Here is a 230,686-nt window from a genome sequence, read left to right as displayed (position 1 = left end):
ATAGCTTGTCCACCGCGGTTGTAGATTGTGATATCCGCGTCGCTGTCTCCGGATACAGGATACTCAAACCGTTCTCCTGCTCTCGGGCTGAAAGACTGTGCAGGCGCCGTACATGATTTTTCATGTACATATAAAGGTTTTTTATATGCTGAAAGACACCTGTTTGCATCTTCGAAAAACAAGGTATATTGACCAGCGTGTAAGGAAACAAATGATGGACTTTGTTGTCTGACCGTATCGTTTGTTTTATTGATTAGTGTATAGGTATATGGCGCGAGGCCGCCTTTTACCGTATGTTCGGCAATCTGAATTTCTCCGTCATACTTATTGGCACAAGCTGCATCTATGGTAAGAATGGCTTCTATAGTCACACCTTGGCACAGTTCCGTTTTAGGTTTACCTGGATGTGTATCTGTAAATTGATTTGTGTTTATTTTTTGTTCTTCAGCAACAGCTTCGTTAAAATTTGTACTGCCTGTTTTTTGTATGTATGAAGTAGGGTTAGTATCAAATCCTGCATTGGGATTCAGGTCAGGCAACGATTTTTTATTGCCGGAAGCAGTTGTTTCAGCAGGCCGATATATGCCTGTATGTATATTTGATGACGGCGTTTTTTCTTCTGCTGGGTGCTCAGTATGTTTTGAAGAACGGTTGACCGAAGCGAACTTCGGATCATTTATCTGCTGTGGCGCCGTTGGCTCAGATTCAGGTATATCCGATCTATAAACCAAGGTACAGATTACTACAGATATTCCCAGCAATCCACTAATTCCCCATTTAGTAAGGTTACGTTTGGTGTCTTTTGATCTGAAGTCTGCGTCCATCTGTTGCTTTATCTGGGCAAGCCGGTTGCCCAGAATAATTGTATTCGCCGCTTTTTGATTTTCTACGAGTAAATAAAATGTTGCATCAGACGCAAGCTTTTCTGTAAAGGCAGATAATTCTTCTCCCATAAGTTGTCCGGTCAGGTAACGATCGATCCATTCGTATATAATTTCGTCTGGTTTCATGGGTGTAACGAATTAGCAAGGTCTTTGTTGGAAGCAACCAATTCGATTAACTTTTGCTTGCACCGGTAATTGGTTGTCTTTGCTGCATTGGCATTGGTAAAATTCATTTTTACAGCAATCTCTTCCATGGAAATTTTTTCATAAGTAGAATATAATAACAGCTGTTTACAACGATCTCCGATCATATCAAACAGGCGCTGGAAGGCATCCCATTTTTCTGTCATAATGAGCTTGATCAATGCATTGTCTTCAGCCTGAACGGGATTGCCTGCCAGCTCAATATTTAGCTGTCTGTTTGTTTTACGACAGGTATTGATCCAGATATTTCTGGATATTGTTATCACATATCCTTCGGTGTCTTTCACCAGATCATATTTATTATCGATCACCTGTTTGTATAGCACAAGCACAGCTTCCTGAAATACGTCCTTGCTATCATCCACGGAACCGTTATTACCCAGTACATACCTTCGTACTTTCGGGTAAACGGTATCGTACAGCCAGTTTAAGACTTGTTTGTCCTGGGCTGTTTTTATCTTATAAATTATTTCAGGTGTGCTGAATTTCAAAACATTAATCCGGGTTAATGATAGGGTACAAATTTACAGGTTAAAAGTAACACACTTTTCAATAATTTTTAATTCGTGATTTTTATGGTAATCTTTATAGTAATTTATGAAAATAATAAAAAAAGGAGTACTGGTCGTTTTTTTGTTTGTATATGGAAGTATGCAAATTTGCGCACAGAACCTGTATCCTTCATTTTTTCTTCAGTTTCAGAATAATTATGCTTTTGATAATCCGGCAGCAGGAAGTACCTACGCATATAGAGACTTGCGGCTACTGAATAGTTTTTATACCGGCTTGTTAAAAAACATCGGACAGTATTATATGGATGCTTCTTTCCAGATCAATAAAAAGAATACTGTTGTACATGCTCCCGGCCTTGTTATTGATAGCGAGTATGAAACAGAATTGCTTAAACGGACACGTGTATTTTTCAGGTATGCCTTACAGGTACCTTTAAACAGCCGGTTAAAACTTTCGGCTGGTATTGCAGGTGGTGTATTCAATTATTCTGTAAGAGGTACAAACAGCAGTGCAGGGATTTCGGCCTTTGCACCTGATGGAAGTGCGGGTATTTGGCTGCAAGGAAAAAAAATGAATGCAGGAATTTCCGCTAACCAAATCTTTAATTCAGAAATCACTCCTGTTAATTATCGATTTACACTTTCCCGTTATGCAACGCTGGTATTTGATTACAGAATTGACGTATCTGCCCGTACGAATCTTTTAATTGCTGCAAAATATTATGTTGGCGCAGAAGGCATCCGTGGTATGCATGGTGCAGTGATCTGCGGTATTATACCCAATGTTTCAGCAGGCGTACTGTATCATCAGCATAAAGGGTTTGGCGGTACGGTGATGTTAAAGGAACTTCAGATCGATGCCATCTATGGTGATCTGTCGTTTACGTATTTTCAACCGTCTTCCAGCCTCAATACGCTAAATAGTAACCGCATGGAAATGATGCTGCGTATTTTTTTGAAAAGACAGAATATGGATTAACTATTTGGTCTTGTAATTCAGGTGATTGTATAATCCTATTATGCTTGTAGATTATTCTAATGAGTTTATATTGTACCTTTGAGGTATTCATTAACTGCTTTTTATGAAAAGAAATATACTCTCACTCGTGTTTTTTTTGATCTGTATACATATACATGTATCTGCACAGAACTGGATGCGTTTAGGGAACGTAGGAATGGCCAGCTGTCTTGCTGTTGATGCTTCCGGTAATTTATATGCTGCCAATTATCTTAATCAAAATGGTTACAAAACTGTTATAAAGTGGAATGGAATTAAATGGCAGGAGCTTGGTGCAGGAACAGATCCACTGAATGGTGATGCATCGATAAACAGTATTACATTTGATTCGGAAGGTAATTTATATGCTGCCGGAAATTTTACAAATAAGCCTTATGAAAAAGGTGTAATTTATGTTGCCAAATGGAATGGTACAAACTGGACGGAGCTGGATGGTAATCTGATGAACGCTGTTCGTAAGGTTGTTATCATTAATGCTGTAGTTGCTGATCCTTCTGGTAATGTGTATGCTGCCGGCTATTTTAATTCAACAAATACATACGATATAAGTGTGATGAAATGGGATGGGCAGCGCTGGACAGACATTGGCATTAATCCTCCATATACACAACGGTTTCAGGGAGGTGTCTATGACATGATCTCAGATAAATCGGGTAACATTTATGTGGCAGGAGGACTTCAAAAAAGTAATGAGGTTTATTATATCGCAAAATGGGACGGGAGTAGCTGGTCTGAAGTAGGTACTGGAGTGAATGCATTAAATGCTAATGGCCCCATTTATTCACTAGCGATAGATTCAAAGAATAATTTATATGCTGGCGGTTATTTTAAAAATGCAGCCAATCACTATTATGTTGCAAAGTGGAATGGAAATACCTGGTCGCAGGTGGATGCAGGTATGGATTCATTAAACCCGGATACAGGCGTTCAAAAGCTTATGGTAGATACACACGACAATCTGTATGCAGGAGGTACATTTGTGGATAATAAAGGTGGCGTATACGTATCGAAATGGGATGGTACATCCTGGTCAGCTATGGGGCCGGGGATGAGCAATCCGCTTGAAATACGCGGACAGATTATGGATATTATTTCTGATCCGAATTCTGAAAATCTGTTTGCAAGCGGTATGTTATTTATAGATTCCGATCAGGCAAATAATTATATTGTTCAATGGAAGCAGCCATTAAATACAGCAACTGCTGTGGCAGAAAAACCTGTCATTAATATATACCCCAATCCATGTAATGGTCTGATTCAGATTCCATCTGCAAACGAAGCACTCACTGTAACGGTGTTGGATGTGCAAGGCAGACAAATCAGTTCACAAATTCTTGTTCAAGGTGATTCTTATATGGATTACAGTGATCTTACTCCGGGTATGTACACACTTATTTTTATCGGAAATAACATTTCGTATGCACCTGTCAAATTTGTGAAAGAATAACATAAACAAATCTCCTTTTAGATATTAATAATTTCAACGTATGAAAAAAATCGTTTTACTGATAGTTTCTTTTTACTGTTTCAGTACTTTTATCCAGGCTCAGGGCTGGGAACAACTCGGCACAGGTACAAAAGCTTTGGCTGCAAATGATATGATCCGTTCAGTTGTAACAGATAATGCAGGCAATGTATATGCTGCGGGATATTTTAAAAATGCGCAAGGTTTTTATTATGTTGCTAAATGGGATGGTACCTCGTGGTCTGAAGTAGGGGAAGGGAACAATAAATTAAATGCCAACAGTTATATACGCAAAATGATACGCGACGATGCAGGCAATATTTATGTGGCAGGTGATTTCAGAGATGTGAATGGGCATAGATATGTGGCGAAATGGAATGGAACCAGCTGGTCCGTACTGGGCACAGGAACCAATGCACTTAAGGCAGATGATGCGATTGAATGTATAGCAGTAGACAAGTCCGGAAATGTATATGCAGCGGGAAATTTTAAGATGGCAAATGTATATTTAAATTATCCGTATAAAGTAGTAAAATGGGATGGCACATCGTGGACTGCACTGGAGATAAAGGATGGAACTGCTTCAAATATCCGGAATATTTATTCCATTGCAGCAGCAGATAATGGCTTTGTGTATATAGGCGGCGCAGACAGAAGTCTGGGTATATGGGATGGTACCCGATGGGGATATTATAGTACTTCCTTAAACGGTGAAATCGTGTATTGGGCTATGCAGTTTGATCATCAGGGTAATCTTTACCTGGGGGGATGGTTTAAGGATTCCTATGACAAAACGTGCCTGGCTGTATGGGATGGTATGGGCATGTATATACCAGGTACAGGAAGTAATTCGCTGAATGCAAATAACCACGTAACAAGTATTGCTGTTGATAAGGATGATAATGTCTATACTGCAGGTTATTTTACCGATGAAAACGAAAGACATTACGTAGCTAAATGGAACGGTACTACCTGGAAAACAATTGGTACAGGTGAACAGGCATTGAATGCAAACGGTGATATTTTATCTGTAACTACTGATCACGCTGGAAACGTATATGCTGCAGGCCGTTTTACAGATGCTGCTGGTGGCATGTATGTTGCAAAATGGAACAACAATGCAGCTATGTCTGTTAAGAACGGTGAAAATACAATAGAACTGATCCTGTATCCCAATCCATCTGCCGGCACTTTCTGCATTCGCACCAATACACCTGTTCAGAAAGTTACGTTGACAAATACACTGGGGCAGCAAGAGGTTTTTACCTCTACAGAAAATATTTCATCAAACTTTTCTGGTATTGTACTGGTAGATGTGCAAACAGAAACAGGGCGTGCAGTGAAAAAACTTGTTATTGAGTAAGCGCGGTTTCTTGAATTTATGACAGGCAAAATCCTTTTTCCGGTTCTATGTATTTATAAAACAGGAGAAGGATTTCTTTCCACCGTGGCGTTATATGTGCTGGCAACAGATACATGTATTGTTAAAACGTATCTATCTGTTGAATAGGTGCAAATGCCCTTTATTTAAAGGGTATTTGCGATTTTATTTAAAGACCAAATGCGATTTGCCCCTGCAATGGAACGACAATCCGTTTTTTTATGTTTGATTCGCTCAATATTGTATTATATATAAATGAAATTACTGCTAAATTATTTAAAGAATTACAAAGGACTTATTGCAATAGCATTGCTTCTGGCATCTACAAGTCAGGTCTTTTCTTTACTGGATCCGCATATAACCGGTAAAATCGTCGATAATTTTATAGAAAAAAAAGAGATACTTTCCCGTGCGGAGTTTGTTAAGGGCATTTTAATTCTTGTCGGATTTTCCATCGGTGCTGCTATGGTTTCCCGGATTGCTAAAAATCTTCAGGACTACTTCACGAGTATTGTTGTGCAGAAATTAGGGGCACAGATGTATGCCGATGGTTTAAAACATTCGTTAGAGCTGCCGTATCAAACGTTTGAAGACCAACGAAGCGGAGAGACGCTGGGTATTCTTCAAAAGGTGCGTACCGATTCAGAAAAATTCATTACCTCTTTTATCAGTGTTTTATTCGCAAGTGTAGTGGGTTTACTGTTTGTTGTTGTGTATTCCTTATCTGTAAGTTATAAAGTGACGCTGGTATACTTCGCTGCGGTTCCTATTATCGCTTTTACAAGCTGGCTGCTGAGCCGTAAGATAAAAGTTGTTCAGAAAAGTATTGTAAAAGAAACTACCGCGCTGGCTGGTTCTACTACAGAGTCGCTTCGCAACATTGAACTGGTGAAGAGCCTTGGACTTGCCAATCAGGAAATTGAACGGCTGAATAACACGACATTTAAGATTCTGGCTCTTGAGCTTAAAAAAGTAAAATACGTGCGCAGTATGAGTTTTCTGCAAGGTACAACGGTAAACTTTATACGCAGTGTGATGGTGGTTATTTTACTGCTGCTCATTTTTGATAATGAATTATCACCGGGTATGTATTTTACGTTTTTGTTTTATTCCTTCTTTTTATTCGGTCCGCTGCAGGAGCTGGGAAATGTGATCATTACATACCGGGAAGCAGAAGTATCCCTGTTAAATTTTGACCGTATATTAAATCTTCCAAAAGAGATTAAACCACAACGTCCGGAAACAATCGGACAGATAAACACCTTACGTTTTGATGCCGTGAGTTTCAAGCATCAATCTGCCCGCAGCAATGCACTCAATGGCATTTCTTTTTCAACGCACAATGGACAAACTATTGCGTTTGTTGGGCCGTCAGGATCAGGAAAAACAACATTGGTGAAGCTGCTGGTAGGACTGTACCCGCCTAAAGACGGAAGTATTCTGTATAACGATGTATTAAGTACAAACATTGATCTGGATGAACTGCGTGAAAAGATCGGATTTGTTACGCAGGATACGCAGTTGTTTTCCGGAACGATTCGTGAGAATTTATTATTCGTGAGACCTGATGCTTCAGACGAAGAGTGTTTGGCTGTATTGCATAAAGCTGCTTGCGGCACATTGTTAGCCCGTGCCGATAAAGGATTAGATACGGTAATAGGCGAGGGTGGAGTAAAGGTTTCAGGAGGAGAAAAGCAACGCTTATCGATTGCACGCGCACTGTTGCGTCAGCCGGATATTCTGGTATTTGATGAAGCCACATCGTCGCTGGACTCAATAACGGAAGAAGAAATTACCCAAACGATCCGCGAGGTGTCGACCGTTAAAGATCATATTACCATACTAATTGCACACCGTTTATCTACTATCATGCATGCCGATACAATATTTGTTCTTGAAAAAGGTAACATCATTGAATCCGGCAAACACGAAGACCTGTTGCTCGAAAAAGGATTGTACTACGCGATGTGGCGTCAGCAGATTGGCGAAAAGGCACACGCTGAAGGCGTGTAGGGCCTAGACTCCATTGCCCCCTTAAGCCGATCGGATAATGTTAAACCGCGCTGCCCCGTTAGCCCTTAATCCGTGCGACTGCAAAGATCGCCTAAACGTAGGCCTAACAGGGCGAATGAGATTTGTGCCTACTGACTAGGGCAACATCAAATAAAAAAAATATAAAGCGCACCACGCAGGATGCGTGCCGGAGCGGTTATGAACAAGTTGTAATGAAAATAAAAGCGGGTAAAAGATTGCCAAAATGTGTTCCTAAAAATAAAAGCACATAAACTTCAACATGCAGTTTATGTGCCTACTTGCACAGCAAAATTTTTCTATTGAAACTATCTGATTATAGTTAAATAAACAGGCTTTTCGCCATCCATAATCAGAATATAAAATCCGGCATCAAGTAAAGCACCATTGCGATCAGTTCCATCCCAGACAATAGGTGCTTGTAAGGTATTTACTACAACTCTTTGAAGATTGTATACAGTTACTTTTCCGGTTTTTTCAATATAATATGTATCGGTAATGCCATCTCCGTTTGGAGTCATTACAGGGTCGCAGTTATCAATTTTATTTAAAACGAAATTGTTTGTTGCACTACATAGTCTGGAATCTACTACTTTAAGAAAATAGTTTCCGGCTTCAACATTTTCAACGAGGGGATAGCTAATGTTTTTCCGTGTTGAACTTGTTGCGAGTTCGTAGGTAAACGGAGGAGTACCGCCAGAGATTTGATTTTGTGAAAAGTCAATGGTATAACCTTTACTGCAATCCTTACTTACAACATCAGCATTGATGATATTAAGTTCAATACAAGGTTGTACAGTAATCTTAAACGTATTGGTATTTAATGTTAATAATGAAACAGATGTATTGTATATTTTCAATTGATAGTTACCCGCATCTGCATTTTTTAACGGACTAAATGTGTATGATGGCGATGCAGAGCTATCGATTACGATGCCATTTTTAAACCATACATATATATTTGATGAAAGCGGTGCGGTTACAGGATAGGTTAGTGTATAATTATTTTCAGCCCGTGCTGTAACATCAGCAAAGAAAATTTCCCGTTGAGGAGAGTAAATAAATGTTGCCGGAGGATTTTGAAGTACAGGTTTTATGTCTTCAAACGTAAGTAAGGCACCATTTACGTTTAGTCTGTTGAGTGCGGATTTGTTTTGCAGGTATGGCATGTCTGAAAACGGATTGTCATAAATAATGCAGATTGTAAGTGTGCTTATCAGATCCAGGGACTTGAAACTTTTTATGTTATTCGTCCAGGCATACAATGTTGTAAGACCTGTCAATTTTTCAAGTCCAATAATCGTATCAATACCTGTCTTGTGTACATGCAGTTCGGTAAGGTGTATACAGGGCGTTACATCAATAAAAGAAGCACTGATTGGATTTTGTCCTGAAACTAATTTGCTGAGTTGTGGAAATTGTGTAAGCGGAGGGAACTCTATAAGATTATTGTTGCTGCAATACAGAGATAGTAAACCTGTAGAACCGGATAAATCAGGAAGTGCTGTAAGCATATTATTCACTACTTGAAAATCTTTCAAGTGTAAAGTTGCCATATTCGGCAATGAAGTTAATTTGTTGTTTGACGCATAAAAATTAACGAGTCCGGTTATGCCTGAAATATTCGGTACACTGGTAAGTTGATTGTTGCTTAAGTCCAGCGTAGTTATGCTTTTAAAATATTCTATGCCGGCTGCATTAGTGATACCCGCGCCGCGTAAGTCTAATACATTTGTAAGTAAAGAAGCTTTAGAGATATCCAGTGCGTTACCCTGCATTACCTGAGGATAGGATAAAATTAATTTATCACGCAGGTGATCATCCTGCAATGTTAGTAATTGACTAAAAGCAACGCGAATAGCAAGGAAAAAAAATGATGTCAATAGTATTCTCATTACGTTTAATTTATCTGACAATTGTTAATTCTACTTTTTCTTTTCGTCCATCCGAGTAATTAATGAATGCAATATAAATACCAACAGGCACTGTTGTTCCTTGATTGCTGGTTCCGTTCCATTCTTCATTTCCGGATCCGAATGTATTGCTATATATATCTTTTCCGGATTTATCAAAGATAGTAAATGTTCCCGATGCGCCGGTTTCATAATTTAAAATCCATTTTTCATTGTAATCCGGATTAAAGCTATATGATTCATTCATAGCACACCATTTTTCGGCTATTGAAACCTTTTTCTTATATATACATTCTTTGCCATAAGTAACCAGAATTTCATGCACTCCTGAGGGCATATTGGTAAACGTTGCTTTTGATCCTGAAGTGCTTTGAATATCGACCTGGTATGTATACGAATATGCCCCGTCTGAAATAATATGGATGCTGCCTGTTTCTTTTTGTTTGCACGAAGCCTCCGTATTTATTTTAAATAACTTGTCACAGGCGATTTTAGTATCTGTTTCGGGTGGTACAATATTTTTAATACTTTGGTCAGAATCATTTTTTTGAAGCGTATTTCCGGAATCTGCAGGTTTTATTTTTTCAACCTGTTGCACATTGTTATCTGCAGGTAAGATTAAATTCTGTTTAGATGGAACATCTTTTTGTGTAGAATCTATTTTACCTGGTATTGTAAGCGGTTGTTGCTGATATGATTTCTTTGCATCAACGGCTTTCTCTGAGGTTACAGAACCGTTGTTTGCCTGAATAGCACGCTGTTTATTTTTTACACGATCTTGTTTGACAGATTTGTTGTCTGTATTGTTGACAAAAACGTATGTTGTTATTCCGGATAGTAATACCAGGGAAGCAATAGAAATGTACGAGGCTTTTTTCCAGTTAAAGGAAGGTTTGTATTTAATATTTTTAATGTCCTTACCAATGGTGTTTTTTAGTTCAGCCAATGATGCATAATAGATTGCTTCATTGGTAAGCCGTACTTCATTGACTTTGGCCGACAATGTTTCATCCAGAGCAAGTCTTTCTTCAAAAGCAAAACGCTCTTCTTCCGACATAACCCTGTTAAGGTAGTTGTCAATGGTGTCTAATAGTTCGTCTTGCGGGTTCAATTCTTTAAAAAGGTTAATGCTTCTTTATTATCAGAAACTATTTTTGTAAAATATTTTTTGCAGCGGTAATGTTGATTTTTAGCAACCTTCTCATCTTTAAATCCCATGAGTTCTGCAATTTCCTTCATGCTTTTTTTATCAAATACAACGAAAGATAATATCTTTTTACAGTTATCTTCCAGTTTATTAAACAGAAAATGAAACGTATTTAATTGTTCGTCTTTGATCAAATCATTTAAATGGTCTGTTTCATCACTAATATCAAAACCAATAAAAGATGCTTTAATTACTTTTTGTTTTTTTCGTGCAATGTCAATCCATGAGTTTTTAGCAACCCGGAACAAAAATCCATCCAGATCATATTCTTCATTGTATTTTCCATTTTTAACGTATTGAAATAAAACAATGATCGCATCCTGAAAGACATCATCGGCATCATCCAACGTACCTGAATTCATCAAAATAAACTTTCGTATTTTTCTGAGCGGGTCTTTGTATAAATATTTTAACGCCTCATTATTTTTTCCTGTACGGATGCATTCAATAATGATTTTTGAATTATCTTTCATTGTTTAAGCTACGTAATACATAAAAAAAAGTCAGCACTTATTATTTTAAATATTATATTTAACGACTATAAATCTTAAACTTTACTTTTCTTATACTATTATAGATGACTAAAATCTTGAAAAGCAGTATGCGTTTTAAGCCTGTAATCGGGATTGTTTTTTTATTGCTGGGTAAGACATTTTGCAGTCAGGCTCAGCTTAATACAACACTTTTCGAAGAATTTAGTCAAACAATCATTAATCCATATTTAATAAATCCGGCGGCATCTGATACTTCTTATGTATTCAAAGTACGTATTAATGCGATAGATGAATTGGGTTTGATTAAATACGTAAACAGATATTATTTGGATATGGATAAACGGATTGGAACCTCCCGGGCAAATTCGTATCATTTTATAGGTTTGGAAGCTTCAAACTCGAAAATGGGTCAATATATATATAGAAGCAGGTGTCAGTTTCGATACTCCTGGTACACTCAGGTAAGTGCGAAGGCTGCATTGTCGGCAGGCATTTCAATTGGGTTTATCAATTATGCGTTTCTTACTACACAAGGTGGTACAGGAGGTTCAGACTTTGGTCCGGATGGAATGCTTGGAATACATTATATCCGGCAGAATACGGTAATCGGTTTTGGAGTACAGCAATTATTCGCTCCTGTATTGATTCCGGTGAATCAATCTTTTAAACTGAACAGGTTATATAATATTGATGTTTCACAACGCTTCAGAGTTGCGCCACGCATTAAATTAACAACATACGGAGTCATTCAGTTTTCCGGCAATGACAATTTTTCCTATAGTTTAGGCTTAATGAGCGATGTTGCAGATCATGTTATACTAGGAGTGAATAATTTTTCACTGAAAAAAACGTCATTTAATTTTGGTGTGCAGCATGTACTCATTTATGGAACTGAGCTGTCTATTGTAACAACATACAGCATTTACCACAGTGTTTTTCCTACGCCAAACAGTACATTGGAATTATTTATGGCACTTCAGTTATAAATTTATTTTGAAACACGTTACATCTTTTTGCGTATTAGCCTCCTTTTTATTCTAAATCCTTATTCAACGTAAAATTCAATGCTGTTTTAAATTTTTATACGCTATATAAAATGTATTTATATGCGAATTTGACCGATAAAAGCATATTTTAACAGTTCTTGCACTTTTATAACAATTTCTTACATTTTACTGATGACTTTTTTTGAATGCTCACGTAGCCTGTAGTCTTTTTTCGAAAAAGGGCCAGTTAACCAAAATAAAGTCCGTATGGGAAATTTTCTACGAAGCTCAATTAGTCAGCAGAATTTTAAATCACTTATTGATGTATTCATAAAAGCCAGAGTGCTCCTTTGTCTTTCAATACTTCTATTTTATGGAAACAATGTGATTGCTCAACTTTCAAATCAACCAGGTACGAATGGCATCCAAACCTATGTGAATCCCATTCTTCCCGGTGATCATCCGGATCAGACATTGATGCGCGTGGGTGCTAATTTTTATTCTACCGGTTCTAATTTTCATTTTACACCGTATCTGCCGATTCTTCATTCAACAGATTTGATGCACTGGGAAGTAATTGCACGTGTAATTCCGCCAACATCCAGCATTCCTAATAATGATACACCTTCCGGAGGTACCTGGCAAGGGGCCTTAGCTCAATTTAATAATAAGTTTTGGGTATATTTTTCGAATAACGCAGGTGGCGGACAATATTTCTGTAACGCAACAAACATGGCTGGTCCATGGTCTGCACCGGTAAAAGTAAATACAAATACAGGCGTGTATGGCTATGACAACTCTATTTTTGTGGATGATGACGGAACTCCTTATATGCTGTTGAAAAACGGACAGGATCTGAATGGTCTTCAAAAATTAGGTATGGATGGACAACCATCCGGACAAGCTTTGAACATGAACTGGATCAATGCAAATGGCCATCCATACAGCTGGGCAGAAGGCCCGGTGATGTGTAAACGCAATGGACGCTATTATATGTTTGTAGCTGGTAACGTAACAGGCGGACAATATGTATTGAGTTCTGCAAAACTTTCGAATGTAGAATCCGATTGGACGCGACATGGTAATTTCTGGCAAACTTCAACAGGTTCCGGTGGTTTTACAGGTCCCAACCATGTTACACAACCCATAAAATTAGACGACGGAACATGGTGGTGCCTTTCGCATGCCTACGATAACGGAGGCTGGGAAGGACAAGGCAGACAAAGTCATCTGCACCAGGTTATATGGGATGGAAATGGCGTGCCTAAAGGCGTTCCGGTAAGTGTTAATCCGGTACAGGGGCCAAATCTGCCAAGCAGTAATATTGATTATGAATTCATCCGGTCTGATTATTTTGAATCTACAACATTAAGTTTGAATTGGCATTTTTTAAGTAAGGTCTATGCCAATGCATCTAAATATAGTTTAAGCGAACGCCCGGGCTATATGCGTCTAAAACCGGGAAGCGGCTACACCCATCTATTACAAAAAGATAAAGGGAAATATTATTCATTAACTACAAAGGTAGATCTGAATGCTACTGCCAATGGGCAACAAGCAGGTATCCGAATGACCAGCGGTAATGACGATGTCACCTTTACATTATATACAGGCTATAACAACGGTAAAAAAATTGGCATGGCGTTTCAAGGCGTAACAACTGAAGTTAACAATGCCATTGGTACTACGGTATGGCTGCGCGTAGAGCGTGCCCTGCATATACTGACATGTTACTACAGCGCAGATGGTTTAGTGTGGACACAGCTAGGAACAAAGGATGTATCTAATATGGATAAATCACAAACCGATTATAATAAATGGGTGGGTACTTCTGTAGGTCTTTATGCATCTGCTGCATCTGCTGATTTCGATCAGTTTTCATACCGGTATGGTTTTGTACCGGTTCGTGTAGAAGGAAGAAACAACTGGTATGGTGTAACATTTGCAACCAGAACACCTGGTCGCGTAGTAACAAATAGTACATCCGGAGATTGGCTTATGCTGGCTGGCGTTGACTTAGGTTCGGGCAGCAGAGTTACTACAGGTATTGAAATAAATGCATCTTCAGCAAATAGCAATGGAAGCCTTGAAGTATGGCTCGATAACATTGGTGGTACAGGAACAAAAGTATCCACAATAACGATTCCGAATACAGGAGGTAATGATGTATGGACGAATGTAACGGGAAGTTTTAATTCTTCGGGTCAACATGATGTGTATTTAAGATGGGTTGGCGGTGCAAATAGTTTCAGTGTGAATACCATCCGTTTTTTATCCGGAGCAGCGGTGCCCGTTCCGGTAGTAACGCTTACAGCACCTGTAAATAATACAGTGTATACGGAAGGTGATAATATAACGATCAATGCCACGGCAACGATCACAAGCGGGAGCATTTCCAAAGTAGAATTTTATAACGGAACAACGTTGTTGGGTACAGATGCAAGTTCACCATACAGCTATACAATCACAGCAGCAGCAGCAGGAACATATCCGGTCACTGCCAAAGCAACGAGTGCAGCCAATGCAGTAACAACGAGCACGGCAATAAACATTCAGGTAGCAAAACCTATTTACCAGACCGGTTCTGCACCCACAATCGATGGAACCGTTGACGGCTTGTGGAGCAATTTTCCATCCACAGGTATCACAAAAAACAATACCGGTACGATCAGCTCAGGTACAGATCTGTCGGGTAACTGGAAAGCGATGTGGGATGCGTCTAATCTGTATGTGCTTGTTCAGGTAACCGATGATGTGAAGCGCAACGATGGTGGAACGGATGTGTACAACGACGATGGCGTTGAAGTATACATTGATCTGGGCAATACCAAAGCAACGACATACGGCACCAACGACCAGCAGTACACGTTCCGCTGGAACGATGTTACAGCGGCCTACGAGATCAACGGACATCCGGTAACAGGAATAACCAAAGGCATCAGCAATACAGCAACCGGTTATATTGTGGAGGTGAGCATCCCTTGGTCTACCATTGGCGGCACGGCTTCATTAAATTCATTCCAGGGCTTTGAAGTCATGATCAATGATGACGATGACGGAGGAGCAAGAGAAGGTAAGCTTGCCTGGGTTGCGTCTACAGATGATACGTGGAGCAATCCGGCTTTAATGGGAACAGTTGTATTAAAAGGATTGAATTGTACGGTACCGGCAGCAGCGATAACGGCAAGCACGGCAACCACATTCTGCTCCGGAGGCAGTGTAGTATTGAATGCAGGTACAGGCACCGGATACAGCTATGTATGGAAGAACGGTACAGCAACAATAGCAGGAGCGACAAATTCAGGTTATACAGCCACCGCATCGGGCAGTTATACGGTAACAGTAACAAACCCGGGCGGCTGTTCAGCAACCTCAGCAGGGACTACGGTGACGGTAAATGCCTTACCGGTTTTAACGCAGTATGCACAGGTAGATGGCGGAACCTGGAACCAGGTATCAGGCGCAACGGTGTGTGCTGGCTCTTCGGTTGTACTGGGGCCTCAGCCGACAGTAAATACAGGCTGGAGCTGGACAGGTCCGAACGGTTACAGTGCATCGACCAGAGAGATTACGTTAACTGGAGTTACACCAACACAAGGAGGTATTTATACGGCAAGTTATACAGATGGAAATACGTGTAAATCAACTTCTGTATTTACGTTAACGGTAACTGCACTGCCGGCCGCAGCGATTACGACAAGTACACCGACAACATTCTGCGCAGGCGGCAGCACAACACTGACAGCAAGTTCAGGTGCATCCTACAAATGGCTGAACGGCACGGTCGCAATCACAGGAGCAACTGCACAGACCTATACCGCAACAGCCGCGGGAAGCTATACCGTTGAGGTAACGAATGCGGGTAACTGCAAAGCTACTTCAGCAGCAGCAGTAGTAACAGTAACTGCACTGCCAACTGCTACAATCACAGCAACTGGTTCAACAACGATTCCTCAGGGCGGAAGTGTAGTATTACAGGCGAATGCAGGTTCAGCTTTGACCTACAAATGGTTCAACGGCACGGTCGCAATCACAGGAGCAACAGCACAGACCTATACCGCAACAGCGGCGGGAAGCTATACGGTTGAAGTAACAAATGCGGGTAACTGCAAAGCAACTTCAGCAGCAGCAACGGTAAGCGTGGTTGCAAATCAGCCATCGGTTATTACAATTACTTCACCGGCACCGAATGCTGCAGTAACAGGAGCGATTGATATTTCGGTGAATATCACAGATGCGGATGGGAATATAACCCTTGTAGAGTTTTTAGCAGGCGATGATGTAATCGGCACAGCAGCAGCAGCGCCGTATACGTACACATGGGACACTCCAACGGCAGGATCTCATACGATTACGGTTCGAGTAACAGACAGTAACGGAGGCGTCACAACTTCGGCACCGGTAACAGTTACATCGGAATCCATCACAACAGGCGTGCAGGCATTGAATACATTGAATGCAGCTGTATATCCGAATCCATCAAACGGCATCGTATTTATTGATACAGATGCAGACTTATCAGATGCAAGCTTTACACTGATAGATGTGTTGGGTAAAGAAGGAACTGTTTCTTCAACAGCAACCGGAAACGGAGCGATGATAGATGTGAGCAGTCTGGCGGGTGGCACTTATGTGCTGATTATCAAACAGGATCATTCAATTCTGAGAAAGAAAATTACAGTAATCAAGTAGACTTCATTGTTTCGATTGCTAATAGAATATTAATAAAAGAGGAATTAATTAACGACCAATACTATGAAACAACATCTTCTAAAAACAATTGGCCTGATCTGCCTGCTGTGCATATTTCAAACCGGGCAAGCGCAGATTGGTAAATGCAAAGGTAAATACTTAGGAAACATCATTGCCGGTAACGTGCCGAGTACGTATACAACCTATTGGAATCAGGTGACTTCCGAAAATGCTTCTAAATGGGGATCTGTAGAGGGGACTAAGGGGCAATATAACTTTGGAGGTTCTGATATCTGTTATAACTGGGCAAAAAATAACAATGGCATATTTAAATATCACACCCTTATTTGGGGAGCGCAAACTCCTGGTTGGGTATCAAATACGAATACAAGTGCTGCAACTATACAAGCTGCTATTGATCCATACTTTAAAGCTGTAAGAGACCATTACGCGGCTATGGGAGGTTTGAAAATGATCGATGTATTAAATGAACCTGTCAATACTCCTATGCCAGCCAATTTGAAAGCAGCACTTACAGCAGGATACAAAGCTGAACCAGCTAATGCAGGTGATTTGAATAATCAATATGGATGGGCAATATGGTGCTTTCAATTAGCGAGAAAACATTTTCCGGATGCCGTATTGTTAATCAATGAATATAACATTGAAATGAATTGGAATAACTGCAGAGCACCTTATATAGCCATGTCAATAGCTATAAAGAATGCACCAAATCTTACAGATGGTAAGAAAAATTTAATTGACGGAGTAGGGTTGCAGGCACACGGCATTAATAATTTAACAGCTGCTAACTTCAAGGCTTGTATAGACGAAATCTGGAACAAAACCGGCCTGCCTATTCATATTACAGAATTTGATCAGACAGCTGATCCAAATGAAGCGAAACAACAGGCTGTTTATTCAACGTTGATTCCGGTTGCATGGGAACATCCGCATGTTGCAGGTATTACATTCTGGGGATATATTCAGGGGCAAACCTGGATTGGAGGAAACAAACAAACAGGCGCCAGCGGTACGGATTCAGGAATCATTTATGCAAACGGAACCGAACGTCCGGCTATGACCTGGCTGAAACAATATTTCGCTTCTCAGGCGAGTTTATCCTGCTGTCCGGCTCCAGGGCCTTTCGCGTCGTGTAACAATACCAATCCTTCGCCGGTAGTATCGCTTACCGCGCCTACAAACAATACAGTTTATACAGAAGGTGATAATATAACGATCAATGCCACGGCAACGATCACAAGCGGGAGCATTTCCAAAGTAGAATTTTATAACGGAACAACGTTGTTGGGTACAGATGCAAGTTCACCATACAGCTATACAATCACAGCTGCAGCAGCAGGTACCTATCCGGTCACTGCCAAAGCAACGAGTGCAGCCAATGCAGTAACAACGAGCACGGCAATAAACATTCAGGTAGCAAAACCTATTTACCAGACCGGTTCTGCACCCACAATCGATGGAACCGTTGACGGCTTATGGAGCAATTTTCCATCCACAGGTATCACAAAAAACAATACCGGTACGATCAGCTCAGGTACAGATCTGTCGGGTAACTGGAAAGCGATGTGGGATGCGTCTAATCTGTATGTATTGGTTCAGGTAACCGATGATGTGAAGCGCAACGATGGGGGAACGGATGTATACAACGACGATGGCGTTGAAGTATACATTGATCTGGGCAACACCAAAGCAACGACATACGGCACCAACGACCAGCAGTACACGTTCCGCTGGAACGATGTTACAGCGGCCTATGAGATCAACGGACATCCGGTAACAGGAATAACCAAAGGCATCAGCAATACAGCAACCGGTTATATTGTGGAGGTGAGCATCCCTTGGTCTACCATTGGCGGTACGGCTTCATTAAATTCATTCCAGGGCTTTGAAGTCATGATCAATGATGACGATGACGGAGGAGCAAGAGAAGGTAAGCTTGCCTGGGTTGCGTCTACAGATGATACGTGGAGCAATCCGGCTTTAATGGGAACAGTTGTATTAAAAGGATTGAATTGTACGGTACCGGCAGCAGCGATAACGGCAAGCACGGCAACCACATTCTGCTCCGGAGGCAGTGTAGTATTGAATGCAGGTACAGGCACCGGATACAGCTATGTATGGAAGAACGGTACAGCAGTAATCACAGGAGCGACAGGATCTTCTTATACAGCCACCGCATCGGGCAGTTATACGGTAACAGTAACAAACCCGGGCGGCTGTTCAGCAACCTCAGCAGGGACTACGGTGACGGTAAATGCCTTACCGGTTTTAACGCAGTATGCACAGGTAGATGGCGGAACCTGGAACCAGGTATCAGGCGCAACGGTGTGTGCTGGCTCTTCGGTTGTACTGGGGCCTCAGCCGACAGTAAATACAGGCTGGAGCTGGACAGGTCCGAACGGTTACAGTGCATCGACCAGAGAGATTACGTTAACTGGAGTTACACCAACACAAGGAGGTATTTATACGGCAAGTTATACAGATGGAAATACGTGTAAATCAACTTCTGTATTTACGTTAACGGTAACTGCACTGCCGGCCGCAGCGATTACGACAAGTACACCGACAACATTCTGCGCAGGCGGCAGCACAACACTGACAGCAAGTTCAGGTGCATCCTACAAATGGCTGAACGGCACGGTCGCAATCACAGGAGCAACTGCACAGACCTATACCGCAACAGCCGCGGGAAGCTATACGGTTGAAGTAACGAATGCGGGTAACTGCAAAGCAAGCTCAGCAGCAACAGTAGTAACAGTAACTGCACTACCGGCCGCAGCGATTACGACAAGTACACCGACAACATTCTGCGCAGGCGGCAGCACAACACTGACAGCAGGTTCAGGTGCATCCTACAAATGGATGAACGGCACGGTCGCAATCACAGGAGCAACCGCACAGACCTATACCGCAACAGCCGCCGGAAGCTATACCGTTGAAGTAACGAATGCGGGTAACTGCAAAGCTACTTCAGCAGCAACAGTAGTAACAGTAACTGCACTGCCAACTGCTACAATCACAGCAACTGGTTCAACAACGATTCCTCAGGGCGGAAGTGTAGTATTACAGGCGAATGCAGGTTCAGCTTTGACCTACAAATGGTTCAACGGCACGGTCGCAATCACAGGAGCAACCGCACAGAGCTATACAGCAACGAACGCGGGAAGCTATACGGTTGAAGTAACAAATGCGGGTAACTGCAAAGCAAGGTCAGCAGCAGCAACAGTAAGCGTGGTTGCAAATCAGCCATCTGTTATTACAATTACTTCACCGGCACCGAATGCTGCAGTAACAGGAGCGATCGATATTTCGGTGAATATCACAGATGCGGATGGTAGCATAACCCTTGTAGAGTTTTTAGCAGGCGATGATGTAATCGGCACAGCAGCAGCAGCGCCGTATACGTACACATGGGACACTCCAACGGCAGGTTCTCATACAATTACGGTTCGGGTAACAGACAGTAACGGAGGAGTCACAACTTCTGGACCGGTAACAGTTACATCGGAATCCATCACAACAGGCGTGCAGGCATTGAATACATTGAATGCAGCTGTATATCCGAATCCATCAAACGGCATCGTATTTATTGATACAGATGCAGACTTATCAGATGCAAGCTTTACACTGATAGATGTGTTGGGTAAAGAAGGAACTGTTTCTTCAACAGCAACCGGCAACGGAGCGATGATAGATGTAAGCAGTCTGGCGGGTGGCACTTATGTGCTGATCGTTAAAAAAGATACTTCAGTGATTCGGAAAAAAATCACTGTAATCCGGTAATACCAATTTTTAGTTTTATTCCAGTTTGAATCAAAAGGGGGCGAAATATTTTTGCCCCCTTTTTGATTGTGTTTTATGAGATGGGTAATACGCTCCGTGCTTCAGTGATTTTTATAAACATTTTCATATTAAGTGGTGACTTTTTAATATCTATTCCGTAGCCTGTTGCATTTTGATGAAACGTATTATCTGTTTTTACTATTCAATTAAAACTGTCTTGAAATAATTATACGTATGAAAAAATTATTTACTGTTTTATTTTATTTAAGCACGTGTCTGGTATGGGCACAAACTTCCACCGTTAATTTAACATCCGAAAAACAATACATCCGGGGATTTGGAGGTATCAATCACCCGGAATGGGCTGGAGACATGACAGCGGTACAACGTACTACTGCATTTGGCAATGGTGCCGGTGAGATGGGATTAACCGTACTCCGGATTTTTGTTAATGATGATAAAACCCAATGGAATAAAGCACTGGCGACAGCGTTGCGTGCGCAGCAATTAGGAGCTACCATATTTGCAACGCCATGGAATCCGCCTGCAAGTATGTGTGAAACGATAACACGTAATAACAGACAGGAAAAAAGATTAAAGCCCGGTAGTTATAGTGCGTATGCACAACATCTTATTGATTTTAATAATTATATGAAAAACAATGGCGTCAATTTGTATGCGATGTCATTTGCCAACGAACCGGATTGGGGATTTGATTGGACCTGGTATAGTGCTGATGAAGTGTATAATTTTACTAAAAATATTGCCGGAACATTACGCGTAAATGGAATTAAAGTAATCACGGCAGAATCGTTTTCATATAATAAATCCTATTATGATAAAGTATTGAATGACCCGACAGCTTTATCAAATATTGATATTATCGGATGTCATTTATATGGTAGTGATGCAAATTCTCCGGTTTCGGTTTTTAATTACCCGTTAGCAGATTCAAAAGCACCCACAAAAGAACGTTGGATGACCGAGCATTATACCAACAGTGATGCGAATTCTTCCGATCTATGGCCGTCTGCGAACGATGTGTCGTATGAAATTTACAGGTGTATGGTGGAAGGCCAAATGAGTGTATACACCTGGTGGTATATACGCAGGCAGTATGGCCCTATGAATGAAAACGGAACAATCAGCAAACGCGGTTATTGCATGGCGCAATATTCTAAGTTTATCCGTCCGGGTTACAAACGGGTTGATGCTACTAAAAATCCTGCTACAGGAGTATATATTTCTGCCTACAAAAAAGGAGATGATGTAGTGGTGGTTGCTATTAATAGAAGCACCTCTTCACAAACAATTACACTTTCTGTTCCCGGAACAAAAGTTACTACCTGGGAAAAATATGTAACATCGGGCAGTAAAAGTTTAGCTAAAGAAGCGAATATAAATTCAAGCACCGGCTCTTTTCAAATTACCCTTGATCCTCAAAGTACAACTTCATTTGTAGGTACTGCTCCGGTTATTACCACTCCTTCGCCGGTAGTATCGCTTACCGCACCTGTAAACAATACAGTTTATACAGAAGGTGATAATATAACGATCAATGCCACGGCAACGATCACAAGCGGGAGCATTTCCAAAGTAGAATTTTATAACGGAACAACGTTGTTAGGTACAGATGCAAGTTCACCATACAGCTATACAATCACAGCAGCAGCAGCAGGAACATATCCGGTCACTGCCAAAGCAACGAGTGCAGCCAATGCAGTAACAACGAGCACGGCAATAAACATTCAGGTAGCAAAACCTATTTACCAGACCGGTTCTGCACCCACAATCGATGGAACCGTTGACGGCTTGTGGAGCAATTTTCCATCCACAGGTATCACAAAAAACAATACCGGTACGATCAGCTCAGGTACAGATCTGTCGGGTAACTGGAAAGCGATGTGGGATGCGTCTAATCTGTATGTGCTTGTTCAGGTAACCGATGATGTGAAGCGCAACGATGGTGGAACGGATGTGTACAACGACGATGGCGTTGAAGTATACATTGATCTGGGCAATACCAAAGCAACGACATACGGCACCAACGACCAGCAGTACACGTTCCGCTGGAACGATGTTACAGCGGCCTACGAGATCAACGGACATCCGGTAACAGGAATAACCAAAGGCATCAGCAATACAGCAACCGGTTATATTGTGGAGGTGAGCATCCCGTGGAGCACCATTGGCGGCACTGCTTCATTAAATTCATTCCAGGGCTTTGAAGTCATGATCAATGATGACGATGACGGAGGAGCAAGAGAAGGTAAGCTTGCCTGGGTTGCGTCTACAGATGATACGTGGAGCAATCCGGCTTTAATGGGAACAGTTGTATTAAAAGGATTGAATTGTACGGTACCGGCAGCAGCGATAACAGCAAGCACGGCAACCACATTCTGCTCCGGAGGCAGTGTAGTATTGAATGCAGGTACAGGCACCGGATACAGCTATGTATGGAAGAACGGAGCAGCAACAATAGCAGGAGCGACAAATTCAGGTTATACAGCCACCGCATCCGGCAGTTATACGGTAACAGTAACAAACCCGGGCGGCTGTTCAGCAACCTCAGCAGGGACTACGGTGACGGTAAATGCCTTACCGGTTTTAACGCAGTATGCGCAGGTAGATGGCGGAACCTGGAATCAGGTATCAGGCGCAACGGTGTGTGCTGGCTCTTCGGTTGTACTGGGTCCTCAGCCGACAGTAAATACAGGCTGGAGCTGGACAGGTCCGAACGGTTACAGTGCATCGGCCAGAGAGCTTAGGCTTACATCAGTACAAACAAATCAGGGCGGTGTTTATACGGCAAGTTATACAGATGGAAATACGTGTAAATCAACTTCTGTATTTACGTTAACGGTAACTGCACTACCGGCCGCAGCGATTACGACAAGTACACCGACAACATTCTGCGCAGGCGGCAGCACAACACTGACAGCAGGTTCAGGTGCATCCTACAAATGGATGAACGGCACGGTCGCAATCACAGGAGCAACCGCACAGACCTATACCGCAACAGCCGCCGGAAGCTATACGGTTGAAGTAACGAATGCGGGTAACTGCAAAGCTACTTCAGCAGCAACAGTAGTAACAGTAACTGCACTGCCAACTGCTACAATCACAGCAACTGGTTCAACAACGATTCCTCAGGGCGGAAGTGTAGCATTACAGGCGAATGCAGGTTCAGCTTTGACCTACAAATGGTTCAACGGCACGGTCGCAATCACAGGAGCAACCGCACAGACCTATACCGCAACGACCGCGGGAAGCTATACGGTTGAAGTAACAAATGCGGGTAACTGCAAAGCAACTTCAGCAGCAGCAACGGTAAGCGTGGTTGCAAATCAGCCATCTGTTATTACAATTACTTCACCGGCACCGAATGCTGCAGTAACAGGAGCGATCGATATTTCGGTGAATATCACAGATGCGGATGGTAGCATAACCCTTGTAGAGTTTTTAGCAGGCGATGATGTAATCGGCACAGCAGCAGCAGCGCCGTATACGTACACATGGGACACTCCAACGGCAGGATCTCATACGATTACGGTTCGGGTAACAGACAGTAACGGAGGCGTCACAACTTCGGCACCGGTAACAGTTACATCGGAATCCATCACAACAGGCGTGCAGGCATTGAATACATTGAATGCAGCTGTATATCCGAATCCATCAAACGGCATCGTATTTATTGATACAGATGCAGACTTATCAGATGCAAGCTTTACACTGATAGATGTGTTGGGTAAAGAAGGAACTGTTTTTTCAACAGCAACCGGCAACGGAGCGATGATAGATGTGAGCAGTCTGGCGGGTGGCACTTATGTGCTGATCGTTAAAAAAGATACTTCAGTGATTCGGAAAAAAATCACTGTAATCCGGTAATACCAATTTTTAGTTTTATTCCAGTTTGAATCAAAAGGGGGGCGAAATATTTTTTGCCCCCCTTTTTGATTGTGTTTTATGAGATGGGTAATACGCTCCGTGCTTCAGTGATTTTTATAAACATTTTCATATTAAGTGGTGACTTTTTAATATCTATTCCGTAGCCTGTTACATTTTGATGAAACGTATTATCTGTTTTTACTATCAATTATAACTGTCCTCAATATCAAATCAAGAACATATGAACGTAACGATATTTTCCAAAGTAATTTTCTTTTCTTGCGTTTTTTTCTTTTGCATCCAATCATATGCTCAAGATCCTAATTTTCATATTTACCTGACTTTCGGGCAATCTAATATGGAAGGAAACGGAGTAATAGAAGCGCAGGATCAAACCGCTGTAAATAGCAGGTTTCAGGTAATGGGTGCCGTAAATTGTACAGGTACAAAATCTTATACGACAGGAAAGTGGACAACAGCTACAGCACCTATTGTAAGATGTAACACAGGACTTGGGCCACTTGATTATTTTGGGCGCACAATGGTGTCAAACCTGCCGGCAAATATAAAAGTAGGTGTTGTACCTGTTGCGATAGGAGGTTGTGATATTGCCTTGTTTGATAAGGTCAATTATGGATCGTATGTTGCAACAGCTCCAAGCTGGATGATTGGTACAATAAATCAGTATGGCGGAAATCCGTATGCACGTCTGGTGGAAGTTGCAAAACTGGCACAGAAGGATGGAGTTATTAAGGGAATATTATTTCATCAGGGAGAAACAAACAACGGACAGCAGGATTGGCCGGCTAAAGTTAAGGCTATTTATGATAATCTGATTAAAGATCTTGGCTTAGATCCAGCTAAAACTCCATTTTTGGCTGGCGAATTAGTAACAACCGCACAAGGCGGCGCATGTGGCGGACATAATTCTATTATTGCAAAATTACCGAATGTGATTCCGAATGCTCATGTCGTTTCGGCCGCTGGTTTACCGCACAAGGGAGATAACTTACACTTCACTCCGGCATCTTATCGTACGTTTGGAGAACGTTATGCGCAACTGATGTTGACATTGCCTGCTTATTCGAATGCACAAACGGCGGCCACAAATCCAATCATCAATGCAGATGTTCCCGATATAGCTATCGTTAGAGTAGGGAATAATTACTACATGAGCAGTACAACCATGCACATGAATCCCGGTGTACCCATAATGAAGTCTACCGATTTAGTTAATTGGGATATTGTAAATTACTGCTACACCACATTGTCTACCTCTGACAGTTACAGCCTTGCGAATGGAAAGAATGAATATGGTCATGGTTCATGGGCAAGTAGCATTCGATATTTTAAAGGAATGTATTATGTTACGACATTTGCTAATACAGGCAGAACGTATATCTATAAAACAGCTAATATTGAAACCGGTCCGTGGACTGTTTCTACGTTAAATGCTTCCTACCACGATTGCAATCTTTTCTTTGATGACGATGATAGAGTGTATCTTATATATGGACAGGGAGATATTAAAATTATTGAATTAACTGCAGATGCTTCAGCGATTAAATCCGGAGGTACGAATAAAACATTAATTACAAATGCTGGTGCTGTAGCTGGCCCTATTGGCTTGAATGCAGAAGGGTCACAGGTATTGAAGCACAATGGGTATTACTATATTAATAATATTTGCTGGCCCAGCGGCGGTATGCGTACGCAGATTATTCATCGTTCTTCAACACTAACAGGTACGTATGAAAGTAAAGTGATCTTAAAAGATCAGGGAGTTGCACAAGGTTCTTTTATAGAAACGCCAGCTGGTAAATGGTATGCCTATTTATTTAAAGATGGAGGAGCCAGAGGCAGGGTTCCATATCTTGTTCCGATGACATGGACAAATGACTGGCCTGTTCTGAGTGCAGTGCCAGCTACACTTGATATTCCTCAGGGAACAGGAGGTATGCATAATATTGTTTCCTCCGATGAATTTTCACAAGCGGCTCCTCTTAAACTTGCGTGGCAATGGAACCACAATCCACAAAATAACTATTGGTCATTAACACAAAAAAGCGGCTATCTGCGGCTCACCAATGAGCGTACAGATCCGAACGTGCTGATGACAACGAATACACTAACGCAGCGAACATTTGGACCCCAGTGTTCGGGCTATACGGTAATAGATGTTTCCGGCATGAAGGATGGTGATTATGCTGGTTTAGTAGCTTTACAAAAACAGTATGGTTACGTAGGTGTTAAAATGACTGGTACAACAAAGTCTATTGTAATGGTCAATGGAAATGATGTTACGGGAACACCTGCTCAAGTTGCAAGTGTTCCTTTAAATCAAAACATCATATATCTTCGGATTGATATGGATTACAGGAATCAGACAGACAAAGCTTATTTCTATTATAGTCTGAATGGTACCACCTGGCAATCCATTGGCAGTACACTTCAAATGTCTTATACCATTCCGCAATTTATTGGTTATCGGTATGGGTTATTTACTTATGCGAGTGTTTCAGCCGGTGGATATGCTGATTTTGATTTTTTTAGAATTGGATCAACGATTACGGAGGCATCGACGGTTATTACCACTCCTTCGCCGGTAGTATCGCTTACCGCACCTGTAAACAATACAGTTTATACGGAAGGTGATAATATAACGATCAATGCCACGGCAACGATCACAAGCGGGAGCATTTCCAAAGTAGAATTTTATAACGGAACAACGTTGTTAGGTACAGATGCAAGTTCACCATACAGCTATACAATCACAGCTGCAGCAGCAGGTACCTATCCGGTCACTGCCAAAGCAACGAGTGCAGCCAATGCAGTAACAACGAGCACGGCAATAAACATTCAGGTAGCAAAACCTATTTACCAGACCGGTTCTGCACCCACAATCGATGGAACCGTTGACGGCTTGTGGAGCAATTTTCCATCCACAGGTATCACAAAAAACAATACCGGTACGATCAGCTCAGGTACAGATCTGTCGGGTAACTGGAAAGCGATGTGGGATGCGTCTAATCTGTATGTGCTTGTTCAGGTAACCGATGATGTGAAGCGCAACGATGGTGGAACGGATGTGTACAACGACGATGGCGTTGAAGTATACATTGATCTGGGCAATACCAAAGCAACGACATACGGCACCAACGACCAGCAGTACACGTTCCGCTGGAACGATGTTACAGCGGCCTACGAGATCAACGGACATCCGGTAACAGGAATAACCAAAGGCATCAGCAATACAGCAACCGGTTATATTGTGGAGGTGAGCATCCCGTGGAGCACCATTGGCGGCACTGCTTCATTAAATTCATTCCAGGGCTTTGAAGTCATGATCAATGATGACGATGACGGAGGAGCAAGAGAAGGTAAGCTTGCCTGGGTTGCGTCTACAGATGATACGTGGAGCAATCCGGCTTTAATGGGAACAGTTGTATTAAAAGGATTGAATTGTACGGTACCGGCAGCAGCGATAACAGCAAGCACGGCAACCACATTCTGCTCCGGAGGCAGTGTAGTATTGAATGCAGGTACAGGCACCGGATACAGCTATGTATGGAAGAACGGAGCAGCAACAATAGCAGGAGCGACAAATTCAGGTTATACAGCCACCGCATCCGGCAGTTATACGGTAACAGTAACAAACCCGGGCGGCTGTTCAGCAACCTCAGCAGGGACTACGGTGACGGTAAATGCCTTACCGGTTTTAACGCAGTATGCACAGGTAGATGGCGGAACCTGGAACCAGGTATCAGGCGCAACGGTGTGTGCTGGCTCTTCGGTTGTACTGGGTCCTCAGCCGACAGTAAATACAGGCTGGAGCTGGACAGGTCCGAACGGTTACAGTGCATCGGCCAGAGAGCTTAGGCTTACATCAGTACAAACAAATCAGGGCGGTGTTTATACGGCAAGTTATACAGATGGAAATACGTGTAAATCAACTTCTGTATTTACGTTAACGGTAACTGCACTACCGGCCGCAGCGATTACGACAAGTACACCGACAACATTCTGCGCAGGCGGCAGCACAACACTGACAGCAGGTTCAGGTGCATCCTACAAATGGATGAACGGCACGGTCGCAATCACAGGAGCAACCGCACAGACCTATACCGCAACAGCCGCCGGAAGCTATACGGTTGAAGTAACGAATGCGGGTAACTGCAAAGCTACTTCAGCAGCAACAGTAGTAACAGTAACTGCACTGCCAACTGCTACAATCACAGCAACTGGTTCAACAACGATTCCTCAGGGCGGAAGTGTAGCATTACAGGCGAATGCAGGTTCAGCTTTGACCTACAAATGGTTCAACGGCACGGTCGCAATCACAGGAGCAACCGCACAGACCTATACCGCAACGACCGCGGGAAGCTATACGGTTGAAGTAACAAATGCGGGTAACTGCAAAGCAACTTCAGCAGCAGCAACGGTAAGCGTGGTTGCAAATCAGCCATCTGTTATTACAATTACTTCACCGGCACCGAATGCTGCAGTAACAGGAGCGATCGACATTTCGGTGAATATCACAGATGCGGATGGTAGTATAACCCTTGTAGAGTTTTTAGCAGGCGATGATGTAATCGGCACAGCAGCAGCAGCGCCGTATACGTACACATGGGACACTCCAACGGCAGGATCTCATACAATTACGGTTCGGGTAACAGACAGTAACGGAGGCGTCACAACTTCTGGACCGGTAACAGTTACATCGGAATCCATCACAACAGGCGTGCAGGTATTGAATACATTAAATGCAGCTGTATATCCGAATCCATCAAACGGCATCGTATTTATTGATACAGATGCAGACTTATCAGATGCAAGCTTTACACTGATAGATGTGTTGGGTAAAGAAGGAACTGTTTTTTCAACAGCAACCGGCAACGGAGCGATGATAGATGTAAGCAGTCTGGCGGGTGGCACTTATGTGTTGATTATCAAACAGGATCATTCAATTCTGAGAAAGAAAATTACAGTGATAAAATAATATATGCTGTTTGGTTTGGGCCGAATAGCATATATTATTTTATACATGAGAACTAAAGTATATGGAGTTGAAACGCATTTACTGTTCATAGGATATGCCTGCCAGATAATAGCATTTACTGGGCGATTATATAATCGATTTATTCAATACACATAAAAAAATCAAATAAACAGCTGGAAAATGAAAGAGTGTATATTAGTAAAAATATTGGTGCTGCTTTTGCGCAAAAGAGCAGTAGAGTCTATTGTTAGAATCATGAACAAGTACGTTGTTCTATTCAAGTATGCGTTTGCAGGAATCCATTATCATGTTACATTTTTAATGATATGTTTATGGATGCTTTCGTTTCATTCTATGGCACAATTAACAACAATTACTGTAGGGAATGCTACTCGAAGTATGTTGGTATATGCACCTGCAGGAATTCAGCAGAACAGACCTTTACTGATTTCTATGCATGGTTTAAATCAAGATCCGAATTATCAAAAGTCACAAACAAAATGGGAACTCGTAGCTGATACTGCGAAGTTTATTGTTGTATATCCTGCAGGTATTAATAATTCATGGGATTTGTCAGGTAATACGGATACTGATTTTATTTTGAAAATCATTGATGCTATGTATACCAGTTATGGGATTGATCGTTCCCGGGTATATCTATCCGGCTTTTCAATGGGAGGTATGATGACTTATGTAGCAGCAACTAAAATTGCTGACAAAATTGCCGCATTCGCACCTGTTTCAGGATATCCATTATCTTCAAGTAATTTTAATAGTTCACGTGTTGTTCCGTTTATTCATATTCATGGTGATGCTGACAATGTTGTTATTTATGATAATAAGCTTTTGACTTATTTACAAGGTTGGAGAACTAAAAATGGATGTTCTTCAACAGCGGTAGTTACTAAACCATATCCATCAAATATTTCTAATTCAGTTGCTACTAAGAGCTCCTGGACGAATTGTGGTTGCGGTACTGAATTTGTTCTGATGACCCTGGCTGGAAAAGGCCACTGGCATTCTTTAGATGCTACTTTTAATTCAACGGTCGAGATATGGAATTTCGTAAGAAAATATAAAAATACGTGTGGTAATGTAGGACCGGTAGTATCGCTTACAGCACCTGTAAATAATACAGTTTATACGGAAGGTGATAATATAACGATCAATGCCACGGCAACGATCACAAGCGGGAGCATTTCCAAAGTAGAATTTTATAACGGAACAACGTTGTTAGGTACAGATGCAAGTTCACCATACAGCTATACAATCACAGCTGCAGCAGCAGGAACATATCCGATCACTGCCAAAGCAACGAGTGCAGCCAATGCAGTAACAACGAGCACGGCAATAAACATTCAGGTAGCAAAACCTATTTACCAGACCGGTTCTGCACCCACAATCGATGGAACCGTTGACGGCTTGTGGAGCAGTTTTCCATCCACAGGTATCACAAAAAATAATACCGGTACGATCAGCTCAGGTACAGATCTGTCGGGTAACTGGAAAGCGATGTGGGATGCGTCTAATCTGTATGTATTGGTTCAGGTAACCGATGATGTGAAGCGCAACGATGGGGGAACGGATGTATACAACGACGATGGCGTTGAAGTATACATTGATCTGGGCAACACCAAAGCAACGACATACGGCACCAACGACCAGCAGTACACGTTCCGCTGGAACGATGTTACAGCGGCCTATGAGATCAACGGACATCCGGTAACAGGAATAACCAAAGGCATCAGCAATACAGCAACCGGTTATATTGTGGAGGTGAGCATCCCGTGGAGCACCATTGGCGGCACTGCTTCATTAAATTCATTCCAGGGCTTTGAAGTCATGATCAATGATGACGATGACGGAGGAGCAAGAGAAGGTAAGCTTGCCTGGGTTGCGTCTACAGATGATACGTGGAGCAATCCGGCTTTAATGGGAACAGTTGTATTAAAAGGATTGAATTGTACGGTACCGGCAGCAGCGATAACAGCAAGCACGGCAACCACATTCTGCTCCGGAGGCAGTGTAGTATTGAATGCAGGTACAGGCACCGGATACAGCTATGTATGGAAGAACGGTACAGCAACAATAGCAGGAGCGACAAATTCAGGTTATACAGCCACCGCATCGGGCAGTTATACGGTAACAGTAACAAACCCGGGCGGCTGTTCAGCAACCTCAGCAGGGACTACGGTGACGGTAAATGCCTTACCGGTTTTAACGCAGTATGCACAGGTAGATGGCGGAACCTGGAACCAGGTATCAGGCGCAACGGTGTGTGCTGGCTCTTCGGTTGTACTGGGTCCTCAGCCGACAGTAAATACAGGCTGGAGCTGGACAGGTCCGAACGGTTACAGTGCATCGACCAGAGAGATTACGTTAACTGGAGTTACACCAACACAGGGCGGTATTTATACGGCAAGTTATACAGATGGAAATATGTGTAAATCAACTTCTGCATTTACGTTAACAGTAACTGCACTGCCAACTGCTACAATCACAGCAACTGGTTCAACAACGATTCCTCAGGGCGGAAGTGTAGTATTACAGGCGAATGCAGGTTCAGCTTTGACCTACAAATGGTTCAACGGCACGGTCACAATCACAGGAGCAACCGCACAGACCTATACCGCAACGAACGCGGGAAGCTATACCGTTGAAGTAACAAATGCGGGTAACTGCAAAGCAACTTCAGCAGCAGCAACAGTAAGCGTGGTTGCAAATCAGCCATCTGTTATTACAATTACTTCACCGGCACCGAATGCTGCAGTAACAGGAGCGATCGATATTTCGGTGAATATCACAGATGCGGATGGTAGTATAACCCTTGTAGAGTTTTTAGCAGGCGATGATGTAATCGGCACAGCAGCAGCAGCGCCGTATACGTACACATGGGACACTCCAACGGCAGGATCTCATACGATTACGGTTCGAGTAACAGACAGTAACGGAGGCGTCACAACTTCTGGACCGGTAACAGTTACATCGGAATCCATCACAACAGGCGTGCAGGCATTGAATACATTGAATGCAGCTGTATATCCGAATCCATCAAACGGCATCGTATTTATTGATACAGATGCAGACTTATCAGATGCAAGTTTTACACTGATAGATGTGTTGGGTAAAGAAGGAACTGTTTCTTCAACAGCAACCGGCAACGGAGCGATGATAGATGTAAGCAGTCTGGCGGGTGGCACTTATATGCTTATCATACATAATGGCAATGCAACTCTTAGAAAGAAATTTAACGTTGTAAAATAAGATTCTATACGGCGTAAATTATATAACGTATTTAAACGGTTAGCTGATTATTTTCAGGAATTAATTCGCTAACCGTTTTTGCAGTAATTTTACGGTCAAAATATTCAAACAGCGCGGTGTTTAAAATAAGCATCAGCATGCCATAGAAAATATCCTCCACCGGTATAGTTCCCAAACGTATGCCGAGGTTTTTTGTGTTATCATACCAGACTACCGGATCCTCAAGCCAGGTGCCGGTAAGCAGTCCATTAACAATAAAAAAGGGAATTAATATAATCAGATAGGTGAAATAAAAATTTGGTATCCAGGGCAATTCAAATACAAATGTAAGCAACAGCAGTGTCAGAGCCAGTAGAATAAACGTAACGCTTGTATATATATGTGTCGGGTGCTGTATCCCTATACATAAAAGTAACATGACCATAAAAAGCGTAATTTCTTTATATGGAATGACCGTTCTATCGGGGTAAAATAATTTCAGGCAGTGATAGGTAAAGACGCTTGAAAATGGAATACACATGAAAAATAAAATTTCTTCTGCCGGAAGATTGCCTACGTGGATACCTGTAAGGTACTGCGGATTAAACCCCCATACACCAAGATGTGTATAATACATATCCCAGGCAATGAATAATACACTTACTATAAAATTAGCGAACCCAAAGGCAACCCATTTTTTATAAAACAGTAATTTTGGGTGAAAGCTAAAGATAAGCGGCACAACCAGCGATCCCAGGTCGATTGCCAGATAGGTGTAATTAGCGTACATTTTTTCTTGCTTCTTTAAAATATTTGAAAGGAACCAACAACATACCAAAGCATTCGCCGTCTTCTTTTTCCAGATGTTTGTGGTGTATTTTGTGTGCTTTCCGGATTGCTCTGAAATAAACAGAATCGGCATTCCGCAATACTTTGATGCGCTGATGTATAAACAGATCGTGGATAAAGAAATAGGACAGACCGTACGTGGTAATACCCACGGCGATCCAGAATGATACTGTAAAGTCTTTTATGCCAATGATAAATAAAATAATTGCAGGGGTGGCAAAAATGACAAAGAAGAAGTCATTGTGTTCAACCGGTGTTTCAGGATCCGGCTGGTGATGGTCTTTGTGCAGCTTCCAGAGAAATCCATGCATAATATATTTATGAGCGAACCAGGCAACAAATTCCATACTGAGAAATGTTACGAGGATGACTGCGGCAATAGCGATCCAATTATCCATATTATTTTTATTTGTATCTGTCTTTAATGTCTGGTTATACTTGTAGACTATATATAACCCGTTGAAATCATAGTTTGTTCCTACAGATATTACTTAAACGTTTTTTTTTCCTGTTCCGTACATATACCGGATTGAAGCATAAATTCTTTAATCCGTTTTTTTAAATCAAGATCTGTTTGTGCGGCATATGTTGATACAATAAATGCTTTATCTGTTTCAATTTGCCTGTTGTAGCCCAGAAAAGAAGGCGCATTTGTTTGAATACAGACTCTTATGAACTTAAGCTCAATATTGTGCGGATCATTTTTGATAGCAGCATCAAGCAGTGTTTTTCCATTATTGAAGTGGCTTAGCTTGGTAGATGGGTTATATACGTGCTTTGCTTCAATCATGTACGCGGCCGCAATATAGCCTTTAATGCATTCATTGGGAGATTGTATCGATTTCAGCGCTGCTTTCAATTTGTCGGCATCTTCTTTTGATACGGATGCCTTGTGATATAAATCACGGATCGTAACCATATTCCATTCTTCAGCCTGCGAACATACAGGTAATAGCAGAAATAGTATATAATTTATCAATCGTATCATACTATTATAATATATTGAATTGATTCCTGAAATAACATTGAAACAACAACGCGAATTTATTCAGATTGGGTATGCGGATACGTTCTTTTAACATACGTTCGGGCGGAATGGATTTTATTTTATGAAACAGATTTTTATAATAAATGTAAGCCAGGTATACACCCAGCCTTGACTCTGCCGGTAGTTGCTTGATTCCGATCAGTGCGTGCTGAAAATCTTTTTCAATATCCGATTCAATATTTTGTTTGATGTGCCGGTCAAACTTTTCCATGCTTACATCCGGAAAATAGGTTCTTCCCAACGAATCAAAATCTTCTTTGGCATCCCGCAGAAAATTTACTTTCTGGAAAGCTGCACCTAAACTCATGGCATGCGGCTTCTGTTTTTCATACATATCAACATCGCCTTTAACAAACACACGCAGGCACATAAGTCCGACTACTTCCGCAGAGCCAATGATGTATTCTTTATACGACTGCTCGTTGTGTGCGGACTGATCCAGATCCATTTCCATACTTTTTAAAAATGTATCAATCAGTTCCCATTCTATGTTATAGGTATGCACGACATGTTGGAAAGAATTCAGAATAGGGTTGAGGCTGATTTTATCTTGCAGTGCAAAAGCCGTGTCGCGGCGGAACTGTGCCATTAAACGTTTCTTATCGTATCCGTGAAATGAATCAACAATTTCATCGGCAAACCGTACGAATCCATAAATGGCATAAACGGGGTCATGCAGTTTTTTATGCAGGAAATGTATCCCTAATGAAAAGCTGGTGCTGTATTTTTTTGTCGTTAATTTGCTGCACATGGCAGAAACGTTATCAAACAATTGCTTCATACATTAACAGATAAGGTTTTTAATAATTCATTGGCCGCTACTTGTCCGGATACAATTGACGGGGGCACGCCCGGACCGGGAACGGTTAATTGTCCGCAGTAGTAAAAGTTTGGTATGCTGTTATTTTTAATCTTTGGCTTAAGATTAGCCGTTTGCATCAAGGTATTTGCAAGTCCGTATGCATTCCCTTTATACGAATTATAATCTGCTACAAAATCCTTCACACAATAACTTTTTACGTACTCAATGTTTTCCCGAACCGGAACGCCGGTATATGCTTCGAGTCGTTTCATCAAAAGGTTGTAATAGGTTTCACGGATGGCTTCTTCATCCGCAATGCCAGGGGCTATCGGCATCAATACAAAGATGTTTTCTTTGCCGGCTGGTGCTACAGAAGGATCTGTGCGGGAAGGACAGCACACATAGAACAGCGGATTTTCGGGCCATTGCGGGTCTTCATAAATTTCTCTTGCATGCTTCGGAAAATCCCCATCGAAGAAAAGATTGTGGTGTTCGAGTTTGTCGAGTTTGGTATTCACTCCCATATAAAAGATGAGGGAAGAAGGCGCGAATGTTTTTTTATCCCAGTATTACTCTGTGTAGTTACGATCTTTTTGCTGCAGCAACTTGCTTTCTACATGCTGGTAATCTGCCGATGCGATCAATCCATCCAGCTGTATGCTGCGGGCATGTGTGGTTAATGAAATTTTCGAATTGCTTTCTTTTTTTATTGCATCAACTCCTTCAGCGGTATTAAATTCTACGCCGTGCTCTCGCGAAATCTGTACCATAGCATCAATTACTTTTTTGAAACCTCCCATCGGATAAAAGGTGCCCTGCTTCAAACCTGCATAGTTCATGAGACTATACAGAGCAGGTGTGTTTTTGGGCATGGCACCTAAAAACAACACCGGGAATTCCATTAAAGCAATAAGTGTGTCATTTTTAAAATACCTGCGCACATGTTTGCTGAAAGAAGAAAAAATCTGCAGCCGGAACACGCCGCTTATTGTATCTGCATTGATGAGTTCCAGTACAGACAGTCCGGGTTGATAGATCAGTTTTTTTACACCTACCTCGTATTTATATTCCGCTTCCCGCATAAATGCTTTCAGCTTGTCTGCGGCGCCGGTTTCTATCTGTTCGAAAAGTGCCAGCAGTTCGTCCCATCCGGCCGGAATCTTTACTGTTTCTCCATCAGCGGTGATCATCTGAAAACCCGGATCGAGTTTTTTTAATTCATAAAAGTCGCTGCCGGAATAGCCGAACTGTTTATAAAAGCGTTCGAACACATCCGGCATCCAGTACCAGCTCGGGCCCATGTCAAAGGTGAAACCATTGGCTTCAAACTGCCGCATGCGCCCGCCAAGCTGATCGTTTTTTTCAAACACTACAACTTTTTGTCCGTTCAGTGCCAGTACTGCAGCAGCACTTAATCCACTGATTCCGGATCCTATAATTCCAATTGTTTTCAATAGCGAATGAATTAAATTTATTTGTTCAGTAATTGTATGAATGCATCAATGCCGGAGATCCATACATGATCTTTGGGAAGTTTTACATCCTCAAATAAATATGCGGCGCCACAGATGTATTTTTTAATTCCCGGGAAATCCTTTTGCATGTTGTTCATCAAGGTCTGCAACCATTCAGCTGTGTGGTAGCGAACGATGAAATACTGGAGGCATTCCGGTTCAACACCATCAATCACAGCCTGCAGGTTATAATAAGGTACACGCTGGCCCAGGTATACAACGCGTTTGTTTGACGCGCGTATTAAAAAGGCAGACAGCAGCAAACCCAATTCGTGATCTTCCTCTTCGGGTAAAAAGAGCAGCCAGGTTTCAGCCGTTGCGGGTGGTACAGGAAGCTGTTCAATGGCATGATGCAGTTTTTGCTTCAGCAGGTTTGAAATAAAGTGTTCCTGTGCCGGCAGCATTTCGCTCTTGCCCCATAGAAGTCCGATCTTAACAAGCATCGGATAAATGACTTTCTGATAGCAGATAACCAGCCCGTATTTTTTTACAGCCTGCTTGAATGCTTTATCAAATTCATATTCATTATAGTCGATCCCGGCAGCAATCAAGGTATGGATGTATACCGATACTTTTGCATCTTCATCGGCCGCCTGCTGAATAGACTGTTCGAGCAGTTCATTGATTTCCCCATCTGTCAGCTGACTGATGCGGGATATTTTAATGCCCAGTTTAATGAGTGTAGAAACATTCAGCAGCCTGCGCACCTGATCGTCGTCGTAGCTGCGTATGTTACCGTCTGATCGTACGGGAGTGAGCAGGTTATAGCGCTGTTCCCAAATCCGGATGGTATGGGCTTTGATTCCGCTTAATTTTTCCAGATCTGAAATGGAATACTGGGACATATTTTGTTTAACTTTTATTAAAAATAGTTAAACAAAATTGGTAAAGCAAATTATATCAGAAATTAGCTTTTTTTAGCATTGATATACACAAATGTGCTGTAAAAAGTGTTAAGGGATCGTTATTTCGCATATAAAAGGAAATGCTAGTCTTAGAGATCAAGACTGGCATAATGGCTCATATTATCAATTCAAGCTCACAAAACCCATTGTTTTACCACCCTCCAGCGGATAGGTTTTTAAAACCTATCTGCTGGTGAAGCGGATACCCAGTACCGATACCAGGGCGCTATCTGCATGCAGTTCAGGTAAGCCAATCAAAGCAGCAGTTAATGTAATGCTGTGTGCCTGATCTGTTGTTACGAGCTGCTGACATGGCTCAAGGGTGGGATAAGGGTGGGGTAAGCAGGGTTTTCGCAGAAGATTTTAAGTAGTATGTCAGAACCGTTCAATACTAACTTTCAGGATACCATACGCATACATATACGTTTCACTTCGGATGATATGCTTCGTACACCATTTCCTGCAACGCGTTTTCTTCTTCCTTCATGGCCATAAAAGCTTTGTATGGATCGGTATACCGCTGGTCAAAATACAGATCATCTTCATTGCCTATTTTTACAATTTTTGACACGTAGGAGCGCAGTACAAACTGTTCATTAAAATTCATTCGCGGCTGGCCGATTTTTGTCACCGCAGCATATGCCCGCGGGTCATTACGGAAAATACGTGTACATTCTGCAAAGGGAAAGACTGCCAGTGGTTCCAGAACTCCTTTGCTGCTTATCTCCGCAGGAATAAAAACCGTAAGTGACAGGGGAATAAATCTGAACTCAGATGTGTTCTTATCGAAAATAAACTTTTCAGTAAGTTCCAGCACATACAATTCTTCTGCTGCATAAAATGCGGTACAGCTGTCATCTGACCGGAACCATAATTTCTCCTGCACTTCTTCATAAGAAATCTGTTTCCCGGGATGCTCATGGCTATATGCCTGTGCACCTGTTTTAAGCGCATCCAGGAGAATAACCGGAATCGTACAGCCTTTCCCGAACACGGCTGTATTGGCCGCATAGCGCAGGTTAATTTCACGCACGATGCAGCGGCTGTATACAATATCCTGTTCGCGGATGTGTTGCGCGAAGCTATGTGTGTGCAGTAGGATGACCAGAGATAAGAGCAGTGTGATCTTTTTCATACGATCCGGGTTTGATGGATAACGTATGAATGTGGTGGGATAGTATGGAGTAATTATCATTCGCCGTGGCGAAATGAATTATGAATTCGCACGTGCCGGACCACGGCGTTGTGCGCGTTGTGCTTTCCACCTTCAGCTTTCCGCTTTCCGCCTTCCGCCTTTTGCATATAGATCACTTTCCGATACAGAACTTGCTGAAAATATTATCCAGCAGATCATCCGTAGAAATATCACCCGTGATTTCACCTAAATGAAACAAGGACTGACGAATGTCCTGTGCAAGCAGATCGCCGGGTACCTGACTGTCCATGCCGGTAAGCACTTCGTCTAAGGCCTTGCGTGTTTCGCGCAGACTCTCATAATGGCGCATGTTGGTAACCAGCGTATCGTTCTGTTTGAAGGATTCGTATTGAATAATTTCCAACAGATTCTGTTTCAGTTCTTCAATACCGATGTTCTGTTTGGCAGAGATATAAATAATACCGTCGATGTTGCGGAAGGTTGTAATGATCGCGTCTTCGCGTTTGTCAATCTTATTGCCGACGACTAAAAATGGTGCTTTCAATGCTTTCAATTCTTCCAGGTCGCGGATCAGTTCGCGCTCGGAGGTAGACTTCACATCAAACAGATAGATCACTAAACTTGCCTGTGTCATTTTTTCGCGCGTACGCTTCACACCCATAGCCTCAATGGCATCGGTTGCTTCGCGTAAGCCCGCGGTATCGATAAAGCGGAAGGTAATACCTTCCACGTTCAGTTCGTCTTCAATGAAATCGCGCGTGGTACCGGCTATCTCCGATACGATCGCCTTCTCTTCGTTTAACAGCGTATTGAGTAAAGTAGACTTACCGGCGTTGGGTTTGCCAATGATCACCGTTGGTACACCATTCTTGATTACATTACCCAACGAGAAAGAATGAATCAGGCGGTCGATTACCCGTTTGATTTCGTGAATGAGCTTGCGTAACTGCGTACGGTCGGCAAACTCTACATCTTCTTCGCTGAAATCCAGTTCCAGTTCTACCATGGAAGCAAAATGGATCAGCTGTTCGCGCAGTTTTCTGATCTCATCGGAGAAGCCTCCCCGCATCTGCTGTAAAGCAACCTGATGCGATGCATGCGAATCGGAGGAAATTAAATCGGCCACTGCTTCGGCCTGTGCCAGGTCAAACCGTCCGTTTAAGAACGCACGCATAGTGAATTCGCCCGGTTTGGCATGACGCGCCCCTTTGCGCAACAACAGCTGCAGGAGTTCTTTTACAATAAAGGTTGAACCGTGGCATGAGATTTCAACCACGTCTTCTTTGGTGAATGATTTTGGCCCTTTAAATACCGTAACAACAACTTCATCCAGGATACGGCCTTCGTCTTCAATATTACCTACGTGTACCGTATGTGTCGGAACAGCCGCAATGTTTTTGGATGGAAAGACAGAAGAAGTAATATCAAAAGCCTGAGGCCCTGATAAACGAATCACGCCGATAGCGCCTATACCTTGCGGACTCGCTAAGGCTACAATCGTATCGGTGTGGTTAGTTACAGTTGTTGTACTCAAAATTTATTCAGCTGATTCGTTAAAACTTTTAGAAAAATCATCCCACGTTGTGGTTTTATAATGGTTTTCGCCAATATAATGAATGATGCGGTATAAATCATTTGGTGCCTGATAGCCCGGTATCGGCTGCAATAATGTTTCGTCGCCTTCCAGGTACACGGTAGTAGGGTAGGAAGTTGCGTGAAATATTTTACCTGCCAGTGCGCCGTTTGTCATGGCAACACCTTTGTAATGCACCGTATCTTTTTTCTCTGGATTTAATTTTACGGAATAAAAACGTTTGTTCAGATAAGCTGCGACTTTGTGATTGCTGAATGTGTTTTTATCCATTGTTTTGCACCAGCCGCACCAATCTGTATACACATCGATGAAAATAGGTTTCGGATTTTTTTTACTCAATGCAACTGCCTGGTCATACGTTAACCATTTAACTTCTTCTACCGTTGTTGAGGCTGTTTCATTTTCTTTTGGAAGAAAGATAAAACCTGCACATATCACACATAGGAACAGTGCAGCGAATACGCTGATTTTTGATTTCATATAAAGTAAAAGTATTTCTTTTTGTAAAAAGTTCCTAATGTTCCCGCAACTGATTAAAAGGCTTCAAATAGGGGCTATCAGCCCACAGATTCTTTCGGATCAATAATAGAAGGCGAAGATGTGATGCGTTTTGTAATCAGCTGAATAATAAAACAAATGATGAAGATACAGCCTGCCGCTGCTGCCATGGCGCCAGATATAGAAACATCCAGCGCAGAGGCACTGTAGTAGCCGATCACAGACGACAGGATACCGAAGATAATGGCCAGGAATAAGGTATTACGTAAAGACTCTGTAACTAAATAAGCCGCCGCCGCCGGTACCACTAAAAAGGCAACAACCAGAATAGCCCCAACCGATTCAAAAGATGCAACGGTTGTAAAGGATACCATAGACATAAGCAGGTAGTTCCAGAACACCGTACTCATACCAATAGATGCTGCATAAGGCGCATCAAATGTTGTAAGTACCCATTCCTTAAAAAAGAAAAAGATAATTGCTGTTATAAGAATCAGCACAACCGCAAGCATTACAATTGCCTTGGGTATTTCCACTCCGCCGATCAGAAGTGTGTTGAGCGGTACATACGCAATCTCTCCATACAATACGCACTCCTGATCCAGATCAATATTTTCGGCAAAGTAGGAGATGAGCAGTACGCCCAGTGCAAACAGAAAGGTGAATGTTACGCCGATGGAAGCATCTTCCTGCAGTTTGGTTTTCTTGTGCAGCCACTCAATAATAAGTGTGGTAAATATACCCATCAGTCCGGCACCGACCAGCATCCAGATGGAATCGCGGCTGCCGGTGATGAAGAAAGAAAGTACAATACCCGGCAATACCGCATGCGAGATGGCATCGCCAACCATGGCCATCTTACGCAATACCAGAAAGGTGCCTAAGATGCTGCACGAAACGGCAACCAGTATGCCGGTGAGGATGATGTATAAATCGTTCATATTTTTTGCTGAAAGCAAAAGGCTTAACGCCTAAAGCTTTTTCGTTTGTTTATTTTTTATAATAAGAGCTCAAAGCGAAATGCCTAAAGCTATTGTTTCTATTATACTTTGCTCTTCAATTTATATCTGTACTGATATCGGGAAACGATTTTAGCTTTAGGCTTTAAGCGTTCCGCCTTAAGCTTACCGTGGTATTTTCTTTTCATGCGGATCTACTTCCGGGAAGTTTAAACTTTTCTCCAGCCGCGATTCCAGTTCGGGTGTAAGAATGTGTTCAATGGTTTCAGCATCATCGTGTACGTGATCGGATGGAAGTAACAAATTCTTTGATAGATACATTTCCCACAAGCGATGCAGACGCACGATACGTTTTCCACGTTCGATGCCTTCATTTGTAAGTGCCCAGCCTTCGCCTGTATGCTGCAGATAACCTTCAAAGCGCAAACGGTATAAAGCAGGGTATACCTGCCACAGCGGAAGATTCCGTTTTGCCAGCAGATTACTTAATGCATGTGTATCCTGAAACCGATTCTCCTGTTCGCCTAACTGATATAAGGCTTTCAGAATGTTTTCCTTTAAGATTAACGATTTGTGTTTGAATACACGATACATGCTGTACACGATGCCTTTCTTCGGAGCAAACAGAATAGATGCAAACGCAAACATGGATATCACCAGCACGATCCACGGGCCCGTTGGCATAGATGGGTAGCGGTAGGAGATATACGAGCCTATGATAGCGGCAAACGTATTAAACAACACGGCAAGCAGCAGGAGGCGTTTTAAATTATCCGTCCAGTAACGTGCTGCTACAGCAGGGGTGATGAGCATGGCCGACATTAATACAACACCAACGGATTGTATTCCGGTTACAATGGAAATAACGGTTAAGGTTGTTAAAACCAGCTGTAATGTGCGTACAGGTACACCAATACTGCCTGCATAAACAGCATCGAAACTGATCAGCATAAATTCTTTAAAGAAAAATGCAGTAATGCTTATAACAAGCATACTGATAATGGCATATGAAAGCAGGTCTTTTTCTAACAGCGCTGCTGCTTTTCCAAACAGAAAACTATCCAGTCCGCTTTGCGCGCCGCTTCCGGAATGTTGTATGTAGGTTAATAAGATGATGCCCACAGCAAAGAATACAGAAAGCACAACGGCAATAGCGGTGTCCTGTTTTAATTTTGAATGATGGGAAATCAGGTCTACCAGATACAAGGAAAGCCAGCCGGTTACAAAAGCGCCGGGCAGCAATACCCACAGGGATTTTGTTTGAAAGGCAATAAATGCGATGCAGATTCCCGGTAAGATAGAATGTGCTACCGCATCACCGGAAAGACTTTTCTTCTGTAAAAAAGCAAAGGTCCCCACTACCGAAGCCGACAGGTTGAGCAGGATAGTGCCGAACACAACGGTGCGTACGTTGGGGTCTTCAAGCAGGAGGAAGCGGATTAATTCTTTCATGGTTTAAGCTTAAAGCAGAAAGCCTAATGCTTAAGGCTTTTGCCTTAAGTAGACTAAAAACGCTATTAATGTATTTTAACTTAGAATAGTTTTCAGACAAGGCATTGACAGAGTAATTCCGCTTTTAGCCTTTGGCATTAGGCCTTATTCTCTGTTTGGAAACTGTTCTTTGTGCAGCAGGTCACCTACACTGGATAGGATGTTGAGCTTGCCGCCGTATGTTTTCTGAAGCAGTTCTTTTGTAAATACTTTTTGTGTTGGTCCGCTGGCAATAAGCCGTGTATTCAATAATAAGATCCAATCAAAATATTCGTCGGCAGAGTTCAGGTCATGATGTACCACAATGATCGTTTTTCCTTTTGCTGTCATTTCTTTTAATAAGGCAATGATCGTTTTTTCGGTAGAAGCATCCACACCGGCAAATGGCTCGTCCATAAAATACAAGTCCGCATCCTGTGCCAGTGCGCGCGCAAGGAAAACACGCTGCTGCTGCCCGCCTGAAAGCTGAGAAATCTGTCTGTCTGCAAAAGCTTCCATACCTACTTTACGCAGGCACTCGGTCGCTACTTCTTTATCGGCCTGGCGCAGTGATTTGAAAATGCCTGCATGTCCATACCTGCCCATTAACACAACGTCAAGTGCCGAAGCCGGAAAGTCCCAGTCAACGGATTCGCGCTGCGGTACATAGCTTACTTTTTTCCGGATCAATTCCAGATCCTGATCAAATAATTTTACATAGCCGCTGGCTTTTGGAATCAGACCCATTGCAGTTTTGATCAGGGTAGATTTACCGGCACCATTCGGTCCGATGATCCCTGCCAGTACACCTTTGGGTATGGTAAGGTCAATGTTCCATAAAACCGGACGTTTTGAATAACTTACCGTCAGGTCATGTATTTCCACTACCGGGTTTTCAACGTGTTCAATCATTGTGAAGAATAGTATAACTGAAATGAAACTACTGATTGTTATAAGTGAGTATCGTGAGGCTGCTTTTCAGGCGGTCCGTCAATACTGAACAGAAGCGTATGTTTTTTATTGTTTGGCCGGACAAACCGCTTCTTGCCGGTCCGGCAAATGTTTGTCTCTTTATTTTAACGCCGCAACAATCGTTGCTACGTTTTTACGTACCATACCTTCATAGGTGACTTCCGGCGTACCTGCAGCGCCCATTGCGTCAGAGAAAAGTGTTCCCCCGATGGCAATGTTGTGGCCTTTCTGGCGGCATCCATCCAGTACTGCTTTAATGGATTGGTCCGAAACAGAAGTTTCAACAAATACCGATTTTATTTTGCGCTCCACAATCAGATTAACCAACTGTGTAACATCATTCAAACCAAAATCAGATACGGTTGAAATACCTTGTAATCCTTTTACTTCTGTATCATAAGCAAGGCCAAAGTACCCAAAGGCATCGTGTGCAGTTATTAATACACGCTGTGCTTTCGGTATTTCTGCCATTTGTTTTTTAACATCCTGATGCAAGCTATCTAATTGCATCAGATAAACGATACTGTTTTTCGATATTGTTTCCTCTAAGGCTGGCTGCTTTTCAGCCAGTGTTTTTGCTAATGCAGCAACCGCATCTTTCCAGAGTGCTACATCAAACCAGATATGCGGATCATATACTTTTGAACCGGCGTCCAGCAGACGCAGTTTATTTGTTGAAATTCCGTCGCTCATGGCAATCACCACTTTTTTAGACGCTAATTTCTCAAGGATTTCAGACATTTTACCTTCCAGGTGAATACCATTATATACAATTACATCTGCATTTTGCAAGCGTTCCAGATCGCCTTGTGTGGCTTTATATAAATGCGGATCTACACCCGGGCCCATCAGCGGGATTACTTCTGCACGATCGCCAACCAGGTTTTTGACCGCATCGCCGATCATACCGGTTGTTGTAACGATCACCGGTTTTTGTGTGTCGGAAGCTGTTTTATCTGATCCGCCGGAGCAGGATAGAAGAAAGGCAAACAGGCAGTAATAAAGAATGTGTTTCATATGTGTAATAGTGAACGCTCGGGTTATAATATTGATGTTAATCGGTAACGTATAGGTTTTTGGCTACTTCATAAGAAATAACCAGATGTTTGCTTTCCTGGAGTACAATTTCAAGTGAACCATCAAACACAATGCGGTCTTTAATGGTAATTTTTGCACCCGGACAAATATTTAAGCGATCTAAGTATTGAAGAAATGCCGGGGAAGTTTCAAGCATGCCCACAACAATTCCTTTAAACCCGACAGACATGTCGCATAAGAGGTACTTCCTCCGCACGGTAATCTCTCCCTGCTGATCGGGAATAGGGTCACCATGCGGGTCAAAAGCCGGATTGCCCAGAAATTCATCCAGCCGGCTTATTAATACGCTCGATTGAATGTGTTCCAGCTGCTCAGCTATATCGTGTACTTCATCCCAATGAAACTTTAGCTTATCTACCAAAAATACTTCCCACAAACGGTGCTTACGGATAATCTGCAAGGCTTCTTTTTTGCCTTTTTTAGTAAGTGTTACCCCCTGGTATTTGATGTAATTGATAAAAGATTTTTCCGAAAGTTTACGAAGCATATCCGTAACGGAAGCAGGTTTGGTCTTTAATACTTCAGCAATTCCGTTCGTAGATACATCCCGGTTATCCTCACCGGACAAATGGTAAATTGTTTTGATGTAGTTTTCTTCGGTGTGGGTTAGCATGCTTTTATTTTTCGCTATATAAAAATAATATTTTAGGATGCTCTAAAAAAATATTTTGACATATTTATTTTCTAATGAAAATATTGTGTTGCTTAATTGTATTATTCAAATATGTTGAAAGAAGAGCAGGATGTCTGGAACAGGTCGTGTAAATATGAAAAGTACCTGTTGGTTAGTTTAAAAAGTGTTCGCTGTACCAGTTCAATAATTTTGATTCTTCCCAGATCAATTCGGCCGGGTTGCCCTGGGTATAAAACTCTGTATTTAAAATCTGTTCTTTTATGATCGTTGCTTTAGGAAGATCTGAAAAAGGAATAATGATACCGGCATTGAATTTTTTGATGTATTCCTCCCATGTTTTATTGTGTGAACTGATAACCGGAAGATGATTCAGTAAATACTCAAACAGTTTGGTAGGTACCCGAAGGGTTGTACTTTCATTAAAACGGTACGGGAGTAATCCGAAGTCGTGGGTCTTGATAGCTGATAAAATGTCAGGGTGTGGTACAGGTTTATCGCCCCCGATAAGCTTGATGAACGGGTAGGGAGCGATGCGGTTTTTGACTTTAGTAAGTTCACGGTTATTGGGGGCAAAACCAATGATGGTTAATTCAAACCGGAAGTCAAGTAAGTAAAGCCGTATAATTAAATCAATTGCTTCAAAAACTCCGTAAGAAGTGTCAATTGTTCCGGAATACAACAGCCGGATTTTATTTCCTTCTGTGATTTTTACTATTTCCAATTTGTTCGGACAAGCACCCTGATACTTGTTTTCAAGTACAAGAGCAGGTTCATGAATACGTCCGTTGAGTTCCTGTTGATATGTTTTTTCTGCTAATAAATAGCCGTCTAATTGCTTTTTACACACGGTTTCTTTTAGCTTCACCCAATGAGCAAGAACAGGCTTTAAAAAAGACGGGAATGTGTCGGTATAGAGGATATTATAAAAGTAATTTTCTTGTACATCGTAAATAAATTTACAACCAAATAATATTTTGTATAAACAGGTAACTAGCAGTAATTCATGTGTTGAACATATGATGGTATGAGGTTTTACTTTAACTGCTAAAAAGAGAAATTTCCAAGGTGCAATAAACCGTAAAACGGATAGGCGCGCGGAGGAAAAAATTGGATAAAACCGGATATTTTTCAGGTCGTTCTGTTCACTTTTATATCCGGCAACATGAATTTCTGAATTTGGTAAAACGCTCAGACTTTCCCCGATTTTTTCGTACATTCGGGAATCATTTGTTGGCTTTAAGACCGAACCCAGTAAAATTCTGTGTTTCATCATATTCTTAAAAATAACTAAAAAATTATACATACAACATTACAATGAAAGAAATTATTGAAAAAGCGTGGGAAGATCGTTCATTGCTTTCCACTTCAGAAGTACAGAATACAATTAATGCAGTTATTGAAGAGTTGGATAAGGGCCGTTTGCGTGTTGCTCAACCAAATGAAGATGGCAGCTGGACAGTAAATGACTGGGTAAAAAAGGCCGTGATTATGTATTTCCCGATCCGGAAAATGGAAACCATTGAATGTGGTCCGATGGAGTTTTATGACAAAATGGCGTTAAAAACAGGGTACGAAGCATTGGGGGTCCGAGTGGTTCCGCATGCTGTTGCACGTTATGGCGCATACCTGGCAAAGGGGACAATCCTTATGCCTTCTTATGTAAATATCGGTGCTTATGTAGATTCAGGTACCATGGTTGATACCTGGGCAACGGTTGGCAGCTGCGCGCAGATCGGTAAAGATGTACATTTGAGTGGTGGTGTTGGTATTGGCGGTGTATTAGAGCCTGTACAGGCAGCTCCTGTAATTATTGGTGATGGTGCTTTTTTAGGGTCCAGATGTATTGTCGTTGAGGGAGTTAGAGTTGGGAAAGAAGCGGTATTAGGTGCTAATGTTGTTTTAACAGCAAGCTCTAAAATTATAGATGTCACTGGTCCTGAACCTGTAGAATATAAAGGTTTTGTTCCGGAACGTTCCGTTGTTATTCCGGGTACTATTCCGAAAGAATTTGCTTCAGGTACATACCAGGTCCCATGTGCCTTAATCATTGGCAAAAGAAAACCAAGTACAGATTTGAAGACATCGTTGAATGATGCGTTAAGAGAAAACAACGTAAGCATATAATTCTATATCTATATATAAACCGTAAAAAGGAGGGCAGATGTCCTCCTTTTTTACGTTTGCTGAATTGTACTTTTTATAGTTAATCGAATTTAGAAAAGAATGCTTTAACCGTTGTAAATTTCAGATGGCCGTATGTATGCAGCCTAAGAAAAAGCAAATCGTAACGTAATTCTATAATTGTTTTTTAAGCGGAGTTGTATTTTTGATCAACAACTCTATATTTGAGGGATAAGAAATAATCATTCACATTAAACCATTACCTAACTATGAGCAAGTTAAATTCAATCGGGCTGGATGAGCAGTTGGCTAAAGAATTAGCAGAAAAATTGAATGATCTACTCGCGAATTATTCGATCTTTTATATGAATACGCGTGGGTATCACTGGAATATTTCCGGAGACAAGTTTTTTGAATTGCATCTTAAATTTGAAGAATTGTACAATAATCTTGTACTGAAAATAGATGAAGTTGCAGAACGTGTATTAACGCTTGCACATACACCGATGCATTCGTATGCCGATTATCTGGCCACATCTAACATTGCATCGGTAAAAAACGTGACGGAAGGGAAAGTAGCTATTCAGCATATTCTGGATGCATTTACGGTAATCATTACCAAGCAGCGTGATCTGTTGGAATTGTCTGCTAAAGCCAATGATGAGGGAACAAATGCATTAATGAGCGACTATATCCGGGAGCAGGAGAAGCTGGTCTGGATGTATCGTGCATACTTAGGAAAATAAGCCTGTTAACAAATGCGCATTAAAAAATAAGAGCCGCTGCATGTATTGCAGCGGCTCTTATTTTATGCATTGGTATTTATTTTCAGGTAATTACTTTTTAAGAAGGAATGGTAAGTAGTAAACATAAGAAGGTTTTGCATCTAAACCGTTTACCGCTACAAATACGGCCTTATCGGTTACACACACACCACTGATAGGCGATTGCATAAAATCAATCGGGATTTTTTTCCAGGTTACAGCTAAATCTTCCGAATAAAATAATTCTCCCTTGTTTGTAGCAGCATACAGAATACCACCTTCGGCTACCAAACGGGTAATGAGTTTGCCAGAAATGCCTGTGTTATAGGGTTTCCAGGAAGATGCCTTGTTATCTGACCGGTATACACCATTATCTGTCGCCAGAAACAATGTTTTACCTATATCTGCTATTTCACCGATGTTTTTGCTTTCAGGTAATCCTTTATCGCTGTGTTCCCAGGCAGTTCCTTTTTTAATATTCAACGAATATACACCATCGCCATTCATGCTGCAGAACATATACTCTTCCGAGTTTTCGATGTTATTAATATAGCTTTTGCCCAGCGAATTAAACCCTACGCTGATACCTCTGAATGTTTTTCCAAGATTATGAGACAGGTAAATGGTTTTTTGCCAGTTGCATACGAATAACATTGAATCCATGCTGTATAAATAGAAGATCTTACTTGTGCCCAGCTTTCCGCTACCCAATGGTTCCCATTTTTTTAAATCGTGGCTTCTATACAGACCGTAACCATCTCTGAAACCTGTGTAATAGTAATCAACATGTTTCATAATGATGCTTACACGGGCATTGGCAAGATTTGGGGAGACATTTATCTTTTTAAACCGGTATATGGAATCAATATAATAATAAAGGCCTTTGTTGGTACACATAAACATCCCATCGCCATGGATATAATAAATGTTATCTATCTGTATACTATCCGGATTATAGCCATATTCAATCTTTTTCCATTGCTGGGAAAGCACTTTTCCCCCAATGGTCTGAGCAAAACTATTTATTTGAAGAATACTGATAAAAAAACACAATAGATATATTCGGAGCATAATATAAGGATTGAATATTAAGGTGAATTTATACAAAAAATCTAAGAAATAGAAACATTTATAGGATTATGTCGTTAGAGACCAAATTTTTGGGATTGGTCCAATCATAAAATCCTTTTTTTGTTTTACTTCCCAGAAGTCCTGCATGAACCATGTTGACTAACAACGGACAAGGGGAATATTTGGGGTTCCCGAAGCCTTTGTACAGCACATTTAAAATATTAACACAAACATCGAGCCCAATATAATCGGCAAGCTGTAAAGGACCCATTGGGTGTGCCATACCCAGTTTCATAATCTGATCAATCTCGGCAATTCCTGCTACTCTTTCCTGCACACAGTAAATGGCTTCATTGATCATCGGCATAAGAATCCGGTTTGAAATAAATCCTGGATAATCAGCGGTTTGTACAGGAATTTTGTTCAATTGTGTACTGATTTCTTCAATACGACGCGTTGTTTCGCTGCTTGTTAATAATCCGTTTATAATTTCAACCAGCTGCATTACAGGCACCGGATTCATAAAATGCATCCCGATAACTTTTTCAGGCCGGCTTGTATAACTTGCTAATGTGGTGATCGATATGGAGGAGGTATTGCTGGCAAGAATCGTTTCCGGCGGGCAATGCATATCCAGTTCTTTAAATAGATCTGCTTTAATTTCCAGCAGTTCGGGTACTGCTTCAACCACGAGGGATACTGTTTTTGCGGCTTCTTTAAAATCGGTAATGGGGGTAATGCGCGAAATAATTGTCTCTTTTTCGGAATCGGGGATAATACCTTTGGAAATCTGTCGTTCTAGGTTCGTTGAAATTTGCAGCATGGCTTTGTTTAAAGCTGCAGCATTTGAATCACATAAAAATACCTGAAATCCAAACTGTGCAAATGAGTGCGCAATTCCGCTGCCCATTGTGCCTGAACCAATTATTAGGATGTATTTATGTGTGTTTTGCATAATAAAATTCTGTTTGTATACTTTAATTTTAGTATTTCGAAATAATATTTTGAAAATATTTGTAGTTTTTAATAAACAATTGTAGTTTTGTATACTAACTTAGTAGAGAATAGAAAAATCGCCTGCAAAATAAATATTTTATTAGAATTGACAGAAATTAAAATGAAAAATAAATTATTACCAGTCAGCATTTTACAATTATTGTTAGTAAATTGATTAAGGAAATATCTAAAATTAACATTCTCTTAATACAGTAATCCCGAAATTTGTATCGAATTTAATCTGAATAGTATCTTAAGTTAAAAATAACATGGAAAATTTAGCAATCCCACAAAAATCAAAATTCAGTTCAACGTTTGCATTATTAGTAATTCCTATCTGCTTAGCAGTAGCCATCCTTATCTATGTGTTTATATTTGGTGCTCCGAGTAATTTTCAGGAGAATGGATCAGCCAAACCAGGCAATTATTTAGCGATTGTTCATGAAGGTGGAGCGATTGTTCCGGTTTTGATGTCATTTTTCTTAATGGTGATTACGTTTTCTGTTGAACGTTTCATTACAATCCGCCAGGCTTACGGAAGCGGCTCATTAGATAACTTTGTGCGTAAAATAAAATCTTATTTATCTTCAAATGATGTTAATTCTGCAATCAGTGTATGTGAAGAGCAAAAAGGTTCTTTAGGAAACGTAACACTTGCAGTATTAAAAAAATATAAGTCTGTTGCTGCTGATAAAACAATGAGCAAAGATCAGAAGCAGGTAGCGTTACAAAAAGAATTAGAAGAAGCTACTTCGTTGGAATTACCGATTTTAGAAAAGAACTTAACAATTTTAGCTACGCTTGCATCCGTTGCAACACTTGTAGGTTTGTTAGGTACAGTAATGGGTATGATTAAAGCCTTCGCTGCCCTTGCAAGTTCGGGTACGCCAAATGCTGAAGCATTAGCAACAGGTATTTCTGAAGCCTTGATCAACACGGCTCTTGGTATTGCATCTTCTGCATTCGCAATCATTTTCTATAACTTATTTACAAGCCAGATCGATACGTTAACATACAGCATTGACGAAGTAGGTTTCAGTATCAATCAGAATTTTGCTGCAAACAATAAAGATAAAGAATCAGCTGTATTGGCTTAATTAACAATTCCCTTAGGCCATGTCCAAAGTAAAAACAAAAAGACACAGCATTTCTCTTGACATGACTGCCATGTGTGATATGGCATTCCTGTTACTGACCTTCTTCATCCTTACCGCGAAGATGAAGGTACCTGAGCCCGCTCAGTTTGATGTGCCATCGTCTGTATCTACTCAGAAATACGAAGAGAAGGATCTGATCCGTATCTCCATCAGTAATGATGACCGTATTTTCCTTACGATACCGGATCAGACATTACGCAGAGAAATGATTGATGCCTATGCAAATACCTTTAAAGTAAACTTAACACCTAAGCAAAAAGAAGCTTTTGAGTTAACGGAAACCTTTGGTATGCAAAAAGCAGATTTAGTTTCGTATCTGGCACAATCTACAGAAATAAGAAAGAATTTTCCTCAAACAGGAATTCCTGCAGATTCAACCAACAATGAACTGGAACAGTGGATCGCAACAGCAACAGGAGTAAGGCCTGAGCTTACAATCGCGATCAAAGGCGATAAAGATGCAAACTATAACAAGTTTGGAGAAGTAATCGCTACCCTTAAGAAAAGAAGAATTTATGCGTTTAGTCTGGTTACAACACTGGAAGCTAAACCGGCAAACTTATAAGATACCATGGCTGAAATTAACACAGGCGGCGGCGGCGGTAAGGATGGTAAAAAAAGATCCAAAAAAATGTCTACGAAAGTAGATATGACACCGATGGTGGATTTGGCTTTCCTTTTAATTACTTTCTTCATGTTGGCTACCACTTTAACAAAGCAACAGAAATTTGATTTCGGGGTTCCTCCGGATGTAACAAATCCGGAAGATCAACCGGAATTGAAAGCCAGTAATGCAATCACACTGATCTTAGGAAAAGATGATGCTATATACTGGTATACAATGAATCAGGATGGCAGCACTGATTTTCACGAAACAGATTTCTCTGATGACGGAATCCGTGCAACACTGATCGAACGTAAGAAAGCCGTTGGTGCAGACTTAAACGTTGTGATCAAACCGATGAAAGATTCGAAATACAAAAATTTAATTGATATTATTGATGAGTTAGCCATACTGGGTATTGGTAAAAAAGCTTTGGTTGAAGCAACTCCCGATGATATTAAATTGGTTCAGGCAGAAAACGCTTCAGTAAATTAATCTATGGAAAAGGAACTGGACTTATATAAAGCTACTTTAGACGAGATTGTTTTTGAAGACAGAAATAAATCGTACGGCGGCTATTTTCTTCGTGTATTATATGACATCAATGTAACGAAGGCTACGATTATCACCTGCGCAAGTTTCATACTTCTTATGGCTGGCATCAACTTCTATTTAACCATTACAGCAAAGCCTGTAGAGGCATATGTGCCGGTTGAAATTAAGATGGATATTACAGATGAGCCGTTAAAAGATGAAGAAATTAAAAAATTACCGCCTCCGCCTCCAAAAGTTGAGCAGCCTAAAATTGAACAGGTTAAGTTTTTACCTCCGGTTATCAAACCAGATAATAAAGTGGTAAAAGAGGAGCAGATGAAAGAACTTGATTCTCTTTTAAACACAAACATTTCGAATAAAAATGTAGAAGGTGAAAAAGGTAAAATTGATCCGTTTGCCAATGATGGTGATGAGAATGGTAAATTAGGCGGTACAGGTGAAAAAGAAGCGGAAGTATTCTTATTTGCGGGTGAAATGCCTAAATTTAAAGGCGGCGGCGATGAAGAAGTAATTAAGTATGTTCAAGGCAGACTTATTTACCCGGCTGATGCCAAAAACAAAAAAATTGAAGGTACTGTTTTTGTTCAATATACAATCACTGCAACAGGTGAAGTGACCAATGTACATATTGTACCCGGAAGAGGGCTTGATGCCTCTATTGATGCAGAAGCTGTGCGTGTTATAAAGGGAATGCCGAAATGGGAACCGGGAAAAAATAACGGAACTCCTGTAGCTGTTAAAAAAGTTGCACGTATTAAATTCTCTTTGAACTAGAAAGAAAAAAGTAATTGTGAGAAATATTCTTCTTGGATTTAAAATGACTATGGCCGTTATATACACGGCCATAGGCATTTATTTAATTACGCATCCCAATGCATTGGCAGGTTTGGTTGATGGTAATATGACCTTAATCATAGGCATACTCTTAATTTTATTCGGCTCGTTTCGCGGCTATCGTGCCTGGTTCATTGAACGTAATATGTGAGAGGTGAATACTGTTTTCAAATACATTCTGTTTTATTGCTCTTTTTTATTCCTTGCTTCCTGCTCTGAAAAGACAGAATCAACGAATGCTTCATCGACTCCGGTTGATTCGGTGACGGTATTGTGCGACCCTTCCTGGGAAAGCATCGTGCGTACATTTATTACAACCTATGAAGGATTGAATCCGCACCGCAAAGTTACACTGCTTGTAAAGCCTGAATCCGAATGTATCCATGCGTTATTAAAGGATACCTATCGCACCGTATTTGTTTCCCGTAATTTTACAGCATCAGAACAGGCATTTATTGAAAAAAAAGAATGGGGTATACATAACGATAGTTTATGTTATGATGGTTTAACCTGGATTGCGCCTAAGAGTTTTCCCAAAGATTCGCTTACGCTGGATGAAATAAAAGAACTCTTTCAATCCGGTACCTTAAACAACCAGGCTTATACCATTCAATTAAACAGCAGCGGCTCATCTGTTGCTAATTATTTAACGGAACGTCTTGGCGTGCCGCCTTCAACAAAACATATTTATACCGGCGGAAATGATGAAGATATTATCCGCTCTGTGCAGGTACATAAAAATGCACTGGCGTGTATTTCTTCCAGCTGGCTGGTTAACCTGGAAGATAAAAGACACCGGGATTATTTAGCTTCAGTAAAGGTACTGAAGATTGCAAAAACGCCTTCTTCTGAAGCGTATTCGCCTTTTCAAAATGACTTAGCATTAGGTACTTATCCATTTATGCGTGTGCTGCGTGTATTAAACCACGATGCAAATGCTGGAATGGGCACGGCTTTTGCCTCGTACTTTATCAGCAACCGCGGACAGCGTATCTTTCTAAAAGCAGGCTTATTGCCTTATAAAATGCCTGCCCGCGAAGTTGAATTAAAAATAGAACACTAACGATTACCAACATATCTTAAACGTCACTTTCTATGAAACACGCCATTGTCTTTATCTCTGCCGTACTGCTTTCGTTCACGCTTGCTGCGCAGAATGAACAGGCTCAGAAATATGTAGAGAAGGAAATGTATAACAGTGCAACTGTCATTTATCAGAATCTATTAAAATCTACTCCTAAAAAAGCAAGCGAATATTACTATTACCTGGGAGATATATGCTGGAGAAAAGAGAAAACCGATTCTGCAAAGTATTATTTCATGGAAGGTATTAAAACGGATGAAACCTATGCAATGAACTATGTAGGTATCGGTATCATTACGATGAAATCAAATGCTACAGAAGGACAGCGCAGTTTTGATAAAGCATTGCAGATGACCTCTCAAAAGAATTCTCAGGTATTAAATGCAATTGGTGAATACTATATCCTGGAAGCAGATAAAGCGGAATTGCCTAAAGGAATAGCACTGTTGAAAAAATCAACAGAGATTGATGCTAAAAACGCCATGTCCTGGATCTTGTTAGGTGATGCATACGGCAAGCAGGCTGAGGGTTCTAAACAAGCGGAGAGTTATGGCAAAGCAGCAAATTTATTTCACTCAGTACCGTTGTTAAAAATGAAGTACGGAAAAATGTATGCAGCTGCCCGCAACAAAGATCTTTCTATTAAGTATTACAACGAAGGACTGGCTGCAGATCCTACCTATGGCCCCATCTACAGAGAATTAGGTGATCTGTACAACCGTTTCAGACAATATGACCTGGCTATTCAGAATTATAAAAAGTACCTGACCTATATTGATTCAAACGATGACGTTGAATTCAGATATGCTGATTTCTTATTTAAGAATAACAACTACGCAGAAGCAATTGAGGTATTCAATAAACTGGAAGCTAAAAAATACAACAGCCCATACATATATAACAGACGTGCCGTTTGTTACTATGAATTAGCGAAATATGATCTTGCACAGAAAGATATTGAAACCTATTTTTCTAAAGTGAATGCAACAAAAGCGAAGTCGGCCGACTTTGAATACTATGGTAAAATATTGATGAAGAAAGGGCAGGACTCACTTGCTATACAGCAATACCAGGCAGCCGTTGACCGTGATACAACACGTCTGGATATGTATGGTCAGATAGGCTCTTATTTCTACAACAAAGGAAATTTCCCGCTGGCGATTCAATACATGAGTAAGCAGATACGACCAACGACAACAGACCCCAAAGTATTTTATGAATTGGGCCAGGCATATTATTACAACAAAGAATATGTAAAAGCAGATTCCAGTTTTGTAAAAGTACTGGAATTAAAGCCAAACATTTATATTGGATATTTATGGCGTGCACGTGCCAATGCCGCACAGGATCCTGATACAAAGCAGGGTTTAGCTAAACCGTATTATGAAAAATTAATAGAAGTATGCGCACCGGGCGGAGCGAAATACAAGGATGAGTTGATTGAAGCGAACGAATACATTGCTTATTATTATACCATTAACCGTGATAAAGTGAAGGCCGATGCTGCATGGAAAAATATTCTGGCACTTGACCCAACAAATAAAAAAGCAATTGATGGATTGAAAATGAAATAATACATGCAGCCAAAGCAGTTGTTAACAAAAGAAGGAACGTCGAAAGATGTTCCTTCTTTTGTTTACAGGAAGAATTTATTAAATGTGTTATTCGTCTTTTAGAGAGGAATGTGTATATTTAAGATGTAACATATTTATGTTGTTAACGTTTTTTAAATAGAAGAAGTACTAATAGAATACTAATAAAATGGCAAAAGAAAATATACACAGAGCAATGGGAAGTCTGGCATATGCCATTGCTGTAGCTGACGGAACAATACAGCCAAAAGAAAAAGAAGTTATTTTACAGTTAGCAACAAAGGAATTTCAATTATCTGATACAGATAGTGAATGGATCAATGCCATGTTTAATCAGCTGGAAGCTCAGCATATTGGATTGAATGAAGCCTATGAATATGCCATGGATATTTTAGAAGCGAACCGACATGATTATGATTTTGATGATGCTACTAAAAAACGCTGCTTGTCATTTATGAAAAAAATTGCAGATGCTTTTGGCGAAACGGATTATAAAGAAATGAATGTTATTGAACGTTTTGAAGTAGATATTGCTAAGTTTTAATGACAAAAAAATACAGGATATTATCTATTGATGGTGGTGGTATTCGGGGGATAATACCGGCAACAGTTGTTGTCTATATGGAAAACAGACTGCAGCAACTTACAAAAAATCCGGATGTACGAATCAGTGATTATTTTGATTTTGTTGCAGGTACAAGTACGGGTGCGATACTCGCCTGTACCTATTTATGTCCGGCAGCCGCTGGTGAAGCTGTACATAAATTTACAGCAGCCGATGCCCTGCGTTTTTATTTAGAAAAAGGAAATTATATTTTCTCTGCTGATATCTGGAACAAGGTAACATCTATGGGGGGCTTTTTAAAAGCCCGCTATCCGCATCAGCCCTTGGAAAAAGTATTAAACGTTGCATTCAAACAAAGTAAAGTAAGTGAATTGCTGAAACCCTGTTTGATTACATCGTATGATGTAGAACGCAAAACACCTGTATTTTTTCAATCGCATGTAGCGCAGCAAAATGAAGCATTGGATTTTTATGTGAAAGATGTCTGCAGAGCCGCAGCAAGTGCGCCGTTGTATTTTGAACCTTCACGTATTGATTCCCTTACCGGTATTTCCTATACATTGATCGATGGGTCGGTGTATGCGAATAACCCTACCTTGTGTGCGTTAACTGAAGCATCGGTGCTGTTTGCCGAGAAAGGCATACCCTTAACCGCTGATCAGTTTGAGGTTGTTTCTCTGGGCACGGGCCGCAATCAAAAAGTGTATACATATGAACAGGTAAAAGACTGGGGTGGTCTGGGCTGGTTAAATCCGCTTCTGGATGTTATGATCAATGGTGCTTCAGATGCCATTGAGCGTGAACTCAGCGTCCAGTTTCAGGCGTTGCAGGCTACCAGCCAGTATCACCGTGTACAGCCGGAGCTGCTGGATGCCAATCAGGAAATGGATGACGCTTCTCCTGAAAATATTGAACGTTTGATGCATGTGGCAGCGGCGTGTATTGAAAAACATAAAGACCAGCTGGAAGTGATTGTGAACCGTTTGATTCAGTATCAGTCCTACTAAAAGAATACTATACCCATGATTGAAATTATATTAGTTATCTATTTATGTATTCAGATCTCAAAACTTGCTGTGCAAAAAGAACAACCTAAAAACAGATGGGTGTTTATGACGGTTTTGTTTTGGTTTTTGGGCGAAACGTTTGCTATTGGTTTATTTGTATCGATATCTGGTATTCAGATTACAGCTGAAAATATAAACGATCCGGATATTATGGGCAGTTTGTTTGGAATGCTGTTTGCCGGCTGCTGCGGGGGATTTTTAGGTTATTTATTGGTTCGTAAAAAGTTAGAAAGCATACCCGATCAACCGTATGATTGATTGAAAAATTATTCATTACTTAAACAACAAAAGACATGAAAAATTATTTGATTTACTGTCTTCTTATTTTTTGTATTCAGGCAGCTGTGTGCAGTTCAATTGCTAACGCACAGGATGACACACCTACGTTAATCAATCCGGGTTTACGTTCACTGGGAAGTCCCATTAATACACTTCAGTTTTCGGAGTTTGCACCCACCATAAGCGCAGATGGTAAAACGCTTATCTATGAATCAGATAAAAGCGGGAGATGGCGTTTGTATATATCCTATCAACAGAATGGGGCCTGGTCTGAACCTAAAGATATGGATGTGATCAATAACCGTGTACAGCCGGGAGATTTTATCGGCGGCCCCTGTTTTAGCTATGACGGCAACCGCTTATATTTTACATCCAACATGAAAGGTACTGTGGGCGGGATGGATCTCTGGTACAGCGAAAAAATAAATGATGTGTGGCAGGCTCCTAAAAACATGGGCCGCACCGTAAACACTGCCGGCTATGATGGTTTTCCGTGCGTATCTCCGGATAATAAAACACTGTATTTTATGCGTGCCGGAAACAGTAACTCGCCAACAGGCCAGCGTTGCTGTATCTTGATGTATGCCGAAAAAAGAGGGAACTATTTTATTAACCCGAAGGCACTGCCGGCCCCTGTAAATACGGGTTGTGAAGGGTATCCGAGGATTATGGCAGATGGGAAGACATTGATTTTTTCATCTTACCGTACAAGCGGAAAAGGTGGCTATGATTTATATCAGTCTAAAAAAACAGGTTCTAAATGGAGTACACCTGTTGCCATGGAATTTATTAATACACCAAAAGATGATGAACTTATATCTGTACCGGCTTCCGGAGATGTGATCTATTTATCCAATACAAATAAAAATAATAAGGATGATATCTACAGGCTGCCATTGCCTAAAGAGTTCAGGCCGGAAGAAGTAGTACTTGTTGAAGGTGTTGTAAAAAATGAAGAAACGAATAAACCCATGCCGGCTATTATTCGCGTAAGTAATATAAAAACCAAGGAAAAAATTTCTGAAACGGAAAACGATTCCTTATCCGGCAAATACAATCTGTATCTGCAGAAAGGTAAAAAATACGATGTGTCTGTAACCTCTAAAGGATACAGCTTTCAGTCTGAAGTGTATGATCTGGAGAAGGCTGTAGCGTATGAAACAATAAAGAAAGACATGGTGTTAGAACCGCTTAAGTTGAATGCGTCGTTCAGGTTGAATAATTTATTTTTTGATTTTGATTCCGCATCGTTAACAAAAGAATCGGAACTGGAGCTGGACCGTGTTATTGAAATGATGAAAACAAACGCGACCATGCAGGTAGAAATTTCTGCGCATACAGATGATATGGGAAGCGATGCGTACAATCAAAAACTTTCACAATTAAGGGCCGAATCGGTCGTGAAATATCTAACATTACATGGTATTATTACTACCCGGTTGGTAGCGAAAGGGTATGGAGAATCTGTACCATCTGTTCCCAACGATACAGAAGAGAACAGAGCGAAAAACCGCAGGGTAGAATTTAAAATTATTAAATTATAACCGGCATGTCCAAAAGAATTAAAACAGCCTTAGCAGGTTTTGGGAAAGCAGGAGAATTTTTACATGCTCCCTTTATTCATACCGATAAATCATTTGAATTAGCTGTTATTTTAGAACGTACACCGCTTAAAGCAGCACAGGCATATCCGCAGGCAAAGATTGTTCGTACGTTTGAAGAAATCTGCGCAGATCAATCCATAGAATTAATTGTATGTGCAACACCGAATGATACCCACGCAGGTTTTGCAGAACAGGCATTACTCGCAGGTAAACATGTAGTAGTCGATAAACCGTTCACCGTTCATCTGGAAGATGCTATCCGGCTGCAGGAACTTTCCTTAAAAGTGAAGAAACATATTTTTGTATATCAGAACAGGAGATGGGACGGCGACTTTTTAACGGTCAAAAAGATACTGACAGAAGGTGTACTGGGAGATGTATTAACAATTGAATCGCGGTTTGACCGCTACCGTCCGCAACCCCGCATTAATTACTGGAAAGAGTCAGATGCACCGGGTAATGGTTTGTGGTACGATCTGGGCCCCCATCTGATGGATCAGGCATTTCAGCTATTGGGGAAACCTAAAAAATGCGAAGCTACCATTAAAAAACAACGGGAGGGCAGCATTGGCATTGATTACTTTGATGTTGAATTTGCATACAATAAAATTGCCTACCGTATCCATGCAGGCATGCTGGAGAAAGAGCGCACACCGCGGTGGAGGATTATCGGCAATAAAGGAACGTATACAAAATATGGGGTTGATCCGCAGGAAGCAAAGCTGAATAGCGGACAGCAGCCGGAAGGTACAGACTGGGGCAAAGAAGATATACTTGACTTCGGAAAGATCAATTTCTTAGATGGGCGTTCTGTCGTGTATCCAACGCTTCCGGGAGATTACCGCAAATTTTATGCAGGTGTGTTCGAAACCATACGAAATGATGCGCCACTTCTTATCTCAATGAGTGATGCAGTTGAACTGGTTGCCTGGCTAGAGAAACTGGCAACAGATTGATAACACTTATTTAATTTTTTGAGAATCCTTTTTCAGCAATCTGAAACTTAACATCAGGGAAATAAATAACCCAAGAATCAGAAAGCCTGTAAACCCCTGGATCAGGTAAGAAGATTCCGTATAATATTCCTGTGCGTCCGTGATAGCTACAATACTGTTGCCTCCATCCATAATTGCTTTTTTGGCTTCCGCGGCAATCATATTTCCAAAGAAATCCGGATTGATGTAACGGACAAAAAATAATTGCAGCGGTAAATTTAATACGGCAGCTGTTACTGAAACCAGCACACCACTCATTAAACCATCCTTTAATTGAAACTGTCCGGGCTGGAACGTTGCATACCGTTTTTTAATTGCCCAATACAATCCGATAACCGGAAGCACATAAGCAAGATTGGTAACATACATATGGTAATCAATCAGGCTGTCGTGGAAGCCAATAATATATTCCAGGCAGATCCATATAAAAGAAGCTATAGCAATAGCAACACCGGCAAGCAATTCGTTTTTAATGATCATAAAAGAAGTTTATGTAGTAGTCGTATGTGTTTGAATTTTATTGTAGCCCACGATTTCAATCGTGGGATTATAAAGGAATCCGTGGGAATTATAAAGGAATCCGTGGGATTATAAAGGAATCGTGGGATTATAAATTAAATCAATGATGGAGTACAATTCAATAATCATTTCATTATAATAAATCAATAGTTGATCAGCGATTGAATGGTTGTACAGTAAGGGGCCAGTTTATCTTTGCCTTTGAGAAAGTCCAGTTCAATTAAAAATGAGTAAGCAATAATTTCACCCTTCGCTTTTTTGATCAGCTTAGATGTAGCCTCTGCTGTGCCGCCGGTAGCTAAAATATCATCGTGAATAGCTACCCGGCATCCGGGCTGAACAGCGTCTGTATGCATTTCAATTGTATTGGTCCCATATTCCAAGGCATATTCTTCGTATACGGTTTCATAAGGCAGTTTTCCTTTTTTACGGATTGGTATCATCGGTATACCCAATTCCATGGCAATGGATAACCCGAACCAGAAGCCTCTGCTGTCCAGACAAGCCAGTGCATCCGGCTGTAACGGCCGTAATTGATCAGTAATAGATTGAACGATTGCTTTACATAATTGCGGGTCTTTTAATAATGGAGTAATGTCCTTAAAAATAATACCCGGTTCAGGAAAATCAACAATGTCGCGAATGGTTGATTTTATTGTCTGTTCTAAAATTTCTTCGGATGTAGCCATAAAATTTATCCCCTTAGGTTGATTCCATCAACAATATACGACATCTTGCAGGTGCTTTACAAGAGTAGGTTTCATGGAAAAGGAAATAATTACAGGCATACTGGTACCCATGCAGCAGGAGATTGAATTGATTCTGCACCATATGCATGTAGAAAACATTGTTGAAACAGGCACCCGTAAATTTTATGTCGGCACCATACAAAAGAAAAAATGTGTGGTGAGCTTATCCCGGATAGGAAAGGTTGCATCTTCGGTAACAGCAGCGGTTATGATTGAACGGTTTGCTGTGGATCGGTTAATTGTTACGGGAGTTGCAGGCGGATTAACAGACGAAGTGAAAATAGGCGACATTGTGGTTGCTACTTCATCGGTGCAGCACGATATGGATTGCCGGCCGATTTTTCCGCAGTTTGAGATTCCGTTGCTGGATGTTGTGACATTTACCTGTGATACAACATTGGTTGAAGATGCATATAAAAGCTGTTCCACATTTATACGCGAAGAACTGCATGATTTTGTAAGTAAAAATGAACTGCAGGCATTGCATATCCATCAGCCTGCTGTCCACAAAGGGCTACTGGTAAGTGGTGATCAGTTTATCGGTACCATGCCGCAATATGAAAAGATCCGTGCCGAACTTCCTGACGCCATTTTCGTTGAAATGGAAGGAGCTGCCGTAGCACAGGTTTGTTATGAATATAAGGTACCGCTGGTTGTTGTACGCTCGATCTCTGACAAAGCAAATGCCATTGCGCACATCGATTTTAACCGGTATATCGAAAATGTTGCAAAGTATTATACCTGGGGATTGATAGAGGGAATGATGAAATGAAAGTGGTCAGTGAAGAGTGTTCAGTATCTAAGTGTAGCGTATAACGTGTACCTTTAAGTTAAGCAATTTAATAATTTTAAGAAGGTGTTTATATTGTAAACACCTTTAAATAGATGAAACGATTACACTTTACACTCTAAACGTTACACTTGTCAAGTAGAGAATTAAAAAATAAAAATAAAAAATCATTCGTCAGTTTCATATGCAACCAACAATAAAAAACGATCCTAAAATCATCAATGCCTGGTGCACCTATGATTGGGCCAATTCGGTTTATTCATTGACAATAACAACGGCTATTTTTCCGGAATATTTTTTAGGAATTACGACAAATGAAACCAACGGCAACCTGGTAGATTTTTTTGGTTTTCTTATTCCGAATACGGTATTGTATTCCTGGTCGGTTTCCATTGTGTTTTTAGTAGCGGCTATACTCAGTCCGTTTCTGACATCCATTGCTGATTATTCCGGCTTGAAAAAAACATTCATGAAAATATCGTGTTATACCGGGGCATTGGCTTGTGCGGCCTTATATTTTCTGAATGCACAGACCATTGAATTCGGTGTACTGGCCTTTGTACTGGCAGGTATCGGTTACAGTTCCAGTATAGTATTCTATAATTCTTATTTACCTGAAATTGCTACCGAAGATCAGTATGACCGTATCAGTGCCAAAGGCTATACCTGGGGCTATATCGGAAGTGTATTGCTGTTGATTATAAACCTGGTGTGTTTGATCTTTCATGAAAAAATAGGGATTACAGAAAGTTTTGCGGCACGTTTATCTTTCTTAACGGTTGGTGTCTGGTGGCTGGGATTCGGACAGCTTTCCTTTGCGGGCTTACCGCGGGCACAGCAGAAAAATAATACCGGTCATATGCTGACAAATGGTTTAAGAGAGTTGAATAAGGTATGGAACAACATTAAAAAATTACCTTTACTGCAACGTTTCCTGGTTGGTTTTTTCTTTTATAATATGGGTGTACAAACAGTTATGTATCTGGCTCCGTTGTTTGCCAAAGAAGTTATTCATATTGAAACAGAATCATTGATTGCAACAATCCTGCTGATTCAGCTCGTAGCTATTGCCGGTGCATATGCGTTAAATAAGTTGTCAAACAAAGTAGGTAACACACATGCGTTGATTATTGGTGTGGTTATATGGATCATTATCTGCTGTATGGGCTATGTGGTACAGCCAGGCTTAAGCTTCTTTATCCTTGCGGGTTCCATCGGTTTTGTAATGGGCGGGGTGCAATCCTTGTCACGTGCAACCTATTCTAAACTTATGCCGGTGAATACAAAAGATCATGCTTCGTATTTCAGCTTTTTTGATGTAGTAGATAAAATGTCGATCGTACTTGGTACCTTCAGTTATGGCCTGATCCGGCAAATCACCGGCGACATGCGAAACAGTTTAATTGCACTCGGAATTTATTTTGTGATCAGTATATTCTTCCTTCGCCTCATTCCTTCCAGGCAGGTATATGATACACAGATGCCGGAGTAGAATTTTGTCTGTATTTACACACCTGTTGATAACCTTATTCACGTTTAAAATATTGATTTTAAATTGTTTGAATAGTTGACTCTTCCTTTCCACAGAGTAATCCACAATTCATTTTAGGTTTTGAAAAAAATGTATCTTTGTATATAATTCCTTTTTACTCAGTACACTGTTCTGCCGCGGCAGATTGTACATTAACATTCACGCACATGATTCTTTCAGGTTTAGAAATTAAAGATAAACTAGGTTCAGATATTGTTATTGAACCATATGATGATTCCCGCTTAAATCCCAACAGCTATAATTTACGCCTGCATAATGAACTGCTTGTATACGACAACAATGAGCTGGATATGAAGAAGCCAAATACGGCTTCGCCTTTGATTATACCTGAGGAAGGATTGTTATTAGAGACTGGAAAACTGTACCTGGGAAGAACGATTGAATATACGGAATCACATAATTATGTGCCCATGCTCGAAGGTCGTTCCTCTATCGGTCGCCTGGGCTTGTTTGTACACGTTACTGCCGGTTTCGGTGATGTCGGTTTCTGCGGCTTCTGGACACTGGAGATCTTCTGTGTGCATCCCATACGCGTATACCCGGGCGTAGAGATCTGTCAGATTTTTTACCACACCATTGAAGGTAAATACGAAAATTATAAAAGCGGCAAATACCAACACAACAAAGGTATACAGCCAAGTCTGCTGTATAAGGATTTTGAGAAGTAGGAAGAAAGTACTGAGTACAGAGTATTAAGTACGAAGTATTTTTTTGAATCAAATTAATTAAAACTTACTAAAAGGTAAAAAATAAACTAAATAAAACTATGTACTAAGTACTTTGTACTCCGTACTCTATACTTCCTATGCTTCCCATCGACCCACTCAATCAGGTTGCGGAATTTCACCGCACGTTCAAACATCCGATACTCGATACACCAGCCATTCCTGCCATAGAGCGTGCAAAACTGCGGGTTGCCTTGCTGGCTGAAGAATTGAAAGAGCTGGAGGAAGCTATCGCACAGAATGATATTGTAGAGGCAGCAGATGCATTGTGTGATCTGCAATATGTGTTAGCCGGAGCAGTGCTTGAGTTTGGACTTGGCGAAAAGTTTAAAGACCTGTTTGATGAAGTGCAGCGTTCCAATATGAGTAAGACCTGTGCTACGGAGCAGGAAGCCAATGATACCATTGCGCATTACGAAGCGAAAGGGCAGCCATGCTATCATGTTAAAAGCGGAAACCATTACCTTGTCTACAGAACAGAAGATAATAAAACATTGAAATCAATCAAGTATTCTGCGGCAGATCTGCGTACGATCATAGGATAATTTATCGAATACATCAGATAAAAATCAATCAACAGTTTGCAGATTTATATATAGTATGAAAATTAACATGCATTCAATTGTCAATAATAAAGTTGCACAATTGATTCTATTGTCTTTGCTGGTCCGGATCATAACCATTTTTTTGATCGGAAAAACACCCTGTATGGAACCTTCGTATCTTTTTCAGGGTGAACAGATTTTTAAAGGAACTGCTGAAATTCTTTATCTGTCTTCTTTATATGCAATCGTTGTTTATGTATTAACACTATTGACAGGAAGTTTATTTACAGCTTCAGCTCTTATATTTATACTGGGTTCAACGCTAACCAGCGTGATGATATATCTGATCGCCAAACATTTTTTCGGAGAAAAAACGGGTGCATACGCCTTACTGTTTGCCATATTTTTACCCAACCTTACGGTAGCTATTTCTGGTTTTGCTCACAGTGTTATTTTAGGTACGGCACTTGATCTGTCTGCTATTTACTTCCTATTAAAATACTATGAAAACCCTTCTTACAAAAGGCTTTTATGGGTATGTGCAGGGTCCGTTTTAAGTATTTATATCCGACCTGAAACACTGATTATACTGGTTCCTTTTTTTATGTTATTCGGGATGTATCAGATTTCGAACTATACAGAAAACAAAAAAATATTGATCCGTAATGCAATACTGTATGTTGCTTTTATCTGTTTGTTTTGCTTCGCACACAAACAATTTGTGTATCACAACAGTAAAAATAAAGCAACAGCAAACGTGTTCAGCGATAGCAAATACAGCTATCTTACATTCATACATACGTATTCAATCAGGTATTTTGATGTCGTAGATGATGATAAAGCCATTAAAGCATCAACACCATTTATAGGTACACCGGAAGAGAATAACTATTCTGTTTTTAAAGCCGTTATTAAAAATCCGAAACAGTTTGTGTCAAATATTTTTTTCAATATGAAAGAAATGCTTGATTTTTCAGGACATCCACTGTTTATACCGGTCTTTCTGTATATGTTTATCGGTGCGCTTTTTCTTACATTAACAAAAGAAGAAACCGTTGCAATACGTGTGGTACTTTTGCTGCTGCTATTGCACCTTGTTCCGCTTATTTTATTCCATGTTTCAATTAAATACCTAACACAGGTAAGTTCATTGGTTTTGATCCTGGTTGCTTTCGGAGCGTCTAAACTGAATCTGAATAAGTATGTTCTGATTGGAGTTACCGGATTAATTTCAATCGTTTTTCTGATGTACTTCATTAATAATATGGTAATTGCATCCTTATGCGGATAAAAAAGATAACTCATATACAACGCATTATTGAGGGGGATTTTTAAGTAATAATACGGATTCATACAATCATTTATTGTCGTACCTATATGTCTGAACGGGCTTCTGTTTAGTGACAGGACAGAGACGTAGAATGCCTGTTGTATGCTAACCGAATAAAAGAATGATCAGAAAAAAACTACATAGAGGTATGCGCCTTTCAAGGTATGTTCTTTATAAAGAAACCTTAGTCGATTACAAAGAAAATTTCTGGTCATTTATTGGAGCATTTGTCGGGATCGGATTGATTGGTTTTTTGCAGAGTAAAATTGTTACAGATATTGAAAATGTATTTTTGATTGGTTCTTTTGGTGCAACCAGTGTACTTGTATTCGGAGCCATTCAAAGCCCGTTATCGCAGCCGCGTAATTTAATCGGGGGGCATGTTATTTCAGCTGTTGTTGGTGTAACGGCGTATAAATTATTTCCGGATATGCTTTGGATTTCCGCTCCCTTTGCTGTTTCATTTTCCATTGTGCTCATGCAGATCACAAAAACGCTGCATCCTCCAGGCGGCGCTACGGCATTAATTGCTGTAATCGGTTCTGAAAAAATAAAACATCTTGGCTATTGGTATGTGTTAAGTCCGGTATTAACAGGTTGTTTCATTATGCTTGTTGTAGCATTGATCTTTAACAACATGACCTCCCACAGAAGTTATCCTACCGACAAACGGTATACAAAGGTGATCAAACGATTCTTTGCCGGCGAGAAAAGATTGTAGGATTTCAGGAACTACAGGATTATGCGTTTCAGGCGTGTGTATAATAAGAGGATGGTTGATCGATCCCATACAAAAAAACAAACACTTCGCCGCGGCGAATAAAGGATTGCAGGATTATTTGTTTTCGAAATCTTTCATTGTATGTTATTTGAGTCGTTTAAAATCCTGTATTCCTGCAATCCTTTTATTCTTGCCGCACGGGCACTACTCGAATATCAAGTGCTTTACCGAATCACCGCTGGAAGCTAATTCCTGCAACGATTCAATACCGATCTGCAGATGTTCTTCAACAAAATGTTTTGTTACGGCTGAATCGCTTTCTGCTGTTTTAACACCATCCGGTACCATCGGGTTGTCTGAAACCAGTAACAATGCCCCATGCGGAATACTATTGGCAAAACCAACAACAAAAATCGTTGCTGTTTCCATATCAATTGCCATCGTGCGTATTTTTTTCAGGTACGTTTTGAAGGCATCATCATGTTCCCATACTCTGCGGTTGGTTGTATAAACCGTTCCTGTCCAGTAGTCGCGTTCGTGTCTGCGAATGATGGAAGATACCGCCTGCTGCAAGCGGAAAGATGGCAATGCCGGTATTTCCTTTGGCAGGTAATCATCGCTGGTACCTTCGCCACGTATCGCTGCAATGGGCAGAATTAAATCGCCCACTTTTGTTTTCTTTAAACCGCCGCACTTCCCTAAAAATAAAACTGCCTTCGGTTCAATGGCAGAAAGGATATCCATACACGTGGCAGCCATCGCACTTCCCATACCAAAATTCACTATGGTAATGTTGTTGGCTGTACAGGTCTGCATCGGTTTGCCAATCCCTTTTATTTCTGCGCCAAACTGCTTGGCGAACATTTCTAAGTAATTATGAAAATTTACGATTAAGATATATTCTCCAAATTCTTTTATTTCTGTTCCTGTATAACGTGGCAGCCAGTTCTTTACAATTTCCTCTTTCGTTTTCATACAACAATATTAAAAGTAATAACTGAATTTTCTATTTTTATGTACGTAAATTACACCACAATAGTATATCATGTATCCGGATTTAAATTTACCAGCAGCTGATTTAAAGCTTACCCGGGAAAAAGGGGAGATATGTGTATATGATATTATCCGTAAAAAAAATATCGTACTTACGCCGGAAGAATGGGTACGGCAGCATTTTATTCATTACCTGATTCACACCTGCAAATACCCGAAAACACTTTTTAAAGTAGAAACAGGTTTACAATACAATACCTTGCAGAAGCGCAGTGACATAAAAGTATACAGCCGCCACAGCACCGTATTTATGCTGGTCGAATGTAAATCGTTTTCAATTGCGCTGAGTGAGTATACGCTGAAGCAGATTGCAGCATACAATAAAACCATTGAAGCAGAATGGCTGGTTATTACCAACGGCTTGCAGCATTATGCTTTTCAGCGTGTTATGGAAGGAGATGAGATTGAATTTGTGAAAAGAAAAGAATTACCGGCGTACCCGATATTTAAATAGGTGCTTTTGTAACCGGCCAGTTATAATAGGTATTGTTGATCATGCCGTTTGTATAATATTGAATGATCGCTTCAATAAATTTTTTCTCCTTTTCATTTGCAGCACGCAGCGATCTGTCGTTGTAATCTTTGATCACAAAAGATTTATCCGCACTTCCTTCAATATAATTTTCTTTTAGAAATACCCGGTACGTGTTATTTGAAAAATTCACGGCGTAATCATGGCCGATCTGTTTTCCAAATACAGATTGGCCCAGCAATGCCGCGTTCGGATTCGGGACATGTAAATAATCGAGGATGCTTGGCATGATATCAATCTGACTGGCTACCAGTGAAGTATCTGCATGAAGTTTTTCATTCGGATGAAAAAATATTAATGGAATAGCATAATCGCCGCGTGTATTCATATAGGATTTTTTATCATGCATCTGTGTGTGGTCCGCGGTGATCACAAACAAGGTATTTGCATACCACTTTTCTTTTTTAGCCTGTTCAAAGAACGTACGTAGCGCATAATCTGTATAGCCGATTGATGGATATATTTCCAGTGAACCTTTGGGAAAGGTATTTTTAAATGCTTCAGGCAGGGAATACGGCTGGTGGGAACTGATTGTAAATACCGTTGAAATAAAAGGTTCGGGGAAGGTATTTAACATGTTCTTAAAGTACTGAAGGTATGGTTCGTCATAAATGCCCCAGTTACCGTCATAATCTTCTTTGTTTCCTTTGTATTCGTTTAAACCATAATAATGCGCGAAGTCTGCATTTTTTGTAAAGGCATCAAAGCCCATGGAACCGTTTTGTGCCGCGTGAAAGAAAGAAGTGTGGTATCCCTTATCCTGCAGCGGAGCACCTAAACCAATAAGCGTATTCGTCTGATACAACGAAGTAATATAAGGCTCTTCCATTAAGCCCGGAATAGAAGCAAGGATAGAAGGTGCAGCCACCATGCTGACTTTTCCATTTGCAAAATTATGCGGGAAATATAAATTGGTTTTAGCGAGTGAATCTAAAAAAGGCGTGTAACCGGCATAAGGATTGTTGATTCCCATATACTCGGAAGAAAAACTTTCCAAAATAATAATCACAACATTCTGCGGCGTTGTATGATTGGGCAGTGTGTTTTTTTGCTGCGCGTTCCATTCAGATAAAATCGAAGAGACTTCCGTTGGGTCATTAAAGTACTTTACAGGTTCAATAGGTGCAATGCCTATGGTCATAAATATGTTGAAGGGCGTATTCAATACAACATTTCCAAGTTTGCTTGGTTCGATTGAAAAGGCAATGTTCGGACGTAAGGGCTTTAACTGTAGTCCGCCACGTATGCCCAACACAGCGATGCAGATAAATAACGCATAACCAATCGTAAAATATATTTTGGGCCGTGCCGACAGTACCGGCTTGTATGCTAATCTGAGTGTACGCAGCAGCAGCCACAAGAAAAGCATAAAGCCCAGTAAGCTTATGTGCCAGTAATTGGTAAGCAGTTGGCTGAATTGGTTTTCGATGTCATCTTTTATTCCCAGTATCTCAATACCGGTACGTTTTCCTGTAAATGAAAAATATTCCAGATCTATCAGGTTGATACAGATCAGTATGCCGTTAACAAGAACAAAAAGAATTTTTCCGAGGAAGAATAAAATTTTTGGAATGTCAAAGAAACGGCCCAATGCCAGAGGCAGCACCAATACAACATTAAATGCAAGCAGGATGGAAATATCAAAACGTAACCCCAATACAAAGGCATGCAGTATTTCGCCTGTTGTACACGCTTCATATTGATCTGCATAAAACAGAAAAAACAACAGTCTGCAAAGACTGAAGAGAAACATCAAGAAAAGAAAGCGGGTAAAAAGAAAACGATATAGCGCTACAACCATTAATTCAGCAGATCTTTTATGTTATGCAAAGATAGCTGAAATGTTTTAGCCAGCATAGCATCCGTTACTTTACCTGCTGCGATTGACAGTCCTTTCTCTATTTCAGCAGATTGTCTGCACGCATCTTTCCAGCCTTTATCAGCGAGCTGAAGCAGGTAGGGCAGACTGGCATTGGTAAGCGCATTGGTTGAGGTAACCGGTACAGCTCCGGGAATATTGGGTACACAATAATGAATGATATCGTTCACCAGAAAGATGGGATGTTCGTGTGAGGTTGGCTTGCAGGTTTCAATACAGCCGCCCTGGTCAACAGCAACATCTATCACCACTGAACCTCCAGGCATGGTCTCAACCATTTCTCTGGAGGCCAGAACAGGAGCTTTGCCTCCGGGAATTAAAACGGCACCAACCAGTACATCCGTGTGCGGTAAGTATTCTTCGATTAATGTTTTGGTCGGGTAGAGACAGGTAACGTTTGCTGGCAGTACGTCTGTCAGGTAACGGAGACGTGTTAAATTGATATCCATTAAAATCACTTCGGCGCCTAAGCCAGCGGCCATCTTTGCAGCCTGTGTGCCAACTACACCGCCACCTAAAATGAGCACGCGCGCGGGTTTTACACCGGGTACACCGCCCATTAATTTTCCGCTTCCCCCATTGCCTTTTTCAAGATAATGTGCCGCTATCTGAATCGACATCCGCCCGGCTACTTCTGACATGGGTGTCAATATTGGTAAAGACTGATCTGCTTTCTGAATGGTTTCATAGGCAATGCAGATGGCTTTGCGCTCGATCATTGCATGGGTAAGTTCTTCTGAAGATGCAAAGTGGAAATACGTAAATACGATCTGTCCTTCTTTTATAAGCGCATATTCAGAAGCGAGCGGCTCTTTGACTTTTATGATGAGATCAGCTTTTGCATACACATCGGCAGCGTGCTCAAAGACTGTTGCCCCGGCATGTGTATACTGTTCGTTACTGAAACCTGAACCAAGGCCGGCATCTTTTTGTACAAGCACCTGATGTTTTCGGGAAACTAATTCTGCCACACCCGATGGTGTCAGAGAAACCCTGAACTCTCTGTTCTTAATTTCCTTTGGTACGCCTATGATCATAATTTTCTTATTTTAAAAGAACCCGGTTAAAGAGCTCCTGTTTTTTTATGGTATATAGCATGAATGATACCTGCAAACCTTTGATCAAAGAAACAATAATTTCATTGCCGCAGCCGATCAGATTTTAATTTTAATGTACCACACACAAGTATTATTTGAAAGGATACCACACGTATCCTTTCAGTACTATATACTGTATCCGTTCATTTTTTGTTTTACCAGAAAATAAAAATAGCAGTACTAAAAAACAGTGCATAAAAAAAGCCAGCGATTTCCCGCTGGCTTTAGTATTGCTTTTGAATGAAAATTATTTGGAGAATGGAGCGCCGCCGCTGCCTTCCTGAAGAATACTTTTTTGCTGTAACGATTCAACAACTTCAGCTTCTACTACAATAGCTGTACGTGGTGTTGTAATATCGTTGGTATACAACGTAAGGATATCTCTGTTGTAACCGTCTGCAGAGGGGCTGTATACAAGTTTCATGGTAGCAGATTTACCCGGTAAAATATAATTTACTTCTTCGGTAGATTTTTCTTTGATCAGTTTGTATGTAATACAGCTGCAAGCTGCCTGTGCTTTAGTAACAAACAAGGTATCTTTACCCGGATTTGTTACTTTCAGCGAATAGCTGCTTTGCTGACCTCTTTCAACTTTACCAAGATTAACCTGATGTTTGTCAACAGAAATTTTAGCTGCTTTTTTCAATTCTGCTTCTGAATGTGCAACTTCCGGTGTAGCAGGTTCTACAATACCTTTGATATTAAGCATTTTAGCTACCTGTTCTTTGTAGTATACGGTAACTGTTTTCTGGAACGTACCTGGTCTGCCTTGAGAATTAAATTCGGCTGTGATGACACCTTTCTGACCCGGTAAAATTGCTTCCGTTGAAAATGAAGGAGTTGTGCAACCGCAGGAAGCACGTACATTTTCAGATTTCAATAAGATGGTATCTTTTCCTGTGTTGAAAAATTCAAATGTGTGTCTGGCTTTTTCACCTTCAGTTATTACACCAAAATCAAATTTATCAACCGGAAAGTTGAAATCATTGGAAACCTGAGCCATTGAAACACTTAATGTGCTTGCAGCAAGAACCATTAAAACGCTTATTTTCTTAAACATAGCTTATTATTTTTTATTAGAATTATACTAATCAGGGGTACGGTTATCAAAGTTACATAAATTATACCAAAAAAATAGAATTTACGTACAAGTATGTAAACATTTGAATAGCGCATTTAATTGCATAGTTTTGCAAGGTTTGACTAATCCTAACAGAGAATATTTTGAATACAAGTGAAATGACCGGAGAGTTTTCTTTGACCAAGGAAGAGATTCTGCAAGATTACAGACTGGCCTGTGAAAGCAGACAAACGAGCATTCTTGCCCGTAAGGAGGTTTTTATGGGTAAAGCCAAGTTTGGTATTTTTGGAACAGGGAAAGAACTGGCGCAGATCTGCATGGCAAAGTTCTTCAAAGAAGGCGATTTCCGTTCAGGTTATTACCGGGATCAGACGTTTGTCATGGCTACGGGTGAGCTGAGTATTGAACAGTATTTTGCTCAGTTATACGGTCATGCAGATGTCAATCACGATCCGCATTCCGGCGGACGTATGATGATCGGTCATTATTCAACACGAAATTTAGATGAACAGGGTCGTTTTAAAGACCTCACAAAAATAAAAGTATCGACACCCGATATTTCTCCAACAGGAGCGCAAATGCCCCGTCTGGTAGGTTTAGCCTGGGCTTCCAAGCTGTTTCGCAACAATCCTGAATTGCAGTCAATGACCAACTTCAGCCATAATGGGAATGAAGTTGCATTTGGTACGATCGGAAACGGCGCCATGGCAGAAGGGGTATTTTTTGAAGCGATCAATGCCGCAGGTGTATTGCAGATACCCATGCTGATCTCAATCTGGGATGATGCCTATGCGATCTCTGTACCGCAGCGTTATCAGACAACCAAAGAAGACATCTCTTCTATGTTTGAAGGTTTCAGAAGAGACCACAACGAACGTGGTATTGAGATCATGAAAGTGAAGGGCTGGGATTATGAAGCGCTTTGCTATGCATATAAAGAAGCTACCCGTTTGTGCAGAGAAGAACATGTACCGGTGCTTATGCACGTATGTGAAATGACACAGCCCATGGGACATTCTACATCGGGTTCACACGAGCGTTATAAAACCAAAGAACGCCTGGACTGGGAAGAAGAATACGATTGCAACAAGAAGTTCAGAGAATGGATTCTGGAGAATGGTGTGTGTACAGAAGATGATCTGTTGAAGATCGAAGCAGAATCGGTAGAAAAAGTAAAACTTGCGCGTCAGCGTGCCTGGGATAATTTTGTAAAATACCTGAAGGACGATCACGAACTGGCTGTACAATATATCAAAGAAGCAGCAGCTTCAAGTTCTGTTAAAGATGAACTTGAACAGCTTTCTGTTGATTTACACAAAACCTTGAACCCATACCGCTCGGATGCGGTAAGAGCGGTGAAGAAAGCGTTGCGTTTGCTGCGCAATGAAACAACTGCTGCCAAAGAACACTTGCAGGATTGGGCGGCACGTACTGAAACAGAAAACAGACAACGTTTCAATAGTCATTTATACAGCCAGTCTGTTGAATCTGCCTTACTGGTGCCTGAAGTGGCGCCGGTTATCTCAGCCGATGCACCCTTAATCGATGGAAGAGAATTATTGCAGCACAACTTCGAAGCACTGTTCAAGCGTGATGCACGTCTGCTTGCCTTCGGGGAAGACGTAGGGCAGATCGGTGATGTAAACCAGGGCTTCTCCGGGTTACAGGATAAATTCGGAGAGATCCGTATTACCGATACCGGTATCCGTGAAGCAACCATCGTTGGACAAGCCATCGGCACCGCTATGCGTGGCCTGCGTCCGATTGCCGAGATCCAGTATCTAGACTATTTATTATTCGCTATTGAAATATTATCGGATGATGTGGCATCGCTGCATTACCGTTCAGCCGGCGGACAGAAAGCACCGCTGATTATCCGTACACGTGGCCACCGGCTGGAAGGCATGTTCCACTCGGGTTCACCGATGCAGATGATCTTAGGTTCTATCCGTGGCATGTTCTTATGTGTACCGCGGAACATGACGCAGGCAGCAGGTATGTACAACACACTGATCAAAGGCGACGAACCGGCGATCATGATTGAATCATTAAATGCGTATCGCTTGAAAGAAAAGCTTCCGGAGAACCTGGGAGAATTTACCGTGCAGTTGGGTATTGTAGATGTATTGAGACCGGGTACGGATATTACCATTGTTACATACGGTTCTATGTGCCGTATTGTACAGGAAGGCGCAAACGAATTACAGCAGTTAGGGATCTCGTGTGAGATCATTGACATACAAACGCTGCTGCCGTTTGACAGAACACAGCAGATTGTTGAATCGATTAAGAAAACAAACCGTGTGTTGTTTGCCGATGAAGACTATTCCGCAGGTGCAACGGCTTATATGATGCAGCAGGTACTGGAAGGGCAGAAGGCATGGCAGTATCTGGACTCAGAGCCACGCACGCTTGCCGCACAGGATAACAGGCCAGCATACTCTACCGATGGAGATTATTATTCTAAGCCAAGCTCAGATGATGTCATTGATGTAGTATATGAAATGATGCACGAAGTAAATCCGGCGAAGTTTCCGAAGTGGTATAAGTGATTATGGAATTATGATTCATCGATGTGAAATGAATTTAACACATCGATGAGAAATCATATAAGCGCTTCGGAATTAAGTTCCGAAGCCAGATAAATAAGGATTTTAATCCGTTCCAGCATCAAGAGAATATATTCGCCCCGGCGAACTCAAATATCCGGGTTTGCGATTTCAATCGCGAACAGCTCATAATACAATCAATCTGATAAAACGAACAGTTCACCCTGTTTATACTTTTTTCTAACACCATTTTTGGCTACAACAAACATAGATTCGGCTACAATCTTTCGTTCAGATTGCTTGAATTTTGTATCATCAAAAAACAACAAACAGTATGAAAATAGTCGTTACAGGTTCGTTAGGACATATCGGAAAACCGCTCACAGAGGAATTGCTACAAAAAGGACATATCGTTACGGTAATCAGCAGTAATCCTGAAAAACGCAGTGGAATTGAACAGATGGGAGCAACGGCTGCTATTGGTGCGATGGAAGATGCCGCATTTCTCGCTGAGACTTTTACAGGTGCCGATGTGGTATATTGCATGGTGCCGCCTGCGGCTTTTAAAGAGCCGGATAGAAGACTCTTCTATAGCAGCATTGCCAAAAATTATGTTTCTGCCATAAAACAGGCACAGGTAAAACGCGCCATCCACCTGAGTACATTTGGTGCGGATCTGGATAGCGGAACAGGTATTTTATTGGGTGCGTACGATGCTGAAAACATCTTCAATCAATTAGCAGATGTGCAGGTTACACATGTACGTCCAACGTATTTTTATTACAACCTGAATAACTTCATCAGCATGATCAAACATCAAGGCGTGATAAAAGCGAATTATGGCGGTGATAAAACGTTTCCGATGGTTGCGCCCATTGATATTGCGGCAGCCATTGCCGATGAGATATTCAATGATACAAGTAAAGGTACTGTCCGCTATGTATCGAGTGATGAGCGCAATGGACATGAAATAGCGAACGTATTAGGCGAGGCCATTGGCAAACCCGACCTGAAATGGGAAATGATCAGTAATGAAGAAGTGCTGCAGAACTTAAAAGGTTTCGGTGTGCCAACCATTCTTGCAGAAGGTTTTGTTGAAATGTATGACAGCATGCATAAGGGTAACCTTGCACGTGATTTCTATAAAAATAAGCCAGCTTTTGGTAAGATAAAGCTGGAAGAATTTGCAAAAGAATTTGCGGCAGCCTATAACGCATAATCATTTTAACAGATACATAAGATGGATACAAATAATAAAATAGCACTGATTACCGGCGGGAGCCGTGGATTAGGAAAAAATATGGCATTGGCATTGGCTCAGAAAGGTATAGATATTATTCTTACCTACCATTCAAACCAGGCAGCCGCCAATGAAGTGGTAACAGCCATTGAATTGATGGGGCAGAAGGCGGTTGCGTTTCAGCTGGACACCAGTAATACGGCAACGTTTGATTCTTTTATTATGCAGGTTAAGGACTATTTAAAAGAAAATTACAGCAGATCCAATTTCGATTTTCTGATCAACAATGCAGGCACCGCGTTGTATTCGTTAGCAGCAGAAACATCTGAAGAGCAGGTAATCGACATCTTTAATATTCATTATAAAGGTGTATTTTTTTTAACGCAAAAGGCATTGCCAATCATGCATGATGGCGGTGGAATTGTAAATATTTCATCCGGCTTGTCGAGAATAACCATGCCGGGGTCATCTGTGTATGCATCTATGAAGAGTGCGATTGAAACCTACTCCCGTTATCTTGCAAAGGAATTAGGTGATCGGAAAATCAGAGTAAATGTGATTGCACCCGGTGCGATTGAAACAGATTTTGGCGGCGGACGTGTACGCGACAACAAGGAAATCAATGCAAACATTGCAGGCATTACTGCTTTGGGACGTGTTGGTTTGCCGGACGATATAGGAAAGGTTGTAGCGTTCTTATGTACCCAGGATGCAGGCTGGGTGAATGCACAACGCATAGAGGTTTCAGGCGGACAGGCAATATAAATTTATAGCAGGACTCTAAAAGAAAACAGCATGGCAGCGGGTAAACTTGTTCGTTTCAAAACTATCAGTGAATATCATCAATCCAAAGGTTTGCCCAAACCGGAGCATCCGTTAATCAGTGTGGTGGATTATTCGCAAATGAAATTTTCTTCAGATAGTACCGTATCTGAATTTTATTCCATCGCGATCAAAAGAGGTATTGGTAAGCTCATGTATGGGCAGCAGCAATATGATTTTGATGAAGGTATTATGTTTTTTTTAGCACCCGGGCAAATTTTAAAAGTGACCGCTTCGCCAGATGAAGCAGCAAAAAGAACGGGGTGGATCCTGCTCATTCACCCCGACTTTTTTTGGAACACGCCGTTAGCAAAAAAAATCAAACAGTATGAGTACTTTGATTATTCGGTGAATGAAGCATTACACTTATCTGATAAAGAAGAAACCATTGTAACAAATGTTATTCAAAACATAAAACAGGAATATCATTCAAACATTGATACATTCAGTCAAAATATTATTATTTCGCAAATAGAAACGCTGCTCAATTATGCCGAACGCTTTTACCAGCGGCAATTCATTACCCGTAAAAAAACAAATCACAGTATATTAGAGCAGCTGGAAACGATTCTCAATAACTGCTTTAATGATACCTTATTGTCTGACAAAGGTTTGCCAACGGTAAAATATATTTCAGAGCAGCTCCATGTTTCACCAAATTATCTGAGCGGTCTGTTAAGAACATTAACCGGAAAAAATACCCAGCAGCTTATTCACGAAAAACTGATAGAGAAAGCGAAAGAAAAATTGTCAACGACAAACCGCTCTGTCAGTGAAATTGCCTTTGAACTTGGTTTTGAACATTCACAATCCTTCAGCAAATTATTTAAAACAAAAACCAATCAATCTCCCTTGGAATTCAGGCAATCGTTTAACTGAAACAACATCCTGCTGATAATACCGGCAGGATGTTGCATTCAATTTGAAAATAAATGATAGACACTCATGTTGTAATCAGACGTATTATAATAATATAAACGGTGTTCCTGATTAAAAAAAACAAACACGTAATTTTTTTATTGCTTTAGTTTGGTTGCATGAATTAAATAATTATTTTCATGTAAAATAACGACGGCCCTAAGCGTTGTTTCAACATGATGAATTATTTAATTAATTAAAGATACATGAAGAAAAATGTTTTTTTTGTGCTCGTATTATTTTTAACATTCTGCTCTTATTCAAAAACGATTATCTATCAACAGCATTCAGGTAATATTCCTATAGGAGGTTATTCAGAAATTTTCACAGATCCCGGTAATACACACACCATTCAGGATGTAATCAAAACAGGTCAATTTGTTGCTGCAAACAGTTCTACACCTAATTTAGGAATTTCTCCAAATGCTTTTTGGGTGAAGTTTACGATTCAGAATCAATCTGATGCAGATAAATTACTGTTAGAATACGATCTGCCATTCATAGATGAAATAAGCGTATACGAAGTTGATAAGGATAAGAATGAAGTAACGGGCGTTCATACTTCAGGAGACAAGTATAATTTTAGCAATAGAGAGTATGATTATCAGAATTATATTTTTTCAATCGCTATAAAAAAAAATGAAATAAAGGATATCTATTTATTTATCAAAAGCGGAGAACAAATCGTACTGCCGATTATGCTTGGTTCAACAAAATCCATATTGCAGGCTAATCATACCAAAGATATTATCTTTGGCATATATAGCGGAATCATACTGGTTATGCTTTTTTATAATTTGTTTATATATAGTACACTTAAAGATTCTATTTATCTGAAGTATGTAGTCTATATTACAGGTATTGGCATGGCGCAGGCATCCTTGATGGGGTATTCGTTCCAGTATTTATGGCCTGAATCTCCGTTGATGGCAAATCAAAGTGTGTATTTATTTTCCTGTCTGGCAAGTATCGGTGCATTGGAATTTGTAAAACCTTTTTTGCAGATAAAAAAACATGCTCCTTTATTATATAAAATATCTTTTCTGTTTACTTTTGCTTATATACTCACGGCCATTTTATCTTTAACCGGGTATTTCAATATCAGCTATTTTTTAGTTCTGACAAATGCTGCATGGATATGTATATATATGCTTCTTGTTGGCATTGTCATATTGAAAAAGCGCTATAAACCTGCACTGTTCTTTTTAATAGCATGGTCTCCAATGTTAATTGGAATAATCATTTCTGTGTTAAAAGACATTAACCTGTTACCTGCAAATAATTTTACCAATTATACAATGCCCGCCGGCTCTGCATTAGAAGTTATTCTTTTATCATTTGCTTTAGCTGATAGAATAAATATATTAAAAAAAGAAAAAGAAGCATCTCAGGCAAAGGTTCTCGATGCCCTATTGCAGAATGAATTAATAATCAAAAATCAGAATGCGTTATTAGAAAAAAAAGTAGAAGAGCGTACGAAAGAATTAATAGAAACCAATCAGGAATTGTCTGCTACAATTGCAGATTTGAAACAAACGCAAACGCAACTTGTAAGTTCTGAAAAAATGGCTTCTCTCGGTCAATTAACAGCTGGTATAGCGCATCAAATAAATAACCCGATTAATTTTGTTGTATCTAATGTCAAGCCATTAAAAAAAGACATCGAAGATATTTATGAATTGATACAGAAATATGACAATATAGATCCAGTATCGAGTTTCCAGAATAAAATAACAGAGATCAATTCTTTTAAAGATGAAATTGATTATGCTTATCTGAAAAAGGAAATCGGAAGTTTGCTGAAAGGCATTGAAGATGGAGCAGAGCGGACGGCCGATATAATACAGGGCTTAACCGTATTCTCCAGAACAGATGAAAATATTCTAAAGCGTGCAGACATAACCGAAGGGATTAACTCCAGTGTAACACTTCTTAATACACAATTTTCAGAAAGCGGTATCGAGCTTATCAAAAACATTGAACCGCTTCCGCTGATAGAATGTTTCCCCGGTAAATTGAACCAGGTATTTATGAACATTTTAAATAATGCTGTTTTTTCTATTAAAGAACATAAGGAACGTAAAGAAAACGGACAGCTTATTATTACGGCGCATGCCGATAATTATACTGTTTATATAAGCTTTAAAGACAATGGTATGGGTATGCCAGACTATGTAAAAGCAAAAGTTTTTGAACCATTTTATTCAACGAAAGAAGCGGGCAAAGGTGCGGGCTTAGGAATGTCTATTGCTTTATCGATTATTAAAGATCATATGGGAAGCATTAAATTTCATACCGAATATGGTAAGGGAAGTGAATTTATTGTTACGCTTCCTATAAATTATACTAAATAGACATTCTTTTATTGTGTTCTGTGTCACACACAACACAGAACACAATAAAGAATCTGATTACTGACTCCGCCGTGGAAGATGTCTACTGTCCGCCGGCCACTAACAACCCAATCGTAAACGTACTGCCGCTCCCGAATTCACTATCAACGGAGATGGAGCCGCCTTGTGCTTCTATAAATTCTTTGCTGATGGCTAAGCCAAGTCCGGTACCTTCTTTTTTTGTTCCGGGTACACGAAAGTATCGGTTGAATATTTTGTCTTTGTATTGAGACGCAATGCCTTGTCCGGTATCTTTTACAGATATCGTTACCTTATTATCACGCGATGCAATTGCTAATTGAATGGTAGAATTGTCGTACGAATAGCGAATGGCATTGGATAATAGGTTGATAAGCACCCACGCTGTTTTTTCATTGTCGGCCAGTACATGCGGTATGTTGTCCGGAGCAGTAATTTTAAGTGAGATGTTTTTCTGTTCGGCTTGTGTTTTTGTGGCATTGATGGCATAAAATAAAATTTCCTTTGGATCATTCGGCAGAATAGATAATTGAATGTTTCCGCTTTCAACCTGTGTCATATTTAAAAGCTCACCTGTTATCTTAAGCAAACGATTCGCATCTTCTTTAATACTTTCCAATAGATTTTGCTGTTCTTCATTGAGCATGCCGATCTGTTTGTTTTCCAGCAATTGCAAACTCATTTTAATGGAAGAGATAGGTGTTTTGAATTCGTGCGAAACGGTGGCAATGAAATTTGTTTTGGCAAAATCCAATTCCTTATATTCTGTAATGTTCCGCAGTATAATAACATGACCGATCAATTGTTTTACTTGCTCACCGGTAGGAGTAACGGAGATGTGCAGAATCTCTTTTTCAAAATAGCCTTCTTTATTATTTGAATAAATTTTAATAGGTATGGCTTTATTTGATGGTGTGTTTTCAGCCACCATCAGATCTTGTACAAGAGTGCGTACGAGATCGTTTTTTATTGCCAGTTCCTGTGTATAGTGTCCGATAAGTTCCTCCTGAGAAATGCCAATGATTTTGATCGCTTGTTCATTAACAAAAAGTATTTTTAGATTTTCATCCAGGCCAATGACGGGGTCATACATATTGTTAATGAGGCTTTCAATACGTTTTTTCTCCATCATCAGCTTAGCAAGGTTGCTGCTGTTGTATTCTTCTAATTTTTCAGCCATCGTATTGAAAGATTTGGCAAGTTCACCAAATTCATTATGACCTTCAAAATGTACGCGTTCGGAATATTTTTTTTCAGCGATCTGTTGAATACTTTCGGTAAGTTCTTTGATCGGATTTGCAATGTTGGAAGGTAAATTGATCAATAAGGTGAATGCAATCACAAAGCAGAGTGTTCCCGTAACAGCAATCCAGAAGATCGCTTTGTTGGCGGTAGATTTTGCAATTTCACTTTTCCTTTGAATTCCCTGCATATTCAGATCCATTATTTTATAAATGCCATGTCGGATCTGTGGCAATAAGGTACTGTCTGATCTATTGATTTTATATCGGTTATACTGATTTCGTATTTCTGTAGTAATGTTTTTTTCTCCTGTTTCTGTTAGATTTGCTTCCTGCTTTGTTAAGTTATTTTCGAATGTAGAAATGGCTTGAGAACTTTGTTCTTCTAACGAACTTAACATGAAGCGTGCGTACTCCAAAGAGTTGTAGTTTGCAACTAAAATATTTTCCGTATCTGACTTTAATGCATTGATGTATCTGGTTCCAACAGCACTTAATAAAATGATTAGGAGAAATAATAATCCAACACCTAAGGTCAGTTTTGTTTTTATTTTCATTTAAGATAGAATTACAAGGTCAATATTGTTAGAAGATAACTTTTTGAAAAGCGTATTTAATACGTTGGTTCTCCAGATAATTTTGAACACATTTAAACGAGGCTTACCAATACAAATAGTAGTGATGTTCCTTTCAATGGCTTGACTTACGATCATTTTTGTAACAGAAGCACTTTCTACCTTAATAATTTCTGCACCCAATTCGGTTGCTAATTTAAAATTATTTATCAAATGGCGTTGCTTATCTAGTGCTATTTTATCTGCATGTTCATTCGGTGTTTGTATATATAACACATACCACTTGCTATGGTAATAATTTGCCAGTCGTGCTGTTTTTCGAATCACTTCTTTTGCTGCATGATCGTTGCTGCTGATACACGCTAAAAAACGTTCGTGTTTAATGGCATGCGTTTTCGTTACTTCGGTTTCAACTTTCCGTTCTACTTGAGAAGCTACTTCTTTGAGTGCTAATTCACGGAGTTGCAAAATATGATCGCTTTTAAAGAAATTCTGTAAGGCAGCCTGTATTTTTTCTTCCTGATATATTTTCCCTTCTTTTAAACGGATAATCAATTCGTCGGCTGTAAGATCAATATTTACAACTTCATCGGCTTGGGTTAAGATACTATCGGGGATGCGTTCTTTTACTTCAACACCCGTGATTGTTTTTACTTCTTCATTCAGGCTTTCAATGTGCTGAATGTTTACGGCCGAAATGACGTTGATACCGGCTTCTAAAATTTCGATCACATCCTGCCAGCGTTTTTCATTTTTACTTCCTTCAATATTGGTATGCGCAAGTTCATCTACAATTACAACCTCAGGACGTAAATTAATAATGGCCTGCACATCCATTTCTTCTAATTCTTTACCCTTGTAAAATAATTTGCGTCTGGGTACAACAGGTAAACCTTCCAACAACGCATGTGTTTCTTTGCGATTGTGCGTTTCGATAAAACCGATCTTTACATCAATACCATTTTTCAGTAAGGCATGTGCTTCCTGCAGCATACGGTATGATTTACCTACACCGGCACTCATGCCGATGTAGATTTTAAATTTACCTTTTCTGGATTTTTTGATCAGATCCAGAAAGTGCTGAACGGTTTTATCTTTTTCACTCATTTAGAAAGAAATGGCTAAGGATGTTGTTAGTACGTAATTGTTGTTGTTTGGCTTATTATCTAATATAAATATTTTATCGATACTACTAAATGCTTTTCCTTCCATACGCCAGATTACATTTTCTGCAATTTTGTAATCCATGTTAAGGGAGTAGCCGTAGGTTTGAAAGCCATGTGGAGTAGTGCTTGAAATAATCACACCATTTACATCGCTGTAATATTCAAGCCGCGCAGCAATCGTTGATTTTGATGATACATTATATCTTGCCTGGACAACTGGCGTGAACCAGGTATTATAATGACTGCTTCCTTTAGATTTTTGTTGAAATCCAATATCAAAGCCCAGTATGACACCGAATTTTTCATGAAGCTGAAAGATGCCATAGAGGTTATGGTAATAGCGCATTTGTCTTGTGCTGTCAGGTGAATCACTACCTACAAAGGAACTACTATTTAACGTTATTTTTGATGTTGGTTTATACGTAAGTTGATGTCCAAACGCAGGCATGTTATTGCCGTCAACACGCTGTATGCGCTGCCATCCGTTTAAAACCAATCCGCTTACAAACCATTTTTCGTTATCACTGGTGTAAGAAATTTTTGCACCACTTTCATAATAAGGAGAATTGTCAGCTACCATACTTCGCGTCAAATTCCAGCAATCTTTACCAACGGCACTTTCAAAGCCTATGTGTGAAGCGAAAATACCAGCATCAACCCAGAGATTTTTTCTTCTGGATATTTTAGCACCAACATTTGCTTCGTATATATTTTTCAAAACCCCTGGTTCAGCCGCAAGATTGGCATTGGCATAGGTACCTGTCATGAGTGCAATGTTTGCTCGTATCTTGTCTGTTCCATACGCTATTTTTATAAAACCCAGATTGAGATTTACTTCGTTGTGCCTGTTATAAGAATATACAAAACCTGGTCTTGTATGATTATCCGGATTGCTGAAATCATATCCATAATAGGTTTCGATATAACCCGATATTGTTATATTGTTGGTTACTTGCTTTAGTGATTTGGTTTCAGGTATGGTATCGGATACGGTCTTTTGTGTTTGATCTGTTACCTGCGCTTGAATCGTATGTGTTGCAGCTATGAACATGCCAACACTTACATATATAACTTTAAGGGTGTTTTTCACTAAGATTATTTTTTTAATATTTACGGTTATTTTAAATCATCTAAAGCAATATTGAGTTTCAGTACATTTATTTTTTCAGTACCGAATAATCCCAACAATGGTTTCTCAGTTTGTTGTTCGATTAATTGAAATAATGTTTCTTCTGCAATATTACGAATGTTAGCAATACGTTTTATTTGCACCTTTGCCGCTTGCACAGAAATATTCGGATCTAACCCGCTTCCGCTTGCTGTTACCAGATCCGATGGGATCTCTGATTTGCTTACACCTGGATTATGAACCAGAAAGGTATCAATGCGTGCCTGTACTTCTTTTAAATAGTCCGGATTACCCGGACCTTTGTTACTGCCACCCGAACCTGCTGCATTATAGCCTACTGCAGATGGTCTTGAGTTGAAATAGCTGTCGTCTGTAAACGCCTGTCCGATGTTGCTGTAATAGATTTTTCCATTGTGCACAATCATGTCACCATTGCCATTATTTGGTGTGAATTGTGCAATGCCGTATACCGCAAGTGTATAAATACCCATAAAGAAAACAAGACAAACAAGTGTTAATTTTATGGAAGGAAGTATATTCGATTTCATAATATTTTTTTATTTAAATGAATAAAGAAACAATAAGATCAATTGCTTTAATACCTATGAATGGTATGATCACACCACCTAAGCCATAGATCAATAGGTTTCGGCGGAGCAGTGCACTAGCACCAATGGGTTTGTATGCAACACCTTTTAATGCCAGTGGAATCAGAAATGGAATAATAATGGCATTAAAGATAACCGCTGAAAGTATCGCACTTTCCGGACTATGCAACTTCATAATATTCAAACTTTGTAACGAAGGTATGCCTACAATAAACAGTGCCGGAATGATGGCAAAATATTTGGCTACATCATTCGCAATACTGAAGGTTGTTAAGGTTCCCCGTGTCATTAATAATTGCTTTCCGATCTCAACGATCTCAATCAGTTTGGTTGGATCATTATCTAAGTCAACCATGTTGCCGGCTTCTTTCGCTGCCTGCGTTCCGCTGTTCATCGCCACGCCTACATCTGCTTGTGCAAGGGCAGGAGCATCGTTTGTTCCGTCCCCCATCATGGCTACCAATCTGCCTTCCGATTGTTCTTTTTTGATGTAGTTCATTTTATCTTCCGGTTTTGCCTCCGCAATAAAATCATCTACACCGGCTTTTTCTGCAATGAATTTTGCCGTTAACGGATTATCTCCTGTAACCATAACTGTTTTGATACCCATTTTTCGAAGGCGTTCAAAACGTTCCTGTATGCCGGGTTTGATGATATCCTGCAATTCAATGACACCGATTATTTTTTCGTTTACTGAAATTACTAAAGGGGTTCCGCCATTGCTTGAAATTGCTGTTACACGTTCAGTAGTTTCTGTAGAATAAACATTTCCTTCTTTTTCTGCCAAACGTTTGATAGCGTCTGCAGCACCTTTCCGAATGCGCGTATTTTCATAATCAATACCGGAGCATCGTGTTTCTGCAGTGAATTTTATGAAACGAGGATTTTCAATATTATAACTTGCCGGATTTACGCCTGCTAATTCAATAATGGATTTCCCTTCCGGTGTTTCGTCGCTCATGGAACTAAGTGTAGCGCAGGTAATGAAATATTTTTCATCAACACCTGTACCCGGATAAAAATATGTTGCTTTTCTATTGCCAATCGTAATGGTTCCTGTTTTATCTAACAACAGAACGTCTATGTCGCCGGCTGTTTCAACTGCTTTACCACTCTTGGTAATGACATTGGCGCGCAATGCTCGATCCATGCCTGCAATTCCGATGGCTGAAAGCAAACCACCAATAGTTGTTGGGATCAAACAAACAAATAAAGAAATGAATGCGGCAATAGTGATTGGGGTGTTGGCATAATCAGCAAAGGGTTTTAATGTGATGGTCACAATAATAAATACCAACGTAAAACCAGCCAACAGAATTGTCAATGCAATTTCATTTGGTGTTTTTTGTCGGCTCGCACCTTCAACCAAAGCAATCATTTTATCCAAGAAGCTTTCTCCGGGTTCGGTTGTTACCTGTACTTTTATTTTATCCGATAATACTTTTGTACCACCAGTAACAGAGCTTTTATCACCGCCCGATTCACGGATCACAGGTGCACTTTCTCCCGTAATGGCGCTTTCATCAATGGTTGCAAGACCTTCAATGATTTCACCATCCGTTGCAATAAGATCGCCTGCTTCGCATATAAATACATCACCTTTTTTTAATTGAGAGGAAGAGATGATTTGTCCGCTTACTAATTTGGTGGGCGTTTCTTCCCTTGTTTTACGCAGACTGTCTGCTTGCGCTTTTCCTCGTGCTTCGGCGATTGCTTCAGCAAAATTCGCAAATAACAAGGTTAACAACAGAACGAGGAATACAATAAAGTTATATGTAAAGCTTCCTTGTGATGCTTCTCCGGATAAGATCCAGAGGCATACAGCAAACATTACTGCGGTTCCGATCTCTACTGTAAACATGACAGGATTTCGGAACATAATTTTAGGATTGAGTTTTATAAAGGATTGTTTCAATGCTTCCTGCATCAACTCTTTTTGAAACAACGATGTATGTGGCTTTGTCATTTTCTATATAATTAAATGATGGAGAAATATTCAGCGATCGGACCTAAGGTAAGCGCAGGGAAGAACGCAAGTGCGGCTACCAATGCAATTACAGCAAACACCATTAAACCAAATGTGGCTGTATCTGTATTTAATGTTCCGTTGCTTTCCGGAATATATTTTTTACTTGCTAAGATTCCGGCAATGGCAACAGGCCCGATTATCGGAAGGTAGCGTCCCAGAAGCATAACGAGTCCGCAGGCTATGTTCCAGAAAGGAGTATTGTCACCTAAACCTTCAAAGCCGCTGCCATTGTTAGCAGAAGAAGAAGTGAATTCATACAGCATCTGGCTAAAGCCATGAAATCCGGGATTGCTTAATGTACCTGCAGTTACAGCAGGAGCAGAGCATGCAATTGCAGTGCCGACAAGAATTAAGAGGGGATGCAGTAAAGCAATGATCATTGCGATTTTCATTTCTTTGGCTTCAATTTTTTTACCCAGAAATTCAGGTGTTCTTCCCACCATCAAACCACTAATGAACACGGCCAGTATAATGAAAATATAGAAGTTCAGCATACCTACGCCACAGCCGCCATAAAAGGAATTGATCATCATGGCAAGCATTTGATTCATACCGGAAAGCGGAGTGAAGCTGTCGTGCATGCTGTTCACACTTCCTGTTGAAATGACAGTGGTTGCAATGCTCCAATAGGCTGAAGCTGCAGAACCAAAGCGGACTTCTTTTCCTTCCATGCTGCCCATCTCTTGTGCAATGCCCATGGTAGTTATATTTTGATTGCCATGCATTTCGAAGAGTATGGTTGGAATCGTTAATAAGATGAATCCAATGCTCATTACTCCAAAGATCATCCAGGATAGTTTTTTGCGCTTCAGAACAAAACCCAATGCAAAGATCATGGCAATTGGAATCAGCATTTGCGTTACCATTTCAGTGATATTGGTGAAATAGTTTGGGTTCTCAAATGGATGTGCGGAGTTTACACCGAAGAAACCGCCGCCATTTGTCCCCAAATGTTTAATGGCAACAAATCCTGCAACCGGACCGCGGCTTACCTGAATGGTATCACCTTGAAGTGTTACCATGGTATCCTTACCTTCAAAGGTCATTGGCATGCCGTTGAAGGCAAGAACTATCGCGACAACAAATGCAATAGGTAATAAGATGCGTGTACAGCTTCTCACGAAGAAGGAATAAAAATTACCTAAGGTGTTGGTTGTGCGTTCTTTCATCGCTACAAATACAACGGCACAAATAGCGATTCCTGTTCCGGCACTGATAAACTGCCACAGCATTAAAATCAATTGTCCCAGATAGGAAAGACCGCTTTCACCGGAATAGTGTTGAAGGTTTGTGTTTGTAACAAAACTTACTGCGGTGTTAAACGCCAGATCGCCGCTCATAGAAGGATTGCCATCCGGATTTAAAGGCAGCCAGCTCATGTTTGTAAGTACCAGCATGGCCATAATGAACCATACAAGATTGATGGTAAGCAAGGCGATCAGATGTTGCTTCCAATTCATTTCCTTTGTTGGATCAATAGCACTAAGCTTAAAGAAGAGCTTGTCAAGGGGATCGAAGATGATATCCAGCCACGTATGTTCGTAGTTGAAGATCTTACCAATGTATCTGCCTAAAGGAATAGCGAGCGCAATAACGAGCGCATACATCAAGAGTATACCAGAGATTTCAGTATTCATAGGATTAGAATTTTTCAGGTTTAAGCAATACGTAGCACATATAACCAAATACTGCAAGTGCGATAATAAATAATGCTGCCATAGGATTAGATTTTTTCAAACCAGTTAATGGATGTATAAAAGAGTGCATACATGATGATGCCTGTTGTAATAAGAATTCCTGTGATCATGGTGTTGTGTATTTTTAGTAATTTCAATGATGTAGTTTACTTGTTTAGTCAACTACATGATCTTTTTCAACTCTTGTACCAGCATACATTAGTGTGTGGTAAAACTTTGGAAATGTGTTATTTAATACTTTTTTATACAACCGGGCAATAAAAAACCCTTTCATTTTGAAAGGGTTTACACGATCGTTTCGCTAGGGAAAGGCGTCAGCTTATTTTATATTCTTCTAATTTTCGGTAAAGGGTAGTCAGCGCAATATTTAATAATTCAGATGCTTTTGTTTTATTTCCATTCGTATAATTCAACACTTTTTGAATATGGATTTTTTCTGCGCTTGCCAGGTCGAAAGCGGAAAGTTGTTTTCCATTCTTATCAATAGAATGATATTGAAATTCAACCGGTAATTGATTTAGTTGAATCTCATCGCTGGTTGATAAGATCACAGCACGTTCAATAACATTTTTGAGTTCACGTATATTACCATTCCAGGTGTGTTGTTTAAGTGCTTCAATACATTCGTTTGATATACGTTTGATTTTTTTATTGGTCTTGCTTGAAAACAAGGATAAAAAATGATGTGCCAGCAATTCAATATCGACCATGCGTTCGCGCAGTGGCGGCAATTGAATTTGAAAAACAGAAATGCGGTAAAAAAGATCTTCTCTGAAATGTCCGGCTACAATCTCTTTTTGTAAATCTCTGTTTGTAGCAGCAATAATGCGAACATTCACTTTCGTGACTTTGCTTTCACCAACTTTTAAAAACTCTCCGGTCTCAATCACACGGAGTAATTTTGCCTGTAAGTTTATGGCCATTTCTCCAATTTCATCTAAAAAAATGGTGCCGTTGTTCGCCTCTTCAAATACCCCTTTTTGATCTTTTGTTGCTCCGGTAAATGAACCGGCTTTGTGCCCAAACATTTCACTTTCCAGAAGATCTGTGCTGAATGCGGAACAATTGATCGCTACAAAGTTTTGTTTACTGCGATTGCTTTCCTGATGAATGGCTTGAGCAAAAACTTCTTTTCCTGTTCCTGTTTCGCCGGTCAATAGAACGGTTGTATCTGTTTGTGCAACCTTCTTTGCTAAGTCAATGGCGTGCAAAAGGGATTTTGATTTGCCTGTAATTTTATCAAAAGAGTGTTTGTCGCCAAGTTGTTTTTCTAATTGCTGAACACGTTTAGCCAGCGATACTTTATCCATTGCCCGATAGAGCAATGGAATAATTTTATTGTTGTCATCACCTTTGGTTATATAATCAAAGGCGCCATTTTTAATGGACTGGACACCATCGGGAATATTTCCATATGCCGTTAATAGAATAATTTCTGTGAATGGATATCGCTCTTTTATTTTTGTGCATGTATCAATACCATTACCATCCGGCAGTTTCACGTCGCAGAGTACAACATCAATATCTGCTTGTTCTAATTTCTTAAATGCTGTTTTAATGTCGCCTGCCTGAAGCACTTCAAAACCTTCCAGACTGATAATCCTTGCGAGTAAGGTTCTCAGTTTTTCTTCGTCATCTATAATTAATATGTTTTTCAACATGGATCTATTGATTATTAAATGTAGTGTTTATAAGATTTTTTCGTGTTCGCATTTTAAATGCATCTAGTACGAAAGTATATCGCTTTTTGCTCCAGTAAATTCATACATTGAACACTATTCCTGCATATACAAATTAAGTTAAGAGAATTTTGCGCCTGGATCTACTTTTCAGCACTGCTGAATGGTTAAGATTACAATATTTTTTTGTAATATCCGTCTCTCTATCATAAAAACACATCCGTATGGGCATAGCAGATTCGATCGCACGCAGATTTTTAAATAAAGCATTGGTTATTTCCAAAGAACAGATTGCAGACAATGTGTTTCACCTGATCATTGCAGGGAAAGCGCTGCAGAATCTGGCATATATTCCCGGACAACAGGTGCGTATCTTTATTGGTATGGACAAAAAACTGGGCTTAAGGGAAAAGATCCGTACGTATTCGATCTGGAATTACCACAGTGGCAACGGCACTATGAATCTAACAATCTGTGCACATTCAGGCGGGCCGGGCAGTAACTGGATAAAATCTGTAAAAGCGGGAGAAGAAATATATCTTACCGCTCCACAAGGGAATTTTTTACTGAATGTTCATGCATCTGAATATCTATTCATTGGTGATGCGACAACACTTGCACACTTTTATGCCATCAGGAGAAATCTGCCTGATACTAAAATCATGCGTGGTATTATCTATGCAGAAAAAAAATCACAACTGTTTACCGACCTGGATGGTTTACTTCCGTTTGAGTTTTATGAATTGCCGCACAATCCGATAGAGCAGATAAAAGAACTCATAGAACTCAAACCACCTGTAAATACTGCTGATGCGATTGTATATATCGGAGGCGATGGGCGTATATGTGTAGCGCTGAATACCTACTTCAGAAAATTTAAAAGCTGGAAAACAAAAAATATCCGGATTAAACCATTCTGGATGCCTGGTAAGCAGGGACTGGAGTAATAATAAATCGTGATGCTTGGCTGTCAGTAATACAAATAGTAATTGATATATTATACCACATCCTTTTCAATGCTGTGTCGGAATAGCGCATAGAAGAGATGCATGCATGCGCAAATTCTTTGATTTCATTAAGGCCGATTAGAAATAAAATGCTATCTTACAATTTACCAAATTGTAGAAAGATGAAATTATTACTTCAATGGACAATCATAATTCCGATTCTGGCATGGGCACTTTTTTTCTCCGGATTTATTGACAACAATACTATTGTACAGATCATAGCAAGCATACTCCTTATTCTGAGTGTTATGTCAGCAGTACACCATTCTGAAATCATTGCACACAGAGTAGGTGAACCGTATGGAACAATTATTCTTGCGATTGCAATTACTGTAATTGAGGTTTCAATAATTGTATCACTTATGGTATCCGGCGGTCAGGAATCTGTTTCATTAGCCAGAGATACGGTATATTCTGCAACCATGCTTATTCTTAATGGAATTGTTGGCCTTAGTCTGTTTATTGGCGGGTTGAAGCATCACGAACAGGAATTCTCAAAACATTCTGTAACGATTGCTCTTGTTTCACTCATCTCTATAGTGGTATTCACCCTTGTTGTGCCAACGTTTACTGAAAGTGTACACGGTTCTTACTATTCAACACCTCAGCTTATTTTTGCTTCCATTGCATGTCTGGTTATATATTTTTTCTTTTTATTTGCCCAGACATCCAGGCACAGGGAATATTTTCTTTCGGGAAAAGACGATACAGATAACGTTACTGTAATCAGTAACTGGAATTTGGCTATAAGCCTTTTGTTTCTGCTGGTTAGTCTGGGAATCGTTGTATTATTAGCAAAAACACTTTCACCAACCATTGAAAGCATTATTATCAGCTATCAATTGCCTGTAACACTAGTAGGTGTTGTGATTGCAATAATAATTTTGTTGCCGGAATGTATTGCTGCTATTATTGCCGCAAGAAATAACAAACTCCAGACAAGTTTAAATCTATCACTTGGATCTGCGTTAGCAAGTATCGGCTTGACTATTCCAAGTGTAGCAGTTGTTTGTATCATGAATGATATGAAAATTATTATGGGGCTTGATATTAAATCCATTATCCTCTTAGGACTATCAGTGTTTACTGTCATGCTTTCATTAAGCAGCGGAAGAACCAATATTGTATATGGCGTCGTGCTTTTAGTGAATTTATTTGCTTTTATATTTCTGATTATATATCCTTGAGTCAATAGTCAGGTAAAAAAAATGCTGATCCGGGGGCTGTAACAAACAGACTCCGGATTTTTGCTTTGGAGGGTTTTGAGATACCTGCGTAATACTACCATATACCTGTTAAAAAACGGTTTGAATTATTTTAACCGATCATTTTGTGCTTTTTATATTTATTCCGTTACTTTTTATATGCTCGTTTGTCTTACATAAAGAGTTAATCCACTTGCTTTTATAACCCTAAACCAGACACTATGAAAAAACTTTTACCTGGAATTCTTTGGATGAGTATTTTTTTTAATCTCGCTGCGCAGAAAACCGTTTTCAGGCCAGCAGAATTTGATAATCCAGCCAGTGAATATTACAACAATGTATCTGAAACACGCAAATACGAATCTGCAAATTTTGTTTTGTATTGGGGAGATAAAGTAGGAACAAACCCTGCCGTATATGCAGATGCTGATTTGCGTTTCAATCCGCAGGCGGTGGCAGATACACTCGAATATATTTTCAAACGCTACATCACCGATCTGCATTTTATTAATAATGGCTCTTCCACAAATTTCGGTAAGTATAAGATTATGATTATGATGATGAATACCTGGTCATCTACCGATGCCCGTTTAACAGGCTTTGCGGCTGCCAGTTCATTCAGTAATACTATCGGCGCCATGTTTGTACATCCGCAGGCAACAAAAGATGGAGGGGCGCTTAGTCACGAGTTTGCACACACCTTGCAGATGATGATGCGTATTCAGGAAAATCCGGGCAACGGAAATGCCTTTGCAGGATATGACTGGGCCGGTCCGTTTTTTGAAGGGCATGCTAATTACATGCGTGCGATGGCATATCCAAAGTGGGCAGACACCGACGGTACACTTACACGATGGCTGCAGACAAGGCACTTTATGTGGTCTTCTAACCGCCATCATTATACCAATTACCATTTACTGTTTTATGTGCAGGAAAAAGAAGGCTTTGATTTTACCAGAAGAATGTGGGCTGAATCAAAGAATCAGGAACATCCGCTGGAAACCATTAAACGGTTAAAAGGTTTTACACAGGAAGAGTTAAACAATTATCTATGGGGATATGCCCAGCGCCAGCCAGCCTTTGATTACCCGATCCAATGGAACGATCAGATCAATACTGCCAATAATTTTGGAAAAACAATCCGCAGCGTATATCAATCCATAAAGAATAATATGCCGCGTTATGTAAGCAGACAGTTTACCTTACTTACAAAAGTAGCAGGTACTACGGATCAATACTATACCAACGATGACTGGGCCCCTCAGGATTACGGCATGAACATTATCCCGTTGTATCCGACGTGTGCGGAAACACAAAAGAAAGTAACCATTAAGTTTAAAGGACATACAGAAGTAAACACCATACAGGCCGGCTGGCGGTACGGTTTTGTAACTACAAAGGCAGATGGTACCGTTTCGCGTTACAGCACTATGTACAGTACAGATGGCGAAGCTTCGTTTACACTGGATGCAGCAACGGAATCAAACATCTATCTGGTCGTTTATTCGGCACCTAAGGTGCATGTGAATTATAACATGGATGTAGGGTATCCCAAACAACGCAGGTATCCCTATGAATTAAAAATTGCTAATGCCGTACCCGAAGGATACCAGGCGGCGGCTGATTTTAGAAAGTTTTTGAAAACAAACGGTAAGATTCATTCCAACGGGGGCGGCTGGATCTCCAATAATGCCAGTGTTGCATCAACCGTATATGTTGGGCCATATGCCATTGTTAAAGGCGGTACACTTACAGGCAGCGTTCGTATAGAAGATTATGCAACAGTTGAAGGTGGTAATATCAGTGGCAGTGCCCTTATAAAAGGAAATGCCTATGTGTATAATGCAACCATATCCGGAAATGCACTGATAGAAGGTAATGCCTGGATGGAAGGCGGTTCAGTAACCAACACGGCAAATCTAAAAGGCAATGCCATGTGCTGGGCTGCAAATTATTCCGGAAACGTAATTGTGGGCGGAGATGCAGAAGTAGGCAGTTGTGCATCGGGTGTTTACATGCAGGCTCCATATTGGAGAAATGGCAGAAGCGATTGCGATGGGAAAGGAGCAACCGATGTTTCGAATGTTGATAGTAACGCTCCGTTTACCAATTTTACTGCCGTACAGATGGCATTCAATACAACACCTTCGTGTACAGATGCCGTAACCACTTATACGTTGGCTACAACCGTTGCTGGTTCCGGTACGGTGAGTCCGGCTTCCGGTACATTCAATGCCGGTACAACACAAACGCTTACTGCAACAGCTGCTGCAGGGTATGTGTTCAGCCGCTGGAGCGGCGATGCATCCGGTACTGCAAATCCCTTAAGCATTACCATGAATGCGAATAAGAATATTACAGCAACGTTTAGTTCTATTACAACGGATGTACATGCAGCTGCTGATATAGCTCAAACCCGCATCTATCCGAATCCAAGTACGAATACATTTACGCTTGAAACCGGTATGGCGATCAATGTAGATGTTTATACCATGACCGGAAAACTTGTAGCATCATACAAAAATGTTGAATCTGTTTCATTTGGCGAAGAGCTGAATGCTGGTATATATATGCTTAAGGCCGGAAATGAATTTTATAAAATCATTAAAGAATAAAGGTTAATGTAAGCGTACGGTTTTTTTATTGCGCGCTTACGTTAACATTTATCCGCAATTCAATTGTGTATGCTGTTTCATTTTTAATTACATATAGATGGTTCGTTTTTTTAACATTTTCAGAAAGAAACCTGCGCGGATGGATACGTTACATGCAGCAGCGGAAATATTTCCGCTGCAAGCATGGATGAAATATAGCATGGATCCGTTTGAGCGGTATGACAGGATGCTTAAAAGTTCCATAGAGGGCGGATGTATTCTTGAATTGATACATAGATTTCAGGATAAATGGCTGGTGAAAAATCAGGAAATCGAAGTTGCATTTGATGCTTTTGCCTGCCGGCAGCAATCAAATGCCGCATACATTGCGCAGCTTTATTTTTTTGTGCTGGCGCAGCTTGGTTATTATAGAAATGAAATTATTCCGGTATTACTGATCTATCCCATGCGTGCATTTTACTCAGCTACAGGCTCTGCTGCATATAACGAATTGCTGCAGTTTATAAACGACAACCTGGTTGATTATAAAATTATTTCTTATGAAGGATTGCCACCGACCGTACAGATGGACTGGTTTAAAGATTACCTGGAAAGGCATCAACCATTGATAGATGAACTATTTCAACAGCTGGTACAGGAAAATAAAAAATGAGATAAAAATAATAGCCCAAGATTTTAATCGTGGGCTATTATTTTTATTAAAACATGTGCGATTGTACAAGACAACTCATCAGCTTTATTTTTTCCACTTGATACCACAACCGATTGCTTTGGTAGAAGTAGTAGTAACGTCTTTACCTGCCAGCAACGCATCAACAGCCTGTTCTACATATTTAGTTGTTACAGCAGAAGCATCATCTGTATTATCATCAATGGCACCAATGTATTTAACAACAAGATCTGCGTTTTCTTTTTTCAATACAAATACATGCGGCGTTTTTGTTGCTCCGTATGCTTTAGCAATTTCCTGTGTATCATCTACTAAATATGGGAAAGTAAACGATTTACTTTTAGCTCTTTTTTTCATGTTCTCGAAATTGTCATCCGGATATGCGGTTGCATCATTGGGATTGATCGCTACAACAGGGTAACCTGACTTTGCGTATTTATTATTCAAGGCAACAATACGGTCTTCGTATTTAACGGCGTACGGACAGTGATTACACGTAAATACAACAATAAAGCCTTTTGCATCTTTTTTATCTGCAAGCGAAAAAAGTTTATCGTCAATGTTCTTAAGTTTAAAATCACGTGCCTTGTCGCCAACCGCATAACCGCCATCGGTTACAAAGGAAGCGAATACAAATAATAAAGCGGTTGAAATAATTGCGGTTATTTTTCTCATATGGTTATATTTTTTAAATTATGAATTATGAATTATGAATTGTGATCCGCGGCGGCGGAATGAATTATGAATTAATTTTTAAACGTTTTTATTTTTTCATTAAGTTCGGTTTGCGTAAGATCGCCTTCATGAAAGAAAACTTTTTTTCCCGCTTTGTAAAATACTGTTGCAGGAATAGCTCCATCCCAGCTGGTATCAATCTGATTGATCCATTTATTCGGATCACCGGCATTAAACAGATACACCTGATTCAGGATATTTTTCTTTTTTATAAACGCTTCAACTTTTGCTTTTTCAGAAATAAAATCAAGGCTGATAAGTAAAATTTTAACTTTTTGATCGGCATTTTCTTTTGCAGCTAATTCAAAATAAGGCAGCTCTGCTACACAAGGACCGCACCACGTTGCCCAAAAATTTACAATATACAGGGTGTCATTTTCAGGATGTATAGTTTTAGCCTGAAGCTGTTCCATGGTTATTTGTTCAATAGCATCAGAAGCCTGGTCTGTTATATTAAAGCTGAAAAGAAAAATTAATAAAGAATAAAGGTATGTCATAGTTGATCTGCGATTTAACATATACAAGAAACAAAATATGCATTGAAAAAGAAATATGGGCAGGATGGTGTCTGTAAATAGTAGACGACAGGTGCAAAAAAATCGACTGAATCCGATAAAAAGTAGACAGAATAATTAAAAAATGATCAGCAGACAGTTGTCAGTCAATTGTAATTAGCATAAATCACATTAACTGTCTGCTGATCACTATATACTTACATTACGGTATTATTTCTTGTCAGTTCAAAATTTGTAACAGGGTGATATACCAAAGGAATCTGTTCAATCTGAATGTCGCGTTTCCAGGCGAAAGCATTCGTGTCGCTCTGGCCCAGTTGTTTCAGAAAAAAATACCAATTCAATAAATAAGCCATACAAAGCCAATGTTTATAAGGTATTGAGTTTACGCGTTTGCAGGATGTTAAACATAGCCGGGCGTTGTTGTAAAAATACGATTCAGAATATAAAGATTTTATAAACAATATTCTGCGCAATACCTGTATATAAAAAGAAGACCTGGCAGTTAATTACCAGGTCTTCCTTTTTATACGGATATTTTTATAAGTCTTTCCACACAATGTATTCAGGTGTTTCGATCCAGTTACTGAAATTATTAGCCCTGTCTTTTAACCGGACTTGAAATTTCAAGGTGTCTCCATCACTGTAGGGTAAATCAGGATTTGGCACTTTGCGGAATTCTATCTTATAGGTAATTATGCCATCAATAGGACCTGTAGCATTATAAGGGGATAGCAGAGGCAGAGAAGCATTCAGGCTTGGCACAAATGTTATTTCTGAGAACGTACCATTTGATTTACGAAGAACTTTTACAAAAAAATCAACGTCTTTTTTCGTTTCATTTCCAAGATCACCATTACCATCCTTGAAATTGACAAACAATAAAAGTGAATCGATTTGTAAAGAGGGATAACTGATTTTTTTCATCTCTTTTAAATCGATGCTTGGTTCCGGCGGATAGCTCGGTGCTTTTTTACAAGCACAGATGCATACGGTAATTAATACCAGGAAAGATAAATAAACTGTGTTCTTTAAAAACATTGTTGTTAATTTGTACCTCAATATACCAATATAGAATGTCATTTGACAAAGAAATAAAGCGTATTTTATTAGAATTGCCTCAGTCAATAAACGAAGAAAGTATTATTGAAGTATATAGGTATCAATATACCAATAATCCGATCTATAAATTGTTTGCTGATTCGGTACACAGATCTCCTGCTGTTGTTAAAAATGCTGGTGAAATACCTTTCCTGCCGATTGCTTTTTACAAAAAACACCAAATTGAAACACAGGATGGCAATGTTGATTTTTCAAAGGCAATTTCTTTTTCCAGCAGCGGTACAACCTCTTCCAGCCGTTCAACCCATACGGTAGCTGATCCAGCATTTTATGCTGCCCGCAGCAAGCAGATCTTTGAAAATTATTACGGACCATTAACAGATACAATTATTCTGGCGGTATTACCTTCGTATGAAGAAAATCCATCTTCTTCACTGATCTTTATGATGAAACACTTCATCGAAGCTACGGGGCATGCCGCATCCGGTTTTTATGCCTTTAATATTGCTGCTATTAAAGCTGTGTTGAAGGAACTTCATACAGAAAATAAAAAGATCATCGTTTGGGGTGTAAGCTATGCGTTGCTGGATTGGGCCGAACAGGAACGAGAATCTTTTTCATCGGTTATATTTTTAGAGACTGGAGGAATGAAAGGCCGTAGGAAAGAGTTAACCCGTTCTGAGTTGCACGAGCAGCTTACTAAAGGTTTTGGAGTAACTGCCATTCATTCTGAATACGGAATGACAGAATTGTTATCTCAGGCGTATTCCTTTGGTGAAGGATTGTATGCATTTCCGACAGGTTTAATTCCCGTTCTCAGAGAAGTGAATGATCCTTTTGGTCGTATTACACGAGGCAGCGGAGGCATAAACATCATTGATCTGGCTAATATTAATGCCTGCTGTTTTATTGAAACGCAGGATATAGGGCGAATTTCAGCGAATGGTTTTGAAATTTTAGGCCGCATTGATGCATCCGATATCAGGGGATGTAATCTGTTGTATGTATAAATTGAAATTTTTAAGTATAAATACGTAAATAATTTAAGTACTTATACTTAAATTTAGACTGTTTTTTATACCTTGTTGTATAATCAGGTGTTTACTCTGTCACGTATACGCATATGGCCAAAACAATTCCTACCTGTTCAAATTGTTCCAATGATTTGTGTCTGATCAAAAAGATCGTATCCATGCCTGCCGCGCAAGCATATTTAAATCAGAAAATTACATTCATGTGTAAAAAAGGTCAGCAATTTATTATTGAAGGCGCACCTGTGCAGGGATTATTTTTTATTTATAAGGGAAAATCAAAAGTTATGCAGACCGGTATTAACGGGCGGGAACAGATTGTACGACTGTGCAAGGAAGGAGAGATTATTGGCCATAGAGGTTTTGCTGTTGGCGATCAGTATCATATTTCGGCTGAAGCGCTCGAAGATACGGTCGTGTGTAATTTTTCGAACCGCACGATGCTGGAACTGCTGCAGGAGTTGCCGTCACTGACGTATGAGATGATGCTTTTTTATGCAAAAGAGTTAAATGTTAGTGAAACAAAAGTGCGTAAAATTGCACAAATGACAGTTAGAGAGCGGGTAGTAGACACCTTGTTATACATACACCGCAAGTTTGGGCAAAGTGATCAATTACTTGATTTACAATTAACAAGAAAAGAAATTGCGGATTTTTCCGGTACTACGGAAGAACAGATTATCCGTATTCTTTCCATGTTGAAAAAGGAAGGTGTTATACGTAGTTCAGGTAAAAAAATTGGTATCGCTGAAATTGTCAAACTTAAAAAAGAAATTTCGGAACACAATTATTTTATTGCAAGTTGATGTCTTAACTATCTTATTTACAGATTTTTTATTTTAAAACCTGCTTTTTAGCAGGTTTTTTTATGGTATAAAAGGTTGTGCATACCTGTCCGATTCATTGGTTTAATTACTGTTGTGTTACTTATTTTTGTAAGTATAAATACTTAAATAAGTACGTAGTAAGAAAATAAACAAAACGGATATGAAAAAAGGAATACTGCCGGTTTTAATACTAGGGGGAGTTTTATTAGGTGAAAAAGCGTTTGCCCAATTTTCTTTATCGGGGCAGTACAGACCCCGAACGGAATTGCGGGACGGTTTTAAAACACCTGCAACAAAGGGCCAGGAAGTAGCATCTTTTACCGAACAACGTACGCGATTAATCGCTACGTACAAAATGCCAAAAATTGAAACTAAATTTTCTATTCAGGATGTACGCATCTGGGGAGAAGTAGGAACAATCAATAAATCAGATAATCTGTTTTCAGTACACGAAGCATTTGCCGTTTATAAAACAGATTCATTAGGTAAAAGCAGATTCATTATCGGTCGTCAGGAATTGAATTACGATGATCAGCGTGTATTGGGAAGCCTGGATTGGGCTGCACAGGCAAGAAGTTTTGATGCCCTTAAATACGCCTATAAACATTCCGATTCTACCTGGGAATTTCATTCGATCATTTCGTTTAATCAGGATGGAACAATTGCAGAACCTTCAAAACTGCAAAACTCAAAAACCGGAACAGGCGGGAACAACTATAATGGTGGTGTTTCCGGCTCGTTTAATCAGCCTTTGCCTAAAACGTCTTTATATCTGTGGTACAACACAAAATTAAAAAAAGGTAAACGCGGTGATATCTCTTTTATCTCTATGATGGAAGGATACCAGGAAACTCCAACAATGGTTTCTCCGCTTTACACATTTGGTGTTACGCCAACACTGAAGCTGGGTAAGGTGAGAATACATGCTGCCGGTTATTATCAGGCAGGTAAAACAAGAGACAGTATTGGCATAAGTGGTTTTCTCGCGCATCTGGAAGCTACCTATGAAGGTTCAGCATTCAAACCCACAATCGGTTTTGACTTGCTATCCGGCGACGATAAAAAAACAACAGATAAGATCGAAGGGTTTAATCCCCTGCATGGAACGCACCATAAGTTTTACGGACACATGGATTATTTCTATGTAGGTAATGGCCATAATGGCGGTGTAAATGGCCTGAGCGGCGGTTTGCTTGATCTATATGCAAAAACAATTGTTCCGGTGGGCAAATCGAAGCTTGCTGCAGATCTGCATTTTTTTATGTCTCCTACAGATGTTGTTAACCCAGCCGATGCAGCTAAACATTTAAGCAGTTTTTTAGGAACGGAAATAGATCTGATCTGGAGCAAACAGTTGATTGAAAATGTAGGCTTGTCTGTTGGTTACTCGCAGATGTTTCATACAGAAAGCATGTCGGCGATCAAAGGAAAGCTAACGGCTGATCCGGCGGATACGTCCAAAACCATTGATAACACTACGTTCTATCAAGGCTGGGCATGGATCATGATCAATTTTACACCTAAATTCTTATAGTAAGCTGATGCTTCATAAGGTTACCTTAACTACTCAATTACTAAAAAAACGAACAAACGTGTTATGAAAAAAATAAACTATGTTATAAAAGCCGCTGCATTCGGATTGCTTGTAGCCGCCTTAAACAGCTGCGGAGGCAGTGAAACGGCTGATCAAACAACGGGCGATACATCTGCTGCAACAGCACTTGCTATTGAAAAGCCGCAGTTGAAAATCGGCTTTATAAAACTTACAGATATGGCTCCTTTAGCTATTGCAAAAGAAATGGGTTTCTTTGAAGAGGAAGGATTATTTGTAACGCTTGAAGCACAATCTAACTGGAAAAATGTGTTAGATCGGGTGATTGACGGAGAACTGGATGGCTCGCACATGCTGGCTGGTCAGCCTATTGCAGCAAGCTCCGGATTTGGCCGCCAGGCGGAATTGGTAACGCCGTTTTCAATGGATCTGAATGGTAATGCAATTACTGTATCAAACGATGTGTGGGCAATGATGAAACCAAACATTCCCAAAGATGCACACGGTAAACCGGTACACCCGATTAAAGCAGATGCCTTAAAGCCTGTGGTTGATTCGTATAAAAAACAAAACAAACCATTTAAGATGGCCATTACGTTTCCGGTTTCAACGCATAATTATGAAATCAGATATTGGCTGGCAGCCGGCGGTTTGAATCCGGGGATGTATACAGCAGAAAATGTAGAAGGACAGGTAGGCGCTGAAGTGATGTTGTCTGTAACGCCTCCTCCGCAAATGACGGCTACTATGGAAGCAGGAACAATTTTTGGATACTGCGTAGGCGAGCCCTGGAATCAGCAGGCTGTATTCAAACAAGTGGGTGTGCCTGTAATAACAGATATTGAAATCTGGAAAAATAATCCCGAGAAAGTATTTGGTATGACAAAAAAGTTTGTAGAAGAAAATCCCAACACTGCCATTGCTATTACCAAAGCATTGATCAAAGCAGGTAAATGGCTGGATGATCCGGCAAACAGAGCAAAGGCTGTTGGTATTCTTTCCAAACCTGCTTACGTGGGTGCTGATTCTATTGTGATTGCAAACTCCATGACAGGCACATTTGAATTTGAAAAAGGTGATAAAAGAGAAGCAGCAGATTTTAATGTGTTCTTCAAATACAATGCAACGTATCCATTCTATTCAGATGCTGTTTGGTACTTGACGCAGATGAGACGTTGGGGACAGATCACGGAATCTAAGCCGGATGCCTGGTATGATGCAACAGCAAGAAAGGTATACAGGCCGGATGTATGGATGTCTGCAGCAAAACTATTGGTTCAGGAAGGTGTATTGAAAGAAAGTGATCTTCCTTCAAATACTGGCTACAAGCCTGCCACAGCTGATTTTATTGATGGTACAGAGTATGATGGTACAAAACCAAATGAATATCTGAAAAAATTTAAAATAGGGAATAAGTAAAAAGTCTATAGTGGTCAGTGAACAGTAAAAAAATAGCACTGGCAGAGGCTTCCATCCTATAGGGCCAATGCCTGCATGCCTGGCAACCTCTGTGTCCTGTCCACTGTCAACTGTCAACAAAACATTATGAAAACCAAACTGATTACATCCATGAACTGGATCGGCCTTGGCTTTTTAGAGCCGGTTATCCGATTGTTAAGCGGAGAGGAACCGCTTAAAAATTTAACAGAAGTAGGAAAGAATTTGTTTTTGCCGCTGGCTTCTGTTTTAGCATTTATAGTATTGTGGGAAGCCGGAGCGCATAAGTTATACAGCATAGAAGCAGATCGTAAGGTGCAGAAAGTCTTGACTGAGCAGGGAAAAGATGCTGCCGTTCAAATGCGGAAATGCATAGATTCCGGAGAAAAAGAATGCAAGCCAAACTCACTGCCTTCACCAAGTCAGGTGTATGCAGCCTGCTTATCTTTATTGGCCGATCACAGAATGATTGCACAGGATAAAAAATCATTTACCGATAAAACGGCAAAGGTAAATGCCATGCGTGCAAAAGCAGGGCAAAGTGAGATACGTTATACCGGTAGGCCTTCCTTCGTAGATCAGATAGGCACAAGTTTAAAGACGGTGTTTGCAGGTGTATTGTTATCGATGTTCATTGCTATTCCGATTGGTATTTTATTGGGTTTAAGTGAAACACTGAGAACTTCAATCAATTGGCTTATCCAGATTTTAAAGCCCGTATCGCCGGTCGTGTGGCTGTTATTGGTTTCAATGGTTATTAAAACATTACTGACAGATTCAACCATGGATAAGTCGTTTCTTATTTCTTTTATAAGTGTCGGCTTATGCGGAATGTGGGCTACACTTGTAAATACGAGTATGGGGGTGGCATCGGTAGATAAAGATTACATAAATGTTTCTAAAGTACTTCGCTTAAATGTATGGAAGAATATTTATAAGATTGTGTTGCCTTCGTCTTTCCCATTAATATTCACAGGTATCCGTATTACTGTTTCTGTTTCATGGATGGTGTTGATCGCTATTGAACTGTTGGCGCAAAGTCCCGGCCTTGGCTCATTTGTATGGGAACAGTTTCAGAACGGGGCGAACGATTCAAATGCAAAAATTCTGGTAGCCATGTTTGTGATTGGCGGCATTGGCTTTTTACTGGATAAAATCATGATGACGCTACAGAAATTATTAACGTTCTGATCGGTGCATAAAAAAATATAGAGTCTATAAAGCAGTTGAAGAAACAGATAAACAGATATATCTATGGCATTATTGGAATTAAGAAACGTAAGCAAAGGGTATGGTACAGGCAGTAATCGTACAGAAGTATTAAAAAATATAAATCTTACCATTGAAGAAGGCGAATTTATTGCAGTTGTTGGTTTTACAGGCAGCGGAAAAACAACATTGATCAGCCTGATTGCTGGCTTGATTGAACCGGATGAAGGAGAAGTGTTATTAAACGGAGTGAAGATAACAGGGCCGGGGCCGGATAGAGGAATGGTCTTTCAAAATTATTCGTTGCTGCCCTGGCTTTCTGTGCGGGGCAATATATTGCTGGCTGTTGATTCTGTTTTTCCGCTTATGTCTGCAAAAGAAAAAAATGCATATGTTAAAAAATATGTTGCTATGGTAAATTTACTGCCTGCGCTGAATAAAACACCTTCAGAACTTTCCGGCGGTATGCGCCAGCGTGTTTCAGTTGCACGTGCGTTGGCAATGGATCCCAGGATATTGTTACTGGATGAACCGCTTAGCGCGCTGGATGCCTTAACCAGAGGTTCGCTTCAGGATGAGATCAGCCGTATCTGGGAACAGGATAAAAAAACAGTTTTACTGATCACAAATGATGTCGATGAAGGAATATACCTGGCTGATCGCATCATTCCGTTAAAGCCCGGGCCGAATGCCACACTGGGGCCAATCTTTTCGGTAGAGCTGGAACGGCCGCGTGATAAAAAAGCACTGAATCACAATGCTGTATTTAAAGCACTGCGAAATACCGTAAATACCTATTTAATGAATGTTGGTGCTGAAGCTAAAAAGGGTTCAGGCGCCAGGACATACATCTTACCCGAAGCGCAGCCTTTAGACTTGTTGGGGCCTACAGGAGTTCCCTATTCATTAAGAAGATTGGTGAGCTGATAAAATACCTTTCAACGGAATGTTTGCTTAACCTGAATGATTTATGACAGAATCTATACATATACACCTACCCATAAAGCCCGTGACAGCAGTACCTGAAATAAATACACATGTTGAACCCATTAATCCTGCAGATGTAATGCTGGATATTCAACACCTGAAAAAAGTATATCCCACACCTAAAGGAGATTTTACCGTATTGCAGGATTTTAATCTTCAGGTTAAGAAAGAAGAATTTATTTCCATCATTGGTCATTCCGGCTGTGGAAAGTCTACCATTCTTTCTATGATTGCTGGTTTAAATGAACTTACAGAAGGCAACATTATTCTGAATGGCAGAAAGATCACCGAAGCGGGGCCGGATAGAGGAGTGATCTTTCAATCACCAAGTCTGATGCCGTGGATGACTGCTTTAGAAAATGTTATGTTAGGTGTGAACCAGGTTTTTTCGCATATCTCAAAAAGCGAAAGAACAGATATTGCAAAATATTATTTAGCGAAAGTCGGTTTGGAAGATTCGTTTAATAAAAAAGCCAGTGAGCTTTCACAAGGTATGAAGCAGCGTGTGGGTATTGCCCGTGCATTTGCTTTAAAACCAAAGATGCTGTTGCTGGATGAACCCTTTGGTATGCTCGATTCGTTAACAAGAGGGGAGCTGCAGGATGTACTTGTAGATGTATGGACGAAAGAAAAGATTACGGCAATCATGATTACACACGACGTAGATGAGGCTATTCTGTTATCCGATAGGGTGGTGATGATGACCAGCGGACCCTTCGCAAAAGTAGGAGATATAATGGGCGTGGGAATGGAACGGCCACGGAATAGAAGAACACTGATCGAACATCCGGAATTTTATGATTACAGAGCTTATTTGATCGATTTTTTAGAACATTAATTACTTTATGGATTTGTTGGTTAAACCGTCCCGGTTTATTTTCGGGGCGGTTTTTAGTTCAAATAGTTCTATTTTTGATTGTTATTTAAATCAGATCATTGAATAGGATCGATTTAACAATTGCAGACAAGACTTTTTATTGATGTAAAAACGTCTTGACTGGATGTAAAAAGAATGGCTTCATTGATCTGATGTAATATTCTGATTTTCAAATTGTTCTGATACTATACGTTCAATATCAGAAATCTAAAATATTGTATACGGTTAGATATCAATGGTTATGTTTTTTCAATATTGTCGATAAAACATTCCAAAGAAATTTTTTTTCATAGTCTAGTTTTATATATTTGTATACGTTCAACACTAAAAAGAATTAACAGAATGAAAGCAAAAATTGTATTCATCGTATTTGCAGCAGCAACATTGTTAGTTGCATCATGTGCTCCTCACAGAACTTGTCCTACTTATACTAAAGATACACAAGCTGCTGTTAAGCATTCTTAAGTTTTAATTGATTAAATCTTAAAAGATATAAAAAAGGTTCTGAGTAATTGCTCAGAACCTTTTTCTATTTTACATAGGTCTTAACATCTTCGAGTGTAATTGTTTTATCACTCATAATTACCAGACGTTCAACTACATTTTTCAATTCCCGGATATTTCCAGTCCATGGGAGGCTTTTTAATTCAGCAACGGCTTTTGCATCAATTTTCTTAGGCGTTGTTCCATAATCATCTGCTACAATGGCTAAAAAATGTTCGATCAATAATGGAATATCATCTGCACGATCTTTTAATGCGGGAACTTCAATAGGAATAACATTGATGCGGTGAAACAAATCTTCTCTGAAACGTCCTTCAGCTATTTCTTTCTGAAGGTTTTTATTGGTAGCCGCAAGGATACGCACATCTACTTTAATTTCTTTTTCTCCGCCTACCCGTGTGATGGTATTTTCCTGCAAGGCACGTAATACTTTAGCCTGTGCGGAAAGGCTCATGTCGCCGATTTCATCCAGGAACAGCGTACCGCCGCTTGCCTGTTCAAACTTACCGATCCGTTGTTTGATCGCCGATGTGAACGAACCTTTTTCGTGACCGAACAATTCACTTTCAATTAATTCAGAGGGAATGGCTGCACAGTTAACCTCAATAAGCAATTCGTTGGCACGTTTGCTCTGTGTATGTATGGCACGCGCTACAAGTTCTTTACCTGCACCGTTTGGTCCGGTAATCATTACACGTGCGTCTGTAGGGGCAACCTTTTCAATCGTTTTAAAGATGTGTTCGATCTCTTTGGATTTGCCGATGATCTGGTACGATTTATTAACTTTCTTTTTAAGTGTTTTTGTTTCCGTTACTAAATTAGAACGGTCCATAGCGTTGCGCACGCTAACCAGCAAACGGTTCAGATCTGGTGGTTTGGTAATAAAATCATACGCGCCTTTTCGTGTAGCATCAATGGCTGTTTCAATAGAGCCGTGTGCGGAGATCATAATGAAAGGGATGTCTTTACCGGAAGTATATACTTTTTCAAGAACTTCCATGCCATCCATTTTCGGCATTTTTATATCACATAAAACGACATCATAATCGTTTTCTAAAATCATTTTTAATCCTTCTTCACCATCTTTGGCTTCTTCAACCGTGTATTTTTCGTACTCAAGAATTTCTGTTAACGTACTGCGGATACTGCGTTCGTCGTCGATGATTAAAATTTTAGGCATAATGAATGTTATAGGTTTTAAGTTAGAAGTTTTAAGAGTGAAAATGTTTCCCGTCTTAAAACATAAAACATTTTACTTAAAACTTTAAAAAAAGCAATACAAGCCTGTAAGCCGGGTTCTGTTTCACGCCAAAGGCGTGACTCTTATCATTTATCTAGTCCTTACATCACTGCAAGGCTCAAACGACCTACCCATTCCGGTTAATGACGCCTGGGCGCCATGTGGTACGAGCAGCACCATAATCGGAACCTATTTGGTCTTTCAACTCCTAAGGTTTACCCCAATGGCGCGTCGCCGCGCCACGAGTGAGCTCTTACCTCACTTTTTCACCCTTTCCACACCGAGGCATGGTGGTTATTTTCTGCGGCCCTGTCTGTCCATTGTTCATTTCTAAACAACAGCCTACCCGTTAGGTAGTAAGATGCTCTGTGTTGCCCGGACTTTCCTCCTTCAGCCTTGCGGCCAACGGCGATAAGATAGCTTGTATTGCTTTCAAAGATACATAAATAACGCCTAAGGCGAAAGGCTTAATGCTTAAAGCTTTTGCGTCTGCAGAAGTTAATACGTGGTGATTATTTTTAATGTATAAATTAAGTAACAAAAAGCTTTTCGCCTTAAGCTTTAAGCGTTCCGCTTACTTCAGTTTTACCAACGTTGCCCCATAGCCAAAACGTTCTTTCTTCGCATCTTTGAAAAAGTCAATACGTTTGTTTTTGCTTAAGCGTTTATGCAGTTCGTTTTTCAAAACATTGTTGCCAACGCCATGAATAAACGTAATTTCATCCATACCGCAGGCAATGGCCTGGTCCAGTTTCTTTTCAAACGTACTGGTTTGTATGTGCATGATCTGCATCGGTGTCAGTGATTCCCACTCCGCATCCAGCTTTTCAATATGCAGGTCAACTTCAGCTTCCGGTTCATCAAAAGCCAGCAGGCCGGCTGCTGTTGAAGGATTATTCAATACGGAAGTCAACGTTTCTATTTCCTTTGAATCCAGTTTCAGATCGCTGTCGATTGCCCAGGTATTAGCTTCACCTTTTAATAAAGGATGATGTTTTTTGTTTTTATAAAATTTTTCAGCCTTAACAATAACTTCAGCAGAGTAGGGCTGGATCATTTTTTCAATGCTTGGCAACAGATAGATAAATTGAAAAAGCAGATTTGGCCAGCTGGAAAATTCACTCGTGTTCCATTCATCCAGGCTCAGTATACCATTGCTTTCTAATTTACCGGATTGAATAAGCAAAGTATGTTGTTTGGTTTTTTTGAAACAGCTGAACAATACCGGGCAGTTGCGCTGATTGATCAGAAACACTCTGTGTGTGCGGTCATTAAAAGCCTGAAAAGCGATCTGTATATTCCCGTCCAGTGTTTTAACAGCAGCCGTCTGGTCGGGTTCCGGAGCAGACGTTCTGCCTGTTAGCAAACCTTCTTCCGTAGAAATAACGGTTACTTCTCTTTTAGCTACGGGTATCCGGAAACCATCTTCAATTTCAACTTCAATTTGCAGCGCATCAATCACACGTGTTATAATACCGGATTCTTTGCCGTGTACAAGCCGAACTTTATCACCAATTTTCATATGTATAACTTAGAAATATAACCCATGCATGTTAAGGCCATGCTTATTGAATTCAAGCGTTGGCATAGGGACTTTAATTAAATTGACGGTATAAAATACTGTCTTTAAGAATTTACTACGCGTACGTATACTTTGAAAGTCTATATCAAGAGATAGATACACTTGCCGGTATGGATAATAACCTTCCGAATTGCTTTCTGAAATATTTCCGCGAACCATAGCATCGGCGCCATAGCCAACAGATGCACAAAGCCATTTCGGCCAGAAGAAATCCTGCTGCGTTAACTTGCGGATATTAAAAGAAAGCCAATAGGTTTGTCCGTTATAATCTTTTAATAACTGCTGTATCGGTGTATCGCCCAGCAGATCGGGACTTACTGAAGAATAGGATGTATGATGGTAAGAGAACTTTGGGATAATACGCAGTTCATTCCATGCTAAATATTGCGTCAATAGGGTAGCACAGCCCAATGTATTGGCAGTCATATCACCCAATGAAAACCCCCATTCAGAAGAGAAACCATCAAATACTTCAATGGTAGATTGAAATACAAAACCTGTTGCTGTTCCATACCAGATTGCACGTTTTCTTTTCGTTCCTGTCCAGGATAGTACATCTGCAGGTATGCGGCTTAATTGAAAGGAGGTAAAATAATGACCTGCTTTATCCATCTGCATCCACTCGCTGTTGTCATTGAAAAAATGAAAATGTTCGGAAGGATAATCTTTATACCACGACTGATATAAACCATACATACTGCCCACATAGGTAGCACCGGCAAGGGTTACAATCGGTATGAACCGTTGTTTTTTAAAGATAACGGAATCCTGTGCCTGTAATGAATTGAATAGGCATAAGATCAGTAACAGACATATAATGTGTTTGTATACATTATTCATGAATGTAAAGGTAGTGCTATTAAATAGTAATATTCTAACTTTTAGAGCTCACCATGTTTTTATTTTATAAATATTCGTCTAATTTTACTTTGGTAATCAAGTATATATAATTAAAGTTGAATTTTATGAGTTTTATTGGTGAATTTAAAGCCTTCGCCATGCGGGGCAATGTGGTAGATCTGGCAGTCGGTGTGATTATCGGTGGAGCATTTGGTAAAATTGTATCTTCGATGGTTGATGATCTGATTATGCCGATCGTGAGTATTTTCATGGGCGATAAAGGTTTTAAAGATAAATTTTTTGTTTTCGGTAATCAGACCTTCGAAAGTCTGGCAAAAGCTAAAGAAGCCGGTGTCCCTGTATTTGCTTATGGTAATTTTATACAAACAGTTATTGACTTTACCATTTTAGCATTTGTGATTTTTTTAATGGTAAAAGGAATGAATAACCTGAAGAAGAAAGAAGAAGCGGCAGCACCTGCGCCTGTACCTGCTGAACCAACAAAAGAAGAACAACTGTTAACAGAGATCAGAGACTTGTTGAAAAAATAAATTTTTAATTACACGTTACACTATGAAAAAATATTTAGTTTGCCTGGTTATTTTATTATCCATTCAGCAAGGATTTGCACAAACAGAACCTACAGGTGCGGATACTACAATCACAAATAATACCTCTGTACTTGTCGGAGTCGATACGCTGTGGCGTACTACCGCAACATTTGGTATTAACTTTACAAATGTAGGCTTAAATAACTGGGCCGGCGGTGGGCAAAATGCACTGTCTTTTACCGGTGTATTTCTTGGTACAAATGAATACCACAAAGAACGCGTGCACTGGAGTAACCTTATTGACATCGCATATGGTTTTCAACGCCTGGGGTCTAATTCCTCTCCATTTAGAAAAAGTGATGACCGTATTTATGTACAAACAAAATTTGCATACGAGCAGACACAAAAATTACGCTATGCAGCACTAGTTGATTTCAGATCCCAATTCGCTGAAGGCTTTAACTATTACGATGATGTTAAAAAAGATTCAGCAGTAAAGATATCAAACTTCCTGGCACCGGCTTATGTTACGGGATCATTGGGTATTGAATACCTGCCATTTAAAAGTACAAGTATACTTTTCTCACCTGTATCAGCTAAGTATACCATTGTGAATGACCGCACACTTTCAGACAGCGGTGCATATGGTGTTGAAAGAGGCAAAATAATAAGAAAAGAATATGGGGTTTCATTCATGCTTAAATACAAAGCTGATATCATGAAGAATGTAACATTTGCAACGCAGCTGTATTTATTTGACAATTACAAGAATTTAAATGTGGATGTGTTCTGGGATTGCTTCTTATACCTGAAAGTTAATAAATTCTTAACAACAACATTTACAACGAGTCTTATTTACGACGATGATATAAATATAACACGTGATAATGGCTCTGTAGGACCGGCGATACAATTCAAAAATGTGCTTGCTGTTGGATTATCTTATAGAATAAATGGCTACGGCATTCGTTAATCCATGGCCTGCATAAAGAGTAATCATATAAAAAAATCCCCGCAGCAGTGCGGGGATTTTTTTATATGATTACGTGTAAATACCATACGGATCTCAATATTCAGGCTGACTGAGTATGTAATGATTTTTAGGTTTTGACGGATGCGGAAACACATCAATCGAAACAATCCGAAGCGGTTTACCTGTCCATACCTGTTGTGCCTGTAAGGCATCTTTTGTTTGGAACAACGTGATTTCTGCATTACTGTCGTTGCCGATCTCATCGTGCGTGAAATGATATTCAAACGCCTGTAAATTCTTTGTGCTGAATTTATTTGGTACTTTATAAATAGTCTGAGAAGGGAAGAGCTGTATGCGGATTACGTGTGTACTGTCAAAATGGTGTACGCCTAAACGCATGTATATCGGATAGTAGTAGTCCTTTTGAAGTAAAATAGTATCATCGTGTTTCAAATTGAACGCAAAGTATCCCGTATCATTTGAAAACGTTATTAAATCGTGGTCGTGTGCAGATTTAATTTTTACTGCAGGGATTGGTTTTTCAGTTGTACCATCAATCAGAATGACATGAATGGTTTGTGCCTGTAAATACCACGCAGATAACAATAAAAGTATACTTGCTGCAAGAGACTTCATATAAATTAATTTTTTAATACAGAAAAAAGCAGTTTTGCCCGTTCTGTTGCTTTTTTATGTTCGATTATAGGTTCAATATACGAAGAAGTTCCAAACTCAGGCACCCATTTTTTTATATAAATAAAATCGGGATCAAATTTCTCCTGTTGTGAAATCGGATTGAATATGCGGAAATACGGTTGCGCATCTGCGCCTGTTCCGGCTGCCCACTGCCAGTTTCCGTTATTTGCAGACAGATCGTAGTCCAGTAATTTTTGTGCGAAATATGCTTCCCCCCAGCGCCAGTCAATAAACAAATGTTTCGTTAAAAAACTGGCAACAACCATACGTACGCGGTTATGCATGTGGCCGGTAGTATTCAACTCCCGCATGCCTGCATCTACCAGTGGGTATCCGGTTTTGCCCGTACACCATTTTTCAAAATCGGCTTGAGAGTAACGCCATTCCAAGCGGTTGAATTTTGACTGAAACGATTCGGTTACTACATGAGGGAAATGAAACAGCAGCTGCATAAAGAACTCGCGCCAGATCAATTCGCTCAGCCATGTTGCATTCAACGGCAATGCTTTAACCACTTTTTCCCGGATACTGATGGTCCCAAACCTGAAGTGTATACCCAATAAAGAGGTGCCATGTTCCAGGTACGGGTAGTCTCTGGTTTTATCGTATTCCTGAATGGTCTTACGCAGGGTTTCTAACGGCGGTATCTGAATGGATGAAGGTGTGAAACCAAGTTGTTTGAGAGTCACAATTGGTTTGGCTTCCATACGAAGAAAAGCATCGGTATGTTTTTCGGAAGGGGAGTGCGTAACCGGATTTTCAGTTAATTTCTTTAACCACTTATTTTTGTAAGGTGTGTATACGCGGTAAGGCGCACCTGTATCGGTCAGTATTTCATTCTTTTCAAAAATTACCTGATCCTTAAATGATTTGAAAGCTATCTGCTGCTGCGCTGCCCAATCGCTTATTTCATTGTCCCGCTTAATTGCCGCAGGTTCATAATCCGTATTGGTATAAATGGCTTTAACAGTATATTTTTTTACCAGCTGTTCAAACGCTTCTGCAGGTGTTGCGTGATATACTTCCATATCGGAATGTATTTTCTGCAACTCATTTTTAAGCGATTGAATGGTATCGTGAATAAACTCAACACGCGCATCATTTTTATGTTCCAGTGCATTCAGTATGTTGATATCAAATATGAATACAGGTAAAACGGCATAACCGCTTGTTAAAGCCTGAAATAATCCAGCATTATCTGTTAACCGTAAATCTCTGCGAAACCAAAAAACTACAACTTCATTCATGTGTCATATCGTATTTACAGTATAAAATTGTTATTGATTTTCTTCATCTTTATAAGGAGCCCACATTTGTTTCGGCTCTTTACGTTTTTTCTTTTTCTTGTTGGCATTCTTTTTAAAGATCTCGCCAATACGGTCAAAGCCCTGTGTATGCTGAATACTCATGCCTGCAGCCATGGTTGTTGTGGTGTTAGCAGACGTGATAAGGGCATTCTGATTTATTTTGTTGTATACTTTTGCCTTTAAATTTCCGCTTGGCGTTAATACATATTCAACGGTCCATTCACCTACAATATTGGTTGCTGCACTTGCTGTATTTGAGTAATTACCGCTTTGGTGTGAAATACGCAAACGACCGTCTAGTGCGGTATAGGCAAAGCGCATATTGAATGTGTTCAATCCGTTTTTATCCAGCGTGGTAAGATCAACGTTAATTTCTAAGTTTTCATCGATCTGTGATACAAAGCTGCTTAACTGATTTGACAACAATTCGCTTAAGTTCGCATAAGAACCGCTTGCATCAGATAAACCATTTCCGATAGGGGATAGTTTACGCAATACAATTAAACTGAATGCCTGTTTGTTCATCTCCGATGGATTACCGGCAACATACGTTTCAAAGCTGTTTACATAACCTGCAAACTGGCCCGGATATTTGTTTTCAATTTTTAATCCTAAGATAACTTCCGGTGAACGTAGATTTCCTTTTAAGCCCATTAATACATTCACCGGATATTTACGTTGCGCATCGGGAGATTCAGCCAGCGTAGGGTCTGTGATGGTGGGCTTAAGTGATGTATACAGACGGTAACGTGTCTTGATATCCAGCTCGGCTTCATACGGTTCACCGTTCCATTTAATGGTACTTCCCGGATCAATGGTAAATTCTTTATTAATAATTCCCGCCAGGGTAAAATTGTACTTCCCGCGTATAATCTCATAATTGCCAAACATGTTGAAATCACCACGTGTATCAATTGTTAAACGCATGTGTCCGTTTCCGTTTCCACGAATAATGTCACCTGCTTTTTTATCAAAAATAATTTCTGTGTAAGCATCCGGCGTGATGTCTAAATTGAATTCCATTTCAATACCGGATAGATCAATTTTTTTCTTCTGATTGATATTGGTTTTGTCGCGGTCCGGATCAACAAAGCGTATATAACTTTCGTGTTCAGCGCCGGCATAGGTGTCTAATGGAATAAATATTTTCGTGTTGGGTTGAGACAATGCATTCGCTTTAATTTTAATTTTATTTAAAGCACCCAGTATCTCCCAGTTACCCGTAACATAGGCATCTCCGTAAAAGATGTCACCCTGATTTTCTGCCAGATTAATTACTTGAAATCCATTGCCGTCCTGAAGGGGGATAGTACCTCTGAAATCTAATACAAAGTCCTTGAAGTGATTGTGGTTAAGTCCGCCGGTAACATAGCAGCTCTTTTCATTAATATCTTTCAGTTCAACATTTTCAAATCCGATGCGGTCATTTTTGACATAAATTTTATCTGTAAAATGGTAGCTTGCTCCGGTAAAAGGAATTTTAAAATGACCGTTGGTTACATCGATTTCACCATCCACCAAGGGTTCTGAAAGCGTTCCTTTAATGGTTACATAGCCCGTAGCCAGTCCTCTGATGGCTGTGAATACATCTTTTGCTATGGAGTTTAAAGGAGAAATGTCAGCTTCTTTAAATTGCGCAACCAGGTTTAGTTCTTCGCTTCTTAAAGTACTTTCGGGTGCAAAATAACCGCTGAGGTTAAAAATGTTATCACTTTTACGTAAAATGCTGACATTCATATTCATTTGCTTTTGCTGATTATTCCATGTTGCCAGCCCGTTAACATCGCCTACGTACAAGGTGTCAATATTGAAATTGTCAATAGTCAGTTTGCTGTCTACGTCAGATTCACCAAGATTGATATTACCGTTAGCAATACCTTTCAGTTTTACCTGCGTGAAAAAATGTGAAAAATCTTCCATATGTATATTTTCAAGCAGTACAGTTCCCTGTGTAGATTCCTGACCTAATTTACCAATAATAACAATTTCCTGCTGGGCATTGGATAAAGAAACACTATCGAATTTAATTTCATGCGCGTTAAAAAAAATTTTCTTGTCATCTTTAAACTTCCACACGTTATCTTTTATGCTTAAGATGGAGTTGTTAAATGTAATGATATTGTATGGGTCATATAAATCTATGGTGCCTGAAATACGTGTACTGTTGTTGGTTGCAGATTGTTTGGCTCCTATATAAAAGTTTGCCTGTTCGCCGGCTAATACTGTTTCAAGCAGGAAATTCTCTGTTTCAATATAATCTGAATTGATCTGTTTCTCCGAAGTGAATGTTAAATTTCCTAATACTTCTGATGTATCACTTTTTTGTGAACAGAATAAATTGATTTTATTTTTTCTGAATTCAAATCCTTTGTAATAAATGGTATCAATTTCTGCCCTTGAACGTAATATTTTTGTGCGGCCGGAGTTGAACCGACCTTTGATACTGGATTCACCGGAGATATATAAACCGGGTGTATAAATATTTAAAAAAGCATTAATATCATGTAGTTGAATATCGTAATTAACATGGTAAGGTGTTTCCTGGTGTATGGTTTTGTTTTTATAATATTCAAGAACATCCAAACTGTCATGCACAATACTATTATTTACTTCCTGCACAAATTCTGTAAAATCATGTGCAATGATTGTAGGTTTAAAATTCCCTTTTATAGTAGCCGTAATAATATCTGAAGCAATTTCAATATTCCTGGTGGTATCATCTATAATGTTCGAAATGAGATGCAGCGTATCAATATAAATTTCTTTATTTCCATTGTATAGAAGGTAAGTGTCGGCCAGGTAACCGTTTCCATACGCATCGTCTATTTCCGTTCCTCTGAAGTTCAGGTTTAGTTTTGTTTTGACCAATAAATCCGTGTCAGTAATATTTAGATTCAGCTTCTTTAATTGTGCTTTTTCGCACACAACATTTACCTGCAGAATTTCTTCTTCCTCCCGATAATCAAGCATACCATCAACACTCATTACAAGATTTGAATCTACAATATCTGCATGTCCGTTGAATAACGATTTTTGCAGCAGTGCATTGGTGTGGATATTCTTATAGGTGTAGTTATTAAAATCAATGGAGTAGATAGTGGCAAGCATTTTCATCCGTAATTCGTCGATATCAAAACCAACACCTTCAACACTTCCGTCCATATTAATGAAACCTAACTGCTCGTTTTTGATCAGCTTGCCCAGGTTAAACTGCTTGGTTATAAGTTTCCCGGAATAGTAGCTGTCTGCTTTCAGGTTATCTTTCAGATTGAATTTCATATCTGTTTTAAAATAACCCATCGCCGTATTCAGCGCAGCATTTGCCACAAAGTCTTTCGGGAATCCATTAAAACTAAGCAGCCCTTTAAAATAACTAAAGGTCTGGATCGTTTCCCGTACTTCGGTATCAAAAAACGGTCCCAGATCAGCTTGGCTGATGTATGCATCATTGAAGGTTGCATCAATGTAGGTAGACATAAAGCTGGGCAAGCCATCCATATGCAGTGAACCTTTAACATAACTTTTGCCTGTGTATGCGCGCAGTTTATTGATCGTGAATTTACTCACCTTGCCCGAAGCCACTGCACTGATACCGATCCGGTACGGGTACTTTTTCAATTCCGGGGCAAAGAAGGCAATGTCTTGCAGATCAACATATGAACTGTCTAAGGTTGCATTGATATATGCCTCTGTATTAAAATCTGCCAGATCGGTGATGGTGCCATAACTGATCTTCATGTAATTCTGCAGGAAGGTATTTCCGATCTTTGCATACATGTTTTCCAGATCCATATAATGCTCACACAAGGTATATATACCTGACAGCTTGTGTACACGGAGCCGTGTATGACCTTCAATAGTTGTTAGGTCTTTTATATTGATGCGGAAAGTGTCTGCAAACGCATACAGATCTTCTGTGATGCCGTAAATGCTGTCAAATGAAAAGTGGTTGTGATCAAAACCCGATATGTTGCCGCTGCGCATATCATCATACGCAAAACGCATGTTCACCAGTTTGATGTCATCAAGCGTAAAAGCTTCCCGGGCAGCAGTGGTATCCATGTCATTACCAAGCTTGCTCGCAGCATCAATAAATTCATTGATATTTAAAATGTCGGTGTTTTTGTATTTGATCAGGTGTACTTCACCATCTTTGAGTACAATATCTTCAATACGGAACGTCCATTTTCTTTCCAGTGTAAAAATTTCATAATCTACTACACCTTCGCCCAAATGGATCATTTGAGAGCCTTTGTAATCGTACAGCGTAACCCCGTAAATAATAAAGTGATCAAACCAATCGATTTCAACCCGATCAATGTTAACTTTGTACTGAAGAAATTCAGAAAGTTCTTTACTCGCAATTTTCCCAACCTTCTCCTGTACATAAATAGTTCTGAAGCCTATTACTATGATAGTGAGAAGTATGAGTAAAATAAGCGCAGTATAAGCGACAGTTTTTAAAAACCTCCTTATGAAAATTCTGCTAAAATTCTTTACTTGAGTGATCAATCTATGTCAGTTACACTATTAGCCATCGAATCTTCCTGTGATGAAACAGCTGCGGCTGTCATTCAGGATGGGAATATACTATGTAATATAGTTGCTTCACAGCGAATTCACGAGAAATATGGGGGAATTGTACCGGAATTAGCTTCACGGGCACATCAACAACATATCATTCCAGTGGTAGCGCAAGCACTCCTTGAAGCAAATATACAAAAATCAGACCTGAATGCAGTGGCTTGTACCTCTGGCCCCGGATTATTAGGTGCATTATTGGTGGGCGTTTCTTTTTCCAAAGCATTTGCGTCGGCCTTACACATTCCGGTGATCAAAGTGAATCACATGAAAGCGCATATTCTGGCACATTTTATTGGTGATGTAAAACCGTCTTTTCCATTTATTTGTATGACTGTGAGTGGCGGACATACGCAGCTGGTGATTGTGCGGAATTATTTAGAAATGGAAGTAGTAGGAGAAACCCAGGACGATGCCGTTGGGGAAGCATTCGACAAAACAGCTAAATTAATGGGTCTTCCTTACCCAGGTGGACCATTGATTGATTCGTATGCAAAACAAGGAAATCCGCTGGCATTTCCGTTCCCAACCGTTGATATGCCCGGATATAATTATTCTTTCAGCGGTATAAAGACAGCTTTTATGTATTTCCTGAAAAAAAATACAGCCGTTGATCCGGATTTTATTCAGAAAAATTTACCTGATATTTGTGCCAGTGTACAGCATGCGCTGATAGATGTACTGATGCGTAAGCTGAAGCGTTTGGTTGTCGATACGGGTATCAACAGGGTAGCGATAGCGGGCGGTGTTTCGGCAAATTCCGGATTGCGGAAAGCCATGGAACAAAAACGCGAGCAGGAAGGTTGGGATGTATACATACCCGCGTTTGAATATTGTACCGATAATGCAGCCATGATTGCTGTAGCTGGATATCACCAGTATTTAGAAAATGATTTTGCAGGATGGGATCTGTCTCCGGAACCAAGATTGCGCATAGGAGGAGGGTTATAAAAATGAGTACAAAAGAGATCGTTAAAAACGTCAATATAAAAAATAAGAAGGCATCTTTTGAATATGAATTCCTGGAAAAATACGAAGCCGGAATTGTATTGAAAGGTACGGAGATCAAGGCCATCCGCATGAGCAAAGCTTCTATCAGCGAAGCGTATTGCCTGTTTGATAATGAAGAACTGTGGATCAAGAATATGAATATTTCTTCGTACGACAAAGGTTCTTTTTACAACCATGATCCGTTGAGTGCACGTAAGCTACTGCTCCGTAAAGCAGAATTGAAAAAACTGTTCATGCATTCCAAGGAAAAAGGCTTAACGATCATTGCACTGCGCTTGTTTACCAACGAACGCGGATATGCAAAGATTGAGATCGCACTGGCAAAAGGAAAGAAGCTGTATGATAAACGCGAGTCGATCAAGAGCAAAGATAACGAGCGGGAGATGCAGCGCATAAGGATTTAGGCCTAACGCTTAATGCTAAAAGCTTTAAGGTTTGCATATCTTAGCCTTTGGCCCTCACCGTGGTCTGTGGCACACAGAACACAATCAGGTGATTGAGTTACGAAAGAATTAAACAATGATGGTCTGTGTGCCACAGACTATGGTAACGCAGCTTAAGGCATTAAGCCTTAAGCGTTCGGCTTAATAAAAAATGAAACAATACGGAATTTGCCATTTGAGTGTAGTACCCATGCGGGTTGAAGCAGGTGATCGTCATGAGATGAGTTCACAATTATTGTTCGGAGACTTTTTTGAAATTGTGAATCAGTCTGAAGATGGTAAATGGAAATACATTCAAAATGATTTTGACGGCTATAAAGGCTGGATAGATGCAAAACAATACCTTCCGGTAGACGAAGAATATATTCATAAATTAAGTCAGACACCACCGGTATTTTGTAAATCATTATATGCACTTGCTAAAAGTGAAACGCGTTTCTTTCCTTTGTTGATGGGCTCTACCTTGCCTTTATATAAAAACGGAATCATCAGTGTAGGAGATGAACCGTTTATTTTAGAAGGCGATGTTGGTTATGCTGAGCCCTTCAATGCAAAGAAGCTGGAACAGACGGCTATGCTGTATTTAGGTGCGCCGTATCTGTGGGGCGGCCGTTGTCATTTCGGGATCGACTGTTCGGGCTTTGTACAACAGATCTACCGCATGTATTCCATTCCCTTACCAAGAGATGCGTATCAGCAGGCAGAGATCGGGATCACTGTGCCGTATGAACATTACCAGCAGGGCGATCTGGCATTCTTCAAAAATGAATTTGACAAGATCACACACGTAGGCATCATGCTTAACGGCAATAAGATCATTCATGCATCCGGACAGGTCCGCCTGGATCTGATCGATGAGCAGGGGATTGTACATGCCGAAAAGCGTATCTACACGCACCGGCTGGCGTTTATCAAGCGGGCAGGAGTGTAGGTTGATAATTATGAATTATGAATTATGAATTGGCCCATGGCTTCAGCCATGGGTTAGGGTAATGCATCATGGGTATATCTGGCAATGTTCACCGGTCAATTTAATGTTATTTTTAAAATTCTAAAATTTTTCAATTCGTCACTGCGACTGATCACAACAAAAATATTATGCGATGGAAATCTTTAATTTGATTGATGCGAGCTATTTATTTCTCATAATGCTTTTTCCAATTACGGGTTTTTATCTATTTAGGGTTTTTGATATAAAAACAATAAAAAAAATAGTCGTTATTTCTCTGTTGTTATTGGTCTCAAGACTTTCAGGATACATTATTATTACCAATTGGCTGTATGTTGTATGTGCTTTCTGTATCCTTTCAGTTGTGTATGCGTATGCAATCAAGTTGCTAGAATATTTTTATAGAAAAACCATTTCTGTAATACTCGTCATTTTATTACTTTGCTTTTCTCTTGTTTATTCTTTTTTTAATGCTTTTGGTGGAGTACTTGAGAAGCCGATTGCTTCAGATCGTTTAGGTAGATATAAAGTTGAAACCGTTATGGTATCCGGGTTTTCAGGAACTGGTGCAGCTACGCACAAGCTCTATTATTATCCCATATGGTTCTTAGTTTATAAAAATGTTGAAACAATTCGCATTGATCCCTTTAAAGAATCAAAGGAATGCATCGTTTCATTCAAAAGATACGAAATAGATTACAATTCGTGTTTGAATGAAATAGAATAAATAACTTAAATTCTTTATCATATCAGCAGTTGTTTCTTTATTGCTGTGCCCATTCTTGTAATGTTTTGTAATAATCCAATATTTTTATATATGTTAGCCAAATTTAAGTACGAAATCATGGCTAAATGATTGGTTTTGCAACCATCTTCCCATAAAACATAAAACTTATCACTTAAAACCCAACCTAAATCCTTGGTATAAAAACAATTAATCCGTACATTTGCAGTCCGTTTCAGGTGAAACGGACTGCTTTTAGCAGAAAACAAACAAATTTCAGTCTCTTGCCCGTAGGCTGATGTACAATAGGGTGAATATTATGCTTACTCCAAAACCAGAAGATTTTAACTGGGACTTAGTTGGTGACAAAGGTTTCGGTGGTGGTTACACTGCTGCTGAAAAAGAAAAAATTGCTTCTTTGTATGAAGGTACATTAAGCGAGGTTACTGAGAAACAAGTGTTAAGTGGTACCGTTGTTGGTGTTACTGAACGTGATGTTATCATTAACATTGGTTTTAAATCAGATGGTCTTATTCCACTTTCTGAATTCCGTGATGTAGATGGCGGCGTTAAAGTTGGTGAAGTATACGATGTATTTGTTGAAGATCAGGAAAACGCATCCGGACAATTAGTATTATCCCGTCGTAAAGCCCGTATTGTTAAGGCTTGGGAAAATATTCAAGGTGCTCTTGATAATGATATCATTATTGAAGCGCTTGTTAAGAGAAGAACTAAAGGTGGTTTGATCGTTGATTTATTCGGCGTTGAAGCTTTCTTGCCAGGTTCTCAGATTGATGTTAAACCAATCCGTGACTTTGATATCTTCGTTGGTAAGAAAATGGAAGTTAAGGTTGTTAAAATCAACTATACAAACGATAACGTTGTCGTATCACACAAAGTGTTGATCGAAAAAGATATCGAAAAACAAAAAGCTGTAATCCTGAACAACCTTGAAAAAGGTCAGGTATTAGAAGGTGTGATCAAAAACATGACAAACTTCGGTGTGTTCATCGATTTAGGTGGTGTTGATGGTTTACTGCACATTACAGATATTTCATGGGGCCGCATAAGCCATCCGCAGGAAGTATTGAGCTTAGATCAGAAAGTACAGGTTGTAGTGTTGGATTTCGACGAAGAGAAAAAACGTATCTCTCTTGGTATGAAACAACTTACTTCTCATCCTTGGGATGCGCTTGCTGCTGATGTTGTTGTTGGTTCAAAAATCAAAGGTAAAATTGTTAACGTAGCTGATTACGGTGCATTCCTTGAATTACACCCAGGTGTTGAAGGTTTGATCCACGTATCAGAAATGAGCTGGTCTCAGCACTTACGTAATCCACAAGACTTTATCAAAGTTGGTGATGAATTAGAAACAGTTGTATTGACATTAGATCGTGACGAACGTAAAATGTCTTTAGGTATTAAGCAATTGACAGAAGATCCTTGGACTAAGTCTGATGCGATCTCTAAATATGCTGTTGGTACGAAACACACAGGTTTAGTGCGTAACTTAACAAACTTCGGTTTATTCATCGAATTAGAAGAAGGTATTGATGGTCTTGTTCACGTTTCTGATTTATCATGGACGAAGAAAATCAAACACCCGTCTGAATTTGTTAAGGTTGGTGATAAACTGGATGTAGTTGTATTGGAGTTGGATGTTGAAAACAGAAGACTTGCTTTAGGCCACAAACAATTAGAAGAAAACCCTTGGAATACATTTGAAACAATCTTCACTCCGGGTTCTACTCATACTGCTACACTTATCTCTAAAAACGATAAAGGTGCTGTTCTTGAGTTGCCATATGGTATCGAAGGTTTCGCTATGAACAAACATTTAGTGAAAGCTGATGGTGCAAATGCAGAACAAGGTGAATCATTAGATTTCAAAGTATTGGAGTTCTCTAAAGATGACAAACGTATTGTATTGTCTCATACGAAAACATTCTCTGAAGTAGCTGAAGATGCAGCTGCTCCAGCAGACAAGAAAAAGAAAGCCGCTCCTGCTAAAGGCGCGAAAGCTCCTGCAACTGCGAAAACTCCTGCTGTAGAGAAATCTACATTAGGTGATATCGAAGCACTTTCTAACTTGAAAGATTCAATGGACGGAAAGAAGTAATTCTTTCTTATCTATAAATTAATGTGAAAGTCTCTCTGCCATTGGCGGGGAGACTTTTTTATTCCGTTTTAATATTTTATCAGATATATCAGAAATTATTTATTGACTTAGTATCAATAGCTTATTTAAGAAATTACACGTATTCAGATAAAGCTGTTAAAATCTTTTTGCATTTAGCTTTCTTCTTCGCGCCTTTTTTATAACTTTGCAAACCTTAATCAGGGTTTCGTGGCCGAGTGGCTAGGCAGAGGTCTGCAAAACCTTCTACACCAGTTCGAATCTGGTCGAAACCTCTTAAAGCCTTCAATAGAAATATTGGAGGCTTTTTTATTGTCCGGTTTGCCTAAACATTCACGGATTATCCATACATAGATAGCTTTCGAAATAAAACCTTGAGGTGTAATAAGTCCGTTTTATTTGTATTCCGATGAAAAACCAACCTCTGGACCGCCTTTGAAACATTTTTCAATATATTGTAGTACAATTCATATACCTATTCCATTTCTGACATGAACCCTCGTTTAACCTATATACAAGACCGTATTGGTAAAGTTGTAACAGATAGCCCTTCGGAGATCAGCAACTGGCTTCAGATGACTCCCGTACTTGCAGAGAATGGCAAGATCATCGTTACCGTACCGGTACGTGCTGATATGACCAATATGATGAAAAGCATTCACGGAGGAATTGTTGCAACAATTCTGGATGACCTTTGCGGAACGGTATGTTTGATCTCTGCAGAAGATTTTTTCTATGCTACGGTAACCTTGAATGTAGATTATCTGCGGCCGGCACAAATAGGAGATGTGCTTACGTGTACTGCTGAAGTGGTGCGTCAGGGAAAAAGCATTATAAATGTGCATGCAACATTAGCACTTCCTGATGGTAAGCTTATAGCACGTGCAAGCTCAAATCTGATCAATACACAGGTAAAAACGCATTGAAATTTAATCACATCGAACGAAAATTGTACTTTTATAGCTTTAAGTGGCTAAAATTGATATCTTATGTTAATAAATGTGAATTAATTGTTTACAAATACAACTCTTGATTCAGTATGTCCGTTAGAATCCCTATCAGTAATCTTACTGATAAACCCTTTGTAACATTTTAACGACATTCATCATGGAAGAAATTGAGAAAACCCTTAAGTCTCATACCTGGACAGAAGATGCAAGCATAAAAATTCTGTTAAACAGTAACAGTAAAAGTGTACTTAAGGAAATGCTCCCGATGTTCCGCCGTTACACAGATGCAATTGTTATTCACTATCAAACAGATCTTGTTCCTACAGCTATGATCTGCATCGGAGATAATACAATCTCTTTGGCGTAAACGCAGTATATGTTGGTGTTTTTAGAAGTTAATGCAAGGTACTGATACTAGCCCACGGACTGTACGTATGTTGTGCATTAATTCCATTTAAGTTGTTTACGTTCATTCCAGTATGCTTCTGACGCAACATGAATAGATTTTAATTCTTCCAGTTCTTCTGATTGGAGTGTAAACGTTTCAGCTAATAGATTTTCTTTTAATTGAACAATAGTTGCTGCACCACTTAATACATATAGTGGACGTAAAGCATCTATGCAAAAACGTAAGGCAACAGCATCAACACCTACATGATATTTTCCTGCTAACCGTTCCAATAACGCATATGCAGGAGCATACTGCGGAAAATCTGCACAAGTAAAAATTCTGCCGTTTGCCAGTCCTTCTTTTATAATAATGCGTGCTCCCTGATTTTTTAATAGAGCTACGCTATCGGCAATACTTTGTTCAAAAACATTATAGGTTACCTGAAAAATTGTGAAGAGCGGTTTGCCCTGATTTGTTATTTTAAGGGCTTGTTGAATGGTTGCATTCTGTGTAAGACCGCTTGTTGTCAGCCCTATTTCAATCCCAAATTGTTCCTTCAGTTCAAAGAGTTTATCAAGTACGCCCTGATTGTTGAGTACGCCGCTATCCGATGTAGCTGAGTGGATCTGGTACATATTGAGCGGAGGCAATAATTGCCTGGAATATAACCACTGCTGTTGCAATACATGTAAGGAGTGTTCTTTTACTTCATGCTGGAGCGGATTTTTTTCAAAATTTGCCGTGTAGGTATAGCCCCATTTAGTAGAAACGGTCATATCTTCATGACCTGAACGGCGAAGCCAGTCTATTAAAATTTCTTCTGCAATACCATATCCTGGTGCCGTATCGATATGACGTATACCCATTGCATAGGCAGCGTCCAGAACAGCTGTCGCATGGGCGTGAAGTTCTGCTTTAGTAAGATCTTTCGGACTATCTATTGTTTTGATATTAATGTAGTGCGGGCGGCCAATAGCAGCCATACCTAAAGCAATATATGTCATCTCAATAAATACAAATGAAGAAGATGAAATTAAACTACGTATGTCTTATTATTTTTTCTCTCTGGAACAATTGACCGTACATCCTGGATGCTGGTCCCGAAACTGTTTTTCCATAGCATCGTTATCATCGCCGCAGTTTTTCATTTCGGAAGAGCCTGAGCCAGTACATACGGCTGTACAGGTAACACATTCCTGTTTGTCTTTTTTACATGAAAAAGTAGTCGCGGCACAAACAAGCAAACCTAAAATAATAGATAGAGTCTTTCTGTTTTTCATAAAAAAACTGTAAATTAATAATAGACTGAAACGTCAGCTAAATGTATACTGCATTTAAGATACGTTAATTCATTTAGTTAAACTATATTAACTTTAAAAGAACGTATCTGTATTCTTCATTCTGTTGTGATCAGGAAAAAGTTAATAAAATTTCATTAGTTATTTAAACATTTGGTATGAAACAATTTTTATTTATCAGTATGTGCATGGGAGTATTAGTTTCATGTGCTGAAAAAAAAGAACAGGCAGCTGTATTGGATGATACCATTGCTACGGAAGTTACAGATACTTTTCCGAAGCCATTTGAAACAGAATCTGTCCGTAAATTCAGTAAAGCACTTGGTTGGAAAGAAGGGCAGGCACCAACAGCACCGGCAGGTTTTGTGGTACAAAAATATGCGGATAAACTGGAGAACCCCAGATGGCTGTATGTACTGCCGAATGGCGATGTGTTAGTAGCAGAAGCAGGAACAAAAGGAGCATTGAAAAATGCAGCTTCTTTTATCAGCGGGAATTCGAAATCAAAATTATCTGATGGAAGTGCAGACCGCATTACATTATTCCGGGATACAGACAAAGATGGTATGCCAGATGTGCGGGAAATTTTTCTTGAAAAACTGAACCAGCCTTTGGGAATGTTGCTGATTGAAAACACATTTTACGTAGCCAATACAGACGGTGTAGTTTCGTTTCCATATAAAAAAGGGCAGACTTCGATCACGGCAAAAGCGAAACAGATTACAGACTTGCCCGCTGGCGGGTACAACAATCATTGGACGCGTAACCTGCTTGCCAATAAAGATGAATCTAAAATATATATTACCGTTGGTTCTTCCAGCAATGTTGCAGAACATGGCATGGATGAAGAGCTTATGCGTGCAAATGTACTTGTTATGAATCCGGATGGAAGCGATAAAAAGGTATATGCTTCGGGTTTACGTAATCCGGTAGGGGCAGCCTGGGCGCCGGATACCAAAACATTCTGGACTGTTGTAAACGAACGTGATGGTTTGGGTGATGAACTTGTTCCGGATTATTTAACAAGCGTACAGGAAGGTGGATTTTATGGCTGGCCATATTCGTATTGGGGACAGCATGCAGACCCGAGACTGGAAGGAAAAGGAATGGATCTGGTAAAGAAAGCAATAGTGCCGGATGTTGCATTGGGCGCACATACCGCTTCGCTGGGCTTAGCCTTTTATGATCAGAAAGCTTTTCCTGAAAAATATCACAACGGTGCCTTTATCGGGCAGCATGGTTCGTGGAACCGTTCGGTATTTTCAGGATATAAAGTTGTATTTGTTCCCTTCAAAAACGGCAAGCCTTTAGGTGCTCCTGAAGACTTTTTAACAGGCTTTATTGCTAATGCAGATGAAGTATATGGCAGACCTGTTGGCATTACGGTATTACCTGACGGTTCTATCCTGGTAGCAGATGATGCAGCTAACACGATATGGAAAATCAGCGTTGCGAAATAAGCATTCAATAAATAATAACAAACATGCCGCGGGGAAATCATTTTCCGCGGCATGTTTGTTTAAAAGCAACAGGCTTGTTTTTAGATTGCAAGATTGGTACTTACTGCAATCCGGTTCCAGCCATTAATGGCAACAATGGCCATAATAGCTTGCGCAACATAATTTTCGCCCAGCAGTTCTACAGCTTTTTTATATACCGCATCTGAAAGACCGTGTTCGCTGATCCGTGTAACTTCTTCTGTTAAGGCAAGAATGCTTTTTTCATCTTCAGTAAAAAGGTTTGTATCTTTCCATGCACTTAATAAAAATATACGCTGCTGTGTTATTCCGTTATTCAGCGCTTCTTTGGTATGCATGTTCAGGCAATGTGCACAGCCATTGATCTGTGATGCGCGGATGGAGATAAAATGTTTGTGCACGTTACTGAGTGCGGTAGTCTGAAGATAACCAACAATACCCATCATTGCCTTGTATGCATTAGGTTCTAATGCTTCTACGTTTAATCGTTTTTCCATATTATGTTTCTTTAGTATGAAACAAAAGTAGGGCATGCATGTCACGAAAAACTTAAACTGGTTTAAGAAATGTATTTTTTGCGGATCTCACTCAAATATTCAGGTGTAAATCCTAAGTATGATGCTAATAAATATTGTGGAACGCGTTGAATGAATTCTGGGAATCGGCTACTGAAATTGTGATATTGTTCTTCTTTGGAATACATATGCTGAAACTTGGAACGCAACTGTGCCGCTGCAAATGATTTTTGATATACCAGCCGGAAATAACGTTCCAGTGCAGGTATTCTTTCGAATAAATTTTCCTGTTCAGTATACGTAATGCTCAATAGCTCACAGTTCTCTACTGACTGAATATAAAAATCAGCCGGTTGTTGTTTTTGAAACGCCATGTAATCAGAAAGCCACCAGTTTTCGATTGCAAATTGTGTTGTTTGTTCAATACCTTTTTCATCAATAAAAAATAAACGCAGGCAGCCTTTCACAACAAAATAATTTATCCGGCATATTTCACCCGTCTTTAATAAGGTTTCTTTTTTTCTTACTTTTTTTAATTGAAAAAAGGCAGAAAGTGTACCCGCATCTTCATCAGTTAAAAAAATAAATTTTCGTATATGATTGATCAGTGCAGTATGCATGAACTATGTAGGATGATTTAAAATTCAATCTATTAAATAATGATTCATTTTAAAAACTGCTTTATTCATTCTCTTCAATTGAAATAGTAAAGAGAATGTAAATGCGTACATTTTTTTGATACAAAGGAATGTAATTATTCCGTTGAAGTTATTGTGTAATGGGGATAACTTTTTTTACTTACCTGATAACCCTGATCAATACTATCCGTTACTATACCCAGGCAGACGAAAGGGATAGTATCTGTAATCATATGTAATTATAGTAATGGATTTATATATGTTAACGTTTTAAAAACAGTAAAATATGGAACAGGTTGAAAAGGAATTGAAGTCGTTTAAATGGACAAATGAATCTTTTGTTGAAGTGCTTTTGAACAGCAACAATAAAGAAAGTTTAACAGATATTCTGAAACTTATCAGGAGGTATACCAGTGCCGTTGTTATTCATTATTCAGTGGATCTGGATTCAAAAGCTAAGATCAGCATAGGGGCAAAAACAATTGCAGTAGCTTAACGCATACAAGGCTAAGAGTGGGAATAAAGCAAGGATCACCTGCCAGATGTGTTCCTTGTTTTTTTGAAAATTATTATCTGCTTACTATTATTTTATTCCGAACATTTCCTTCATCGCATTCCACAAATTACTTTTTAATGCAACGGTTGTTTCAAGTTTAGCCAGAGAATCGGCTAACAGCATAATGGTTGAGTTGTGTTTCTGAATCGAATATAGATCCTTTGTCATCCGAGGCTCAAACGCATCGGTAGGCAAACCGAACGATAAAACGATACGCGGTTTCAGTGTTTCAATTTCTTTTAATGAAACAGGAGCAGAGACCTGTAATACACCGCATTCATTGTAATCCAGCTGAACAGCTTTAACGATCTTTCCCAGCATTTCCTGCTGTGCGGGAGTCATGGTGTAAGATACGTGCATCAAAATTAAAATACCGTTGCTGTACTTACCTGCAGGTTTCAATACGGCAGTAGCTGCTGCAACAGGAGCAGGCTGTTGGTTAGGTGTTGCAGAAGCAGGCGTAGGTATTGAAGGTATTTTCGGTAACGCCGGAGTAGCCGTTGTAACAGGAGTAGGTTTAATATCTGCGGGAGCTGCTTTCACAGGTTCCGAAGATGCCGTTTTAGCAGTTTCTTCAGGAATAACGGCAGTTACACCGTTCGGGTCTGTAATGATATACAAGGTATCTGAAAATATGTCTTTCCAGTTTTCCGGGTTGATTCTTCCTTCCATAAACGAATTCACCAATGCATGGATATTGGTAGCTACAAATTACGAAAAGCAATGAAATTATGATTCGCCCCGGTGAAAGGAGTTATGAATTAATTCTCAACATATTTTCTGAATCGTGTTTAATCGTTCAATCCTGAAAGTTATTATTCAAACGGATGGAGGTAGACCTTCTCATTTTCAAGGGGATAATAATTAAATAATATGGGATTTTACACAGGTTTATAAGTTTTCAATAGAATGATGTAACTTGCAGGCTATTATTCTATTTAACATTTAATAAATATGTCAAAGGGACCTATTTCTACGTTTATTCAGGAGCATTATCTGCATTTTAACTCTGCAGCATTGGTTGATGCAGCCAAAGGATATGAAACGCACTTATTAGAAGGCGGAAAGATGATGATTACATTGGCTGGTGCAATGAGTACGGCTGAGTTGGGAAAATCATTGGCCGAGATGATCCGCCAGGATAAAGTGCAGATCATTTCCTGTACAGGTGCCAACCTGGAAGAGGATATCATGAACCTTGTAGCGCACTCGCACTACAAACGCGTTCCACATTACAGAGACTTAAGTCCGCAGGACGAGTGGGATCTATTGGAAAACCACTATAACCGTGTTACAGATACATGTATTCCGGAAGAAGAAGCTTTCAGAAGATTACAAAAACATTTATATAAAGTTTGGAACGATGCAGACTCAACAGGGGAGCGTTATTTCCCGCATGAGTTTATGTACAAAATGCTGTTAAGCAAAGAGCTGGAACAGTATTATGAAATTGATCCGAAAAACTCCTGGATGCTTGCAGCAGCAGAGAAAAACCTTCCGATCATTGTTCCGGGCTGGGAAGATTCTACCATGGGTAATATCTTCGCTTCATACTGTATCAAAGGACAGTTTAAGCCAACAACCATGAAGTCTGGTATTGAATACATGATGTGGCTTTCTGACTGGTATGTAAAGAATTCTGAGGGTAAAGGCGTAGGTTTCTTCCAGATTGGCGGCGGTATAGCCGGTGATTTCCCGATCTGTGTAGTGCCCATGTTGTATCAGGATATGGAAATGGAAAACATTCCATTCTGGAGTTATTTCTGCCAGATCTCTGATTCTACAACATCATATGGTTCGTATTCAGGAGCAGTTCCGAATGAAAAAATTACCTGGGGTAAATTAGATATTCATACGCCGAAGTTTATCGTTGAGTCAGATGCTACCATTGTGGTACCATTGATTTTTGCGTATTTACTGGGCTGGTAATTTTAAGTTTTAAGTAAAAAGGTTTTAAGTGTTAAGTCCGAGAACGGGCTTAACATTTTTTTTGCTAGATCATTTTTGTATAAGTGTATCAATGAAAAAAATCATAGAACTTAAAACCTATTACTTAAAACTTATTTCCCTTATTCATCCGCATCATTTCCGAATAGCCCAATTCCATGCTTAATGCCTGAATGGATTGTGTAATGCGTTTTGATTTTGTTAGTTCTGTTTTTGCAGCATCGATCCATTTCGAAAAATAATTCTGGTGCGATCTTGTAAGGCTTTTAAAATAAGCATACGCACGCGGTACATCTTCCAGGCACAGAATAAAATCTGAATTTAATATGTATTCTTTCGGATCAATTTCAATGCGTACCGTTAATGTACTTCCGGTTGCCTTATGAGTACCTTTACGCATGGTTGCATTGATAGGCATAATAAATTCTCCGCCACCAACGGGAATAAGTGACACACCTTCAATCGGAAAGTTATCTAACGCACCTTTTACACGAAAGCCTTTTTTGTTTCCGGGTTCCAGTGCTTCTGAAACATCTATGGGAATGTAGATAAAACTCCAGCCAGTTTTCTCTGCATTCTTTTCATATTTATGAATAACTGCTTTAAACGTGAACATACGAATACATCAATCAGACGGAAATATACGTGTATCACTTTTGAAAAAAAAGTACGGGTAAGTAAGCACTACTAATTTTGCTGCAATAATATTATCTTGGGCTATTGTATCCATTCAAAAGAACGTGAACGTAAAGAGATGAACAGGTTTGTTAAAATTACAGGAGTCATTGCTGTTACATTTCTGATGGCTTTACCTATGTGTTATCAGGCCTGTAAAAATAAGCTATTTGTATTTGATGAAAGCTATTATTTTATTCAGGCATACGAGCTGGGAGAGCACGGACGTTTTTTTATAGACTTTGATCCAACCGTAAAACTCCGGAATACAAAACCATATCTTTTTTCAGCCGTGCAGATACTGTTAGGTAAAACCATTGGCTGGAACGAATGGAGCTTAAGACTTCCCGTGATTGCTTGTGCAATTGCGCTGGTCTGGTTGATTTTTATTTTTATTCAAAAAATATTTAATAATACCTTATGGGCATTGTGTTCGGCAACGTTATTATTGGTAATGCCTTATTATATCTGTCCGCATATGGCCTTCACCGGTGATCATGATGTACCGCTTATATTTTTTACAACCGCTTTTATTTTATTTTTTTATTTGTTTCTAACCGCAACCGATACAAAAAAGGAGAACGTACATATTGTATATATATGTGCAGCTGCAACAGCATCCATACTTATCAAAGGCTGGATGATTGTGTTTTTTCTTCCGTTCTGTCTGCTCTTTTTGTTCGTTTTTAAAAAGCAAAAACGATTATTTTTTAATAAGAACTTCTGGATCAGTATAACTTTTGTATTTACTGCATTGGCCGCATGGTATCTGGGCAGGGAGTATGTTGATCCCGGATATTTGGATGCTGTGTGGAAGTATGAAATAGGAAGGTATAACGGCATTCAGAGTGTTAATCCGGAATGGGAGTATTATTGGCGTATGTTGTTTTATGAGCAGGTACAATACTGGCTGTTGTTCTTGGTTGTTGTTGTATACATGCTGCTTATTGATAAAACACTTCCTTACAGAGCTTTTTTATATTACATCATCACCGTTAGTACCGGGTTTCTTTTCATCTTATCTTTTTCGAATGTGAAACTGCTGTGGTATGACGCAGCGGTGCTGCCGCTTATGTCAATTGTACTGGGGGCTGGAATTTCTTACAGCATCAGGTATATAAGCGCGCGTATATTTGATGATAAAGAATGGATGATGTTTGTGCTGTATGCATTGGCATTTATATTTTTTTACATACAGATTTTTTACCGGAATTTTTCACGGGCGCTTCCAGAAGAGTATGGTACCTTTATGATGCATAAACACACAAACGAGTCATATACGGTTGTACCCACAAAATATAATCCGCATGTACTTTTTTATAATCAACTTTCGCAGAAAAGGTTTGATGTTACACATCCCATAAAAACAAAGCATGCAGCTTTTCAGGCAAGCGAAAAAATGCTGGTATGTGAACCTTTTGTAATGCTTGAAATAGACAGGAAGTATGAATATATAGTATTGGATTCAACACGTTCATGTACATTAATAGAAATAAAAAAGTCACGCTGAAAGGCGTGACTTTTTTTATGATACTGTCCGTATTATTCCGGTGAACCTGTACGATATACTACTTCGTATGGATTTACCGATATAGATCCGGTGATTGTTGCATTGTTTCCGGAAGAATTATCTCTGGAATCAAGGATAAGACTGTAATCAAAGTTTACATTGCCTGTACTTGTAATCTTTAAATTATCAAGTTCAAGCTCTGTATTTTTCGAGTAATAGTCTGTAAGCGATACTCTGGCAGGGATAAAGGGAGAACCTGAATAGCATGTGCCAAAATAGAAATTGTCAATAGCGCTGCCTGTTTGTTTGCTATAGGTTTTAACTGTAGCATATTCACCAAATCCTTCTGTAACCGATCCGTTTTGTCCCGCATAGGTAAGAATCCTGAACTCTAATTTTATGTAAGATTCTCCGGTTGAATCATAACGTGTGATGTTATAATGTTTATACCCATCTGAATCTACTGTTAAGAAATTATCTGAAGGTTCTTTCAGATATTCGTATTTGAACGGAATATCAAAAGAACTTTCATCACTTTTTGTTCCTTCTAATGAGCCTGAAATAAATCCGTCTTTTGATAATTTTGAACCAGACCCGGAAGGGCCGGGCTCACCTTTTTCGCCTTTTCTGCATCCAAATAATACTGTTCCAAAAACAATTGCCAGTACTACTCCGAAAGAAAAATATTTTTTATTCATGAGTGATATATGAGTTTTAGAGTAAGAATTAATATCTCCTTAAACGTATAAAATTTTATGCTTTACCGTTGAGGATTTATCTGCTTATTCTGCCGTTCCTTTTCTATATGACACATTATAAGGAGTTGCATTAAGCTTTCCACTCATTGTGATAAAGTTTCCTGTTGAATTTCTATCTTCTGATAATTCAATGTCGTAATCAAAACTTATTAATCCGGTAGCCTCATTTATTACAAGATTATCGTATGAAATTCTGCTGTCGCCGCTTGAATACTGATCTAAATAAACAGACTCAACATCAAACGGATTGTAGTAATCAGATACAGTAGCGAAGTAGAACAGTTTGTTGCCAGTCTGTTTTTTATTTGATACGATTGTCACATATACGTCAGATAGTTCAGGTACCAGTTCTGCACTTCTGCTTGTACTTCCTGTTTTGAAACTATTCGGATCATAATAATACACTGAAAACTCAAATGTTATATAAGAGTTGCCAGTAGAATCATATCGGGTAACGCTGTAAACATTGCGGGTACCGTCAAAATTTTCTTCCGTATTTCTGTTGTCTGAAGCGCTTTTGTAGTATTGATAATCTACTTTTAAGCTAAAGGAAGAATCATTCAAACGTGTTACACCATCAATCGTACCGGAGATTGAGCCTCCTTTGTAGGCAGGAGTCGTAGAGCTTGAGCCTGCTGGTCCGGGTTCACCTTTTTCACCTTTCCGGCAGCTTGTAGATAACGTTGCAAAAACTATTGTAAGAATAATTGCAAAGGAAAAAAACTTCTTGTTCATGTCGTTATTTTTTATAATAAGTTGATATGTTAATTGGGTACAAGTTACTATTTTACCTAATAAATAGTAGTATTTTATATGAAAAAAATAATATAACGCATTGTGATATAATTAATTAAAATAATTATAAAATTAATGCAATTACTGATTGCTTGGTATTTATATATAAGTGCATTGAAATAATTATATATTGATTTGTATCCAGTTTCAGGTATGCCTGTAGAGGGTTATTTGACTGAGAATTCCAATCAGTCAGCAGCTATTGTGGGGTAGTATTTTGCAAAAAACAGAAAATACAAAGGACGTATTTTCAAACAGAACAAATACAGCATAGAATATCGGAAAATATATTCCGCATACAGAATTATAGCATGCAGATAACGGATTGAAATAAAAAAGTCCCCGCTCTATATAAGCAAGGACTTTTTTATGTAATAGGGATGTATGATCTGTTATTTCTTATCTGTTTACATTTCCTAAGATCTGCAGCCAGCTTTTATGTACTTCGCCACCACAGCCGGCTTTTAAATAATAGTAGTACATACCGTCTGTTATTCCCTGTGCTTTCCAGTCATTGCCATAATTATCGGAATGAAAGACTTCATTTCCCCACGAGTTATAAATTTTTAACACGGAGTTTTCAGCCAACATGTTACGGTTTGTATTGTTTGCTTCTCTGATCTTAAGTACGTCATTCATATTGTCGCCATTAGGTGTGATCAAATTGGGGACAGTTAATTTTTGATGCGCAATTGAAATGATTTTTGCTGAATCCAGATCCGTAGCACAGATTTCATTCATATTATCTTTAACATACACATAATACGTTTCTTCCACATCACCCGTAACGATGGTATAATCAGATGAGGTTGTTTCTGTAACTGAGAATTGGCCTTTTTTCACCCAGTAGTAGGTATACGATCCGGAATTGCCTGGTGAAACAGAAAGTGACACATCCAGCGTTCGTTCAGAACCGATACAGATTGTATCCAATGGTTGAGAAATCGAACGGATGGTAAACCCGCTTTTGCTTACTGTAACCGTTACAATATCGGTTGTTGGTAAGCCGCAGCCTCCGGAAATCTCATACATAAAATCATAGGAATGATTTAGTTTTAGTTTGTCTGCAAACGCTGTGCTTGGAGGCGTAAATGTAAGTACCAGATCCGGATCAGTTGTTACAGCAGTCCATTTTCCTGTTTGTGCCGGATCTACAGGTATATTACCCACAAGTGTTGCAGATGTTCCGCAGATAGTCCTATCATTTCCTGCAAAAGGCTGTTCGTTGGCAACAGAGATCTTCAATGTATCTCTCATGGATGCAGTACATCCGTTTTTCGTTTCTGTTACCTCTACGATACTTTCTGCTGTTCCTGCATCTGTTGTCAGCTGGTAGGTATTATCCCCGGAGGAAATTGTGATGTCACCTGCAACTACAGTCCACTGGTAAGTGCTTCCTGTAGCTGTATTGTCAGGTGTTGCAGTAAATGTAATTCCGGTTGTGCCCGGGCAGGCAGCTGACTGAGCTGTTATAACCGGAGGTGTCATCATGGTAGTTGAAACAATAACCGTATCATTTACAGAACCCGCTGCGTTTGTAACTATCCATATTAATTTTGCTGTATCGCCGGAGAACGTTACTGTTGCCGTAGGGCTTGAAGCCGGTACAACTGTTCCTGTACTGCCTGCAGCAAATTTCCATTCACCTGTTTCATCTGTTCCTAAAGAAGCATGTAGTTGTGTGGTACGTGTATTACACAATGTAATGTCATTACCTGCATCCGGTACCGGAAGAGGAGGAAGCGGTGCACACGATTTGAAGGTAGCCGTTACCGGTACACGTGCACAGGCAGTACCGGCAGTTACTACCCAACGGAACATACCAGGAATAGAATTGGGATTATTATTATTTCCTGTGAATCTAACCACCTCTGCGAATGTTTGAGGATAACTCATGCCACTGCCGTACCAGCCCATTGGTGTACTGGTTCCAGTATATTTTAAGATGTATCCCGTACCACCCGGAACAGAAATGTTAACCGGTACTTTGAATCTTGCCGTTCCCATAGTACAGCCGCTTACAGGCGTGGTCCAGGTGGCAGAGCCAACAACATTTCCGGACGCATCCAGTACTTGCAGGCCAATATTAAATGTACTCGGGCAATAGTAAACAATTAAATCTACATACACAGAATCAATGGTGATTGCAGTCAATGCATCAAATTTCAATTCTGTATCAGCCTGAACACTTCTTGGATCTGCAGCTGGTAAATTATTGCTGGTAAGCGGCAATCCAATTGCAGTTCTGAACGAAGCTGTGTCCTGAACATAGAAGGTATAATTACTTGTTGGTGCAGCCATAAATGTATAAGAACTGGTTCCTTTCGTTACAAGGTCTGCATCGCTGGTACCTGTTGGCGTTGACCACCATTTGTATTTTCCGCTGTTATCCGGAGACACGCTTAAGGTAATATCACCCGGGTCGCAATACACGGCATTTGTCGCCACAGGTGCTTTGGTCGTGATGATAACTTCGTCTGTTTGCAGGCCACACGAAGGATCACGTACTTCAACGCGGTAGGTACCGGGTGTATTCACAAAATACGTTTTTTTCGTATTGTCACCGGCTGCTTCAATCGGATAGTTTTTAAACCACTTATAGGTAACGCCAACGCCTGCAAAGCCGGCATCAAGGGTTACGGCTGCAGGATCACACAGTTCCATGTCCGGCCCCAAGTCAATGGAATAGGTATTGGTAATAACAATAAGATCTGATTTTGTACAGGAACCATTATCGCTTACACAAACGGAATATGTTCCTGGTGCTGTAACCAGACGTTTGTAACCTGTTGAACCATCGTCCCAACGGATAAGCGTGGTGCTGTTGTGCGGCACACCTGCATCTAACTCAATACCACTTCCTCCTAAGCCGCAAAGTGTGCGGTCAGCGCCCAGATCTGGCTGTGGGCCAGCCGAACCGTATGCACAGCCGGGAATAAAAGCAATATCATCAATGGCGAAATCTACTTCGGTATCACAGCCTTGTGTTGTATTGTTAGCAATTGTAATATCAACCGGACCGGAAAAGCTGCCGCTGTTCCATGTTGCTTCTACAAACTGCCATACATGACCGGTAGCAGGCGCTGTTACAATTGTTCCCAAAGATGCATTGTTAACTTTGAAGTCAAGGCTGCCTGGAAAATTCGGGTTATTTTTTAATGAAGAAATCCATACACTGAAATAGTAGTTTGTGTTAGGAGTGATTGTAACCGTTTGGCGCCATAATGTAACACCAGGCTTACAGATTCCATCTACCATCAACATCATATTATCTGAAGATGCAGAATGGTCATCATAATCATCAAAACCATCGTGATTAAAATGATCGGCTGAAGAACCTGCATAAATATAGCCCGGACCGGAATAGCCTTGGGGAGTAGATCCAAATCTTATGTATCCATTTGTTCCGGTTGGGTCGGCATCGTAAGACCAGCCATCATAACCATCCGAAAAATCTCCGTTGACAACTAAGTTCTGTCCATTTGTTAAATCAGCAGGACATATCAGTTGAGCATAAACATCGAAAATTGAATAGGCTAATAATAAAGCAAGAAAGATTTTTTTCATTTTGTATAGAATGAATTTAACATGTGTTAAACCCATATACTTTATATACAGAAAAAAGTTGCTTTAATGCAATAAATGTCGATAAAAGCTATAAAAAATAATCGCTTTCATGCTGATTTTAGAAGTATTATTCAATATTTTGAATGATTGACCAAGGACTGGAAAAATATAATTAATCCGGTTATGAATTATTTGCAAGGAAGCCGTTTAACTTATTTTCGATTAAACTGCAGCTCACCAGAAAAGGTTTTTCTTCAATATGAAAATGTATTTTTTCGCCTTCGATTACATATCTCCCTGTAACTGCCCCAAGCGGTGTTGGCAGGGCAAAACCACCCTTTGATGCATTCCCTTCAAATTGGGCATTTTCTGCTTTCAGGATAGCTTGTTTAGCCCTGTTAATAACTGTTTCAGCGCTTTCTTTAATTATGATTGTAAAATTACACGCACCCATAACACGTTGTTGAATTTTTAATGATTGACAAGTTAACAATTCTAATTTGTATTTATTATTAATTACTTTTCTAAAGGTGATTTCAGGGAAATATGTAATTAAAAACCTGCTTGTTAGTTGGTAATTATTTTTTACTTTATCAATTAAAGCAGACTTTTTTACATGAATTGTGCACTTTAACAATTAAAATTCTATCTTTATTGAACAAATAGAATATTCAATATTTAGAATGAAGATTCGGTCAATACTCGTTACAGGTATTATATCAATAATGATAACTAATGCATCTTTTGCGCAGAAAATTGCCGCAGGCTGGGTGTATACGTATTCATTTGATGGGAATGCCTATGATGTAGGGCCTAACAGACTTCACGGACAAATGATTGGTGGAGTGGAGGCAGCTTCAGACAGGTTCGGGAGAGAAAATAAAGCGCTTCATTTTAATGGATCAGACGGTTTTATCCGCATTCCTTTTTCGGCCAATCAAAACCTACCTGTAAGTAATTTTGCTTTTACCGTTTGGGTATATGTGGATAAATACAATGATTCTCCGTATTGGGAAAATTTAAAAACAAGCAATTATTCACCGATTTTCTGTAAAACAGAAACAGCAACGAATTTTCAATACCGCTTTGGTGCCAGCGATAAAGGCTTTTATTTTGATGGCGGGGAAGAAGGAAATTCAAAAGGTATATACACAAGTAACGGTGTAACCTTGATGCCTGGTAAATGGAATATGATCGCTGTATCCTTTAACGGGTATGTAGCTAAATACTTTTTGAATGGACGATTAATCGCTTGTGAAAATGTTGCCGCACATTTTGTTTCAAATAATCAGCCATTAATTGTAGGATGTGATTTCCCTGGTCAGGCAAGCTATTTTGCCGGTAAGATGGACGATTTCAGTATCTGGGACAAGTTTATTTCGGAAGAAGAAGTGAAACAAATTTATGCTGTACAATCTAAATATCCATTTAATCCGCCTCCGATAACCGTACCTGCTGTTGTACAGGATGAGCCGGTTAAGCCAGCAGTTATTGAGAATACAACAGTTGTTTCAACAACAACTATCCTGCAGCCAGCAGATACATCTAAACAAATAAAAACCACAAAAACAGAAATCAAACCCAAAGATGAATCTGTTTTTGATGTTAAAAAAGGGGATAAGATTGTATTGAAACACGTACTATTTGTGCAAAGTAAAGATGATTTTTTACCTGAATCGTATGCAGAGCTGGATCGTTTGGTAGCAACAATGAATCAGCATCCCCAAATAACGATTGAAGTTTCCGGCCATACCGATAATCAGGGAAACAGAGACTTGAATCTGAAACTTTCAGAAGAACGTGCCATCAAAGTAAAAGATTATCTGGTAAGCCGCGGTATAGAAGCGAAAAGAATTAATGTAAAAGGGTATGGGCCGGATAAACCGATCAGTGCCAATGATACAGAAGAACACAGAAGATTAAACAGAAGAGTAGAGTTTGAGATTATTCAAATGTAAGTAAGCACTCCGTTCACGATACAAAAAACTTCAGGTAACACTGAAGTTTTTTTTTGCCCGGCACATTCGTTCTTATGGCTGCTTCATTACACATGAAGTAAACACATGTATCCATAGGTAGTATGAATTTTTAGAGCAATTATACGTTGGGTATATAAGCTTGCAATATGTTCCGCATAGGGTTAATTCAGCAAACCATGTATTGAAGGTATCGATTGTATATCCGAAACAATGTAAAGAATCGTACGTTTTGTTTTAAAAAAAGAAGCCGTTGAATAATGAAAAAAAAGAAGTCCCGCTGCTAAGCGGGACTTTCTTGAAAATAAACCATGAATTAGAAATTCATGAAAATTATTTTTTACCAACTAATGTGATATCTAATTTGATGTCATCAGAAAGAACCATGTCGTTAGCTGCTTTGTAAGCTGCGCCATATTTCTGACGGTTGAACACTAATTTACCAGTAGCTTTAACACCACCAACTGTATCAACAACGATATCTGTAACTGTTTCAGAATTTGTTTTGCCACGTAATGTTAAATCACCTGTAGCAGTGTTTCCAGAAACAGATTTGATAACGAAAGAAGCTGTAGGGAATGAATCAACGGCAAAGAAATCTGCATTGCTCAAGTGACCTACTAAGTAACCTTTTGGATGTTCTTTGCTGTAGTTGCTGTCTGTAGGAACGATTGATTTCATATCTGCAGTAAATGTACCGCCAGTTACCTGTAAACCTTTAACAGTGAAAGAACCTTCAGAGATTGTTAAATCACCAAAGTGTTTGTGCATTTTCAACATTTGACCTTCCCAGAAGATGTTAGATGCAGCTGAATCAACAGCATAAGTAGCTTCAGTACCTAATGAATCAACAGCAGTTGCTGTTTCAGCAGGTTTTTCAGAGTTACAAGAGAACATAATTGCAGCTAATACTGCGCCAGAAAGAAGTAATTTAATTTTCATATTTGTGTTAGATATTTGTTAGAAAGGTGTAATAATACGTGTTTGAACATTTAATCTGCAATTTTAACAAAGAGATTCTGTAATTGCAAATATATATTATTAATAATTGATTACTAATAACTTAATATTAAAGTTGTGGTAAGGTAAATTATTTAACAAAAGTGTACGTTTTAATTCAATTTATAGAATACTTATTTAGATGCTATTTTATAGATTTTCAAATAAAGCCTTCAATTCTGTAGCTTCAGAAGGTTTCATCCTGCCAGCAAGGATTAAACGCAATTGTCTTCTGCGCAATGCACCGGCATACAGTTCTTTTTCACGCTCTGTTTCCGGGATCACTTCCGGGATCGGCAACGGCTTTTTATCTGCGCTTAAAGCAACAAATGTAAAAAACGCTTCATTGCTTTTTGTTTTTACTCTGCTTAATACATCTTCCGCCCATACTTCAATATGTACTTCCATTGATGTATGAAAGGCGCGGGTGATTTTAGCCTCAAGCGTCAGAATATTACCAAGCGCAATCGGTGCTTTAAAAGAAACATTATCAACAGAAGCTGTAACTACACCGTGGCTGCAATGTCTCAAGGCACAAATGGCTCCAACAACGTCCATCAGGTACATGAGTCTTCCACCCATTAAATTATTTAGTGTATTTGTGTCGTTGGGTAAAACCAATTCAGATTTTATCACCATAGATTCACTCGGATGTCTTGCCTGGGGATTCATAATTTATTTGTTTTAGCGTTCCAGCCGTCTTTGCCTACCAATGGTACAAAACGGAAGTCGCCGCACTCTTCTTGTGTGATTTCTTTTTCAGTTACTTTAGTGAGGCGCAGCATTTTTTGTGTTTTCTGATCTCCAACCGGAATAACCAATATGCCGCCAACTTTTAACTGTTCCAATAACTTTTGCGGCACATACGGTGCGCCGGCAGTAGCAAGTATACGGTCATACGGGCCGAAGCGCGCTAAACCTTCGCTGCCGTCTCCGCAAAAGAACTGAGCTTTGTAGCCAAGCGACTGAAGCATTTTTTTTGATTTCTCAAACAGACTTTTATGGTATTCAATGGTAAAAACATTTACACCCATTTCAAGAAGAACAGAACATTGATAACCGGAACCTGTACCGATTTCAAGTACTTTCATTCCCGGACTCAGCTTCAGCAAGCTTGTCTGAGAGGCAACCGTATAGGGTTGAGAAATGGTTTGTCCATCACCAATTGGAAAAGCTTTATCCTGATAGGCGTGTTCTAAAAAAGCATTGTCAAGAAAAATATGCCGGGGTACCCGATCAATGGCCTGTAATACCAATTCATCCTGAATACCCTTGTCTCTTAGTATCTTAATGAGCTTTCTTCGTAGTCCTTTGTGTAAATAGGAATCTTCCACCTTTATGAATACTTTTATCCGTTAAATATTTTGAATACTAAAATAGTTCTACTTCTTCGGATTTAATAATTTAGCGTATAAATAGATCCAGATAGTGAATAATTAATTTTTAAACACATTGAAACGACCGTATTATAGTTTAATTCCTGCTTCTTTAGATTTTGTGGCTTCCGTGGTGGCATGGATTATATTCTTCTATAATCGCAAGCAGCTGCTGCATGAAGAAACGCAAAGCATTGAAGTTTCTCTTATTATGAATGCTGCAGTTATTGGTCTGTTTTGGGTTGGACTGAATATATTGGCGGGTTCATACACAGATGTGTTTGGCAAGACACGGATTCAGGAATTATTCAAAGGTTTCAATCATACATTAATTGGTGTGGTAATCATATTTTTTACATTGCTGCTGGATGATCAGGGGATTAATCAGTATCAGGAATATTATAAAACATTTGCTTCTTATTTTATTATACAGTTTTTGTGTACGTCTTTTTCTAAAATAATTTCCTTTACGTATTTACGCGAACAGGTTGCTTCCGGGAAAATATATTTTAATACACTGATTGTTGGTTCAGGTAAAGCTGCACGAAATGTGTATGATGAATTGCAGCAACGTAAGTCTACACTTGGTTTTTCCTTTGTTACCTATATTCCCACACCAATATCTAATGTTGACCTGTGTGCACCAGTATTAAAATCAATCGGCGATCTGGAACGTATTAATACAGTTATTCACCGCTGCCGCATTGATCGGGTAATGATTGCACTTGAAAAAGAAGAACATGAATATCTTGAACAGGTATTGGGATCGATTGAAGGAGAATCTGTAAAAACGAATATCATTCCGGAGAATTATCAGTTAATTCTGGGTTCTGTAAAAGTAAAGTTATTATCCAATTTACCTTTGCTGGAAATTAATCAGGACCTGATACCTGTGTGGCAAAAAGTATTGAAGCGGTTTATTGATATTATTGCTGCATTGTTTGTGCTGGTAGCAGGTGCTCCATTCTTGCTTGTTGTTGCATTGCTTACAAAACTAAGTTCTAAAGGCCCTGTGTTCTATAAACAGGAACGTATCGGCAGAAATGCCGAACCGTTCAAAATTATAAAATTCAGAAGCATGTATATTGATTCTGAAAAATTAGGACCTGCGCTGGCTAACGATAAAGACAGCCGCATAACACCTTGGGGAAAGATCATGCGTAAGACACGGCTGGATGAATTTCCGCAGTTCTATAACGTGCTGAAAGGTGATATGTCGCTGGTTGGCCCACGGCCGGAACGCCAGTTCTTCATTGATCAGATCATGGCACAGGCACCGTATTACAAGCACTTGCATAAGGTACGTCCGGGTATTACGTCCATGGGACAGGTGAAATTCGGTTATGCTGAAAACGTAGACCAGATGGTTGACCGCTTACGTTATGATATTTTATACATAGAAAATATGTCTCTCTCGCTCGACTTCGAGATCATGCTTGATACTGTATTGATCATGTTCCAGGGTAGAGGAAAATAAAAGCTGTGTAAAGTTTAGAGTGTAAAGTGTAAAAGGACGCTTACACTCTAAACTTTACACAGGAAATGTTAGTATATCAAAAGTGAATTATTAAGATTAGAAGATAACCAGAATCAATGTTTACAGGAATTATAGAAAGCTTAGGTGTTATTGAGAAGATTGTTGAAGAGCGGGGCAACCTGCATTTCACAGTACGTTCATCTATCTCGCATGAACTGAAGATTGATCAGAGCCTTTCGCATAACGGAATCTGCTTAACGGTAATTGCATTAGATGACGATACGCATACGGTTACAGCTATTCAGGAAACGATCCGTAAAACAAGTATTTCTGAATGGAAAGAACGTATGCATGTGAATTTAGAACGTGCAATGCCTGCGCACGGCCGATTTGACGGGCATATTGTGCAGGGCCATGTAGATCAGGTTGCCACATGTATAAAACGTAAAGATGAGAACGGCAGCTGGCTGTTTACCTTTCAGTATGATGCTTCCTTAGGAAATGTAACCGTTGAGAAAGGTTCTATCTGTGTGAACGGTATAAGTCTTACGGTAGTAGATTCGCAAAACGATTCTTTTTCCGTAGCAATCATCCCATATACCTTTGAACATACGTCTTTAAAAGAATGTGTTGTTGGTTCGAAGGTTAATATTGAATTTGATATTTTAGGAAAGTACGCTGCGAAGTTGCTGGGAAGGAAGTAAAACATTTCACTTCTTAAAAGAAGTGAAATGTTTTACTCGTTGTGGATATCAAAAAAATATTCATGGTATTGATTGATACCTGTGAATACGTCGGATTTTTTAATACAGTATATGTATGTCAACCTCTACATTCAACTATTCATATGTACTACCTGAACCAGCGCTGGCAGATTTTGTAGAGTCTTTTTGGGTTTTAGAAAATCATTCGGATGAAGCCAAAGAAATTGTTGTATTGCCCGACGGAAGCTTCGATGTATTCTTTGGCTATTCGGTAACAGAACCTTTTCACGTTACATTGTCCGGTATTGCTACAGAATCTACTCAAGCCATACTTGCTGCACAAACAGTAATGTTTGCAATCAGTTTTAAATTTTTAGCATTGGAATATATCCTGCACACACCGCTTGCCGGTTTACTCAATTCAACAGATTATTTACCTAATGATTTTTTAGACATTCAACAAGCAGACCTGAGTGATCTGGAATCGTTCAAAGAAAAAATTTCGTTGAAATTAAAAACGTGTTTACAAAAAAACATTGATCCCAGAAAGACAAAACTGTCTAAGTGTATCTATGATTCCAAAGGTACGGTTACCATACACCATGCTGCTGATAGCTGTGGCTGGAGCAGCAGGCAGATCAACCGGTATTTTCAGCACTGGGTCGGAATTTCACTGAAAAACTATTTAACTATCTTACGGTTCCGTGCATCTTTTTCACAGATCCAAGCAGGCAAACTTTTTCCGGAACAGCAGTATACCGATCAGGCACATTTTATCCGCGAAGTAAAGAAATTTGCCGGTGTTGTTCCCAAAGAATTGAGCCGGAATAAAAATGACCGATTTATACAATTTTCCATTCTGAAGAAGAAGTAGTTTTGATGTACTCATTCAGAAGACTGAATTTTGAATGCGTCATATGAACATAAACAGTTACAGAAATGGAACAATCAGCAATCAATACTAAAAAAATAGCCATTGTAGGTGGCGGCCCCGGCGGATTAACGCTTGCACGTTTATTACAGAAAAAAGGTGCAGACGTACACGTATATGAACGTGATCTGAATAAAGATGCCCGTGTACAGGGTGCAACGCTTGATCTGCATGAAGAATCAGGGCTGGCAGCATTAGAAGAAGCCGGATTAATGGATGCTTTCAGAGCTAATTACCGGCCGGGTGCAGATGCTTTGCGTATCGTTGATAAACATGCAACGATCTTCTTTGACGAGGCATTTGCCGGAGATGCAGATACGTTACAGCGGCCGGAAATAGACCGCGGTCCGTTACGGAAAATTCTGCTTGAATCTCTGCTGCCGAATACGGTTGTATGGGACAGCCATCTGCGTAGCATAGAAAAAGCAGGTGAAGGCTGGCGGTTGAATTTTTATAGTGGTATGTCAGCTGCTGCAGATATTGTAATTGCTGCTGATGGGGCGAATTCAAAAATACGTGCACATATAACACCGTTAAAACCTTTTTATTCCGGCATTACCATTGTTGAAGGTTTCGTATATGATTCTGCACAACAAGTACCTGCTATACATGAGTTGGTAAACGGTGGAAAGGTTTTTGCGATGGCAGATTCTAAAACACTTATTGTAAGTTCAAAAGGGGATGGCAGCCTTGTTTTTTATGCCGGTGTACATGCTCCGGAAAACTGGGTTGCCAATTCCGGCATTGATTTTAAAAATGCAGAAGAAGTCCGGACCTGGTTTAAAGAGACCTTTGCGGATTGGAATCCGCTGTGGTTTGACTTGTTTGATAAAGCTGAGCCGGATTTTGTTGTGCGCCCGCAATACTGCATGCTATTAGATCAATCATGGGAGGCACTGCCTGATTTAACCATGCTGGGAGATGCCGCGCATGTAATGCCGCCATATGCTGGTGAAGGCGTTAATATGGCTATGCTGGATGCGCTTGAGCTGAGCAGATGCTTGTATGATCCGTCGCTGCCAACAGCACAGTTATCAATTGCAGCTTATGAAAGGCAAATGAATGCACGTTTTGCAGAAATCGGAACGTTGACAATGGAACAAACTGCTTCGCTGCATTCGGAAACTGCACTTCAAAACCTGCTGGCAATGTTTGAAAGAGGTATAGATTAATGCTAATCAACCCACAACTGTAAGAGTATACGTAATTCAGTATACGTATTGAAATACGGACATTCTTTTTTTATATTTAGGAGAGGCACGGAAATAGTATGACATGCGTTCGTTAAATCATTATTTGATTTTATACAAAATGAATATGAAAAAAATAGTGATTGTTATTTTTCTTCTGACGGGTATACAAGCGTTGTATGCGTACCCGATTACGCCGCGGCCGTTACGAAAACTCATTATAGAATCTCAATACATCATTTATGCACGTGTAATTGATGTTTATGCTGTAACAAATCAAAATTCCTTTACGGATCATAAAGCAATTCTTGCTGTAGAGGAATTGTATCAGGGAGACAAATTAAACGATACCATTGATGTGTATTTTAGCAGAGCCATGACATGCCCTATGCCTGCTGTGTATGAAAAAGGCACAAGGGTTTTAGCATTTCTTGATAGGGGTAAAGGCAAAAATGCGTATCAGACACATGCACTGTCCTATGGTTCAAAAGAATTGACTCTGGAGGCATTAACTGCTTACAAGTTACGTATCAAAGAGATGCAGCAGATTCATACAATAAACGATTCAGCAGAAAAGAATAAAAAAATAATCGACTGGCTGGTGTGTTGTGCTATCGATCGCGACACCCGATGGGAAGGCGTGTATGAATTGTCTCGCGGAACCGGGTTTCTATCGTATTATGACCGGGGAAAAGATACACTGATCTCCATAGATGCATTGTCAGGCGAGCAGCATACAGCCTTACGCAAAGCCGCATTTGAAATTAAATCTTTTTCGTATGCAGATATGGAACTGATTGATCTGGTAGAAAAGAAAAACGATACAGAGCTGTTACAGTTTTTAACGGATCATTTTTGAAAAAAGCAGATGGTCAGTTCTTGGGAAATGAGCGGGAGGTAATGCAGAAAATCACCTGGATGACTAAGCGTTGCGATCTGGAAAATGTGATGACGAAGATCAATGCTATTTATTATTCAGATAAAAATTACGATGAAAAAATTAATACATTTTCAAAAGAGTTTGTTGATTTGTTATAATTGTTAATCAAAATAAAAATGGATAAGATGAACACAATCGGTTTTTTTGAAATTCAATCTTCTGATCCGGCAAGAGATATTCAGTTTTATAAAACGGTCTTTGGCTGGAAATTTACAAAAGAAGAATTTGTTCCGATTGAATATTACCGGATAGATACTGAAAGCATTTATGGTGGGCTGCTAAAACGTACGGCAGCTTTACCGCTTACGGGTACCGGTACAAATGCCTTTACCTGTTCCATGCAGGTAGAAGATTTTGACCGTACAGCGGAAGTGATTTTATCCAGCGGCGGACAGGTAGCGCTGCCTAAATTTGCAATACCGGGCAGATGCTGGCAGGGATATTTTTTAGATCCGGATAATAATACGTTTGGAATTTTTCAGGTGGATTCGCAGGCGAAATAAGATGCCAATGCAATCTGTTCGAACAGACAGTAAAATAATTTAAAAATATCTGCAGCATAATCAGTTGTTATGATTGATTATGCCGCAGATATACTTAAATGATTAGTTCATTTTTGTAGTCATGTACGTATTAACAGCTTCTCCGAATTTTTCAGCTGTATCAGATTCGTTTAATGCCTTTTTAGACGCTTCAAAAAATCCTTTCATCAATGCTGCAATTTCTACAGGTGTTTTTGTACCACGCGCTGAAGGTGCCGGGAAATACCATTTAGCATCTTTTTTGATCATCTCGGCTTTTGTGGTAGATGTTGAATTACCTTCTACAATCTTTGCTGTTACAAATGCTGTATCACCTGTTTCAACATATTCACCATCTGCCATTTTATCATAAGGTGTTGGGTAAGTAGCCATAGCTAATACAAATGTTCCCATGCCAAAAGCCGTAGAAAATTTTTCACCGAATTTCTTTTTACCGTCTTCAAGAAACGAATCTACCTCCGGTTTCAGGGCTTTCAGGCTTAACATGGCATCAATGTTTGCTTCTTCTTCCGCTGTAGACCAATAGTAACAGGACTTTAATACTTTGGTGTCTGAGCCGGCATCTTTTGCAGCAATAATTAATTCTTTTGGCGTTTCAGCTCCTTTAGGAGATACTCCGCAAGACAACAAAAACACCGAACATAAAATTGTTGCAATTACTGAATGAGTTTTTTTCATAAGAGGTAAGTTGTTAAAATGTAACATATAAAATAAGGGGTATGATTAAAATTTGAACTCAAAGAATCATTCAATTAAAAATCAATGCGTTTTTTGGGGGGGGAAATACCTGCGCTCAATAACTCCTTCAAGCCATACAATAACAGTTGTGGCAAAGATGCCAACCAGCGCACCGCAGAAGACATCACCCGGATAATGTACGCCAAGATATACACGGCTTAGAGAGACAATGACAGCCCACACAAACAAAACGTACAGCAGTGGTTTTGCAGACTGGAAAACATGTTTCAAAAAAAAGAAAAAGAAAAGTGCAAATACATTTGCCGCGTGTGAAGATACGAAACCATACGAACCGCCGCATACATCTTTAATCAGTAAAAGCTGTATGCTGACTTCCGGGTTGTTACAGGGGCGTAAACGTGCTACCACCGGCTTTAATAAACCAGATGCAAGTTGATCTGCAAGGGCTATACAGGCCGCAATTAAAATTAAATTGATCCAGATATGTTTCGGATTTGATTTGCATAACAGAAACAGGAGCAGGGCATACCAGGGAATCCAGGTGAATTTATGGCTGCAGAAAAGCATCACAGCATCCATCCAATCACTTTTAAAGGTATGGTTAATCCATACCAGAACTTCTACATCGATCTGTTGTAATCCTTCTAACATTACAGTGCAAGCCAGTTAGGTTGAGCTTTAAGCCATTCAATTGTCTGTGCTTCTTTGCTTCCGGCTGCAGGCTGAAAGTCGTATGTCCAGTTTGCTTCAGGTGGCAGGCTCATTAAGATTGATTCAATCCGGCCGTTGGTATCCAGTCCGAATTTCGTTCCTTTATCATACACCAGGTTAAACTCTACGTATCTGCCTCTGCGCAGCTTCTGCCAGTTACGTTCTGCTTCTGTGAAGGTTTTGGAGTTGTTGTCTGCAATCAGTTTTGTATAGATCTTTGGAAATAAATACCCGAGCGCACAAACAAATTCAAATAATGATTCTTTGCTAACCGGTGCATCGTTTCCCTGCCGGTCAAAGAAAATCCCACCGACACCTCTTGATTCCCCGCGGTGTTTAATGTAAAAATAGTTATCGGCCCACTCTTTGAATGTCGTATAAAAACTTTCATGAAACTGATCACACAAATCTTTCAGTGACTGATGAAAAGCAACCGCTTCTTCCTTTATCACATAATGGGGCGTGAGATCAATACCCCCGCCAAACCACCAGATACCGTTACTCATTTCAAAGTAACGGATGTTCATGTGAATAATGGGTACCCATGGATTTGTTGTATGCATTACAATAGATACGCCCGTTGCATAGAATTCTGCTTTAGAAAGCTTCAGCGCATGTAATATATTATCCGGTGTTTCGCCATGTACGGCAGAAAAGTTTACACCGCCTTTTTCAAGAGTGTTTCCATCTGTAATGATTTTACTTTTTCCGCCGCCGCCTTCCGGCCGTGTCCATTCATCTGTTTTAAATGTCGCCTTGCCGTCAGCTGTTTCAAGCGCGCGGCAAATGTGCTGCTGAATTTTCTGAAATTCGTTTTCGATGTGTTCTTTTGTAAGCATGAGGTATTAGAAAGGATAACCTAAACTGAAGTTATAGACCGGCCTGTTATTTTTATCTTCAAATTTGAATAGTACATACCGGTCTTCGAGTGCATTGGCCGGATCCCAGGCCTTGAATGCAACATCCAGACGCACGATGATGAAAGTGAAATTTAAACGAAGACCCGCACCGGTACCGATGGCAATCTCAGGAACCGATTTGAAATATTTGAATTCTCCTCCGGGTCTTGTTTTATCTTCCTGCAGCAACCATACGTTACCGGCATCAATAAAATAAGCACCTTCAATAAAGCTGTATAATTTTCTTCTGAATTCGAAATTCGTTTCAATAACAATATTACCCGGTTCTTCATTGGTATATTGTTTTGTTTCATCCGGGTTTGCATAAGAGCCCGGTCCTAAACGTCTGTAGCGCCATGCACGGATAGAATTGGAGCCTCCGGTAAAGAAATATTTTTCGTAGGGTAAAATATTGTTACCATGTTTCTGACCGGATGTTCCAAAAGGTTTAGATAAGCCAACATTCAGACGAACGGCAAGAACTGTCTTTTCTTTGATAGGCCTGTAGTATCTGAAATCCGCCTGTAGTTTATAGTATTGATAGTACTGAAGCCCAAAGAGTCTGTTATTATCTTCGTGTGTAATATTTCTGTTGATCATATTGGGAATAAGTCCGCCGAGTTCAAACGATGGCCTGAAATAAAAGGACGGTGTTTTTTTTCCAAAGATATTATTACTGAACGTATACGTTAAATTCATGTTGGTTACAATCGAAGGCAGGAAACTTACATACAAGTTGTTTCCGTTTACACGTAAGTTGTTCAGGTATTCAGAAAACTCTACCATGTTGATGGTTGAGTTTATGATGTTAATATCAACAGGTGTAAAGGAGAATTGTGAATACGGACTTGTTTCCCATAAATAAATGAACTGGGACCTGAAGCCATAGCGGTTGTATTCGGGTCGCTGTGTAGAATTGTAACCAAACGTAACACGGGTTTTTGCATTGAACTTTGCGGCCTTAAACCGTATGCGGGTAGGGGATAATAATTGCGGGAATGTTAAACTGGTACTGATGCCCCATTCAATGGTTTGTAATTTGTTTTGATTGTCGAGTACCGAAGCTTGTCCTTCAATGGCGTAGCGCACATTGAAATCCAGTATTTCATAGTTCCCGAATATATTTCTATTTCTGAAATTTACATTAAAGAACGGACCCGGTATTACGCCTTGCACAACATTTAATCCATATTCCTGCGAGATAGAAAATTTTTGAAGCCGGTTGGTGTAGATCAGCATGTCTAACGTAGAGGAATCCCTTTTGATAATATTTACATTCACAAAACGGTACATATCCATGGAGCCGAGCTGCTGCTGTGTTTTGATCAACGAATCCTGTTTGAAGTAACTGTTGTGACGTGTGAAAATTTTTCCGTCTAAAATCTTATAGTTGTAAGGTGTTTTATTTCGGCAGAATTTTAACGAATGATATTCCAGTGTATCTGTGTATGTACTAACGCTGTCTGTATTTCCTGTTACAGGAATGTAGATGATGTTGTTTAATTTATAACGCGTATGTACCGTATTGTCTATAGGCTGGTCAATTTCCAGCGTCAGTTTGATTCCATTATTTCCGACGGTTGAATCAACAACAAAATTTATGTATGCTTTAGAAAATTCATAGTAGCCTCTGTTTTTTAACAGCTTGTATAAACGATCGCGTTCTAAATCAATTTTACTTTGATTGTATGCATCTCCTAAATATATTTTAGTGCCTTTCGTATTTTTTACAATATCCAATATTACTGAATCTTCAATATCATAATCAAGAATGCTGTATTTGTATTGATTGCCCTGATTGACTTTATAGGTTACAAATGCTTTTCTTCCAAGCGTATCAATATTATATTTTACCTGATTATTAAAATATCCATTACTTGATAAATAATTTGAGATCTGTGCGTTGGTATATTTAATAACAGAGGTATCAAGGATAGATGGATATTCGCCGAATGACCCCATCACCCAGTTACCATGAATCAGTTTGTTTTCCAGCTTCGCAATTTTTTTCTTACGTTTTGCAACCAAGGCTAAATAACGTTTTTCACTGTGGGGTTTCTTCGTTATTTTTCTATCGTACCGTACTTTTGTAGCCTGAATTTCCTGTTTGATGAAAGTGGTATCATAAAATGATTTCCCTATGTAGTGAATCGTAAGGTAAGGAGTAATACCAAAAAGTTTGTATTGCGCTTTTTGTCTGTAAAGTGCATTGATGTCAGAATTATTTATATGTTTGGTACCTTTGGTTTGCTGTACGTACAACATGTACTTACCTTTGTAATCGGGATCGGTAGCAAAATAACTAATGGAAGGTTTACAACCCTGAAGCAGAAGGATTGCGAGTATGCCTGTAAAAATGTAATATAGTAGCTTCAATGCGTATTTAGATGTTAACGAAACAGACTGTAAAATTCACTAAATCTCTTCAAAATAAGAAATTTCGAAGACTTTATAATCAATTTATTATTGAAGGCGAGAAGTCTGTATTAGAAGTACTTTCATCTGATTTTAAAATTCAAAAGCTATTAGTGACTTCTTATTTTCATGCCAAGTACAAAGAGCTACTCGCACCGTTTTCAGGCATTATTGAGCTTGCGGGTGATACAGAGCTGGATTCAATAGGCTCTTTGCAAAGCAACGATGCTGCTATCGCTGTATGTGCCGTAAATGAAGTGTTATTGCCGGAAACCATTAAAGGTGAGTGGGTGATAGCCCTGGATAATATCAATGACCCCGGTAATCTGGGAACCATTATACGTATTGCGGATTGGTATGGAATCAGTAAAATCATCTGCTCTGAAGATACAGCAGATTTCTATAACCCTAAAGTTATCAATGCTTCCAAAGGTTCATTTTTGCGTGTAAAAGTTCATTATACGGATCTGTCAGCTTTTTTAAAGCAACAACGTGTATCGGTGTATGGTGCAGATCTTCATGGGGAAAATATACACACCGCTTCATTTAAAGAGGTAGGTATATTGGTTATGGGCAATGAAGCGCATGGCATCAGTGAAGGCGTTAAAGCATGCATTACGCAGATGCTGACTATTCCAAGGTTCGGACAGGCTGAGTCGTTAAATGTTGGGATTGCTACAGCGATATGCTGCGACCGCATCAAATCTGCTCAGTCGGTATAGCCGGACGTATTGGCCTGGTCAATTACGTCTTCGGATGCTTTTGCTCCAAGATACTTATCGATAAAATGATGCGCTACGTACAGCAGCGGCGTAAGCAGTACGGCTACACTGAACTTGTAGATATAATTGATGATACCAATGGAAAGTACTTGCTGCAGTGTCCATTTATTGGGACCGGCAAGCACATAAAAAGCAATAAATAAAACAACAAAACTATCAATCAGCTGCGACACCAGTGTTGAACCTGTAGCGCGGAGCCACAACCATTTTTCACCTGTTGATGCACGGATCGCATGAAACACATATACATCCAGCAATTGTCCGATCAGGAATGCTGTAAGCGATGCTATGATAATGGACTGTCCTTGAGAAAAGATCCGCTGAAAGGCATAGTCAATATTAAAGGGCTGGCCGTTTGCATCGTGGTTATTGACATCAAGCCAAAAATCGGCAGGAGTTGTATGTGTGGAAATGAATAAGACAAAAAAGCTGTAAATAATTAATCCAATGGCCAGGTAGGTGGCTTTTTTCACGCCTTTTTTGCCAAAATATTCATTAATGATATCTGTGGAAATAAAAACGATCGGCCAGATCAGCGCTCCGGCAGTAAGATTGAAATCAAGTTTAAAATCTGTAAATAAAGAAAGTTGTGCCGGATCAAGATGAAATGTTTTTTCCAGGGAAAATATTTTCACACCGATCATCTCAGCCAGAATAGCATTGGTAATAAAAATTCCTGCGAGAACAATAAATAAATTTGTCCGCTTCTGTTCAAGAGTTGTCTTCATGGCTTATACGATCGCTTACATAGAAACTGCTTCCTTCTGTACCCAGATAGGTGTGTTTAAAAATAGAACTGGCTTCCAGCAGAAATGGTTCTGTATCGTAATACCGGGAAGAGAAATGACCAATAATTAATTTTCCTGCTTCGGCTTCTTTAGCTACCTGTGCGGCCTGTTTAGCAGTTGTATGATATGTTTTGGCAGCCCGGTCTGCAAGTTCATCCAGAAAGGTACTTTCATGATACAGCAGATCAACGCCTTTGATGTATGGAAAATACTGTTCGTTCACTTTCGTATCTGAACAGTAGGCATAGCTGCGCGATTTTAATGCAGGCATGCATATTTCACGTACCAATGCTTTTACATTCCCATTTTCATCGTATACATCTATGCCCTGCTTTAGCTGTGCAATTTCAAGCAGGCTGAGATCTTCAGGTAATTTGCTTTTATTGAGTTTGTATGATTTTGGTTTTTCTTTAAATAAAAAACCATTACAGCGAATCCGGTGTTCAAGCGGAATGGTATATACGTCTACCAGGGGATGATCCAGAATGTGTTCACTTCCTTCATTTTCCAGTGTTGTATAATGCAGGGGAAATTGCAGAAGCGTTTCAGAATATTTCAGCTGTATCTGAATGATCTCATCCAAACCCGGAGGGCCGAATACGTGTATGGGATTTTTTCTTCCATACAGATTCATGGTACTTAACAGGCCAACCAAGCCAAAAAAATGATCGCCATGCAAATGGCTTATAAAGATATGACTGATTTTTGTGTGGTTCAGTTTATACCGGCTTAATTGATATTGTGCCGCTTCACCACAATCAATCATAAAATAATCGTTGTGTATTTTTAATAGTTGGGCCGACTGATATCGGCCCTTTGACGGCGTTGCCGAACTTGAACCTAAAATGAATAGTTCAAAATCCATTATATTTACTCAGCAGATTCTTCGTCTTCTAAATCTCCTTGAATTTCATGAAGAAAAACAGCATCAATACCTTCTTCAACTGTTGGAAGCAGTGTTAAGATCGTATCCAACTGAGAGATCTTCAATAATTTCATTACGTGATCGTTTACATTGCACATCACAAACAAACCACCACTATTATTACATACACGGTTACCGATCAGGATAGAACTTAATCCCGATGAATCCGCATACTTAACATCTGTCATGTTTAAGATGATGTTATTGAAACCCTCAGCATTAAGCGTAACTAATTCTGTTTTCAAATCAGGTGCTGTAATAGAAGTAAGTTTCTCTTCGTGTAATTGAAACAGAACGTACTTCTCTGTTTTTTCAACTGTGTATTTCATATTGTTGTGTAATAAATGCGATTGAAATAAATTATAAAGCTTTTAAAATATTTTTAAGAATACGCTCTTCCGGATTGGACTCTTCCGGCTTTTTGAATGATTCCCCGATTACTTTTTCGTATAACTCAATGTATCTTTCAGAAATACTGGATACAATTTCGTCTGTCATAACAGGTACGTTTTGTCCCTCTTTACCCTGGAAACCGTTTTCGATCAGCCATTGGCGTACAAACTCTTTTGATAATTGTTTCTGTGCTTCGCCTTTTGCCTGGCGTTCCGCATAACCATCGATATAGAAATAACGGGAAGAGTCGGGCGTATGGATTTCATCGATCAGATAAATTTTATCACCAACTTTACCAAACTCGTATTTTGTATCTACTAAGATCAACCCTTGTTTCTCAGCTAATTCAGTACCGCGCTGAAACAATGCCTGTGTATATTTTTCTAATTGAATGTAATCTGCTTCACTAACAATACCGCGTGCCAGCAGGTCTTCTCTTGAAATATCCTCATCATGACCTTCATCTGCCTTTGTTGTAGGCGTAATGATGGGAGCAGGGAGTTTATCATTTTCTTTTAATTCTTCCGGTAAAGCGACACCGCATAAGGTACGCTTGCCTGCTTTGTATTCACGGGCTGCATGGCCGGCTAAGTAACCGCGTATTACCATTTCAACTTTGAATGGCTCGCATTTAATACCGATACTAACAGATGGGTCCGGAACAGACAATATCCAGTTGGGAACAACGTCTGCCGTTTGTGCCAGCATTTTTGCGGCAATTTGATTTAAAACCTGACCTTTGAAAGGGATTGCACGGGGTAAAACCACGTCAAAAGCCGAAATACGATCGCTTGCTACTACAACTAATTTATCGGCAACGTAGTAAACATCACGAACTTTGCCTTTATAAAATCCAGTCTGACCTGGTAATTCAAAACGAGTCTCTTTTATTGCATTCATACAGAAGTACTATAATGCTTCAAAGATAGGTTCAAAAAATGAGCTTTAAAAGGGATTGAAATCGGAAAGTGTTAATTTATAGCGTATATATCTGAAATAGGGGAGTTATCAACATTATTGCATACTATTCATACACTTTTTCAGAAACAACAAAGTCATTCTTGTATTGTTCTCTTTTTTTAAGTTTACCTGTATCAGAAAAATATTTCCATTCACCGTGCTTTTTATCATTGATGTAATTGCCCGTTATTTTTATCGTACCTGTCTCATAATATTCCTTGTACAAGCCGTATTTTCTGTTGCTTTTATAAATAATAGTTTGAGCGAGCGTGCCATTACTGTGGTAATAACTGAAGGTGCCGGTCTTAATGTTGAATGCATAATATTCTTTTGCAGAAACAGCACCCGATTCATAATAGCTAAGCACTTCACCATTGGCTTTTCCTTCTGTATAGAGCGTTTGCTTACGTAGTTGACCCGTTTCATAATACTCTTTAATAATTCCGCTGGGAACAAATGTGTTTCCTGTAGCCTGCTGTTTTACCAGGTAATCGCCTTCAGTTTTTAGTTTTCCGGTTTCATAAAAATATTTTACAGAAACTTCAGTACCATCACCATTATACTTTTCAAGTTTACTTACTTTTCCATTCTCAAAATAGCTGGTATTTTCACCAACCTTTATTCCGTTTTTGTAATGAAATTCGTGTTTCGGTGTACCTGTATCATACCAGCCTTTGTTTGATCCGTTCAGTTCACCGTTCACAAAAGATCCTTCCAGTGTCAGCTGTCCGTTTTTACTGTAGCTTTCAAACCGGCCTTGTTTTTTTCCTTTCTGTAGCGTAGAAGCTGTTTCCAGCTGACCGTTTTCGTAATATGTTTTGAAGGAACCATTTAATATGCCATAGCTGTATTGTTCTTCTGTTTGAATACTGCCGGAAGGATAATATGTTTTAGTGAAACCATGTTGTGTATTCTGGAGATAAGAGGATTCAGAAAAAAGTTTGCCATTTCTAAAGTACTGCTTTACAACACCATCAAGTATACCGCGGTCGTATTGTGCTTCTACACGTTTCTCTCCTTCAGGAAAATAACTCGTAATGACACCATGCAATTCATCGTTGTTGTACGCACCTTTTTGTGCGGGGATGCCATTTTCAAAATAACTGATGAAAGGCCCGGTACGCACGCCCTTTGAAAATTCAGACTGTATTTTTATTTTTCCGCTTGGGTAGTATTCCGTGTAGGTGCTGTCAGCTACATCGTTGTATAAATAGCAGGTCTTTGTTTTATTTCCGTTCGCATTGTAATACGTATAAAATACATACTGAATGCTGTCAGTGCTTTTTGCTCTTACGGGTACAAAGGTTTCCGTAGCAATGATCTTACCTGTTTCTGCGTAATAACAGGCGGTATCAGTTTTCGAATTTTTGTGATACCGCGCACGGTATTTCACTAAACCATGTTCATAATATTGTATGTAGGTGCCTTCTTTTTTATTGTTCAAATAGGTACAGTAAATAAGCGTATCACTGTTTTGTGAGAAAGAATAATAGTATCCGTTTTTAATGGTTGAATCGTCAGGTAATACCTGGTATTCTTCGCGTACAGCTGTTGCCATTCCGATGGAATCATATGCAGCAAAGTAGGTACGAATAACCTTTTGCGCCGAAGCTGTCAGAGATAACAGAAAAATAAAAACGAAGATACCGATACGCATATTTTAAGCTAAGTTTTCAATAACAAGTGCGCTGGAGCCACCGCCGCCATTGCAAATACCTGCAACACCCAAACGAGCGTTGTTGGTTTTTAGTATGTTTACTAATGTAACAACAATACGTGCTCCGGAGGCACCAATCGGATGGCCCAATGAAACCGCTCCACCCCAGACATTAGCTTTGCGGCTGTCAATACCAAGTTTGTTGTTAATAGCCAGGCATACAACAGCAAAAGCTTCATTCAATTCAAAGTAATCAATATCCTGTATGTTCAGTCCTGCTTTCTCCAGCGCTTTATTAACAGACAATACCGGAGCTGTTGTAAACCACAGCGGGTCCTGCGCAGCATCTGCATACGATAAGATGCGGGCAATGGGAGTGAGGTTATATTTTTTTAAGGCATCTTCGCTTACGAGAATTAATGCGGCAGCGCCATCGTTAATGGATGATGCATTGGCAGCGGTCACCGTTCCTTCTTTATCAAAGACGGGTTTTAACTGGGGGATTTTATCAAAATTTACTTTTGAAAATTCTTCATCCGTGTCAACAACTGTTTCCTGTCCGGGCTTACCTGATATATTTACCGGTACAATTTCGTTTTTAAATGAACCGTTTTGCCATGCAGACGCTGAACGTTTATAGGATTCAATTGCATATGCATCCTGCATTTCACGGGTAATATGTAATTCCTTTGCCGTGTTTTCTGCTGCGTTGCCCATGTGGCAGTTATAATATACATCCCACAAGCCATCTTTTATAATGCCGTCAATCACCTGGGCATTACCAAGTTTATACCCCTGGCGTGCTTTGTCTAGGTAGTAAGGCACATTTGACATGCTTTCCATTCCACCGGCAACAACAATCTCCGCATCGCCGCATAAGATCTGCTGAGTGCCAAGCTGTATAGCTTTCATGCCGGATGCACACACTTTATTAATCGTAGTTGCCTCTGTTGAATCCGGTAATCCCGCAAACTTCGATGCCTGGCGTGCCGGAGATTGGCCAAGACCAGCGCTTAATACATTTCCCATGTATGCATTCTGTATGGCGTCAAGTGGAAGTTCAAGATTATTCAGACAGCCTTTAATAGCAGCTGCGCCAAGCTGCGAGGCGTTTAAAGAAGATAGAGAACCGGCTAAACTGCCAATAGGTGTACGGCTTGCCGCAACAATATACACAGGTTTCATAAAAAGATGAATTATGAATTATGAATTATGAATTATGAATTATGAATTATGAATTATGAATTATGAATTATGAATTATGAATTATGAATTATGAATTATGAATTATGAATTATGAATTATGAATTAATTTTTTGATGTAATCTTTTTCAATTCATCATTTATAATTCATAACTCATAATTAACTACCAATCCGGTTTGTTTGCATCATGCGGAACATGTTTTTGCAATTGATTGTAATATTGCATTTCCTGTTCCTGAATATACTGAAGAATTTTTTCTGCACGTTGCTTACTCAGACGCTGTTGTTCATACAGCATGCGGTAATACATGGTAGACTCACTCGTTCCGTTTGCGTCAAAAGTATTTTGTGTAGACAGGGTATTGTTTGGAGTAGTATCTTCTTTCTTTTTGGAAGATTCATTATCGCCTTTTTTTGAACCGGATTGGCCGTCTGTATTTGTTTCTTTCCGCAGGGTGATTTTTAAAAACTCATAATTAAATGCGGCCGTTTTATTTCCCGGATTTACACGCAGGGCTTCTTTGAAATAAAACAAGGCAAGTTTATAATGTTTGGTGCGGTGCTGAATAATACCTAATTGACAAAGTGCAGTTGAACGTATGCCAGGCTCTGAGCCGATAGTTAATTCTGTATACAATTTACTTGCATTATTATAATCCTGAGATCTGTAATATGCATGTGCTAAATTAATTTTAACGTGATCAGAATTGGGTTCATATTTAGCAAGCAATTCATCATAATACATGATTGCATCCGAATAAAAATGCGTAGAATAGGCCTCCGCAGCTTGTTTCTTTAACGTGTTTGCACGTTGAATTTTATTGAAATAAAACCACGGGGAAGAAAATACAGAAAGAAATAAGAGCAGCTTGATCATTATATTTCAACTGTTTTTACAGTAATTAATATGTCTAATATAATTAAAGCGATGGCAACATATAAGAAATAGTAAAACTTATTTCCCGCTACTTCAATTTTAGAAATACCTTCATTTTTACCTTTATAATTTCGTATAGCAGTATACAGAGCCGGTTCGTTATTTTGACTGTTACTCACTTCGTAATAGGTTGCTTTGGTGGATACAGACAAGGCATTCAACGATTCCTTTTGCAGCATGGAAATTACATCATCGCCGTTTTTATTTTTCTTATACGATTTATGATAGGGAATCCGGCTACCAACTTCGGTACCGATGCCAACAATATTGAAATCTGAAAATGCATCGGTTTTAATCTGTTGTACATCCTGTGTAATACCTTCACCATCAGAAAGCATGATCACTACACAGGGTTTTAAATTGCCTTCTTTTTTATAAGTAGTCAGATAGTTGTTGGCCATACGTAAGGCATCGTACGTATTTGTTCCGGTATAGTCAAACAAGGAAGTAGTAGCAGTCTGCGAAAAGGCTAAAAACGTTTGTGTATCAAATGTTAACGGACATTGAATCGTTGCTCCGGAGGCATAGCTGATTAAACCATATTGATCGGTAGGGTTTTGATTTACAATGTTATGAATAATGGTATGTGCTTTTTCCAGCCTGCTGGGAGAAACATCACGGGCATCCATTGAAAGGGAAACATCCAGAATGAACAGTATGTTTTTAGACCGTATGGTAATTTCACTTTTACTTTTTCCGAATGATGGGCCAAGTAAAGCAATTAAGAGACAGGAAATTGCAATGCTGCGAAGGGCAAATTTGATGTATATGCGGTAACGTAATGTTGCGCGGGTTTTTTTGGCGATACGGTTGATGCGGAAAAAATAGATAATATTAATCAGCAGAAAAATACCTGCGGATGCATAAATGAACCAGGAAATGGGAGAGTGGAAATGCATGGTAACAGATTAATTTCCAAGCTACGAATTGCCTTTTACAATTCAAAAATTAAATATTTGTGGAAATCTTTTGGACTATACTATGGTTTATTACAAACAAAATACTACCTTTGTGAAACTTTTAAGGAGAGGTGACTGAGAGGCCGAAAGTAGCCGTTTGCTAAACTGCCGTACGTGTTAAAGCGTACCGAGGGTTCGAATCCCTCCCTCTCCACAGTTAGAAGAGATTTCAGCCTTACAGCGGCATCTCCTCAAAAGTAAAAAGCGAAAGCTTGAAGTTCTTTAAAAGTTAAAGGAGTAATCCTTAGTTCGGGGTGTAGCGTAGTCCGGTCATCGCGCCTGGTTTGGGACCAGGAGGTCGCAAGTTCGAATCTTGCCACCCCGACATTTCTTTTACCAAAGTTTCAGGTTTACTTGAAACTTTTTTCATTTAATTGAGGGCCTTGTTGTAAGGTTTGAATACTAGTATTGATCCCGTAGCTCAGCTGGATAGAGCAACTGCCTTCTAAGCAGTAGGTCAAGCGTTCGAATCGCTTCGGGATCACAGATTGTAAAGGAACGATAGATTCGCTCCTTTTTTTAATGTCTTGTTCGTTTAGTGTTGTTGTTTTTGTAGTTCGGGGTGTAGCGTAGTCCGGTCATCGCGCCTGGTTTGGGACCAGGAGGTCGCAAGTTCGAATCTTGCCACCCCGACATTTAAAGGCTCAAGGAAACTTGAGTCTTTTTGCTTTTATTTTTATCTTATGTTTACAGTATATATTCTATATAGTGTTTCTCTTAAAAAGTATTATGTTGGTCAGACCAATAATTATGAGAGAAGAATTAACGATCATAATTCAGGTCAATCTAACTATACTTCAAAAGGAATTCCCTGGATTTTAATTTATTAAGAAGATAAATCAGATAGATCAGAAACAGTTAAATTATATACTACTTGGCATAATATTCTGCTATCATTTTTCTATTTGTATTCAGCATAATCTTCTATTCAAAAAACGTTAAAAACTCATTTTTTTTTATTGATAGTTATATCGTTACTTGGATTATATTAAATTTTAATTTAAAGTATTATGAATCAAAATGAATTATTTGAAATAGGTAATGAAAGAATATATACTTTCAAATTAGCAAATGGTAAAGGATATCATGGTATTATTGACCAAAACTATCCAAATTCTATATCCCAACATTTCATAATTGATCGTTTTGAAATAAAAAAATTTAATAAAGCGAAAAATGAAAATAATCAACTGTTTTATCATCAATAAGAATCCCAGTTTTAATAAAGGATATTATCTCATGGCAATGAATGTATAAAATTATTTGTTTTTATTATAATTAGTCTAAACTCTCACTTATTTCATTCACATAAAAAAAAGGGACTCAATTTGAGTCCCTTTTTTTTATGTGAATGAAATTTCACTATCTGATCAAGGTTACCTGGCCTGTTTTTTTGTACGGACCTTTATATTGGGCACGGCCTTCATATGTAACGATCCAAGGATATACACCCGATTGTGCTGGTGCTCCAAGATACGTACCGTCCCAGCCAACTAACTTATCATTTGAAATAAAGATTACTTCACCCCAACGGTTAAATACCATCATTTTATAATTCGTCTCATATTTACCAAAACCTCTGAATGTCTGATCACCACTGCCTGTAATGTCAGGTGTAAATGCAGTAGGTACATCTATAACAGGAGCACAGATGGTATACACAATTGTCTGATCTGTGATCGAACAGAAAAATTGATTGGTGACGGTAACAACATATGTTGAATCATCTTTAGGAGAAACCGTATTCATATTACCGATAAATCCATTGTTCCAGGTATAGGTTGTATTAGGTAGTGTACCTGGATTCAGCACAACTTTTTTATCCGTCTCCGGACAATACGTATAGCTATCCGGCAAGGTAGACGTAGGATATTCGGAGAATGAAATATTGTTGGTAGAAGTATCTTTACATTGTCCTATAGTCATCGCTCCTTTAAATGTACCCGCTGAATTAACGATTACTGTTGGAGACTGAGAGAATATAGCGCCACTATTTTTTCTCCAGTCGTATTTAATATCCAGGAATTGATCCAGATTAGGAATATTGGTTGGTATAGCCGTTAACTCAACAGTCAAACCAATACACGAAGTAGAATCCAGTTCAACCATTTGCGGAATAGGTAAGCCAATTACATATACACTATCTGTATTGAAACAAGTAGTAGCCGGGTTGGTTACGCGAATATCATATTTTATGGTATCGTTAGCAGAAGATGTAATTGTTATCGGAGATCCGGAACCTACAGCTGTTCCATTTAAGCTCCAGGCAATTGTAGCACCCGGAGTAGTAGTACTGGCCGTTAATGTTCCGTTTCCACACGCTATAATATCTGCTGCTGTAATAGTTGGTGCCGGCTTAACAACTACCTGATCATCTGCCGCACAATTAGCAAATGAGAATTCGATTTTATATGTACCTGTGTCCGGAACAATTAAGAACGATTTGTTTTCGCCGGTCATTATGGTACCGCCGTCAAACCATTGATAAATGCCAGGTACAGTTGGTTGTGGAGAAGGGTTGGACTGTACCATTAAATTTTCACTGTAACAAGCTATTGCCGGCAGTGTAAATTGAGGCAGCTCAAAGGTTGTAATATTTACCGTATCACTGGCTACACAGCCTTTTGCATCTTCTGCTAACAAGATACGTTGTGTTGTAGCTGAAACAACAAAGGTATGTGATTTTGCATTGGCAGGTTGTACAATCACACTCGCATTATCTGTCCATGAATACGTGACACCTGTTTGCGTATTGTTTGCTGAAACCGTAACCGAACCACCGACACAAGAGTATTGATCCTGGCCTGCATCTGCAACAGGCATTGGTTCTATATATAATATTGCATTACTGGCTACAGCGTTACAAGTACCGTAATTTGAGGCAGTAAGTGTAAGTGTAACTTGGCCGGCTGCAATATCAGCTGCCGTTGGATAATACGAAGCATCCAGCACAGACTGATTTACCGCAAATATACCCGAGCCGCTGCTTGACCAGGTTGTTGTTCCGGTTGTTGTTCCGCTGTTTACAACACCATTTAATTTAGCGCCAAGTGCTGTTTTACATATAATAGGTGCACCCGCAGAAATGGTTGGAGTGGGCGATATGGTTACTTTAATTGTATCTGTTCCTGAACTGCAGATTCCTGAATTGCCTGATGTTGCATACAATTCAATTGTACCTTTTGCTGCATCTGCCTGAGCCAGATTATACGTTACCGGATTTCCGGAAGCATTTGGTGTAAACGAGCCAAATCCATCCGTTGTCCATACAACACCGGTAGCGTTCCTGATACCAGCGCGTACCTGAATGCTGGTTGCATCCGCACAAATTATCTGGTCTGCTGAAGCAAGTACTACCGGTACAGGTTGTACGGTTATTCTAACCGTATCATAAACAGGTTTACATAACCCCTGATTAACCGTTTTTGCAAACACATTAAATATTCTGTTGGTCGTATCTATGTCTGACATGATATACTGCGTATTTAATGAGTTTGCAGCGGAAGTGAAAAAACCTGTACCTGATGATGTCCAGTCAACCCCTGAAGCGACTGTGGTAGTAGCATTTAAATCAAGCACCTGATCTGCACAGACAATTTTATCCGGGCCAGCATTAATGGTTGGTTTCGGAGTTAGGTGGATTGTCATAAAATCAAAGTACGCATTACATGTACCATTGCCTGTTGTTGTTAAGGTAAGTCCAATTAAGCCTTTTTGTCTGTCTTCAGCGGAAGGGACATATACAGCATTTAATGCTGTAATGCTTGGAGAGAAAATACCTGTTCCTGTTGTTGACCATTCACCGCCGGTGGAATTTGTGATCGTAGGGTTTAATTGTATGTAAGCAGTGTCGGCACACAGTGGTGGGAAGCCACCTGCAGAAGCACTTGCGGATACCTCAGGTGCCGGATTGATTGTCAATATCATATCATCTGAATATGGGGGGCAGATGCTGTTGTTTGTTGTCGAAAGTGTAATGGTTAATCCTCCCGCATCAATATCTTCCTGTGCCGGAACGAAGATCGGATTTAGATCTGTTGCATCCGGGTAAAAATCACCTTTTCCGGTAGAGCTCGTCCAGATACCTGTACCGCTCAATCCGTCAATGATACCGTTTAATGGGAAAAAACCGGCATCCGCACATGCAATCTGATCAAATCCGGCATTCACCAATGCTCCCGGAGATTTCAATATGGTAATAGAAAAATACTTTTCAATTTCTTTACAAGGATTCGAACCAACTGTTGATGCATATATAATAACACCGCCATTTAACTCATCACTTGTAGATGGTGTATATATTGTACTTGTACCTGTTGTTGTACTGAATGTACCTGTTCCGGTAGTTTTCCAGATCAATGAACTTGTGTTAGTAACATTGGCTGTAGCTGAAACCGTATTGCCCGTACAGATAGAATCGTTTGGAACAGAACCGGAAATGGTTGGCTGCGGATTTAAGGTTATCGCAACATTTCCGGAATAGGCATTACAACTTCCATTGCCTGTAGAGGTTAATACTAAATTTACAGTTCCGCTCGCTTTGTCTGCAGCAGAAGGTATGTATTTAGCATTTAATTGATGTGCATTCGGAATAAAACTGCCGCCGGATGCTGATGACCATACACCTCCTGTGGCAATAGACACACTGCCATTTAACGGAATTGAAGTGGTATCTGTACATACAGTGATTGGAGAACCGGCTGAAACAGCAGGTTTTTTTGTAAAGGTTATGGTCATCTGGTCGGTAGCAGCCGGACAACTTGGAAGCTGACCTGTTGTTGTAACCTGTATGGTTATTGAACCTGCAGTAGTATCAGCAGGAGTTGCCACAAGATATTTCGTGTTGGCAGAAGTTGAACTTGCATAGGATCCATTGGCTGAAACATTTGACCATACGACACCGGTTGCATTTGAGAACGATGAACTGATATCAACTGTAGCAGCATCTCCACATATTGTTTGATTTCCTCCTGTACTTATTTGAGGAGCCGGTGTAATAATTAAATGCATGGTATCTGTTGCAGGTTTACATGCAGCATTGTTACCCGTTGATGAAATTGTAATGACAACTTCTCCGCCATTTTTATCTGATAAGGATGGCGTATAAACAGGATTGAGTGTATTAACATTTGCAAAGGTTCCTGAGCCGGATGTGGTCCAGGTAACACCTGTAGAATTAACACCTGTTGTACTGCCCGATAAATTTACAGAAGGTGTATTGGCACAGATTTTTGATACGGTTCCTGCATCTACATCTACCTGCGGTCCATCTAATATTGTAAATGTTACCTGGTCCGATGGAGCAGGGCAAGAACCGCTTGTTATTGCCTGTAACGTTAATGTTACCGTATGTGCTGCAACTTCTGCCGCACTTGGTGTATATAGTGCATTTAATGTCTGGTTATTCGGGCTGAATGTTCCCGTACCGCCAGACCATTGTGCAGATGATCCGGAACCTTCTAATGCGATTGGGAAATCGGTACTGCAGACTGTTTTGTCAGGGCCTGCATTAATAGGAGGAGAAGTCACAAACGTTATTACAACATCATCCGAAACATTTGAACAGCTGCTTAATGCTGTGCCTGTAATTCTAAGTGTAACGCTGCCCGCTGTAATATCTGCAGGCGATACATTATATGTTGTAGCAAGGCTTGATGTGGTAGATAATGATCCATTACCCGATACAATTTGCCAGTTAACAGATGAAACATTTGTTGACGAACCATTCACATTTACAGTTGTTGAAGAAATACAGGCTTGTAAATCATTTCCTGCCGAAACAGTTGCCACAGGATTAAATGTTACTGTTACATTGTCGCTAACTGTTTTACATAATCCGTTTCCGGTTGAAGCTAATGTTAATGTTACTGTTCCAAGAGATAAATCAGAAGCTGAAGGAACGTAGTTTGGCGTTAGGGTTGAACTGCTTGGTAAAAATGAACCACTGCCGTTTGTTGTCCAAAGACCTCCGGTTGCATTTGTTACAGTTCCGGTTAAAAGTACCTGAGTTACATTTGCACAAACTGTTTTGTCCGTGCCGGCATCTACAACAGGTTTTGGTGCAACTAAAACCAAAAGGTCATCGCTTACCGGCTTACACGTTCCGTTATTTGTAGTTGTTAACGTTAATGTAACTGTTTGGTCATTTGATGGAATATAACTGGCATTTGCTACAAATGCACTTGGTGTAAACGTACCGGTTCCGGTAGATGTCCATTTCACACCACCTGCTATTGTAGAAGATCCGGCTAATTTTACATTATTTGTATCGGCACAGATTGAAATATCTGAACCTGCATTTACCGTTGGTATAGGTGTTATTGTTATTTCTATTGTATCACGAACAGGCAGACATGAACCGTTTCCGGTTGTTACAGCAGCAAGTTTGACTTTGCCGGCCAGCTTATCTGCAGCGGTAGGATAGTATATTGGTTGTGTTACGGTATTATTTGGTCCGAATACACCTGAACCATTTGTAGACCATTGAACACCTGTAGCGCTTGTTACAGTCGCCTGATCTAATTTAATCTCTGTACTATCACCGCAAATTGTTTTATCAAAACCAGCATTTAACACGGGTGTAGGCGTAATGGTTAAGGTTAAATATCCTTGTGCCGGTTTACAGGTTCCATTTGCTGTAGTTGACATGGCAAGCACAACTGATCCTGCCGCTTTGTCAATAGCAGAAGGGGTATAGGTAACAGAAGAAGATGTATTGTCGGGAGTAAATGTACCGCTACCGGATGTTGTCCATTTAATTGTTGACGATACGGTAAATGTACCGCTTACGTTAGTAACTGCATTATTTGCACAAACTGTTTTATCTGCACTTACAGTGATAACAGGTGCGGGAGTTATTGTAATTACCATGCTTTTTGAAACAGCCGGGCATTCTCCATTTGATGTAGACGTTAAGGTAATAGTTACAGAGCCGCTTGCTTTATCTGCAGGAGTTGGGGAATAGACTGCATTTAAATCTATTGTACTTGGCATGAACGTACCTGTACCGGATTTTGTCCATACACCGCCGCCGGCATTAACAATACTGCCTGCAAGCTGTACATAAGCACTGTCGCCGCAGATTGTCTGATTCGGGCCCGCATTTACGATAGCAACTTTTTTGAAGGTAACGGTAACATTTTTAGATACTGGCGTACATGTGCCGTTGCCTGTAGACGTTAATGTGAATATTACAGAACCTGCTGTAGTATCTGCTTTTGATGGCGCATATGTAGTAACAGGTGCGTTTGCATTTGCAAATGTACCTGTCCCGTTAGATGTCCAGGTACCGCCGCCTGCATGCAGAACGCTGCCATTTAATGAAATGCTTGGCGTTGTAGAGCAAACAGTTTGAGGCATGCCCGCATCAACAACTGGAGAAGGTGCAATAATTACCTGTACAATACCTGTTTGTGTTTTACAGTTGGTAATACCTGTTGTTTTATTTGTTAATGTTACAACACCTGCTGCAATATCTGCAGCAGAAGGTGCGTAGGTAGTTGATGGTGATGTCGGGCTGGCAAAAGTACCTGTGCCTGATGTTGTCCAGCTTACAGCGGTTGCACTAGTAGATGCTGTTAATGTAACCGTAGCGTTGTTTTGACAAACAGATTGGGTGGAAGGAATTGTCAATAACACAACAGGTGTAATTGTTATGGTAAGATTTTTTACAACAGGATTACATGTGCCGTTGCCCGTTGTTGTTGCCGTTAAAGTTACGGTTCCGTTTGAAACGTCTGCAGCAGATGGAGTATAACGCGCATTAGCGGTTACGTTATTTGGTGAAAATGTTCCCGTTCCATTGCTTGTCCATTTAATACCCGTGGCAACGGTAAAGGTTGCATTTAATTGTACATAGGCACTGTCACCGCAAATAGATTGATCCGGACCCTGGGTTAAGGTAGGAGCAGGAGTTAATGTATGTGTAACAGTGCTTGTAACAGCCGGGCAGCCGCCATTTCCGGTAGATGTTAATAAAAACGAAACTGTTCCCGCAGCTATGTCTGCAGCACTTGGATTATATGTCGTGATCAAACTTGTCGGAGATGCAATTGATCCGCTTCCTGAAGTGATAGACCAGATACCGCCTGTAGCTGTTGTTAAAGAACCATTTAAGGTGATTCCGCTAACATCCGCACAAAGTGTTTGATTCGGTCCTGCACTTACAATTATTGCAGGCGTAATTGTTAATGTAACTGTTTTGGAGACTTGCTGGCATGAACCATTACCTGTTGAAGTAAGTGTCAATACTACAGAACCATTTGTTCTGTCAAGTGCAGAAGGCGTATAGATAGCGTTCAGTGCGTTTGCATTTGGTGTAAATGCTCCTGTTCCGCTTGTTGACCAGAAACCTCCTGTTGCATTTGTAACGGAGCCATTTAATTGATAACCTGACAAACTTCCGCACATGGTTTGTGATGCAGGACCTGTATTTACAACAGGTCCCGGAGGAATTGTTATGGTAAGTTGAGATGTTTTAACAGGGCATGCTCCGCTGGCTATTGTGCTGATGGATAAGGTTACTGTTCCGGCTGCAATTTCACCTGCAGATGGTGAATAGGTTGTAATTAAAGAAGCAGCATTTGCATATGTACCTGCACTTGGATTCCAATTGGCAGGAGAACCTGAAGCAGAAAGTTTTACCGGCAATTCAGTTGAACAGACAATTTGATCAACACCTGCGTTGATTGATGGTACAGGCGTATAGGTAATTGTCATGGTGTTTGATACCGCCTGGCATAAACCATTTCCAGTAGTTGTTAGTTTTAATGTTACTGAACCATTAAGCACATCCTGATTTGAAGGTGTGTATGTGGTAGATGTATTGTTTGCATTTCCAAAAGTACCTGTACCGGATACTTTTGTCCATGTTCCGCCGGTAGCACCGGTAACAGTTCCGGAAAGATTTGATACGGTGGAAACTGTTCCGCAGACAACCTGGTTTGGTCCGGCATTTACCGTTGGAGCAGGAGCTATTTTAACAAGCACATTAGCTGATACCGGCGAACATAATCCATTTCCTGTTGTTGTAACCGTTAATGTTACAGAACCGGCATTGATTTCAGTTGTAGTAGGTGTATAGGTAGTAGATAAATTTGTTGGTACTGCAATTGTACCGGCTCCGCCAGACCATAGTACACCTGTAGCTACTGTTTTTGTTGTCGTAATAGTTGCTGCAGGAACATCCGCACAAACATTGGCAGGCGTAGTTGGCGTAATTGTTGGAGCAGGAGTGAATGTTATTGCTGCACTTCCTGTAACAGCATTACAATTTCCATTACCGGTAGATTGTAACGTAAGACTTAACGAGCCTGCAGCTGTTTCAGCAGCAGTTGGTGTATAGGTTGGGTTTAAGACATTTCTTCCGGGAGAAAAAGTACCTGCACCTCCAACCCAGGTTCCGCCTGTAGCAATAGTAACAGCACCATTAAGCTGAACGGTTGCATTGTTCGCACACACAGAATACGTGCCTGGAGTTACAGTAGGTCTTGGTGTAATTGAAAGTGTGGATGTAGAAACAACAGCCAAACAATTTCCATTACCGGTAGTTGTAAGGGATAAGGTAACCGTTCCGGCAGTAATGTCATTTGGTCCGGCTGTATAGGTTGTAGTTGCGGAAGTAGCTGAGCCAAACGTACCATCACCGGATGTTGTCCATACAACTCCGGTTGCACCTGTGAAAGAACCGTTAAATGTTGCTGTTGCATTGTTTGCACAGACTGTTCTTGCCGGACCGGCACTTACAGTAGGCTTAGGAGTTATTGTAACCACTACCTGATCTGTAACCGGATTACATGTTGGCTTGGTTGCAGTAACAGTTAAAATAACACTGCCATTTGTAATATCTGTGCTTGTCGCGATGTAATTTGTAACCGGATTTGTAGGTGAAGTAAATAAACCGCCGGTTGGTGAAGTCCAGGTAACGGTTGATACACCTGTTACAGAACCTGTAAGGCTTCCGGTAGGGTTGTTTTCACAAATAGAAACCGGAGGACCGGCGTCTACTTTAGGAGCAGGTCCGAATGTAACGATAATTGTATCCGTTACCGGAGGACATTTGCCGCCTGTTGTTTTGGCTATAATACCCGTGAATCCAAAAGATATTTCTGCGGCAGAAGGTGTATAAACGATCGGGCTGGTTGTGGTATTCGGCGTAAAAGATCCACCGCTGCCCAGCCAGCTTTGTCCGGTAGCATCGGTTATTGCAGAGGATAACGTTATTACCGGATTATTTTCACAAACATCGGAAGGACCGGTTATTTTAATGGTTGGTGCAGGAGTAAATTTAATGATCATTTGATCTGCTACCGCCAGACATGCGCCATTACCGGTTGATGTTAATGTTAATGTAACACTTGTACCAGTTAATTCAGAGGCACTTGGTTTATAATTAGCCGTTAATGAATTGGCATTCGGAGTAAATGTACCTGTACCGCCAGACCATGTGCCGCCAGTGGCATTCAAAACAATACCCTGTAGATTAAATGAATCATTTTTACAGATTACGGTATCACGTCCCGCATTAACAACCGGACTTGGGTTAATAGTTACATCAACATTTGAGGTAACAGCATTACAGCCGGTTTTATTTGCCGTTAACGTTAAGGTGATTGTTTTAGGATTTCCTGTTTTTTCAGCAGCCGAAGGAGTATATGTTGTATTTAGTGAACTGGCCGGAGAAAAGGTACCCGTTCCGCCAGACCAGGTTACACCTGTTTGATTGGCAGCTGTACCTGATAACGTTATTGAAGCATTGTTAACACAGCCTGCTACCGGAGGACCTGCATTAACGGTTGGTGCAGTTGTATATGAGATGGTAACTTTATCTGATTGCTGGTTACAGGGAGTGGTTCCTGTAGTTGTTATGGTTAAGGTAACAGAGCCGGCAGCTATTTCTGCTGCAGTAGGCGTATAGGTTGCATTTTTTGTAGTGTTGTTTGGAACAAAAGTTCCTGCACCGCCAGACCATACGATACCGGGAGCTACACTGAAATTACCCGCTAAGGTTACAGTAGGATTATTGGCACAGGCAGACTGTGATGGACCGGCTGTAACAATCTTAGTTGTTAATGCAGGGTTATTACAATCATAACCGGCATAATAGGCATTACCAAATGTAGATGCCGTCCAGTAAAACGTACCCGTTCCTGCAGTAGCTGCATTGTCAAATGTGTAGGTGCCTCCATCAGGGCTTAATAAATCATAAGTAGCCGTTCCTGAAGTTGTTGAAATTAACTTTGCCTTCCAGTAACCATTCGATTGATTTCCTGTAACAAACCGGATAGATATTAATGTACCGTTGATGCTTCCTGAATTGTTTGATGAATTAACCGTAACTCTATATAATGCCGGAGTAGCTCCGTTTGAAACCACACTGACAATTCCGAATGTTTGAGCAGCACTGTTAACAGGGACAGGACCGCAATAACTGATTGAACCCGGAGGAACCTGCAAAAATAAATTTTGATTGGATGTGCTACTGAATACATTGTAACTTTTGAAATAAGAACATCCCCCGATTCCTTTAATAGGATTTACAATATTGTTACCAACGATTGTATTCACGGACAACACACTTTGATCGCTTAGTAATGCACCTTGCCCCGGACTGGACAGGTTATTTAAATAGATTTTGTCTATTTGTATCGTTGAACTTGGATTATTATTTATTGTCCAGGGGCCTCTGAATTCAACCTGAACACCTGTTGCAGTTGTTATTGTCCCTTGTTGCGAACCACTTGCATTACCATTGTTAATAGTACCTTCCCACAAAATATCAGAAGTAAGATTAATTGCACCTAGATTTGTTATCACACTACCTGCTTTTAATCCGGAAGTAGGGTGGGTAGTAGCAAGTGATGTTATTGTTGCACCAACTGCATTGTTAATTGTAAAGTTACCGTTCGGGTTTCCATCAATGCTTACAGATAAATTTTTACCATAGTTATTAAGCGTAAATCCATTATCCTGTTTTAAACTTAACAAAGCGCCATCGTTATTTCCGTAGTTATTAAGGGCAATGTTTGGATTGATGGAACGTGTGCCTGATATCTTACCGCAATTATTAAGGGTAGCAGAAGAACTTGCTGAGATATCACTTGTCAACGTACCTCCGGTAGCTATGTTTATAGTTCCCGTAGTAATGGAAGGGCTTATACCAAGCGTACCTCCGGATTGAACAATAACAGTACCGCCATTAATGGTAATGTTTCCTGAATTGTAATTTGAACTGATACAAAGCACATCGGATGCTGTAAGTGTATAGCTCGTACCTGCAACCGCTGTTTTGGTACAGGTTGGAACAGCCGGACACTGCGCTTGTATTTCTGTATTTACATAAACAATAAAAATAAATGAGAGGATAAATAAGCAGAGGATTTTTTTCATTTTGTTATATGTAATATTTGACAATATTTTATTGAATGATTTAATGGCTTAGTAAAGGGTTTATCCGCCGGTATCACCAACAATAGTATTATTAACCCGCGTTGGTTGTTGTATCCAGAAATAATTCAATGCCTGCATAACTTCTTGCCAATCTGAGCCAAAGATAGAAAACAAAGCTACATTACTCGGTGAAATAATCCTATACCGTAATGTACGTGTAACTATTCAATTTTATTCCTTATAAAATCATTAAAAATTTTATAATTGCCGGATTGTATGTTAGTTATCTGTTTATAGGCAGTTTTATGGAGCTTTATAACAAGTATAAGAGTATCTTCTCAATTTATTACCTGTATTTTTAAAAGAACTGGCTTTTTTAAAATAGAATCTTGAATTATTCTTACTAAAGACACTACATTTATGTGTATATGATTTTTCTAACGTGCTTTCAATAAAAAGTTCTATCAACATATGCGTATGCAGTATAAAATAAAACAGCAATAAAAATAAATAGACCATCTAATATATTATATACAGTTTGCACCCAATTGGTAACAGTTATTTATCTATTTAATTGAATTTTTAGATATAAACTATCAACAATTTTAATAATTTATACGTTTTCAATCTGCGGATTCAGAATAAACGAACGAAGCTATAAAAAGTAAACGCATAATTCTTTATGTAAAATAAACGCTTGACGTATAATGCTCATGAGAAACTCTATCTGGTAAATGGCATCAATAAATTTCCAATTGGGAAATAAAAACATTATTTACGTATATTTGAAGGTATTACATCTAAATATAGTATTAATGTTTAGTAAAATTTGCTTACGCATATTTCTGGTTACTCTTATTGTTGTATGTTTTACCACATATAATGTCTCAAAAGGTCAGGATATACAATTTTCACAATTTTATTCCGTACCAATGTTTCATAATCCGGCATTTGCGGGTAGTGTGCATGCAACAAGAGCTACTGTATTAACGCGTTTACAATGGCTGGGCCTTGATGCCAATTATAAAACGTATTATGCTGCCGGCGATACGTATTTAGAGAAATACAAAAGCGGTTTAGGGTTTCAGATTGTACGTGATATACAGGGAGCGAGTATTTATGCATCCACGCAATTCTCTTTTTTATATTCCTACGAAATTCCTCTTTCAGAAAAGTTTACAGCACGTTTAGGTTTGCAGGCAACTGGTGTACAGCGTACCCTTGATTATAACGGTTTACGGTATCCAAGTCAGTTCAGAGATTCAACTACCAGTTACATAGGAGGAGGAAATTATCAGACAGGTATAAGCAGTCAGCTGTATGCTGATTTTTCAGCTGGAACGGTCGTTTATTCCGATAAACTTTGGGGTGGATTTTCTGTACAGCATTTGAATACACCAACGCAATCGTTTGCTGGTGCTGCACCGGATAAACTTGCAATGAACTTCCAATTGACGGGGGGGTATAAAATCATTCTTGCTAAACGTAAATACTTAGCATATACAGACGATGTAACTGAAATCAGCATTACACCCACATTTCATTACAAATCTCAGGGCAAAGCAGATCAATTGGATGTAGGTGTGTATGGTATGTACCAGCATCTGATGGCTGGAATATGGTATAGAGGTATTCCAATCAAACATTATGAAAAAACAGTTCCGAACAGAGAATCTGTTGTGTTTTTAATTGGGTGGATGTATAAGACATGGAACTTCGGATATAGTTATGATTTAACCGTGTCTAAATTAACAGCTGCCGGTCCGGGCGGCGCGCATGAACTTAGCATCACCTATATTCATAAGCCTACAAAGAAACGTAAGCCAATGAAAAGAATGCCTTGCCCAAGTTTTTATAAACATTGATAACCGGATTATAAATTCCACTATAGATTTGAAATAGCTTCGCAGACAATATCTGCGAAGCTATTTGTTTTATCAGCTTCTACGTCGCCAGGCAGGATCTTCCATTGCATATAAAACCAGTTCTTACATATGTCTGGATTTAATCGGAAATCAACTTCCAATATAACTAGTATCGATGGACGGTCTGTGATTGTGTCGATCGCAAAAGATAAATGCATTGAGTAATGTATAATACTTTTAAGGATGATTGGTTTTCAGATTAAATACAGGGATATTTAAACTACGAGCCCATGCATTGTATGAAAATTATTTTTGAAAAGAATTTGTATAAACTATATATTCGGCATAAACCCGATTTGAAAATTATTGATCTGCTGAAGCGCACATGTTGGGGAACCAAAGAAACAACATACCAGCATCAAGATACCGAACAAAACATAATGAAGGTACCGGATCCGTTATTTTTCAGTCTGGAGAAAGAAGACAAGCTTATCGGTACCTGTTGTTTTTCAAAACGCAGTATACATAAAAATAACCATACGATTGATTTTTGGTATAGCAGATATTTTTCTATTGATCCGAAAAACCAAGGTGGGATTTTCGGCAATATGATCTTAAAAAATATCCGTACATATTTTGAAAAAGAAATACATACGCCTTCGGTTTTTTATGCCCATGTAGATGCATCAAATACGAGGTCTCATAAACTGCTTAATCATATTGGCTTTGAAAAGATACGGAGCTTTGAAACACTAACGTTCAGTCGGCTTTATCCTAAAAAACATAAAGCAGCACAGATGCTTTTACAACCTGATAAGCAGATAATGCTTGATCTTTTACAGGAAGCATATAAAAACTACGAACTTGCTCATTTCGACCTGCGTTTTTTCGACGGAAATTATTTTATATTTAAAATTGAACATGAAATAGTAGCAGGTATACGTGTAAACAAAGCACATTGGATCGTAAGACATTTAGCGGGCTTTTCCGGGAAAATGATTATGACATGTCTTCCATACATTCCGGTTCTATCCAGACTATTTAATCCCAAGGATTTTCGTTTTGCGGCCTTTGATGGTATATACTGCAAAGCAGGCTATGAGAAAGAATTTTTTCAGCTGATGGAAAGTGTTTGTGCAATCCATAAGGTAAGCACAGGCCTCACCTGGATGGATACTCAGTCATCTTTATATAACAGATTAAAGACAGCGATGGTTGGGGAATTATGGATAAACTCAAAGAGCAAATTCCTGCCTATGTAGTTGCCGCTTTTAAACATGTTTCTAAAGAAGAGCAACAGAAACTGCGTGAACGTGCGGTGTATATTTCAGCAAATGATATTATTTAAAAAAACAAAATAATGTATCAACTTAAAATACAAACTTATAAGTGTTTGTAAAAGGAAGCATCGATTTTTCAAATTTGCATGTACTTTATTTTTTATTATTTTAGAATATTGAATAGATTTTTATTTATACTTCATATGTTAGCCAGGCACTACTTTTTTATATTTATAAATACTATTCTCATCTATCTGTAAAAAAATAATATCCAATAAATCAAAAAACTATGAAAACACATATTCTAAAATCAGCTATCTGTTTATTATCGATTCTCTTTATTGCAACTGCATGTAAAAAAAATAAAGAGGATGAAACACCTGCACCAGCATCAGAAACGTGTACATTGAAATATGTTGTAGATAGTGAAATAGGTGATTCCACTGCATTGGTATACGATGAGCAAAATAGAATTTCAAAGGTTCAATATTATGATGAAACCGGCGCTGAGGGAAATTATATAACCTATACGTATGGAACCAATAAGATCACATATGTTATTCATGATGATGAGGGAGAGCATGCAACTTACTTGCATTTAAATGCTGCCGGTACGATAGATTATTTGGCTATGTACAACGAATTTAACGGAGGGACGGTTAAACAATCTGATACAATATTTTATACCTATAATGCCGAAGGATATAATATTCAAAAAGTGCAAAAATACGAATCTGTTTCAGGAGGTATGACTTATTCCGGCAAAGATACAACATGGAATACCTATGTGGATGGAAATCTGATTACAGAAAAAGAGAAACGTGATGGCGGTAAAATAATTATCACTACAAATACCTATACCTCTATCTTGTCAAAAGGAATTTTTGATAGTAATTTATTAATCCCTGGCATAGGGGGTAAGGAGAATAAAAATCTACTTAAATCGACAAGCAATAATGATGATTCAGATACTTATAGTTATATATATGAAATAAATCCGCAGGGCTATGTTAGCCGTTCTGTATCAACTTATAAACATGACGGTAAAGAAGAAGAAACAGATCTTAATTTTTATTATAACTGTAAGTAATCAACGTTATTTTATATCATAAAAAAGCTTCAGCGATTTTCGCTGAAGCTTTTTTATTAAGAAATAAACTCGTATATGATTCAATTACTTCAATAACGGTAAGTAGATTGTAAACGCAGCACCTTTATTTAATTCTCCCGAAGCGCTGATAAAGCCATTGTGGTTTTGGGCAATTTTAGTGCAAATAGAAAGCCCGATACCTGTACCTTCGTATTCGGTTTTGGGATGCAGGCGTTGAAATACCTCGAAAATTTTATCCTTATAGGAAGGGTCAAAACCGATACCGTTATCGCTTACTATGATCTGATGATACAATTCATTTTCGTGCGCATTGGCATTATCTGTGTCCCTGCCCAGCAGTATAGCAGAACTGATTTTTATAACCGGAGGGACAGATGGCCTGGAAAATTTAATGGCGTTTGAAATTAAGTTTATAAATAATTGTCTTAACTGAAATGGAATTGCATTAATTTCGGGAAGGTTTGAAATTTCCAGGGAGCCGTTTTTCTCTTTCAATACTTCTGTAAATTCCGTTTTAATTTCATGCAGCAACAGATTAAGATTGGTCTTTTCAAATACTTTTTCAGTTGCGCTGGTTCTTGAGTATGTTAACAGATCGTTGATCAGTGTTTTCATTTTATTTGCTGATTGCTGAATGCGGGCAAAATAATTTGCGCCTTCTTTCGATAGCGTTCCACTATCGCTATTCTGGATTCTGCTGATGAATGTTTGAATCTTTCGTAAAGGTTCCTGCAAATCATGGCTTGAAATGTATGTAAAGGAGCGTAGTTCCTGATTCATACTTTCCAGTTCAATATTTGCATTCTTTAACTCTTTTGTACGTTCCTTGATCAACTCTTCTAATTTCTGTGCCGATGTTTTTTGATCCTGTATATCTGTGCTGGTTCCGACCCACATCTGTATTTCACCGGTTTTATTGCGTTGTGCAATAGCACGGCTTAATTGCCAGCGGTATTCACCTGTATTTTTTTTAAAGCGGTGTTCGAATATAAAATCGTTACCGGTTTGTATAGCCTGCATCCATTTTTCGATATTCTCTTCACGGTCATCGGGATGAACGATCTGGAGCCAGCCCTCTAAATATATCTGCGCGGGTGTGAGCCCCGTATAATCAAAAACAGATTGGTTAAAGTAATTCAGATTACCCGCTGTATCACCGGTCCATACAAATTGCGGCATGGAGTCAGCAAGTAATCTGAATTTCTGCACGCTTATATTTAATTCATCTTCCGCATGTTTGCGGTCGGTAATATTTTCGATTACTCCAATCAGTTTTTTGACATTGCCTTCTGCATCATAGACGCCTTTTCCTGAAATAGAGATCCAGCGTATAGACTTGTCGGCTGTTATAATGCGATATTCAGCATCGTAATTCTGTTTATTGGCAAGTGCTTCTAACATGTAGGAGCGGGTGATTTCTTTATCGTCAGGATGCGTTGAACTACGCACATCTTCCAGGGTAACATCTTTATCCGGCTCAAAACCAAAAATTTCTTTACAAAGTAAACTGAAATTTGCTTTCCCGCTTTTGATGTTTAATTCATATGTTCCTAGTTTGGCAGATTGCAGTGCAATTTCAAGCACTTCATTAGCCTTGCGTATTTTTTCTTCTGCTGCTTTTTCTTTCGTAATGTCCATTACAGTTCCAAGCATTTTTTCAGGAGTTCCCTTATCATCAAAAAAAACTTTCCCGAAAGCCCTTAACCATCGGACAGACTGGTCTCTGAGTATGATACGTACTTCATAAAACAGCTTAGAAGTTTCAAATGCTATTGCAAAGGCCTGCTCACGTATGTGTACATCATCCTCATGTATACATTTAACTAATTCTTTATGACCAGGTTTTTCGTGTGGTGCGTATCCAAAAATTTCCAGGTATCTGTCTGAATAGACAAGCTCGGCTGTCTTCAGATTTACTTCATATGTGCCTAAAGCTGTAGCTTCAATAGCAATATTCAGGCGTTGCTGATTTTCAATCATTGCCTTTTTAGCAATTACCTGATCCGTAACTTCAGAGCATACAATCATAATACCAGGTATGGTTTCATGATCGTCCAGCGGTTTATATACAAAATTAAAATACAATGTTTCATTGATGCCATTGCGTTTCATACGTATTTCTACATCTGTGCCTACAAAGGGATTTCCCGTATCCAGCACACTATTCAGCATTTCACGCACTCCCTGTTTTTCCAGTTCAGGTAATTCTTCAAATAAACGTTTACCAACAATATCCGCTGTTTTATCTATGTGCTGCAAATACATATCATTAGCAAGTTCTAATACAAACTCAGCCCCCCGCAGGATACAGATTGCTACAGGAGCGTGACTGAAATGGTTGCGTAGTTTGTTCTCAACGCCGCGTTGTGTACTGACCAGTTCATCTGTTTGTTTACGGATGCGGGCATCCAGCTCATGCAGGCTGGTGTGAAGTTCTAAAAGTTCTTTATGTGTATTGTTTAATACAGCTTCGTTGTCGCGGATAGCAGCAGCCGGATAATTGCTGAGTTGTAATTTTAATTCAACAACTGTGAGCAAAGCAGCAAAATGATCTGCGATCAATTCCAGGTTTGACAAGCCTCTGCGTGCTTTATCAATTTTACCATCTTTATAAAGACGTACAAGCTCTTGCGCAGATTCATGAAGGTTTATATGCACAAGTTTCAGCTGATGCATCTCAGGTATATGTCCGTAAGCTTTTAAGGCATGCTCATAGATCCATTTACTTACTGCACAGTCAGCATAGGAGATAACAGACTTTGTGTCAATTTCGGATCCATATAAAACAGACCTTAGCTTTGTTTTAAATAATAGATGCCGTGTCCTGGCTTGTTCAAAGTCAAGTTGTAAGTTATACATGACAATAAGAAGAGTAAGCTTTATATAAAGCTATAGATATTAAGCTACAGAAACAATGAATTGTTCTTTGGAAATCTGTTTTACTTCTTTTAGCCAATCAATTGAAAGTACTTTTTTTAAGGCTTTCTTTAAATGATTAAAATTATCCGGTTTACAGATATAAAAATTGGCTCCTTCTTTATATACCTTGTTTACAGCTTCTTCCTGCACAGTTGTAGAAAAAATAATAATCGGCAAGTGTTTTAACAATTCGCTTTTTTTTATTTCTTCCAGGCATTCAAAGCCGTTTTTTACGGGCATATTCAGATCTAAAAAAATAACATCAGGAAGCGGAGAGGGCGGAAGATACAGGATATCCATAAGCTCGACACCATCTTTAGCAATCGTTAACCGCATTTCTTTACATACTTCTGATAAGGCATCCCGAAAAAATAAACGATCGTCTTCATCGTCGTCAGCGAGATAAATGTTTTTGGATAGACACATAACTCAAAGATACCATAATTTATGAATAAACGTGTATACCTGTAGGTATTGAAACGGAAATGAGCTGTTATGATACAAACTTTCTTGATGTTTAAACACCTATGAATTTACTTGTGTTAATCAATAGATTACCTTTTGCATTTATTCAAGAATAATAATCTTTATAATGTTGTATGGTTTGAACTCTATGCTGTATACAGCAGTATAAAAGAAGTACGGAGGTTTTAACAGGAGCTATTGTTTTTTAAATTAAATCGAAGGATATTTAGGAAACTAGCTGATTTTTAATGGATATGAATTATACTTGTAATATGAAAAATGAATCATAAACCCACTCGTGAAGAATTAGAACATCAGATAACTGAGCTCAGGCATCAGAATGAGCTCCTCCGGCTGCTGCCTGCGGTTAATCTTAAAGAACAAATCAATGCCATTGAATTTTTAGTTGCCGGTAGTGCATATGCACCTACTATATTGAACAATATGGGAGATTCAGTATTTGTAAAGGATGAGCAAAGCCGGTTGCTTTTTGTGAATGATGCTTTTTGCCAGATGTTTAATCTGCCAAGAGAAGAGATCATTGGGAAGACACTTGCTGAAGATGTGCCCGCAAACGAACGCGAAAGTTTTTTGAAAATAGATAAGGAGGTATTATTTGATGGGCTGGAAAATATCAATGAAGAAACGCTGACTGTGCGTGATGGAGAAACATTAACAATTTCTACACGGAAATCACGCTTTATTGATACGAGTGGCAAAAGATTTCTTGTCGGTGTAATCCGGGATATTACAAAACGTAAAAGGGCAGAGCAGGCGTTACGGGAAAGTGAAAAAAGGTATAGAGAACTTAATGCAACAAAGGATAAGTTGTTTTCAATTATAGCCCATGATCTCCGGGGGCCGTTTAATAATATTGTTTCATTGGCAGGTTTATTACTGGATGCAGTAAAAGTACCTGATGTTGAAAGCTCTCAGCAGTACGTAGGCATGATACATTCTACTGCTCAGCATACATTAGTGTTGCTTGATAATTTATTAAACTGGGCGAAATCTCAAACCGGACAGATTGAATATAAGTCAGAAAAAATATGTGTGTCTGCAATTATTCAAGAGATTGTGGATCTCTCACAAACCAGTGCACAAACAAAAAATATTTCGTTGGAACATACTGCATCTGCAGAGATAGAGATCTGTTCGGATGAAAAAATGCTAAAAACAATTTTACGAAACCTTATTTCGAATGCTATTAAGTTTACCAGGAAAGGTGGGCGGGTCTGTGTATCGGTAAAATCAAATCAGAATCAGATTGAAATTACTGTTTCAGATAACGGTATCGGAATTAATGAACAGACACGTAAGAAAATTTTTGGAATCTCTTCCAACATTTCATCTCCAGGTACTGCAAATGAAAAAGGTTCGGGTTTTGGGCTGGTCCTATGTAAAGAGTTTGTTGACAAGCTTGGCGGTACTATTGGCGTTAACAGTATCGAAGGTAAAGGCAGTGACTTTACATTTACGCTGCCGGTAAAAGCAGAAGGATAAATGGCTTGTACTTAATATGCTTTTTTGAAATACAAACGAACGCCTGACTGTATCAGTCAGACGTTCGTTTGTATTTAAGATCGAAATTAAATGCAGCTACTTTTTCTTTTCGAGTACACAGCCCTGAAGCGAAAGCATATAAGTCAACGTCTTTTTTGAACTATCCGGCATCTCCTGGTATATAGTACTGATATGTTCTAATTTACCTTTCACGTTAATGTTTGATTTTTCTTTAATACCGATTAGGTCTTTTCTATACTCCCTGGGAAACGTAGCATTAAGGGAATACGAAGGCATGTTTTTAGTACTAACAACTTCTTTAAAAATAATATTACTGGTATTTATATCACTTTCCAAGCGTTCCACAACCCATTTTATAATGTCGGGAAGTGAATCGTTTTTAGTAAATACGATTGTATCCAGCTGTTCAAAAAAACGTACTTTCCCATGCACTGAGAGAACCTTGCCAATGTATTTATCTGCTGATGCACTGCTGTCTTTGGCGAAACTTTTTAACAGATCATCTGCATCTATTTCAATCACTTCTTCAGAAGCAAGAACTTCTTTTTGTATTTCGGATTGTTCTTTAACATTACATGCGTAAAACGAAAGTATCAGGATAAATAAATAAAAAATTTTTTTCATAACGAAATAGTTTCAATATAGATTTTTTTGTGATGAACAAATTAACAAGGTGCCCAGCCAATATCACCGAAATCCGGTTTTCTTTTTTCAAGAAATGCATTACGTCCTTCTTTGGCTTCATCTGTTCCGTACGCCAGGCGTGTTGCTTCCCCGGCAAAGATCTGCTGCCCAACCATACCATCGTCTGTTAAGTTCATGGCAAACTTTAACATCTTAATCGAAGTAGGGGATTTGGCTAATATTTCCTGTGCCCAATCGTAGGCAGTACTTTCAAGTTCGTCGTGCGGGATCACGGCGTTTACCATGCCCATGTCAAAGGCTTCCTGAGCGGAATAATTTCTGCCTAAGAAAAAGATCTCACGCGCTTTTTTCTGTCCAACCATTTTCGCTAAATAGGCCGAACCGTAACCGCCGTCAAAGCTGGTTACATCCGCATCTGTCTGTTTAAAGATCGCATGTTCTTTACTCGCAAGTGTTAAATCACATACAACATGTAAGCTATGGCCGCCGCCAACCGCCCAGCCGGGTACCACTGCGATAACCACCTTTGGCATAAAACGGATCAGACGTTGTACTTCTAAAATATTCAGACGATGTCTGCCATCTTCGCCAACATAACCCTTTTCTCCACGCGCTTTCTGATCGCCGCCGCTGCAGAAAGAGTAGATGCCATCTTTTGATGACGGACCTTCGGCAGATAATAAAACCACACCGATAGAAGCGTCTTCATACGCATCGTACATGGCATCGTATAATTCTGATGTTGTCTTCGGTCTGAAGGCATTGCGCACATCCGGACGGTTAAAAGCAATACGTGCTACACCGTTTGATTTTTTATAGGTGATATCGTCGAATTCTTTAACGGTTTTCCATTCAATTGCCATAATGAAGTAGTGTTATGTATGTGTAAATATAGTGTTTTTGAATAAAAGCCCACGATTTCAATCGTGGGTAAAAGGTTAATACCGCACCAATGCACTCGCCCAAACAAAGCCGCTCCCGAATGCTGCCAAACAAAGCAGGTCACCGGATTTCAATCTGCCTTCCTGTACCGCTTCGCTCAATGCAATCGGGATAGATGCTGCCGTCGTATTGCCGTATTTCTGAATGTTATTGAATACCTGATGGTCTTCCAGCTTCAATTGCTTCTGCACATACTCTGCGATGCGCAGATTGGCCTGGTGCGGGATCAATAAACTGATATCGGTTGTTTGTAAATTATTTGCATCCAACGCTTCTTTAATTACTTCGGGGAATTTCTGAACCGCCTGTTTGAATACACCTTGTCCGTTCATCACAGGTAGCAGCGCTCCATTCTCAATCATTTCAGTGGTTACACGCGTTTTGCTTCTGCTGCCCGGGTGTTCCAGCATGAGTTCTTCTGCATGCGTACCATCGGCATGTAAATGCGTTGAAAGGACGCCCTTGTTTTCCGTTGTTGCTTTTAATACAACCGCGCCCGCACCGTCACCAAAGATCACCGCCATATTGCGGCCACGATCAGACAGTTCCATGATGTTGGATTGAATTTCACTTCCTACAACCAGCACCGTTTTATACATGCCTGTTTTAATGAACTGGTCGGCCACAGAGAGGGCATAGATAAAGCCGGCGCACTGCTGACGGATATCCAGCGCCGGAATGTTCGGCACACCTAATTCGCACTGCAATAAAACACCTGCACCGGGGAATGCATAATCCGGACTTAAGGTTGCGAACACAATCAGGTCAATTTCTTTCGCTTCAATCTTTGCGTTTGCTAACGCCATCTGCGCAGCTTTTGCGCCCATGTTGGAAACCGTATCAACACCTTCTTTAAAGAAGCGGCGTTCCTTAATTCCTGTGCGTTCCTGGATCCAGGCATCGGAGGTTTCCATGAAAGCAGTAAGGTCGTTGTTCGTTACGATCTGTTCGGGTACGTAATGTCCCGTTCCTAAAAGTTGTGAATGTAGTTGCATGTTGTTATTAATGATTTCATAAAAAAACCGATAAGCGAACTTATCGGTTTTTATTTTTTATTTACCCATGACTTCAGTCATGGGTAAATAATTATATAACCCATAGCTAGCTATGGACTGGTGATTTATTTCTTCTTCTTGATCACACGTTGAACCGCTTCAACAATATGGCGGTCTTTCAAACCATATTTCTCCATCAATTCATCTGGTGTACCGCTTTCGCCGAAGGTATCTTTAACCGCCACAAACTCAATCGGAGTAGGAAGGTTGCTTGCTAATACCCGTGCAACGCTTTCGCCTAAACCACCTAAGATGTTGTGTTCTTCAGCTGTTACAACACAACCGGTTTTGCCAACTGATTTCAAAATAGCTTCTTCATCAATTGGTTTGATTGTATGAATGTTGATGATCTCAGCACTGATGCCAAGTTCTTCTAACTGCTGTCCTGCAAGGATTGCTTCCCACACCATGTGACCTGTAGCAATAATTGTTACGTCTGTTCCTTCGTTTACCATCCATGCTTTACCAATCTCAAACTTTTGGTTTGGATCTGTAAATACTGGTAAGGCCGGGCGACCGAAACGTAAGTACACAGGACCTTTATGATCTGCAATTGCAATGGTAGCAGCTTTTGTCTGGTTGTAATCGCATGGGTTGATTACGGTCATGCCCGGAAGCATTTTCATCAAACCGATATCTTCAAGAATCTGGTGTGTTGCACCATCTTCGCCTAACGTTAAACCTGCGTGTGATGCACAGATTTTTACGTTCTTATCTGAATATGCAACCGATTGTCTGATCTGGTCATACACACGGCCGGTAGAGAAGTTTGCAAACGTTGCTGTGAATGGAATTTTACCGCCGATCGTCATACCAGCAGCCATGCTGATCATGTTTGCTTCGGCAATACCGATCTGGAAAAAACGTTCCGGATTTTGTTTTTCGAAATCGTTTAATTTTAATGACGGAGTTAAATCGGCACATAGTGCAACTACGTTTGGATTTGTTTTTCCCAATTCAGTCATACCGTCACCAAAGCCGGAACGTGTATCTTTCTTTTCAGTAAATGGATATTTTTTCATTGTTGTAATGTCTTTCTTTAATAATGGATTAATAATCGCCAAGTGTTGCTTCCAGCTGGCCTAATGCAGATGCCAGTTCAGCATCGTTCGGTGCAGTACCATGCCACTTGTGTGAACCCATCATATAATCTACACCGTAACCCATTTCTGTTTTCATTAAGATCATTGTCGGGATACCTGTGCCTTTATTAGCCTGTGCTTTTAAGATTGTTTCTTCCAGGCACGCAAAATCATGTCCGTCGCATGTGATCACGTTCCAGCCGAATGCTTTGTATTTACCTTCAAGATCACCAAGAGATAATACCTTATCGCACGGACCGTCGATCTGCTGACCGTTGTAATCCACGAAACCGATCAGATTATCTAATTTATTGTGCGGTGCGTACATAGCAGCTTCCCAAACCTGGCCTTCCTGCTGTTCACCATCGCCCATCAAAACATATACAAACCGCTCGTCTTTGTTTAATTTTTTTGCTTGCGCAGTTCCGCAGCCTACGGATAAACCTTGTCCCAATGAACCCGATGCCATACGCACGCCTGGTAAATGGGAGTGCGGAGTAGGGTGTCCTTGTAAACGGGAATTGATCTTACGGTGCGAAACCAATTCGTCTACCGGAAAATAACCGGAACGTGCCAATACACTATATAACACTGCAGAGATGTGTCCGTTTGAAAGATAAAAGATATCTTCTCCAATACCATCCATATTGAAGTTTTTGTCGTGCTTCATCAATTTAAAATATAGAAGCACTAATAAATCGGTACAGCCTAATGCACCACCCGGGTGGCCGCCTTTAGCGCCGTGTACCATACGTACAATATCTCTTCTTACCTGAGATGAAACTTTTTGCAGTTCTGTGTATTCTGACATGATTGTTGATTTTCTATTTTAAAATTTGTGCAGTATGATCGTCTGTTTTTACTTTTGAAATAACTTCTTCAATTTTTCCTTTTTCATCAATAACAAACGTTGTGCGTAGTGTGCCCATGTAGGTTTTTCCATACATGGATTTTTCGCCCCATACACCGTACTGTTCGTGAATGGTTTTGTCTTCGTCTGCAATAAGCGGGAAAGGAAGTTCGAATTTTTTAATGAATTTCTGGTGCGATTTCTCACTATCGGTACTAACGCCGATAACTACATAACCTGCTTTCAGCAACGCATTGTAGTTATCTCTTAAGTCGCACGCCTGTTTGGTGCAACCGGGTGTATTGTCTTTCGGATAAAAGTATAAAACTACTTTTTTACCAGCAAAATCTTTTAAGCTGATGGTATTGCCGTCTTGATCAGTTCCTTTAAATACAGGGGCTTTGTCGCCAGCCGTTAGTGTCATAATGTTTTTTTGTAAAGAGATTTATTACCGGCTTTATCAATTACTTCCAATATAAATTCTCCTTTTAATACTTCTGTCGGATCTTTAAATTCAGACCAGATCAACCGCGACTTATGTTCATAATACATCATGACCCACTTGCCGTTTAATGTTGCCCGGATACTGTCGATTCCAGAACCCTGGTCAAAAATACTAAAATTTATGCGTTTTGTTGTATTTGATTTGTAGGTAATTACGGGAGGAATGGAATCTTTTATTACAGTGAACTTACCTAAGTATTTTAAGTTATGCACAAGGCTGTCTTCGCTCCATACGCCGCCTTCGTATTTTTTTGATACAGAGTTGTTTATATTATAGAAATAACAACGTTCGTTTTTGTTGGCAGCTATTTCCGGACAAAACACTACACCTATAGGCCCGTAAACAGGTTGTGTGGGATTATTAATTTCAAAGGTTTCAATGCCGTTAATAATCAGATGCTTTTTTACTTGTAAGTACAGTGTATCAAATAAGGTTGAATCTGAAAACTGCAGGGTCAGATTGTCCATCACTACTTTACGTCTGCCCGGGGCAATCATGTCCACAAAATCATACACAGCTTTATACGTCCCTGCCATGGAAGAATCCGGCAGTTCTTTTCTCAGGTCATGGATGTATACCGGTGACTGATTGATGAAATAAGCAGGCGCCAGTGCTTTTGTTTTATTTTTAATATACAAGGTTGCATTACCTGTGTAGTTTGCAGAACCTATTATGCGTAAGGTGTTTTCAAAAATTTTGAAATCAGGAGCGGGTGGAGTTGTTTTTACAATTTTAGGCGATTGGTTCTGCTTGCCTTTAATAACAAAGTTCAACATGGATTGATTGCCATTTGAATCATAGATGCGCAGTTCTACTTTGTGTGCGGCACTGTCTCTGATTGATATCTTCCCATGCAGCGGATTCATCAGGTAAAAACTTAAATTGTTTCCATCGGCTACATAACATTTTTCGAAATACTGCTTGCGTAAAATATACGTTTCGTAATCGATGTGTACATTAATGTAGCGGCTTTCATGAAACGCATACGTTTCCAGATTGTGGTAAAAAACTTCTTTACCATCTACTTTTAATTCAATGCAATTGATACCATACGAGTTATGGGTATCGTTCATTTTATCGTGTACTTTAATTTCTACGCCGATAAGTCCTTTGGCTGTAATGGGAGTGGCTATGGTATATTTTCCCGGACTTGCATACTGAGCCGTGAATTCAGCGCGGCCAACTTCATCATTCACTCTGGAATCCATATCCATTGTACGGATAGCAATTTTATCGAAGGTTGGTTTGATGTTGTCAACAATCTCAGAAAAACCGAACAATGCAGGGTTGAGCACACGTTCCTGCAGATCGCGGATCTCAAAATGTAAATGCGGTCCGCCGCTGCCCCCTGTATTTCCAGACTTTGCTATGATCTGTCCTTTCGTAACAGGCAGTGCGGTTGGCGGAACAAGTATATCGATATCTGTTTGTTCCAGCGCATATAACTGTTCCAGTGTATATGTATTGATGAATGCACTGAAACGGTCTAAGTGTGCGTAAACAGTAACGTATCCGTTTGGATGAGTAATGTAAATGGTATTGCCATACCCATAGGTTGACACACGTATGCGTGATACATAGCCCTGTGCGGCAGCATATACCGCCAGCCCGATCTGGCCGTCAGTTTTGATGTCCATACCACCATGAAAATGGTTCGGGCGCAGTTCGCCCATGTTTGCAGAAAGATAATTACGTTGTCCGGGTTTGATCGGAAACATAAAATAACCTTTTGGATAATCCCCTAAGCCTTGTGCCAGAATCGAAAGCGATAAGCAAGTACTATACAGAACAGATAGAATATATTTAACAGATTTCACAGGTAAGCATGGGTTTGTTTTCAAGAAATCCTTCGAGTTTGTCGCCAATAACAATAGAACCAACCCCTTTGGGTGTACCTGTATAAATAAGATCACCTTTTTTCAACGTGATAAATTGCGAGATATAAGCAATAAGGAAATCAATGGAAAACACCATGTCTGCTGTTGTTCCTGACTGACGCAGTTCTCCATTAATTGTTAACGAAAAGGATATATTATTAATATCGGAAAATTCTGATTTGGAAACAAATTCTGAAACGGGAGCAGAGCCGTTAAAGCCTTTGGCTAACGTCCATGGAAGACCTTGTTCTTTTGCTTCCTGCTGCAGGTCACGCGCCGTGAAATCTATGCCTAAGCCAATTTCTTCGTAATATCTATGCGCAAATTTTTCCTGGATATTTTTTCCTTCTTTTGATATTTTTACAACCAATTCAATTTCATGATGAATATCTTTTGAAAAAGATGGGAAATAGAAATTTTCATTATTTTTTAATAAAGCTGTGTCGGGCTTTAAAAAAATAATCGGAGCTTTCGGTTGCGGATTATTTAACTCTTTTGCGTGCTCGCTATAATTTCTTCCTATGCCGATAATTTTCATAAATATTTAGTATATTTCATATAGGTACAAAATTCTTATATTTGATTAAAATAACATTACTATGTGGATAAGTAAGAAAATAATTTATTTGACGTCAGCATTTTTAGTGACGGGTGCAGTTTATACAGCATGTAAAAGTGTAGCCGTTACAAACCGTAAGCAGCTCAGTCTTGTTTCTGAATCGGAAATGATAAAAATGAGTAATGAACAATATGCACAAGTCATTCAACAGGGGCCGCTCAGTACCAATCAGGCTCAGGTGGATATGGTGAAGCGTGTTGGAAATACCATCAAAGCAGCGGTTGAAAAATATATGGCTGAACAGGGCCGCAGCAAAGAATTGGAAGGCTATAACTGGGAGTTTAACCTGATCAAAAATGATTCTACTGTAAATGCCTGGTGTATGCCTGGCGGTAAAGTTGCTTTTTATACAGGTATTATCCCCGTATGTGTTGATGAGTCAGGCATTGCTGTTGTCATGGGACATGAAGTAGCGCATGCCATTGCACATCATGGTAATGAGCGTATGAGCCAGGAAATAATAGCTCAGACAGGCGGACAAGTTGTAGACTATGCACTTTCAACAAAGTCAGCTCTTACAAGACAACTATTTGGAACTGCTTACGGAGCAGGTGCACAATATGGTGTAATCTTACCTTTCAGCAGAAAGCATGAATCTGAAGCGGATAAAATGGGTTTGGTATTTATGGCAATGGCTGGTTATGATCCGCATGTTGCAGTTGATTTCTGGAAACGCATGAGTGCAATATCCGGCGGACAGGCGCCACCTGAGTTTATGTCTACACACCCTGCAGATTCAAGACGTGTAGCCGACCTTGAAGCATATTTACCGGAAGCATTAAAGTATTATCATCCGAAATAAATCAGAAGATTTAAAAGGTGTTAAAAGTCAGTAGTATTGGAAAATAAACCACACTGCTGACTTTTAATTTTAAACGTATTCACTGTGATGCTGGTTATCTTTCTTTTAAAATGCCAGCCAGCCATCATTTGTGGCATTGTTTTAGTTATTCAGTTTTACATTAACGCATAAAATCTATGAAACATATACTAAGATTAAATGTACTGTTTGCATGTGCTCTGGCAACAATTGTTTTCTGTGCATTTAAAACAGACGAGTCGGCCGAACGTCCGCTTGCTCCCGATTTTACCTTAGAAAGTAACGAAGGTAAAAAAGTAAGCTTAAGCGATTTTAAAGGTAAAGTCGTGTATATCGATTTCTGGGCAACGTGGTGTGGACCTTGTGTTGCTGAAATCCCGCATTCTAAAAAACTAAAAGAAAAATTTGCCGGTAACGACAGCATCGTATTTATGTATGTATCTGTTGATAATGAAGATAATGTGGATGGGTGGAAATCGTTTATCAGGAAAAAAGGCCTGACGGGTGTTCAATTGATTTCCAGAGACGGAGGCAAGGAAGACCGTGTGGGAGAGCGTTATGGCTTGCAATATATTCCACGCTTTGTATTGGTTGATAAAAGTGGAAAGGTTGCTTACGGACAGGCACCTGCACCTTCCGATGCAAGTTCTGAACAATTGATAAAACAGCTGTTAGCAGAATAAAAAATGTGTAACTTGTGCTTCCTTCGGGAAGCATTTTTTTTGCATAAAATGTTTCCCGGAAAAGGAATAAAAAACAATTGCTTTAGTTAGAATATGAAAGATTATAATAAACTGGTAAGTTGGTTGTGGAAAGGTGCAGCCGCAATGTTTGCTGGAATTATTTTTTTACTGCTGCTTGTATACATTAACCCGTTTAATTTATTTGGGTCGCTTCCCAGTATTGATGTGCTGGAAAATCCGGAAAGTGATCAGGCATCTGTTATCTACTCCAGCGACGGGAAAGTATTGGGTAAATTTTATAATCAGATAAACCGAACCGATGTTGAATACAAAGATTTACCTCCTGTTTTGATCAACGCGCTGATCGCTACGGAGGATTCCCGTTTTTATGATCACTCGGGTGTAGATGTAAAAGGTATTGTTGCGATTGCTCCTTCATTGATGATCGGCAGAAGAAGAGGGTCCAGTACATTAACCCAGCAGCTGGCTAAAAACTTATTCAGTTTAAGACGTTCGGAGGAATATACAGGCATACTTGATAATACCATTGTACACAAAATTAAAGAATGGTTCATTGCCATTCAGCTGGAGAAATCTTATTCCAAAAATGAAATTCTGCTGATGTATCTGAACACGGTTGAATTTGGAAATAACAGCTTTGGTATTCGTTCGGCAGCTAAAAAATATTTTGGTAAAAATGTACATGAATTGCAGCTGAATGAAGCCGCTTTACTTGTAGGACTACTTAAAGGACCTTCTTACTATAATCCACGTAAAAAGCCTGAACGTGCTAAGAACCGCCGTAACACGGTGTTAGACCAAATGGTGAAATATGAATACCTGTCTTCTGCGGAAGCAGTTATTGCCCAGGCAAAACCGTTGAATCTCAATTTTCAGGATGATGGAGAAGCAGCGGGTCTTGCACCGCATTTCAGAAATTACTTGAAGAAGGTGATGTTCAACTGGTGTAAAGAACATGACATGCATTTATATGAAGATGGTTTGAAGATTTATACAACCATTGATACGCGCTTACAGGAAGTTGCTGAAGATGCTGTTAAAAAACATATGAGTTTTCTGCAAAAAGAATTTGATAAAAACTGGTCGAAGTCTGATCCGTGGACAAAGTCTGATCCGGATCTGGTTAAAAAATTAGCAAAGACTACATCACATTATAAAGAGCTTACGGCTGAACTGGATGGCAATGAATCACTGATCATGCTTGAAATGAAAAAGAAGATTCCGATGCAGATCTTTACCTGGAAAGGACGTGTGGATACAATCATGTCTCCGTTGGATTCGATCAGACATTCCTTAAGAATGTTACGTACAGGATTGTTTTCAATGGATCCGAAAACAGGTTATGTACGTGCATGGGTAGGCAATATTGATTATGCAAACTATCCGTTTGATCATGTACTACAGGGGAAACGTCAGGCAGGTTCAACCTTCAAACCTATTTTGTATGCCTATACAATGGAAGAAAAAGGATTGACTCCGGATTCTAAATTTCCGGATGCACCTATAAGTATTCCTGTTCCCGGCGGTTCACCGTGGACACCAAACAACAGTAATGGTAAATTCTCTAACGAAGAAATTACGTTGCGCCAGGCATTGGCACGTTCTGTAAACTCAATCAGTGCACAGCTTATGAATCTGGTTGGCCCGGATTCGGTTGTAGCATTTGCTAAACGTATGGGTATTAAAAGTCCGTTGGAACCAACACCGGCTCTTTGTCTGGGTACAGGAGATGTTACGCTCTTTGAAATGGTGAATGCCTATAGTGTGTTTGTAAATGAAGGTATCTGGATGCAGCCGCAGTTTCTGCTGCGTATTGAAGATAAGTATGGCAATGTGCTCGAAGAATTTAATACAAACAGCAGGCAGGTGATCAATGAAGAGACTGCCTATAACATGATTGAATTGTTAAAAGGTTCGGTGGAAGAGGCCGGCGGTACATCGGTAGACTTAAGAAGTAAATTCAATATACATGGAGATCTTGGCGGTAAAACAGGTACCACGCAGGAATCTGCCGATGGCTGGTTTATGGGTATTACGCCGAATCTGGTTACGGGTGTTTGGGTGGGAGGAGAGAAACGTGTGATCCGTTTCAGTACCATGACCTACGGACAAGGTGCGCGCATGGCTTTACCGGTGTGGGCGTATTATATGCAGGGTGTTCAGAAGCACAGTGATGCCGGTTATCCTGCGTCGCTGTTTACAAAACCGGATGGGAATGTAAACGTCACGTCTGATAAAGTAAATATTCTGGATGACGGTATGTTGCCGCAGGACGCAGCAGAAGATGAAGTGTATGATTATTGATTCATTCACAATCATCGTGAATCAATAATTATACACGCTTCCTACAATCAATCCTGAACGGGGGGAGTAGCATTCTATCAAACGTTGTGTTTTGAATTAATTGTTATTGATGCTCCGCAATATACACGTTTTTGTGCGAGGGTGGGAAGGCTGCATTCTTTGTATACCTGATTTCTCAATACCGTTGGCGAAGGTTCGTGGATCTATTTTGAAGAAGAGCAGTTAAATAAAAAGGTTGAATAGCTGCAGGCTTAGAACATTCTCTTTGAAGATGTGCCTACAGACAAACCCTGGCTGCGGCGCGAGTCCGATTGAAAGATCCTGATAACAATCAACTCATTTTATATTGGCTGGGTGCTAACAGAATACATCCGCCGTGGAGAACTCTCCAGTACTTTACAGGTATAGCATTGCACATATAGCGTATTGGCCAACTTAATAACGTACTAGTATGAAATCAACATATATATTAATTATAGCCGGGATTATACTCTTTTTGTCTACCGGACATAAACACAAACAGAAAGAAAAAATCAGAAATGATTTTAAGGAATTTTTTGAAGCGAATCATGCAGACGGTTCTTTTATGTTATATGATCAAAATGCCGATTCATATATTTATTATAATAAGCCATTGACAACTGAAATGTATTCACCTGCTTCAACATTTAAAATTTGTAATTCGTTGATTGGTTTAGAAACGGGTGTTATTAAAGATGCTGATTTTGTTATTCCATGGGATAGTATTTCCCGTAGTTATTATTTATGGAATCAGGATACAGACTTAAAGACTGCGTTTAAAAATTCCACCGTATGGTATTATCAGGAGTTAGCCCGTCGTGTTGGTGGGGAGAGAATGAATTACTGGCTTAAAAAGTCACAGTACGGGAATGCTGACACTACGGGTGGTATAGATCAATTTTGGCTTACAGGAGGTTTACGTATTTCTCCTGAGCAGCAAATTGATTTTTTGAAAGCACTCCGGAATAATACCTTACCTTTTTCACAGTGCAGCATGGATATTGTAAAAGATATTATGATTGCTAAAGATACACTTGGTTATGTTGTTCGTGCCAAAACAGGGTGGAGTGTTACATCTGCTAATTACATAGGCTGGTATGTAGGTTATGTAGAAAAAGGAGGGAACGTATATTATTTCAGTACCTGTATGTTAACACGTGGCCTTGATGATACATATATACGAAACGCACGCAAAGAAATTACCTATTCAATATTAAACAAGCTGAATATTATATCTTCAAATCCATGATAAAATATAGTACACTTTTTTTTAGTATGTTATTTTTATGCTCCTGTTCGGAATCTTCCAAAGAAATTCCGGTGCAGGAAAAAGATTTTTGCGCATCTATTCACCGCAATGATTCGCTAAGTCTTACACATGAGCTGGAACCTTTCATAGATTCCATGAAAAATAAAACAGGTGTTTATGTACTTGAAGATGGCGGCGGCTCGCTGATCACACGCGCCTGGCTGAGTGAGTATGCAGAAGAAACAATCGACATTCAGTATTTTATTTTTTCAGCAGATAATGTGGGGCTTATTGCCTGTGATTATCTGGTACGTGCGGCAGACCGTGGTGTAAAAGTACGCATCCTGATCGATGATATATTGGTTGAAGCCGGCGTACATGAAATACTCACGCTTGACTCGCATGAAAATATTGAAATTAAAATTTATAATCCCGGTATCAATCTGGGTAAAAATATATTTAATAAGATCGGGAAATTCACGACCGATTTTCGAGGCGCAAATCAGCGCATGCACAACAAAACGTTTATTGTTGATCACAAAGTCGTGATTACAGGTGGCAGAAATATTGCCGATGAATATTTTGATTACGACCACGAATATAATTTCAGGGACAGGGATGTATTACTGATAGGTAAAACAGCAACGGATGTACAACAATCGTTTGAGTCATTCTGGGTTGACGCGCTGAGTATTCCGATCACAGGACTGGTGAAGGAGGATGATGTAACCTATACCGATACAAGTCGTTTTGAACGCCTGCATCAATATGCCTGTAACCCGGATAATTTCTGGCCGCAGGTACGGAAGCGCATTTCAAATCTTACCGAAACATTTCAGGTAATGAGAGATTCGGGCAGGTTAAAATGGGTAGAGCATGTGCAGTTTGTTTCCGATGCACCGGGCAAAAATGATGGCAAACAGGGACTTGGCGGCGGCGGTGTATGCACCGACAGTCTGATTAGTCTTATAAAACGTGCAACAACATCCATTGATATTCAATCACCTTATTTAATCACAACGGAAGTTGGCCGAACGTTATTTAAAGCTGCGGTTGACCGGGGCGTACGCATTCGTATTTTAACAAACAGTCTTGCTTCTACCGATAACCTCGAAGCGTTTAACGGTTATCAGCGCGACAGAAAAAAATTACTTGCAACAGGGGTTGAGATCTATGAATTCAGACCTGATGCTGCGGTGCGTTACCAGATCATGACCGGAGCATTGCAGGAAAAAATGCAGTATACACCCATTTTCGGTTTGCATGCAAAGTCGATGGTGATTGATGGTACCATTGCTGTTATAGGTACATTTAACCTGGATCCGCGCAGTGCCAATCTGAATACAGAATGTGTAACCATTATCTACTCAAAAGAGGTTGCAGCAGGAGTGCTTGCAGGAATGGAAACTGAAATCAAACCGGAAAATGCCTGGCATACGACAACTGTATTCAATCCGGATGGTGAAGCCGGAGCAAAGAAGCAAGCTAAAGCGTGGACACGCAGAGTGGTGCCGAAAGGAATTTTATAATTGTACATGTATTATTTTCAGGAAAACAGGTACATGATAATCAATGGAAAGTAATTTTGCACTGTGTATCTGGATAAAACAATCTATATTTGTGCACACATCTTTCTTTGCATATGTCTTTCGCAACATTAGGTTTATCTCCCGCAATTTTAAAAGCATTAGAAAAACAATTTTATAATGCGCCGTATCCCATTCAGGAGCAAGCGATCCCCGCTATTTTAAAAGGTAAGGATATCTTAGGCATTGCGCAGACAGGGTCGGGAAAAACCGCGAGTTTTGTGTTGCCCATCTTACAGATGCTGCAAACAAAACCTCTGGGAAAAAACAGACACATCAATGCACTGGTGCTTGTGCCGACAAGAGAACTTGCCGTTCAGGTAGGACAGGTATTTCAGGCTTTCAGCAATGCACTTCCAAATAAAATAAAATCATTAGCTGTGTATGGCGGTGTTTCGATCAATCCGCAAATGATTCAATTACAAGGAGTGGAAATATTGATTGCTACCCCCGGCCGTTTGCTGGATCTGGTTGATTCAAAGGCCGTGTATTTAAGTGATGTGGAAGTGCTCGTGCTGGATGAAGCAGATAAGATGTTGAACCTGGGTTTTAAAGAAGAGATGGCAAATATCTTTAAGCTGCTTCCCCAAAAGAGACAGAATTTGTTGTTCTCTGCAACTCTCGGTAAAGATGTAGATACCATTACTGAATTTTTATTGCATGATCCGGTTAAAATTGAAATTATTGCCGAAGAACAAAACATTGATCTGATTCAGCAGATAGCCTACGCGGTAGAAGATGCACGCAAAGGTCCTTTGCTGCGGTATCTGATAAAGGAACAAAAAATGAATCAGGTTTTGATTTTTACATCTTCCGTACACCGTGCCGATGCGGTAGTTGAAAAATTAAAAGCGAATAATATATTGGCGGCAGCTTTACATAGCAAGAAAAGCCAGGGGGCACGCACCGAAGCATTAAAACAGTTTAAGGCAGGCAATATTCATGTGCTGGTTGCAACCGATCTGATGTCTCGTGGCATTGATATTCCTTTTTTGCCTTTTGTAATTAATTATGAATTGCCGCGATCTCCTAAAGACTACATCCATAGAATCGGGAGGACGGGTAGAGCAGAAGCATCCGGAGTCGCAATCAATTTAATCAGTGAAGAAGAAACACATCATTTTAGCGTCATTCAGAAAAAAATGGGTAAAAAAGTACATCTGACAGATTCTTCAGGCATGGATTTACATGGTTTTTAATCGTTTAAACATGTAATTTTTTAAACTTTTTAATTTTTTTTTAATTGACCTTTTTAATTTAAATTACTGATAAATAGATAATTGTAAATTTTAATAGTGTTTTTATGATTTTTTAGTACTGAATATCCGTGTAATTTTTGTATGATATTTAAACCTTTTTTTATAGCTTCCGTTAGTATTATCAGGAACGATATCTGAAAAGACATTCTTAATTTTTCAATCAGCTATAAAATATTTTTTTTGAGATTTTTTTTAATTTTTTAGATATAAAAAAAGATAAATACTTGGTATGATTTAATTCAAATTAGGTATTTATCTTTTTTATTTTTTATACAGCCTATGGCTGTTTAATGGTGATATTCCCTGTCGTAATAACCGTTCCTTTAAATTTTTTCAATGCCTTGATCTCAGCGCAGGTTCCGGTAATGTTTTCAATCTTGTCGTCCGTATTAAATGGTCCTTTATCATAATCTAAAAAGTGTATCGTTAAAACATCTTTAGCAGACGTATAAAATGCTGTGCTGCTATAAGGTATTTTAACAGTTAACGAATTTTTTGTTGTAGGGGAATAATACAGCAATTCTTTGCCGCACCAGACCTGCCAGTAAGGATCTGGATATCCGCTTCCGCCCAATGCAAAATCATAACTGGACGCGGCTTTATTCTGGGTATTTATTTTATAATCGGCAATCGTAATCTGGTTGAGTGTTAAGGCAGGAGCGATAAGCTGTGCCGTGTATTGCTGTTCAAATAACGGATTGCTGCCAATGCGTTCAATGTACCTGGTTTCAATTCTGTTTGTATCCTGCACAAAAGAAACCGGAAAGGCAATCAAGGATAGATTTACGTATTGTGCACCTGCTGGGAGTTCAAGTTTACGAAACGGTATATCGATTTGAAGATTACGTATCGCCTGATGTGAAAAAACAATATGTTTGTCCGGATAAATAACCATGCCGGATAATTCAGGAAGATAGGTTCCAATATAGGAGTAGGACTTGCCGGATTGTCCGTTGGCCTTTATATCTAACAGGATGGCGTCAAAGCCCTGCTTTTTTATCTGGTGCAGCAATGCTTCTGTAATTGTAATCGTAAAGCTGGTACGGATAACATCTTCTGTGGGATTAATAGCCGTGTCTGCTACAAAAGAATGCACCTTGATTCCCTTGACGTGTTTTTCGGATAACGATGTTAATGCAACATTCCCATCGATGTAGGTGATGGAAGTGGAATCTTCTCCTGATTTATTTTTATCTTTTGTTTCGTTGGAACTGCAGGAAGCCAATACAAAAAGAATGGCCAGAACGGTTAAATATTTACTCATATTTTTAGTAATAACAGAACCTGAATATACCTATACGAAAGGAAAGGAGTGAATTTTATGTGAATAACTTATAAACAGCTTCTTTAAACAACATTAAATCAGGTATTTTAAAAATTTTACTAAAAAATTTGGCAAATAGGATTTTTTGTATTAGTTTTACTAAAAATATTAACAATATGACAACAAAACTAGTATATTTGATTCGTCTTCGTAATTCGAATCAAACAAGTGTTAAAGTAGGTTTCTCTTGTCAGACAGAAGAGTCTAATTACACACGTTCCGTTGAGATGGATACAACAGGTATGAAGATGAGTGATGTATTGAATGCATTGAATCATCAGCTCACATTAAAAACAGTCGTTTAACAATTCGTACAGATCATGAGTGTAATCAGTGAGAATGTAAAATATTTCAGAAAGCAGTTAGGTTTTACGCAGGAGCAGCTGGCTCAGCGTATCGGCATAAAGCGTTCATTGCTGGGGGCCTATGAAGAAGGCAGGGCAGAACCTGGCCTGGAAACATTGACGATTCTGGCGCGGTTATTCGAGACAACCGTTGATGCGTTAATTTCTGAAACATTGAGTGATCCTGGTAAACGAAAAGAAGCCATGAGCAAAGATATCGAAGGCAAAAAGCTTCGTGTACTTGCAATAACGGTTGACAAAGATGATAAAGAAAATATTCAGCTGGTACCTGAAAAAGCTGCAGCCGGTTATTTAAATGGCTATGCAGATCCGGAGTATGTAGCGGAACTGCCTCAATTTTATCTGCCGATTTTCAGCGGCAGCGGCACGTATAGAGCCTTTGAAATAAAAGGCGATTCTATGCTTCCTTTAGCAAGCGGAAGTTTAATTATCGGACAGTATGTCGATAACTGGAGTTCGGTTAAAGATCAGCAGACATACATATTGGTAACAGCTACAGAAGGTATTGTATATAAGCGTATATACAACAATATAAAGAAAAATGAAACGCTGAAACTGGTTTCTGATAACCCTGCGTACGAACCATATGACATTCATGTTGAAAATGTGATTGAAATATGGGAATCAAAAGCATACATAAGTACTGATTTCCCTAAGCCGGATATGTCTGTTGAAAAGCTTACAGCTATTGTCAGCGGTCTGCAAAAACAAATGAATAAACTATCAAACGATTAAGACATACAATAAAAAAGGTTCGTAGTGCAAAGGCACAACAGACCATATTACTCTTTTTCCAAATCCAATTTTTTAAACTCGACTAAAGTGCTTATTTCCGAGGTCAGATGTTTTCTCTTCATCTGACACTCGAAAGCACGATTTTATCCGAATATTTCTTCTAATACCTGAATCAGTTTTTCCTGCTGTCCTTTATTAAGGTTTGCGGAAGAATTTTTGATTCCATACCAGAAACCATCGCTTGGGTCGCTGTATATACCTGCCTGATTAGGTATTTTGTTACTGTGTTCGCCTTCTTTAAACTCCTGTAGATAATAAAGTTTTAGCAATTGCTGAATATGATTCCATTCAACGGATTTGGCTGTTTTATCGGTCTGGTTTAGTGTAGCAGTGCGTGTACGGAAGAATATCTGTAATTTCTGAATCGGAGCTTTGTCTGATTCTTTTTTACAGTAACGGATTGTTAGCGCTTCTTCCCATGTTGCTGTTTCGTAGATAGCCTGCGTAATTTCCTGGATAAAATAATCCCACCGGCTTTCATTTCCATAGGTATCAAATACCTCACCGTCTATATGTACAATACATTCGTTTGCCGAACTTGCCTTTTCACCACGTTTAATAGTTGTTAAGTGGTCCAGTGTCTCCAGCCAATTCGTATGTAAATCGCCTTTCCATGACTCATTATCATCCCCGCTAAAACCTTCGTCTTCTAATTCTTCCTGGCTGAAATCTTCCCGGTCAATATATTCTAATGCATATTCCGTATGTAAACCCGTTGCTGTTGGAGTGATTTTAAGCTTTTTTGTATAACAGAAAGGAGCAGGTAAGTCTAAATAGTTATATTCTATCGTAATGTTTTTAAAATTCATAGCAACTTATTATTTTTATAGGCAGGAATTGAATTAATTCCTTGCAGAAACAAGTATTTTAAACAAAGTTACATTTTCAAACCGACTATTTTAATTTTTATACTTTTATTCGCCAAAGTTACAAAGTATTTATAGATTGAGTATTTTGGAATAAGAAATAAAGTATAGCACAATCAAACAACAATGAATATCCTTACTGAAAAATTAGTAGAATTAGCTGAAGATGAAGCAGGTATTAAGCTTCAGGAAAAAGAGGTTGAACTCTTGGTTGAAGATTCAGATTTAGTTATTAAAATTTGGGGTGAAGAACTGATTGCTACCGAATTTATTGATGAAGGCGATTACGAAGATGCAGATTTTGCTAATGAACTGGTAGATGCTATTAAAGAAGAGTATTACGATTTCAGAGAACGTCTGATTGAAATGAAACTGGCTTCTTTAAATTTAAATTATTCAGATTTTCTGAAAGAAAAAGTAATTGATCTGTTGACCAAAGCTAAAGTAGATGCTAATCTATTGGCTATTCTGGATTTTGAGTTTATTGATGTGAGTTCAAAAGACAAAGACCTTGGTCTGCCAAACGTAGCGTTACGTATTACAGATTTTGAAAAAGTTGAATGCAATTGTGCCGTTGATATTTCTAAATTGAATCCGGTTTTCGATGAAAAGAAAATCGCGGATGAATTTTTGAAAAAATATAGATAAGATTATACAAATCCATACAATTATTTGAATGCTTAAAGCGCTTACTATCCGTAAGCGCTTTTTTTATTGCATTCTACAGAATTCCTACAAAAAGTGGATGCAATTTATGATTTGAATCATCAGCTATCTGAATCAAAATATGTACTTTTGTTTCTTATATTAACCCCAATTATGAAGTATTTCAATATCTCTTTGATTGTTTTTGTTATAAGCATTCAAAGCAGTTTTGCTCAGGATTCGAGTGCCGCAGTAAAAAAGAAAAAAATGCATGGCACGTTTTATATTACCTGGGGCTACCAAAAAGATTTCTATACCCGCAGTGATGTACATTTCAAAAATGACCGAGATGATGATTATGACTTTACCCTGCATAGTGCAAAAGCACATGATCGTAAAGACATGAATAATCTGTTAAGCCAGCCTTTAACGGTTCCGCAATATGTGTTATATGGCGGTTATTTTTTTAACAACAAAGGCGACTGGGGAATAGAAGGCGGCTGGGATCACCTGAAATATATTGTAACAGAGGACCAGACGGTTCATATGACCGGCCAGATCAGAGGCGTACAGTATGATCAGGATACAACCGTTAATTATAATTTCTGGCATTACGAACATACCAACGGCAACAATTACCTTACGTTAAGTTTGGTGAAACGAAACACTATTTATACATCAATCAATAAGCACCATAAAGTAAGCTTGCTGTTAAAAGGCGGCGGTGGTTTGCTGGTTCCTAAAACACAATCTGTTATTTTAGGAAATGAAAGAGACGGGCCGTTCAGAGTTGCAGGATATGTATTTACAGTAGCGGGAGCCGTACGTTATGATATTTATCGCTACTTCTTCCTTGAAGCATCTATGAAAAGCGGTTATGTGCGTTACACACACGATAAGATCTATAGCGAAGGTGTTGCAAAGCAGCATTTCTTCTCACAGCAATTCATTATCTCAGCCGGGATCAATATTCCGTTATCTAAAGATTAAGATGTAAAAAGGCAAAAATAAAAACGGTCAGCATATTCTGCTGACCGTTTTTATTTTTGCCTTAATGTTTCGCTTCGGTTGATTTTTCCGGAAGCGGTATAACAGAACCGAATCGTTTGAATCGCTTTAGGCGTGTGGTATTTGGGAAGCCGTTTTCCAAGTTCATGCAATATGTTTGTTTGAAGTTCAGGGGAGAGATCCGGATCTTCCACTACCAGAATTAATTTTTCTCCAAACGCATCATCTGCTTTCCCTGCTACAAAAAATGCGGTGTTAATCTGCCATTCCTGAAACAATGTATCGATGATTTTTTCAACCGGTTCAACCTGAATTTTAATACCGCCTGAATTGACCGTAAAATCAGCACGGCCAATGAACAGGAATTGTTTTTCATTCCGCAAGGATACTATATCGTTTGTCTGAAGCCACTGATGCCTGGTTACAGCACCTTTTATTTTTAAACAGCCGCGCGGATCAACGGCAATTTCAATATCCGGCAATGCCGTATAATATGCTTCCGTATCCGGATGTACGCAGCGCATGGCAACATGCGACACGGTTTCGGTCATACCATAGGATTGCCATACGGTTGTTTGCAGCTGCTTGCGGATGGATGCAAGCAATGCATCAGAAATGGAACTGCCTCCAATCAATATGTTTTTCATACGATTTAATGCAGCAACTTTATCGGGGTGATGTTGGAGCAGTTCATACAGTTGAATCGCTGAGACAGGCATGAATACATACCCAACAGAAGTGTCGAGCTGGCTGATACTTTTATCTGCCGGCAGAATATACAAATCTAAACCGCCGATCATACTGCGGTACAACATCATTTGCCCGCCGATTACCTGCATGCTCAATGGACAGACAACTGTGTCGCATGGTTGTAATTCAAAAAAATCCATCGATGCGTTTACACTTGCTTCAATCTGGCTGCGATGAATGGAAATAATTTTAGGCGCACCTGTTGAGCCCGATGTTTTTAATTCAAACCATTCTTTCCCGTCGAACCAGTCTTTACATAAACCAAGTGCCGTAGCAGTAAGTGCATCGTGCTGCTGATCCGTTTGGTTTTGGATATCAGAAGCGGTGTACGTTGCTGAAGCAGTATGTAAGCGAAAACAAGGCATAGAATAATATACAATATAAACTGACGCATGGGTGAAAACCTGCAACAGATAAAGCTAATTCTTTCTTTAAAAAGATACTATAGTCAGTCTGCAGAAATTTGCTGATTTAGTAGAGTTAACAGTAATTTATTGAATGATAGTATAGTTATGTATTTTTTCTGTAAAACTTAAGCACATACTACGATACCTATACAGAACTTTCTATTTTTGTTAATCAGGAGCATCGTCCATTACCTCTCAAACACATACTTTTACCGCCCATGAAAGTTACTCAAATGTATAAGAACTTCCTCGAAAATGAAAAAGCAGGAGGAGTTGTACTGATCATTGCAACCATCGTATCATTACTTGTAGCAAATTCTTCGATAGGCCACAGTTATATTGGTTTCTGGGAGATGTTCGTTGGCGGACATACCATAGAACATTATGTGAACGATGGTTTAATGACGATCTTCTTCTTACTTATTGGCCTGGAATTAGAACGGGAAGTGTACGCAGGTGAACTATCCAATTTTAAAAAAGCATTACTTCCGATTATCGCTGCATTAGGAGGAATGATTGTACCTGCCTGTATTCACATGTTTTTTAATACAGGCACACCGTTTCAATCGGGTTCAGGAATTCCGATGGCAACGGACATCGCATTTGCCGTAGGCATTCTTTCCTTACTGGGTAACAAGGTGCCGCTTTCATTAAAGGTATTTCTTACGGCGCTGGCAGTTATTGATGACCTGGGTGCAATATTTACAATTGCTATTTTTTACTCTAGAGGTATTGACGTTATGTATTTAGCCGGCGCTGCAGGTATTTGGGCCGTTCTATTTATTTTAAACCGCCGTAATGTAAATATTCTATGGCCTTATTTACTGGGCGGCATAGTCATGTGGTATTTCATGTTGCACTCAGGCGTACATGCAACAATCACAGGTGTGATCTTAGCCTTTGTAATTCCGTTTGGTAAAGGCGATCCGGATTCCATCTCTATAAAGCTGCAGCATTGGTTACATAAACCGGTGGCATTTATTATTCTGCCCATCTTTGCTTTAGCCAATACATGTATTATTATTGACAGTGATTGGTCAGCATCGCTGATGAGTACAAACAGCATCGGTATTTTCCTGGGTCTTGTTGTTGGTAAGCCGCTTGGTATTACACTGTTCTGTGCTATAGCTGTGTGGCTGGGAATCTGTTCCATTCCGAATGATCTTAAATGGATGCAGGTTATAGGTGTTGCATGTCTGGGCGGCATAGGTTTTACCATGTCCATCTTTATAACCCTGCTGGCGTTTGATGATCATGCGGTTATTTCCGGTTCAAAGATTGCCATTATGCTGTCATCGGTAACAGCAGCCCTTATCGGACTACTGTGGCTAAAAATGACCCTTAAAGAACCTCTTTCCAACGAATTGACAGAAGAGATCTAAGGGGCTTGTTACTAACAGCCTTTTCTATTTACAATAGAATTTCCTATTTTAGAACGCTGAAAAGATCGTTAAACCAGATTAATCGGGTGGAAATGATTATAGAAAGTTGATCGCTTTAAAAACAAATTAATAAAGAAATGATTTTAGGAATTGACGTAGGTGGAACTTCGGTAAAATTTGGTTTGGTTACTCCTGAAGGAGAAATACAAAACGCTACACGTTTTATGACGGCCGACTGGGTAAACGGTATTGGTTTTGTTGAATCGATGAAGCTGGAAATAGGAAATTTTTTGAAACAATACCCAATAGTAAAAGGTGTTGGAATCGGCTGGCCGGGTTTAGTTTCTCTGGACCGCACTAAAGTTATCCTGCTACCGAATATCCCTTCTGTGGTAAATGTGCCTATTGTTGAGATCCTGCGTTCAGAATTTCCGCATATCCATTTTAAAATTGAAAACGATGCGAAATGCGCTGCATTGGGTGAATATTATTTTGGAGAAAACAAACGCATGCAGACCTTTATTCTACTTGCGTTGGGTACAGGAGTTGGTTCCGGTGTTATGATGAACGGCAAGCTGTTTATCGGCGGCCGTGGTAATGGTACAGAAGTGGGGCACATGCTTACAACAAGAGGCAAGTCATTGGAAAATCAGGTTGGGATCAATCATCTGATCGCCTACACACATGAACAGCTGGCATTAGATGTAGCAAAGAAAAGCAGCTTACATACAATAGCTGAATTATCTCCGAAAGTAATTGCAGATCATGCTGCTCAGGGCGATGCTTTGGCATTGGCTGTATGGGCAGATATCGGTACAATTATCGGTGAAAGTCTTGTGAATATTGTACGAGTAATGGATCTGAATAATATTTTATTAGGCGGCGGTATTTCAGGAGCCTTTGATTATTTCGTTCCGAATCTGAAGAAAGCAATGCTGGAACATTTGCCAACATACTATACAGATGATATGTACATCGGTAAAGCTACGCTAGAGAACGATGCAGGCCTGCTGGGTGCTGCCGGACTGATCATGGAAGCGATATAATTAAAAAAATTTTTTATTTGAATGCCCCGCTTTTGGCGGGGTATTTTTGTTTGTAAATCATAATTAATATCATAAATAACATTTCAACTATTTATAAAATGAAAAATAAGATCGAATGTTTACTTTTAAGTTTTTTGCTGCTGATTATTTTATCCTGTACAAAGAACTATTCAAAACAAGAAGAAACACCTAAGCCAACTGAATCGAAAGCAAATTTACGCGTTTCAAATGCTGTTATATATGAAGGTAATTATAAAAATAATGACAGTTTGGATAATACATTTTTTATTCGGTATTATCCGGATGCTCAAACGAAACGCCCTTTAATAATAGCTATTCATGGCGGCGGTTTTACACAACGCGATAAAACAGATTATAATTTACCTGCAACGGCTCAGTTGATTAACAGTAATCAATCTGTAAACGTATTAACCGCAGCAGATCTGGATAATAATGGATTTGCCTATGCATCTATAAATTATACCCTGTTAGCAGATGGGAAAAATGTTACTGTAAAACAATGCTTACAGGATGGCAAAACTTTTTTTGATTATATAAGAACACATGCTGATGAATATAATATAGACAAGAATAAAATTATTTTACTGGGTGATTCAGGCGGGGCCGAAATCTCGCTCTGGATTGGATTGCAATCCGAAAAGAATGGCGGTGCTGTTAAAGGCATTGTAGCGCTTAATCCACAAGCCTCCATGAATATTTTAAAATGGAATGATGAAGTATTTGCTCCGTACAATGCTTCAGATGTGTTATTGAATCAGTATATTGAATGGGGGCAGACTAAGGTAGATAAACGTCTTCTAAGAATGTATGGTACTAAAGACAATGCACAGATTAATGCGTATTCTCTTGAGAACAAATTGCATTTGCTGGATCTAATTGATAGTTCAGATCCGGAATTGTATATGGCTTGCGGTGCTCCACGTAAGGATGCCGTTCATGCGCCCTATCATATCCTGGCTTTAAAACAAAAGTCCCAAAATCGAGGACATTCAGCTAAGATAAATTTCATAGATGGAAATCCTCCATACTATAGCACTTATTGGAATCCAAGTCCGGAAACAGTCATACATTTTTGTGTGCGTAAATGCCAGTAATAGCAAAAACATTATTAGTAAGCAGCCTGTTTATACGGGCTGTTTTTTTTTTGAATAAAAACAGTATCTGATATAACTTACAGAATGAAGAATAAGAAAATCCTGCAACTGATTTTTGCATTGGTCCTACTAATTGGTTTGTGCTTAATGATGTTTAACGTTACCAGAGCATTTGGGTTATTGCTTACATGTGTATTACAGCCTTTAATTGGATTATATTATTTGTCAGTTTTTCAAAAAGAAGAAACCAATGCCAATATTGATAAACTTATTTTTAGATATCCGTTGCTTTTTTCTATTCAAGCCACGTTTATCGGTTTAGTCATACAACGTTTGTTTAGCATTATGCAATGGCCATTTGCTGGACCAATAAAAGTGTGTGCGTGTGCTCTTTCATGTATTACACTTGTGCTTGGTTTATTCTATGTAGTACTGAATAGAAAACGGATACAATCTATTTTTGTAATTGAATTTGTTCTAATATCAATGCCTGTATTAATGTTCATAGGGATTTTTATGCCTAAAAATTATTCAAATGTTGAATATGCTAATGTGTTAAATAAAGAATACATAGATTTATGTAAGATTGAAAAAACGTTATATCAACAGGCGCAAAGAGATACCTCAATTGATTTAACTCAGGTAAATATTTTACAGGAAATGAAAGAACGCACAGAAGTAAACTGGGGCGGAGTCAATGACAAGAACGAAGTAATAGGAGCTTTAAAAAAAATCGATGAAAATGAAAACCGATTTATAGTTCAAAAATTAAATAGCGATAGCTTGTATGCTATTATTAATAAAGAGCCAACAAGTGTAATTGAGTATCTTAACAGGCTAACCAAACTGCAGATTGATCTGTTGCTGAAAGAAAAAAAATAACTCACCGCATCTCAAATACACCGTTTTCAATACGCATGCGTTCACTCACTTCGCCCAGGTATTCATAGATCCAGCACTCCATATCATCGATACGGATGTGCCTGCGTACATAATCCGATGTGATCGGGTCAAGATGCTTTAATTTGATCGCATATTCCTCCTGTGTAATAGCATCTTCATACTGATCAATCGTTTCCAGCAGTACAGGTGAATTGATCCGGTAGATCTCACCGAAGACCAGATTTTCTCCGCCCAGCTTCAACGCCGGGTACCAGTCTTTCATATACATGTCGCCTTTTACAACCGCATGGCACAGCCATTCTGTATTCGCATGAAAGACAGCCGTGAATGCATTGAGGTTTTTATACGTCTTCTTAAGTGTGCCGTAAACAAAGATGTGCATACCTGAATATAATCAAAAAAAATATATCATTCTGCAGTGAAGCAATAAATTGGTTATTAAACCCACGTAATAAATTGCGTCTCTACGAAATGTTTGGTAACTTATATCATAACCAATTCATACAATACTTATACATTAAAAACGCATGGACTTAATTTTTGCAACGGTTGCAGCACTTTTACCCATTATCAATCCTTTCAGCACGGCACCTATGTTTTTATCGCTCACACAGGGTGACACCAAATCGTATCGAAACGCACAGGCTACGCAGGGTGTAATCTACATGCTGGCAATTTTGCTGGTCTCGCTGGTGGGTGGCTCGTTTATTATGAATTTCTTTGGTTTGTCTATGCCGGGCATGCGTATTGCCGGCGGCATACTGGTAGCAGGTGTTGGTATGAAAATGCTCAAACCAAATGATGAAATTGAAACAACAGAGGCAGAAACAAAAGAAGCTGAAAATAAAAAAGATATTTCGTTTACCCCTTTGGCCATGCCCAGTTTAAGCGGACCGGGTTCTATCTCGGTTGTTATCGGTATGAGTTCACTGGCTAAAAATATTTCCGATTATTGTTATATCGCGCTGGGTATTATATTTGTTGCCTGCGTGGTGCTGCTTGTATTACGTTCGTCTGTTGGACTTGTAAAAGTACTTGGCGTGAATGGTCTGCACGCAATGACAAAGATTATGGGTTTTCTTATTTTGTGCGTTGGTATTCAGTTTATCATACACGGTACCATGGATATTCTGACAGGAAATGAAATGCTTGAGTTTTTAAAGAAGGTGCATCAGAATGTATAGAGGCTATGCATTCTCAATAAAATAGTTTGAAATAAATACCATACTAAGATACGTCCACATGAATGAAAATAAAATGTGAACAGATGTTTCAAACCGTTTGCCTTTCCAGAGTTCAGAAGAATAACCGAAGAATTGCACATATAAACGTATCGCCCAGAATACACCCAATCCAAGCGATATCTTTTTTCCGAATGCGGTATATACCAGATCGTGTGCAGAGCTGAGGCATAAGATGCCCATGAGAAAAACAATCAGCGCAATAAAGAAGGTGTGAACAAGCATGATCTGACGGTTGATCAGACTCAAGGTACTTAATTCTGTATCCCAGTTAAACCGTTTGGGGAAAATGATGTGTACCAAGGCCAATAGAATAAAGAGCAGGCCGATAAGTTTAAATTGAATTTCCATACCGAGTAAGAATAAACGTTGAAATAAAAGGCGTTGTTTTTATTTCCTGTATTACCTGTAACCCCGATTGCTTAAAGGTTTGCAGCCAGGTATTTTTAGAATGAAAATGAAAGAAGCCGATATTATATGCCAGAAAATTTGGTACATCACGCAGGTGTTCGGTGATATATATGTTGCCGCCTGGTTTCAGTATCCGGAATAATTCTTTGAAAAAACGAATGCGTTCTGCCGCATCACGTATTTCATGTGCAGATAAGGCAACAACAATTGTATCTACCGAAGCATCCGTAAGAGGAATGTAATCAGTGGAGATACTTTGTGTACCCGGAAAAGGAGGGTACGCTTCTCGGGCTCGTTTAATGGATACTTCCGTATGTTTTATCGGGTCATAAAAATCAAATACGCTGAGAGAAGCCTCTGGAAAGGCCTGTATCAATAACGTACTGGTTTCATCAAAACCGGAATGTATATTTATAATTACCTGGTCTGAATCTTTTTTATCCATCCAGTTTAAGTTGTACAGATCGGAAAGATCGTATACATAAAAGGACGCAAGCAGTGAAACAGCTATGCAACTCACTATAAGGAAACACAGAATATATACGAATGGCTGAAATACCGTTCCAATCTGTTGGGCCAGCAACAATAATAACATAACCGTACCAACAGCAAGTACATAAAAATGCCAGTTGAACCGGATAATATTGCCTACACCCTGAAAGGATTTTCGGTTTATTTCCATATTTCTTTTTTACCTTTCTTCCAGTAATACGGAATATTTTTGATCATAAACGCATTTGCCAGAACAGCGTTTTTAAGATCGAGTGTATCTAAAAAAGAAAAATGATAATCGTGCACACGGATAGGGTTGGGTGTCCAGTTTTCACGTACGCCTTCAATGATCAGCACTTCTTTGGTAACTGTATTATAGGTGAACGTAAACGGGAGCGGACCGGCAAACCTTCTGGCTTCTTTCCAGCCGGAAAACGGCGAATCTTCAGGTAACGCTGCAGGAGCGTCTGTTGTATCAATTGTAACAGTAAAGCCGGATTTTATGGAAGCGATTTTTTTCCTGTCTTCAAACTGGGTTTGCAGAATATCGGTAGTAGTATAATTGTAATGGGTAAAGATGTTTCCCATTATTTCCATTTTCTTTTTATCTGTTTCAGATTTTAAAATGTACAAACCGCGTAAGCGTTTGCCCGCGGAATTCGTATACCGCACAAATACGCGGTAGCCGATCAGAAAAAAATCATTGCCCATAAATGCGGGAAAACCTTTTGGACGGAGATGTTTCGTCTGCACCATGGCAGCGGCAACAAACCCATACTGATCGTTATGGGTATCGAGTTCAAGACACGCTGGAATCAAGGCCTGCAGCTCTTCTTTAGGTATAGCAAATGTTAATACCAGGGATGATTCAAAAAAAGCTTCAACGGCAAAGGGATGATCTTTCAGGAAGGACAACATATTAGGATTGGTGATCTAGTTGTTTTTTATTCAGATAACATTCATTGAGATAAATAACACCAATAAATAACAAGGCAAAAAATGCATTCCATTTACCCCAAAGCAATAGATCCGGTACCAATATAAATTCCATTGTATTCATGGTTATAATAACAGCTATTTGTGTAAATGCGTTGAACCGTGCTTTAAAGCCGCTGATAATCCACACGGCCATAATAATTTCTGATACGCCTATAGCTGTGGTTAATACCCGTGCGTGTTCATTACCTAATATGCGTGCAACGATCTGCTGATGCCTGGGTACAAGATTGAGTACTTTACAAAGCAAGCCGTTTGCCAGCCACACCAGTGTGATCAGGGTCGTAAGGATTTTATGTATAAAAGATATTGTCATTTGATACTGCAATATGTATGAAAAATAATACGAAAAAAAGTTTCAACGGTTTGTAATTGACCTTCAATAATGACCATGAAAGCTAAAAAGCAGTCTAATGACTGCTCTAATTTAATCTAACGATCTGTTAAAACTTACCGTAACATTTATGTGATGGATAAATGGTTTTTTTTTGACACATATTTCAAGTAAAGTTCTTTTTCCTAAATCTCATTCATCTTATTTTTTATTCATTGTTCTTTTGCCTTGATGCAAAAGAACCAAAAAATCCAGGCTGATTTCAAATAAGCTAAAATTTTGAATCTTCGCCGCGGCGAAGAACCAAAATTTCTTAACGCAATTTGAAATGAGGCCGTTTGGTGTTGGTTATATAAACAGAAATTTTTAAAGAACATTTTTCCCCATAAATGGGGAATGTATAAATAATAGATAAATATCGAGAGTAAGTTTGTTTGTTCCATAAAATTTAAAATTATCTAAAAAATGAAAAATCATCTACAATTATTTAATGAGATATCTACAGTAGATTATCTCTCAGAGTACCTCAAAAAATGCTTTTCTCAAGTATTTGATCAAGATGTTTTACATCTTTCTGAAGATGAGATTAAAATGCTTGCTAAAGCATTGGCTGGTAAACACAAAATTGAAGAAATTCCCTTAAGTATTTTAAAAGAATATAAAAGAATTGATCCACCGGTATCAAAATGTGTTTCAAAAGTGGAATTTGATGGCGGAGGGACTTATTATGTATTCATTCGATATCAGATAGCTCACTCAGTCCAAAATTTGACTTTGTTAGAATTGTATCCGAAGAATTTTCACAAGAATATAATTGATAAACGTGATTCAGAAATCACTGAAAATCATATTGAGTTCCATGTAAACTCTAATCATTGTAGTGAAAACATTCCTGATCACAAAAAGCTTCTAATCGTTCAAAAGAGAGAAGAAATAATTGCAGACATAAGAATAAAAGTTCAAGGAATAAATGAAGAAACAGGTGAATTCAACAATGAATTAGAAGATAAATTTGTCGTTTTCCTTACCAATATGAAAAATGATTTGATAAATAAGAAAAATCGTTTTAATGGTTTATAACTAGTAAGTCGTTGGACCGAAAAAAAGCGGTCTGACGACTGCTCTTGATTATGACAAACGATATCTTAAAACGTATTACCTAAAACGTAACACTTATTCCCCAATCATAAACCGCTTACTCACGCCGTCCCACTGATTGCGGATGCGCCATTCAGACGGAAAGTAGTTGTTGAACCGGTTTGGCATGGCTTTGATCCAGCCCAGCGGCACACCCTTGTAACACATAATGTTCCAGCCGCTTGATTCCTGCGCTAACACAAAGTCTTCTTTACTCAGATACTTAATCGCTTCTTCGTAGCTCAGCTCAATACACGTAAATAGTTCTTTATTCAGATGAATAGACATTGCTACAGCAATATCCGGTAAAAAATCTTTTCCCTTTAATGTACCAAGCGGAGTACCCGCACGATAAATTTTAAGGCACATACTGATCTGTTCCAGTGCATCTTTAAATGTTTGAGCGAAACAACGGAATTCTTCTTTATGCAAAAAGACATACGCGTCTTCTTTTGTTAAAATAGTTTTTGTTATCTCCGGTATGGTTTGTTTTTGCTGGACTTTACGGTCTTTGCTCCACTTTTCGCGCTTACCGGTATGGTTTGTCCATGCAGCGCTTTCCGGCTTGCGGATCACACTGGCAAAGAAGCCTTCACCTGTAACCTTATGCGGATAGAAGCGATAAAAATGTATGCCGTTTTCGTTTCCGGTTTCAACACCTTCAAAAGCAGGAATATTTAACTCAATACCTTCCGCCTGATACTGTTCCTGCATCCAGCGCATGTTCTCTTCATTCTCTTTGCGATTAAATGTGCAGGTAGAATAAATAATAATACCTCCCGGTTTTAACACCTGCCAGATATCACTTAAAATGCGCCTTTGTCTGCTGCAGCACAGGTCTACATGAGCTGTATCCCATTCGTTGATAGCGGCAGGATCTTTCCGGAACATCCCTTCGCCCGAACACGGCGCATCTACAACAATAATATCAAAGAAGGTACCTAAACGGTCAAAGTCTGCCGGGTCGTTATGTGTAACGATCACATTATTGTACCCCCACTTCAGTAAATTTTCATCCAGAATATTTACCCGTGTTTTAATTACTTCGTTGCTTATCAGCAAATGTTTTTCATCCAGTACATCGCAGATCAACGTAGACTTGCCGCCCGGCGCAGCGCACAGATCCAGCACGGTTAGTTCTTCCTTGTCTTTGATACAGGCTTCAAGCAGTTGTGCAAGAAACATCGAACTTGCTTCCTGTACATAATAGGTGCCGGCATGAAACAGGGGATCGTAGGTTACGGTAGCCTCTTCGTCTAACCAATAACCATTTTTATACCAGGGAACCTGGGTTAAGCCCATCGGCTGCGGCCATTTATGCGGATGCAGACGTATACTGCGTCTGGAAGGACGCAGTAATGCTGATTCAAATGCTGTATAGTCATTACCCAGAAGTGTCTCCATCTGAGTAATGAAGGCCTGAGGTAATTGTATATCCGCCATGATGGATTAGTCGAATAGAGAGAAGGATTCTCCCGGATAGATCTTAGGTGCAGGCTGAATACACTCGGGTGTATCGTTTGATGCCGCGTTCACCGATTTATGTGCCTTGTATGAAGCCATCGATTGTGCTTCATATGGTTTAAGCAGACTGCTGATCTGGCTGTCTGTAATGCTTTCAGAGATCCATAAACGTTCCAGATCTTTACGCAGGATCACCGGCATGCGCTCATGTACATCGCTTACCAGTTTATTGGCTTCCGTTGTAATGATTGTTACGGTATTTAAAATATCACCTGTTTCCTGGTTTTCCCACGAATCCCATAAGCCTGCAAAGCAGAATAGATCTTCGTTGCTTAAGGTAAAACGGAACGGTATTTTTGCTTTGCCTTCTTTTTTCCATTCATAAAAACCATCTGCCGGTATCAGGCAGCGCTGATCTTTTACACAATGTTTGAAAGGAATTTTTGATGTTATGGTTTCACCGCGTGCATTAATCATGTTTGCAGCGGTTGATGCATCAAGCGACCAGCTTGGCACCAGGCCCCAACGCATGAAACTGATCTCATTTGGTTTTTTGCTCGTGATAACGGGCAATTGCTGCAAAGGGGCAACGTTATACCTGGGCTTAAAATTAGCCGGTGCACCAACATTGAAACGCTTTGCGATTTCTTCTTTACTTTTTGCTATTGAAAAACGACCACACATATAGCTGCAAGTTAGAGATATTGTTGAATAAATTCAACGCATCTGTCTTCTGACCAATAAAACCCTGTATTATTAAATTGAGAAAAGCCGCAATGACCGCCATGTTTTGATATTTCCAGAAAGAAATCCTGCATTTTACGGGCTTCTTCGACAGGATAACACGCCTGCGTTAAAAAAGGATCATTTTGCGCTGTAATTAAAATGGTGGGTAACTTTATCTGTTGAATGTAAAATAAGCTGCTGTTTACGTGCCAGTAATCCTGTGCGTTTTTAAAACCATGTAACGGTGCCGTATACATTTCATCGAATGCATCAAAGGTACGTATCCCCTCCAGAGGTTTCGGATCGAGTGCAGGGTAACGGGTCGCTTTTTCCCTTACTTTCTTTTTCAATGAACGCATAAAACGGTTCATGTATACCATGCTTTCCCATTTTGCAAGATGCGCTGCACCCGAAGCCAGATCGCAGGGTACAGAGAACGTTACGGCACAGCGCAAACGTGCATCCAGAATATTTTCCTGTTCCCCCAGATATTTCAATGTAATATTTCCGCCCATGCTAAAACCAATCAGGATCAGATCTTGATAATCAGCTGGAAAAACAGCCAGTTCCAGCATTGTTCTCAGATCCTGTGAGTCTCCGCTATGGTAAAAGCGCAATAAACGGTTAGGTGTGTCGCTGCACCCACGGAAATTCCAGATCAGCACATCATATCCTTCCGCAATCAGGCGTTTGGCCATCCAGCGGGCATAGGTGCTTTTTGAGCTGCCTTCCAGACCGTGGGAAACGATCATTAATTTAGATGATCCTTGTCGGTACCAATCCAGGTCCAGAAAATCACCATCTGGCAATTCCAGGCGTTCTGTTTGTGTTACTAGCTGAGCATCAGGTCTGAATAATGCCGGATAAATGGTTTCCAGATGTTTATTGGCTAAGAAAGCCGGACGTTTGTATGTAGATGAAATAAGAGGCAAGGGATTTACTGCTTTTTTACTTTATAAATAAATAGAATTGTGCCATATTTGTCGGTATTTCAAAGATAATCAAAAACTATGTCAACTGTTTTACGTCTGGCAATCCAGAAGTCGGGAAGATTGAGTGAAGAATCAATCAAATTAATTAAAGAATGTGGTATCGAATTCAGCAGTGGTGGTGGCACCTTGAAATCAGTTGCATATAATTTTCCTTTAGAGGTTTTATTTTTAAGAGACGATGATATTCCGGGTTATGTGGCCGACGGCGTAGCAGATATTGGTATTGTAGGCGAGAATGTGGCGGTTGAGACACGGAAGAAGATGGATACGGTTCGTCAGTTAGGTTTTTCTAAATGCCGTTTATCTATTGGTGTTCCTAAAGCAATGGAATTTACAGGTAAAGAAAGCCTGAACGGTATGCGCATTGCCACGTCGTACCCGAATATTTTATCGGATTATTTATTTGAAAATAACATAAAGGCAAGCATTCATGAAATCAGCGGTTCGGTAGAAATTGCACCGGGTATTGGTCTTGCCGATGCCATCTGTGATATCGTAAGCTCAGGAAGTACATTAATAAGCAATGGGTTAAAAGAAACTGAAGTAGTGTTCCGTTCTGAAGCGATCTTAGCGGCTTGTCCGCAGTTGAGCGCAGAAAAGAAAGCTATTCTGGATGAATTGATGTTCCGTATTTCTGCAGTTAAGAATGCAGAGAAAACAAAATATATTATGCTTAACGTTCCGGATCATGCGATTCAAACAGTTACGGCATTGTTACCAGGTGTAAAAAGCCCAACCGTAATGCCGTTAGCTGAAAAAGGCTGGAGCTCGTTACATTCAGTAGTAAAGGAAAGTGATTTCTGGGAAATATTAAGCAAGCTGAAAGAAGCAGGTGCAGAAGGCATTCTGGTGCTGCCGATTGAGAAGATCGTGAAGTAGTACGGAGTACTAAGTACAGAGTACGGAGTATAAAGTATAAAGAACAAGTATATAGTACATAGTACTGAGTACAAAGTATGCGAAGACTTTATATTCAGTACTCTTTTTTTTACAAGCTATTTATAAATAATAAATAATAAATCAATACCAAGAATTTTGTACTCTGTACTCTGTACTTAGTACTCTATACTAAAAACAGTACTTTATACTCATATGAAAGTCTATAAATATCCCGCAGCATCTGATTGGTCAAGCCTTCTCAAGCGCCCTGTAATGGAAGCGGCGGAGCTGGAGGGGCGTGTTCTTGCGATTTTGAAAGAAGTTCAGGAACGTGGTGATGCAGCACTGATTGATTTTGCGTTGAAGTTTGATGGTGCTGCACCGAAGTCTTTGTTAGCAACCGATGCAGAGATTGCAGAAGCAAAGGTATTGGTTTCAGAAGAATTAAAAGCAGCCATTCAGGTTGCTAAAACAAATATTGAGAAATTCCACACCGCGCAAAAAGAAGTACAGATAAGTGTAGAGACAATGCCTGGTGTGAACTGCTGGAGAAAGAGTTTACCGATCGAAAAAGTAGGGTTGTACATTCCGGGTGGTACAGCGCCTTTGTTCTCAACCATCTTAATGCTGGGTGTTCCCGCAACCATCGCAGGTTGTTCGCAGCTGGTGTTGTGTACGCCGCCGAATAAAGAAGGAAAAATTCATCCGGCAATTTTATATACAGCAAATTTACTGGGTATTAAAACCATTGTTAAAGCAGGCGGCGCACAAGGCATTGCAGCGATGGCCTTTGGTACCGCATCTGTTCCAAAGGTGTACAAGATTTTTGGTCCGGGAAACCAATACGTAACAACAGCCAAACAACTGGTTACAAAATATGGTGTTGCAATCGATATGCCGGCCGGTCCGTCGGAGGTTGCCGTTATAGCAGACAAACAGGCGAATGCTGCATTTGTTGCAGCCGATTTATTGTCGCAGGCAGAACACGGTGCCGACAGTCAGGTAGTGCTGATAAGTGATAGTGAAGACATGATTAATCGGGTGCAAACTGAAGTTGATGCGCAGCTGGAAAAACTATCACGGAAAGATTTAGCTGCCAAAGCGTTGGATAACAGCAAAGCTTTTTTAGTAAAAGATATGAATGAGGCTATGGCGATGAGTAATCTCTATGCACCGGAACACTTGATTTTACAAGTAGAAGATTTGGATAATCTGGTGGCTAAGGTTGTAAATGCCGGTTCTGTGTTTATCGGTCCATACACGCCTGAATCTGCAGGTGATTATGCATCGGGTACCAATCACACCTTACCGACTAACGGATACGCCACAGCATATGCAGGCGTATCGCTAGATTCCTTCATCCGTAAAGTAACGTTTCAGAAGATCACTAAGGAAGGTTTGCAGAAGATTGGTCCGGTGATTGAAACCATGGCTGCCGCCGAAATGTTGGATGCGCATAAGAATGCGGTGACGCTTCGTCTGAAAGAAATAAACAAGTAGAGACGCAATGGATGCAGCTCTTTAAAAAATATAAAAAGTACACACACGCATACATACATACATACATACATACATACATAGAATTTATTCGTCTGTAACACGAATAAAACAATAACCGCTTTGGTGCACGTGCACCAAAGCGGTTATTGTTTTATCATACTATAGATTTTTTATTTTGCCAGTTTTGCACGGCTTCCGTCTGTATACAAATAAATATAAATGCCTTCCTGTGCATTTGATTCACTTATTTCCGCACCCGTGATTGTATATACTTTATACACTACTTTTGCGGCAGCGGTTGATTGCTGATCATTCACATCTGTTGTCAGTATACAATTGTTGCTCCAAACGGCATCGTCATCTTTCTGCCAGTTGGGTGTAAGTGACAGCTGTTGTGTAGTGACGCAGATCTGTTCCAGGTTTTCATTGTTCATACAGTTTACGTATTCTAATGCGGTGTTTTTGGTAAGATCCAGACTGCTTATACTAAGATCGGAACATAATAAAAATTGTAATTCCATATTGCTGCTTAGGTCAAGCGAAGTAATATCGGTATTTCGGCAGTCCAGCTCTTTCAGATGGATATTTTTACTTAAATCAAGCGACTCAATTTGATTTGCTCCACACTCTAAATGTTCAAGATTTGCATTCATACTTAAATCTAAAGATGTTAAATGCGTATTGTGACAAGAAAGGAATTCCAATGCCGGACAATTGCTCAGATCAAGAGCATCAATTGGTGTATACGGACACACCAGATGTTTTAATTTTGTATTCTGGCTCAGGTCAATAGCGGTTATCTGCGTGTAAGCTAACACCAACGTGATCAGCTTAACATTTTTACTTACATCAATAGAGCTAAGAATGAAATTTTCATATATATACAGCGTATCCAAATTGATAAAATATTCAATACCAGTAAGGTCTTCAATACTTTTATGAGATACATTCAGATAGTGTACAGCTTCGGCTTCGCTGACCTGAATTTTTGTGTCATTGTTTGCATCAATTCCAAGATCAATTAATGCAGCTTTAAAATTTGCATCCGGAATTGAAACCTCTTGAGCCTGCAGGAATACATGTGTGAATAAAAGTGAAAAGATTAGAAATAGATTTTTCATATACATTTGGTTTTTAAAAATACGATTGTATAAAGATATTTACATTAAATTGAATTATATCTTTACATAAGATAAAAATATTTTAGTGTGCATAAATACTTGTACATTTTATTGATCCAAATAATTTCTATCTCGGATAGATGGAAAGAAGTTATTAGTTGAAACAGCAAATACTGTCTTAAATGCCCCTGCATAATGGCATGATTGCCCGTTGGTATTGTAGTAAGAAGTATTATTTTTATAAATAACTATTCAACCACATATATCATGACACATCAGGAACTTTTAGCACAGCTTACACATACAACTGATGAGCTTATGCATCTGCTCACCCCTTTGTCCGAAAATCAATTAAATGCAGTACCATTTGAAGGCAGCTGGACACCCGGCCAATTAGGCGATCACTTATATAAATCGTATGGTATTGCGGCGATATTAAACGGTAAAACAGAAGCAACGGCACGGCCGGTAGAAGAGAAGATCGGACCCATAAGAGAGCTGTTTCTGAATGTTGATGTTAAAATGCAATCGCCTGAATTTATCGTGCCCGGCACGGGCCCGTTTGATAAAACAATACTTTTGAGCGGACTGAATAAACGGATAAACGGCATCAAGGATTTTATACATACAGGAGAGGATCTCACACGAACCTGTCTCGATTTTGAACTTCCCAATGCGGGCAAACTTACCCGTACAGAGTGGATTCAATTTATGACAGTGCACACGGTAAGACATGTAAATCAGTTGAAGAAGATTGTGGCCGGGGTGTAAATTTGGAAAAAATTAACTTTAGCGGATACCTCCCAACTTAACAATAACAGTTCAAGGCTATTATTCTTTTACTAAAGATAGCAGGCAGATTTGGTGAACTCGAGGTGAATGTTAAGCTTTTGACTTTAAACAAAATGAATGAAAACCTGATTCTCGATTTCTTTCGTATTCAAGTAGTTTTTTTTCTGTCGGTGAAAGTATCGTTGTGATTTAATAAAATATAATTGTATTATTATGATTTATAATTTAAGAATTGATTTGACTGCTGGTTAATTGAACATCTTAGATTATATTTTATTGGTCATGATTTAAATATATATAACATTTTATTCAACAGAAATAATGAAACTCATAATTAAAACACTATTAAATTTATTAGTCATACTTTTTTTATTAGATGTCAATATTGGTTATGCTCAATGTAAATGGGAGCCGTTGGGTCCGGAAGAAGGAAATCAACCCAGTTATAATATTGCCGGGGAAAATGATATAGCATTGGATATAAATGGAATTCCTTACATCGTCTATCAGGACTGGGATAGTGGCACTAAAGCTTCTGTTAAAAAATTTGACGGACAATCTTGGAAATTTGTTGGTATGCCAGGCTTTTCTGATGGTCCTGTTTCTAATACAACGATCACGATAGATAAAAATCAAACTCCTTATGTTGCTTATAGAGATTATTTAAAAAATAATTCACCGGCAGTAAAGAAATTTAACGGGACATCATGGGAGACGGTTGGAACTCCGGAGTTTTATCCGCATTCTGTATACTCTTTATCTATTGCTTTAGATGGGCAGGGGGTGCCTTATATAATATTTGGCACTAGTGATAGCGGTAAAATATCGGTTATGAAGTTTACCGGTACAAATTGGGAATATGTTGGTTTAGCAGACTTTTCACCAACATATTCTCAGGAGTTATCTTTGTTTATAGGTGCGAATAATTTGCCATATGTTGCATTTACAGATGCGGTACAATCATCAGCTGTTTCATTGATGAAGTTTACAGGTACAAGCTGGGAGTATGTTGGATCTCCAGGATTTTCAAATGGAATAGCTTCTTCAGTATCATTAGTTCTGGATGCAAACAATGTTCCTTATGTATCCTATGTTGATAAAGCAAATAATTCAAAATTGTCGGTTATGAAATTTAATAGCGGAAGTTGGTCTTATGTAGGTCAGCCAGGCATTTCTTCGGGTGCTGCGATTAGTACTTCTATGGTGTTGGATGTAAATGGGAATCCAACTGTTTTATATACTGAAAATTTCGGTATGGCTACTGTTGTAAAATTTAATGGGACTACATGGGAACGTGTAGGAAATACAGAATTTTCGTATGGTTATGCCAGTTACCCGGCCCTTGCAATTAGTAATAATGGTACTTTATATGCAGGTTTTCAAGATTGTGGGGTTGCTTGTAAAGCACTTGTAATGAAGTTTGATGGTGGAACATCCTGGGAAAATATTACTGGAACTGGGTTTTCAGATGGACCTGTAGGAAGTCTTTCTAAAATAATATTGGATGATTCAGGTACCCCATATGTATTTTTTTCAGATTTGGAACATAGTAAAAAAGCTTCTGTAATGAAATTTAATGGAATGGCTTGGGAGTATGTAGGTACTCCGGGTTTTTCATTAGGCGAAATATCTTCACCTTCTCTAGCTATAGATACTGGCGGATTTCTTTATGTAGCTTATAAGGATGTTGCAAATGAGGATAAGGCAACCGTTATGAAATTCAACGGTGTTTCGTGGAATAATATCGGGGAAGCAGCAGGATTTTCTTCAGGGGGCGTTAATTATACTACAATTGCTATTGACAGCAATAATGTTCCTTACATAGCATTTATGGATTGGGCAAATACCAGTAAAGCAACTGTAATGAAATTTAATGGAATGAATTGGGTATATGTTGGACTGCCAGGATTTTCTGAATCTTATGCTAGTAATATTACATTAATAATAGATGGTAATAATACTCCTTATGTTCTATACCAGGATTGGACAAAAGATATGAAAGCCACTGTACTGAAATTTAATGGAAATGATTGGCAACCTGTAGGCGATATGGGATTTACAAAGGGCGTAGCAGAATTTTTAACTATTGAATTAGATAATAATAATATGCCATATGTAGTTTACAGAGATTATACAAATGGCGGAAAAGCTGCAGTAAAAAAGTTTAATGGAACTACATGGGTTAATGTAGGACCAGAATGGATTTCAGCAGGAGAAGTAGTAAGTGCAGGTATGGCATTTGATCATAACGGACAACTTTACATAACATTTAGTGAGCTCTCAAATAGATCAAAGGCAACTGTTATGAAATTTAATGGTGTTTCCTGGGATTATGTTGGAGATAGAGGTTTTACTAAGGCTCGTGCAACTAATACATCTCTTGCAATAAATAAAAATGGTGTGATATATATTGTATATAGCAATGGGTTTCCGTTTGCTCAAAAACTAGGGTTGAATGTTGGTGCTACCAATATTTCTGTAACTACCTGTTTGGGAAATAGCCCCATATTAAATAATACTGTTGCTGGCGTGACTTATAATTGGACCGGTCCGGATAATTTTACATCATCAGCACAGAATCCGGTCATTAATAATATTTCAAGAACACAGGAAGGAATTTATAACGTGACAGTAACAAATCCAGATGGATGTGTTGGATATAATTCCATAAAAGTGAATATTAGTACACCTAATACATCCGTGTCTCAAAATCAATTACAATTGAAAGCAAATTTGAATGGTGCTTCTTATCAATGGATAGACTGTACAACTATGCAACGTATTAGTGGTGCTACAAATCAAACGTATACACCAGCTGCTATGAATGGCCGGTATGCTGTAATTGTAACGTCCGGTATAGGCTGTTCGGATACTTCAAGTTGTTATGGCACAATTACTACAGATTTTAATACGGTGAATCAAGAAACTGGATGGAATATTTACCCCAACCCGAATAACGGTACGTTTACAATTGAGTCAAGTAAAAATGGTGTGTTTGAGCTTATGGATATTACAGGTAAGGTAGTGGCTACATATGAAAAAAATGAAGAAAATTTAAATATAACTTTACAGCTACCAAAATCTATGTACTTCATTCGTGACAAATCGAGTAGTTCTATGAAAAAAATTATACTTGAATAACCGTATATTTACAAAATATCTATTTGTTTAATCAATCAAACATACAAATGAAAAATGTACTTGTTCTGGTAACGGTTCTCTGGATTTTTTCCTGCTCGACAGATACTATAAAAGGTGGTATAAACAAAGCCGGGAATGTTGCCGGACAAACAGCAGGTGAATTTATTGAAGGTGCTGCAAAGGGCGTTGAGAAAGCATTTGACGTGAAAGTGACCTTGCCTGAAAATTTAAAAAAACATGGTGTTGAGTTTGGTAAAACGTATGTTACCAGCGATAGTATTGGTACAGACAATTTATTGATGGTATACGTTATTTTCAATAAACCCTATACGGATACGCTTGTTGCAAAAGTTTTTGATGATAACCAATTAGAAATGGGGCGTGTATCTGCTGTAGTGAGTGGCTTTCAGAATGAAGCAAAATTTGTAGCGTTTCATTTTGATAAACGCACCAATATTGATAGCAAGAATACATTAACCGTTGAATAATTATTCCTTAAATATCCCCGTTAGTACCTTTAAACATTTAATAATTTCATGAAAAAACTATTCCTATTTTTAATTTGTGTATGCTCAATTTCAGTTGTTCAGGCACAAAAGACAGCCATTACAGAAACCGGTGAAGAAGTAATTCTTTATTCGGACGGAACGTGGAAATTGAAAAACGGCGAAACAAAGGCAGCGGTTATTGCTGTAAACCCAAAGAAGTTTGTTAAACCGGTAACGTCTACATTTTTACTCAAAAGTACAAAGTTGAATATTGGTGTATGGATAGATTCTAAAACATGGACATTCAAAAAGGCCGCAAGCAACGAAGATGCTGAATATGAATTTCAATTAAAAGATGGTGATTTGTATGGAATGATGATTACTGAAAAAGTTGAAATTCCATTGGAAACATTAAAGGAAATTGCATTGGAAAACGGGAGAGCAGTTTCTCCGGATATTACGATCGTGAAAGAAGAGTATAGAACGGTGAATAATGTTAAAGTACTTATGCTGCAGATGAATGGAACCATTCAGGGAGTGAAGTTTACGTATTTTGGTTATTATTATTCAAATGCAAATGGTACTGTTCAGTTTCTGACATACACGTCTCAAAATTTATTTGCTACGTATAAAGTAAAATCAGAAGATTTGTTGAATGGTTTCGTAGAAATTAAATAAGTACAATCGACCATGCATAAAACCTCCTGTCTGCCTAATGTTTAGCGGGACAGGAGGTTTTTATTTTATAAACATATACGAACAAGTGACCGGTTTAATTTTATTCCGCACAAAAAAAAGAACAGGGTAAGTATTCGTATATTTGTGGTAACTGTAAGAGATATTGGGTAAAATCATTTGAATATGAAGCACGATGAAAAAATGCATCGGTTTTCTGCTGTCATTAAGATCATTGGTGTAAACCCATATGTGCATGTGCCCGAAGATGTATTAAAGGCTGTATACAAACAAGCCGGAAAAGACAGAGGCAAGATACCTGTACAGATAACCATAGATGGACATGCATTTCCGCAAACGCTTATTAAATACAGTGGAGACTGGCGCTTGTATTTAAATACACCCATGCGTAAAGCGGCAGGTAAAGAAGTAGGAGATACTGCAATTTTTGAAATAGCGTACGACGCAGTTTCCAGGGAAATACCAATGCATCCCAAATTCAAGACTGCGCTTACTAAAAATAAAGAAGCTGAAACAGTTTTTGAAGGCTTACGCCCTTCATTAAAACAGGAGATTGTACGGTATCTGTCTCATTTGAAAACAGAAGAAAGTCTTGAACGGAATGTTGTACGCGCAATTAATTTTTTACTTGGCAAGGAAAGGTTTATCGGCCGCGATAAGCCGTAGATCGTTCCAGTTAGTTACCCCGGTGATAAGTAAAGGATAGATCCTTATTCTACTAGTTGAATATAGCCTGTATACGCATCCGTTTGTTGTTTGCTGTTGAGATTAACGATATAATAATATGTGCCTGCGGGTAGTGGCTCACCATTTCTGCTGCTGCCGTTCCATTGATTGCTGTAACCGATACTTTTCCAGACCATATTTCCCCAGCGGTTGAATATTTCAATGGAGGCCTGCGGAAAGTTTTCTATGTTTTCAATTTCCCAGGTATCGTTTACACCATCGCCATTCACTGTAATTACATTGGGTATAATTACCTCTGCTTTCACACGTATCGTTACTTCAGTACTTACCGGACATTTATTTAACTGATTTGTTGCATGAAGTGTGTAAGTAACAGAGTTGGTTGCAAGATGTTCTGTTATCAGCTGATCCGGATTACTCAATCCAATAGCCGGACTCCAATGATGATATGCTGCGTGCTCTGCCTGTACATTTAATGTAACACGTTCTCCTTTGGAAACATATAACTCATTTTCTGTATATAATAATGGTGTATGCATCAGTTCAATGTTTACAGCATCTGCATGAATGGTACAGGCGCCATTGCTTTCAGATACATGATACGAACCGCCCGATAATTCATCTGCATGAATCGTATAAGCAGCATGGCTGCTACCCGTTATTGGTGTGCCGTTTTTGTACCATTGTATCTGAGTTCCCGAAGCAAGTTTAGCTGAAAGTTTATATTCCTGCGGCATGCATATAGCTGTGTCCCTTGACAGCATAACAGGTGCAGGCGTTGTAAGGATGTGAGCGGTTAGGGTCGCAGACGTTACATCCGGATGTGCTACACATGTTGCAGCTGAATGCATCTGTACATATACCTTATCACCGTTTACAGGTTTCGCAGCAGGCGTATATACCGCATCGGTTGCTCCACTGATCGGGGTATCTGTTGCAGCATTATACCACTGATAGGTTGGAGTTGTAACCGTGCCGGCAACTGGTGTGGCTGTATATGTTATTTTTTGAAGTGTATCACATGCAGTACCGGTAAGTGAAGAACTTATGTTTACCTGTGGATCCGGCATAGCGGCTATAGCAGAAATTGTTACACTGCCTGAGGATATTTTACAGGTACCATTATCTTCAACCAGATAATATGTGCCTTCAGATGCAATGGTAAGCGTAGGTGTATTACTTCCTGTTAATGCACTGCCATTTCTAAACCATTGAAACTGCGTACCTGTTGCTGCGGTCTGGCTTGTCTGTATGACATATCCGGATGGATTGCACAATGCTGTATTGCCGGATGTAATAAGCGGGGCAGGTGTAGTAAGTATTTGAGTAGTTAACGTAATGGATTTTACATCCGGATTTGCTACACAGGCTTCGTTTGTGTGTATCTGTACATAGACCTGGTCTCCATTCATAGGTTTGGCTGCAGGTGTGTATACTGCATCGGTTGCGCCGCTGATAGGTGTATCTGTAACAGCATTGTACCATTGATAGGTTGGGGCTGTAACCGTTCCGGCAACTGCTGTGGCAGTATATGTAATTTTTTGAAGCGTGTCGCAGGCTGCGCCCGTAAGGGAAGAACTGACGTTCACCTGCGGATCTGGCGTAGTAGATGATGTAGAAATTGTTACAGTACCGGAAGCTGTAGTGCAGGTGCCATTATCTTCAGTCATATAATAGGTGCCGGCACCAGGAATGGTAAGATTCCGTACATTACTTCCAGCAAGGGCAATACCGTTTCTGTACCATTGAAACTGTGTGCCTGTTGCCGCAGTGTGGCTTGTCTGTATGACATATCCGGAAGGATTGCATAGAGCGATGTCGCTTGTGGTTATCACTGGTTCGGGAGCTGGTACAACAGCAACAGTAAGGATATTGGATGCAACTCCGGATTCAACCGCACACATTTCATCTGTAAACATACCTGCAAATAATTGTGTGCCATCTGGCGGAAGCACTGCAGGTGTATACTGAATATCGGTAGCACCTGCTATAGCTG

195 protein-coding genes, 5 tRNA genes and 1 other RNA gene (2 of these 201 running past the window's edge) are annotated in these 230,686 nt (G+C 39.5%); 104 read left to right on the top strand and 97 right to left on the bottom strand.

What is annotated here, in order from left to right; genetic code table 11:
- Together CHU_RS10045 and CHU_RS10040 are read right to left on the bottom strand one after the other, a co-directional pair.
- On the bottom strand, positions 1 to 1,010 hold the 5' portion of the coding sequence (locus CHU_RS10045; protein WP_011585434.1) for a gliding motility-associated C-terminal domain-containing protein. 145 nt of this gene lie to the left of the window's left edge; 1,010 of the gene's 1,155 nt are visible here — the first part of the coding sequence; its start codon is at positions 1,008 to 1,010; its stop codon lies beyond the left edge, outside the window.
- The gene (locus CHU_RS10040; RefSeq protein WP_011585433.1) at positions 1,007 to 1,579 is read right to left on the bottom strand and encodes an RNA polymerase sigma factor; all 573 of its coding nucleotides are present in this window, start codon (positions 1,577 to 1,579) and stop codon (positions 1,007 to 1,009) included. The genes CHU_RS10045 and CHU_RS10040 overlap by 4 nt, the downstream gene beginning before the upstream one ends.
- 106 nt (positions 1,580 to 1,685) lie before the next feature.
- Between CHU_RS10040 and CHU_RS10035 the strand changes: the two genes are divergently transcribed.
- The 5 genes from CHU_RS10035 to CHU_RS10020 all read left to right on the top strand — a co-directional run bounded on the left by CHU_RS10035 (position 1,686) and on the right by CHU_RS10020 (position 7,477).
- Positions 1,686 to 2,579, top strand: coding sequence for a type IX secretion system membrane protein PorP/SprF (locus CHU_RS10035; RefSeq protein ID WP_041932326.1), 894 nt, complete (start codon positions 1,686 to 1,688; stop codon positions 2,577 to 2,579).
- A gap of 103 nt (positions 2,580 to 2,682) precedes the next feature.
- Positions 2,683 to 4,065, top strand: a complete 1,383-nt coding sequence (locus CHU_RS10030; protein ID WP_011585431.1) for a T9SS type A sorting domain-containing protein — start codon at positions 2,683 to 2,685, stop codon at positions 4,063 to 4,065.
- 40 nt (positions 4,066 to 4,105) lie between these two features.
- The gene (locus CHU_RS10025; RefSeq protein ID WP_011585430.1) at positions 4,106 to 5,446 is read left to right on the top strand and encodes a T9SS type A sorting domain-containing protein; all 1,341 of its coding nucleotides are present in this window, start codon (positions 4,106 to 4,108) and stop codon (positions 5,444 to 5,446) included.
- Positions 5,447 to 5,464: 18 nt separating this feature from the next.
- Complete coding sequence (locus tag CHU_RS19790; RefSeq protein ID WP_256236187.1) at positions 5,465 to 5,593, top strand: hypothetical protein; 129 nt, start codon at positions 5,465 to 5,467, stop codon at positions 5,591 to 5,593.
- 126 nt (positions 5,594 to 5,719) lie between these two features.
- Positions 5,720 to 7,477: an ABC transporter ATP-binding protein gene (locus CHU_RS10020; RefSeq protein ID WP_011585429.1), complete on the top strand. Its 1,758-nt coding sequence runs from the start codon at positions 5,720 to 5,722 to the stop codon at positions 7,475 to 7,477.
- Positions 7,478 to 7,803: 326 nt separating this feature from the next.
- Here CHU_RS10020 and CHU_RS10015 read toward each other — a convergent pair whose 3' ends face one another.
- From CHU_RS10015 to CHU_RS10005, 3 genes are read right to left on the bottom strand one after another with little or no spacing between them, the layout of a single operon-like run.
- Positions 7,804 to 9,390: a glycoprotein gene (locus CHU_RS10015; RefSeq protein ID WP_011585428.1), complete on the bottom strand. Its 1,587-nt coding sequence runs from the start codon at positions 9,388 to 9,390 to the stop codon at positions 7,804 to 7,806.
- A 10-nt stretch (positions 9,391 to 9,400) separates the two neighbouring features.
- Positions 9,401 to 10,465 (bottom strand): gliding motility-associated C-terminal domain-containing protein, encoded by a 1,065-nt coding sequence (locus CHU_RS10010; RefSeq protein WP_011585427.1) that lies wholly within the window; start codon positions 10,463 to 10,465, stop codon positions 9,401 to 9,403.
- 50 nt (positions 10,466 to 10,515) lie between these two features.
- The gene (locus CHU_RS10005; protein ID WP_011585426.1) at positions 10,516 to 11,088 is read right to left on the bottom strand and encodes an RNA polymerase sigma factor; all 573 of its coding nucleotides are present in this window, start codon (positions 11,086 to 11,088) and stop codon (positions 10,516 to 10,518) included.
- Positions 11,089 to 11,192: 104 nt separating this feature from the next.
- On the opposite strand from CHU_RS10005, the gene CHU_RS10000 reads away from it, so the two are divergent.
- From CHU_RS10000 to CHU_RS09970, 6 genes are all read left to right on the top strand, one after another.
- Complete coding sequence (locus CHU_RS10000; RefSeq protein WP_143144187.1) at positions 11,193 to 12,095, top strand: type IX secretion system membrane protein PorP/SprF; 903 nt, start codon at positions 11,193 to 11,195, stop codon at positions 12,093 to 12,095.
- Between the two features lie 267 nt (positions 12,096 to 12,362).
- Complete coding sequence (locus CHU_RS09995) at positions 12,363 to 16,787, top strand: sugar-binding protein (protein ID WP_011585424.1); 4,425 nt, start codon at positions 12,363 to 12,365, stop codon at positions 16,785 to 16,787.
- A gap of 63 nt (positions 16,788 to 16,850) precedes the next feature.
- Positions 16,851 to 20,594 carry a sugar-binding protein gene (locus CHU_RS19200; RefSeq protein WP_011585423.1) on the top strand — a complete coding sequence of 1,248 codons (3,744 nt, stop codon included), beginning with the start codon at positions 16,851 to 16,853 and terminating at the stop codon, positions 20,592 to 20,594.
- A 234-nt stretch (positions 20,595 to 20,828) separates the two neighbouring features.
- A complete protein-coding gene (locus tag CHU_RS09985) occupies positions 20,829 to 24,482 on the top strand; it encodes a sugar-binding protein (RefSeq protein WP_011585422.1) in 3,654 nt (1,217 codons plus the stop codon).
- A 241-nt stretch (positions 24,483 to 24,723) separates the two neighbouring features.
- Positions 24,724 to 29,481: a sugar-binding protein gene (locus CHU_RS19195; RefSeq protein WP_011585421.1), complete on the top strand. Its 4,758-nt coding sequence runs from the start codon at positions 24,724 to 24,726 to the stop codon at positions 29,479 to 29,481.
- Between the two features lie 180 nt (positions 29,482 to 29,661).
- Positions 29,662 to 32,745: a sugar-binding protein gene (locus tag CHU_RS09970; protein WP_081428661.1), complete on the top strand. Its 3,084-nt coding sequence runs from the start codon at positions 29,662 to 29,664 to the stop codon at positions 32,743 to 32,745.
- Positions 32,746 to 32,776: 31 nt separating this feature from the next.
- Here CHU_RS09970 and CHU_RS09965 read toward each other — a convergent pair whose 3' ends face one another.
- The 16 genes from CHU_RS09965 to CHU_RS09895 form a co-directional block, all read right to left on the bottom strand.
- Positions 32,777 to 33,514 carry a lycopene cyclase domain-containing protein gene (locus CHU_RS09965; RefSeq protein ID WP_041932323.1) on the bottom strand — a complete coding sequence of 246 codons (738 nt, stop codon included), beginning with the start codon at positions 33,512 to 33,514 and terminating at the stop codon, positions 32,777 to 32,779.
- A complete protein-coding gene (locus CHU_RS09960; RefSeq protein ID WP_011585418.1) occupies positions 33,504 to 33,971 on the bottom strand; it encodes a sterol desaturase family protein in 468 nt (155 codons plus the stop codon). The genes CHU_RS09965 and CHU_RS09960 overlap by 11 nt, the downstream gene beginning before the upstream one ends.
- 89 nt (positions 33,972 to 34,060) lie before the next feature.
- Positions 34,061 to 34,561: a hypothetical protein gene (locus tag CHU_RS09955; RefSeq protein WP_011585417.1), complete on the bottom strand. Its 501-nt coding sequence runs from the start codon at positions 34,559 to 34,561 to the stop codon at positions 34,061 to 34,063.
- 4 nt (positions 34,562 to 34,565) lie between these two features.
- The gene (locus tag CHU_RS09950) at positions 34,566 to 35,402 is read right to left on the bottom strand and encodes a phytoene/squalene synthase family protein (RefSeq protein ID WP_011585416.1); all 837 of its coding nucleotides are present in this window, start codon (positions 35,400 to 35,402) and stop codon (positions 34,566 to 34,568) included.
- Entirely contained in the window at positions 35,399 to 35,947 is a 549-nt protein-coding gene (locus CHU_RS19850; RefSeq protein WP_316910037.1) for a phytoene desaturase family protein, read from the bottom strand. Before CHU_RS19850 ends, CHU_RS09950 begins: the two co-directional genes overlap by 4 nt.
- A gap of 45 nt (positions 35,948 to 35,992) precedes the next feature.
- Positions 35,993 to 36,877, bottom strand: coding sequence for a phytoene desaturase family protein (locus tag CHU_RS19845; protein WP_316910036.1), 885 nt, complete (start codon positions 36,875 to 36,877; stop codon positions 35,993 to 35,995).
- A gap of 17 nt (positions 36,878 to 36,894) precedes the next feature.
- The gene (locus tag CHU_RS09940; protein WP_011585415.1) at positions 36,895 to 37,782 is read right to left on the bottom strand and encodes a MerR family transcriptional regulator; all 888 of its coding nucleotides are present in this window, start codon (positions 37,780 to 37,782) and stop codon (positions 36,895 to 36,897) included.
- Positions 37,783 to 38,269: 487 nt separating this feature from the next.
- Entirely contained in the window at positions 38,270 to 38,977 is a 708-nt protein-coding gene (locus CHU_RS09935; protein WP_041932322.1) for a hypothetical protein, read from the bottom strand.
- A 172-nt stretch (positions 38,978 to 39,149) separates the two neighbouring features.
- The gene (mnmE, locus tag CHU_RS09930; protein ID WP_011585413.1) at positions 39,150 to 40,532 is read right to left on the bottom strand and encodes a tRNA uridine-5-carboxymethylaminomethyl(34) synthesis GTPase MnmE; all 1,383 of its coding nucleotides are present in this window, start codon (positions 40,530 to 40,532) and stop codon (positions 39,150 to 39,152) included.
- Between the two features lie 3 nt (positions 40,533 to 40,535).
- Positions 40,536 to 41,072 (bottom strand): thioredoxin family protein, encoded by a 537-nt coding sequence (locus tag CHU_RS09925; protein WP_011585412.1) that lies wholly within the window; start codon positions 41,070 to 41,072, stop codon positions 40,536 to 40,538.
- A gap of 77 nt (positions 41,073 to 41,149) precedes the next feature.
- Positions 41,150 to 42,031, bottom strand: coding sequence for a metal ABC transporter permease (locus CHU_RS09920; protein ID WP_011585411.1), 882 nt, complete (start codon positions 42,029 to 42,031; stop codon positions 41,150 to 41,152).
- Positions 42,032 to 42,214: 183 nt separating this feature from the next.
- A complete protein-coding gene (locus tag CHU_RS09915; protein WP_011585410.1) occupies positions 42,215 to 43,501 on the bottom strand; it encodes a metal ABC transporter permease in 1,287 nt (428 codons plus the stop codon).
- Between the two features lie 144 nt (positions 43,502 to 43,645).
- Positions 43,646 to 44,431 carry a metal ABC transporter ATP-binding protein gene (locus tag CHU_RS09910; RefSeq protein ID WP_011585409.1) on the bottom strand — a complete coding sequence of 262 codons (786 nt, stop codon included), beginning with the start codon at positions 44,429 to 44,431 and terminating at the stop codon, positions 43,646 to 43,648.
- Between the two features lie 159 nt (positions 44,432 to 44,590).
- Positions 44,591 to 45,508: a metal ABC transporter solute-binding protein, Zn/Mn family gene (locus CHU_RS09905; protein ID WP_011585408.1), complete on the bottom strand. Its 918-nt coding sequence runs from the start codon at positions 45,506 to 45,508 to the stop codon at positions 44,591 to 44,593.
- Between the two features lie 37 nt (positions 45,509 to 45,545).
- On the bottom strand, positions 45,546 to 46,202 hold the full coding sequence (locus CHU_RS09900; RefSeq protein ID WP_011585407.1) for a metal-dependent transcriptional regulator: 657 nt from the start codon (positions 46,200 to 46,202) through the stop codon (positions 45,546 to 45,548).
- Between the two features lie 172 nt (positions 46,203 to 46,374).
- Positions 46,375 to 47,496 carry a glycosyltransferase gene (locus CHU_RS09895; RefSeq protein WP_072355998.1) on the bottom strand — a complete coding sequence of 374 codons (1,122 nt, stop codon included), beginning with the start codon at positions 47,494 to 47,496 and terminating at the stop codon, positions 46,375 to 46,377.
- Positions 47,497 to 47,537: 41 nt separating this feature from the next.
- Here CHU_RS09895 and CHU_RS09890 point away from each other — a divergent pair, with 41 nt between their 5' ends.
- Both CHU_RS09890 and CHU_RS09885 read left to right on the top strand, forming a co-directional pair.
- Positions 47,538 to 48,347 (top strand): 2,3,4,5-tetrahydropyridine-2,6-dicarboxylate N-succinyltransferase, encoded by an 810-nt coding sequence (locus CHU_RS09890; RefSeq protein WP_011585405.1) that lies wholly within the window; start codon positions 47,538 to 47,540, stop codon positions 48,345 to 48,347.
- Positions 48,348 to 48,613: 266 nt separating this feature from the next.
- Entirely contained in the window at positions 48,614 to 49,090 is a 477-nt protein-coding gene (locus CHU_RS09885; RefSeq protein ID WP_011585404.1) for a Dps family protein, read from the top strand.
- A gap of 90 nt (positions 49,091 to 49,180) precedes the next feature.
- Here CHU_RS09885 and CHU_RS09880 read toward each other — a convergent pair whose 3' ends face one another.
- Both CHU_RS09880 and CHU_RS09875 read right to left on the bottom strand, forming a co-directional pair.
- Positions 49,181 to 50,179: a hypothetical protein gene (locus tag CHU_RS09880; RefSeq protein ID WP_238379252.1), complete on the bottom strand. Its 999-nt coding sequence runs from the start codon at positions 50,177 to 50,179 to the stop codon at positions 49,181 to 49,183.
- A gap of 58 nt (positions 50,180 to 50,237) precedes the next feature.
- Positions 50,238 to 51,134, bottom strand: coding sequence for a 3-hydroxyacyl-CoA dehydrogenase family protein (locus CHU_RS09875; protein WP_011585402.1), 897 nt, complete (start codon positions 51,132 to 51,134; stop codon positions 50,238 to 50,240).
- A 310-nt stretch (positions 51,135 to 51,444) separates the two neighbouring features.
- Between CHU_RS09875 and CHU_RS09870 the strand changes: the two genes are divergently transcribed.
- From CHU_RS09870 to CHU_RS09815, 12 genes are all read left to right on the top strand, one after another.
- A complete protein-coding gene (locus CHU_RS09870) occupies positions 51,445 to 52,272 on the top strand; it encodes a MotA/TolQ/ExbB proton channel family protein (protein WP_011585401.1) in 828 nt (275 codons plus the stop codon).
- Positions 52,273 to 52,291: 19 nt separating this feature from the next.
- Positions 52,292 to 52,897: an ExbD/TolR family protein gene (locus CHU_RS09865; protein ID WP_011585400.1), complete on the top strand. Its 606-nt coding sequence runs from the start codon at positions 52,292 to 52,294 to the stop codon at positions 52,895 to 52,897.
- A gap of 6 nt (positions 52,898 to 52,903) precedes the next feature.
- A complete protein-coding gene (locus CHU_RS09860; protein ID WP_011585399.1) occupies positions 52,904 to 53,431 on the top strand; it encodes an ExbD/TolR family protein in 528 nt (175 codons plus the stop codon).
- A gap of 3 nt (positions 53,432 to 53,434) precedes the next feature.
- Positions 53,435 to 54,265 (top strand): energy transducer TonB, encoded by an 831-nt coding sequence (locus CHU_RS09855; protein ID WP_011585398.1) that lies wholly within the window; start codon positions 53,435 to 53,437, stop codon positions 54,263 to 54,265.
- Between the two features lie 16 nt (positions 54,266 to 54,281).
- Positions 54,282 to 54,476, top strand: a complete 195-nt coding sequence (locus tag CHU_RS09850; RefSeq protein WP_011585397.1) for a hypothetical protein — start codon at positions 54,282 to 54,284, stop codon at positions 54,474 to 54,476.
- A 3-nt stretch (positions 54,477 to 54,479) separates the two neighbouring features.
- Positions 54,480 to 55,388, top strand: coding sequence for a substrate-binding domain-containing protein (locus CHU_RS09845; RefSeq protein WP_011585396.1), 909 nt, complete (start codon positions 54,480 to 54,482; stop codon positions 55,386 to 55,388).
- A 32-nt stretch (positions 55,389 to 55,420) separates the two neighbouring features.
- Entirely contained in the window at positions 55,421 to 56,983 is a 1,563-nt protein-coding gene (locus CHU_RS09840) for a tetratricopeptide repeat protein (RefSeq protein ID WP_041932320.1), read from the top strand.
- 187 nt (positions 56,984 to 57,170) lie between these two features.
- Positions 57,171 to 57,545, top strand: coding sequence for a TerB family tellurite resistance protein (locus tag CHU_RS09835; protein WP_011585394.1), 375 nt, complete (start codon positions 57,171 to 57,173; stop codon positions 57,543 to 57,545).
- Entirely contained in the window at positions 57,545 to 58,573 is a 1,029-nt protein-coding gene (locus CHU_RS09830; RefSeq protein ID WP_011585393.1) for a patatin-like phospholipase family protein, read from the top strand. Before CHU_RS09835 ends, CHU_RS09830 begins: the two co-directional genes overlap by 1 nt.
- A 15-nt stretch (positions 58,574 to 58,588) precedes the next feature.
- The gene (locus CHU_RS09825; protein ID WP_011585392.1) at positions 58,589 to 58,891 is read left to right on the top strand and encodes a hypothetical protein; all 303 of its coding nucleotides are present in this window, start codon (positions 58,589 to 58,591) and stop codon (positions 58,889 to 58,891) included.
- 35 nt (positions 58,892 to 58,926) lie between these two features.
- Complete coding sequence (locus CHU_RS09820) at positions 58,927 to 60,456, top strand: OmpA family protein (RefSeq protein ID WP_011585391.1); 1,530 nt, start codon at positions 58,927 to 58,929, stop codon at positions 60,454 to 60,456.
- A gap of 5 nt (positions 60,457 to 60,461) precedes the next feature.
- Entirely contained in the window at positions 60,462 to 61,472 is a 1,011-nt protein-coding gene (locus CHU_RS09815; RefSeq protein ID WP_011585390.1) for a Gfo/Idh/MocA family oxidoreductase, read from the top strand.
- A 6-nt stretch (positions 61,473 to 61,478) separates the two neighbouring features.
- On the opposite strand, the gene CHU_RS09810 is transcribed toward CHU_RS09815, so the two are convergent.
- Together CHU_RS09810 and CHU_RS09805 are read right to left on the bottom strand one after the other, a co-directional pair.
- Positions 61,479 to 61,991: a DUF4199 domain-containing protein gene (locus tag CHU_RS09810; RefSeq protein ID WP_011585389.1), complete on the bottom strand. Its 513-nt coding sequence runs from the start codon at positions 61,989 to 61,991 to the stop codon at positions 61,479 to 61,481.
- Positions 61,992 to 62,173: 182 nt separating this feature from the next.
- On the bottom strand, positions 62,174 to 62,719 hold the full coding sequence (locus CHU_RS09805; RefSeq protein WP_011585388.1) for an adenine phosphoribosyltransferase: 546 nt from the start codon (positions 62,717 to 62,719) through the stop codon (positions 62,174 to 62,176).
- 73 nt (positions 62,720 to 62,792) lie between these two features.
- On the opposite strand from CHU_RS09805, the gene CHU_RS09800 reads away from it, so the two are divergent.
- From CHU_RS09800 to CHU_RS09775, 6 genes are all read left to right on the top strand, one after another.
- Complete coding sequence (locus CHU_RS09800) at positions 62,793 to 63,551, top strand: 5'-methylthioadenosine/adenosylhomocysteine nucleosidase (RefSeq protein WP_041932319.1); 759 nt, start codon at positions 62,793 to 62,795, stop codon at positions 63,549 to 63,551.
- A gap of 202 nt (positions 63,552 to 63,753) precedes the next feature.
- Complete coding sequence (locus CHU_RS09795) at positions 63,754 to 65,061, top strand: MFS transporter (protein ID WP_011585386.1); 1,308 nt, start codon at positions 63,754 to 63,756, stop codon at positions 65,059 to 65,061.
- Between the two features lie 206 nt (positions 65,062 to 65,267).
- Positions 65,268 to 65,789 (top strand): dCTP deaminase, encoded by a 522-nt coding sequence (gene dcd, locus CHU_RS09790; RefSeq protein ID WP_011585385.1) that lies wholly within the window; start codon positions 65,268 to 65,270, stop codon positions 65,787 to 65,789.
- Between the two features lie 137 nt (positions 65,790 to 65,926).
- The gene (locus tag CHU_RS09785; protein WP_011585384.1) at positions 65,927 to 66,391 is read left to right on the top strand and encodes a nucleoside triphosphate pyrophosphohydrolase family protein; all 465 of its coding nucleotides are present in this window, start codon (positions 65,927 to 65,929) and stop codon (positions 66,389 to 66,391) included.
- A 55-nt stretch (positions 66,392 to 66,446) separates the two neighbouring features.
- The gene (locus tag CHU_RS09780) at positions 66,447 to 67,682 is read left to right on the top strand and encodes an ArnT family glycosyltransferase (RefSeq protein ID WP_011585383.1); all 1,236 of its coding nucleotides are present in this window, start codon (positions 66,447 to 66,449) and stop codon (positions 67,680 to 67,682) included.
- A 160-nt stretch (positions 67,683 to 67,842) separates the two neighbouring features.
- The gene (locus CHU_RS09775; RefSeq protein ID WP_011585382.1) at positions 67,843 to 68,442 is read left to right on the top strand and encodes an HPP family protein; all 600 of its coding nucleotides are present in this window, start codon (positions 67,843 to 67,845) and stop codon (positions 68,440 to 68,442) included.
- 204 nt (positions 68,443 to 68,646) lie between these two features.
- Here the strand turns inward: CHU_RS09775 and CHU_RS09770 are convergent, their stop codons facing one another.
- On the bottom strand, positions 68,647 to 69,417 hold the full coding sequence (locus CHU_RS09770) for an AMP nucleosidase (protein ID WP_011585381.1): 771 nt from the start codon (positions 69,415 to 69,417) through the stop codon (positions 68,647 to 68,649).
- Between the two features lie 70 nt (positions 69,418 to 69,487).
- Here CHU_RS09770 and CHU_RS09765 point away from each other — a divergent pair, with 70 nt between their 5' ends.
- Positions 69,488 to 69,949, top strand: a complete 462-nt coding sequence (locus tag CHU_RS09765; protein ID WP_011585380.1) for a type I restriction enzyme HsdR N-terminal domain-containing protein — start codon at positions 69,488 to 69,490, stop codon at positions 69,947 to 69,949.
- Here the strand turns inward: CHU_RS09765 and CHU_RS09760 are convergent.
- From CHU_RS09760 to CHU_RS09750, 3 genes are all read right to left on the bottom strand, one after another.
- Entirely contained in the window at positions 69,942 to 71,780 is a 1,839-nt protein-coding gene (locus tag CHU_RS09760; protein WP_238379251.1) for an LTA synthase family protein, read from the bottom strand. The two genes, CHU_RS09765 and CHU_RS09760, sit on opposite strands and share 8 nt — an antisense overlap.
- A 47-nt stretch (positions 71,781 to 71,827) precedes the next feature.
- Positions 71,828 to 72,943 (bottom strand): alanine dehydrogenase, encoded by a 1,116-nt coding sequence (gene ald / locus CHU_RS09755; protein WP_011585378.1) that lies wholly within the window; start codon positions 72,941 to 72,943, stop codon positions 71,828 to 71,830.
- Between the two features lie 307 nt (positions 72,944 to 73,250).
- Positions 73,251 to 74,063, bottom strand: a complete 813-nt coding sequence (locus CHU_RS09750) for a DUF1573 domain-containing protein (RefSeq protein WP_011585376.1) — start codon at positions 74,061 to 74,063, stop codon at positions 73,251 to 73,253.
- A 164-nt stretch (positions 74,064 to 74,227) separates the two neighbouring features.
- On the opposite strand from CHU_RS09750, the gene CHU_RS09745 reads away from it, so the two are divergent.
- From CHU_RS09745 to CHU_RS09725, 5 genes are all read left to right on the top strand, one after another.
- Positions 74,228 to 76,636, top strand: a complete 2,409-nt coding sequence (locus CHU_RS09745; protein WP_011585375.1) for an alpha-ketoacid dehydrogenase subunit alpha/beta — start codon at positions 74,228 to 74,230, stop codon at positions 76,634 to 76,636.
- 331 nt (positions 76,637 to 76,967) lie between these two features.
- A complete protein-coding gene (locus CHU_RS09740) occupies positions 76,968 to 77,852 on the top strand; it encodes an NAD(P)H-binding protein (protein ID WP_011585374.1) in 885 nt (294 codons plus the stop codon).
- Between the two features lie 21 nt (positions 77,853 to 77,873).
- Positions 77,874 to 78,638 carry an SDR family oxidoreductase gene (locus CHU_RS09735; RefSeq protein WP_011585373.1) on the top strand — a complete coding sequence of 255 codons (765 nt, stop codon included), beginning with the start codon at positions 77,874 to 77,876 and terminating at the stop codon, positions 78,636 to 78,638.
- A 30-nt stretch (positions 78,639 to 78,668) separates the two neighbouring features.
- The gene (locus tag CHU_RS09730; protein WP_011585372.1) at positions 78,669 to 79,574 is read left to right on the top strand and encodes a helix-turn-helix domain-containing protein; all 906 of its coding nucleotides are present in this window, start codon (positions 78,669 to 78,671) and stop codon (positions 79,572 to 79,574) included.
- 245 nt (positions 79,575 to 79,819) lie between these two features.
- A complete protein-coding gene (locus tag CHU_RS09725) occupies positions 79,820 to 81,967 on the top strand; it encodes a sensor histidine kinase (RefSeq protein WP_011585371.1) in 2,148 nt (715 codons plus the stop codon).
- Positions 81,968 to 82,049: 82 nt separating this feature from the next.
- On the opposite strand, the gene CHU_RS09720 is transcribed toward CHU_RS09725, so the two are convergent.
- The 8 genes from CHU_RS09720 to CHU_RS09690 form a co-directional block, all read right to left on the bottom strand.
- Positions 82,050 to 83,783, bottom strand: coding sequence for a sensor histidine kinase (locus CHU_RS09720; RefSeq protein ID WP_011585370.1), 1,734 nt, complete (start codon positions 83,781 to 83,783; stop codon positions 82,050 to 82,052).
- Positions 83,784 to 84,908, bottom strand: coding sequence for a sensor kinase for the kdp operon (locus CHU_RS09715; RefSeq protein ID WP_011585369.1), 1,125 nt, complete (start codon positions 84,906 to 84,908; stop codon positions 83,784 to 83,786).
- Complete coding sequence (locus tag CHU_RS09710) at positions 84,909 to 86,057, bottom strand: porin (protein WP_011585368.1); 1,149 nt, start codon at positions 86,055 to 86,057, stop codon at positions 84,909 to 84,911.
- A gap of 26 nt (positions 86,058 to 86,083) precedes the next feature.
- The gene (locus CHU_RS09705; RefSeq protein ID WP_011585367.1) at positions 86,084 to 86,644 is read right to left on the bottom strand and encodes a K(+)-transporting ATPase subunit C; all 561 of its coding nucleotides are present in this window, start codon (positions 86,642 to 86,644) and stop codon (positions 86,084 to 86,086) included.
- A gap of 13 nt (positions 86,645 to 86,657) precedes the next feature.
- Complete coding sequence (kdpB, locus tag CHU_RS09700; protein ID WP_011585366.1) at positions 86,658 to 88,670, bottom strand: potassium-transporting ATPase subunit KdpB; 2,013 nt, start codon at positions 88,668 to 88,670, stop codon at positions 86,658 to 86,660.
- Between the two features lie 11 nt (positions 88,671 to 88,681).
- Complete coding sequence (gene kdpA / locus CHU_RS09695; protein WP_041932318.1) at positions 88,682 to 90,370, bottom strand: potassium-transporting ATPase subunit KdpA; 1,689 nt, start codon at positions 90,368 to 90,370, stop codon at positions 88,682 to 88,684.
- 4 nt (positions 90,371 to 90,374) lie between these two features.
- Positions 90,375 to 90,452, bottom strand: coding sequence for a K(+)-transporting ATPase subunit F (gene kdpF, locus CHU_RS19390; RefSeq protein WP_143144051.1), 78 nt, complete (start codon positions 90,450 to 90,452; stop codon positions 90,375 to 90,377).
- A gap of 292 nt (positions 90,453 to 90,744) precedes the next feature.
- The gene (locus tag CHU_RS09690) at positions 90,745 to 92,091 is read right to left on the bottom strand and encodes a sigma-54-dependent transcriptional regulator (RefSeq protein WP_011585364.1); all 1,347 of its coding nucleotides are present in this window, start codon (positions 92,089 to 92,091) and stop codon (positions 90,745 to 90,747) included.
- Between the two features lie 242 nt (positions 92,092 to 92,333).
- Here CHU_RS09690 and CHU_RS09685 point away from each other — a divergent pair, with 242 nt between their 5' ends.
- The 4 genes from CHU_RS09685 (at position 92,334) to CHU_RS09670 (ending at position 97,588) form a co-directional block, all read left to right on the top strand.
- A complete protein-coding gene (locus tag CHU_RS09685; RefSeq protein ID WP_041932317.1) occupies positions 92,334 to 93,056 on the top strand; it encodes a siderophore-interacting protein in 723 nt (240 codons plus the stop codon).
- A 182-nt stretch (positions 93,057 to 93,238) separates the two neighbouring features.
- A complete protein-coding gene (locus CHU_RS09680) occupies positions 93,239 to 94,303 on the top strand; it encodes a calcium:proton antiporter (RefSeq protein ID WP_041932316.1) in 1,065 nt (354 codons plus the stop codon).
- Positions 94,304 to 94,542: 239 nt separating this feature from the next.
- Positions 94,543 to 96,936 carry a DUF6055 domain-containing protein gene (locus CHU_RS09675; RefSeq protein ID WP_011585361.1) on the top strand — a complete coding sequence of 798 codons (2,394 nt, stop codon included), beginning with the start codon at positions 94,543 to 94,545 and terminating at the stop codon, positions 96,934 to 96,936.
- A 139-nt stretch (positions 96,937 to 97,075) separates the two neighbouring features.
- A complete protein-coding gene (locus CHU_RS09670) occupies positions 97,076 to 97,588 on the top strand; it encodes a hypothetical protein (protein ID WP_143144033.1) in 513 nt (170 codons plus the stop codon).
- An 84-nt stretch (positions 97,589 to 97,672) separates the two neighbouring features.
- On the opposite strand, the gene CHU_RS09665 is transcribed toward CHU_RS09670, so the two are convergent.
- The 4 genes from CHU_RS09665 to CHU_RS09655 form a co-directional block, all read right to left on the bottom strand.
- The gene (locus CHU_RS09665; RefSeq protein WP_011585359.1) at positions 97,673 to 98,281 is read right to left on the bottom strand and encodes a thioredoxin family protein; all 609 of its coding nucleotides are present in this window, start codon (positions 98,279 to 98,281) and stop codon (positions 97,673 to 97,675) included.
- Between the two features lie 71 nt (positions 98,282 to 98,352).
- Positions 98,353 to 98,838: a TlpA disulfide reductase family protein gene (locus tag CHU_RS09660; protein ID WP_041932315.1), complete on the bottom strand. Its 486-nt coding sequence runs from the start codon at positions 98,836 to 98,838 to the stop codon at positions 98,353 to 98,355.
- A 215-nt stretch (positions 98,839 to 99,053) separates the two neighbouring features.
- Complete coding sequence (locus CHU_RS19560; RefSeq protein ID WP_177254153.1) at positions 99,054 to 99,212, bottom strand: hypothetical protein; 159 nt, start codon at positions 99,210 to 99,212, stop codon at positions 99,054 to 99,056.
- A 184-nt stretch (positions 99,213 to 99,396) separates the two neighbouring features.
- Positions 99,397 to 99,897 carry a hypothetical protein gene (locus CHU_RS09655; protein ID WP_041932314.1) on the bottom strand — a complete coding sequence of 167 codons (501 nt, stop codon included), beginning with the start codon at positions 99,895 to 99,897 and terminating at the stop codon, positions 99,397 to 99,399.
- 35 nt (positions 99,898 to 99,932) lie between these two features.
- On the opposite strand from CHU_RS09655, the gene CHU_RS09650 reads away from it, so the two are divergent.
- From CHU_RS09650 to CHU_RS09620, 7 genes are all read left to right on the top strand, one after another.
- Entirely contained in the window at positions 99,933 to 100,928 is a 996-nt protein-coding gene (locus CHU_RS09650) for a hypothetical protein (RefSeq protein ID WP_049755520.1), read from the top strand.
- Between the two features lie 113 nt (positions 100,929 to 101,041).
- Positions 101,042 to 101,755, top strand: coding sequence for a Crp/Fnr family transcriptional regulator (locus CHU_RS09645; protein WP_011585354.1), 714 nt, complete (start codon positions 101,042 to 101,044; stop codon positions 101,753 to 101,755).
- A gap of 181 nt (positions 101,756 to 101,936) precedes the next feature.
- On the top strand, positions 101,937 to 103,310 hold the full coding sequence (locus tag CHU_RS09640; protein ID WP_011585353.1) for an alginate export family protein: 1,374 nt from the start codon (positions 101,937 to 101,939) through the stop codon (positions 103,308 to 103,310).
- 63 nt (positions 103,311 to 103,373) lie between these two features.
- On the top strand, positions 103,374 to 104,747 hold the full coding sequence (locus tag CHU_RS09635) for a CmpA/NrtA family ABC transporter substrate-binding protein (protein ID WP_011585352.1): 1,374 nt from the start codon (positions 103,374 to 103,376) through the stop codon (positions 104,745 to 104,747).
- 126 nt (positions 104,748 to 104,873) lie between these two features.
- Positions 104,874 to 105,956, top strand: coding sequence for an ABC transporter permease (locus CHU_RS09630; RefSeq protein WP_041932313.1), 1,083 nt, complete (start codon positions 104,874 to 104,876; stop codon positions 105,954 to 105,956).
- A gap of 63 nt (positions 105,957 to 106,019) precedes the next feature.
- Positions 106,020 to 106,901, top strand: coding sequence for an ABC transporter ATP-binding protein (locus CHU_RS09625; RefSeq protein ID WP_011585350.1), 882 nt, complete (start codon positions 106,020 to 106,022; stop codon positions 106,899 to 106,901).
- An 82-nt stretch (positions 106,902 to 106,983) separates the two neighbouring features.
- Positions 106,984 to 107,799, top strand: a complete 816-nt coding sequence (locus CHU_RS09620) for an ABC transporter ATP-binding protein (protein ID WP_238379250.1) — start codon at positions 106,984 to 106,986, stop codon at positions 107,797 to 107,799.
- Positions 107,800 to 108,367: 568 nt separating this feature from the next.
- Here CHU_RS09620 and CHU_RS09615 read toward each other — a convergent pair.
- The 4 genes from CHU_RS09615 to CHU_RS09600 form a co-directional block, all read right to left on the bottom strand.
- A complete protein-coding gene (locus CHU_RS09615; protein WP_011585348.1) occupies positions 108,368 to 109,522 on the bottom strand; it encodes a sigma-54-dependent transcriptional regulator in 1,155 nt (384 codons plus the stop codon).
- Positions 109,523 to 109,613: 91 nt separating this feature from the next.
- An RNA gene (gene rnpB, locus CHU_RS19060) (RNase P RNA component class A) lies at positions 109,614 to 110,010 on the bottom strand.
- A gap of 146 nt (positions 110,011 to 110,156) precedes the next feature.
- Positions 110,157 to 111,104 (bottom strand): Smr/MutS family protein, encoded by a 948-nt coding sequence (locus tag CHU_RS09605; RefSeq protein WP_011585346.1) that lies wholly within the window; start codon positions 111,102 to 111,104, stop codon positions 110,157 to 110,159.
- A gap of 9 nt (positions 111,105 to 111,113) precedes the next feature.
- A complete protein-coding gene (locus CHU_RS09600) occupies positions 111,114 to 112,004 on the bottom strand; it encodes a DUF2279 domain-containing protein (RefSeq protein WP_011585345.1) in 891 nt (296 codons plus the stop codon).
- Between the two features lie 125 nt (positions 112,005 to 112,129).
- Here CHU_RS09600 and mscL point away from each other — a divergent pair, with 125 nt between their 5' ends.
- Both mscL and CHU_RS09590 read left to right on the top strand, forming a co-directional pair.
- On the top strand, positions 112,130 to 112,555 hold the full coding sequence (mscL, locus tag CHU_RS09595) for a large conductance mechanosensitive channel protein MscL (RefSeq protein WP_011585344.1): 426 nt from the start codon (positions 112,130 to 112,132) through the stop codon (positions 112,553 to 112,555).
- Positions 112,556 to 112,577: 22 nt separating this feature from the next.
- A complete protein-coding gene (locus CHU_RS09590) occupies positions 112,578 to 113,528 on the top strand; it encodes a DUF3078 domain-containing protein (RefSeq protein WP_011585343.1) in 951 nt (316 codons plus the stop codon).
- A 93-nt stretch (positions 113,529 to 113,621) separates the two neighbouring features.
- Here CHU_RS09590 and CHU_RS09585 read toward each other — a convergent pair whose 3' ends face one another.
- From CHU_RS09585 to CHU_RS09575, 3 genes are read right to left on the bottom strand one after another with little or no spacing between them, the layout of a single operon-like run.
- Positions 113,622 to 114,164 (bottom strand): hypothetical protein, encoded by a 543-nt coding sequence (locus CHU_RS09585; RefSeq protein WP_011585342.1) that lies wholly within the window; start codon positions 114,162 to 114,164, stop codon positions 113,622 to 113,624.
- A gap of 5 nt (positions 114,165 to 114,169) precedes the next feature.
- The gene (locus CHU_RS09580) at positions 114,170 to 115,471 is read right to left on the bottom strand and encodes a cryptochrome/photolyase family protein (RefSeq protein ID WP_011585341.1); all 1,302 of its coding nucleotides are present in this window, start codon (positions 115,469 to 115,471) and stop codon (positions 114,170 to 114,172) included.
- A 30-nt stretch (positions 115,472 to 115,501) separates the two neighbouring features.
- Positions 115,502 to 120,043, bottom strand: coding sequence for a translocation/assembly module TamB domain-containing protein (locus CHU_RS09575; RefSeq protein WP_011585340.1), 4,542 nt, complete (start codon positions 120,041 to 120,043; stop codon positions 115,502 to 115,504).
- 3 nt (positions 120,044 to 120,046) lie between these two features.
- Here CHU_RS09575 and tsaD point away from each other — a divergent pair, with 3 nt between their 5' ends.
- The 8 genes from tsaD to CHU_RS09530 all read left to right on the top strand — a co-directional run bounded on the left by tsaD (position 120,047) and on the right by CHU_RS09530 (position 126,693).
- Positions 120,047 to 121,063, top strand: coding sequence for a tRNA (adenosine(37)-N6)-threonylcarbamoyltransferase complex transferase subunit TsaD (tsaD, locus tag CHU_RS09570; RefSeq protein ID WP_041932312.1), 1,017 nt, complete (start codon positions 120,047 to 120,049; stop codon positions 121,061 to 121,063).
- A gap of 2 nt (positions 121,064 to 121,065) precedes the next feature.
- Positions 121,066 to 121,527: an SsrA-binding protein SmpB gene (smpB, locus tag CHU_RS09565; protein WP_011585338.1), complete on the top strand. Its 462-nt coding sequence runs from the start codon at positions 121,066 to 121,068 to the stop codon at positions 121,525 to 121,527.
- A 190-nt stretch (positions 121,528 to 121,717) separates the two neighbouring features.
- Entirely contained in the window at positions 121,718 to 122,497 is a 780-nt protein-coding gene (locus CHU_RS09560) for an NlpC/P60 family protein (RefSeq protein ID WP_011585337.1), read from the top strand.
- Between the two features lie 172 nt (positions 122,498 to 122,669).
- Positions 122,670 to 123,242 (top strand): hypothetical protein, encoded by a 573-nt coding sequence (locus CHU_RS09555; protein WP_011585336.1) that lies wholly within the window; start codon positions 122,670 to 122,672, stop codon positions 123,240 to 123,242.
- A 295-nt stretch (positions 123,243 to 123,537) separates the two neighbouring features.
- Positions 123,538 to 125,358 (top strand): 30S ribosomal protein S1, encoded by a 1,821-nt coding sequence (gene rpsA, locus CHU_RS09545; RefSeq protein ID WP_011585334.1) that lies wholly within the window; start codon positions 123,538 to 123,540, stop codon positions 125,356 to 125,358.
- 222 nt (positions 125,359 to 125,580) lie between these two features.
- Positions 125,581 to 125,651 (top strand) — tRNA-Cys (locus CHU_RS09540).
- A gap of 216 nt (positions 125,652 to 125,867) precedes the next feature.
- Positions 125,868 to 126,302 (top strand): PaaI family thioesterase, encoded by a 435-nt coding sequence (locus tag CHU_RS09535; protein ID WP_011585332.1) that lies wholly within the window; start codon positions 125,868 to 125,870, stop codon positions 126,300 to 126,302.
- A gap of 181 nt (positions 126,303 to 126,483) precedes the next feature.
- Positions 126,484 to 126,693, top strand: a complete 210-nt coding sequence (locus CHU_RS09530) for a hypothetical protein (RefSeq protein ID WP_011585331.1) — start codon at positions 126,484 to 126,486, stop codon at positions 126,691 to 126,693.
- Positions 126,694 to 126,770: 77 nt separating this feature from the next.
- On the opposite strand, the gene CHU_RS09525 is transcribed toward CHU_RS09530, so the two are convergent.
- Positions 126,771 to 127,721 carry an aldo/keto reductase gene (locus CHU_RS09525; RefSeq protein ID WP_011585330.1) on the bottom strand — a complete coding sequence of 317 codons (951 nt, stop codon included), beginning with the start codon at positions 127,719 to 127,721 and terminating at the stop codon, positions 126,771 to 126,773.
- A gap of 48 nt (positions 127,722 to 127,769) precedes the next feature.
- The gene (locus CHU_RS09520) at positions 127,770 to 127,997 is read right to left on the bottom strand and encodes a hypothetical protein (RefSeq protein WP_011585329.1); all 228 of its coding nucleotides are present in this window, start codon (positions 127,995 to 127,997) and stop codon (positions 127,770 to 127,772) included.
- 176 nt (positions 127,998 to 128,173) lie between these two features.
- On the opposite strand from CHU_RS09520, the gene CHU_RS09515 reads away from it, so the two are divergent.
- Complete coding sequence (locus tag CHU_RS09515) at positions 128,174 to 129,475, top strand: PQQ-dependent sugar dehydrogenase (RefSeq protein ID WP_011585327.1); 1,302 nt, start codon at positions 128,174 to 128,176, stop codon at positions 129,473 to 129,475.
- Positions 129,476 to 129,555: 80 nt separating this feature from the next.
- Here the strand turns inward: CHU_RS09515 and CHU_RS09510 are convergent, their stop codons facing one another.
- Complete coding sequence (locus tag CHU_RS09510; RefSeq protein ID WP_041932310.1) at positions 129,556 to 129,990, bottom strand: carboxymuconolactone decarboxylase family protein; 435 nt, start codon at positions 129,988 to 129,990, stop codon at positions 129,556 to 129,558.
- A 62-nt stretch (positions 129,991 to 130,052) separates the two neighbouring features.
- On the bottom strand, positions 130,053 to 130,628 hold the full coding sequence (locus CHU_RS09505) for a Crp/Fnr family transcriptional regulator (RefSeq protein ID WP_011585325.1): 576 nt from the start codon (positions 130,626 to 130,628) through the stop codon (positions 130,053 to 130,055).
- Positions 130,629 to 130,932: 304 nt separating this feature from the next.
- Between CHU_RS09505 and CHU_RS09500 the strand changes: the two genes are divergently transcribed.
- A complete protein-coding gene (locus tag CHU_RS09500) occupies positions 130,933 to 131,142 on the top strand; it encodes a hypothetical protein (RefSeq protein ID WP_011585324.1) in 210 nt (69 codons plus the stop codon).
- An 87-nt stretch (positions 131,143 to 131,229) separates the two neighbouring features.
- On the opposite strand, the gene CHU_RS09495 is transcribed toward CHU_RS09500, so the two are convergent.
- Positions 131,230 to 131,874, bottom strand: coding sequence for a hypothetical protein (locus CHU_RS09495; RefSeq protein ID WP_011585323.1), 645 nt, complete (start codon positions 131,872 to 131,874; stop codon positions 131,230 to 131,232).
- Between the two features lie 282 nt (positions 131,875 to 132,156).
- Between CHU_RS09495 and CHU_RS09490 the strand changes: the two genes are divergently transcribed.
- Positions 132,157 to 133,131, top strand: a complete 975-nt coding sequence (locus CHU_RS09490) for a deoxyhypusine synthase family protein (protein ID WP_011585322.1) — start codon at positions 132,157 to 132,159, stop codon at positions 133,129 to 133,131.
- A gap of 124 nt (positions 133,132 to 133,255) precedes the next feature.
- Here the strand turns inward: CHU_RS09490 and CHU_RS09485 are convergent, their stop codons facing one another.
- Positions 133,256 to 133,765, bottom strand: a complete 510-nt coding sequence (locus CHU_RS09485; RefSeq protein ID WP_011585321.1) for a YdeI/OmpD-associated family protein — start codon at positions 133,763 to 133,765, stop codon at positions 133,256 to 133,258.
- Between the two features lie 138 nt (positions 133,766 to 133,903).
- Here CHU_RS09485 and CHU_RS09480 point away from each other — a divergent pair, with 138 nt between their 5' ends.
- A complete protein-coding gene (locus CHU_RS09480; RefSeq protein ID WP_011585320.1) occupies positions 133,904 to 135,334 on the top strand; it encodes an ArnT family glycosyltransferase in 1,431 nt (476 codons plus the stop codon).
- Positions 135,335 to 135,366: 32 nt separating this feature from the next.
- Here CHU_RS09480 and CHU_RS09475 read toward each other — a convergent pair whose 3' ends face one another.
- The 4 genes from CHU_RS09475 to CHU_RS09460 form a co-directional block, all read right to left on the bottom strand.
- Complete coding sequence (locus CHU_RS09475) at positions 135,367 to 136,032, bottom strand: hypothetical protein (RefSeq protein ID WP_011585319.1); 666 nt, start codon at positions 136,030 to 136,032, stop codon at positions 135,367 to 135,369.
- A gap of 84 nt (positions 136,033 to 136,116) precedes the next feature.
- Entirely contained in the window at positions 136,117 to 136,827 is a 711-nt protein-coding gene (locus CHU_RS09470; RefSeq protein ID WP_011585318.1) for a hypothetical protein, read from the bottom strand.
- Positions 136,828 to 137,286: 459 nt separating this feature from the next.
- Complete coding sequence (locus CHU_RS09465) at positions 137,287 to 140,454, bottom strand: gliding motility-associated C-terminal domain-containing protein (RefSeq protein WP_143144034.1); 3,168 nt, start codon at positions 140,452 to 140,454, stop codon at positions 137,287 to 137,289.
- Positions 140,455 to 140,635: 181 nt separating this feature from the next.
- On the bottom strand, positions 140,636 to 140,908 hold the full coding sequence (locus CHU_RS09460) for a hypothetical protein (protein ID WP_041932309.1): 273 nt from the start codon (positions 140,906 to 140,908) through the stop codon (positions 140,636 to 140,638).
- 271 nt (positions 140,909 to 141,179) lie between these two features.
- Here CHU_RS09460 and CHU_RS09455 point away from each other — a divergent pair, with 271 nt between their 5' ends.
- Positions 141,180 to 142,412 carry an OmpA family protein gene (locus CHU_RS09455; protein ID WP_041932308.1) on the top strand — a complete coding sequence of 411 codons (1,233 nt, stop codon included), beginning with the start codon at positions 141,180 to 141,182 and terminating at the stop codon, positions 142,410 to 142,412.
- A gap of 351 nt (positions 142,413 to 142,763) precedes the next feature.
- Here CHU_RS09455 and CHU_RS09450 read toward each other — a convergent pair whose 3' ends face one another.
- The 3 genes from CHU_RS09450 to CHU_RS09440 form a co-directional block, all read right to left on the bottom strand.
- The gene (locus tag CHU_RS09450; protein WP_011585313.1) at positions 142,764 to 143,372 is read right to left on the bottom strand and encodes a YceI family protein; all 609 of its coding nucleotides are present in this window, start codon (positions 143,370 to 143,372) and stop codon (positions 142,764 to 142,766) included.
- Between the two features lie 207 nt (positions 143,373 to 143,579).
- Positions 143,580 to 144,101, bottom strand: coding sequence for an acyl-CoA thioesterase (locus CHU_RS09445; protein WP_011585312.1), 522 nt, complete (start codon positions 144,099 to 144,101; stop codon positions 143,580 to 143,582).
- Positions 144,098 to 144,763: a protein-L-isoaspartate(D-aspartate) O-methyltransferase gene (locus CHU_RS09440; protein WP_011585311.1), complete on the bottom strand. Its 666-nt coding sequence runs from the start codon at positions 144,761 to 144,763 to the stop codon at positions 144,098 to 144,100. The genes CHU_RS09445 and CHU_RS09440 overlap by 4 nt, the downstream gene beginning before the upstream one ends.
- 118 nt (positions 144,764 to 144,881) lie before the next feature.
- Here CHU_RS09440 and CHU_RS09435 point away from each other — a divergent pair, with 118 nt between their 5' ends.
- From CHU_RS09435 to CHU_RS09405, 7 genes are all read left to right on the top strand, one after another.
- Positions 144,882 to 146,282, top strand: a complete 1,401-nt coding sequence (locus CHU_RS09435) for a sugar transferase (protein ID WP_011585310.1) — start codon at positions 144,882 to 144,884, stop codon at positions 146,280 to 146,282.
- A gap of 116 nt (positions 146,283 to 146,398) precedes the next feature.
- Positions 146,399 to 146,986 carry a riboflavin synthase gene (locus tag CHU_RS09430; protein ID WP_011585309.1) on the top strand — a complete coding sequence of 196 codons (588 nt, stop codon included), beginning with the start codon at positions 146,399 to 146,401 and terminating at the stop codon, positions 146,984 to 146,986.
- Positions 146,987 to 147,101: 115 nt separating this feature from the next.
- Positions 147,102 to 147,860 carry a helix-turn-helix domain-containing protein gene (locus CHU_RS09425; RefSeq protein ID WP_011585308.1) on the top strand — a complete coding sequence of 253 codons (759 nt, stop codon included), beginning with the start codon at positions 147,102 to 147,104 and terminating at the stop codon, positions 147,858 to 147,860.
- 65 nt (positions 147,861 to 147,925) lie between these two features.
- Positions 147,926 to 149,089, top strand: a complete 1,164-nt coding sequence (locus tag CHU_RS09420) for an FAD-dependent oxidoreductase (RefSeq protein ID WP_011585307.1) — start codon at positions 147,926 to 147,928, stop codon at positions 149,087 to 149,089.
- Between the two features lie 145 nt (positions 149,090 to 149,234).
- A complete protein-coding gene (locus CHU_RS09415; protein ID WP_143144035.1) occupies positions 149,235 to 149,966 on the top strand; it encodes a hypothetical protein in 732 nt (243 codons plus the stop codon).
- Positions 149,963 to 150,145 carry a hypothetical protein gene (locus tag CHU_RS09410; RefSeq protein ID WP_011585305.1) on the top strand — a complete coding sequence of 61 codons (183 nt, stop codon included), beginning with the start codon at positions 149,963 to 149,965 and terminating at the stop codon, positions 150,143 to 150,145. The genes CHU_RS09415 and CHU_RS09410 overlap by 4 nt, the downstream gene beginning before the upstream one ends.
- A 27-nt stretch (positions 150,146 to 150,172) precedes the next feature.
- Positions 150,173 to 150,550 carry a VOC family protein gene (locus CHU_RS09405; protein WP_011585304.1) on the top strand — a complete coding sequence of 126 codons (378 nt, stop codon included), beginning with the start codon at positions 150,173 to 150,175 and terminating at the stop codon, positions 150,548 to 150,550.
- A 102-nt stretch (positions 150,551 to 150,652) separates the two neighbouring features.
- On the opposite strand, the gene CHU_RS09400 is transcribed toward CHU_RS09405, so the two are convergent.
- The 4 genes from CHU_RS09400 to CHU_RS09385 form a co-directional block, all read right to left on the bottom strand.
- Entirely contained in the window at positions 150,653 to 151,267 is a 615-nt protein-coding gene (locus tag CHU_RS09400; protein ID WP_041932305.1) for a hypothetical protein, read from the bottom strand.
- Between the two features lie 81 nt (positions 151,268 to 151,348).
- Entirely contained in the window at positions 151,349 to 151,939 is a 591-nt protein-coding gene (locus CHU_RS09395; RefSeq protein ID WP_011585302.1) for a phosphatase PAP2 family protein, read from the bottom strand.
- Positions 151,939 to 152,838, bottom strand: coding sequence for an oxygen-dependent coproporphyrinogen oxidase (gene hemF / locus CHU_RS09390; protein WP_011585301.1), 900 nt, complete (start codon positions 152,836 to 152,838; stop codon positions 151,939 to 151,941). Before hemF ends, CHU_RS09395 begins: the two co-directional genes overlap by 1 nt.
- A 6-nt stretch (positions 152,839 to 152,844) precedes the next feature.
- Positions 152,845 to 155,274 (bottom strand): BamA/TamA family outer membrane protein, encoded by a 2,430-nt coding sequence (locus tag CHU_RS09385; RefSeq protein WP_011585300.1) that lies wholly within the window; start codon positions 155,272 to 155,274, stop codon positions 152,845 to 152,847.
- Positions 155,275 to 155,285: 11 nt separating this feature from the next.
- Between CHU_RS09385 and CHU_RS09380 the strand changes: the two genes are divergently transcribed.
- On the top strand, positions 155,286 to 156,035 hold the full coding sequence (locus tag CHU_RS09380) for an RNA methyltransferase (RefSeq protein WP_011585299.1): 750 nt from the start codon (positions 155,286 to 155,288) through the stop codon (positions 156,033 to 156,035).
- On the opposite strand, the gene CHU_RS09375 is transcribed toward CHU_RS09380, so the two are convergent.
- The 8 genes from CHU_RS09375 to CHU_RS09340 form a co-directional block, all read right to left on the bottom strand.
- Entirely contained in the window at positions 156,023 to 156,823 is an 801-nt protein-coding gene (locus tag CHU_RS09375) for a queuosine precursor transporter (protein WP_011585298.1), read from the bottom strand. The two genes, CHU_RS09380 and CHU_RS09375, sit on opposite strands and share 13 nt — an antisense overlap.
- Positions 156,807 to 157,748, bottom strand: a complete 942-nt coding sequence (locus CHU_RS09370; RefSeq protein WP_011585297.1) for a ribonuclease Z — start codon at positions 157,746 to 157,748, stop codon at positions 156,807 to 156,809. Before CHU_RS09370 ends, CHU_RS09375 begins: the two co-directional genes overlap by 17 nt.
- A 5-nt stretch (positions 157,749 to 157,753) precedes the next feature.
- On the bottom strand, positions 157,754 to 158,137 hold the full coding sequence (locus tag CHU_RS09365) for an STAS domain-containing protein (RefSeq protein ID WP_011585296.1): 384 nt from the start codon (positions 158,135 to 158,137) through the stop codon (positions 157,754 to 157,756).
- Positions 158,138 to 158,168: 31 nt separating this feature from the next.
- Positions 158,169 to 159,101 (bottom strand): phosphoribosylaminoimidazolesuccinocarboxamide synthase, encoded by a 933-nt coding sequence (locus tag CHU_RS09360; protein ID WP_011585295.1) that lies wholly within the window; start codon positions 159,099 to 159,101, stop codon positions 158,169 to 158,171.
- Positions 159,102 to 159,225: 124 nt separating this feature from the next.
- Positions 159,226 to 160,818 (bottom strand): toxin-antitoxin system YwqK family antitoxin, encoded by a 1,593-nt coding sequence (locus CHU_RS09355; protein ID WP_011585294.1) that lies wholly within the window; start codon positions 160,816 to 160,818, stop codon positions 159,226 to 159,228.
- A gap of 3 nt (positions 160,819 to 160,821) precedes the next feature.
- On the bottom strand, positions 160,822 to 162,003 hold the full coding sequence (locus CHU_RS09350; RefSeq protein ID WP_011585293.1) for an acetyl-CoA C-acyltransferase: 1,182 nt from the start codon (positions 162,001 to 162,003) through the stop codon (positions 160,822 to 160,824).
- A gap of 182 nt (positions 162,004 to 162,185) precedes the next feature.
- Positions 162,186 to 162,899, bottom strand: a complete 714-nt coding sequence (locus tag CHU_RS09345) for a tetratricopeptide repeat protein (protein WP_011585292.1) — start codon at positions 162,897 to 162,899, stop codon at positions 162,186 to 162,188.
- Positions 162,899 to 163,858, bottom strand: a complete 960-nt coding sequence (locus CHU_RS09340; RefSeq protein ID WP_011585291.1) for a VWA domain-containing protein — start codon at positions 163,856 to 163,858, stop codon at positions 162,899 to 162,901. Before CHU_RS09340 ends, CHU_RS09345 begins: the two co-directional genes overlap by 1 nt.
- Positions 163,859 to 163,983: 125 nt before the next feature.
- Between CHU_RS09340 and CHU_RS09335 the strand changes: the two genes are divergently transcribed.
- The 6 genes from CHU_RS09335 (at position 163,984) to CHU_RS09315 (ending at position 165,126) form a co-directional block, all read left to right on the top strand.
- Positions 163,984 to 164,072: transfer RNA gene (locus CHU_RS09335), tRNA-Ser, on the top strand.
- A gap of 96 nt (positions 164,073 to 164,168) precedes the next feature.
- A tRNA-Pro gene (locus tag CHU_RS09330) sits at positions 164,169 to 164,243 on the top strand.
- Positions 164,244 to 164,328: 85 nt separating this feature from the next.
- Positions 164,329 to 164,402 (top strand) — tRNA-Arg (locus CHU_RS09325).
- A 74-nt stretch (positions 164,403 to 164,476) separates the two neighbouring features.
- A tRNA-Pro gene (locus tag CHU_RS09320) sits at positions 164,477 to 164,551 on the top strand.
- Between the two features lie 50 nt (positions 164,552 to 164,601).
- Positions 164,602 to 164,748, top strand: a complete 147-nt coding sequence (locus tag CHU_RS19935) for a GIY-YIG nuclease family protein (RefSeq protein WP_081428658.1) — start codon at positions 164,602 to 164,604, stop codon at positions 164,746 to 164,748.
- A gap of 180 nt (positions 164,749 to 164,928) precedes the next feature.
- Positions 164,929 to 165,126 (top strand): hypothetical protein, encoded by a 198-nt coding sequence (locus tag CHU_RS09315; RefSeq protein ID WP_011585290.1) that lies wholly within the window; start codon positions 164,929 to 164,931, stop codon positions 165,124 to 165,126.
- Between the two features lie 154 nt (positions 165,127 to 165,280).
- Here CHU_RS09315 and CHU_RS09310 read toward each other — a convergent pair whose 3' ends face one another.
- A complete protein-coding gene (locus CHU_RS09310; protein WP_143144037.1) occupies positions 165,281 to 176,305 on the bottom strand; it encodes a gliding motility-associated C-terminal domain-containing protein in 11,025 nt (3,674 codons plus the stop codon).
- A gap of 815 nt (positions 176,306 to 177,120) precedes the next feature.
- Here CHU_RS09310 and CHU_RS09305 point away from each other — a divergent pair.
- The 3 genes from CHU_RS09305 (at position 177,121) to CHU_RS09290 (ending at position 180,540) form a co-directional block, all read left to right on the top strand.
- Entirely contained in the window at positions 177,121 to 178,170 is a 1,050-nt protein-coding gene (locus tag CHU_RS09305; protein WP_011585287.1) for a PorP/SprF family type IX secretion system membrane protein, read from the top strand.
- Positions 178,171 to 178,469: 299 nt separating this feature from the next.
- A complete protein-coding gene (locus CHU_RS09295; protein WP_187148213.1) occupies positions 178,470 to 179,432 on the top strand; it encodes a GNAT family N-acetyltransferase in 963 nt (320 codons plus the stop codon).
- A 307-nt stretch (positions 179,433 to 179,739) separates the two neighbouring features.
- Positions 179,740 to 180,540, top strand: coding sequence for a hypothetical protein (locus CHU_RS09290; protein ID WP_011585285.1), 801 nt, complete (start codon positions 179,740 to 179,742; stop codon positions 180,538 to 180,540).
- Between the two features lie 84 nt (positions 180,541 to 180,624).
- Here CHU_RS09290 and CHU_RS09285 read toward each other — a convergent pair whose 3' ends face one another.
- Positions 180,625 to 183,420 carry a PAS domain-containing protein gene (locus CHU_RS09285; protein WP_011585284.1) on the bottom strand — a complete coding sequence of 932 codons (2,796 nt, stop codon included), beginning with the start codon at positions 183,418 to 183,420 and terminating at the stop codon, positions 180,625 to 180,627.
- Between the two features lie 39 nt (positions 183,421 to 183,459).
- A complete protein-coding gene (locus CHU_RS09280; protein WP_011585283.1) occupies positions 183,460 to 183,906 on the bottom strand; it encodes a response regulator in 447 nt (148 codons plus the stop codon).
- A 318-nt stretch (positions 183,907 to 184,224) separates the two neighbouring features.
- On the opposite strand from CHU_RS09280, the gene CHU_RS09275 reads away from it, so the two are divergent.
- Positions 184,225 to 185,448 (top strand): PAS domain-containing sensor histidine kinase, encoded by a 1,224-nt coding sequence (locus CHU_RS09275; protein WP_011585282.1) that lies wholly within the window; start codon positions 184,225 to 184,227, stop codon positions 185,446 to 185,448.
- A 96-nt stretch (positions 185,449 to 185,544) separates the two neighbouring features.
- On the opposite strand, the gene CHU_RS09270 is transcribed toward CHU_RS09275, so the two are convergent.
- From CHU_RS09270 to CHU_RS09235, 8 genes are all read right to left on the bottom strand, one after another.
- Positions 185,545 to 186,093: an OB-fold protein gene (locus CHU_RS09270; protein ID WP_011585281.1), complete on the bottom strand. Its 549-nt coding sequence runs from the start codon at positions 186,091 to 186,093 to the stop codon at positions 185,545 to 185,547.
- 41 nt (positions 186,094 to 186,134) lie between these two features.
- Positions 186,135 to 186,977: a 1,4-dihydroxy-2-naphthoyl-CoA synthase gene (locus tag CHU_RS09265; protein ID WP_011585280.1), complete on the bottom strand. Its 843-nt coding sequence runs from the start codon at positions 186,975 to 186,977 to the stop codon at positions 186,135 to 186,137.
- A gap of 75 nt (positions 186,978 to 187,052) precedes the next feature.
- The gene (locus CHU_RS09260; RefSeq protein WP_011585279.1) at positions 187,053 to 188,051 is read right to left on the bottom strand and encodes a 3-oxoacyl-ACP synthase III family protein; all 999 of its coding nucleotides are present in this window, start codon (positions 188,049 to 188,051) and stop codon (positions 187,053 to 187,055) included.
- A gap of 125 nt (positions 188,052 to 188,176) precedes the next feature.
- Positions 188,177 to 189,133, bottom strand: coding sequence for a transketolase family protein (locus tag CHU_RS09255; RefSeq protein WP_011585278.1), 957 nt, complete (start codon positions 189,131 to 189,133; stop codon positions 188,177 to 188,179).
- A gap of 28 nt (positions 189,134 to 189,161) precedes the next feature.
- Positions 189,162 to 190,004, bottom strand: a complete 843-nt coding sequence (locus CHU_RS09250) for a transketolase (RefSeq protein ID WP_011585277.1) — start codon at positions 190,002 to 190,004, stop codon at positions 189,162 to 189,164.
- Positions 190,005 to 190,017: 13 nt separating this feature from the next.
- Entirely contained in the window at positions 190,018 to 190,467 is a 450-nt protein-coding gene (gene bcp, locus CHU_RS09245) for a thioredoxin-dependent thiol peroxidase (protein ID WP_011585276.1), read from the bottom strand.
- Positions 190,464 to 192,365, bottom strand: coding sequence for a M23 family metallopeptidase (locus CHU_RS09240; protein WP_238379384.1), 1,902 nt, complete (start codon positions 192,363 to 192,365; stop codon positions 190,464 to 190,466). The genes bcp and CHU_RS09240 overlap by 4 nt, the downstream gene beginning before the upstream one ends.
- Positions 192,352 to 192,963, bottom strand: coding sequence for a fumarylacetoacetate hydrolase family protein (locus CHU_RS09235; protein ID WP_011585274.1), 612 nt, complete (start codon positions 192,961 to 192,963; stop codon positions 192,352 to 192,354). Before CHU_RS09235 ends, CHU_RS09240 begins: the two co-directional genes overlap by 14 nt.
- A gap of 61 nt (positions 192,964 to 193,024) precedes the next feature.
- Here CHU_RS09235 and CHU_RS09230 point away from each other — a divergent pair, with 61 nt between their 5' ends.
- The 6 genes from CHU_RS09230 (at position 193,025) to CHU_RS09205 (ending at position 200,927) form a co-directional block, all read left to right on the top strand.
- Positions 193,025 to 193,846, top strand: coding sequence for a M48 family metallopeptidase (locus tag CHU_RS09230; protein WP_011585273.1), 822 nt, complete (start codon positions 193,025 to 193,027; stop codon positions 193,844 to 193,846).
- Positions 193,847 to 194,022: 176 nt separating this feature from the next.
- On the top strand, positions 194,023 to 194,547 hold the full coding sequence (locus CHU_RS09225; RefSeq protein ID WP_011585272.1) for a TlpA family protein disulfide reductase: 525 nt from the start codon (positions 194,023 to 194,025) through the stop codon (positions 194,545 to 194,547).
- A gap of 93 nt (positions 194,548 to 194,640) precedes the next feature.
- Entirely contained in the window at positions 194,641 to 196,872 is a 2,232-nt protein-coding gene (locus CHU_RS09220) for a penicillin-binding protein 1A (RefSeq protein ID WP_011585271.1), read from the top strand.
- A gap of 451 nt (positions 196,873 to 197,323) precedes the next feature.
- Positions 197,324 to 198,142 (top strand): class D beta-lactamase, encoded by an 819-nt coding sequence (gene blaOXA / locus CHU_RS09215; RefSeq protein WP_011585270.1) that lies wholly within the window; start codon positions 197,324 to 197,326, stop codon positions 198,140 to 198,142.
- Positions 198,143 to 198,168: 26 nt separating this feature from the next.
- Positions 198,169 to 199,671: a phospholipase D family protein gene (locus CHU_RS09210; RefSeq protein ID WP_202944122.1), complete on the top strand. Its 1,503-nt coding sequence runs from the start codon at positions 198,169 to 198,171 to the stop codon at positions 199,669 to 199,671.
- 113 nt (positions 199,672 to 199,784) lie between these two features.
- The gene (locus tag CHU_RS09205) at positions 199,785 to 200,927 is read left to right on the top strand and encodes a DEAD/DEAH box helicase (protein WP_041932302.1); all 1,143 of its coding nucleotides are present in this window, start codon (positions 199,785 to 199,787) and stop codon (positions 200,925 to 200,927) included.
- 337 nt (positions 200,928 to 201,264) lie between these two features.
- On the opposite strand, the gene CHU_RS09200 is transcribed toward CHU_RS09205, so the two are convergent.
- The gene (locus tag CHU_RS09200) at positions 201,265 to 202,251 is read right to left on the bottom strand and encodes a hypothetical protein (protein WP_072355992.1); all 987 of its coding nucleotides are present in this window, start codon (positions 202,249 to 202,251) and stop codon (positions 201,265 to 201,267) included.
- A 176-nt stretch (positions 202,252 to 202,427) separates the two neighbouring features.
- Between CHU_RS09200 and CHU_RS19180 the strand changes: the two genes are divergently transcribed.
- Positions 202,428 to 202,616, top strand: coding sequence for a hypothetical protein (locus CHU_RS19180; RefSeq protein ID WP_072355993.1), 189 nt, complete (start codon positions 202,428 to 202,430; stop codon positions 202,614 to 202,616).
- A 15-nt stretch (positions 202,617 to 202,631) separates the two neighbouring features.
- Positions 202,632 to 203,411: an XRE family transcriptional regulator gene (locus tag CHU_RS09195; RefSeq protein WP_011585264.1), complete on the top strand. Its 780-nt coding sequence runs from the start codon at positions 202,632 to 202,634 to the stop codon at positions 203,409 to 203,411.
- 143 nt (positions 203,412 to 203,554) lie between these two features.
- On the opposite strand, the gene CHU_RS09190 is transcribed toward CHU_RS09195, so the two are convergent.
- Positions 203,555 to 204,280, bottom strand: a complete 726-nt coding sequence (locus CHU_RS09190; protein ID WP_011585263.1) for a hypothetical protein — start codon at positions 204,278 to 204,280, stop codon at positions 203,555 to 203,557.
- A 183-nt stretch (positions 204,281 to 204,463) separates the two neighbouring features.
- On the opposite strand from CHU_RS09190, the gene CHU_RS09185 reads away from it, so the two are divergent.
- Both CHU_RS09185 and CHU_RS09180 read left to right on the top strand, forming a co-directional pair.
- The gene (locus CHU_RS09185; protein ID WP_011585262.1) at positions 204,464 to 204,985 is read left to right on the top strand and encodes a hypothetical protein; all 522 of its coding nucleotides are present in this window, start codon (positions 204,464 to 204,466) and stop codon (positions 204,983 to 204,985) included.
- 171 nt (positions 204,986 to 205,156) lie between these two features.
- Positions 205,157 to 205,972 carry a hypothetical protein gene (locus CHU_RS09180; RefSeq protein ID WP_143144038.1) on the top strand — a complete coding sequence of 272 codons (816 nt, stop codon included), beginning with the start codon at positions 205,157 to 205,159 and terminating at the stop codon, positions 205,970 to 205,972.
- 50 nt (positions 205,973 to 206,022) lie between these two features.
- On the opposite strand, the gene CHU_RS09175 is transcribed toward CHU_RS09180, so the two are convergent.
- On the bottom strand, positions 206,023 to 207,105 hold the full coding sequence (locus tag CHU_RS09175; RefSeq protein ID WP_143144039.1) for an AMP-binding protein: 1,083 nt from the start codon (positions 207,103 to 207,105) through the stop codon (positions 206,023 to 206,025).
- Positions 207,106 to 207,365: 260 nt separating this feature from the next.
- On the opposite strand from CHU_RS09175, the gene nhaA reads away from it, so the two are divergent.
- From nhaA to CHU_RS09155, 4 genes are all read left to right on the top strand, one after another.
- Entirely contained in the window at positions 207,366 to 208,529 is a 1,164-nt protein-coding gene (gene nhaA / locus CHU_RS09170) for a Na+/H+ antiporter NhaA (RefSeq protein WP_011585259.1), read from the top strand.
- 137 nt (positions 208,530 to 208,666) lie between these two features.
- The gene (locus CHU_RS09165) at positions 208,667 to 209,575 is read left to right on the top strand and encodes an ROK family protein (RefSeq protein ID WP_011585258.1); all 909 of its coding nucleotides are present in this window, start codon (positions 208,667 to 208,669) and stop codon (positions 209,573 to 209,575) included.
- A gap of 98 nt (positions 209,576 to 209,673) precedes the next feature.
- Positions 209,674 to 210,690 carry an alpha/beta hydrolase gene (locus tag CHU_RS09160; RefSeq protein WP_011585257.1) on the top strand — a complete coding sequence of 339 codons (1,017 nt, stop codon included), beginning with the start codon at positions 209,674 to 209,676 and terminating at the stop codon, positions 210,688 to 210,690.
- Positions 210,691 to 210,774: 84 nt separating this feature from the next.
- Positions 210,775 to 211,572 carry a hypothetical protein gene (locus tag CHU_RS09155; protein ID WP_011585256.1) on the top strand — a complete coding sequence of 266 codons (798 nt, stop codon included), beginning with the start codon at positions 210,775 to 210,777 and terminating at the stop codon, positions 211,570 to 211,572.
- Position 211,573: 1 nt separating this feature from the next.
- On the opposite strand, the gene CHU_RS09150 is transcribed toward CHU_RS09155, so the two are convergent.
- Complete coding sequence (locus tag CHU_RS09150; RefSeq protein ID WP_011585255.1) at positions 211,574 to 211,975, bottom strand: gamma-glutamylcyclotransferase family protein; 402 nt, start codon at positions 211,973 to 211,975, stop codon at positions 211,574 to 211,576.
- Between the two features lie 145 nt (positions 211,976 to 212,120).
- On the opposite strand from CHU_RS09150, the gene CHU_RS09145 reads away from it, so the two are divergent.
- Entirely contained in the window at positions 212,121 to 212,777 is a 657-nt protein-coding gene (locus CHU_RS09145) for a MarC family NAAT transporter (protein ID WP_011585254.1), read from the top strand.
- Positions 212,778 to 212,780: 3 nt separating this feature from the next.
- Here CHU_RS09145 and CHU_RS09140 read toward each other — a convergent pair whose 3' ends face one another.
- From CHU_RS09140 to CHU_RS09125, 4 genes are read right to left on the bottom strand one after another with little or no spacing between them, the layout of a single operon-like run.
- Positions 212,781 to 213,185 carry a hypothetical protein gene (locus CHU_RS09140; RefSeq protein WP_011585253.1) on the bottom strand — a complete coding sequence of 135 codons (405 nt, stop codon included), beginning with the start codon at positions 213,183 to 213,185 and terminating at the stop codon, positions 212,781 to 212,783.
- Positions 213,169 to 213,927 carry a class I SAM-dependent methyltransferase gene (locus tag CHU_RS09135; RefSeq protein ID WP_011585252.1) on the bottom strand — a complete coding sequence of 253 codons (759 nt, stop codon included), beginning with the start codon at positions 213,925 to 213,927 and terminating at the stop codon, positions 213,169 to 213,171. The genes CHU_RS09140 and CHU_RS09135 overlap by 17 nt, the downstream gene beginning before the upstream one ends.
- Positions 213,918 to 214,655 carry a DUF2071 domain-containing protein gene (locus tag CHU_RS09130; protein ID WP_011585251.1) on the bottom strand — a complete coding sequence of 246 codons (738 nt, stop codon included), beginning with the start codon at positions 214,653 to 214,655 and terminating at the stop codon, positions 213,918 to 213,920. Before CHU_RS09130 ends, CHU_RS09135 begins: the two co-directional genes overlap by 10 nt.
- Before the next feature lies 1 nt (position 214,656).
- Complete coding sequence (locus CHU_RS09125; RefSeq protein WP_049755516.1) at positions 214,657 to 215,049, bottom strand: DoxX-like family protein; 393 nt, start codon at positions 215,047 to 215,049, stop codon at positions 214,657 to 214,659.
- Positions 215,050 to 215,532: 483 nt separating this feature from the next.
- Here CHU_RS09125 and CHU_RS09120 point away from each other — a divergent pair, with 483 nt between their 5' ends.
- Positions 215,533 to 216,147, top strand: coding sequence for a hypothetical protein (locus CHU_RS09120; RefSeq protein ID WP_011585249.1), 615 nt, complete (start codon positions 215,533 to 215,535; stop codon positions 216,145 to 216,147).
- A gap of 93 nt (positions 216,148 to 216,240) precedes the next feature.
- On the opposite strand, the gene CHU_RS09115 is transcribed toward CHU_RS09120, so the two are convergent.
- Genes CHU_RS09115 through CHU_RS09105 form a run of 3 tightly spaced genes read right to left on the bottom strand, consistent with a single transcriptional unit; the run spans position 216,241 to position 219,326 of the window.
- Positions 216,241 to 217,647 (bottom strand): methyltransferase RsmF C-terminal domain-like protein, encoded by a 1,407-nt coding sequence (locus CHU_RS09115; RefSeq protein ID WP_011585248.1) that lies wholly within the window; start codon positions 217,645 to 217,647, stop codon positions 216,241 to 216,243.
- Positions 217,648 to 217,653: 6 nt separating this feature from the next.
- The gene (locus CHU_RS09110) at positions 217,654 to 218,352 is read right to left on the bottom strand and encodes an SOS response-associated peptidase (RefSeq protein ID WP_011585247.1); all 699 of its coding nucleotides are present in this window, start codon (positions 218,350 to 218,352) and stop codon (positions 217,654 to 217,656) included.
- Between the two features lie 11 nt (positions 218,353 to 218,363).
- Positions 218,364 to 219,326, bottom strand: coding sequence for a YheT family hydrolase (locus CHU_RS09105; protein WP_011585246.1), 963 nt, complete (start codon positions 219,324 to 219,326; stop codon positions 218,364 to 218,366).
- 78 nt (positions 219,327 to 219,404) lie between these two features.
- Between CHU_RS09105 and hisG the strand changes: the two genes are divergently transcribed.
- Together hisG and hisD are read left to right on the top strand one after the other, a co-directional pair.
- Positions 219,405 to 220,265: an ATP phosphoribosyltransferase gene (hisG, locus tag CHU_RS09100; RefSeq protein WP_011585245.1), complete on the top strand. Its 861-nt coding sequence runs from the start codon at positions 219,405 to 219,407 to the stop codon at positions 220,263 to 220,265.
- Positions 220,266 to 220,478: 213 nt separating this feature from the next.
- Positions 220,479 to 221,765 carry a histidinol dehydrogenase gene (gene hisD / locus CHU_RS09095; protein ID WP_011585244.1) on the top strand — a complete coding sequence of 429 codons (1,287 nt, stop codon included), beginning with the start codon at positions 220,479 to 220,481 and terminating at the stop codon, positions 221,763 to 221,765.
- A gap of 170 nt (positions 221,766 to 221,935) precedes the next feature.
- On the opposite strand, the gene CHU_RS09090 is transcribed toward hisD, so the two are convergent.
- Positions 221,936 to 222,886, bottom strand: a complete 951-nt coding sequence (locus CHU_RS09090) for a leucine-rich repeat domain-containing protein (RefSeq protein ID WP_049755514.1) — start codon at positions 222,884 to 222,886, stop codon at positions 221,936 to 221,938.
- Between the two features lie 267 nt (positions 222,887 to 223,153).
- Between CHU_RS09090 and CHU_RS09085 the strand changes: the two genes are divergently transcribed.
- The 5 genes from CHU_RS09085 (at position 223,154) to CHU_RS09065 (ending at position 228,669) form a co-directional block, all read left to right on the top strand.
- Positions 223,154 to 223,657 (top strand): DinB family protein, encoded by a 504-nt coding sequence (locus CHU_RS09085; RefSeq protein WP_011585242.1) that lies wholly within the window; start codon positions 223,154 to 223,156, stop codon positions 223,655 to 223,657.
- 342 nt (positions 223,658 to 223,999) lie between these two features.
- Positions 224,000 to 226,819 (top strand): T9SS type A sorting domain-containing protein, encoded by a 2,820-nt coding sequence (locus CHU_RS09080; protein ID WP_041932300.1) that lies wholly within the window; start codon positions 224,000 to 224,002, stop codon positions 226,817 to 226,819.
- 47 nt (positions 226,820 to 226,866) lie between these two features.
- On the top strand, positions 226,867 to 227,307 hold the full coding sequence (locus CHU_RS09075; RefSeq protein WP_041932299.1) for a hypothetical protein: 441 nt from the start codon (positions 226,867 to 226,869) through the stop codon (positions 227,305 to 227,307).
- Positions 227,308 to 227,355: 48 nt separating this feature from the next.
- Positions 227,356 to 227,985 (top strand): hypothetical protein, encoded by a 630-nt coding sequence (locus tag CHU_RS09070; RefSeq protein ID WP_011585239.1) that lies wholly within the window; start codon positions 227,356 to 227,358, stop codon positions 227,983 to 227,985.
- 183 nt (positions 227,986 to 228,168) lie between these two features.
- Positions 228,169 to 228,669 carry a YdeI/OmpD-associated family protein gene (locus CHU_RS09065; RefSeq protein ID WP_238379383.1) on the top strand — a complete coding sequence of 167 codons (501 nt, stop codon included), beginning with the start codon at positions 228,169 to 228,171 and terminating at the stop codon, positions 228,667 to 228,669.
- Between the two features lie 44 nt (positions 228,670 to 228,713).
- On the opposite strand, the gene CHU_RS09060 is transcribed toward CHU_RS09065, so the two are convergent.
- Positions 228,714 to 230,686 carry the 3' portion of a gliding motility-associated C-terminal domain-containing protein gene (locus CHU_RS09060; protein WP_011585237.1) on the bottom strand. It continues 1,207 nt past the right edge of the window, so the window shows 1,973 of its 3,180 coding nt (coding positions 1,208–3,180); its start codon lies beyond the right edge, outside the window — the gene reads right to left on this strand; the stop codon is at positions 228,714 to 228,716.

The organism is Cytophaga hutchinsonii ATCC 33406, from assembly GCF_000014145.1.
GTDB lineage: Bacteria > Bacteroidota > Bacteroidia > Cytophagales > Cytophagaceae > Cytophaga > Cytophaga hutchinsonii.
The sequence above is the reverse complement of the archived record's forward strand: the minus strand, read 5'-3'. Positions and strand labels throughout refer to the sequence as shown.

Bases quoted from the DNA above. Each gene is read 5' to 3' on its own strand.
- CHU_RS10035 (WP_041932326.1), top strand. From the start codon at position 1,686: ATGAAAATAATAAAAAAAGGAGTACTGGTCGTTTTTTTGTTTGTATAT.
- CHU_RS10030 (WP_011585431.1), top strand. From the start codon at position 2,683: ATGAAAAGAAATATACTCTCACTCGTGTTTTTTTTGATCTGTATACAT.
- CHU_RS10025 (WP_011585430.1), top strand. From the start codon at position 4,106: ATGAAAAAAATCGTTTTACTGATAGTTTCTTTTTACTGTTTCAGTACT.
- CHU_RS19790 (WP_256236187.1), top strand. From the start codon at position 5,465: ATGACAGGCAAAATCCTTTTTCCGGTTCTATGTATTTATAAAACAGGA.
- CHU_RS10020 (WP_011585429.1), top strand. From the start codon at position 5,720: ATGAAATTACTGCTAAATTATTTAAAGAATTACAAAGGACTTATTGCA.
- CHU_RS10015 (WP_011585428.1), bottom strand. From the start codon at position 9,390: ATGAGAATACTATTGACATCATTTTTTTTCCTTGCTATTCGCGTTGCT.
- CHU_RS10010 (WP_011585427.1), bottom strand. From the start codon at position 10,465: ATGTCGGAAGAAGAGCGTTTTGCTTTTGAAGAAAGACTTGCTCTGGAT.
- CHU_RS10005 (WP_011585426.1), bottom strand. From the start codon at position 11,088: ATGAAAGATAATTCAAAAATCATTATTGAATGCATCCGTACAGGAAAA.
- CHU_RS10000 (WP_143144187.1), top strand. From the start codon at position 11,193: ATGACTAAAATCTTGAAAAGCAGTATGCGTTTTAAGCCTGTAATCGGG.
- CHU_RS09995 (WP_011585424.1), top strand. From the start codon at position 12,363: ATGGGAAATTTTCTACGAAGCTCAATTAGTCAGCAGAATTTTAAATCA.
- CHU_RS19200 (WP_011585423.1), top strand. From the start codon at position 16,851: ATGAAACAACATCTTCTAAAAACAATTGGCCTGATCTGCCTGCTGTGC.
- CHU_RS09985 (WP_011585422.1), top strand. From the start codon at position 20,829: ATGAAAAAATTATTTACTGTTTTATTTTATTTAAGCACGTGTCTGGTA.
- CHU_RS19195 (WP_011585421.1), top strand. From the start codon at position 24,724: ATGAACGTAACGATATTTTCCAAAGTAATTTTCTTTTCTTGCGTTTTT.
- CHU_RS09970 (WP_081428661.1), top strand. From the start codon at position 29,662: ATGAAAGAGTGTATATTAGTAAAAATATTGGTGCTGCTTTTGCGCAAA.
- CHU_RS09965 (WP_041932323.1), bottom strand. From the start codon at position 33,514: ATGTACGCTAATTACACCTATCTGGCAATCGACCTGGGATCGCTGGTT.
- CHU_RS09960 (WP_011585418.1), bottom strand. From the start codon at position 33,971: ATGGATAATTGGATCGCTATTGCCGCAGTCATCCTCGTAACATTTCTC.
- CHU_RS09955 (WP_011585417.1), bottom strand. From the start codon at position 34,561: ATGATACGATTGATAAATTATATACTATTTCTGCTATTACCTGTATGT.
- CHU_RS09950 (WP_011585416.1), bottom strand. From the start codon at position 35,402: ATGAAGCAATTGTTTGATAACGTTTCTGCCATGTGCAGCAAATTAACG.
- CHU_RS19850 (WP_316910037.1), bottom strand. From the start codon at position 35,947: ATGGGAGTGAATACCAAACTCGACAAACTCGAACACCACAATCTTTTC.
- CHU_RS09940 (WP_011585415.1), bottom strand. From the start codon at position 37,782: ATGTCCCAGTATTCCATTTCAGATCTGGAAAAATTAAGCGGAATCAAA.
- CHU_RS09935 (WP_041932322.1), bottom strand. From the start codon at position 38,977: ATGAAAAAGATCACACTGCTCTTATCTCTGGTCATCCTACTGCACACA.
- CHU_RS09925 (WP_011585412.1), bottom strand. From the start codon at position 41,072: ATGAAATCAAAAATCAGCGTATTCGCTGCACTGTTCCTATGTGTGATA.
- CHU_RS09920 (WP_011585411.1), bottom strand. From the start codon at position 42,031: ATGAACGATTTATACATCATCCTCACCGGCATACTGGTTGCCGTTTCG.
- CHU_RS09915 (WP_011585410.1), bottom strand. From the start codon at position 43,501: ATGAAAGAATTAATCCGCTTCCTCCTGCTTGAAGACCCCAACGTACGC.
- CHU_RS09910 (WP_011585409.1), bottom strand. From the start codon at position 44,431: ATGATTGAACACGTTGAAAACCCGGTAGTGGAAATACATGACCTGACG.
- CHU_RS09905 (WP_011585408.1), bottom strand. From the start codon at position 45,508: ATGAAACACATTCTTTATTACTGCCTGTTTGCCTTTCTTCTATCCTGC.
- CHU_RS09900 (WP_011585407.1), bottom strand. From the start codon at position 46,202: ATGCTAACCCACACCGAAGAAAACTACATCAAAACAATTTACCATTTG.
- CHU_RS09895 (WP_072355998.1), bottom strand. From the start codon at position 47,496: ATGATGAAACACAGAATTTTACTGGGTTCGGTCTTAAAGCCAACAAAT.
- CHU_RS09890 (WP_011585405.1), top strand. From the start codon at position 47,538: ATGAAAGAAATTATTGAAAAAGCGTGGGAAGATCGTTCATTGCTTTCC.
- CHU_RS09885 (WP_011585404.1), top strand. From the start codon at position 48,614: ATGAGCAAGTTAAATTCAATCGGGCTGGATGAGCAGTTGGCTAAAGAA.
- CHU_RS09880 (WP_238379252.1), bottom strand. From the start codon at position 50,179: ATGCTCCGAATATATCTATTGTGTTTTTTTATCAGTATTCTTCAAATA.
- CHU_RS09875 (WP_011585402.1), bottom strand. From the start codon at position 51,134: ATGCAAAACACACATAAATACATCCTAATAATTGGTTCAGGCACAATG.
- CHU_RS09870 (WP_011585401.1), top strand. From the start codon at position 51,445: ATGGAAAATTTAGCAATCCCACAAAAATCAAAATTCAGTTCAACGTTT.
- CHU_RS09865 (WP_011585400.1), top strand. From the start codon at position 52,292: ATGTCCAAAGTAAAAACAAAAAGACACAGCATTTCTCTTGACATGACT.
- CHU_RS09860 (WP_011585399.1), top strand. From the start codon at position 52,904: ATGGCTGAAATTAACACAGGCGGCGGCGGCGGTAAGGATGGTAAAAAA.
- CHU_RS09855 (WP_011585398.1), top strand. From the start codon at position 53,435: ATGGAAAAGGAACTGGACTTATATAAAGCTACTTTAGACGAGATTGTT.
- CHU_RS09840 (WP_041932320.1), top strand. From the start codon at position 55,421: ATGAAACACGCCATTGTCTTTATCTCTGCCGTACTGCTTTCGTTCACG.
- CHU_RS09835 (WP_011585394.1), top strand. From the start codon at position 57,171: ATGGCAAAAGAAAATATACACAGAGCAATGGGAAGTCTGGCATATGCC.
- CHU_RS09830 (WP_011585393.1), top strand. From the start codon at position 57,545: ATGACAAAAAAATACAGGATATTATCTATTGATGGTGGTGGTATTCGG.
- CHU_RS09825 (WP_011585392.1), top strand. From the start codon at position 58,589: ATGATTGAAATTATATTAGTTATCTATTTATGTATTCAGATCTCAAAA.
- CHU_RS09820 (WP_011585391.1), top strand. From the start codon at position 58,927: ATGAAAAATTATTTGATTTACTGTCTTCTTATTTTTTGTATTCAGGCA.
- CHU_RS09815 (WP_011585390.1), top strand. From the start codon at position 60,462: ATGTCCAAAAGAATTAAAACAGCCTTAGCAGGTTTTGGGAAAGCAGGA.
- CHU_RS09810 (WP_011585389.1), bottom strand. From the start codon at position 61,991: ATGATCATTAAAAACGAATTGCTTGCCGGTGTTGCTATTGCTATAGCT.
- CHU_RS09805 (WP_011585388.1), bottom strand. From the start codon at position 62,719: ATGGCTACATCCGAAGAAATTTTAGAACAGACAATAAAATCAACCATT.
- CHU_RS09800 (WP_041932319.1), top strand. From the start codon at position 62,793: ATGGAAAAGGAAATAATTACAGGCATACTGGTACCCATGCAGCAGGAG.
- CHU_RS09795 (WP_011585386.1), top strand. From the start codon at position 63,754: ATGCAACCAACAATAAAAAACGATCCTAAAATCATCAATGCCTGGTGC.
- dcd (WP_011585385.1), top strand. From the start codon at position 65,268: ATGATTCTTTCAGGTTTAGAAATTAAAGATAAACTAGGTTCAGATATT.
- CHU_RS09785 (WP_011585384.1), top strand. From the start codon at position 65,927: ATGCTTCCCATCGACCCACTCAATCAGGTTGCGGAATTTCACCGCACG.
- CHU_RS09780 (WP_011585383.1), top strand. From the start codon at position 66,447: ATGAAAATTAACATGCATTCAATTGTCAATAATAAAGTTGCACAATTG.
- CHU_RS09775 (WP_011585382.1), top strand. From the start codon at position 67,843: ATGATCAGAAAAAAACTACATAGAGGTATGCGCCTTTCAAGGTATGTT.
- CHU_RS09770 (WP_011585381.1), bottom strand. From the start codon at position 69,417: ATGAAAACGAAAGAGGAAATTGTAAAGAACTGGCTGCCACGTTATACA.
- CHU_RS09765 (WP_011585380.1), top strand. From the start codon at position 69,488: ATGTATCCGGATTTAAATTTACCAGCAGCTGATTTAAAGCTTACCCGG.
- CHU_RS09760 (WP_238379251.1), bottom strand. From the start codon at position 71,780: ATGTTTCTCTTCAGTCTTTGCAGACTGTTGTTTTTTCTGTTTTATGCA.
- ald (WP_011585378.1), bottom strand. From the start codon at position 72,943: ATGATCATAGGCGTACCAAAGGAAATTAAGAACAGAGAGTTCAGGGTT.
- CHU_RS09750 (WP_011585376.1), bottom strand. From the start codon at position 74,063: ATGTTTAAGAAAATAAGCGTTTTAATGGTTCTTGCTGCAAGCACATTA.
- CHU_RS09740 (WP_011585374.1), top strand. From the start codon at position 76,968: ATGAAAATAGTCGTTACAGGTTCGTTAGGACATATCGGAAAACCGCTC.
- CHU_RS09735 (WP_011585373.1), top strand. From the start codon at position 77,874: ATGGATACAAATAATAAAATAGCACTGATTACCGGCGGGAGCCGTGGA.
- CHU_RS09730 (WP_011585372.1), top strand. From the start codon at position 78,669: ATGGCAGCGGGTAAACTTGTTCGTTTCAAAACTATCAGTGAATATCAT.
- CHU_RS09725 (WP_011585371.1), top strand. From the start codon at position 79,820: ATGAAGAAAAATGTTTTTTTTGTGCTCGTATTATTTTTAACATTCTGC.
- CHU_RS09720 (WP_011585370.1), bottom strand. From the start codon at position 83,783: ATGAAAATAAAAACAAAACTGACCTTAGGTGTTGGATTATTATTTCTC.
- CHU_RS09715 (WP_011585369.1), bottom strand. From the start codon at position 84,908: ATGAGTGAAAAAGATAAAACCGTTCAGCACTTTCTGGATCTGATCAAA.
- CHU_RS09705 (WP_011585367.1), bottom strand. From the start codon at position 86,644: ATGAAATCGAATATACTTCCTTCCATAAAATTAACACTTGTTTGTCTT.
- kdpB (WP_011585366.1), bottom strand. From the start codon at position 88,670: ATGACAAAGCCACATACATCGTTGTTTCAAAAAGAGTTGATGCAGGAA.
- kdpA (WP_041932318.1), bottom strand. From the start codon at position 90,370: ATGAATACTGAAATCTCTGGTATACTCTTGATGTATGCGCTCGTTATT.
- kdpF (WP_143144051.1), bottom strand. From the start codon at position 90,452: ATGGCAGCATTATTTATTATCGCACTTGCAGTATTTGGTTATATGTGC.
- CHU_RS09690 (WP_011585364.1), bottom strand. From the start codon at position 92,091: ATGTTGAAAAACATATTAATTATAGATGACGAAGAAAAACTGAGAACC.
- CHU_RS09685 (WP_041932317.1), top strand. From the start codon at position 92,334: ATGGGCATAGCAGATTCGATCGCACGCAGATTTTTAAATAAAGCATTG.
- CHU_RS09680 (WP_041932316.1), top strand. From the start codon at position 93,239: ATGAAATTATTACTTCAATGGACAATCATAATTCCGATTCTGGCATGG.
- CHU_RS09675 (WP_011585361.1), top strand. From the start codon at position 94,543: ATGAAAAAACTTTTACCTGGAATTCTTTGGATGAGTATTTTTTTTAAT.
- CHU_RS09670 (WP_143144033.1), top strand. From the start codon at position 97,076: ATGGATACGTTACATGCAGCAGCGGAAATATTTCCGCTGCAAGCATGG.
- CHU_RS09665 (WP_011585359.1), bottom strand. From the start codon at position 98,281: ATGAGAAAAATAACCGCAATTATTTCAACCGCTTTATTATTTGTATTC.
- CHU_RS09660 (WP_041932315.1), bottom strand. From the start codon at position 98,838: ATGACATACCTTTATTCTTTATTAATTTTTCTTTTCAGCTTTAATATA.
- CHU_RS19560 (WP_177254153.1), bottom strand. From the start codon at position 99,212: ATGGCTTATTTATTGAATTGGTATTTTTTTCTGAAACAACTGGGCCAG.
- CHU_RS09655 (WP_041932314.1), bottom strand. From the start codon at position 99,897: ATGTTTTTAAAGAACACAGTTTATTTATCTTTCCTGGTATTAATTACC.
- CHU_RS09650 (WP_049755520.1), top strand. From the start codon at position 99,933: ATGTCATTTGACAAAGAAATAAAGCGTATTTTATTAGAATTGCCTCAG.
- CHU_RS09645 (WP_011585354.1), top strand. From the start codon at position 101,042: ATGGCCAAAACAATTCCTACCTGTTCAAATTGTTCCAATGATTTGTGT.
- CHU_RS09640 (WP_011585353.1), top strand. From the start codon at position 101,937: ATGAAAAAAGGAATACTGCCGGTTTTAATACTAGGGGGAGTTTTATTA.
- CHU_RS09635 (WP_011585352.1), top strand. From the start codon at position 103,374: ATGAAAAAAATAAACTATGTTATAAAAGCCGCTGCATTCGGATTGCTT.
- CHU_RS09630 (WP_041932313.1), top strand. From the start codon at position 104,874: ATGAAAACCAAACTGATTACATCCATGAACTGGATCGGCCTTGGCTTT.
- CHU_RS09625 (WP_011585350.1), top strand. From the start codon at position 106,020: ATGGCATTATTGGAATTAAGAAACGTAAGCAAAGGGTATGGTACAGGC.
- CHU_RS09615 (WP_011585348.1), bottom strand. From the start codon at position 109,522: ATGCCTAAAATTTTAATCATCGACGACGAACGCAGTATCCGCAGTACG.
- CHU_RS09605 (WP_011585346.1), bottom strand. From the start codon at position 111,104: ATGAAAATTGGTGATAAAGTTCGGCTTGTACACGGCAAAGAATCCGGT.
- CHU_RS09600 (WP_011585345.1), bottom strand. From the start codon at position 112,004: ATGAATAATGTATACAAACACATTATATGTCTGTTACTGATCTTATGC.
- mscL (WP_011585344.1), top strand. From the start codon at position 112,130: ATGAGTTTTATTGGTGAATTTAAAGCCTTCGCCATGCGGGGCAATGTG.
- CHU_RS09590 (WP_011585343.1), top strand. From the start codon at position 112,578: ATGAAAAAATATTTAGTTTGCCTGGTTATTTTATTATCCATTCAGCAA.
- CHU_RS09585 (WP_011585342.1), bottom strand. From the start codon at position 114,164: ATGAAGTCTCTTGCAGCAAGTATACTTTTATTGTTATCTGCGTGGTAT.
- CHU_RS09580 (WP_011585341.1), bottom strand. From the start codon at position 115,471: ATGAATGAAGTTGTAGTTTTTTGGTTTCGCAGAGATTTACGGTTAACA.
- tsaD (WP_041932312.1), top strand. From the start codon at position 120,047: ATGTCAGTTACACTATTAGCCATCGAATCTTCCTGTGATGAAACAGCT.
- smpB (WP_011585338.1), top strand. From the start codon at position 121,066: ATGAGTACAAAAGAGATCGTTAAAAACGTCAATATAAAAAATAAGAAG.
- CHU_RS09560 (WP_011585337.1), top strand. From the start codon at position 121,718: ATGAAACAATACGGAATTTGCCATTTGAGTGTAGTACCCATGCGGGTT.
- CHU_RS09555 (WP_011585336.1), top strand. From the start codon at position 122,670: ATGGAAATCTTTAATTTGATTGATGCGAGCTATTTATTTCTCATAATG.
- rpsA (WP_011585334.1), top strand. From the start codon at position 123,538: ATGTACAATAGGGTGAATATTATGCTTACTCCAAAACCAGAAGATTTT.
- CHU_RS09535 (WP_011585332.1), top strand. From the start codon at position 125,868: ATGAACCCTCGTTTAACCTATATACAAGACCGTATTGGTAAAGTTGTA.
- CHU_RS09530 (WP_011585331.1), top strand. From the start codon at position 126,484: ATGGAAGAAATTGAGAAAACCCTTAAGTCTCATACCTGGACAGAAGAT.
- CHU_RS09525 (WP_011585330.1), bottom strand. From the start codon at position 127,721: ATGACATATATTGCTTTAGGTATGGCTGCTATTGGCCGCCCGCACTAC.
- CHU_RS09520 (WP_011585329.1), bottom strand. From the start codon at position 127,997: ATGAAAAACAGAAAGACTCTATCTATTATTTTAGGTTTGCTTGTTTGT.
- CHU_RS09515 (WP_011585327.1), top strand. From the start codon at position 128,174: ATGAAACAATTTTTATTTATCAGTATGTGCATGGGAGTATTAGTTTCA.
- CHU_RS09510 (WP_041932310.1), bottom strand. From the start codon at position 129,990: ATGGAAAAACGATTAAACGTAGAAGCATTAGAACCTAATGCATACAAG.
- CHU_RS09505 (WP_011585325.1), bottom strand. From the start codon at position 130,628: ATGCATACTGCACTGATCAATCATATACGAAAATTTATTTTTTTAACT.
- CHU_RS09500 (WP_011585324.1), top strand. From the start codon at position 130,933: ATGGAACAGGTTGAAAAGGAATTGAAGTCGTTTAAATGGACAAATGAA.
- CHU_RS09495 (WP_011585323.1), bottom strand. From the start codon at position 131,874: ATGGAAGGAAGAATCAACCCGGAAAACTGGAAAGACATATTTTCAGAT.
- CHU_RS09490 (WP_011585322.1), top strand. From the start codon at position 132,157: ATGTCAAAGGGACCTATTTCTACGTTTATTCAGGAGCATTATCTGCAT.
- CHU_RS09485 (WP_011585321.1), bottom strand. From the start codon at position 133,765: ATGTTCACGTTTAAAGCAGTTATTCATAAATATGAAAAGAATGCAGAG.
- CHU_RS09480 (WP_011585320.1), top strand. From the start codon at position 133,904: ATGAACAGGTTTGTTAAAATTACAGGAGTCATTGCTGTTACATTTCTG.
- CHU_RS09475 (WP_011585319.1), bottom strand. From the start codon at position 136,032: ATGAATAAAAAATATTTTTCTTTCGGAGTAGTACTGGCAATTGTTTTT.
- CHU_RS09470 (WP_011585318.1), bottom strand. From the start codon at position 136,827: ATGAACAAGAAGTTTTTTTCCTTTGCAATTATTCTTACAATAGTTTTT.
- CHU_RS09465 (WP_143144034.1), bottom strand. From the start codon at position 140,454: ATGAAAAAAATCTTTCTTGCTTTATTATTAGCCTATTCAATTTTCGAT.
- CHU_RS09460 (WP_041932309.1), bottom strand. From the start codon at position 140,908: ATGGGTGCGTGTAATTTTACAATCATAATTAAAGAAAGCGCTGAAACA.
- CHU_RS09455 (WP_041932308.1), top strand. From the start codon at position 141,180: ATGATAACTAATGCATCTTTTGCGCAGAAAATTGCCGCAGGCTGGGTG.
- CHU_RS09450 (WP_011585313.1), bottom strand. From the start codon at position 143,372: ATGAAAATTAAATTACTTCTTTCTGGCGCAGTATTAGCTGCAATTATG.
- CHU_RS09445 (WP_011585312.1), bottom strand. From the start codon at position 144,101: ATGAATCCCCAGGCAAGACATCCGAGTGAATCTATGGTGATAAAATCT.
- CHU_RS09430 (WP_011585309.1), top strand. From the start codon at position 146,399: ATGTTTACAGGAATTATAGAAAGCTTAGGTGTTATTGAGAAGATTGTT.
- CHU_RS09425 (WP_011585308.1), top strand. From the start codon at position 147,102: ATGTCAACCTCTACATTCAACTATTCATATGTACTACCTGAACCAGCG.
- CHU_RS09420 (WP_011585307.1), top strand. From the start codon at position 147,926: ATGGAACAATCAGCAATCAATACTAAAAAAATAGCCATTGTAGGTGGC.
- CHU_RS09415 (WP_143144035.1), top strand. From the start codon at position 149,235: ATGAAAAAAATAGTGATTGTTATTTTTCTTCTGACGGGTATACAAGCG.
- CHU_RS09405 (WP_011585304.1), top strand. From the start codon at position 150,173: ATGAACACAATCGGTTTTTTTGAAATTCAATCTTCTGATCCGGCAAGA.
- CHU_RS09400 (WP_041932305.1), bottom strand. From the start codon at position 151,267: ATGAAAAAAACTCATTCAGTAATTGCAACAATTTTATGTTCGGTGTTT.
- CHU_RS09395 (WP_011585302.1), bottom strand. From the start codon at position 151,939: ATGTTAGAAGGATTACAACAGATCGATGTAGAAGTTCTGGTATGGATT.
- hemF (WP_011585301.1), bottom strand. From the start codon at position 152,838: ATGCTTACAAAAGAACACATCGAAAACGAATTTCAGAAAATTCAGCAG.
- CHU_RS09380 (WP_011585299.1), top strand. From the start codon at position 155,286: ATGTTAACGAAACAGACTGTAAAATTCACTAAATCTCTTCAAAATAAG.
- CHU_RS09375 (WP_011585298.1), bottom strand. From the start codon at position 156,823: ATGAAGACAACTCTTGAACAGAAGCGGACAAATTTATTTATTGTTCTC.
- CHU_RS09370 (WP_011585297.1), bottom strand. From the start codon at position 157,748: ATGGATTTTGAACTATTCATTTTAGGTTCAAGTTCGGCAACGCCGTCA.
- CHU_RS09365 (WP_011585296.1), bottom strand. From the start codon at position 158,137: ATGAAATACACAGTTGAAAAAACAGAGAAGTACGTTCTGTTTCAATTA.
- CHU_RS09360 (WP_011585295.1), bottom strand. From the start codon at position 159,101: ATGAATGCAATAAAAGAGACTCGTTTTGAATTACCAGGTCAGACTGGA.
- CHU_RS09355 (WP_011585294.1), bottom strand. From the start codon at position 160,818: ATGCGTATCGGTATCTTCGTTTTTATTTTTCTGTTATCTCTGACAGCT.
- CHU_RS09350 (WP_011585293.1), bottom strand. From the start codon at position 162,003: ATGAAACCTGTGTATATTGTTGCGGCAAGCCGTACACCTATTGGCAGT.
- CHU_RS09345 (WP_011585292.1), bottom strand. From the start codon at position 162,899: ATGATCAAGCTGCTCTTATTTCTTTCTGTATTTTCTTCCCCGTGGTTT.
- CHU_RS09340 (WP_011585291.1), bottom strand. From the start codon at position 163,858: ATGCATTTCCACTCTCCCATTTCCTGGTTCATTTATGCATCCGCAGGT.
- CHU_RS19935 (WP_081428658.1), top strand. From the start codon at position 164,602: ATGTTTACAGTATATATTCTATATAGTGTTTCTCTTAAAAAGTATTAT.
- CHU_RS09315 (WP_011585290.1), top strand. From the start codon at position 164,929: ATGAATCAAAATGAATTATTTGAAATAGGTAATGAAAGAATATATACT.
- CHU_RS09310 (WP_143144037.1), bottom strand. From the start codon at position 176,305: ATGAAAAAAATCCTCTGCTTATTTATCCTCTCATTTATTTTTATTGTT.
- CHU_RS09305 (WP_011585287.1), top strand. From the start codon at position 177,121: ATGTTTAGTAAAATTTGCTTACGCATATTTCTGGTTACTCTTATTGTT.
- CHU_RS09295 (WP_187148213.1), top strand. From the start codon at position 178,470: ATGAAAATTATTTTTGAAAAGAATTTGTATAAACTATATATTCGGCAT.
- CHU_RS09290 (WP_011585285.1), top strand. From the start codon at position 179,740: ATGAAAACACATATTCTAAAATCAGCTATCTGTTTATTATCGATTCTC.
- CHU_RS09285 (WP_011585284.1), bottom strand. From the start codon at position 183,420: ATGTATAACTTACAACTTGACTTTGAACAAGCCAGGACACGGCATCTA.
- CHU_RS09280 (WP_011585283.1), bottom strand. From the start codon at position 183,906: ATGTGTCTATCCAAAAACATTTATCTCGCTGACGACGATGAAGACGAT.
- CHU_RS09275 (WP_011585282.1), top strand. From the start codon at position 184,225: ATGAATCATAAACCCACTCGTGAAGAATTAGAACATCAGATAACTGAG.
- CHU_RS09270 (WP_011585281.1), bottom strand. From the start codon at position 186,093: ATGAAAAAAATTTTTTATTTATTTATCCTGATACTTTCGTTTTACGCA.
- CHU_RS09265 (WP_011585280.1), bottom strand. From the start codon at position 186,977: ATGGCAATTGAATGGAAAACCGTTAAAGAATTCGACGATATCACCTAT.
- CHU_RS09260 (WP_011585279.1), bottom strand. From the start codon at position 188,051: ATGCAACTACATTCACAACTTTTAGGAACGGGACATTACGTACCCGAA.
- CHU_RS09255 (WP_011585278.1), bottom strand. From the start codon at position 189,133: ATGAAAAAATATCCATTTACTGAAAAGAAAGATACACGTTCCGGCTTT.
- CHU_RS09250 (WP_011585277.1), bottom strand. From the start codon at position 190,004: ATGTCAGAATACACAGAACTGCAAAAAGTTTCATCTCAGGTAAGAAGA.
- bcp (WP_011585276.1), bottom strand. From the start codon at position 190,467: ATGACACTAACGGCTGGCGACAAAGCCCCTGTATTTAAAGGAACTGAT.
- CHU_RS09235 (WP_011585274.1), bottom strand. From the start codon at position 192,963: ATGAAAATTATCGGCATAGGAAGAAATTATAGCGAGCACGCAAAAGAG.
- CHU_RS09230 (WP_011585273.1), top strand. From the start codon at position 193,025: ATGTGGATAAGTAAGAAAATAATTTATTTGACGTCAGCATTTTTAGTG.
- CHU_RS09225 (WP_011585272.1), top strand. From the start codon at position 194,023: ATGAAACATATACTAAGATTAAATGTACTGTTTGCATGTGCTCTGGCA.
- CHU_RS09220 (WP_011585271.1), top strand. From the start codon at position 194,641: ATGAAAGATTATAATAAACTGGTAAGTTGGTTGTGGAAAGGTGCAGCC.
- blaOXA (WP_011585270.1), top strand. From the start codon at position 197,324: ATGAAATCAACATATATATTAATTATAGCCGGGATTATACTCTTTTTG.
- CHU_RS09210 (WP_202944122.1), top strand. From the start codon at position 198,169: ATGTTATTTTTATGCTCCTGTTCGGAATCTTCCAAAGAAATTCCGGTG.
- CHU_RS09205 (WP_041932302.1), top strand. From the start codon at position 199,785: ATGTCTTTCGCAACATTAGGTTTATCTCCCGCAATTTTAAAAGCATTA.
- CHU_RS09200 (WP_072355992.1), bottom strand. From the start codon at position 202,251: ATGAGTAAATATTTAACCGTTCTGGCCATTCTTTTTGTATTGGCTTCC.
- CHU_RS19180 (WP_072355993.1), top strand. From the start codon at position 202,428: ATGACAACAAAACTAGTATATTTGATTCGTCTTCGTAATTCGAATCAA.
- CHU_RS09195 (WP_011585264.1), top strand. From the start codon at position 202,632: ATGAGTGTAATCAGTGAGAATGTAAAATATTTCAGAAAGCAGTTAGGT.
- CHU_RS09190 (WP_011585263.1), bottom strand. From the start codon at position 204,280: ATGAATTTTAAAAACATTACGATAGAATATAACTATTTAGACTTACCT.
- CHU_RS09185 (WP_011585262.1), top strand. From the start codon at position 204,464: ATGAATATCCTTACTGAAAAATTAGTAGAATTAGCTGAAGATGAAGCA.
- CHU_RS09180 (WP_143144038.1), top strand. From the start codon at position 205,157: ATGAAGTATTTCAATATCTCTTTGATTGTTTTTGTTATAAGCATTCAA.
- CHU_RS09175 (WP_143144039.1), bottom strand. From the start codon at position 207,105: ATGCCTTGTTTTCGCTTACATACTGCTTCAGCAACGTACACCGCTTCT.
- nhaA (WP_011585259.1), top strand. From the start codon at position 207,366: ATGAAAGTTACTCAAATGTATAAGAACTTCCTCGAAAATGAAAAAGCA.
- CHU_RS09165 (WP_011585258.1), top strand. From the start codon at position 208,667: ATGATTTTAGGAATTGACGTAGGTGGAACTTCGGTAAAATTTGGTTTG.
- CHU_RS09160 (WP_011585257.1), top strand. From the start codon at position 209,674: ATGAAAAATAAGATCGAATGTTTACTTTTAAGTTTTTTGCTGCTGATT.
- CHU_RS09155 (WP_011585256.1), top strand. From the start codon at position 210,775: ATGAAGAATAAGAAAATCCTGCAACTGATTTTTGCATTGGTCCTACTA.
- CHU_RS09150 (WP_011585255.1), bottom strand. From the start codon at position 211,975: ATGCACATCTTTGTTTACGGCACACTTAAGAAGACGTATAAAAACCTC.
- CHU_RS09145 (WP_011585254.1), top strand. From the start codon at position 212,121: ATGGACTTAATTTTTGCAACGGTTGCAGCACTTTTACCCATTATCAAT.
- CHU_RS09140 (WP_011585253.1), bottom strand. From the start codon at position 213,185: ATGGAAATTCAATTTAAACTTATCGGCCTGCTCTTTATTCTATTGGCC.
- CHU_RS09135 (WP_011585252.1), bottom strand. From the start codon at position 213,927: ATGGAAATAAACCGAAAATCCTTTCAGGGTGTAGGCAATATTATCCGG.
- CHU_RS09130 (WP_011585251.1), bottom strand. From the start codon at position 214,655: ATGTTGTCCTTCCTGAAAGATCATCCCTTTGCCGTTGAAGCTTTTTTT.
- CHU_RS09125 (WP_049755516.1), bottom strand. From the start codon at position 215,049: ATGACAATATCTTTTATACATAAAATCCTTACGACCCTGATCACACTG.
- CHU_RS09120 (WP_011585249.1), top strand. From the start codon at position 215,533: ATGAAAAATCATCTACAATTATTTAATGAGATATCTACAGTAGATTAT.
- CHU_RS09115 (WP_011585248.1), bottom strand. From the start codon at position 217,647: ATGGCGGATATACAATTACCTCAGGCCTTCATTACTCAGATGGAGACA.
- CHU_RS09110 (WP_011585247.1), bottom strand. From the start codon at position 218,352: ATGTGTGGTCGTTTTTCAATAGCAAAAAGTAAAGAAGAAATCGCAAAG.
- hisG (WP_011585245.1), top strand. From the start codon at position 219,405: ATGTCAACTGTTTTACGTCTGGCAATCCAGAAGTCGGGAAGATTGAGT.
- hisD (WP_011585244.1), top strand. From the start codon at position 220,479: ATGAAAGTCTATAAATATCCCGCAGCATCTGATTGGTCAAGCCTTCTC.
- CHU_RS09090 (WP_049755514.1), bottom strand. From the start codon at position 222,886: ATGAAAAATCTATTTCTAATCTTTTCACTTTTATTCACACATGTATTC.
- CHU_RS09085 (WP_011585242.1), top strand. From the start codon at position 223,154: ATGACACATCAGGAACTTTTAGCACAGCTTACACATACAACTGATGAG.
- CHU_RS09080 (WP_041932300.1), top strand. From the start codon at position 224,000: ATGAAACTCATAATTAAAACACTATTAAATTTATTAGTCATACTTTTT.
- CHU_RS09075 (WP_041932299.1), top strand. From the start codon at position 226,867: ATGAAAAATGTACTTGTTCTGGTAACGGTTCTCTGGATTTTTTCCTGC.
- CHU_RS09070 (WP_011585239.1), top strand. From the start codon at position 227,356: ATGAAAAAACTATTCCTATTTTTAATTTGTGTATGCTCAATTTCAGTT.
- CHU_RS09065 (WP_238379383.1), top strand. From the start codon at position 228,169: ATGAAGCACGATGAAAAAATGCATCGGTTTTCTGCTGTCATTAAGATC.